Source organism: Micromonospora sp. WMMD980 (genome assembly GCF_029626035.1).
In the GTDB taxonomy this organism is placed as follows: domain Bacteria; phylum Actinomycetota; class Actinomycetes; order Mycobacteriales; family Micromonosporaceae; genus Micromonospora.
Window position 1 is genome coordinate 1 of the sequence record NZ_JARUBE010000003.1, and the last position, 222,651, is coordinate 222,651.

Annotated in this window: 242 protein-coding genes, 2 tRNA genes, 3 rRNA genes, 6 pseudogenes and 1 riboswitch (1 of these 254 only partly in view); of the genes and pseudogenes, 181 read left to right on the forward strand and 72 right to left on the reverse strand. The window is 72.8% G+C overall.

Going from position 1 to position 222,651, the window contains the following annotated elements:
- The first annotated feature begins 340 nt into the window (after positions 1–340).
- Positions 341–703 carry a hypothetical protein gene (locus tag O7618_RS00315; RefSeq protein WP_278103984.1) on the forward strand — a complete coding sequence of 121 codons (363 nt, stop codon included), beginning with the start codon at positions 341–343 and terminating at the stop codon, positions 701–703.
- 76 nt (positions 704–779) lie between these two features.
- Here the strand turns inward: O7618_RS00315 and O7618_RS00320 are convergent, their stop codons facing one another.
- Together O7618_RS00320 and O7618_RS00325 are read right to left on the reverse strand one after the other, a co-directional pair.
- Positions 780–959: a hypothetical protein gene (locus O7618_RS00320; protein ID WP_278103985.1), complete on the reverse strand. Its 180-nt coding sequence runs from the start codon at positions 957–959 to the stop codon at positions 780–782.
- 88 nt (positions 960–1,047) lie between these two features.
- Positions 1,048–1,266, reverse strand: coding sequence for a hypothetical protein (locus tag O7618_RS00325; RefSeq protein ID WP_278103986.1), 219 nt, complete (start codon positions 1,264–1,266; stop codon positions 1,048–1,050).
- 130 nt (positions 1,267–1,396) lie between these two features.
- Between O7618_RS00325 and O7618_RS00330 the strand changes: the two genes are divergently transcribed.
- Positions 1,397–1,600: a hypothetical protein gene (locus O7618_RS00330; RefSeq protein ID WP_278103983.1), complete on the forward strand. Its 204-nt coding sequence runs from the start codon at positions 1,397–1,399 to the stop codon at positions 1,598–1,600.
- 65 nt (positions 1,601–1,665) lie between these two features.
- Here the strand turns inward: O7618_RS00330 and O7618_RS00335 are convergent, their stop codons facing one another.
- Both O7618_RS00335 and O7618_RS00340 read right to left on the reverse strand, forming a co-directional pair.
- Positions 1,666–2,220 (reverse strand): GIY-YIG nuclease family protein, encoded by a 555-nt coding sequence (locus tag O7618_RS00335; protein WP_278103982.1) that lies wholly within the window; start codon positions 2,218–2,220, stop codon positions 1,666–1,668.
- Positions 2,217–2,447, reverse strand: coding sequence for a hypothetical protein (locus O7618_RS00340; RefSeq protein ID WP_278103981.1), 231 nt, complete (start codon positions 2,445–2,447; stop codon positions 2,217–2,219). The genes O7618_RS00335 and O7618_RS00340 overlap by 4 nt, the downstream gene beginning before the upstream one ends.
- A gap of 111 nt (positions 2,448–2,558) precedes the next feature.
- Here O7618_RS00340 and O7618_RS00345 point away from each other — a divergent pair, with 111 nt between their 5' ends.
- The 6 genes from O7618_RS00345 to O7618_RS00370 all read left to right on the forward strand — a co-directional run bounded on the left by O7618_RS00345 (position 2,559) and on the right by O7618_RS00370 (position 7,058).
- Positions 2,559–2,726 (forward strand): hypothetical protein, encoded by a 168-nt coding sequence (locus tag O7618_RS00345; RefSeq protein ID WP_278103980.1) that lies wholly within the window; start codon positions 2,559–2,561, stop codon positions 2,724–2,726.
- 76 nt (positions 2,727–2,802) lie between these two features.
- Positions 2,803–2,967 carry a hypothetical protein gene (locus O7618_RS00350; protein ID WP_278103979.1) on the forward strand — a complete coding sequence of 55 codons (165 nt, stop codon included), beginning with the start codon at positions 2,803–2,805 and terminating at the stop codon, positions 2,965–2,967.
- Positions 2,964–3,149, forward strand: coding sequence for a hypothetical protein (locus tag O7618_RS00355; protein ID WP_278103978.1), 186 nt, complete (start codon positions 2,964–2,966; stop codon positions 3,147–3,149). The genes O7618_RS00350 and O7618_RS00355 overlap by 4 nt, the downstream gene beginning before the upstream one ends.
- On the forward strand, positions 3,146–4,549 hold the full coding sequence (locus O7618_RS00360) for a hypothetical protein (protein ID WP_278103977.1): 1,404 nt from the start codon (positions 3,146–3,148) through the stop codon (positions 4,547–4,549). Before O7618_RS00355 ends, O7618_RS00360 begins: the two co-directional genes overlap by 4 nt.
- A 6-nt stretch (positions 4,550–4,555) precedes the next feature.
- Positions 4,556–6,709: an FtsK/SpoIIIE domain-containing protein gene (locus tag O7618_RS00365; protein ID WP_278103976.1), complete on the forward strand. Its 2,154-nt coding sequence runs from the start codon at positions 4,556–4,558 to the stop codon at positions 6,707–6,709.
- Between the two features lie 109 nt (positions 6,710–6,818).
- The gene (locus O7618_RS00370) at positions 6,819–7,058 is read left to right on the forward strand and encodes a hypothetical protein (protein ID WP_278103975.1); all 240 of its coding nucleotides are present in this window, start codon (positions 6,819–6,821) and stop codon (positions 7,056–7,058) included.
- A gap of 52 nt (positions 7,059–7,110) precedes the next feature.
- On the opposite strand, the gene O7618_RS00375 is transcribed toward O7618_RS00370, so the two are convergent.
- The 4 genes from O7618_RS00375 to O7618_RS00390 all read right to left on the reverse strand — a co-directional run bounded on the left by O7618_RS00375 (position 7,111) and on the right by O7618_RS00390 (position 9,151).
- Complete coding sequence (locus tag O7618_RS00375; RefSeq protein ID WP_278103974.1) at positions 7,111–7,287, reverse strand: hypothetical protein; 177 nt, start codon at positions 7,285–7,287, stop codon at positions 7,111–7,113.
- Entirely contained in the window at positions 7,284–7,541 is a 258-nt protein-coding gene (locus O7618_RS00380) for a hypothetical protein (protein ID WP_278103973.1), read from the reverse strand. Before O7618_RS00380 ends, O7618_RS00375 begins: the two co-directional genes overlap by 4 nt.
- A gap of 473 nt (positions 7,542–8,014) precedes the next feature.
- Positions 8,015–8,251 carry a DUF397 domain-containing protein gene (locus O7618_RS00385; RefSeq protein ID WP_278103972.1) on the reverse strand — a complete coding sequence of 79 codons (237 nt, stop codon included), beginning with the start codon at positions 8,249–8,251 and terminating at the stop codon, positions 8,015–8,017.
- A gap of 9 nt (positions 8,252–8,260) precedes the next feature.
- Positions 8,261–9,151 (reverse strand): helix-turn-helix transcriptional regulator, encoded by an 891-nt coding sequence (locus O7618_RS00390; protein WP_278103971.1) that lies wholly within the window; start codon positions 9,149–9,151, stop codon positions 8,261–8,263.
- A gap of 241 nt (positions 9,152–9,392) precedes the next feature.
- Between O7618_RS00390 and O7618_RS00395 the strand changes: the two genes are divergently transcribed.
- The 51 genes from O7618_RS00395 to O7618_RS00645 all read left to right on the forward strand — a co-directional run bounded on the left by O7618_RS00395 (position 9,393) and on the right by O7618_RS00645 (position 42,673).
- Entirely contained in the window at positions 9,393–9,803 is a 411-nt protein-coding gene (locus tag O7618_RS00395; protein WP_278103970.1) for a GntR family transcriptional regulator, read from the forward strand.
- A gap of 453 nt (positions 9,804–10,256) precedes the next feature.
- Positions 10,257–10,502 (forward strand): helix-turn-helix transcriptional regulator, encoded by a 246-nt coding sequence (locus O7618_RS00400; RefSeq protein WP_278103952.1) that lies wholly within the window; start codon positions 10,257–10,259, stop codon positions 10,500–10,502.
- Complete coding sequence (locus tag O7618_RS00405; protein ID WP_278103953.1) at positions 10,499–10,687, forward strand: hypothetical protein; 189 nt, start codon at positions 10,499–10,501, stop codon at positions 10,685–10,687. Before O7618_RS00400 ends, O7618_RS00405 begins: the two co-directional genes overlap by 4 nt.
- A 73-nt stretch (positions 10,688–10,760) precedes the next feature.
- Positions 10,761–11,111, forward strand: coding sequence for a hypothetical protein (locus tag O7618_RS00410; protein WP_278103954.1), 351 nt, complete (start codon positions 10,761–10,763; stop codon positions 11,109–11,111).
- The gene (locus O7618_RS00415) at positions 11,108–11,452 is read left to right on the forward strand and encodes a hypothetical protein (RefSeq protein ID WP_278103955.1); all 345 of its coding nucleotides are present in this window, start codon (positions 11,108–11,110) and stop codon (positions 11,450–11,452) included. Before O7618_RS00410 ends, O7618_RS00415 begins: the two co-directional genes overlap by 4 nt.
- Entirely contained in the window at positions 11,449–11,940 is a 492-nt protein-coding gene (locus tag O7618_RS00420) for a hypothetical protein (protein ID WP_278103956.1), read from the forward strand. Before O7618_RS00415 ends, O7618_RS00420 begins: the two co-directional genes overlap by 4 nt.
- The gene (locus O7618_RS00425; RefSeq protein WP_278103957.1) at positions 11,937–12,071 is read left to right on the forward strand and encodes a hypothetical protein; all 135 of its coding nucleotides are present in this window, start codon (positions 11,937–11,939) and stop codon (positions 12,069–12,071) included. The genes O7618_RS00420 and O7618_RS00425 overlap by 4 nt, the downstream gene beginning before the upstream one ends.
- Complete coding sequence (locus O7618_RS00430; protein ID WP_278103958.1) at positions 12,068–12,343, forward strand: hypothetical protein; 276 nt, start codon at positions 12,068–12,070, stop codon at positions 12,341–12,343. Before O7618_RS00425 ends, O7618_RS00430 begins: the two co-directional genes overlap by 4 nt.
- Positions 12,340–12,672 (forward strand): hypothetical protein, encoded by a 333-nt coding sequence (locus O7618_RS00435; protein WP_278103959.1) that lies wholly within the window; start codon positions 12,340–12,342, stop codon positions 12,670–12,672. The genes O7618_RS00430 and O7618_RS00435 overlap by 4 nt, the downstream gene beginning before the upstream one ends.
- Positions 12,669–12,908: a hypothetical protein gene (locus tag O7618_RS00440; RefSeq protein WP_278103960.1), complete on the forward strand. Its 240-nt coding sequence runs from the start codon at positions 12,669–12,671 to the stop codon at positions 12,906–12,908. Before O7618_RS00435 ends, O7618_RS00440 begins: the two co-directional genes overlap by 4 nt.
- A complete protein-coding gene (locus O7618_RS00445; RefSeq protein ID WP_278103961.1) occupies positions 12,905–14,266 on the forward strand; it encodes an AAA family ATPase in 1,362 nt (453 codons plus the stop codon). Before O7618_RS00440 ends, O7618_RS00445 begins: the two co-directional genes overlap by 4 nt.
- The gene (locus O7618_RS00450; protein WP_278103962.1) at positions 14,263–14,763 is read left to right on the forward strand and encodes a DUF4326 domain-containing protein; all 501 of its coding nucleotides are present in this window, start codon (positions 14,263–14,265) and stop codon (positions 14,761–14,763) included. Before O7618_RS00445 ends, O7618_RS00450 begins: the two co-directional genes overlap by 4 nt.
- Entirely contained in the window at positions 14,760–15,932 is a 1,173-nt protein-coding gene (locus O7618_RS00455; protein WP_278103963.1) for a hypothetical protein, read from the forward strand. Before O7618_RS00450 ends, O7618_RS00455 begins: the two co-directional genes overlap by 4 nt.
- The gene (locus O7618_RS00460) at positions 15,929–16,372 is read left to right on the forward strand and encodes an HNH endonuclease signature motif containing protein (RefSeq protein WP_278103964.1); all 444 of its coding nucleotides are present in this window, start codon (positions 15,929–15,931) and stop codon (positions 16,370–16,372) included. The genes O7618_RS00455 and O7618_RS00460 overlap by 4 nt, the downstream gene beginning before the upstream one ends.
- Positions 16,369–17,013, forward strand: coding sequence for a hypothetical protein (locus tag O7618_RS00465; protein ID WP_278103965.1), 645 nt, complete (start codon positions 16,369–16,371; stop codon positions 17,011–17,013). Before O7618_RS00460 ends, O7618_RS00465 begins: the two co-directional genes overlap by 4 nt.
- An 80-nt stretch (positions 17,014–17,093) precedes the next feature.
- Positions 17,094–17,792 carry a hypothetical protein gene (locus O7618_RS00470; RefSeq protein WP_278103966.1) on the forward strand — a complete coding sequence of 233 codons (699 nt, stop codon included), beginning with the start codon at positions 17,094–17,096 and terminating at the stop codon, positions 17,790–17,792.
- Positions 17,789–20,563: a hypothetical protein gene (locus O7618_RS00475; RefSeq protein ID WP_278103987.1), complete on the forward strand. Its 2,775-nt coding sequence runs from the start codon at positions 17,789–17,791 to the stop codon at positions 20,561–20,563. Before O7618_RS00470 ends, O7618_RS00475 begins: the two co-directional genes overlap by 4 nt.
- Positions 20,564–20,729: 166 nt before the next feature.
- Positions 20,730–21,038 carry a hypothetical protein gene (locus tag O7618_RS00480; protein ID WP_278103988.1) on the forward strand — a complete coding sequence of 103 codons (309 nt, stop codon included), beginning with the start codon at positions 20,730–20,732 and terminating at the stop codon, positions 21,036–21,038.
- Positions 21,035–21,421 carry a hypothetical protein gene (locus O7618_RS00485; RefSeq protein ID WP_278103989.1) on the forward strand — a complete coding sequence of 129 codons (387 nt, stop codon included), beginning with the start codon at positions 21,035–21,037 and terminating at the stop codon, positions 21,419–21,421. Before O7618_RS00480 ends, O7618_RS00485 begins: the two co-directional genes overlap by 4 nt.
- Positions 21,418–21,780, forward strand: a complete 363-nt coding sequence (locus O7618_RS00490) for a helix-turn-helix transcriptional regulator (protein WP_278103990.1) — start codon at positions 21,418–21,420, stop codon at positions 21,778–21,780. The genes O7618_RS00485 and O7618_RS00490 overlap by 4 nt, the downstream gene beginning before the upstream one ends.
- Positions 21,781–21,791: 11 nt before the next feature.
- A complete protein-coding gene (locus O7618_RS00495; protein WP_278103991.1) occupies positions 21,792–22,124 on the forward strand; it encodes a hypothetical protein in 333 nt (110 codons plus the stop codon).
- Positions 22,121–22,279, forward strand: a complete 159-nt coding sequence (locus tag O7618_RS00500; RefSeq protein WP_278103992.1) for a hypothetical protein — start codon at positions 22,121–22,123, stop codon at positions 22,277–22,279. The genes O7618_RS00495 and O7618_RS00500 overlap by 4 nt, the downstream gene beginning before the upstream one ends.
- Positions 22,280–22,292: 13 nt before the next feature.
- Positions 22,293–22,898, forward strand: coding sequence for a hypothetical protein (locus O7618_RS00505; protein ID WP_278103993.1), 606 nt, complete (start codon positions 22,293–22,295; stop codon positions 22,896–22,898).
- A gap of 24 nt (positions 22,899–22,922) precedes the next feature.
- Entirely contained in the window at positions 22,923–23,288 is a 366-nt protein-coding gene (locus O7618_RS00510; RefSeq protein ID WP_278103994.1) for a hypothetical protein, read from the forward strand.
- Positions 23,289–23,413: 125 nt separating this feature from the next.
- Positions 23,414–23,665 (forward strand): hypothetical protein, encoded by a 252-nt coding sequence (locus tag O7618_RS00515; RefSeq protein WP_278103995.1) that lies wholly within the window; start codon positions 23,414–23,416, stop codon positions 23,663–23,665.
- 558 nt (positions 23,666–24,223) lie between these two features.
- Positions 24,224–24,802, forward strand: a complete 579-nt coding sequence (locus tag O7618_RS00520; protein ID WP_278103996.1) for a hypothetical protein — start codon at positions 24,224–24,226, stop codon at positions 24,800–24,802.
- A complete protein-coding gene (locus O7618_RS00525; protein ID WP_278103997.1) occupies positions 24,738–26,357 on the forward strand; it encodes a hypothetical protein in 1,620 nt (539 codons plus the stop codon). The genes O7618_RS00520 and O7618_RS00525 overlap by 65 nt, the downstream gene beginning before the upstream one ends.
- Positions 26,358–26,377: 20 nt before the next feature.
- Entirely contained in the window at positions 26,378–26,584 is a 207-nt protein-coding gene (locus O7618_RS00530) for a hypothetical protein (protein WP_278103998.1), read from the forward strand.
- The gene (locus tag O7618_RS00535; protein ID WP_278103999.1) at positions 26,584–27,870 is read left to right on the forward strand and encodes a phage portal protein; all 1,287 of its coding nucleotides are present in this window, start codon (positions 26,584–26,586) and stop codon (positions 27,868–27,870) included. Before O7618_RS00530 ends, O7618_RS00535 begins: the two co-directional genes overlap by 1 nt.
- Positions 27,860–28,570 carry an HK97 family phage prohead protease gene (locus O7618_RS00540; RefSeq protein ID WP_278104000.1) on the forward strand — a complete coding sequence of 237 codons (711 nt, stop codon included), beginning with the start codon at positions 27,860–27,862 and terminating at the stop codon, positions 28,568–28,570. The genes O7618_RS00535 and O7618_RS00540 overlap by 11 nt, the downstream gene beginning before the upstream one ends.
- 23 nt (positions 28,571–28,593) lie before the next feature.
- A complete protein-coding gene (locus tag O7618_RS00545) occupies positions 28,594–29,913 on the forward strand; it encodes a phage major capsid protein (protein ID WP_278104001.1) in 1,320 nt (439 codons plus the stop codon).
- A gap of 14 nt (positions 29,914–29,927) precedes the next feature.
- Positions 29,928–30,116: a hypothetical protein gene (locus O7618_RS00550; protein WP_278104002.1), complete on the forward strand. Its 189-nt coding sequence runs from the start codon at positions 29,928–29,930 to the stop codon at positions 30,114–30,116.
- 113 nt (positions 30,117–30,229) lie between these two features.
- Positions 30,230–30,478, forward strand: a complete 249-nt coding sequence (locus O7618_RS00555) for a hypothetical protein (protein ID WP_278104003.1) — start codon at positions 30,230–30,232, stop codon at positions 30,476–30,478.
- Positions 30,479–30,480: 2 nt separating this feature from the next.
- Positions 30,481–30,906: a hypothetical protein gene (locus O7618_RS00560; protein ID WP_278104004.1), complete on the forward strand. Its 426-nt coding sequence runs from the start codon at positions 30,481–30,483 to the stop codon at positions 30,904–30,906.
- Between the two features lie 14 nt (positions 30,907–30,920).
- Entirely contained in the window at positions 30,921–32,162 is a 1,242-nt protein-coding gene (locus O7618_RS00565) for a hypothetical protein (RefSeq protein ID WP_278104005.1), read from the forward strand.
- A 10-nt stretch (positions 32,163–32,172) separates the two neighbouring features.
- Positions 32,173–32,976 carry a head-tail connector protein gene (locus O7618_RS00570; protein WP_278104006.1) on the forward strand — a complete coding sequence of 268 codons (804 nt, stop codon included), beginning with the start codon at positions 32,173–32,175 and terminating at the stop codon, positions 32,974–32,976.
- Positions 32,964–33,368, forward strand: coding sequence for a hypothetical protein (locus O7618_RS00575; RefSeq protein ID WP_278104007.1), 405 nt, complete (start codon positions 32,964–32,966; stop codon positions 33,366–33,368). The genes O7618_RS00570 and O7618_RS00575 overlap by 13 nt, the downstream gene beginning before the upstream one ends.
- 2 nt (positions 33,369–33,370) lie before the next feature.
- On the forward strand, positions 33,371–33,712 hold the full coding sequence (locus O7618_RS00580; RefSeq protein WP_278104008.1) for a hypothetical protein: 342 nt from the start codon (positions 33,371–33,373) through the stop codon (positions 33,710–33,712).
- A gap of 2 nt (positions 33,713–33,714) precedes the next feature.
- A complete protein-coding gene (locus O7618_RS00585; RefSeq protein WP_278104009.1) occupies positions 33,715–34,125 on the forward strand; it encodes a hypothetical protein in 411 nt (136 codons plus the stop codon).
- Complete coding sequence (locus O7618_RS00590; RefSeq protein WP_278104010.1) at positions 34,125–34,475, forward strand: hypothetical protein; 351 nt, start codon at positions 34,125–34,127, stop codon at positions 34,473–34,475. The genes O7618_RS00585 and O7618_RS00590 overlap by 1 nt, the downstream gene beginning before the upstream one ends.
- Positions 34,476–34,583: 108 nt before the next feature.
- Positions 34,584–35,042, forward strand: a complete 459-nt coding sequence (locus O7618_RS00595; protein WP_278104011.1) for a hypothetical protein — start codon at positions 34,584–34,586, stop codon at positions 35,040–35,042.
- Positions 35,035–36,777, forward strand: a complete 1,743-nt coding sequence (locus O7618_RS00600; RefSeq protein WP_278104012.1) for a hypothetical protein — start codon at positions 35,035–35,037, stop codon at positions 36,775–36,777. The genes O7618_RS00595 and O7618_RS00600 overlap by 8 nt, the downstream gene beginning before the upstream one ends.
- Positions 36,777–38,009 (forward strand): hypothetical protein, encoded by a 1,233-nt coding sequence (locus O7618_RS00605; protein WP_278104013.1) that lies wholly within the window; start codon positions 36,777–36,779, stop codon positions 38,007–38,009. Before O7618_RS00600 ends, O7618_RS00605 begins: the two co-directional genes overlap by 1 nt.
- Entirely contained in the window at positions 38,006–39,085 is a 1,080-nt protein-coding gene (locus O7618_RS00610; RefSeq protein WP_278104014.1) for a DUF5047 domain-containing protein, read from the forward strand. The genes O7618_RS00605 and O7618_RS00610 overlap by 4 nt, the downstream gene beginning before the upstream one ends.
- A complete protein-coding gene (locus O7618_RS00615; RefSeq protein WP_278104015.1) occupies positions 39,082–39,801 on the forward strand; it encodes a hypothetical protein in 720 nt (239 codons plus the stop codon). The genes O7618_RS00610 and O7618_RS00615 overlap by 4 nt, the downstream gene beginning before the upstream one ends.
- Before the next feature lie 3 nt (positions 39,802–39,804).
- Positions 39,805–40,356 carry a hypothetical protein gene (locus O7618_RS00620; RefSeq protein ID WP_278104016.1) on the forward strand — a complete coding sequence of 184 codons (552 nt, stop codon included), beginning with the start codon at positions 39,805–39,807 and terminating at the stop codon, positions 40,354–40,356.
- 9 nt (positions 40,357–40,365) lie between these two features.
- Positions 40,366–40,677, forward strand: a complete 312-nt coding sequence (locus O7618_RS00625; protein WP_278104017.1) for a hypothetical protein — start codon at positions 40,366–40,368, stop codon at positions 40,675–40,677.
- Positions 40,658–41,503, forward strand: a complete 846-nt coding sequence (locus tag O7618_RS00630) for a hypothetical protein (protein WP_278104018.1) — start codon at positions 40,658–40,660, stop codon at positions 41,501–41,503. The genes O7618_RS00625 and O7618_RS00630 overlap by 20 nt, the downstream gene beginning before the upstream one ends.
- A gap of 48 nt (positions 41,504–41,551) precedes the next feature.
- Positions 41,552–41,854: a hypothetical protein gene (locus O7618_RS00635; RefSeq protein ID WP_278104019.1), complete on the forward strand. Its 303-nt coding sequence runs from the start codon at positions 41,552–41,554 to the stop codon at positions 41,852–41,854.
- Positions 41,851–42,090, forward strand: a complete 240-nt coding sequence (locus tag O7618_RS00640) for a hypothetical protein (RefSeq protein WP_278104020.1) — start codon at positions 41,851–41,853, stop codon at positions 42,088–42,090. The genes O7618_RS00635 and O7618_RS00640 overlap by 4 nt, the downstream gene beginning before the upstream one ends.
- 220 nt (positions 42,091–42,310) lie before the next feature.
- Positions 42,311–42,673, forward strand: coding sequence for a hypothetical protein (locus O7618_RS00645; RefSeq protein ID WP_278103984.1), 363 nt, complete (start codon positions 42,311–42,313; stop codon positions 42,671–42,673).
- A gap of 76 nt (positions 42,674–42,749) precedes the next feature.
- Here O7618_RS00645 and O7618_RS00650 read toward each other — a convergent pair whose 3' ends face one another.
- Together O7618_RS00650 and O7618_RS00655 are read right to left on the reverse strand one after the other, a co-directional pair.
- Entirely contained in the window at positions 42,750–42,929 is a 180-nt protein-coding gene (locus tag O7618_RS00650; protein ID WP_278103985.1) for a hypothetical protein, read from the reverse strand.
- A gap of 88 nt (positions 42,930–43,017) precedes the next feature.
- Positions 43,018–43,236 (reverse strand): hypothetical protein, encoded by a 219-nt coding sequence (locus O7618_RS00655; RefSeq protein ID WP_278103986.1) that lies wholly within the window; start codon positions 43,234–43,236, stop codon positions 43,018–43,020.
- Positions 43,237–43,366: 130 nt separating this feature from the next.
- Between O7618_RS00655 and O7618_RS00660 the strand changes: the two genes are divergently transcribed.
- Entirely contained in the window at positions 43,367–43,570 is a 204-nt protein-coding gene (locus O7618_RS00660; RefSeq protein ID WP_278103983.1) for a hypothetical protein, read from the forward strand.
- A 65-nt stretch (positions 43,571–43,635) separates the two neighbouring features.
- Here the strand turns inward: O7618_RS00660 and O7618_RS00665 are convergent, their stop codons facing one another.
- Positions 43,636–44,190, reverse strand: coding sequence for a GIY-YIG nuclease family protein (locus O7618_RS00665; RefSeq protein ID WP_278103982.1), 555 nt, complete (start codon positions 44,188–44,190; stop codon positions 43,636–43,638).
- Positions 44,187–44,417 (reverse strand): hypothetical protein, encoded by a 231-nt coding sequence (locus O7618_RS00670; RefSeq protein WP_278103981.1) that lies wholly within the window; start codon positions 44,415–44,417, stop codon positions 44,187–44,189. Before O7618_RS00670 ends, O7618_RS00665 begins: the two co-directional genes overlap by 4 nt.
- A 111-nt stretch (positions 44,418–44,528) precedes the next feature.
- On the opposite strand from O7618_RS00670, the gene O7618_RS00675 reads away from it, so the two are divergent.
- From O7618_RS00675 to O7618_RS00700, 6 genes are all read left to right on the forward strand, one after another.
- On the forward strand, positions 44,529–44,696 hold the full coding sequence (locus O7618_RS00675) for a hypothetical protein (protein WP_278103980.1): 168 nt from the start codon (positions 44,529–44,531) through the stop codon (positions 44,694–44,696).
- 76 nt (positions 44,697–44,772) lie between these two features.
- The gene (locus O7618_RS00680) at positions 44,773–44,937 is read left to right on the forward strand and encodes a hypothetical protein (protein WP_278103979.1); all 165 of its coding nucleotides are present in this window, start codon (positions 44,773–44,775) and stop codon (positions 44,935–44,937) included.
- Positions 44,934–45,119, forward strand: coding sequence for a hypothetical protein (locus O7618_RS00685; RefSeq protein ID WP_278103978.1), 186 nt, complete (start codon positions 44,934–44,936; stop codon positions 45,117–45,119). Before O7618_RS00680 ends, O7618_RS00685 begins: the two co-directional genes overlap by 4 nt.
- Positions 45,116–46,519, forward strand: coding sequence for a hypothetical protein (locus O7618_RS00690; protein ID WP_278103977.1), 1,404 nt, complete (start codon positions 45,116–45,118; stop codon positions 46,517–46,519). The genes O7618_RS00685 and O7618_RS00690 overlap by 4 nt, the downstream gene beginning before the upstream one ends.
- A gap of 6 nt (positions 46,520–46,525) precedes the next feature.
- Entirely contained in the window at positions 46,526–48,679 is a 2,154-nt protein-coding gene (locus tag O7618_RS00695; protein WP_278103976.1) for an FtsK/SpoIIIE domain-containing protein, read from the forward strand.
- A gap of 109 nt (positions 48,680–48,788) precedes the next feature.
- Positions 48,789–49,028, forward strand: a complete 240-nt coding sequence (locus tag O7618_RS00700; protein WP_278103975.1) for a hypothetical protein — start codon at positions 48,789–48,791, stop codon at positions 49,026–49,028.
- Between the two features lie 52 nt (positions 49,029–49,080).
- On the opposite strand, the gene O7618_RS00705 is transcribed toward O7618_RS00700, so the two are convergent.
- The 4 genes from O7618_RS00705 to O7618_RS00720 form a co-directional block, all read right to left on the reverse strand.
- Complete coding sequence (locus O7618_RS00705; protein WP_278103974.1) at positions 49,081–49,257, reverse strand: hypothetical protein; 177 nt, start codon at positions 49,255–49,257, stop codon at positions 49,081–49,083.
- Positions 49,254–49,511 (reverse strand): hypothetical protein, encoded by a 258-nt coding sequence (locus tag O7618_RS00710; RefSeq protein ID WP_278103973.1) that lies wholly within the window; start codon positions 49,509–49,511, stop codon positions 49,254–49,256. Before O7618_RS00710 ends, O7618_RS00705 begins: the two co-directional genes overlap by 4 nt.
- Before the next feature lie 473 nt (positions 49,512–49,984).
- The gene (locus O7618_RS00715) at positions 49,985–50,221 is read right to left on the reverse strand and encodes a DUF397 domain-containing protein (RefSeq protein WP_278103972.1); all 237 of its coding nucleotides are present in this window, start codon (positions 50,219–50,221) and stop codon (positions 49,985–49,987) included.
- 9 nt (positions 50,222–50,230) lie between these two features.
- Positions 50,231–51,121, reverse strand: coding sequence for a helix-turn-helix transcriptional regulator (locus O7618_RS00720; RefSeq protein ID WP_278103971.1), 891 nt, complete (start codon positions 51,119–51,121; stop codon positions 50,231–50,233).
- A 241-nt stretch (positions 51,122–51,362) separates the two neighbouring features.
- Between O7618_RS00720 and O7618_RS00725 the strand changes: the two genes are divergently transcribed.
- The 5 genes and pseudogenes from O7618_RS00725 to O7618_RS00745 form a co-directional block, all read left to right on the forward strand.
- Positions 51,363–51,773: a GntR family transcriptional regulator gene (locus tag O7618_RS00725; protein ID WP_278103970.1), complete on the forward strand. Its 411-nt coding sequence runs from the start codon at positions 51,363–51,365 to the stop codon at positions 51,771–51,773.
- A 156-nt stretch (positions 51,774–51,929) separates the two neighbouring features.
- On the forward strand, positions 51,930–52,379 hold the full coding sequence (locus O7618_RS00730) for a hypothetical protein (RefSeq protein WP_278103969.1): 450 nt from the start codon (positions 51,930–51,932) through the stop codon (positions 52,377–52,379).
- A gap of 21 nt (positions 52,380–52,400) precedes the next feature.
- Positions 52,401–53,144 (forward strand): single-stranded DNA-binding protein, encoded by a 744-nt coding sequence (gene ssb, locus O7618_RS00735; protein WP_278104021.1) that lies wholly within the window; start codon positions 52,401–52,403, stop codon positions 53,142–53,144.
- A 217-nt stretch (positions 53,145–53,361) separates the two neighbouring features.
- Positions 53,362–54,318: pseudogene (locus tag O7618_RS00740) on the forward strand (cobalamin biosynthesis protein); the annotation flags it as partial.
- Between the two features lie 191 nt (positions 54,319–54,509).
- A pseudogene (locus O7618_RS00745) lies at positions 54,510–56,199 on the forward strand (cobyric acid synthase); the annotation flags it as partial.
- On the opposite strand, the gene O7618_RS00750 reads toward O7618_RS00745, so the two are convergent.
- The gene (locus O7618_RS00750; protein WP_278109860.1) at positions 56,101–56,502 is read right to left on the reverse strand and encodes a rhodanese-like domain-containing protein; all 402 of its coding nucleotides are present in this window, start codon (positions 56,500–56,502) and stop codon (positions 56,101–56,103) included. The pseudogene O7618_RS00745 and the gene O7618_RS00750 sit on opposite strands and share 99 nt — an antisense overlap.
- Positions 56,503–56,613: 111 nt before the next feature.
- On the opposite strand from O7618_RS00750, the pseudogene O7618_RS00755 reads away from it, so the two are divergent.
- The 4 genes and pseudogenes from O7618_RS00755 to O7618_RS00770 all read left to right on the forward strand — a co-directional run.
- Positions 56,614–57,311, forward strand: a pseudogene (locus tag O7618_RS00755) (hypothetical protein); the annotation flags it as partial.
- Positions 57,286–58,656, forward strand: a complete 1,371-nt coding sequence (locus O7618_RS00760; RefSeq protein ID WP_278104023.1) for a dipeptidase — start codon at positions 57,286–57,288, stop codon at positions 58,654–58,656. The pseudogene O7618_RS00755 and the gene O7618_RS00760, both read left to right, overlap by 26 nt.
- A 78-nt stretch (positions 58,657–58,734) precedes the next feature.
- Positions 58,735–58,941 (forward strand): hypothetical protein, encoded by a 207-nt coding sequence (locus O7618_RS00765; RefSeq protein ID WP_091571646.1) that lies wholly within the window; start codon positions 58,735–58,737, stop codon positions 58,939–58,941.
- Positions 58,942–59,103: 162 nt separating this feature from the next.
- Positions 59,104–60,687, forward strand: coding sequence for an ATP-dependent DNA ligase (locus tag O7618_RS00770; protein WP_278104024.1), 1,584 nt, complete (start codon positions 59,104–59,106; stop codon positions 60,685–60,687).
- A 15-nt stretch (positions 60,688–60,702) separates the two neighbouring features.
- Here the strand turns inward: O7618_RS00770 and O7618_RS00775 are convergent, their stop codons facing one another.
- Positions 60,703–61,533: an SURF1 family protein gene (locus O7618_RS00775; protein WP_278104025.1), complete on the reverse strand. Its 831-nt coding sequence runs from the start codon at positions 61,531–61,533 to the stop codon at positions 60,703–60,705.
- 135 nt (positions 61,534–61,668) lie between these two features.
- On the opposite strand from O7618_RS00775, the gene O7618_RS00780 reads away from it, so the two are divergent.
- The gene (locus O7618_RS00780) at positions 61,669–63,039 is read left to right on the forward strand and encodes a cobyrinate a,c-diamide synthase (RefSeq protein ID WP_278104026.1); all 1,371 of its coding nucleotides are present in this window, start codon (positions 61,669–61,671) and stop codon (positions 63,037–63,039) included.
- A 122-nt stretch (positions 63,040–63,161) separates the two neighbouring features.
- Here O7618_RS00780 and O7618_RS00785 read toward each other — a convergent pair whose 3' ends face one another.
- Positions 63,162–65,294 carry a transglycosylase domain-containing protein gene (locus O7618_RS00785; protein ID WP_278104027.1) on the reverse strand — a complete coding sequence of 711 codons (2,133 nt, stop codon included), beginning with the start codon at positions 65,292–65,294 and terminating at the stop codon, positions 63,162–63,164.
- A 123-nt stretch (positions 65,295–65,417) separates the two neighbouring features.
- Here O7618_RS00785 and cobC point away from each other — a divergent pair, with 123 nt between their 5' ends.
- From cobC to cobA, 3 genes are read left to right on the forward strand one after another with little or no spacing between them, the layout of a single operon-like run.
- Entirely contained in the window at positions 65,418–66,494 is a 1,077-nt protein-coding gene (cobC, locus tag O7618_RS00790; protein ID WP_278104028.1) for an Rv2231c family pyridoxal phosphate-dependent protein CobC, read from the forward strand.
- Positions 66,494–67,624 (forward strand): nicotinate-nucleotide--dimethylbenzimidazole phosphoribosyltransferase, encoded by a 1,131-nt coding sequence (locus tag O7618_RS00795; protein ID WP_278109861.1) that lies wholly within the window; start codon positions 66,494–66,496, stop codon positions 67,622–67,624. The genes cobC and O7618_RS00795 overlap by 1 nt, the downstream gene beginning before the upstream one ends.
- The gene (gene cobA, locus O7618_RS00800; RefSeq protein ID WP_278104029.1) at positions 67,621–68,859 is read left to right on the forward strand and encodes a uroporphyrinogen-III C-methyltransferase; all 1,239 of its coding nucleotides are present in this window, start codon (positions 67,621–67,623) and stop codon (positions 68,857–68,859) included. The genes O7618_RS00795 and cobA overlap by 4 nt, the downstream gene beginning before the upstream one ends.
- 142 nt (positions 68,860–69,001) lie before the next feature.
- Here the strand turns inward: cobA and otsB are convergent, their stop codons facing one another.
- Both otsB and O7618_RS00810 read right to left on the reverse strand, forming a co-directional pair.
- Positions 69,002–71,602 (reverse strand): trehalose-phosphatase, encoded by a 2,601-nt coding sequence (gene otsB / locus O7618_RS00805; RefSeq protein WP_278104030.1) that lies wholly within the window; start codon positions 71,600–71,602, stop codon positions 69,002–69,004.
- Entirely contained in the window at positions 71,599–72,999 is a 1,401-nt protein-coding gene (locus O7618_RS00810) for a trehalose-6-phosphate synthase (RefSeq protein WP_278104031.1), read from the reverse strand. The genes otsB and O7618_RS00810 overlap by 4 nt, the downstream gene beginning before the upstream one ends.
- A gap of 330 nt (positions 73,000–73,329) precedes the next feature.
- On the opposite strand from O7618_RS00810, the gene ettA reads away from it, so the two are divergent.
- The 4 genes from ettA (at position 73,330) to O7618_RS00830 (ending at position 76,853) form a co-directional block, all read left to right on the forward strand.
- Positions 73,330–75,006, forward strand: a complete 1,677-nt coding sequence (gene ettA / locus O7618_RS00815; RefSeq protein WP_278104032.1) for an energy-dependent translational throttle protein EttA — start codon at positions 73,330–73,332, stop codon at positions 75,004–75,006.
- A gap of 13 nt (positions 75,007–75,019) precedes the next feature.
- Positions 75,020–75,463, forward strand: a complete 444-nt coding sequence (locus tag O7618_RS00820) for a thioesterase family protein (protein ID WP_278104033.1) — start codon at positions 75,020–75,022, stop codon at positions 75,461–75,463.
- A complete protein-coding gene (locus O7618_RS00825) occupies positions 75,460–76,134 on the forward strand; it encodes a hypothetical protein (RefSeq protein ID WP_278104034.1) in 675 nt (224 codons plus the stop codon). The genes O7618_RS00820 and O7618_RS00825 overlap by 4 nt, the downstream gene beginning before the upstream one ends.
- 131 nt (positions 76,135–76,265) lie before the next feature.
- Entirely contained in the window at positions 76,266–76,853 is a 588-nt protein-coding gene (locus O7618_RS00830) for a YbjN domain-containing protein (RefSeq protein ID WP_278104035.1), read from the forward strand.
- 14 nt (positions 76,854–76,867) lie between these two features.
- Here O7618_RS00830 and O7618_RS00835 read toward each other — a convergent pair whose 3' ends face one another.
- The 3 genes from O7618_RS00835 to O7618_RS00845 form a co-directional block, all read right to left on the reverse strand.
- Positions 76,868–77,239 (reverse strand): globin, encoded by a 372-nt coding sequence (locus O7618_RS00835; RefSeq protein ID WP_278109862.1) that lies wholly within the window; start codon positions 77,237–77,239, stop codon positions 76,868–76,870.
- 78 nt (positions 77,240–77,317) lie between these two features.
- Positions 77,318–78,682, reverse strand: a complete 1,365-nt coding sequence (locus O7618_RS00840; protein WP_278104036.1) for an MFS transporter — start codon at positions 78,680–78,682, stop codon at positions 77,318–77,320.
- Positions 78,683–78,915: 233 nt separating this feature from the next.
- Complete coding sequence (locus O7618_RS00845) at positions 78,916–79,944, reverse strand: mechanosensitive ion channel domain-containing protein (RefSeq protein WP_278109863.1); 1,029 nt, start codon at positions 79,942–79,944, stop codon at positions 78,916–78,918.
- 311 nt (positions 79,945–80,255) lie between these two features.
- On the opposite strand from O7618_RS00845, the gene O7618_RS00850 reads away from it, so the two are divergent.
- The gene (locus O7618_RS00850) at positions 80,256–80,795 is read left to right on the forward strand and encodes an HNH endonuclease (RefSeq protein ID WP_278104037.1); all 540 of its coding nucleotides are present in this window, start codon (positions 80,256–80,258) and stop codon (positions 80,793–80,795) included.
- 13 nt (positions 80,796–80,808) lie between these two features.
- Here the strand turns inward: O7618_RS00850 and O7618_RS00855 are convergent, their stop codons facing one another.
- From O7618_RS00855 to O7618_RS00865, 3 genes are all read right to left on the reverse strand, one after another.
- Entirely contained in the window at positions 80,809–81,642 is an 834-nt protein-coding gene (locus O7618_RS00855) for a class F sortase (protein ID WP_278104038.1), read from the reverse strand.
- Between the two features lie 13 nt (positions 81,643–81,655).
- Positions 81,656–82,168: a hypothetical protein gene (locus O7618_RS00860; protein WP_278104039.1), complete on the reverse strand. Its 513-nt coding sequence runs from the start codon at positions 82,166–82,168 to the stop codon at positions 81,656–81,658.
- Between the two features lie 109 nt (positions 82,169–82,277).
- Entirely contained in the window at positions 82,278–82,724 is a 447-nt protein-coding gene (locus tag O7618_RS00865) for an Lrp/AsnC family transcriptional regulator (protein WP_278104040.1), read from the reverse strand.
- A gap of 147 nt (positions 82,725–82,871) precedes the next feature.
- Between O7618_RS00865 and O7618_RS00870 the strand changes: the two genes are divergently transcribed.
- From O7618_RS00870 to O7618_RS00920, 11 genes are all read left to right on the forward strand, one after another.
- Positions 82,872–83,750: a tryptophan 2,3-dioxygenase family protein gene (locus O7618_RS00870; RefSeq protein WP_278104041.1), complete on the forward strand. Its 879-nt coding sequence runs from the start codon at positions 82,872–82,874 to the stop codon at positions 83,748–83,750.
- A 14-nt stretch (positions 83,751–83,764) separates the two neighbouring features.
- Positions 83,765–85,045, forward strand: coding sequence for a kynureninase (kynU, locus tag O7618_RS00875; protein WP_278104042.1), 1,281 nt, complete (start codon positions 83,765–83,767; stop codon positions 85,043–85,045).
- Entirely contained in the window at positions 85,042–86,370 is a 1,329-nt protein-coding gene (locus O7618_RS00880) for an NAD(P)/FAD-dependent oxidoreductase (RefSeq protein WP_278104043.1), read from the forward strand. Before kynU ends, O7618_RS00880 begins: the two co-directional genes overlap by 4 nt.
- 20 nt (positions 86,371–86,390) lie before the next feature.
- Positions 86,391–87,872 (forward strand): 2-hydroxymuconic semialdehyde dehydrogenase, encoded by a 1,482-nt coding sequence (locus tag O7618_RS00885; protein ID WP_278109864.1) that lies wholly within the window; start codon positions 86,391–86,393, stop codon positions 87,870–87,872.
- 80 nt (positions 87,873–87,952) lie between these two features.
- Positions 87,953–88,747 (forward strand): fumarylacetoacetate hydrolase family protein, encoded by a 795-nt coding sequence (locus O7618_RS00890; RefSeq protein ID WP_278109865.1) that lies wholly within the window; start codon positions 87,953–87,955, stop codon positions 88,745–88,747.
- Positions 88,744–89,676: an acetaldehyde dehydrogenase (acetylating) gene (locus tag O7618_RS00895; RefSeq protein ID WP_278104044.1), complete on the forward strand. Its 933-nt coding sequence runs from the start codon at positions 88,744–88,746 to the stop codon at positions 89,674–89,676. Before O7618_RS00890 ends, O7618_RS00895 begins: the two co-directional genes overlap by 4 nt.
- Positions 89,673–90,731 (forward strand): 4-hydroxy-2-oxovalerate aldolase, encoded by a 1,059-nt coding sequence (gene dmpG, locus O7618_RS00900; protein ID WP_278104045.1) that lies wholly within the window; start codon positions 89,673–89,675, stop codon positions 90,729–90,731. Before O7618_RS00895 ends, dmpG begins: the two co-directional genes overlap by 4 nt.
- A complete protein-coding gene (locus tag O7618_RS00905) occupies positions 90,728–91,501 on the forward strand; it encodes a 4-oxalocrotonate decarboxylase (RefSeq protein WP_278104046.1) in 774 nt (257 codons plus the stop codon). Before dmpG ends, O7618_RS00905 begins: the two co-directional genes overlap by 4 nt.
- On the forward strand, positions 91,498–91,917 hold the full coding sequence (locus O7618_RS00910; protein ID WP_278104047.1) for a RidA family protein: 420 nt from the start codon (positions 91,498–91,500) through the stop codon (positions 91,915–91,917). Before O7618_RS00905 ends, O7618_RS00910 begins: the two co-directional genes overlap by 4 nt.
- Entirely contained in the window at positions 91,914–92,438 is a 525-nt protein-coding gene (locus O7618_RS00915) for a 3-hydroxyanthranilate 3,4-dioxygenase (protein ID WP_278104048.1), read from the forward strand. Before O7618_RS00910 ends, O7618_RS00915 begins: the two co-directional genes overlap by 4 nt.
- On the forward strand, positions 92,438–93,535 hold the full coding sequence (locus O7618_RS00920) for an amidohydrolase family protein (protein WP_278104049.1): 1,098 nt from the start codon (positions 92,438–92,440) through the stop codon (positions 93,533–93,535). The genes O7618_RS00915 and O7618_RS00920 overlap by 1 nt, the downstream gene beginning before the upstream one ends.
- Positions 93,536–93,601: 66 nt before the next feature.
- Here the strand turns inward: O7618_RS00920 and O7618_RS00925 are convergent, their stop codons facing one another.
- Complete coding sequence (locus tag O7618_RS00925; protein WP_278109866.1) at positions 93,602–94,456, reverse strand: dienelactone hydrolase family protein; 855 nt, start codon at positions 94,454–94,456, stop codon at positions 93,602–93,604.
- 275 nt (positions 94,457–94,731) lie between these two features.
- Between O7618_RS00925 and O7618_RS00930 the strand changes: the two genes are divergently transcribed.
- From O7618_RS00930 to O7618_RS00940, 3 genes are all read left to right on the forward strand, one after another.
- Positions 94,732–96,195: an amidase gene (locus O7618_RS00930; RefSeq protein ID WP_278104050.1), complete on the forward strand. Its 1,464-nt coding sequence runs from the start codon at positions 94,732–94,734 to the stop codon at positions 96,193–96,195.
- Positions 96,196–96,267: 72 nt separating this feature from the next.
- Complete coding sequence (locus tag O7618_RS00935; protein WP_278109867.1) at positions 96,268–96,552, forward strand: hypothetical protein; 285 nt, start codon at positions 96,268–96,270, stop codon at positions 96,550–96,552.
- On the forward strand, positions 96,539–96,952 hold the full coding sequence (locus O7618_RS00940) for a DUF5130 family protein (RefSeq protein WP_278104051.1): 414 nt from the start codon (positions 96,539–96,541) through the stop codon (positions 96,950–96,952). Before O7618_RS00935 ends, O7618_RS00940 begins: the two co-directional genes overlap by 14 nt.
- A 64-nt stretch (positions 96,953–97,016) precedes the next feature.
- On the opposite strand, the gene O7618_RS00945 is transcribed toward O7618_RS00940, so the two are convergent.
- Positions 97,017–97,580, reverse strand: coding sequence for a Uma2 family endonuclease (locus tag O7618_RS00945; RefSeq protein WP_278104052.1), 564 nt, complete (start codon positions 97,578–97,580; stop codon positions 97,017–97,019).
- An 84-nt stretch (positions 97,581–97,664) separates the two neighbouring features.
- A complete protein-coding gene (gene pepN / locus O7618_RS00950) occupies positions 97,665–100,211 on the reverse strand; it encodes an aminopeptidase N (RefSeq protein ID WP_278104053.1) in 2,547 nt (848 codons plus the stop codon).
- Between the two features lie 229 nt (positions 100,212–100,440).
- Between pepN (O7618_RS00950) and O7618_RS00955 the strand changes: the two genes are divergently transcribed.
- The 4 genes from O7618_RS00955 to O7618_RS00970 all read left to right on the forward strand — a co-directional run bounded on the left by O7618_RS00955 (position 100,441) and on the right by O7618_RS00970 (position 103,435).
- Complete coding sequence (locus tag O7618_RS00955) at positions 100,441–101,067, forward strand: disulfide bond formation protein DsbA (RefSeq protein ID WP_278104054.1); 627 nt, start codon at positions 100,441–100,443, stop codon at positions 101,065–101,067.
- A gap of 164 nt (positions 101,068–101,231) precedes the next feature.
- Complete coding sequence (locus tag O7618_RS00960) at positions 101,232–101,561, forward strand: hypothetical protein (RefSeq protein WP_278104055.1); 330 nt, start codon at positions 101,232–101,234, stop codon at positions 101,559–101,561.
- A 128-nt stretch (positions 101,562–101,689) separates the two neighbouring features.
- Positions 101,690–102,889, forward strand: a complete 1,200-nt coding sequence (locus O7618_RS00965) for a DUF1015 family protein (RefSeq protein WP_278104056.1) — start codon at positions 101,690–101,692, stop codon at positions 102,887–102,889.
- A 75-nt stretch (positions 102,890–102,964) separates the two neighbouring features.
- Positions 102,965–103,435 carry a ribose-5-phosphate isomerase gene (locus O7618_RS00970; RefSeq protein ID WP_278104057.1) on the forward strand — a complete coding sequence of 157 codons (471 nt, stop codon included), beginning with the start codon at positions 102,965–102,967 and terminating at the stop codon, positions 103,433–103,435.
- 103 nt (positions 103,436–103,538) lie between these two features.
- Here the strand turns inward: O7618_RS00970 and O7618_RS00975 are convergent, their stop codons facing one another.
- A complete protein-coding gene (locus tag O7618_RS00975) occupies positions 103,539–103,874 on the reverse strand; it encodes a hypothetical protein (RefSeq protein ID WP_347405405.1) in 336 nt (111 codons plus the stop codon).
- 298 nt (positions 103,875–104,172) lie between these two features.
- Positions 104,173–105,393: a GNAT family N-acetyltransferase gene (locus O7618_RS00980; protein WP_278104059.1), complete on the reverse strand. Its 1,221-nt coding sequence runs from the start codon at positions 105,391–105,393 to the stop codon at positions 104,173–104,175.
- Positions 105,394–105,492: 99 nt separating this feature from the next.
- Between O7618_RS00980 and O7618_RS00985 the strand changes: the two genes are divergently transcribed.
- Entirely contained in the window at positions 105,493–106,017 is a 525-nt protein-coding gene (locus O7618_RS00985) for a hypothetical protein (RefSeq protein WP_278104060.1), read from the forward strand.
- A gap of 71 nt (positions 106,018–106,088) precedes the next feature.
- Here the strand turns inward: O7618_RS00985 and O7618_RS00990 are convergent, their stop codons facing one another.
- The 3 genes from O7618_RS00990 to O7618_RS01000 all read right to left on the reverse strand — a co-directional run bounded on the left by O7618_RS00990 (position 106,089) and on the right by O7618_RS01000 (position 111,819).
- Entirely contained in the window at positions 106,089–106,598 is a 510-nt protein-coding gene (locus tag O7618_RS00990; RefSeq protein WP_278104061.1) for a hypothetical protein, read from the reverse strand.
- 182 nt (positions 106,599–106,780) lie between these two features.
- Positions 106,781–108,892, reverse strand: coding sequence for a M14 family zinc carboxypeptidase (locus tag O7618_RS00995; protein WP_278104062.1), 2,112 nt, complete (start codon positions 108,890–108,892; stop codon positions 106,781–106,783).
- Between the two features lie 86 nt (positions 108,893–108,978).
- Complete coding sequence (locus tag O7618_RS01000) at positions 108,979–111,819, reverse strand: Hsp70 family protein (RefSeq protein ID WP_278104063.1); 2,841 nt, start codon at positions 111,817–111,819, stop codon at positions 108,979–108,981.
- Positions 111,820–111,951: 132 nt separating this feature from the next.
- On the opposite strand from O7618_RS01000, the gene O7618_RS01005 reads away from it, so the two are divergent.
- Positions 111,952–112,599 carry an MOSC domain-containing protein gene (locus O7618_RS01005; protein WP_278104064.1) on the forward strand — a complete coding sequence of 216 codons (648 nt, stop codon included), beginning with the start codon at positions 111,952–111,954 and terminating at the stop codon, positions 112,597–112,599.
- Positions 112,600–112,869: 270 nt separating this feature from the next.
- Here the strand turns inward: O7618_RS01005 and O7618_RS01010 are convergent.
- Positions 112,870–112,943 (reverse strand) — tRNA-Gly (locus O7618_RS01010).
- Between the two features lie 297 nt (positions 112,944–113,240).
- Between O7618_RS01010 and O7618_RS01015 the strand changes: the two genes are divergently transcribed.
- The 5 genes from O7618_RS01015 to clpX all read left to right on the forward strand — a co-directional run bounded on the left by O7618_RS01015 (position 113,241) and on the right by clpX (position 117,819).
- Positions 113,241–113,314: transfer RNA gene (locus tag O7618_RS01015), tRNA-Pro, on the forward strand.
- Positions 113,315–113,461: 147 nt separating this feature from the next.
- Complete coding sequence (tig, locus tag O7618_RS01020; RefSeq protein WP_278104065.1) at positions 113,462–114,808, forward strand: trigger factor; 1,347 nt, start codon at positions 113,462–113,464, stop codon at positions 114,806–114,808.
- Between the two features lie 173 nt (positions 114,809–114,981).
- Positions 114,982–115,623, forward strand: a complete 642-nt coding sequence (locus O7618_RS01025; RefSeq protein ID WP_089158260.1) for an ATP-dependent Clp protease proteolytic subunit — start codon at positions 114,982–114,984, stop codon at positions 115,621–115,623.
- A gap of 14 nt (positions 115,624–115,637) precedes the next feature.
- Positions 115,638–116,300, forward strand: coding sequence for an ATP-dependent Clp protease proteolytic subunit (locus O7618_RS01030; protein ID WP_278104066.1), 663 nt, complete (start codon positions 115,638–115,640; stop codon positions 116,298–116,300).
- A gap of 226 nt (positions 116,301–116,526) precedes the next feature.
- A complete protein-coding gene (clpX, locus tag O7618_RS01035; protein ID WP_089158259.1) occupies positions 116,527–117,819 on the forward strand; it encodes an ATP-dependent Clp protease ATP-binding subunit ClpX in 1,293 nt (430 codons plus the stop codon).
- A 24-nt stretch (positions 117,820–117,843) separates the two neighbouring features.
- On the opposite strand, the gene O7618_RS01040 is transcribed toward clpX, so the two are convergent.
- Positions 117,844–118,488 carry an XRE family transcriptional regulator gene (locus O7618_RS01040; protein WP_278104067.1) on the reverse strand — a complete coding sequence of 215 codons (645 nt, stop codon included), beginning with the start codon at positions 118,486–118,488 and terminating at the stop codon, positions 117,844–117,846.
- Positions 118,489–118,508: 20 nt separating this feature from the next.
- Between O7618_RS01040 and O7618_RS01045 the strand changes: the two genes are divergently transcribed.
- Both O7618_RS01045 and O7618_RS01050 read left to right on the forward strand, forming a co-directional pair.
- Positions 118,509–119,342, forward strand: a complete 834-nt coding sequence (locus tag O7618_RS01045; RefSeq protein WP_278104068.1) for an EamA family transporter — start codon at positions 118,509–118,511, stop codon at positions 119,340–119,342.
- A gap of 41 nt (positions 119,343–119,383) precedes the next feature.
- Positions 119,384–120,181 carry a carbon-nitrogen hydrolase family protein gene (locus O7618_RS01050; protein WP_278104069.1) on the forward strand — a complete coding sequence of 266 codons (798 nt, stop codon included), beginning with the start codon at positions 119,384–119,386 and terminating at the stop codon, positions 120,179–120,181.
- A gap of 5 nt (positions 120,182–120,186) precedes the next feature.
- Here the strand turns inward: O7618_RS01050 and O7618_RS01055 are convergent, their stop codons facing one another.
- Complete coding sequence (locus O7618_RS01055) at positions 120,187–120,408, reverse strand: hypothetical protein (protein WP_278104070.1); 222 nt, start codon at positions 120,406–120,408, stop codon at positions 120,187–120,189.
- 646 nt (positions 120,409–121,054) lie between these two features.
- On the opposite strand from O7618_RS01055, the gene O7618_RS01060 reads away from it, so the two are divergent.
- From O7618_RS01060 to rrf, 3 genes are all read left to right on the forward strand, one after another.
- Positions 121,055–122,569 (forward strand): 16S ribosomal RNA (locus O7618_RS01060).
- 374 nt (positions 122,570–122,943) lie between these two features.
- Positions 122,944–126,052: ribosomal RNA gene (locus O7618_RS01065) — 23S ribosomal RNA — on the forward strand.
- An 81-nt stretch (positions 126,053–126,133) separates the two neighbouring features.
- Positions 126,134–126,250 (forward strand): 5S ribosomal RNA (gene rrf, locus O7618_RS01070).
- Together the 16S, 23S and 5S rRNA genes form the textbook arrangement of a ribosomal RNA operon.
- Before the next feature lie 69 nt (positions 126,251–126,319).
- Here the strand turns inward: rrf and O7618_RS01075 are convergent.
- Complete coding sequence (locus tag O7618_RS01075) at positions 126,320–126,997, reverse strand: hypothetical protein (RefSeq protein ID WP_278104071.1); 678 nt, start codon at positions 126,995–126,997, stop codon at positions 126,320–126,322.
- A 69-nt stretch (positions 126,998–127,066) separates the two neighbouring features.
- On the opposite strand from O7618_RS01075, the gene O7618_RS01080 reads away from it, so the two are divergent.
- The 3 genes from O7618_RS01080 to O7618_RS01090 are packed head-to-tail and all read left to right on the forward strand — an operon-like array spanning position 127,067 to position 131,435.
- Positions 127,067–129,685, forward strand: a complete 2,619-nt coding sequence (locus O7618_RS01080) for a valine--tRNA ligase (protein WP_278104072.1) — start codon at positions 127,067–127,069, stop codon at positions 129,683–129,685.
- Complete coding sequence (locus tag O7618_RS01085; RefSeq protein ID WP_278104073.1) at positions 129,682–131,022, forward strand: folylpolyglutamate synthase/dihydrofolate synthase family protein; 1,341 nt, start codon at positions 129,682–129,684, stop codon at positions 131,020–131,022. The genes O7618_RS01080 and O7618_RS01085 overlap by 4 nt, the downstream gene beginning before the upstream one ends.
- The gene (locus tag O7618_RS01090) at positions 131,019–131,435 is read left to right on the forward strand and encodes a DUF4233 domain-containing protein (RefSeq protein ID WP_278104074.1); all 417 of its coding nucleotides are present in this window, start codon (positions 131,019–131,021) and stop codon (positions 131,433–131,435) included. The genes O7618_RS01085 and O7618_RS01090 overlap by 4 nt, the downstream gene beginning before the upstream one ends.
- Before the next feature lie 17 nt (positions 131,436–131,452).
- Here O7618_RS01090 and O7618_RS01095 read toward each other — a convergent pair whose 3' ends face one another.
- The gene (locus O7618_RS01095; protein WP_278104075.1) at positions 131,453–132,703 is read right to left on the reverse strand and encodes a VOC family protein; all 1,251 of its coding nucleotides are present in this window, start codon (positions 132,701–132,703) and stop codon (positions 131,453–131,455) included.
- 145 nt (positions 132,704–132,848) lie between these two features.
- Between O7618_RS01095 and ndk the strand changes: the two genes are divergently transcribed.
- A complete protein-coding gene (gene ndk, locus O7618_RS01100; protein ID WP_278104076.1) occupies positions 132,849–133,274 on the forward strand; it encodes a nucleoside-diphosphate kinase in 426 nt (141 codons plus the stop codon).
- Positions 133,275–133,326: 52 nt separating this feature from the next.
- Here ndk and sigJ read toward each other — a convergent pair whose 3' ends face one another.
- Positions 133,327–134,211: an RNA polymerase sigma factor SigJ gene (sigJ, locus tag O7618_RS01105; RefSeq protein WP_278104077.1), complete on the reverse strand. Its 885-nt coding sequence runs from the start codon at positions 134,209–134,211 to the stop codon at positions 133,327–133,329.
- Positions 134,208–134,651 carry a carboxymuconolactone decarboxylase family protein gene (locus O7618_RS01110; protein WP_278104078.1) on the reverse strand — a complete coding sequence of 148 codons (444 nt, stop codon included), beginning with the start codon at positions 134,649–134,651 and terminating at the stop codon, positions 134,208–134,210. The genes sigJ and O7618_RS01110 overlap by 4 nt, the downstream gene beginning before the upstream one ends.
- Positions 134,652–135,072: 421 nt before the next feature.
- On the opposite strand from O7618_RS01110, the gene ileS reads away from it, so the two are divergent.
- Both ileS and O7618_RS01120 read left to right on the forward strand, forming a co-directional pair.
- Positions 135,073–138,213, forward strand: a complete 3,141-nt coding sequence (gene ileS / locus O7618_RS01115; RefSeq protein WP_278104079.1) for an isoleucine--tRNA ligase — start codon at positions 135,073–135,075, stop codon at positions 138,211–138,213.
- A 153-nt stretch (positions 138,214–138,366) separates the two neighbouring features.
- Positions 138,367–139,047 (forward strand): lysophospholipid acyltransferase family protein, encoded by a 681-nt coding sequence (locus O7618_RS01120; RefSeq protein WP_278104080.1) that lies wholly within the window; start codon positions 138,367–138,369, stop codon positions 139,045–139,047.
- Between the two features lie 10 nt (positions 139,048–139,057).
- Here O7618_RS01120 and O7618_RS01125 read toward each other — a convergent pair whose 3' ends face one another.
- On the reverse strand, positions 139,058–140,257 hold the full coding sequence (locus O7618_RS01125; protein WP_278104081.1) for a hypothetical protein: 1,200 nt from the start codon (positions 140,255–140,257) through the stop codon (positions 139,058–139,060).
- A 471-nt stretch (positions 140,258–140,728) separates the two neighbouring features.
- Between O7618_RS01125 and O7618_RS01130 the strand changes: the two genes are divergently transcribed.
- From O7618_RS01130 to O7618_RS01180, 11 genes are all read left to right on the forward strand, one after another.
- Positions 140,729–142,711, forward strand: coding sequence for a TIGR03960 family B12-binding radical SAM protein (locus O7618_RS01130; RefSeq protein ID WP_278104082.1), 1,983 nt, complete (start codon positions 140,729–140,731; stop codon positions 142,709–142,711).
- A 165-nt stretch (positions 142,712–142,876) separates the two neighbouring features.
- Positions 142,877–143,314 (forward strand): hypothetical protein, encoded by a 438-nt coding sequence (locus O7618_RS01135; protein ID WP_278104083.1) that lies wholly within the window; start codon positions 142,877–142,879, stop codon positions 143,312–143,314.
- A 13-nt stretch (positions 143,315–143,327) separates the two neighbouring features.
- Positions 143,328–144,806 carry a hypothetical protein gene (locus O7618_RS01140; protein WP_278104084.1) on the forward strand — a complete coding sequence of 493 codons (1,479 nt, stop codon included), beginning with the start codon at positions 143,328–143,330 and terminating at the stop codon, positions 144,804–144,806.
- A 10-nt stretch (positions 144,807–144,816) separates the two neighbouring features.
- Entirely contained in the window at positions 144,817–146,133 is a 1,317-nt protein-coding gene (gene mycP / locus O7618_RS01145) for a type VII secretion-associated serine protease mycosin (protein ID WP_278104085.1), read from the forward strand.
- Positions 146,134–146,353: 220 nt separating this feature from the next.
- Entirely contained in the window at positions 146,354–147,073 is a 720-nt protein-coding gene (locus tag O7618_RS01150; RefSeq protein WP_278109868.1) for a TIGR03936 family radical SAM-associated protein, read from the forward strand.
- Positions 147,074–147,204: 131 nt separating this feature from the next.
- The gene (locus O7618_RS01155) at positions 147,205–150,345 is read left to right on the forward strand and encodes an Rne/Rng family ribonuclease (RefSeq protein ID WP_278104086.1); all 3,141 of its coding nucleotides are present in this window, start codon (positions 147,205–147,207) and stop codon (positions 150,343–150,345) included.
- A 122-nt stretch (positions 150,346–150,467) separates the two neighbouring features.
- A complete protein-coding gene (locus tag O7618_RS01160; protein ID WP_278104087.1) occupies positions 150,468–150,941 on the forward strand; it encodes a hypothetical protein in 474 nt (157 codons plus the stop codon).
- A gap of 188 nt (positions 150,942–151,129) precedes the next feature.
- Positions 151,130–151,447, forward strand: coding sequence for a 50S ribosomal protein L21 (gene rplU / locus O7618_RS01165; RefSeq protein ID WP_091072401.1), 318 nt, complete (start codon positions 151,130–151,132; stop codon positions 151,445–151,447).
- An 11-nt stretch (positions 151,448–151,458) separates the two neighbouring features.
- Positions 151,459–151,713, forward strand: coding sequence for a 50S ribosomal protein L27 (gene rpmA / locus O7618_RS01170; protein WP_088960747.1), 255 nt, complete (start codon positions 151,459–151,461; stop codon positions 151,711–151,713).
- An 89-nt stretch (positions 151,714–151,802) separates the two neighbouring features.
- Positions 151,803–153,272, forward strand: a complete 1,470-nt coding sequence (gene obgE, locus O7618_RS01175; protein ID WP_278104088.1) for a GTPase ObgE — start codon at positions 151,803–151,805, stop codon at positions 153,270–153,272.
- A gap of 70 nt (positions 153,273–153,342) precedes the next feature.
- Positions 153,343–153,810, forward strand: coding sequence for a GNAT family N-acetyltransferase (locus tag O7618_RS01180; protein WP_278104089.1), 468 nt, complete (start codon positions 153,343–153,345; stop codon positions 153,808–153,810).
- Between the two features lie 33 nt (positions 153,811–153,843).
- Here the strand turns inward: O7618_RS01180 and O7618_RS01185 are convergent, their stop codons facing one another.
- Positions 153,844–154,314, reverse strand: a complete 471-nt coding sequence (locus O7618_RS01185) for a DUF4383 domain-containing protein (RefSeq protein WP_278104090.1) — start codon at positions 154,312–154,314, stop codon at positions 153,844–153,846.
- A 197-nt stretch (positions 154,315–154,511) separates the two neighbouring features.
- Here O7618_RS01185 and O7618_RS01190 point away from each other — a divergent pair, with 197 nt between their 5' ends.
- Genes O7618_RS01190 through O7618_RS01200 form a run of 3 tightly spaced genes read left to right on the forward strand, consistent with a single transcriptional unit; the run spans position 154,512 to position 156,413 of the window.
- Positions 154,512–155,294 (forward strand): hypothetical protein, encoded by a 783-nt coding sequence (locus O7618_RS01190; RefSeq protein WP_278104091.1) that lies wholly within the window; start codon positions 154,512–154,514, stop codon positions 155,292–155,294.
- Positions 155,295–155,325: 31 nt separating this feature from the next.
- On the forward strand, positions 155,326–155,778 hold the full coding sequence (locus tag O7618_RS01195; protein ID WP_278104092.1) for a phage holin family protein: 453 nt from the start codon (positions 155,326–155,328) through the stop codon (positions 155,776–155,778).
- The gene (locus O7618_RS01200) at positions 155,775–156,413 is read left to right on the forward strand and encodes a DUF3618 domain-containing protein (RefSeq protein WP_278104093.1); all 639 of its coding nucleotides are present in this window, start codon (positions 155,775–155,777) and stop codon (positions 156,411–156,413) included. Before O7618_RS01195 ends, O7618_RS01200 begins: the two co-directional genes overlap by 4 nt.
- 115 nt (positions 156,414–156,528) lie before the next feature.
- Here the strand turns inward: O7618_RS01200 and O7618_RS01205 are convergent, their stop codons facing one another.
- Positions 156,529–157,776, reverse strand: a complete 1,248-nt coding sequence (locus O7618_RS01205) for a cytochrome P450 (RefSeq protein ID WP_278104094.1) — start codon at positions 157,774–157,776, stop codon at positions 156,529–156,531.
- Positions 157,777–158,024: 248 nt separating this feature from the next.
- On the opposite strand from O7618_RS01205, the gene O7618_RS01210 reads away from it, so the two are divergent.
- Positions 158,025–158,414, forward strand: coding sequence for a hypothetical protein (locus O7618_RS01210; RefSeq protein ID WP_278104095.1), 390 nt, complete (start codon positions 158,025–158,027; stop codon positions 158,412–158,414).
- Positions 158,415–158,424: 10 nt separating this feature from the next.
- Here the strand turns inward: O7618_RS01210 and O7618_RS01215 are convergent, their stop codons facing one another.
- Positions 158,425–158,643, reverse strand: coding sequence for a DUF397 domain-containing protein (locus O7618_RS01215; protein WP_030503096.1), 219 nt, complete (start codon positions 158,641–158,643; stop codon positions 158,425–158,427).
- A gap of 66 nt (positions 158,644–158,709) precedes the next feature.
- Between O7618_RS01215 and pepN (O7618_RS01220) the strand changes: the two genes are divergently transcribed.
- From pepN (O7618_RS01220) to O7618_RS01245, 6 genes are all read left to right on the forward strand, one after another.
- Complete coding sequence (gene pepN / locus O7618_RS01220) at positions 158,710–161,226, forward strand: aminopeptidase N (protein WP_278104096.1); 2,517 nt, start codon at positions 158,710–158,712, stop codon at positions 161,224–161,226.
- A gap of 90 nt (positions 161,227–161,316) precedes the next feature.
- Positions 161,317–161,913 (forward strand): nicotinate-nucleotide adenylyltransferase, encoded by a 597-nt coding sequence (gene nadD / locus O7618_RS01225; protein WP_278104097.1) that lies wholly within the window; start codon positions 161,317–161,319, stop codon positions 161,911–161,913.
- Positions 161,914–162,059: 146 nt separating this feature from the next.
- Entirely contained in the window at positions 162,060–162,431 is a 372-nt protein-coding gene (gene rsfS, locus O7618_RS01230) for a ribosome silencing factor (RefSeq protein ID WP_278109869.1), read from the forward strand.
- Positions 162,428–163,057: a histidine phosphatase family protein gene (locus O7618_RS01235; RefSeq protein ID WP_278104098.1), complete on the forward strand. Its 630-nt coding sequence runs from the start codon at positions 162,428–162,430 to the stop codon at positions 163,055–163,057. The genes rsfS and O7618_RS01235 overlap by 4 nt, the downstream gene beginning before the upstream one ends.
- Before the next feature lie 49 nt (positions 163,058–163,106).
- The gene (locus O7618_RS01240; protein WP_278104099.1) at positions 163,107–163,958 is read left to right on the forward strand and encodes a DegV family protein; all 852 of its coding nucleotides are present in this window, start codon (positions 163,107–163,109) and stop codon (positions 163,956–163,958) included.
- The gene (locus O7618_RS01245; RefSeq protein WP_278104100.1) at positions 163,955–164,731 is read left to right on the forward strand and encodes an SDR family oxidoreductase; all 777 of its coding nucleotides are present in this window, start codon (positions 163,955–163,957) and stop codon (positions 164,729–164,731) included. The genes O7618_RS01240 and O7618_RS01245 overlap by 4 nt, the downstream gene beginning before the upstream one ends.
- On the opposite strand, the gene O7618_RS01250 is transcribed toward O7618_RS01245, so the two are convergent.
- Both O7618_RS01250 and O7618_RS01255 read right to left on the reverse strand, forming a co-directional pair.
- On the reverse strand, positions 164,664–164,981 hold the full coding sequence (locus tag O7618_RS01250; protein WP_278104101.1) for a hypothetical protein: 318 nt from the start codon (positions 164,979–164,981) through the stop codon (positions 164,664–164,666). The two genes, O7618_RS01245 and O7618_RS01250, sit on opposite strands and share 68 nt — an antisense overlap.
- Positions 164,978–165,286 carry a hypothetical protein gene (locus O7618_RS01255; RefSeq protein ID WP_278104102.1) on the reverse strand — a complete coding sequence of 103 codons (309 nt, stop codon included), beginning with the start codon at positions 165,284–165,286 and terminating at the stop codon, positions 164,978–164,980. The genes O7618_RS01250 and O7618_RS01255 overlap by 4 nt, the downstream gene beginning before the upstream one ends.
- A 304-nt stretch (positions 165,287–165,590) precedes the next feature.
- On the opposite strand from O7618_RS01255, the gene O7618_RS01260 reads away from it, so the two are divergent.
- From O7618_RS01260 to O7618_RS01280, 5 genes are all read left to right on the forward strand, one after another.
- The gene (locus O7618_RS01260; RefSeq protein ID WP_278104103.1) at positions 165,591–166,574 is read left to right on the forward strand and encodes a ComEA family DNA-binding protein; all 984 of its coding nucleotides are present in this window, start codon (positions 165,591–165,593) and stop codon (positions 166,572–166,574) included.
- Positions 166,571–168,937, forward strand: coding sequence for a ComEC/Rec2 family competence protein (locus tag O7618_RS01265; protein ID WP_278104104.1), 2,367 nt, complete (start codon positions 166,571–166,573; stop codon positions 168,935–168,937). The genes O7618_RS01260 and O7618_RS01265 overlap by 4 nt, the downstream gene beginning before the upstream one ends.
- A 135-nt stretch (positions 168,938–169,072) precedes the next feature.
- Positions 169,073–170,053: a DNA polymerase III subunit delta gene (gene holA / locus O7618_RS01270; RefSeq protein ID WP_278104105.1), complete on the forward strand. Its 981-nt coding sequence runs from the start codon at positions 169,073–169,075 to the stop codon at positions 170,051–170,053.
- A gap of 14 nt (positions 170,054–170,067) precedes the next feature.
- Positions 170,068–170,538 carry a hypothetical protein gene (locus tag O7618_RS01275; protein ID WP_278109870.1) on the forward strand — a complete coding sequence of 157 codons (471 nt, stop codon included), beginning with the start codon at positions 170,068–170,070 and terminating at the stop codon, positions 170,536–170,538.
- Between the two features lie 243 nt (positions 170,539–170,781).
- Positions 170,782–172,005 (forward strand): cellulose-binding domain-containing protein, encoded by a 1,224-nt coding sequence (locus O7618_RS01280; RefSeq protein WP_278104106.1) that lies wholly within the window; start codon positions 170,782–170,784, stop codon positions 172,003–172,005.
- An 84-nt stretch (positions 172,006–172,089) separates the two neighbouring features.
- On the opposite strand, the gene rpsT is transcribed toward O7618_RS01280, so the two are convergent.
- Both rpsT and O7618_RS01290 read right to left on the reverse strand, forming a co-directional pair.
- Positions 172,090–172,356, reverse strand: a complete 267-nt coding sequence (gene rpsT / locus O7618_RS01285; RefSeq protein WP_091071372.1) for a 30S ribosomal protein S20 — start codon at positions 172,354–172,356, stop codon at positions 172,090–172,092.
- Between the two features lie 213 nt (positions 172,357–172,569).
- The gene (locus O7618_RS01290; RefSeq protein WP_278104107.1) at positions 172,570–173,550 is read right to left on the reverse strand and encodes an aminoglycoside phosphotransferase family protein; all 981 of its coding nucleotides are present in this window, start codon (positions 173,548–173,550) and stop codon (positions 172,570–172,572) included.
- Between the two features lie 74 nt (positions 173,551–173,624).
- On the opposite strand from O7618_RS01290, the gene O7618_RS01295 reads away from it, so the two are divergent.
- From O7618_RS01295 to O7618_RS01325, 7 genes are all read left to right on the forward strand, one after another.
- Positions 173,625–174,161, forward strand: coding sequence for a DUF4240 domain-containing protein (locus O7618_RS01295; RefSeq protein ID WP_278104108.1), 537 nt, complete (start codon positions 173,625–173,627; stop codon positions 174,159–174,161).
- 95 nt (positions 174,162–174,256) lie between these two features.
- The gene (lepA, locus tag O7618_RS01300) at positions 174,257–176,134 is read left to right on the forward strand and encodes a translation elongation factor 4 (protein WP_278104109.1); all 1,878 of its coding nucleotides are present in this window, start codon (positions 174,257–174,259) and stop codon (positions 176,132–176,134) included.
- Positions 176,135–176,369: 235 nt separating this feature from the next.
- Positions 176,370–176,654, forward strand: a complete 285-nt coding sequence (locus O7618_RS01305; RefSeq protein ID WP_278104110.1) for a GlsB/YeaQ/YmgE family stress response membrane protein — start codon at positions 176,370–176,372, stop codon at positions 176,652–176,654.
- 246 nt (positions 176,655–176,900) lie between these two features.
- The gene (locus O7618_RS01310) at positions 176,901–177,185 is read left to right on the forward strand and encodes a transglycosylase (RefSeq protein WP_013287983.1); all 285 of its coding nucleotides are present in this window, start codon (positions 176,901–176,903) and stop codon (positions 177,183–177,185) included.
- A 221-nt stretch (positions 177,186–177,406) separates the two neighbouring features.
- Positions 177,407–178,699: a sugar ABC transporter substrate-binding protein gene (locus O7618_RS01315; protein WP_278104111.1), complete on the forward strand. Its 1,293-nt coding sequence runs from the start codon at positions 177,407–177,409 to the stop codon at positions 178,697–178,699.
- On the forward strand, positions 178,696–179,685 hold the full coding sequence (locus O7618_RS01320; RefSeq protein ID WP_278104112.1) for a sugar ABC transporter permease: 990 nt from the start codon (positions 178,696–178,698) through the stop codon (positions 179,683–179,685). Before O7618_RS01315 ends, O7618_RS01320 begins: the two co-directional genes overlap by 4 nt.
- Positions 179,682–180,512 (forward strand): carbohydrate ABC transporter permease, encoded by an 831-nt coding sequence (locus tag O7618_RS01325; RefSeq protein WP_278104113.1) that lies wholly within the window; start codon positions 179,682–179,684, stop codon positions 180,510–180,512. Before O7618_RS01320 ends, O7618_RS01325 begins: the two co-directional genes overlap by 4 nt.
- A gap of 11 nt (positions 180,513–180,523) precedes the next feature.
- On the opposite strand, the gene O7618_RS01330 is transcribed toward O7618_RS01325, so the two are convergent.
- Entirely contained in the window at positions 180,524–181,384 is an 861-nt protein-coding gene (locus O7618_RS01330; RefSeq protein WP_278104114.1) for a hypothetical protein, read from the reverse strand.
- A gap of 155 nt (positions 181,385–181,539) precedes the next feature.
- Positions 181,540–182,325, reverse strand: a complete 786-nt coding sequence (locus O7618_RS01335; protein WP_278104115.1) for an enoyl-CoA hydratase-related protein — start codon at positions 182,323–182,325, stop codon at positions 181,540–181,542.
- 19 nt (positions 182,326–182,344) lie between these two features.
- Between O7618_RS01335 and hemW the strand changes: the two genes are divergently transcribed.
- Positions 182,345–183,568, forward strand: coding sequence for a radical SAM family heme chaperone HemW (gene hemW, locus O7618_RS01340; protein ID WP_278104116.1), 1,224 nt, complete (start codon positions 182,345–182,347; stop codon positions 183,566–183,568).
- Positions 183,569–183,608: 40 nt separating this feature from the next.
- Here the strand turns inward: hemW and O7618_RS01345 are convergent, their stop codons facing one another.
- Positions 183,609–184,268, reverse strand: a complete 660-nt coding sequence (locus O7618_RS01345; protein ID WP_278104117.1) for a DUF4870 domain-containing protein — start codon at positions 184,266–184,268, stop codon at positions 183,609–183,611.
- Positions 184,269–184,476: 208 nt separating this feature from the next.
- On the opposite strand from O7618_RS01345, the gene hrcA reads away from it, so the two are divergent.
- From hrcA to O7618_RS01360, 3 genes are read left to right on the forward strand one after another with little or no spacing between them, the layout of a single operon-like run.
- On the forward strand, positions 184,477–185,502 hold the full coding sequence (gene hrcA / locus O7618_RS01350) for a heat-inducible transcriptional repressor HrcA (RefSeq protein ID WP_278104118.1): 1,026 nt from the start codon (positions 184,477–184,479) through the stop codon (positions 185,500–185,502).
- A gap of 57 nt (positions 185,503–185,559) precedes the next feature.
- Complete coding sequence (dnaJ, locus tag O7618_RS01355; protein WP_175441538.1) at positions 185,560–186,702, forward strand: molecular chaperone DnaJ; 1,143 nt, start codon at positions 185,560–185,562, stop codon at positions 186,700–186,702.
- 1 nt (position 186,703) lies between these two features.
- On the forward strand, positions 186,704–187,438 hold the full coding sequence (locus tag O7618_RS01360) for a 16S rRNA (uracil(1498)-N(3))-methyltransferase (protein ID WP_278109871.1): 735 nt from the start codon (positions 186,704–186,706) through the stop codon (positions 187,436–187,438).
- A gap of 1 nt (position 187,439) precedes the next feature.
- Here the strand turns inward: O7618_RS01360 and ppk2 are convergent, their stop codons facing one another.
- On the reverse strand, positions 187,440–188,351 hold the full coding sequence (gene ppk2 / locus O7618_RS01365; RefSeq protein WP_278104119.1) for a polyphosphate kinase 2: 912 nt from the start codon (positions 188,349–188,351) through the stop codon (positions 187,440–187,442).
- Between the two features lie 37 nt (positions 188,352–188,388).
- On the reverse strand, positions 188,389–189,150 hold the full coding sequence (locus tag O7618_RS01370; RefSeq protein ID WP_278104120.1) for an SDR family oxidoreductase: 762 nt from the start codon (positions 189,148–189,150) through the stop codon (positions 188,389–188,391).
- Positions 189,151–189,187: 37 nt separating this feature from the next.
- Here O7618_RS01370 and O7618_RS01375 point away from each other — a divergent pair, with 37 nt between their 5' ends.
- The 10 genes and pseudogenes from O7618_RS01375 to O7618_RS01420 all read left to right on the forward strand — a co-directional run bounded on the left by O7618_RS01375 (position 189,188) and on the right by O7618_RS01420 (position 197,603).
- Entirely contained in the window at positions 189,188–189,538 is a 351-nt protein-coding gene (locus tag O7618_RS01375) for a histidine triad nucleotide-binding protein (protein WP_278104121.1), read from the forward strand.
- A 3-nt stretch (positions 189,539–189,541) separates the two neighbouring features.
- Complete coding sequence (locus O7618_RS01380; RefSeq protein ID WP_278104122.1) at positions 189,542–190,918, forward strand: serine hydrolase domain-containing protein; 1,377 nt, start codon at positions 189,542–189,544, stop codon at positions 190,916–190,918.
- Between the two features lie 134 nt (positions 190,919–191,052).
- Positions 191,053–191,748 (forward strand): annotated as a pseudogene (locus O7618_RS01385) (PhoH family protein); the annotation flags it as partial.
- Positions 191,749–192,072: 324 nt separating this feature from the next.
- Positions 192,073–192,555, forward strand: a pseudogene (locus O7618_RS01390) (LAGLIDADG family homing endonuclease); the annotation flags it as partial.
- Positions 192,556–192,819: 264 nt separating this feature from the next.
- Positions 192,820–193,182: pseudogene (locus O7618_RS01395) on the forward strand (PhoH family protein); the annotation flags it as partial.
- Between the two features lie 18 nt (positions 193,183–193,200).
- The gene (gene ybeY, locus O7618_RS01400) at positions 193,201–193,674 is read left to right on the forward strand and encodes an rRNA maturation RNase YbeY (protein WP_278104123.1); all 474 of its coding nucleotides are present in this window, start codon (positions 193,201–193,203) and stop codon (positions 193,672–193,674) included.
- Complete coding sequence (locus O7618_RS01405; RefSeq protein WP_278109872.1) at positions 193,650–195,047, forward strand: hemolysin family protein; 1,398 nt, start codon at positions 193,650–193,652, stop codon at positions 195,045–195,047. Before ybeY ends, O7618_RS01405 begins: the two co-directional genes overlap by 25 nt.
- Entirely contained in the window at positions 195,040–195,426 is a 387-nt protein-coding gene (locus tag O7618_RS01410; RefSeq protein ID WP_278104124.1) for a cytidine deaminase, read from the forward strand. Before O7618_RS01405 ends, O7618_RS01410 begins: the two co-directional genes overlap by 8 nt.
- The gene (gene era, locus O7618_RS01415) at positions 195,423–196,319 is read left to right on the forward strand and encodes a GTPase Era (RefSeq protein ID WP_278104125.1); all 897 of its coding nucleotides are present in this window, start codon (positions 195,423–195,425) and stop codon (positions 196,317–196,319) included. Before O7618_RS01410 ends, era begins: the two co-directional genes overlap by 4 nt.
- A 120-nt stretch (positions 196,320–196,439) precedes the next feature.
- Positions 196,440–197,603 carry an acyltransferase gene (locus tag O7618_RS01420; RefSeq protein WP_278104126.1) on the forward strand — a complete coding sequence of 388 codons (1,164 nt, stop codon included), beginning with the start codon at positions 196,440–196,442 and terminating at the stop codon, positions 197,601–197,603.
- 11 nt (positions 197,604–197,614) lie between these two features.
- On the opposite strand, the gene O7618_RS01425 is transcribed toward O7618_RS01420, so the two are convergent.
- On the reverse strand, positions 197,615–198,403 hold the full coding sequence (locus O7618_RS01425) for a DUF4097 family beta strand repeat-containing protein (protein ID WP_278104127.1): 789 nt from the start codon (positions 198,401–198,403) through the stop codon (positions 197,615–197,617).
- Positions 198,404–198,505: 102 nt separating this feature from the next.
- Between O7618_RS01425 and recO the strand changes: the two genes are divergently transcribed.
- The 4 genes from recO to O7618_RS01445 all read left to right on the forward strand — a co-directional run bounded on the left by recO (position 198,506) and on the right by O7618_RS01445 (position 200,834).
- Positions 198,506–199,381: a DNA repair protein RecO gene (gene recO / locus O7618_RS01430; protein WP_278104128.1), complete on the forward strand. Its 876-nt coding sequence runs from the start codon at positions 198,506–198,508 to the stop codon at positions 199,379–199,381.
- Positions 199,378–200,190 carry an isoprenyl transferase gene (locus O7618_RS01435; RefSeq protein ID WP_278104129.1) on the forward strand — a complete coding sequence of 271 codons (813 nt, stop codon included), beginning with the start codon at positions 199,378–199,380 and terminating at the stop codon, positions 200,188–200,190. Before recO ends, O7618_RS01435 begins: the two co-directional genes overlap by 4 nt.
- Positions 200,191–200,257: 67 nt before the next feature.
- The gene (locus O7618_RS01440) at positions 200,258–200,443 is read left to right on the forward strand and encodes a hypothetical protein (RefSeq protein WP_278104130.1); all 186 of its coding nucleotides are present in this window, start codon (positions 200,258–200,260) and stop codon (positions 200,441–200,443) included.
- A 115-nt stretch (positions 200,444–200,558) separates the two neighbouring features.
- A complete protein-coding gene (locus O7618_RS01445; RefSeq protein WP_278104131.1) occupies positions 200,559–200,834 on the forward strand; it encodes a thioredoxin reductase in 276 nt (91 codons plus the stop codon).
- A gap of 3 nt (positions 200,835–200,837) precedes the next feature.
- Here O7618_RS01445 and gndA read toward each other — a convergent pair whose 3' ends face one another.
- Together gndA and O7618_RS01455 are read right to left on the reverse strand one after the other, a co-directional pair.
- Complete coding sequence (gene gndA / locus O7618_RS01450) at positions 200,838–202,280, reverse strand: NADP-dependent phosphogluconate dehydrogenase (RefSeq protein WP_278104132.1); 1,443 nt, start codon at positions 202,278–202,280, stop codon at positions 200,838–200,840.
- Between the two features lie 106 nt (positions 202,281–202,386).
- A complete protein-coding gene (locus tag O7618_RS01455) occupies positions 202,387–202,683 on the reverse strand; it encodes an MTH1187 family thiamine-binding protein (protein ID WP_278104133.1) in 297 nt (98 codons plus the stop codon).
- 250 nt (positions 202,684–202,933) lie between these two features.
- Here O7618_RS01455 and O7618_RS01460 point away from each other — a divergent pair, with 250 nt between their 5' ends.
- Positions 202,934–203,398 carry a hypothetical protein gene (locus O7618_RS01460; RefSeq protein WP_278104134.1) on the forward strand — a complete coding sequence of 155 codons (465 nt, stop codon included), beginning with the start codon at positions 202,934–202,936 and terminating at the stop codon, positions 203,396–203,398.
- Between the two features lie 104 nt (positions 203,399–203,502).
- On the opposite strand, the gene O7618_RS01465 is transcribed toward O7618_RS01460, so the two are convergent.
- The 3 genes from O7618_RS01465 to O7618_RS01475 form a co-directional block, all read right to left on the reverse strand.
- Positions 203,503–204,303, reverse strand: coding sequence for an energy-coupling factor transporter transmembrane component T (locus O7618_RS01465; RefSeq protein WP_278104135.1), 801 nt, complete (start codon positions 204,301–204,303; stop codon positions 203,503–203,505).
- Positions 204,300–205,790 carry an ABC transporter ATP-binding protein gene (locus O7618_RS01470; RefSeq protein WP_278104136.1) on the reverse strand — a complete coding sequence of 497 codons (1,491 nt, stop codon included), beginning with the start codon at positions 205,788–205,790 and terminating at the stop codon, positions 204,300–204,302. Before O7618_RS01470 ends, O7618_RS01465 begins: the two co-directional genes overlap by 4 nt.
- Positions 205,791–205,884: 94 nt before the next feature.
- Positions 205,885–206,475, reverse strand: a complete 591-nt coding sequence (locus O7618_RS01475; protein WP_278104137.1) for an ECF transporter S component — start codon at positions 206,473–206,475, stop codon at positions 205,885–205,887.
- 76 nt (positions 206,476–206,551) lie between these two features.
- A riboswitch (TPP riboswitch) is annotated at positions 206,552–206,658 on the reverse strand.
- A 77-nt stretch (positions 206,659–206,735) separates the two neighbouring features.
- Between O7618_RS01475 and O7618_RS01480 the strand changes: the two genes are divergently transcribed.
- The 4 genes from O7618_RS01480 (at position 206,736) to O7618_RS01495 (ending at position 210,963) form a co-directional block, all read left to right on the forward strand.
- Positions 206,736–207,572, forward strand: a complete 837-nt coding sequence (locus O7618_RS01480) for an alpha/beta hydrolase (protein WP_278104138.1) — start codon at positions 206,736–206,738, stop codon at positions 207,570–207,572.
- Entirely contained in the window at positions 207,569–208,318 is a 750-nt protein-coding gene (locus O7618_RS01485) for an SIS domain-containing protein (RefSeq protein WP_278104139.1), read from the forward strand. The genes O7618_RS01480 and O7618_RS01485 overlap by 4 nt, the downstream gene beginning before the upstream one ends.
- 91 nt (positions 208,319–208,409) lie before the next feature.
- On the forward strand, positions 208,410–208,913 hold the full coding sequence (locus O7618_RS01490; RefSeq protein WP_278104140.1) for a DUF6328 family protein: 504 nt from the start codon (positions 208,410–208,412) through the stop codon (positions 208,911–208,913).
- 100 nt (positions 208,914–209,013) lie between these two features.
- Positions 209,014–210,963, forward strand: a complete 1,950-nt coding sequence (locus O7618_RS01495) for an acyl-CoA dehydrogenase family protein (protein WP_278104141.1) — start codon at positions 209,014–209,016, stop codon at positions 210,961–210,963.
- A 58-nt stretch (positions 210,964–211,021) separates the two neighbouring features.
- On the opposite strand, the gene O7618_RS01500 is transcribed toward O7618_RS01495, so the two are convergent.
- From O7618_RS01500 to O7618_RS01535, 8 genes are all read right to left on the reverse strand, one after another.
- Positions 211,022–211,192 carry a hypothetical protein gene (locus O7618_RS01500; protein ID WP_278104142.1) on the reverse strand — a complete coding sequence of 57 codons (171 nt, stop codon included), beginning with the start codon at positions 211,190–211,192 and terminating at the stop codon, positions 211,022–211,024.
- A 9-nt stretch (positions 211,193–211,201) separates the two neighbouring features.
- Complete coding sequence (locus O7618_RS01505; protein WP_278104143.1) at positions 211,202–211,807, reverse strand: hypothetical protein; 606 nt, start codon at positions 211,805–211,807, stop codon at positions 211,202–211,204.
- 45 nt (positions 211,808–211,852) lie between these two features.
- A complete protein-coding gene (locus O7618_RS01510) occupies positions 211,853–212,248 on the reverse strand; it encodes a transcriptional repressor (RefSeq protein WP_278104144.1) in 396 nt (131 codons plus the stop codon).
- Positions 212,245–212,547 carry a metalloregulator ArsR/SmtB family transcription factor gene (locus O7618_RS01515; protein WP_091071285.1) on the reverse strand — a complete coding sequence of 101 codons (303 nt, stop codon included), beginning with the start codon at positions 212,545–212,547 and terminating at the stop codon, positions 212,245–212,247. The genes O7618_RS01510 and O7618_RS01515 overlap by 4 nt, the downstream gene beginning before the upstream one ends.
- A 34-nt stretch (positions 212,548–212,581) precedes the next feature.
- Positions 212,582–213,460, reverse strand: coding sequence for a metal ABC transporter permease (locus O7618_RS01520; protein WP_278104145.1), 879 nt, complete (start codon positions 213,458–213,460; stop codon positions 212,582–212,584).
- A 1-nt stretch (position 213,461) separates the two neighbouring features.
- Complete coding sequence (locus O7618_RS01525) at positions 213,462–214,226, reverse strand: metal ABC transporter ATP-binding protein (protein ID WP_278104146.1); 765 nt, start codon at positions 214,224–214,226, stop codon at positions 213,462–213,464.
- Positions 214,223–215,161: a metal ABC transporter substrate-binding protein gene (locus O7618_RS01530; RefSeq protein WP_278104147.1), complete on the reverse strand. Its 939-nt coding sequence runs from the start codon at positions 215,159–215,161 to the stop codon at positions 214,223–214,225. Before O7618_RS01530 ends, O7618_RS01525 begins: the two co-directional genes overlap by 4 nt.
- A gap of 85 nt (positions 215,162–215,246) precedes the next feature.
- Positions 215,247–215,510 (reverse strand): DUF6703 family protein, encoded by a 264-nt coding sequence (locus O7618_RS01535; protein ID WP_278104148.1) that lies wholly within the window; start codon positions 215,508–215,510, stop codon positions 215,247–215,249.
- Positions 215,511–215,537: 27 nt separating this feature from the next.
- Between O7618_RS01535 and O7618_RS01540 the strand changes: the two genes are divergently transcribed.
- From O7618_RS01540 to O7618_RS01550, 3 genes are all read left to right on the forward strand, one after another.
- A complete protein-coding gene (locus O7618_RS01540; RefSeq protein ID WP_278104149.1) occupies positions 215,538–215,879 on the forward strand; it encodes an antibiotic biosynthesis monooxygenase family protein in 342 nt (113 codons plus the stop codon).
- Between the two features lie 25 nt (positions 215,880–215,904).
- On the forward strand, positions 215,905–216,450 hold the full coding sequence (locus O7618_RS01545) for a hypothetical protein (protein WP_278104150.1): 546 nt from the start codon (positions 215,905–215,907) through the stop codon (positions 216,448–216,450).
- A 113-nt stretch (positions 216,451–216,563) separates the two neighbouring features.
- Positions 216,564–217,943 carry a glycine--tRNA ligase gene (locus O7618_RS01550; RefSeq protein ID WP_278104151.1) on the forward strand — a complete coding sequence of 460 codons (1,380 nt, stop codon included), beginning with the start codon at positions 216,564–216,566 and terminating at the stop codon, positions 217,941–217,943.
- Positions 217,944–217,996: 53 nt separating this feature from the next.
- Here the strand turns inward: O7618_RS01550 and O7618_RS01555 are convergent, their stop codons facing one another.
- On the reverse strand, positions 217,997–218,956 hold the full coding sequence (locus tag O7618_RS01555) for a type IV toxin-antitoxin system AbiEi family antitoxin domain-containing protein (RefSeq protein WP_278104152.1): 960 nt from the start codon (positions 218,954–218,956) through the stop codon (positions 217,997–217,999).
- A 178-nt stretch (positions 218,957–219,134) separates the two neighbouring features.
- Here O7618_RS01555 and dusB point away from each other — a divergent pair, with 178 nt between their 5' ends.
- Positions 219,135–220,283: a tRNA dihydrouridine synthase DusB gene (gene dusB / locus O7618_RS01560; RefSeq protein WP_278104153.1), complete on the forward strand. Its 1,149-nt coding sequence runs from the start codon at positions 219,135–219,137 to the stop codon at positions 220,281–220,283.
- Between the two features lie 55 nt (positions 220,284–220,338).
- Here the strand turns inward: dusB and O7618_RS01565 are convergent, their stop codons facing one another.
- The gene (locus O7618_RS01565; protein WP_278104154.1) at positions 220,339–220,986 is read right to left on the reverse strand and encodes a C39 family peptidase; all 648 of its coding nucleotides are present in this window, start codon (positions 220,984–220,986) and stop codon (positions 220,339–220,341) included.
- Positions 220,987–221,408: 422 nt separating this feature from the next.
- Here O7618_RS01565 and O7618_RS01570 point away from each other — a divergent pair, with 422 nt between their 5' ends.
- Positions 221,409–222,239, forward strand: a complete 831-nt coding sequence (locus O7618_RS01570; protein WP_278104155.1) for a helix-turn-helix domain-containing protein — start codon at positions 221,409–221,411, stop codon at positions 222,237–222,239.
- Here the strand turns inward: O7618_RS01570 and O7618_RS01575 are convergent.
- On the reverse strand, positions 222,215–222,651 hold the 3' portion of the coding sequence (locus O7618_RS01575) for a beta-N-acetylhexosaminidase (RefSeq protein WP_278109873.1). Its footprint extends 1,315 nt past the window's final position; only the last 437 of its 1,752 coding nucleotides appear in the window; the start codon falls outside the window, past its right edge — the gene reads right to left on this strand; the stop codon is at positions 222,215–222,217. The genes O7618_RS01570 and O7618_RS01575 overlap by 25 nt on opposite strands.

The following is a 222,651-nucleotide window of genomic DNA, read 5'->3' on the forward strand; positions in this document are numbered from 1 at the left end:
ATCGTCTCGACGTTGGATGACGCGTATGCGGAGACGCCGCCGCAGACCCCGGCCGGGCAGAAGATCGCCACGGACATCGCCCGGCTGCGCTCCGACTTCACCTGCCCGCCGACCCGGTAGCTACCGGCACTCGTGCTCGTGCTGCGTCACCAGCCCGCAGCCGTCCTCCTGACAGCGCCACTGGCGGCCCATCCGCCCACACACCGCGCACGCACCCCACGCCGGGACCGTGCGCGGATTCCCGTCCGGATCACGGTGCCCGCGCGGGCACGGCTCCGGCACCTCGGCGTACCCGCCGGGCGTCTTCCTGTACCTCACCCCCCTGACCTTAGGAGCCGAGATGTTCCAGACCTACGGCAAGGCCCTGGTCGCGGTCGTCGCCGCCGCCCTCACCGTCGCCTACGGGGCGCTGTCCGGCGACCAGCACATCGACCCGGACGAGGCGGTGCAGATCGCCATCGCCGCCGCGACCGCTGTCGGCGTCTACCTGGTGCCGCTGGCCCCGCAGTACCGGTGGGGCAAGACCGCCATCGCCGTCGTCCTGTCGGTGCTGCAGGTGCTAACCACGGTGATCCTGGGCGGGCTGGACTCCGGGGAGTGGATCGCGCTGCTGCTCGCCGCGGCGACGGTCCTCGGGGTCGGCGTGGCACCGGCCGCGTCGGACAACGGCGTCCGCTCGCGCACACCTGTGACCGCCGACTGACCCTCGCGCGCTGCACAGACTGCGGCCCCCGCTGGAGCGATTGCTCTGGCGGGGGCCGCTTCGTGCTGTGCGGAGGTCAGGCGGGGAGGTGCGCCGCCTTGATCTCATCGATGCGCCGCTCGATCTCGTCGTACAGGCGGCCGGCCTGCCTCTCACTCGGGCCGGCCGCCGCACTGCCCAGTGCCGCGTAACGGCCGGCCACGTCCATGGTTCGGCCGTACTCGCGGATCAGCTCCATCAGGGTCGGCTCGTTCATAGCTGGGTTCCTCTCCGAGAAGTTGACCTTGCGGGGAGCGTCCGAGAAGTTGACCTTGCCGCAAAGGGGTGGGCCGGAGCCCCGCCCCTCAGTAGTAGTCCACCCAGCTCGCGGCGGCCCGGCCCTTGCAGCCCGGGTGGGCGGCCTCCCCGTTCTCCCGGCAGATCGCGTGGACCTCACCGGCGGCGATCGGGGCCTGGCAGCCGGTGCACTGGGTGGCGGTGTCGCAGTCGGGGCAGGTGGGGCTGGTGGCGTGGGCCTCGGTGGAGCAGTACTTCTTGCTGCTGTCCCAGGTGTACTTCGTCATTTCCGTCTCCCTCTCGCTCCCTGTACCTATAGTCTAACCCATGCAGTGGACGATCGTCCACTGCATCTCGCCACTTTCTCAAATATTTTCCGGAGTTGACGAAGGTCCACTCAGCGGATAAATTGGGAGCATGGGAAACCCGACCATCGACCCCGACATCCCCCGCCTCTACAGCCTCGCCGAAGCAGCCACCCGCCTCGGCTACAGCTCCAAACAGGGACTCCACAAGCGCCTGGCAGCAGGTGAGATCCCCTGCGGGCGGGTGGGCACCACATTCGTCCTGCGCGCCGACCTCATCGACGCCCTCGCCGAGCAGGAACGCCCCACCGAATAGCCCCGCACACGACGCGGCCCCTGTCTCCACCCGGAGACAGGGGCCGCTCTTTCGCGTCCGAGGGGCTACGTCAACAATTGCGGGACGCGGTTGCGGTGCACGCCGAGCCGACGCGCAATCTCAGCGTTCGACAACCCGCCGGCCTGCATCTCCCTGACCGCAGAGCCCCGGACCGCCCGGAGCGCCTTCTGCTGGACCGGCGCGTCGGCCAACTGCTGCCCGGCCAGCCGCGCCCGCTCCGCCGGATCCTCCACGGCCTCGATGGCATCGGCGGCGGCCTCCCACTCGGCTGGCAGGTCGCCCGCGTAGCTGGCGAGCCTGGCGCGCGACACCTCGCGCGCCCTAGCGACCATCGCAGCCCGCTCGGCCGGATTGTCGGCGACGTTGTACCTGGGCGACTCCTGGGCGATGGTGGCCACCTCGGCGCGTTCCGCCGTCGGTCTATCCGGCAACCAGTCGTAGGTGGTGCGAGCGGGGTCGACCTCCGACCACCACGGCTTCTCCCGCCGGTGCGCGCCCATGCGGCTGGCGGGGGTGCTGGTGATCCCGACGTACAGGAGCTGGCCGTCGCTGTCGCGCAAGCGGTAGAGGGCGGTGGGGACGGCGGCGGGGTGGGTCACTTCTCGTCTCCGGCCTGGCCGTCGGGGTCGAGGTGTCGGTAGACGGTCGAGCGGGCACGGCCGGTCCGCTCGGCCAGGTAGGCCGGCTTCACGCCGAGCTTGTGGGCTGCCCTGACCTTCTCCCACAGCTTCTCGTCGACCTCGTCCGCGTGCTTCGTCGCCCGCTCGACGTCGGCCATCGCGCGCCGTTGCGCCTCGGTCTCGGGAGTCCACTTGGGTCGCGCCACGCGCATGATCTTAGCCCTTCGCTGTCCGATGGTCGTACACCCTTGCCCGTCTGCCCGGGGCGCTGTTAGTGTTGCATCATCGGACACTAACCCACAAGCAGAGGGAGCCAGATGGGCCTGTTCAGCAGGAAGCCGAGCGTCCCGAACACGATCAGCGGCAAGCAGATGGCCGACCTGTCCCGCCGGGCACAGAAGGCCAACCCGCAGATGTTCACCGCCAAGGCCATCAAGCAGCGCAAGGCGTCGCAGGCGCAGCAGAGCAAGGCCAGCCAGAGCTGACCAAGTAGGCGGCCCCCGGCCGGGCGACTCCACCGCCGGCCGGGGGCCTTGACCGGACCCCCTGGAGGCCCGACCCATGTCCATGATGATCGACCGGCTCGTGAAGCGCACCGTCCTGGTGTGCGCCGTGCTGGCCACCCTCGCGTTCGGCGTCAACCACCACGACCACCCGTGCACCGGCCAGCAGGTCGGCGCGGGCGGCATGTGCGTCTCCACCGCCTGGACCGGAGGTGCCGCGTGACGCCCGCCCAGTACGTCCTGATGATCGTCGTCGGTGGGACCGGCACGCCGCTGCTGGTGGCCGAGATCGCCCGCCGGCTGGTGGAGGGCCACGCCAACACCACCGCCCGCGCGATCCGCGAGCAGCAGCCCGCCGCACCGGCCCGGGCCGCCGCCGTCCGTGAGAAGGAGTTGACGCGGTGAGCCTTTTTCGCCGGTTGATCCCCGACCCGGAGCTGGAGCGCGCCCGCGCCGAGGCGTCCCGGGAGCAGGCCCGCGCCGACCTGGAGCGCGCCCGCGTCGAGGCGCAGATCCAGCGGGAGCGCCAGGCCGCCGACGCCGAGTTCGCCCGCCAGCAGACCCTCGCCGACGAGGAGGAGAAGCGGCGCCGCGACGGCGTACGCCGCGCCGAGCGGGAGGAGCGGTCCAAGCGGCGGCGGAAGGCCCGCGCCGAGTTCGCCGCGAAGCTGCGCCCGGTGCTGCCGCTGCTGCTCATCAACGGCGGCGCCGCGTACGCCCAGGGCGCGTACGCCTACGAGGAGATCGCCCCCGCCCACTGGAACACCCCGTCGAAGGTCGCGTTCGCGGTCGCGTTCTCCGCCGCGTTGGAGTCGATCGCTGTGTACGTGCAGTGGCACGCCCACGACGCGCTCCTGCTCAACGCGCACGCCACGGCGGCCGGGCTGCGGCGGGCCGCGTGGGGCATCGCCGGGGTGGTGGCGGCCATCAACTACGCGCACTTCGCCGGTGAGGGCATGGCGCCGACGTCGGCGGCGGTGGCGTTCGCGCTGCTGTCGCTGCTGTCGCCGTGGCTGTGGGGTTTGCACACCCGCCGCGCTCAGCACGTGCAGCTGCTCGCCGAGGACGCCAACCTCATCGACGAGGGCGGCGTGGAGTTCTCCCCGCAGCGGCGGCGCGCGTTTCCGTTCCGGGCGTGGCAGGCCCGCCGCTGGTCCATCGACCACGGGGAGCGGGACCCGCGCCGCGCCTGGGACGGCTACAACCGCGACCGGCGGCGCCAGCTCGCCCAGCGCCCGCCGGCCGGCCGGCTCCGCGCGGCGGTCACCGTGCTGCGCGGCAAGTCCGTCCCGGCCGGCCCGGTCATCGACGGGGAGGTCAGCGACAAGGAGCAGGAGCTGATCGACCTGGTGCTGGCGCAGGCCCGCGCCGCCGGCCCTCGACTGAGGGCGCGGACCGCCACGGCACGCAGCTTCCACTGGCCCGCGCCGCCCGCCATCCCGCCGACCACAACCCGCCACGACGACGGCCTGGACGCGCTCGTGGTGGCGACCTCGGAACCCGCCACCCCGCCCGCCATCGACCCGCCACCGGCCCGCCAGCCGGAGCCGACCGAACCCGCCACCGTGGCGACCCGGCAACCCGCCATCGTGGCGGCTGCCGCACCCGCCACGCGGATCACCCGCCGGGTCGCCATCGACCCGCCAGTGCGACCCGCCAAGTCCAACGCCGACCGGGTCGCCGAACTGGTCGCCAAGAAGCCCGCCATGACGCAGGAGCAGGTCGCCAAGAAGCTCGGCCTCGGCATCCGCACCGTCCAGCGGTACTGGCCCAAGAACACCACCACTGATCGCAAGGAGGACTGACCCCCGATGCCCGAGCAGATCGACCTGGACGAGCTGGAGCCGGTCGTCCCCGCGCCCCGCCCCGGCGAGCCCGACTACTACGAGCCCCGCGGCGAGCAGGTCGCCATCACGCCCGGCACCGACACCGGCAAGCCCGTCGACCTGCCCCGCACCTCCACGACGTTCGCCGACGTCAGCTCGCGGTACAGCGGGCCCCGCAAGCCCATCGTGCCGGCCACCCTGCGCTCCAAGGCGGGCCGGCACGCCATGGTGCAGTGGGCACTCGCCTTCGCCGGCTACACCCTCGCCTACCACGTCACCCGATCCCCGAAGTACCTGGCGAAGACCGCCGTCTTCGCACCCTGGGGGGCGCTGCGGCTGTCCGGCAAGGCCATCCACTGGACGTTCGACCTGGAAGGCTTCGGCATCCGGCAGGACGCCGCCAGCCGCAACAACGTACAGGACTACCTGGCCCTGTCCCGGCAGCGTGACCGGCGCGTGGGCGCCCGCGCCTGGCTGGCCGTGCCTGGGGTGCTGCTGCTGGTCGTGCTGGCGCTGCTGCTGGTGTTCGTCGCGCCGTGGTGGGCGCAGGCCCTCGCCGCGGCCGTCCTGGTGCCGCTGTTCGCGTACGCCGGGCAGCCAATCGACGCGCCGATCGTGGACCGGGTGTTCACCGCTGACAGGTTCGTCCGCCTCACCGCCACCCTGACCCGGCAGGCGATCCTGGCCTGCAACGTCAAGGGCATCAAAGAACCGAAGGACATCAAGTTCCTGTTCGACATCTCTCTCGCCGGCCCCGGCCACGAAGCTCTGGTGCTGCTGCCCGCCGGTGTGCTGGCCACCGACGTCATCGACGAGCGCGACCGCCTCGCCTCCGGGTTCCGGCTGCCGAAGACGCAGGTGTGGCCGGCCACCGTCCCTGGCGAGCACCCCGGCGTACTGTCCATCTGGATCGCCCAGAAGCCTGTGAGCAGCATGAAGGCCCCGGCCTGGCCGCTGCTGGAGAGCGGCACGTTCGACTACTTCACTGACAAGTTCGTCTACGGCCACGACGAGCGGATGCGGCCCGTCTACTACTCCCTGGCCGAGAAGAACTCCCTGTTCGGGGGCATCCCCGGTTCCGGGAAGACCCTTGCGGCGCGGCTGGTCATGCTCGCCGCCATCCTCGACCCGCTGGTCGTGCCGCTGGCGTTCGACCTGAAGGGCTCCGGTGACCTCGACTGCTTCGAGCCGCTGTGCCCGGACGGGCTGCACGGCTCCGGCGCCGACGAGGGCACCAAGGCCGCGGCGATGGCCGCCCTGGAGTGGCTGCTGACCGAGTGCGACGAGCGGGCGCCGCTGGTCCGCAAGTACGCAGCTCAGGGCATGAACACCGCCAACAAGGTCAACCGGCGGATGGCCGAGCACGACGCCCGGCTGCGCCCGCTGGTGGCGTTCTTCGACGAGATCCAGGAACTGATCACCGACCCGACCCACGGCAAGCGGGCGAAGTTCCTGCTCACGTCCATCGTCAAGCGTGACCGGGCGCTCGGCATCCACCTGATCCTCGCCTCGCAGCGCATCGACAAGGAGTCGATCCCGAAGGGCATCAGCAGCAACATGGCCCTGCGGACCTGCCTGGCGGTCACCTCGCACACCGAGGTGAACCTGGTCCTCGGCACCGGTGCGTACTCCGCCGGCGCCCGGCCCACCGAGTTCGAGACGGGCGACTCGACCGGCCCGAAGGACTCCGGGTGGGGCTACCACGCCGGTGACGGGCCGATCCGGCCGCGCCGGTCCAGCTTCGTCGACAACCCGGCGGCCGAGCGGGTCGTGCAACGGGCCCTGGAGATGCGCCAGGGTGACAAGCCGGTCGAGGTGCCGCGTATCGCGCTGCGGAACCTGCTCGCTGACGTCCGGCAGGTGTGGTTCGAGGGCGAGGAGGCGATCTGGTCGGAGCTGATCGTGCCGCGGTTGAAGCATCTCGACCGGGACGCGTACGGCGATCTGACCGTCGAGGTGTTCGGCGCGTGGATGGCTCGGGCCGGGGTGAAGACGGAGAGCATCAACCGGCGGATCGACTCCAGCTCGACCAAGCGGGCCACCCGGGCCGGCGTGAAACTGGCCGCCCTGGAGGCCCGGATCGCCGAGAAAACCGCCGAGACGATCGCCTCAACCGACCTCGCTGAGGTCGAGGACTGATAGCCCCTGCTAGGGCTAGCGCTAGCCCCTCCTCTAGGCCCTCTGAGCTGGGAACTAGGCGCTAGCCCCGCAGGCGGTCCGATCCCCGGAAACGCCCCCTGGAGGCGCTGTGAGAGGCACGCTGACCACTACCGCTATCGGTGTCGCCCTGGTCCTGTTCGTGGTCGCCAGGATCGCGCTGTTCCCGCTGAAGGACTGCTGGTGCTGCAGCGGGCAAGGTGTGCACCGCTCCGACCTGAACCGGAAGCATCAGCGCCGCTGCTGGTGGTGCAAGGGCACCGGCAAGCGGTGGCGGATCGGGCGCCGGATCTGGAACCGGATGCGGCAGAAGCACCACGACGCCCGCTGACCCGGACGCAGCGACGCCCCCGACCACGCGATGGTCGGGGGCGTCCTCGTGTTCAGCGGGCGAGGGCGGCGGCGCGCTTCCGGCGGTGCTCGGCGAGGAGCTGGGCCGCGTACGCGCCGGCCTCGCACGTCCCGGCCCGACAGTCCGGGCACTGCCGGTGCGCCTCCAGGATCGTCGCCCCGACCGCGACGTCGCCCCGCTGCCCGAGGTCCGGGCACATCCCGGTCACCGGTTCACCGCGTCGTACAGAGCCGGGATCCAGACCGCCACCTTCACGCACCACTCCCGCGCGCACGCCACCGACTCCCAGTGGCACTCCGGCATGTGCACCAGCAGCCACACCCAGCCCGGCACGCCCTCCATGTCGCCGACCTTCACGACCCGCACGTCCATGTAGATCGTGCCGAGCTGACCCATGTGGCTCGCCCACTCGCCGGGGCGCAGCGACACCCTGGTCCCGGCCGGGATCTCGGGGACGGTCACCGGTACTCACCTCCGCCCTCGTTGCGGATGCGTGCCGCCTGGTCGAGTAGGCGGCGGCGCGCGTTGCGCGCATCCGCCTCGTCTACGCGCCGCCCGAGAGTTGGGCGGGTCGACGGTTCGGGCCGACCGATCAGCCGGCGGACAAGGGTACGGATCGGCTGTGCCACACACGCCTCCCTCGGTCGGGTGGGCGCGGCGACGGGTGTCGTGGTGCAACCTCCGCCGCCGCTACCCGGGGCGCGGTGCTCGCGGACAGTGGGCCCTGTCGCTCACGCCGTGCCCGGCCGGATGCGACCGCAGCCACGCTCTGGGTGCTGAAGGCTTCGCACTGCCGCATCCGTCGCCAGCGAACAATTCGCCGACGCATTGGTCACGATCGCATCGTTCCTTCAAGGTCACAAGAGCGACACGGATAGTGAACAAGAAGAGGGCCGGCACCCCGGATGGGATGCCGGCCCTCTTATCGCGAGGAATCAGATGTGGTCGAACGCCCCGGCCTTCGCCCCGGCCAGGAACGCCGTCCACTCCGCCCGGTTGTAGACCTGGATCGGCGCATCCGCGCCGGCCTTGCTGTCGGCCACGGCCACGTCCCCCGATCCGTCGGCCGCCACCGAGAGGTAGATGCACCCCTCGTTGCCGCCGGACTCCGGGCTCTTCTCCCACGCGGCGAAGCGCGGGTCAGTGGTGTTGCTGAATCGCGGGTCGGACATCGGATCTCCTCACATCGTGGCGGCCAGCTTGTCGGCCGCCTCGCGGATGTACGCCGCACTGTCCGCGTCAGACAGTGCGGCCTCACGCAGCCGCAGATGCAACTGCGCGTACCCCGACACGTCCTCCGGCTCCGTGACGAGTAGCGCTTTCGTCACGTTGTCGACCACCACGATCGGCGGATCGTCCATGTCGGGGTAGCTCACGTGGCTGTACGGCGCCCGAGGGGCGTAGCCGTCGGCCAACTGCTGCGAGTCCAGCGGCACCACCCGCACGCTGACGTGCTCGGCGCCGATCAGCGCCAGGAGGTGGTGCAGCTGCTTCAGCATCACGTCGGCGGGCACCGGCCGTCGGCGGATCGCCTGCTCCTCCAAGACCAGCTCGTAGTTCGCTTCACCACCGCCGACGCTCTGCCTCTGCCGCTGCATCCGGCCCCGCACGATCGCGTCGGTGTCGGTGATCGGTCCGTCCCCCGTGACCGCGAGAACCCGGTGGTGGGCGTACTCGGGAGTCTGCACGAGACCGGGAAGCAGCATGCCGGCGTACTCGCGGATCATCGACGCACCCGCCTCGACGAGCGCCCAGGTGCGCTGCCCGTCGCCCATCCGGCTGTGGGCAGGCGCGTCCCACCAGCGGCCGGTGAGCGCGTCCTCGGCGTACGCCTCGATGCGCGTCCAGTCAGGCCCGCCGCGCGGCACCTCAAGGGCGTCGAGCAGCCGCCGGATGGACAGCAGATTGGCGCGACGGTGCACGTCGCCGAACGGGTTCTCGGTCCGGGAGATCACCGAGGCGGAGATGCCGCTGCGCCGGCTCAGCTCGGCGTGGTTGATGCCGCGGTCGAGTCGCAGCTTCAGCAGCGCGGCGGAGAGCCGCCGCTGGCGGGCCAGCGGGTTCGGGGTCACCGGTCCGACCTTCCTTTGCCGAGTCGAATCGTGCCGGTCGGCACGACATGAGCGTACTCAATGCGCACCGGCGACGGCGTTACCTGGATCGGTGTGCCCCGATACGCTGGGATGCACCCTCGACGCGGGTCGGGGCGGAGGGCCTGGCCGCGTCAGCCGGGCCCTCCACCACGCGCAAGGGGGACCCCGGGATCCCCGGGTGCCGGGATGTGAAGGCGTGTGCGGTCCGTACCGTGCGACCGTGCTCGACCCCCACCTGGACCGGCCGCTCTTCCGGCAGCTCGCCGACGCCCTGCGGGACCAGATCATCACCGGCCAGCTCACACCGGGCAGCGCCGTGCCGTCCATCAAGGCGCTGGAGCACCGGTACGGGGTCAGTCGGGAGACCATCCGCCGGGCGCTGGCCGCGCTGCGCGTGGAAGGCCTCGTCGTCGCCGAGCGGGGCTACGGTACGCGGGTGGTCGACGAGCAGCCGCGCGAGCAGGTGAAGGTCCCTCGCGGCGCCCGGGTGCGGTCGCGGATGCCCACCGAGGCCGAGCGCGCCGAGCTGGGCATCGAGCCGGGCGCCGTGGTGCCCGTCCTGGTCGTGACGCTCGGCGGCCGGGTGCGTGGCGTGTACGCGGCAGACCGCGTGGAACTCACGTTCAGCTGACCGGGAATGTGCGTTACGCACACGTTACGGCCGGTGCGGGATTTTTCGTTGTTGGCTGAAACTTCTTGAGTGTCGTGCAGGCCGGGCGCATGATCGGCGATCTACCTTGCAGAAAGCGCGCGGGGGTGCGCGCTCAGTGATCATGTGGGGGACGTCATGTCGAACAGGAGTGACAACACAGCCGCCGCAGCACCGATCCGGCTCGCCATCGCCCACCAGCGAGCCCACGACAAAGCCGAACGGGAGCAGCGCACCGCCCACGGACCCGGCCGGTGGCACCGAGGGCTGCTCGTCGCCGCCACCATCGCCGCACCGGCCAGCTGGACGGACGTCACTCTCTCCACGTTGCATGCGTGCAACGGTAGGTGCCCGACCGGTCGCGCTCAAATCAGCCGAACGGCTGATGTGTTGCATGGTTGCAACATCACCGTGTTGCGGCGTACGGTCTGCTGCATGAGTGCAGCACCGACACGAGGCGACATTGCAGCATCGTCGCCGATCCGGCTGCGAACCGACGTGTTCGATCGGCTCGCGACATCCCTCGCGGACACCGAGCAGGACCGGGCGAACCTGCTCGGCCTCGACCGGGCCACCCTCTGGCGCATCCGCAAGGGGCAGACGCCCACCCTGCGGGTTGCCATGCGCATCGCCGAGTCCCTCGGCTCCACCGTCGACGAGCTGTTCGAGGTCGCGCCGTGACGCACCCGCCCAGCGGCCCACAGACGCCGCCGCCGCCGTCCGGCCCCCGAGTCCCGAAGGTCGCCCCGATCGACCCGGACAGCCCCGCCGGCCGCGCCGCCACCGAGGCGCTGTCGCAGGCACTCGCCGAGATCCAGGTCGCCATCTGGCGGCGCAAGGCCGCCGCGAAGAACGCAGCGGCCTGAGCACGACGAAGCCCCCGCCGTCCGACCGGCAGGGGCTCCCCACCCGGATCCAAGCCCAACACGAGGAGTCCAAGTGCAGACGCAGAGTACCCCGATCATCCGCCGGGACCTCCACACCAGCCCGGCTTCCCTCGCGGCCGCGCTCCGCAGCGCCGCCGACCAGCTCGACCTGATGGGCCACGTCGAGATCAGCCCCATCGCTCTCCAGCTCAACCTCCAAGCCGTGGCCCACCAAGGCACCTTTGAGCAGCGCAAGGACACCATCGACGCGCTGGGCATCGCCCTGGTCGGCGAGCCGGGCGTCACCGAGGACTGCGACGGCCCGTACCACCGGCTGCCCTTCGAGCACCGCGGAGCGCGGGGCGACTGCGACATCGCGCTCTACACCGCCAGCAACGACTCTCGCCGTGGCGGCGCCCGATGAGCCACCCGACGAACCCGTACCCCGGCCCGAACCCGCCGACCGGGCCCGGCCCGTGCGTCGACGACCCGACCGGCCTGACCTTCGACCGGGCCGACCTGGACGAGCCGGCCACCACCCGCACCGCCGGCGCCGGCTGGGCGGTCACCGGCCGGGGCCCGTACGCCATGCAGATCAAGGACTGCTGCGGCATCGGCGCCGGCGAGGCCTGCGACTGCGCCGAGATGACCCGCCAGCTCCACCACGCCCCGGTGATCCGGCTTGCGCCGTTCAACCTCCGCCAGCTCGCCGCGCAGCACATCACCGCCGCCGAGCAGGACCGGCGAGAGCGAGGTGCCGCATGAGCCTGTTCCCGACTCCGTTCCGCCTCACCCTACTCGACCGGGTCGCCGCCGGCACCGTCCAGTACGGCATCGGCCCCGACGGCTCGCCCACCGGCCCGCGGCGCGCTCCGGCCGCCTGGGACGTCAGCGACCCGCACCGTGGGCCGCAGAAGGTCACCGCCGCCATCACGGAGATGGCGACCGCCGGCTGGGTCGAGCGTCCGGACCGGTCTGCGGTCTGGCGGCTGACTCGGCTCGGTCGTGCCGTTCACTCCGTGCGGCTCATGGACTACGGCACGCACGCCGTCGCCGAGACCGGCCCCGTCGACGAGCCGACGTACCTCGGCATCGTTGAGGGCGACCCGAACCGGCCGTCGCGGTGGCTGGCCCGGGTCGGCCCGGACACAGTCGCCGGCCTGCGCCGGCCCGCCGCGGTCGCCGCGCTGCACCGCCTGGCCGTCGCCGCGGTCGTCGCCATGGAGGCCGACGCCCTGGACGGTGCCGCGTGACCCGCCGCCGCACGTGGGGCCTCGCCCTGCTCACCAGCCTCGCCCTCTGGACCGCCCTCTACGGCATCGCCCACTGCGTCGCCACCGCCACCTGGAACTTCGTCACCCTGCTCGCCCAGGCGGCGGCATGAACACCGCGCTGACCATCTGGGCGCTCGCGTCCATCGGCGTGTGCGTGGTCGTCGCCCTGGCTGTGTACGGGCCGGTGCTCGCCCCGGTACGCCGCGAAGGCCGCGCCGTCACCCGGGCCGCGCAGACCGCGACCGCCGCCATCGAGGCTCGGGCCGCCGAGGTCGACCTCACCCCCGCGCAGCAGCAGGCCATCGACGCGTTCCGCGCTCAGCTCGCCGCGCTGCCCACCGCCGCCGAACCCCGGCCCATTTGGAAGGACCTCCTGCCGTGAGCACCACCTACACCGGCCGGCACCGCCGCGGCGCCGTCGTGCCCGCCCCCGCCGACTACAACCCCCTCGCACCCGCCGACCGGCAAGCCCTCGCCCCCCACCACTGGGCCGACCGGGCCCTGCCCGCCGGCCCCGACGAGCGCACCGGCCGCATCGACCCGACCGTCGTGCAGGCGCTGCGCCAGCCCACCCCCGTCGACCAGGACCGCACGCAGATCCTCGCCGACATCCGCGCCGGCGCGAACACCCCGCCGGAAGTCCTCGCCTCCCTCAACGCGTGGAAGGCCGCCGGCTGCCCCATGACCGACGAGACGGGAGACCAGCAGTGACCGCCCTCACCATGCCGGCCGCGCCGGAGGTCGCGCCGATCGACCTGCGCGCCATCCGGCTCATCGCCGCCGGCTACACCGTCCGCCAGGTCGCCCGCAGTCTCGGCTCCAGCGAGGCCGCGACCTGGTCGCGACTCGCACGGATGCGCAGGCAGCTCGGCGCGAAGACCCTCACGCACGCCGTCGTCATCCTGGCCCGCGCCGGCCAGCTCGACCTCACGGAGATCACCCGATGACCGACACCGACCTGCGACTGGCCGACCTCGTCGGCACCGAACAGCCGCCCCCGCCGGCGCCCGTCGCCACCGGCGACCTCGACTTCGCGCCCCAGCAGGAAGAGGCCATCCGCCGCATCACCGACTGGTACGCCGACGGGGACAGCCAGGTGTTCCGGCTGTTCGGCTACGCCGGCACCGGCAAGACCACCCTCGCCCGGCACATCGTCGAAGGCCTCGGCGTCTCCGCCCTGTACGCGGCGTTCACCGGCAAGGCCGCCTACGTCCTGCGGTCGAAGGGCTGCGACGGCGCGTCGACCGTCCACAGCCTCATCTACCAGCCTGTGGAAAAGGCCCGCAAGCGGCTGGAGGGGCTGAAGGCGCAGCTGCGCGACAGCGACGACCCGGGCGAACGGGCCGAGCTGGCCCGGCACATCGCCGCCGAACAGGCGAAGATCGACAGCCCGGACTGGATCCTCCGCGATGAGTCCGAGCTGTCCGCCGCCAACCTCCTCGTCCTCGACGAGGTGTCGATGGTGGGCGAGCGGATGGCCTACGACCTGCTCACCTACGGCACGAAGATCCTGTGCCTCGGCGACCCCGCCCAACTCCCGCCGGTCGACGGCGGCGGCTACTTCATCAACGCCGCACCCGACCACCTCCTCACCGAGATCCACCGCTCCGCCCTCGACAGCCCCGTCACCCGGATGGCCACCGCCATCCGCGACAGCCAGCCCGGCCAGCGCAACTACGGCATCACCGGGCAGGACGGCGACTCCGGCCGCCTCGACCGCATGTCGATCGGTGAACTGCTGGAGTTCGACCAGGTCCTCGTCGGCCGCAACGCCACCCGCTGGCAGGCCGTGCACCTCCTGCGGGCGCTGCGCGGCCTCACCGGCGGCCCCCAGGCCGGCGACCGGATCATCGCCCTCGCCAACAGCGGCGAGGCCGAGGTGTTCAACGGCCAGCAGTTCGACGTCGTCGACACCCTCGACAGCGACCGACCCGACCGACACCGCCTCGTCGTCCGCGACGACGAAGGCAACCAGCGGGACCTGACCTGCTGGGCGTCCGGGTTCCGCGACCTGGAGGGCGAGAAGCAGGCGAAGCGGGACGGCCGCGGCACCGTCGTGGCCGCCACCTTCGCCCAGGCCATCACCACCCACAAGAGTCAGGGCTCCCAGTGGCCCCGCGTCCTCGTCGTCGACGAGAGCTCCGTCTTCTACGGCGCCGCGTACCGCGAGCACGCGAAGACGCTCGGCCCGGCCGCTGCCGCGATCGAGGGGCACGTCAACGGCCGACGGTGGCTGTATACGGCGATCACGCGGGCGTCACACCGGGCCGTCATCGTTCCCAGCCTCAACGGAGTCCTCTCATGACCACGCCGAAGCGCATCCAGCGCCGTCGTACCCCCGGCTGGCGGATGCCCGCCAACACCGCCTACGTCGGCCGCCCCACCAAGTTCGGCAACCCCTTCGGCTACCACCAGCAGATGGGCGGCCTCGTCCACTACGGCCCGAACCACCTGGAGCGGTTCGGCCGCGCCTGGGACTTCGAGGGCCGCATCAGCGGCGACGGCAACCGCCACGACATGTGGTTCAGCCAGGAGGACGTCGTCGAGACCTACGTGCGGTGGGGCACCCGCGCCGAGCTGGTCGAGCTGTTCCGGCTCACCCTCACCCGCCCGACGCCCGGCATGCTCTTGTCGTACCCGAGCCGCGGCGGCCGGTTCCTCAAGGTCTCCATCGCGGACATCCGCCGCGACCTCGCCGGCAAGAACCTCGCCTGCTGGTGCCCCATCGGCGAACCCTGCCACGCCGACGTCCTCTTGGAGATCGCCAACGCCCCGGTCGTCGCTGAGCTGGTGACGGCATGACGTCGGCGGTGGACAGCGAGCTGGCCGCGCTCATCGAGTCGCTGCGCCTCGCCCCGACCCCGGCCGCTCCGGCCGAGCCGCGCTGTGCGGTCACCGAGCTGCTCGTCACCGCCTGCGCGCACTGCCGGCCGGCCGTCGACGAGGAGCCGGCCCGCCTCGGCCCGTGGATCAGCGCCACCTACCGCGGCCGGTGCGGCGGCTGCGGCGCCACGATCGAGGAGCTCGACGAGATCCGCGCCGACCCGACCCGGGGCGGCTGGCTCGGCCGATGCTGCGGCGAGCAGCCGGTCACCGCGCCGGCCGGGCAGACCCCTGACGGGCTGATCGTCGCGCCGGCGCCGCAGATCGCGGTGCCGGCCGGCCCGCCGCCGTCGACCGTGGCCGAGATGCGGGAAGTCCTCGGTGACCTCGACGCGTCCCGGCCCCGCAGCCAGCAGGTCCGGCTCGGCCCGTCCGAACTGGGCACCCCCTGCCAGCGGCAGATCGCCATGAAGCTCGCCGGCATCGTGCGGCAGCCGGAGGACAAGCGGCCTCCGTGGGCGCCGATGCAGGGCACCGCCATGCACGGCCTCATGGAAGAGGCGCTGCGCTTCCACAACGCGCAGCTCGGCCGCGAACGGTGGCTCGTCGAGGAGGCCCTGGTCGTCGACCCCGGTCTGCCCGACGTCGACCCGATCACCGGCCACGGCGACGCGTACGACACCGACCACGGGATGGTCGTCGACTGGAAGTACACCGGCGTCACCGCCCTGCGCGCCGTCAAGCGCAAGACCGTCCCCAACGACCAGCTCGTCAAGCCCGAGTACCGGGTCCAGGCCCACCTGTACGGGCGCGGCCACGAGCGCGCCGGCCGCGACGTCCGCTACGTGCGGCTGGTGTTCCTGGCCCGCTCCCACGACTACGCGGACAGCGCGGAGTGGACCGAGGAGTACCGGCCCGACATCGCCGAATGGGCCGTCAACCGGTTCTACGAGACCCACGACCTCATCGGCGTCAACGGCCTCAACCTCGCCGCCAACCCCGAACTGTGGCCCGCGGTGCCCGCCGAGCCCGGCAAGGCGTGTTCGTGGTGCCCGTTTCGAAGGGTCGGCGGGCCGGCGGACCAGACCGGCTGCCCGGGCGATACCGACCAGAAGATCAACAACCAGCTCCGTGGGCTGATCGCATGACCGCCACCACGCTGGAGCGCCTCCGCCGCGGCTTCGTGCAGGGCGGCGACGACGAGTGCTGGCTGTGGCATCGGGCGAAGGACCCGTTCGGCTACGGGCGCATCTGGCACGACGGCGGCATGCGCCTTGCCCACCGGGTGATGTTCGAGCTCCACCGCGGCCCGGTCCCGGAGGGCCTAGTCCTCGACCACCTGTGTCGGGTGACCAGTTGCGTCAACCCGGCTCACCTCGAACCGGTGGCGCACGCGGTCAACGTCCGGCGAGGCAACTCCGGCAGGGCGCAGGCGGCAAGGACCCACTGCCCGCGCGGCCACGAGTACACGGAGGACAACACGCACATCGGGAAGAGCGGCAGTCGCTTCTGCCGCACCTGCGACAAGAGCCGAAGCCAGGACAAGAACCGGATCCGGAACCTCCGGAGAAGAGGAGTCATCAAGTGACCAGCATCGATGCAAACAGCCTTTTGATGGGTGGCGGCATCAAGTCCGTCAACTGGAAGGACAACCCGGTCGGCCACACCGTCATCGGCACCATCACCGAGACGCCGAAGGTCGAGCAGATGAAGAAGTTCAACTCCGACGAGCTGGACTTCTGGCCCTCCGGCGACCCGAAGATGCAGATCATCGTCACCCTCCAGACCGACCAGCGGGACCCGGCCAACGCCGACGACGACGGCAAGCGCCGCCTGCACATCTCGCCGCGCATGATGACCTGCGTCCGCGAGGCCATCCTGAAGGTCGGCGCGAAGGGCCTGGAGATCGGCGGCCGGCTCGCCGTGCAGCGCGTCGGCGGCACCGGCGCCGTCGGCGACCCGTACACCTTCGCCGCCGAGTACGGCGCGCCGACCGTCGACCCGGGCGGCCTCCTCGGCGGCGGCCAGGGCACGCCGGCCGCCGCGCCGGTGTCGGCCGCGGCGCAGTCCCTCGGCATCAGCACTCCGCCGGCCGCCACGGCAGGTATCGCGTGCCCGCCCGGCATGGACCCGGGCAAGTGGGCCGCCCTCCCGGTCGAGCAGCAGCGCGCCATCTCCGCCGCCATGGCCCCCCAGCCGGCCACCCCCGGTGTCACCCCGCCGTTCTGATCCCGCCCGCTCCACCCAGCTCAACCGCCGGCCCCGACCCCGCCCGGGGCGGGGCCGGCCCCATCAAGATCGGAGCATCGATGACCATCACCACGGCGGGACGGCCCCACGGCTACGCCCGATACAAGCTCGATGGCTGCCGCTGCTACACCTGCTGCTTCGACGTCTCCGAGTACAACCGGCGCCGCGACAAGGCCATCGCCGCCGGCACCTGGCGCAGCGACACCACCCCGGTACGTGCCCACATCCGCTCCCTGATGGCCGCCGGCATGGGCTGGAAGCAGGTCGCCAAGACCGCCGACGTCAACCCCAGCACCGTCGGCCGCATCCTCTACGGCCGCCCCGACCAGGGAACCCCACCACCCAAGACCACCCGCTACGACATCGCCCAAAAACTCCTCGCCGTCAAGCTGAACCTGCACCCCAACACACCGATCGACGCCACCGGCACCATCCGCCGCATCCGCGCCCTCGCCGCGATCGGCCACACCCTGACGGCCATCGCCGAGGGGATCGGCTGGACCCTGCAGAACCTCAGCCACCTGGCGCACTCCGACGCCGGCCCGCGCGGCCGCCACGTCGAGGTCCGCACCGCCCAGGCCGTCGCCGGCCTCTACGACTCCTGGTCGATGACCGTCCCCACCGGCTGGGTGTGCGACCGGGCCCGCCGGCGCGCCGCCGAACTCGGCTGGCCGCCCCCGCTCGCCTGGGACGACGACCAGATCGACGACCCGACCGCCACCGCACACACCAGCGCCGTTCGGAAGGCCACTGCGTGAACGCCACCATCGACCAGGCCGCCGTCCGCCGCTGGCTCGGCATCCTCCACGGCGACAGCCCAGGCCACGTGCACATCTGCTCCACCGACGACTGGACCGGCCGCACCTACCCCGCCGACCAGCTCGACGCCGCCGCCGGCTACGTCGCTCACCTCGACACGACCGGCCGCGAAGGCATCTACCTGCGGGTCACCAGCCTCACCCGGCCACTGCCGGCCGGGCAGCGCGGCGGCGCCGCCGACTCCGCCGCGCTGCCCGCCCTGTGGGCCGACCTCGACCTCGCCGGCCCCGGCCACGCCGAACAGGACCTCCCGCCCGACGAGACCGCCGGCCGCGCCGTCATCGCCGCCACCGGCCTGCCCGAGCCCACCATCTGGGTGCACTCCGGCGGCGGCCTCTACCCGATCTGGCTCCTCAACCAGCCCCACACGCTCACCGGCGACAACCTCGACCAGGCCAAGCAGCTGGCGAAGGATTGGCAGCGGGTCATCGAGCACGCCGCCGCCTCGCTCGGCTGGCGCTACGGCCGCGGCGTCGGCGACCTCGCCCGCGTGCTGCGCATCCCCGGCACCGTCAACCGCAAAGCCGGCCTCGCCCGCCCCTGCCGCATCACCGCCGCCATCCCCACCCGCTACACCGTGCAGCAGCTCGTCGACGCCCTGGCCGACGCCACCGCGCGCATCACCCCGCCCGAGCCGACCACCGTGGGCACCTCGCTGGTCGGCGCGCCCGCCGGACCACGACCCGACGGGCAGCTCGCGCCCGGCGAGGACTTCAACACGCGCGTCGAGTGGCCGCAGATCCTCGGCCCGGCCGGCTGGCGCGAGCACTACCGCTCCGACGACGTCACCTACTGGACCCGGCCCGGCAAGCCCACCGGCATCAGCGCCTCCACCAACGCCCTCGGCACCGACCGGCTGCACGTCTTCACCACCGGCGCCGCGCCGCTCGACGGCGGCGAGTCGCACTCCAAGTTCGGCACCTACGCGGCCCTGCACTTCGGCGGCGACCACAAGGCCGCCGCGAAGGCTCTCGGCCAGCAGGGCTACGGCAGCCCCCTACCCGACCCGGCCACCGAACAGGCCGCGATGCTCCGCGACCTCGTCGGTTACCTCGACCAGCCCGCCGCCACCGCCACTCAGCCGCCGGCGGCGGCCGCGCCCCGGAACCCGCTGCGGATCTGGGCACCCGAGATCGACGTGTCGAACCCGGCCATCGCCGCCGACTGGCTCCGCGAGGAAGCCGGCCGCGGTCGACTCGCCGGCCTGTTCAAGCGCCTCGACACCGTCGTGCACACCCCCTGCGAAGGCGAAGACGGCTACGTGCCGCTCACCGACGACGACGCCAACACCGACGGGCCCGCGCAGATCCGGCCCGTCAACGACTCCACCCTCGCCAGCCGCATCACCTACACCTACGGCTGCTACCGGATGGTCAAGAAAGGTGAGGACTGGGAGCCCGTCCAGGCGACCTTCCCCCGCACCGCCGCCCGGATCCCCCTCGACGTCCCCGACATGCTGCCCAACCTCCGACCGCTGCGCGGAGTGATCCACACCCCGATCGTCCGCGCAGACGGCAGCGTCATCGAGGCCCCCGGCTACGACCAGGCGACCGGGCTGCTGCACCTTCCCGAGCCTGGCCTGCACGTGCCGCCCGTGCCGGAGACCCCGGGCGCCGGGCAGGTCTCCGACGCCGTGAAGCTGCTCCTGGAGATGGTCGACGGGTTCCCGTTCATCTCCGAGCACTACCGGGCCAACTACCTCGGCGCGCTGCTCACCCCGCTGCTGCGGGCGCTCACCCCGCCGCCATACAAGCTGCACGCCATCGAGGCCCACCAGCCCGGCTCCGGCAAGACGCTGCTGGCCAACCTCGCCCGGCACATCCACGGCGGCGTGTTCCGCGCCGAGATGCCCGAGGACGACACCGAGCTGCGTAAGCAGATCACCGCCATCCTCGGCATCACCACCGGCCCGGTCGTCGTCCTCGACAACGTCTCCGGACAGCTGCGCTCGTCCACCCTCGCCGGCCTGCTCACCACCGACCTCTGGGACGACCGGCCGCTGGGCTCCACCGCCTGGACCCGGGCCACCAACGACCGCATCTGGACCATCACCGGCAACAACATCGCCATCGGCGGCGACCTGCCCCGGCGCACCATCCGCACCGTCATCGACCCCGGCCGTCCCAACCCGGAACTGCGCACCGGCTTCGCCATCTCCAACCTGGAGATGTGGGTGCGGGATCGGCGCGGAGAACTGCTCCACGCGCTCCTCACTCTCGTGCGCGCCTGGGTCGCGGCCGGGAAACCGTTGCCGCCGGAGCGCGCCAGCGATTCCTACGCCCGCTGGGTCCGCACCGTCGAGGGCATTCTCGCCGTCGCCGGAATTGAGGGCCAATTCGATCACCCGAGCACCCAGGTTGATGTCGGAACCGATGACGACGAATGGGGCGTGTTCCTCGCCGCCGCTTTCAAGGCGTATCAGGAGCAGCACTGGACCGCCAAGGAGCTCCTGGCCGACGTCGACACCGGCAACCTCATCGCACCCGGCCGCATCCCCGGTGACGCGCTGCCGGACGAGCTCGCCGCCAAGGCGTCCAAGCACAAGAGCGGGCCCGTCGGCATCGCCCGGTCGCTCGGGTGGTGGCTCCGCAACCGTGAAGGCCGGTGGGCGAGCGGTCTGGTCGTCCGGTGCGTCGGCGACGACGGTCACGGCACCAAGGTCTGGCAGATCCAGGCAAGCCACACCGAAACGGACGGTCGGCAGCCATGATCATCCGGGTTTCAGGGTTTCTCCGGTTTTTCTCCGTCCCCCGCGCGCCCGCGAAAAACCAAACGAACACGGAGCGTAGCGAAACCGTGGAGACGCCTTCACACACCGGCCGCCAAAAACCGGAGAAACCCAGAAACCCGGAAGACCCCACGACCGGAGGCACCCGGTGAGCCGACACCTGATCTCCACCGTCGCCACCGAGCACCGCTGCGACCGCTGCCGCGCGCCGATCATCACCGCCCACGACGACGGAATCCCCGCCCGAGTCGACACCGCCCCGCTCCCAGACCGCCAAGCAGAAATCGCCGCCCTCCTCGACGGCAAATGGACCTACACCCTCACCCTCAACCGCCACCTCATCCACCGCGACGCAGAACGCATCACCGCCAACAACCTCACCGGCACCATCCACGCCGAACACAAATGTGCAGGCCCCACCCAACTCACATTCGACGACCTGAACGGACAGCAATGAGCGCCAGCAAACGCAAAGGCACCGCCTGGGAATCCGCGATCGTTGCCTACCTCACCGACAACGGAGTCCCGCACGCCGAACGCCGCACCCTCGCCGGCGCCAAGGACCGCGGCGACATCGCCGGCATCCCCGGCGTCGTCATCGAAGCGAAGTCCGCCGCCCGTATCGACCTCGCCGGCTGGCTCGACGAGACCGAGGCCGAACGCCGCAACGACCGCGCCCCGATCGGAGCCGCCTGGGTGAAGCGCCGCGGCAAGGCGTCCCCCGGCCACGGCTACGTGCTGATGACCGGCGAACGGTTCCTACGGCTGCTCGCCGACGCCGGCTACATCCCCCAACCGCCGGTCAACGACATCACCCCGGCCGACGGCGACCTCCCGTGACCAGCCGCGCCAACGTCGACCGCAGCCTCCCCGTCCGCGCGGACATCGGCGACGCCATCCGCGAAGGCCGCCACGCCCTCGGCATGACGCAACGCCAGTTCGCCGCCATCTCCGGCATCCGGCAGTGCTCCGTGTCCTACATCGAGCGGGCCACCCGCGACATCCTCGCGTCCACGCTCATCGACGCCGCCGCCACCGTCGGCCTGCACGTCGCCCTGGCCGCCCAGCAACACCTGCCGCTGCTCCAGCTCACCCCCGCCGAGGCCCGCGCCGTCGTCGCCGCCGTCCGCGCCTACGGCAACCCCAACGGCCACCCGCACCTCGACACCGCCCTGCGCAAGCTCACCGACCCGACCTGAGGAAGACGACCGTGTCCGAGACCAACCCGCCCGTCGCCCACGCCCGCCTCACTGAAATGACCTTCTGCGCCCTGCCTGAGGACAACATCAACCACGACATCTACGCCGTCACCGTCACCTGGCGCGGCGGCGAGCAGTACGCCGTCAAGCGCCACTCGCAGGTCCTCGGCGCCGACGGCGAGTGGGACTACGAGCCCAGCCCGTCCAACCGCAACGACGAGTGGATCGCCACCCACCGCTTCGACTACGACACCGCCTGCCGCCTCGCCATGGAGGCGTGCCAGCACATCACCGTCAACGGCCTCACCGTCGCCGACGCGCTCGCCCGGGCCGGTGGCCGATGACCGCCGCCGACCGCACCCTGCACGCCATCGACGCCACCCTCGCCGCCACGGAGGAGCCCATGCCCACTCACCCGATCGCCGACCGCATCCCGCTCCGGAGCGACGCCGGACTTCCCACCGTCGAGCAGCTCCGCCGGCATAACTACACCGCCTGAGGAGCACCACGCCGTGACGCCGCACCACCTCCACGCCACCGCCGCCGCCTGGTCCCTCCAGGCGGCCCTGGCCGACCTCGAAACCGCCGCCAAGAACGCCATCACCAACGCCATCGACGGCAACCGCGGCACCCACGACATCGGCATCCCCAGCCAGGTGTTCGGCCGCCGCCACGGCCTCGGCGGACACGGCGACCCCACCGCAGACCGCGCACTCAGCGCGTGGGCCCCCGCCCGACCCGACCCCTACGCCGAAGCCCTCGGGAGCCTCCTGCGCGCTCTGGAGCCGGTTGCCGGGGCACTCCCGGGGGCACCCGGCACCGACCCCGTCACCCGCATCCGCCGCGCCATCCCCGGCATGAGCGACCACGCCGCCCAACGCACCGCCGCCGCGCTCGCCCACCTCGACCGGTCGGCACGCCGCACTCTCGGCATCGGCCCCGCCCGCACCCCGCTCGTCGGCCAGGCCTGCCCCGGCTGCGGGCAGCGCCGCCTGGAGGTCACCACCGCCGGGCCCGAGACGGACCGGGCGGTGGTGTGCGCCGCCTGTGACGGCATCTGGCGGCGCGACCACGTGCTCCGTGCGGTCGCGGGGGCCGCACCGACCCAGACCAACTGACCGATCCGATCGAAGGAGAGCGCCGTGAGCTACCTCAACCCGCACACCCACCAGCTCGACGGACCCGACAAGCCGCCCGTCATCGTGCTCTGCGGCTCCACCCGCTTCCGCGACTACTTCCACCGCCTCAACCAGCAGCTCACCCTCGACGGCCTGATCGTCCTCGCCCCGGGCGTCTTCGGCCACGCCGACGACTTCACGCCCAGCGACGATGAGAAGGCCCGCCTCGACGCACTGCACCTGCGGAAGATCGACCTTGCCGACCGGGTGCTCGTCGTCAATCCGAACGGCTACATCGGCGACTCGACGCGCGACGAGATCGCCTACGCCGAGCGGACCGGCAAGCCCGTCGGCTACCTGGAGCGACCAGCGGTCGCCCCGATGCCCTGACCGGTCCGGCCCGAGACGCGCCTCAGACGCGCGTCTTGGGCCGCCCAAACCGGACATAAGCGAGCACCATAATGCGCCTTTTGATGTAGCCGTGGGAATCCCACCAGCCGAGGGAGAATCGAGCCGTGATCCGCGACCCGCGCACCGGCCGCGAGTGGGGTACCGCCGTCGAGCTGGCCGCCCGGCTCACCGGCGAGGACATCGTCACCGAACGCATGATCGTCAACTGGCGAGGCCGCGACGGCCTCGAATGCCGCCACGTCGGCCGAACCGTCTACTCGCCCCTCGACCAAGCAGCCACCATCGAAGCCGCCAAGCGACGCTCACCACGCGGACGGCCCCGCCAGCTTGACGAACACCAGGTCAGCGCCGCATGATTTGATCACACGCCACGCAGGTGGAGTGTGCCCACACAGCCCGGTCGAGCGACCCCCAGCGCTCCCGGGCTGACGTGCGTCCAGGGTCGGGACGCCGGGGCGCGGGGAAGAGCGGGCCGGTCACCGCGGCGGGTGGCCGGCCCGCACCACCCACCAGGCAGGCACCATGCCACGCAGCAGACACCGAGTCGGCCACGCCTACCGCACAGCCAGGCAACAGATGTTCGCCCTCTACGGCGACCGCTGCCACCTCTGCGGCCACGGTGGTGCCAGGCAAGCCGACCACCTCACACCCATCAGCACCGACCCCAACCAACCCATCGACCCACACACCATGCGCCCAGCCCACGGCGCAGGCGACCCGAAGCGCGGACTCGACAACCCCTGCCCCCGCTGCGGCAGACGCTGCAACCAAGAACGCGGCGCGAAGACGACGAGCAAGGTCTTCAAGCCTGCACTGCGGTGGTGAATGCCCTGGTCACAGGGGTAGGGGGGTCGGAATCGCTCCGGCCCAAGGCCTTGGAGACCCCGCCGTACGTGTCCGTTCTATCCCCCCGCGTGGCGAATCTGGAGGGCGCGATGGCCGATCGCACCGCCGCTGAGCGCCAGCGCCGTTACCGCGCTCGTAAGCGAGCTGAGCAGGCGCAACACGCATCTGAAGTCACGGCTTCCGTGACGCCGGGCGTAACGCGTGACGCCGTGACAGCACCGGAGGCGGGCCCGCGCGAGCTGGGCGCCCGTGGCCGCCGGCTGTGGCAGCAGGTCGCCAGCGACGGCCCGGCGCTCAAGCCGGCCGAGCTGGTGCTCCTCGAAGAGGCGTGCCGGACCGCTGACCGCTTGGACGTGCTCGACCGGATCCTGCGCGGCGACGAGGACTACTGGGTGCGACTGCACACGGCGAACGAGGACGGCTCGATCGTCAAGGTGGTGCTCAACAACGCGCTCGCGGAGGCCCGCCAGCAGCAGGTGGCCCTGAAGGCGCTGCTGGCGGAGCTGCGGACGTCGCAGGCGGGCGGACCGGCCAAGCCGGGCGCCGGGAAGCAGCCGGCTCCGGCCGGGACGGGAGGCGGGGGTGTCGCAGGCGTTGCTGACATCGCCGCTCGGATTGCCGCTCGGCGCGCCCAAGCCGCGGGTTGAGACCCACCCTGACTACGCGTTCAGCTTCGGCGAAGAGGCCGCCGAGCTGATGGCCCGAGCGCGCCGCCCGCTCGACCAGTGGCAGATCGACGCGGTCACGCTGATGCTCGCCGTGCGCGAGGATGGCAAGTGGGCCTGCTTCGAGTGCTGCGAGTGGGTGTGCCGCCAGCAGGGCAAGGGCGCGATCCTGGAAGCGCGAGCGCTGACCGGGTTCCTGCTGCTCGGCGAAGAGCTGATCATGTGGTCGGCTCACGAGTACAAGACCGCGATGGAGGCGTTCCGGCGGGTCAAGGGGATCATCCGGGCGCTCGGTACGCAGGTCGACGTGGCGGGCAACCTGTTCGACGTCGATGGCATCCTTATCAAGGTCAACAACACCAACGGTGAAGAGGCCTTCGAGCGGCTCGACACCGGGGCCCGCATCAAGTTCATCGCCCGCAGCAAGGGCAGCGGCCGTGGCTTCAGCGGCGATGTGAATATCATCGACGAGGCGTTCGCGTATTCCCCGGAGCAGCACAGCGCGCTGCTCTACACGGTGAGCGCCCGGCCGAACCCGCAGTTCATCTACACGTCGTCACCGCCGCTGACGGGCGACACGGGCGACATCATGTACGCGCTGCGGCAGCGCGGAGACCCGACCGCTCCGCGGACTGCTGAGGATGGTCCGTGGGAGCGGGACCCGTCGCTGGGTTACCGCGACTGGGGGTTGGCCGGTGACCTGGACAGCCTTGACGACGTCGACCTCGACGACATGGCCTTGGCTGCCGCGTCGAACCCCGCGTTGGGCGCGCAGCGGGCGAACGGTTCGGGGCTGACGCACGAGACGGTGCTCCGAGAGCGCCGGGCGACCCTGGCCACGCCGGCTGGCTACGCAAGGGAGCGGCTGGGCATCTGGCCGCGCCGGGCGACCGGCCGCTCCGGGGTGATCCCCGACGAGGCGTGGCAGCGGCAGCGGGATCCGAACTACACCGATCCGGCGTCGGTGGTGCGCCCGCGCGAGGTGGTGTTCGTGGTGCAGGTCAACGCGACCCGCTCGCACACGACGATCGCGGCGGTGGGCGCCCGGCCGGACGGCACGCTGCTGGCGTCGATCGTCGACCACCGGCCGGGCACCCGGTGGGCGCCGACGCGGGTGGCGGACTTGAGGCGGCGGCACAACCCGCTGTTCGTCGTCGCGCAGGACAAGGGGCCGACGGGCACGCTGCTGCCGGAGCTGGCCGACCTCGGGGTGACGGCGGCGGTGGACCGGGACAAGCCGCGCCGCGGTGACCTGGTGGTGCCGTGGGCGGCGGACGTCGCGATGGCGTACGGGCTGTTCCTCGACGCGGTCGTCGACGAGGGCCGCCTGTGCCACCTCGACGAGGGCCCGCTGAACGTGGCTCTGGGTGCCTGCGGGACCCGGGCCCTGGCCGGCGGCACCGCGTGGGACTACACCGACCCGGCGGCCGGGCCGCTGCTGGCGGTGACGTTGGGGACCTGGGCGGTGCTGACGCTCAAGCCGCAGGCGCGCCGCTCGGCGTACGAGGACGACAACGCAGAGCTGATGGTCGTGTGACCAGGTGAAAGGGGGCGGGTGTGCTGACTGTTCGTCGCCGGCCCGTCGTCGTGAACCTGGTCGACGGGCGCACCACGCTGGTCGGTGAGCGCCGCTGGTCGTGGCCGTGGCAGGTGAAGCTGACCGGCGCCCGGCTGCACCGCGGCCCGGGCCACCCGGAGCAGCCGGTCGACGGCGTGGTGCTGATCCCGCGTCACCGGATCGACTTCGTGCAGGTGGTGAGCTGATGGCGTTCGTGGTGTCCGCGGGGCAGCTACGCGCCCTGGAGCCGTCCGCCCCGCAGGCCTCGATGTGGCCGGCCTACGCCTCGCAGCTCGGCGGCAACCAGGCGATGACGTACGCGGCGATCTACCGGTCGCAGCCGGCGGTCCGGACCGTGGTCGGGTTCCTCGCCCGCAACCTGGCCCAGCTCGGCCTGCACGCCTACCGCCGGCTGGACGACAACGACCGCGAGCGGCTGACCGACCATCCGATCGCCGCGCTGCTGCGGGCGCCGAACCCGACGACCACCACGTACCGGCTGGTCCGGGCGCTGGTGTCGGACCTGGCGATCTTCGATGACGCCTACTGGGTGATGCTGCGCGCCGAGGACACCACCCCGGTGGGGGTGCGCCGGCTGCCGCCGTGGCGGGTGGAGGCCCGCGGCGCGGACTGGACGGACGCCGAGTCGTACCGGCTGCACGGCACCCACGGCTACCTGGACCTGGACGCGGCGAACGTCGTGCACTTCCGCGGCTACAACCCGGACGACTCGCGGGTCGGGTCGTCGCCGATTGAGGCGCTGCGGCAGGTCCTCGCCGAGGAGCACGCGGCGGCACGCTGGCGCGAGCAGATGTGGTCCAACGGCGCCCGGATCTCCGGCTACCTGAAGCGGCCGGTGGACGCCCCGGAGTGGTCGGATCGGGCGCGGGAGCGGTTCCGGGCCGGCTGGCAGTCGCAGTACACCGGCGACGGACCGCAGGCCGGCGGGACGCCGGTGCTCGAGGACGGCATGGAATTCGTGGCGGCCGGGGTCAATCCGAAGGAAGCGCAGTACGTGGAGTCGCGGAAGCTGACCCGCGAAGAGACGGCTGCGGCGTATCACATCGCGCCGCCGCTGGTCGGGATCCTCGACCACGCCACGTTCTCCAACATCCGTGAGCAGCACAAGCAGCTCTATCAGGACACGCTGGGCCCGTGGTGCGCGGAGATCGAGCAGGAAATCGGGTTGCAGCTGCTGCCGTTCCTGCCGGACAGCGGCCGGGTGTACGTCGAGTTCAACATCGCCGAGAAGTTGCAGGGCTCGTTCGACGAGCAGGCTCAGCAGTTGCAGATGGCGGTGGGCGGGCCGTACATGACCCGCAACGAAGCCCGCGGCCTGAGCAACCTGTCGCGCGTCGACGGCGGCGACGAGCTGATCGTGCCGCTGAACGTGGCGATCGGCGAGCCGGCCGACGTTCAGGGCGAGCAGCCCGCGCTACCGGCCGGCCCTGCCGGCACCGACACCACCGGGGAGGGACCCGATGCGGACTAAGGCGTTCCCGGCGCACGTGAAGGCGGCCGGTGAGCAGGACGGCCTGGCGGCCGGGCAGTTCGAAGCGATCGTGTCCGTGTTCGGCAACGTCGACCACGGCGGTGACGTGGTGTTGCCGGGCGCGTTCTCCCGCTCCCTGGCGGAGTGGAAGGACGCCGGCGACCCGATCCCGGTGATCTGGTCGCACCAGATCGGCGACCCGGACTCGCACATCGGTGTGGTCCTCGACGCGGCGGAGCTGCTCGCCGGCGACGAGCGGCTGCCGGAGAAGCTGCGCGGCAACGGCGGCCTGTGGGTGCTCGGCCAGCTCGACCTGGACGAGCCGCGGGCGGCGAAGGTGCACCGGCTGCTCAAGGGCCGCCGGGTCAAGCAGTTCAGCTTCAGCTACGACATCCGCGACGGGGCGCTCGGCGAGCGCGACGGCCGCGACGTGTATGAGCTGCGCGACCTCGACCTGTTCGAGGTCGGTCCCACCCTGCTCGGCATGAACGCGTCCACCGAGCTGGTGGGCGCGAAGACGAGCACCTGCCCGGCGTGCGGGCAGCCCGACAGCACCAAGGCCAAGCCAGCCCCGGCCACCGACGACGCCGAGCCCACGCCTGCCGAGCAGGCCCCGGCGGCACCCGTCGAGCCCACCCTGAGCCCCGCCTCCGTCCTGCTGTCGCTCCAGGTCGACGCGCTCGCGTACGACCTCGACTGACGATCACGGAGGAACCGAACACCATGAGCACCGCAGTGATGGAGCGGCTCCGCAAGGAGCTGGCCGCCGCGCTCTCCCCGGCCCGCGACATCGCGGCCAAGGCCGAGGCGGAGAAGCGCGACCTGACCGACGACGAGCGGACCCGGGTGACCGACGCGGTGAAGGCCGCGAACGGCCTGAAGGCCCGCATCGACCAGGCGAAGGCCGACAACGACCTGACCAAGCAGCTCGGCGACCTGGGCGAGGGCATCACCTTCGAGCCCGGCGGCAAGGAGCGCAACCAGCCCACCGACGGGCTGTGGACGCCGCGCAAGGGCGAGACCATCGGTCAGGCGTTCGTCAAGTCCGCCCAGTACAAGAACATGCTGGCCGAGGCCAACGGCGGCACGTTCGGCAAGAACCAGCGCGTCCACTCGGCGCCGTTCGGCGCGAAGGCCCTCGTGACCGGCCTGTCGGACACCAGCGCCGGCGCGATGGTCGTCAACGACAACATCGGGCTCCAGGTGGGCCTGGAGGCTTTCCAGCGTCCGCTGAAGCTGCGTGACCTGGTCACCAGCGGCAACACCACGTCCGACGCGATCGAGTACGTGCGGGTCACGTCGACGACGAACAACGCGGCGCCGGTGGCGGAGGCCACCACGGCGGCGCTGCCGACCGCTCCGGGCGGGGCGGGTGCGCTGGTCAACGCGGCCGGCGGCGGCTACAAGCCGGAATCGGCGATGGCGCTGGCGAAGGTCAGCACCCCGGTGAAGACGATCGCGCACTGGATCCCGGCGACGAAGCGGGCCCTGGCCGACGCCGGGCAGGTCCGCACCCTGATCGACCAGTTCCTCCGCTACGGCCTGGAGGAGGAGCTGGAGGACCAGATGGTCAACGGTGACGGCACCGGCGAGAACTTCGAGGGCCTGACCACCGTGTCCGGCACCCAGTCGCAGGCGTACGACACCGACATCCTGACCACGCTGCGCAAGGCGAAGACGAAGGTCCGCACCGTCGGCCGGTCGATCGCCACCGCGTACGTCATGAACCCGGCCGACTGGGAGAAGGTCGACCTCCTCCAGGACAACGAGGCCCGCTACTACTTCGGCGGGCCGATGCGCGAGGGGCAGCCCACCGTGTGGGGCCTGCCGGTAGTCGAGTCGGAGGCGGTCGCCGAGGGCGCGCCGTGGGTCGGGGCGTGGCGCAAGGCGGTCCTGTGGGACCGGGAGCAGGCCACCGTGCAGGCGACCGACTCGCACGCGGACTTCTTCATCCGCAACCTGGTCGCGATCCTCGGCGAGATGCGCGCGGGGTTCGGCGTCGTGCAGCCCAACGCGTTCGTCGAGATCGACATCACCCCGTAAGGAGGGCCCGGAGAATGGCGTACCTGAACGGCGACAAGGGCGCGCAGCGCGCCGGGAAGCGCGGCGCCGCGGTCGCGAGCGTGGCCACGGCGAACGCGGACGCGACCTACGGTCAGCCCGAGGCGGACCTGATCAACGAGCTGAAGACGAAGGTGAACGCGCTGCTGACGCAGCTTCGCGCCGCCGGCGTGATCGCTCCCTGATGCTCATCCGTTCGTCCGGTGCCGGCTGTCCTGTCTGCGGGGCGGCACACGCCTCCTGCGGGCCGGCCGGCACCGGGTCACCCATCGACATCCCGACGAGGAGGGATCGCACCGTGGGAGCTGTCCGGAAGTACCACGTGACCCACAACGGTCACCGCACGATCATGCGGCTTAACGACACCGACGTGAAGCTGTACCCGGGCGCCGAGCTGGTCGACGAGTCGGCCACCGCCGAGTCGGAGTCGGCCGAGGAGCCGACCGACGCCGAGCCGGAGAGCAAGCCGGCGACGAAGGCCGCGGCGACCAAGACCCGGACGGCGGCGGACAAGACCCGCTCGGCCGGCGGCGACAAGGCGTCCTGACCGTGAGCGGGTACTTCACCCCGTTCACCGAGGGCATCCTGGACGGGTCGATCGACCTGGACACCGCCACGGTCAAGGTTGCGCTGGTGCGTGGCTACACCTTCAGCGGAGCGCACAAGTTCGTCTCGGACGTGACCGGCGCGGGCGGCACGATCAACGGCACGTCGGCGGCGCTGTCCAGCAAGACCGTCAGCGGCGGTGTGTTCGACGCGGACGACACGACGATTTCCGCGACCGCGTCGGGCAGCAACCATGGCCTGCTGCTGTTCCAGGCCAGTGCGGTGACCGGCGGCGCCGACGTGGCGGCCGGCTCCCAGCGAGTGATCGCCTGGTATGACACCGGCACGGGTCTGCCGATCCAGCCGGGCACCGGCACGGTCACCATCACCTGGCCGGCCAGCAACCCGAAGATCCTCAAGGTGGGCTGACGGGAGGTCCGTCCGTGGCGGTCTCCCTCGTCGGTACGCCCAGCTCGGGCAACACGGCCGCAGGCACGTCCAACAGCCTGCCGACGTCGCTGCCGTCCGGGTGGGCGGCCGGTGACGTCGCGATCCTGGTCGGGCATCTGTCGGGCGGCAGCCTGAACATGTCGACGCCGGCCGGCTGGACGTCCCTACCCGGGGTGTCGTGGCCGGTGACGGAGTCGACGTCGAGCCGGATGTACGCCTGGTATCGGGTGCTCCAGTCCGGTGACAGCGCGCCGACGATCAGCATCAACGGGGCGATGACCGGCGGCTGGGAGCTGCTGGTGTTCCGGGACGCCTCCGGGGTGGCGCAGGCAGCGACCGCGACCGCGTCGGGCACCGCGGCGACCCTGCCGACCCTGACCGGGGTGCTGGCCGGCTCGGCGGTGGTCGAGGCCGCGCACGTACGGGTCACCTCCGGAACGATCCCGACCGGGCTGACGCCGAACGTGGCGTACACCGAGGTGATCGACCACGCGACGTCGCGGTCCACCGGCTCGGCGAACGTGCGGATGAACGCCAGCTACCGGCTGATCGGCTCGGCCGGCTCGTACGGTGGCGAGCAGGTCACCTCCGACGTGACCGGTTCGATGGTCGCCGTGCTGGTCGAGCTGGCGGCGGCGTCGGTGGACGCCACCGTCGCGCCGGCCGGGGTGTCGGTGCCCGCCGAGGTCGGCTCCCCATCCGTGGACGGCACGCTGGCAGCCGGCCCGACCGGGCTGACCGTTGCGGCGTCGCTCGGCTCCCCGTCCGTGGACGGTGCTGTGGGCGTCACCCCGGGCGGGGTGTCCCTTCCGGTGGCGGTCGGGTTGCCTGGGGCGTCCTGGGCGGTCGAGGCGGCACCGGCCGGCGTGCTGGTGTCGGTGACCTTCGGCGCGCCGGGGATCCTCGGCGCCGGAGCCAGCTCGGACGAACTGCTGGTGCCCGCCGAGGTGGGCTCGCCGTCCGTGCTGTGGGCTGCCGACGTCGTTCCGGACGGCCTGGCCACCGACGTCGAGGTCGGCGCGCCCGATCTGGCATGGTCGGTCGAGGTGGCGCTGGATGGCGTCGACGTGTCCGTGGAGGTCGGCGAGCCGTCGCTGGCCGCCCCGCCGGCCGTAGGCGGGCCCGGCGCGCTTACCGCCACGACACGGTCCCCGGCTCTGACCGCGCGTACCGGCGGGCCGCGGCTCACCGCGTCGGCCGCTGCTGCCCGGCTCACACCTACCACCTGGCCCTGAGGAGGAGCACGTGTCGTATCTGCTGGGCCAACGTGACAGTCTCCGCCTGGAGGTCCGCGACGAGCAGGGCGAGCTGGCCGCCGCCACCGTCGTGCTGACCCTCACCCGGCCGGACGGCACCACCGACACCCCGGCCGTGACCAACCCGAGCCTCGGCGTCTACACCGCGCAGGTCACGTACGACCAGGCCGGTGACTGGCTGCGGGTGTGGCAGGTCAGCGGGGCCGTGGTCGCGGTCGACGCCGACCAGGTGCACATCACCGCGCCCGCGCTGCGGATCGTCGGCCTGGCCGAGGTCAAGCGGCAGCTCAACATCGACCCCGCGGACACGTCGCAGGACGAGGAGCTGTCGGGCTACATCGCCGCGGTCACCGAAGTGGTCGAGGACATCGTCGGCCCGGTCGTGCCGCGCACCGTCACCGAGACCCACGTCGGCGGCGCCGCGACGCTGATCCTGCGCCGGCCGCCGCTCATCGCGATCACCTCGGTGCTCGAAGCCGGCGTCAACCTGGCCAGCAGCACCTGGGCGGTCGACCCGGAGACGGGGGTCCTGACCCGGGCCGGTGGCCGCTGGTTCGGGCCGGTGACCGTCGCCTACCGGGCCGGGCGGGCGAGCATCCCGCCGTCGATCCGGCTCGCCGCGAAGGAGCTGGCCATGGTGAACTACCGCCCCCAGCTCGGCGGCGACTACTCGCCGTTCGACACCGACTCCCCCGAGGAGGGCATCCCCGGGGAGGTCCGTCTCGGGTTCTTCGTGCCCCGCCGGGTGCGCGAGCTGCTGAAGTCGTACGAGCAGGGCGGATGGCTGCCCTGACCGTCGACTGGTCGGCTCGCACGATCACCGGGCTGGCTCTGCCGTACGGGCCGGTGGGGATCACCGAGGGCCGCCGGTGGCGGTATCTCCGCGGTACGGTCCGCCCGGCCGCCCGGGTGTGGCTGCTGCACGACCACGTGCAGTCGCGCCGCGCCGGCCGACTCGTCGACGTCGACGACACCGAGGCCGGGTTGTGGACGGCGTTCCGCGCCGACCGCAGTGGCGACGGGGACCTGGCCCTGGCGTACGCCGACGCCGGCCGGCACGGCCTGTCCGCCGGCGTGGAGGTGACCGCGACCAGCTGGTCCGGGCAGCCGCGCGTGTACGTGCCGACCGCGGCGGAGCTGACCGAGGTGTCGCTGACCGAGCGGCCCGTCTTCGTCTGGAGCTGACCATGGACCTCGCCGCCGGCCGCAAGCAGCTCGTCGACGCGCTCTCCAGCGCTCCTGACGTGACCGGGCACCTGTTCCGGCCGCCGAAGCCCCGCGCCGGCGATGCATGGCCGCTGCTCGGGGCGATGGAACGGGCCGAAGGGCGGGCGTTCACCGTGACCTGGCGCGTGCTGGTGTTCCTCCCCGAGGGCGCGACGGGCTCTGCCGAGTGGGTGGAGCAGCACGTCAACGAGCTGGTCGACGCACTGGAGCCGGTCGGGTTCGTCGAGCGCATCGAGCCGACCACGATCACCGACAGCGACACCGAACGCTACGCCCTACAGATCTCCGTGAGAGGTGAGTGACCATGCCTGCTGCCGCCGGCGCGCACGTCTTCAAGAACGCGCTCGTCAAGATCGACGACGTCGAGTACGCCAACCAGCTGACGAAGGCCCGGCTGGTGCCGGACCAGCCGGTGCAGACGCAGCGGACCCTGGTGCCGGACGGCGTCGTGTCCGACGTCGACTCGCCGGTCTGGACCTTCGAGATGTCCGGCCTCCAGATCAACATCGCGGGAGGCTTGGCGAAGGCGCTGCGCGACGCCAACGGCGGCGAGCTGGAGATCACCCTCCAGCCGAAGGCGGGCACCGGGCAGGCGACGGCGACGTTCACGGCGATCGCGCTGATGCCGGCGTTCGGCGGCGAGCAGGGCGAATGGCTCACCCAGGAGCTCGAGCTCCCGGTGGTCGGCGCGCCCGTATTCGGGCTGAGCAGCTGATGCCGAAGATCCTCATCGATCTGCACGTCGAGCTGGAGGACGGTGCCACTCACGAGGTGGTCGCCGACCAGCGCGACGTGGCGAAGTGGGAGATCCAGGACTTCGGCTGCCCGTTCGACGCGATCGGGGACCGGCCGCACCTGGCGCTGCGGTGGCTGGCCTGGTCGGTGATGTCCCGGCGCTCCCTGACCGCCCTGTCGTGGCTCGACTTCGACGCCGTGTGCGTCGAGGTCTCCGACTCGGGCGACGGCGACGACGTCGACATCGAGGTGGCCGAGCCGGACCCTGGCCGGCCGGCTCCGTCCGAGGAGACCTCGTCGTCCTCGCCTGGCGCACCGGGCAGCCACTGACGGGGCCGGCTGGCCTGGAGTCCTGGCACCCCCGGGACCTGGCCACCCTGATCGATCTGCTCGAGGAGGACGCCGCGGCGCGGCGCCGGGCGGCACGGAGGTGACCTGGTGGGCTCGCTCGACGACCTGATTCGGGACCTGCGCCGCTTCGAGCAGCGTCGCGAGGTCACCAACGCGCTGGCGCGGGAGATCCGCAAGCCGGTGCCCGGCGCCCGCAAGGCGATCCGGGCGCGGGCGAAGAGCACCCTGCCGTCGCGGGGTGGGCTCGGCTTGTGGGTGTCGAAGCTGTCGGTGACGGCGAAGGTGAAGCTCCAGGGCCGGGCGGCCGGGGTGACGCTGAAGGGCCGCCGCAAGGGCTTCCCGGACAAGAACCCGAAGGTGGACTTGCGGCGCATCGACCAGGGGCGGGTGGCCGCCCCGTCCTGGGGCCGCCGCCGCGCCGGCGACTGGCACTTCCAGAACGTGCCGCCGGGCTTCTTCTCGGCGCCGTCGACCGAGGTGGACCAGTGGCGCGACGCCGCGCTGCGAGCCGTGGACCAGGCGCTGGAGGTGATCCGCCGTGGCTGACCGTGACGTAACCGTCGACATCATCGCCCGGGACAAGACCGCCGCGGCGACCGGCTCGGCCGCCCGGAGCCTGAAGCAGGTCGAGAAGTCATGGAAGGACGTCGACGGCCAGGGGAAGCGCACCGTGGCTGCGGCCAAGGAGATCGCCGGTCAGTGGGGCCGCGGCCTGGCCAAGGTGTCCGGGGCGGCGTCGAAGTGGGCCAACTCCGGCGACAGCGCGGGGAAGCGGTTCGCCCGGGGTATCGGCTCGGGGATTTCGAAGGTCGGGCAGCTGGGTGCGTCCATCGGCGGCGGCCTGTCCAAAGCGGTCAGCGCGGCTGGCCCGTACGTCCAGGTGGCCATGGCGGCCGTGCTGGTCGGCGCGGCGATCTCGGCGGCCCCGGCGGTGGCCGGCGCGATCGTCGGCGGTGCCGGGCTCGGCGGGGTGGTCGGCGGTCTGCTCATCGCCTCGAAGGACGCCCGGGTCGCCTCCGCCTTCGACGACCTGAAGGAGGACCTCGGATCCGGGTTGCAGGAGGCGGCGGGCCGTTTCGTGCCCGCCACCTTGTCGGCGGTCCGCGACGCCCGGTCGGCGTTCCGTGGGCTGCTGCCGGACCTGCGGCGGATCTTCGACGTGTCCGCGACGTGGCTGGGCCCGCTGACCCGGTCCATCGGACGCGGCACCCAGGCGATGCTCGACGGCATTACCCAGGCCGTGACGAAGGCCGGCCCGATCGTCAACGTCATCGGGCAGGGTATCGAGATGATCGGCCGGGCCATCGGCGGCCTGTTCGCCGGGCTGTCCGATAACGGCGAGTCCATGGCCCTCGCGCTGAAGGGCGTGTTCGCGCTGGTTGCCGGTGCCATCCAGCAGGCCGGGATCGCCCTGAACTTCCTCACCGAGACCTTCGAGTTCTTCGTCAAGCGGATCCCCGGCGGGACCGCGTTGTTGCGGTCGATGACCGCCAGCCAGGACGGGGCGAAGTCGTCGGCGTTCAACCTGGCCGGCAGCTTCCAGGCCCTGGCCGACGAGGCGAACGGCACGGCGGCCGGGCTGACCAAGGCCAAGCAGGCCGCCGACGAGCTGGTCGGCAGCAACATCAGCCTGTCGCGGGCGCAGATCGCCTCCCGCGACGCCGTCCGTGAGGCCACCAAGGCCGTCAAGGAGAACAACAACGCCAAGCTGACCAACAGCCAGCGCTCCGACCGGCAGATGAGCACCCTGCTCAACCTCGCCGACGCGTTCAACACCGAGACCGCCGCCGGCGAGAAGTCGAAGATCAGCGCGAACGCGGCGTCCGAGGCGTACGCCCGCAACCGCACCCGGCTGGTCAACATGGCCATCGCCGCGGGGAAGAGCCGCGCCGAGGCCGAGCGGCTCGCGGCGAAGCTCCTGACCATCCCGAAGAACGTGAACACCGACGTCAACGTGGACACCTCCGGCGCGACGGCGAAGCTGGCCACGTTCCAGAAGCGCATCAACGGGCTGCGCGGCAAGACGGTCACGGTGCAGATCCGCACCAACGGCGACCACTACATCCCCGGCGTCGGCACCCAGCTCAAGAACGCGTTGGGGGACACCTTCCGCCCTGGTGAGGCGGCCGGCGTCTACCGCTCCGGCGGGCCGACCCAGGTGGAGGTGGAGTCGACGGTGCTGGTCAACCTCGACGGTCGACCGTTCCGGCAGATGACCGCCAGCGCGATCGCCGCCGAGCGGCGCCGCGAGCGGTGGCGGCAGAAAGTCGGGGCACGCTGATGCCGGCGATCACGGCCACCGTGCAGGACACGTGGCCGCCGCGGGTGCTGGTGTCGGTCACCGGCCTGACCGTCGGTGACGCCGTCGAGGTGTACCGGGTCGTCGCCGGGCAGCGGACTTTGCTGCGGGCCGGCGCGTCCGCCTCGGTGATCGACCCGGCGTTCCTGCGCGTCGACGCGGAGCTGCCGTTCGGCGTGCCGGTGGCGTACGTGGCGGTCGTCAACGGCGGCACCGAGTACGCCACCAGCGCGGTCGCGTGCAACCTGCCGGGCGGCCGCGTCGCCGTCTCCGACGCGATCACCGGCGACGCCGCCGAGACGGTCATCATGGCCTGGCCGGACAAGCTGCGGGAGCGGGACAACACCGTCTTCCGGGTGGGCGGCCGTAACGTGGTCGTGTCCGGGCCGATGGCCGGGTTCACCGGCGACGTCGAGTTCTACGCCGCGAGCACGTCGGCACGTGACGACCTGATGGATCTGCTGGCCGCCGCCACCGAGGGCGTGGTGCAGATCCGGCAGCCGGGCGGCTACGACGGCGTCGACTCGTACGTGGCGGTCCTGGCAGTCACCGAGCGCCGCTGGTCGCAGGACGGCTCGGACCCGCGGCGGCGCATCCTCGTCCAGGTCGCCGAGGTGGACGCCTGGGCGCCGGCGCTGGAGGCCCGCGGAGCCACGTTGCAGGACATCGCGGACGCGTACACGGGCACGGTGCCGGTGGCCAGCTATTCCTTCGCCTCGGGCGTTGAGGGCTGGGCAGCGGTTGACGGTGGCACTCTCGCGCAGGTGGCGACCCCGAGCGATGACGGCGACGGGTCGCTCCGGTTCACCCCGCCGGGTGGTATGGCAACCCTTGGCCTACGCCGGTCGTCAGGGACAGATTTGTTGCCGAATGCAGGCACGTACACCGCGACGGCGAAAGTTCGATCACCGCTGGCGTGGGGCGATGTGCGGGTGGTCATCGACTGGTTTGACGCGGCCAGCTCTCTGATTTCCACATCTGGGTTGTCGGGTTCGTCGTCCATCCTGGCGGATGCCTGGACCACCCTCACGACCACGGCGGCGACCTCCACGATCGCCGTTCGGGCGAGGGTCCGCGTACGCATGTCCGGTACGCCCGGAGCCTCGAACATTCTCTATGTCGACTTTGCGTCGCTGGTCAAGGAGCTGACCATCCAAGACATCGCCAATGACTATGCGACGCTCCTTGGCCTGGCGCAGGGGGAATTCTTGTGATTCCGCTTTCCGGCGAGGCTGAGTCGGTCCTGACCCGCTCGTACGGGCTGCGCCTGGCCGTGGAGTCGTGGCTGGGTGACCAGCTGCTCGCCGACAGCGTGCCGGTGGACGTGGCGGCGGAGGAGACCGACCGGGGGCTGCGGGTGCCGGAGCGGGTGACGCTGGTGGTGCCGCGCCGGGACCGGGGGGTCACCTGGTCGCCGACCAGCGACGATCACCCCCTGGCGGCGAACGGGCAGCGGCTGCGGGTGCAGCTCGGCGTCGAGCTGGCCGGCGGCGTCGTCGAGTGGTTCCAGCGCGGCTGGTTTCTGGTGCAGGACGCCCAGGCCGACGACGATCGGGTGTCGGTGACCGCCGTCGGTCTGCTCGCCCTGATCGATGAGGCGCGGCTGGTGTCGCCCTTCCAGCCGTCCGGCACCCTTGCCTCGACGCTGCGGGGGCTGATCGAGCCGGCGCTGACCGTGGTCATCGACAGCGCGTTGACGGACCGGTCGGTGCCGGCCGGCATCAACTACGACGACGACCGGCTCGGCGCGGTGACGGAGCTGCTCGACGCGTGGGGCGCCGACGCCGCGGTCACATCGGACGGCTACCTGTCGGTGTTCCCGATGGGCCCGAGCCTCACCCCGGTGCTCACCCTGACCGACCAGGCGGGCGGCACGGTGGTGGAGGCGACCGGCGGGTCCACCCGCGACGGCGCGTACAACGTGGTCGTCGCCCGGGGAACCGCCTCCGACGGGGCGCAGGTCCAGGGCGTCGCCTACGACACGGCCGGCCCGAAGAGGTTCGGCGGCCCGTTCAACCCTCTCGCCGTGCCCTACTACTACGAGTCGCCGCTGCTGACGACGGTGGCGCAGGCCTCGACCGCCGCGCAGACCGTCCTCGCGCGGATGCGCCGGGCCACCGCCCGACAGTTCGACATCGAGTGCGTCCCCCACCCGGGCCTCCAGGTGGGCGACACGGTGTCGGTGACGGCCGGGGACTACTCGGGGCTGCTGTGCACCGTGGAGTCGCTGACGCTGCCGTACACGGCCGGCGGTGGGCCGCAGCGGTTGACCGTGCGGAGCCTGACGTGAGCGCCCGCCTGGCCACCGCCACGACCGCGAAGTCTTCCGGCACGGTGACGGCGCTGGTGAACGGCGCGGCGGTGACGGTGCAGGTGGCCCGGGACCTGACGGTGGCCTCCGGCGACGTGCTGCTCGTCGAGAAGGTCGGCGCGCAGTGGTTCGCGTACGCCCGCCTGTTCACCGCGGCCGCGCCGCCGCCGGCCGACAACGACCCGGTCCCCGACCCGAAGCCGGCCGCGACGACCGGGACGCTGATCGTGGCGCCGGTGGAGACCCGCTCGTACCGGCCGACGTCGGGGTGGAGCAGCGACTCCACCGACGTCTATCAGGGTCAGTACGGCGGCTATGACAACAGCACCGGCGCCGCGTTCTACGGCTCGGCGGCGCGGTCGCTGGCGGGGGCGACGGTCACGAAGGTCACCGTGCGGGTGCGGCGGAAGTCGGCCGGCACGTACGCGGCGCAGGCGACGACGCTGCGGCTGGTCACCGAGTCCACCCGCCCGGTCGGCGCGCCCACCCTCGGCGCTTCCACCGCCGGCCCGTCCCTCGCCGTTGGCGACTCGACAACGTTCGTGCTGCCCGACAGCTGGGGGCAGGCCCTCGTCGACGGCACCGCAGGCGGCCTCGCCATCTACGACGCGACCGGCTCCCCGTACGTCCGGCTCGCCGGCCGCGGCAGCTGGTCGCCCGCGTTCACCCTGGCTATCTCGTGGCGGAGAGGATGACTCGTGCCCACCACCTCGCTCGGCATCACCTACCCGGGGTCCACCTCCCACGCCCGCATCTGGGAGCACCTCCAGACGCTGGCGCAGGACGTCAACACGCTGCTGCTGGGGGTCAACGCCCCGGCCATGGCCATGCTGCGGTGCAGCAGCGGGCAGATGATCCCGAACAACAACTTCGTCAGCGTCAACATGCAGTCCGAGGACCTCGACACCGCGAACGGGCACAGCACCTCGTCGTCGACGTCGCGGTACGTCGTACAGACCGCCGGCTGGTATCGGCTCGCCGGCGGGGTCACGTTCGTCGGCAACGGCACCGGCCGGCGCGGCACCCGCTGGCTGAAGAACGGCACCAACCCGGTCGACGGCGGTGACGTGCTGATCGCCGCCGCCGGCACCGGCGCGGGCGGGCCGCCCGCCTCGTCGCCGCTGGTGCTGCTCCAGGCCGGCGACTACATCGAGTTGCAGGTGTTCCAGGACTCGGGCAGCTCGCTGGCGCTGGTCACGTCGGCGGCAAACCACACCTGGATGTCAGTGGAGTGGCGCAGAGCCCCGTAGGAGGTAACCGTGGCGTGGGAAGTGCTCGAGGAGAATCGGTGGCGGTGGCCCGGCTCTGTCGAGGGCGGCGACGTGGGCGTGCACGTGATGCGCCTGGCCGACGGGGTGTTCGCCGAATACCACTGGTTCGGCGCGATCGTCTTCTACCGGCAGGTGGAGGACGAGTTCGATCCGCAGTGGCCGCTCACGAACGCCCCGTATATGCACATGATCGACGCGACTCCATGCCCGCCGCTGGAGACCGAGGACGCGGCGTGGGCGCTCATCGACCAGGCGCTCGCTGAGCTGGAGGGAGACGCCGGTGGCGACGACGGCCCCTGAGACCCTGCTCGCCGCCCGCCGGCTGCTGTTGGAGCACCTCGGCGGGCACGGCCTGTCCGGCGCCGCCGTCGGCATCGTCGGTGACCCCGCCCACCGGGGCGGCTACCACTGCGGCTCCGACCGGGTCATCTCCGGCGACTACTCCGTGGTGGAGTCGTCCCGGGACCGGTCGGGGCTGGCGCAGTGGGCGTGCGCGCTCGACGTCGGCGCGTTCAGCGTGGCCACGGCCGGCCGCCGCTACGACCTGCCGCACTTCTCCGCCTGGCTCGTTTCAGAGTGCGCGAAGGGCACGGACGACACCCGGGACATCCGGGAGGTCATCTACTCGCTGGACGGGCGCACGGTGGTCCGCTGGGACCGCCTCGGCCGACGCCGCAGCGGAGACGACTCGCACCGGTGGCACACGCACATCAGCTACCACCGGGACGCGATCCGCGCCGGCCGGGACCAGAGCGCGGTCATCCGCCGCTACCTGACCACCATCGGCCTGATCCAGGCCACTCCGATCCAGGAGGCAGACATGCCGCTGACCGAGGCCGACGCCAACACCGTCTGGGCCGCGAAGGCGCTGGAGTACGTCGACGAGTTCGGCGACGGCAAGCGCGACGCCCGCACGGTGAAGGACATCCTGTTCGCCACGCACGCCGCGGCGCTGGCCGCCGCCGACCCGACCCGGATGGCCAGGGCGGTCGCCGACCTGATCCGCGCCGACCTCGCCCAGCTGCCCCCGGGCGCCGGGCTGACCGTGGAGCAGGTGGAGGGGGCGACGGAGCGAGGCATCCGCCGGGCCCTGGGCAGCCTCGACGGTGCCACCCCGCAGGGGTGAGCCGATCGGGTTCAGCCGGACTGGCACCGGGAAGGTTAGGGCCTGTGCGTGGCAGCGATGAGAGCGGAACGCGTCATCAGGATCGTGCTGGACGTCGGGTGCATCCTGGTAGGCCTGGGCGGGATCGTGCACCAGACGGTCCTCGTCGCTCCCGGCCAGGCGTCGGAGGCGCTGCTGGTGGCGTACGTGTCGGTGCTGGGGATCCCGGCCGGGGTGGGTCTGCTCTCGCTGCGAGCCAGTGGCGGGAGCGGTACGACCGGGCCGCCGTCGCCGTCTCCGGGGCCGGACTCACCGCCGCCGGGATCATCATCGCCGTCGCCGGCGCCGTCCGGGGCGGGTGAACCCGGGTGACGTTCCGCGCCTGGCAGACCCTGGTGGTGGCGCTGCTGTTCGCGCTCGTCGCCGCCGTCGGATCGATGACCTACACGAACGCTGCGGCTCGGGAGTCGGAGCGGAAGTGTTGCGGCATCGTCTCGACGTTGGATGACGCGTATGCGGAGACGCCGCCGCAGACCCCGGCCGGGCAGAAGATCGCCACGGACATCGCCCGGCTGCGCTCCGACTTCACCTGCCCGCCGACCCGGTAGCTACCGGCACTCGTGCTCGTGCTGCGTCACCAGCCCGCAGCCGTCCTCCTGACAGCGCCACTGGCGGCCCATCCGCCCACACACCGCGCACGCACCCCACGCCGGGACCGTGCGCGGATTCCCGTCCGGATCACGGTGCCCGCGCGGGCACGGCTCCGGCACCTCGGCGTACCCGCCGGGCGTCTTCCTGTACCTCACCCCCCTGACCTTAGGAGCCGAGATGTTCCAGACCTACGGCAAGGCCCTGGTCGCGGTCGTCGCCGCCGCCCTCACCGTCGCCTACGGGGCGCTGTCCGGCGACCAGCACATCGACCCGGACGAGGCGGTGCAGATCGCCATCGCCGCCGCGACCGCTGTCGGCGTCTACCTGGTGCCGCTGGCCCCGCAGTACCGGTGGGGCAAGACCGCCATCGCCGTCGTCCTGTCGGTGCTGCAGGTGCTAACCACGGTGATCCTGGGCGGGCTGGACTCCGGGGAGTGGATCGCGCTGCTGCTCGCCGCGGCGACGGTCCTCGGGGTCGGCGTGGCACCGGCCGCGTCGGACAACGGCGTCCGCTCGCGCACACCTGTGACCGCCGACTGACCCTCGCGCGCTGCACAGACTGCGGCCCCCGCTGGAGCGATTGCTCTGGCGGGGGCCGCTTCGTGCTGTGCGGAGGTCAGGCGGGGAGGTGCGCCGCCTTGATCTCATCGATGCGCCGCTCGATCTCGTCGTACAGGCGGCCGGCCTGCCTCTCACTCGGGCCGGCCGCCGCACTGCCCAGTGCCGCGTAACGGCCGGCCACGTCCATGGTTCGGCCGTACTCGCGGATCAGCTCCATCAGGGTCGGCTCGTTCATAGCTGGGTTCCTCTCCGAGAAGTTGACCTTGCGGGGAGCGTCCGAGAAGTTGACCTTGCCGCAAAGGGGTGGGCCGGAGCCCCGCCCCTCAGTAGTAGTCCACCCAGCTCGCGGCGGCCCGGCCCTTGCAGCCCGGGTGGGCGGCCTCCCCGTTCTCCCGGCAGATCGCGTGGACCTCACCGGCGGCGATCGGGGCCTGGCAGCCGGTGCACTGGGTGGCGGTGTCGCAGTCGGGGCAGGTGGGGCTGGTGGCGTGGGCCTCGGTGGAGCAGTACTTCTTGCTGCTGTCCCAGGTGTACTTCGTCATTTCCGTCTCCCTCTCGCTCCCTGTACCTATAGTCTAACCCATGCAGTGGACGATCGTCCACTGCATCTCGCCACTTTCTCAAATATTTTCCGGAGTTGACGAAGGTCCACTCAGCGGATAAATTGGGAGCATGGGAAACCCGACCATCGACCCCGACATCCCCCGCCTCTACAGCCTCGCCGAAGCAGCCACCCGCCTCGGCTACAGCTCCAAACAGGGACTCCACAAGCGCCTGGCAGCAGGTGAGATCCCCTGCGGGCGGGTGGGCACCACATTCGTCCTGCGCGCCGACCTCATCGACGCCCTCGCCGAGCAGGAACGCCCCACCGAATAGCCCCGCACACGACGCGGCCCCTGTCTCCACCCGGAGACAGGGGCCGCTCTTTCGCGTCCGAGGGGCTACGTCAACAATTGCGGGACGCGGTTGCGGTGCACGCCGAGCCGACGCGCAATCTCAGCGTTCGACAACCCGCCGGCCTGCATCTCCCTGACCGCAGAGCCCCGGACCGCCCGGAGCGCCTTCTGCTGGACCGGCGCGTCGGCCAACTGCTGCCCGGCCAGCCGCGCCCGCTCCGCCGGATCCTCCACGGCCTCGATGGCATCGGCGGCGGCCTCCCACTCGGCTGGCAGGTCGCCCGCGTAGCTGGCGAGCCTGGCGCGCGACACCTCGCGCGCCCTAGCGACCATCGCAGCCCGCTCGGCCGGATTGTCGGCGACGTTGTACCTGGGCGACTCCTGGGCGATGGTGGCCACCTCGGCGCGTTCCGCCGTCGGTCTATCCGGCAACCAGTCGTAGGTGGTGCGAGCGGGGTCGACCTCCGACCACCACGGCTTCTCCCGCCGGTGCGCGCCCATGCGGCTGGCGGGGGTGCTGGTGATCCCGACGTACAGGAGCTGGCCGTCGCTGTCGCGCAAGCGGTAGAGGGCGGTGGGGACGGCGGCGGGGTGGGTCACTTCTCGTCTCCGGCCTGGCCGTCGGGGTCGAGGTGTCGGTAGACGGTCGAGCGGGCACGGCCGGTCCGCTCGGCCAGGTAGGCCGGCTTCACGCCGAGCTTGTGGGCTGCCCTGACCTTCTCCCACAGCTTCTCGTCGACCTCGTCCGCGTGCTTCGTCGCCCGCTCGACGTCGGCCATCGCGCGCCGTTGCGCCTCGGTCTCGGGAGTCCACTTGGGTCGCGCCACGCGCATGATCTTAGCCCTTCGCTGTCCGATGGTCGTACACCCTTGCCCGTCTGCCCGGGGCGCTGTTAGTGTTGCATCATCGGACACTAACCCACAAGCAGAGGGAGCCAGATGGGCCTGTTCAGCAGGAAGCCGAGCGTCCCGAACACGATCAGCGGCAAGCAGATGGCCGACCTGTCCCGCCGGGCACAGAAGGCCAACCCGCAGATGTTCACCGCCAAGGCCATCAAGCAGCGCAAGGCGTCGCAGGCGCAGCAGAGCAAGGCCAGCCAGAGCTGACCAAGTAGGCGGCCCCCGGCCGGGCGACTCCACCGCCGGCCGGGGGCCTTGACCGGACCCCCTGGAGGCCCGACCCATGTCCATGATGATCGACCGGCTCGTGAAGCGCACCGTCCTGGTGTGCGCCGTGCTGGCCACCCTCGCGTTCGGCGTCAACCACCACGACCACCCGTGCACCGGCCAGCAGGTCGGCGCGGGCGGCATGTGCGTCTCCACCGCCTGGACCGGAGGTGCCGCGTGACGCCCGCCCAGTACGTCCTGATGATCGTCGTCGGTGGGACCGGCACGCCGCTGCTGGTGGCCGAGATCGCCCGCCGGCTGGTGGAGGGCCACGCCAACACCACCGCCCGCGCGATCCGCGAGCAGCAGCCCGCCGCACCGGCCCGGGCCGCCGCCGTCCGTGAGAAGGAGTTGACGCGGTGAGCCTTTTTCGCCGGTTGATCCCCGACCCGGAGCTGGAGCGCGCCCGCGCCGAGGCGTCCCGGGAGCAGGCCCGCGCCGACCTGGAGCGCGCCCGCGTCGAGGCGCAGATCCAGCGGGAGCGCCAGGCCGCCGACGCCGAGTTCGCCCGCCAGCAGACCCTCGCCGACGAGGAGGAGAAGCGGCGCCGCGACGGCGTACGCCGCGCCGAGCGGGAGGAGCGGTCCAAGCGGCGGCGGAAGGCCCGCGCCGAGTTCGCCGCGAAGCTGCGCCCGGTGCTGCCGCTGCTGCTCATCAACGGCGGCGCCGCGTACGCCCAGGGCGCGTACGCCTACGAGGAGATCGCCCCCGCCCACTGGAACACCCCGTCGAAGGTCGCGTTCGCGGTCGCGTTCTCCGCCGCGTTGGAGTCGATCGCTGTGTACGTGCAGTGGCACGCCCACGACGCGCTCCTGCTCAACGCGCACGCCACGGCGGCCGGGCTGCGGCGGGCCGCGTGGGGCATCGCCGGGGTGGTGGCGGCCATCAACTACGCGCACTTCGCCGGTGAGGGCATGGCGCCGACGTCGGCGGCGGTGGCGTTCGCGCTGCTGTCGCTGCTGTCGCCGTGGCTGTGGGGTTTGCACACCCGCCGCGCTCAGCACGTGCAGCTGCTCGCCGAGGACGCCAACCTCATCGACGAGGGCGGCGTGGAGTTCTCCCCGCAGCGGCGGCGCGCGTTTCCGTTCCGGGCGTGGCAGGCCCGCCGCTGGTCCATCGACCACGGGGAGCGGGACCCGCGCCGCGCCTGGGACGGCTACAACCGCGACCGGCGGCGCCAGCTCGCCCAGCGCCCGCCGGCCGGCCGGCTCCGCGCGGCGGTCACCGTGCTGCGCGGCAAGTCCGTCCCGGCCGGCCCGGTCATCGACGGGGAGGTCAGCGACAAGGAGCAGGAGCTGATCGACCTGGTGCTGGCGCAGGCCCGCGCCGCCGGCCCTCGACTGAGGGCGCGGACCGCCACGGCACGCAGCTTCCACTGGCCCGCGCCGCCCGCCATCCCGCCGACCACAACCCGCCACGACGACGGCCTGGACGCGCTCGTGGTGGCGACCTCGGAACCCGCCACCCCGCCCGCCATCGACCCGCCACCGGCCCGCCAGCCGGAGCCGACCGAACCCGCCACCGTGGCGACCCGGCAACCCGCCATCGTGGCGGCTGCCGCACCCGCCACGCGGATCACCCGCCGGGTCGCCATCGACCCGCCAGTGCGACCCGCCAAGTCCAACGCCGACCGGGTCGCCGAACTGGTCGCCAAGAAGCCCGCCATGACGCAGGAGCAGGTCGCCAAGAAGCTCGGCCTCGGCATCCGCACCGTCCAGCGGTACTGGCCCAAGAACACCACCACTGATCGCAAGGAGGACTGACCCCCGATGCCCGAGCAGATCGACCTGGACGAGCTGGAGCCGGTCGTCCCCGCGCCCCGCCCCGGCGAGCCCGACTACTACGAGCCCCGCGGCGAGCAGGTCGCCATCACGCCCGGCACCGACACCGGCAAGCCCGTCGACCTGCCCCGCACCTCCACGACGTTCGCCGACGTCAGCTCGCGGTACAGCGGGCCCCGCAAGCCCATCGTGCCGGCCACCCTGCGCTCCAAGGCGGGCCGGCACGCCATGGTGCAGTGGGCACTCGCCTTCGCCGGCTACACCCTCGCCTACCACGTCACCCGATCCCCGAAGTACCTGGCGAAGACCGCCGTCTTCGCACCCTGGGGGGCGCTGCGGCTGTCCGGCAAGGCCATCCACTGGACGTTCGACCTGGAAGGCTTCGGCATCCGGCAGGACGCCGCCAGCCGCAACAACGTACAGGACTACCTGGCCCTGTCCCGGCAGCGTGACCGGCGCGTGGGCGCCCGCGCCTGGCTGGCCGTGCCTGGGGTGCTGCTGCTGGTCGTGCTGGCGCTGCTGCTGGTGTTCGTCGCGCCGTGGTGGGCGCAGGCCCTCGCCGCGGCCGTCCTGGTGCCGCTGTTCGCGTACGCCGGGCAGCCAATCGACGCGCCGATCGTGGACCGGGTGTTCACCGCTGACAGGTTCGTCCGCCTCACCGCCACCCTGACCCGGCAGGCGATCCTGGCCTGCAACGTCAAGGGCATCAAAGAACCGAAGGACATCAAGTTCCTGTTCGACATCTCTCTCGCCGGCCCCGGCCACGAAGCTCTGGTGCTGCTGCCCGCCGGTGTGCTGGCCACCGACGTCATCGACGAGCGCGACCGCCTCGCCTCCGGGTTCCGGCTGCCGAAGACGCAGGTGTGGCCGGCCACCGTCCCTGGCGAGCACCCCGGCGTACTGTCCATCTGGATCGCCCAGAAGCCTGTGAGCAGCATGAAGGCCCCGGCCTGGCCGCTGCTGGAGAGCGGCACGTTCGACTACTTCACTGACAAGTTCGTCTACGGCCACGACGAGCGGATGCGGCCCGTCTACTACTCCCTGGCCGAGAAGAACTCCCTGTTCGGGGGCATCCCCGGTTCCGGGAAGACCCTTGCGGCGCGGCTGGTCATGCTCGCCGCCATCCTCGACCCGCTGGTCGTGCCGCTGGCGTTCGACCTGAAGGGCTCCGGTGACCTCGACTGCTTCGAGCCGCTGTGCCCGGACGGGCTGCACGGCTCCGGCGCCGACGAGGGCACCAAGGCCGCGGCGATGGCCGCCCTGGAGTGGCTGCTGACCGAGTGCGACGAGCGGGCGCCGCTGGTCCGCAAGTACGCAGCTCAGGGCATGAACACCGCCAACAAGGTCAACCGGCGGATGGCCGAGCACGACGCCCGGCTGCGCCCGCTGGTGGCGTTCTTCGACGAGATCCAGGAACTGATCACCGACCCGACCCACGGCAAGCGGGCGAAGTTCCTGCTCACGTCCATCGTCAAGCGTGACCGGGCGCTCGGCATCCACCTGATCCTCGCCTCGCAGCGCATCGACAAGGAGTCGATCCCGAAGGGCATCAGCAGCAACATGGCCCTGCGGACCTGCCTGGCGGTCACCTCGCACACCGAGGTGAACCTGGTCCTCGGCACCGGTGCGTACTCCGCCGGCGCCCGGCCCACCGAGTTCGAGACGGGCGACTCGACCGGCCCGAAGGACTCCGGGTGGGGCTACCACGCCGGTGACGGGCCGATCCGGCCGCGCCGGTCCAGCTTCGTCGACAACCCGGCGGCCGAGCGGGTCGTGCAACGGGCCCTGGAGATGCGCCAGGGTGACAAGCCGGTCGAGGTGCCGCGTATCGCGCTGCGGAACCTGCTCGCTGACGTCCGGCAGGTGTGGTTCGAGGGCGAGGAGGCGATCTGGTCGGAGCTGATCGTGCCGCGGTTGAAGCATCTCGACCGGGACGCGTACGGCGATCTGACCGTCGAGGTGTTCGGCGCGTGGATGGCTCGGGCCGGGGTGAAGACGGAGAGCATCAACCGGCGGATCGACTCCAGCTCGACCAAGCGGGCCACCCGGGCCGGCGTGAAACTGGCCGCCCTGGAGGCCCGGATCGCCGAGAAAACCGCCGAGACGATCGCCTCAACCGACCTCGCTGAGGTCGAGGACTGATAGCCCCTGCTAGGGCTAGCGCTAGCCCCTCCTCTAGGCCCTCTGAGCTGGGAACTAGGCGCTAGCCCCGCAGGCGGTCCGATCCCCGGAAACGCCCCCTGGAGGCGCTGTGAGAGGCACGCTGACCACTACCGCTATCGGTGTCGCCCTGGTCCTGTTCGTGGTCGCCAGGATCGCGCTGTTCCCGCTGAAGGACTGCTGGTGCTGCAGCGGGCAAGGTGTGCACCGCTCCGACCTGAACCGGAAGCATCAGCGCCGCTGCTGGTGGTGCAAGGGCACCGGCAAGCGGTGGCGGATCGGGCGCCGGATCTGGAACCGGATGCGGCAGAAGCACCACGACGCCCGCTGACCCGGACGCAGCGACGCCCCCGACCACGCGATGGTCGGGGGCGTCCTCGTGTTCAGCGGGCGAGGGCGGCGGCGCGCTTCCGGCGGTGCTCGGCGAGGAGCTGGGCCGCGTACGCGCCGGCCTCGCACGTCCCGGCCCGACAGTCCGGGCACTGCCGGTGCGCCTCCAGGATCGTCGCCCCGACCGCGACGTCGCCCCGCTGCCCGAGGTCCGGGCACATCCCGGTCACCGGTTCACCGCGTCGTACAGAGCCGGGATCCAGACCGCCACCTTCACGCACCACTCCCGCGCGCACGCCACCGACTCCCAGTGGCACTCCGGCATGTGCACCAGCAGCCACACCCAGCCCGGCACGCCCTCCATGTCGCCGACCTTCACGACCCGCACGTCCATGTAGATCGTGCCGAGCTGACCCATGTGGCTCGCCCACTCGCCGGGGCGCAGCGACACCCTGGTCCCGGCCGGGATCTCGGGGACGGTCACCGGTACTCACCTCCGCCCTCGTTGCGGATGCGTGCCGCCTGGTCGAGTAGGCGGCGGCGCGCGTTGCGCGCATCCGCCTCGTCTACGCGCCGCCCGAGAGTTGGGCGGGTCGACGGTTCGGGCCGACCGATCAGCCGGCGGACAAGGGTACGGATCGGCTGTGCCACACACGCCTCCCTCGGTCGGGTGGGCGCGGCGACGGGTGTCGTGGTGCAACCTCCGCCGCCGCTACCCGGGGCGCGGTGCTCGCGGACAGTGGGCCCTGTCGCTCACGCCGTGCCCGGCCGGATGCGACCGCAGCCACGCTCTGGGTGCTGAAGGCTTCGCACTGCCGCATCCGTCGCCAGCGAACAATTCGCCGACGCATTGGTCACGATCGCATCGTTCCTTCAAGGTCACAAGAGCGACACGGATAGTGAACAAGAAGAGGGCCGGCACCCCGGATGGGATGCCGGCCCTCTTATCGCGAGGAATCAGATGTGGTCGAACGCCCCGGCCTTCGCCCCGGCCAGGAACGCCGTCCACTCCGCCCGGTTGTAGACCTGGATCGGCGCATCCGCGCCGGCCTTGCTGTCGGCCACGGCCACGTCCCCCGATCCGTCGGCCGCCACCGAGAGGTAGATGCACCCCTCGTTGCCGCCGGACTCCGGGCTCTTCTCCCACGCGGCGAAGCGCGGGTCAGTGGTGTTGCTGAATCGCGGGTCGGACATCGGATCTCCTCACATCGTGGCGGCCAGCTTGTCGGCCGCCTCGCGGATGTACGCCGCACTGTCCGCGTCAGACAGTGCGGCCTCACGCAGCCGCAGATGCAACTGCGCGTACCCCGACACGTCCTCCGGCTCCGTGACGAGTAGCGCTTTCGTCACGTTGTCGACCACCACGATCGGCGGATCGTCCATGTCGGGGTAGCTCACGTGGCTGTACGGCGCCCGAGGGGCGTAGCCGTCGGCCAACTGCTGCGAGTCCAGCGGCACCACCCGCACGCTGACGTGCTCGGCGCCGATCAGCGCCAGGAGGTGGTGCAGCTGCTTCAGCATCACGTCGGCGGGCACCGGCCGTCGGCGGATCGCCTGCTCCTCCAAGACCAGCTCGTAGTTCGCTTCACCACCGCCGACGCTCTGCCTCTGCCGCTGCATCCGGCCCCGCACGATCGCGTCGGTGTCGGTGATCGGTCCGTCCCCCGTGACCGCGAGAACCCGGTGGTGGGCGTACTCGGGAGTCTGCACGAGACCGGGAAGCAGCATGCCGGCGTACTCGCGGATCATCGACGCACCCGCCTCGACGAGCGCCCAGGTGCGCTGCCCGTCGCCCATCCGGCTGTGGGCAGGCGCGTCCCACCAGCGGCCGGTGAGCGCGTCCTCGGCGTACGCCTCGATGCGCGTCCAGTCAGGCCCGCCGCGCGGCACCTCAAGGGCGTCGAGCAGCCGCCGGATGGACAGCAGATTGGCGCGACGGTGCACGTCGCCGAACGGGTTCTCGGTCCGGGAGATCACCGAGGCGGAGATGCCGCTGCGCCGGCTCAGCTCGGCGTGGTTGATGCCGCGGTCGAGTCGCAGCTTCAGCAGCGCGGCGGAGAGCCGCCGCTGGCGGGCCAGCGGGTTCGGGGTCACCGGTCCGACCTTCCTTTGCCGAGTCGAATCGTGCCGGTCGGCACGACATGAGCGTACTCAATGCGCACCGGCGACGGCGTTACCTGGATCGGTGTGCCCCGATACGCTGGGATGCACCCTCGACGCGGGTCGGGGCGGAGGGCCTGGCCGCGTCAGCCGGGCCCTCCACCACGCGCAAGGGGGACCCCGGGATCCCCGGGTGCCGGGATGTGAAGGCGTGTGCGGTCCGTACCGTGCGACCGTGCTCGACCCCCACCTGGACCGGCCGCTCTTCCGGCAGCTCGCCGACGCCCTGCGGGACCAGATCATCACCGGCCAGCTCACACCGGGCAGCGCCGTGCCGTCCATCAAGGCGCTGGAGCACCGGTACGGGGTCAGTCGGGAGACCATCCGCCGGGCGCTGGCCGCGCTGCGCGTGGAAGGCCTCGTCGTCGCCGAGCGGGGCTACGGTACGCGGGTGGTCGACGAGCAGCCGCGCGAGCAGGTGAAGGTCCCTCGCGGCGCCCGGGTGCGGTCGCGGATGCCCACCGAGGCCGAGCGCGCCGAGCTGGGCATCGAGCCGGGCGCCGTGGTGCCCGTCCTGGTCGTGACGCTCGGCGGCCGGGTGCGTGGCGTGTACGCGGCAGACCGCGTGGAACTCACGTTCAGCTGACCGGGAATGTGCGTTACGCACACGTTACGGCCGGTGCGGGATTTTTCGTTGTTGGCTGAAACTTCTTGAGTGTCGTGCAGGCCGGGCGCATGATCGGCGATCTACCTTGCAGAAAGCGCGCGGGGGTGCGCGCTCAGTGATCATGTGGGGGACGTCATGTCGAACAGGAGTGACAACACAGCCGCCGCAGCACCGATCCGGCTCGCCATCGCCCACCAGCGAGCCCACGACAAAGCCGAACGGGAGCAGCGCACCGCCCACGGACCCGGCCGGTGGCACCGAGGGCTGCTCGTCGCCGCCACCATCGCCGCACCGGCCAGCTGGATGGGACTCGCCTGGGCCGTCGCCATGTGGCACAACCACCAGGCGCTGTTCGGCCACCTCGTCTACGTCGGGTTCGCCACCGTCCTCGCACCCGTCGCCGTCGTCCTGGCCGTCGGCTACGTCGTACGGCGGGGCCAGGCCGAACAGCACCACGAACTCCTCGTCGCCGTCGACGCGCTGCTCATCGAAGCGGCGAAGCGCGACGCCGACCTCGACCCCGCCAGCGCCGAAGCCGTCGAACGCATCGGCATGCGCCTGCTCAACGGCACCAGAACCAGCTGATCACACACGGCTAATAGCACTTTGCAATTCTCCACGATCGTCGGCAACCTGCTGACCGCGCCGGAGTGGCGCCGCACCACGCAGAGCGGCACGCTCGTGGCCAACTTCAAGGTCGCCTCGACCGCACGCCGCCTCGACCGGGACAGCGGTCGCTGGGTCGACGGCAACAGCCTGCGGGTGCGGGTGAACTGCTGGCGGCGGCTCGCCGAGGGGGTGGCGGCGTCGGTGGCCCTGGGCGATCCGGTGATCGTCGCCGGCCGCCTCTACACCCGCGACTGGACCGACGAGGCCGGCAACCACCGGACGCTCTACGAGTTGGAGGCCGTGGCGGTCGGGCACGACCTGTCCCGGGGGCGGGCCCGGTTCCTGCGCAACCAGCCGCGCGCGGCCACCAGTTCGGTCGAGGACGCCGAGGCGGAGCAGCGCGTGCACGGCGAGGCGACCGAGGCCGTGCCCGACGAGCTGGCCCCGACCACGTTCGACGCCCGGCCGTTCGACGACGACATCCTGCCGCCGGAGTTCGGGCCGGCGCGGGTCGGCCTCACCGGCGCGCTCGACCGGCCGGCCGAACCCGACCCGCTCGACGCCCGGCCCGGGGAGCCGGGGGAACTGGGTGAGGGGGGAGACAAGCTGGGCGCCGCCGAGGACGACGAGCTGGGCGAGGTGGAGCTGCCCGTCGACGACGGGCCTGGCGTCGCGGGGCCCGACGGCGGAGGGTCCGCCCCGGGGCGCCGCGGCCGACGGCGTGGCACGGTGTCCGTCTGAGGCCGCGGCCGGTGCGACGGGGGCGCGGGGTGGCGACGCCGGGCGTGGCCACCCCGCGGTACGGGGATGCCGCGCCCCGGAGAAGAGAGCGCCACCTCGGGTCGCATACCGGTAGCGGGATGGTGGATCGTCAGGGAGGGCGGAGCGTCCCTCGGGAACCGCGGGTGCGGCTAGGCTGGCCGGCCGGAGGTGGTGACGGGTGCGGCAGGCGACCGCCATGGCGAACGCGACCGGGCTGGCGGTGGGCTACGCGCTCGACGCGCTGCTCGGCGACCCGCGCAGGTGGCATCCGGTGGCCGGTTTCGGTCGCGCGGCAGGTGCCCTGGAGCGGCGGGTCTACCGCCCGCGGCGGTCGGTCGGGGTGGCGTTCACCGCGCTCGCGGTCGGCGGGCCGGTGCTGCTCGGCGCTGCCGCCGCGCTCGCCACCCGGCGTCACCCGGTGGCCCGGGCCGCGCTGGTGGCCGCCGGCACCTGGGCGGTGCTGGGCGGGCGCACGCTGCGGCACGAGTCGCGGGTGATGGGTCGGGCGCTGCGTCGTGCCGACCTGCCCGCCGCCCGGGCCCGCCTCGGCCACCTGTGCGGGCGGGACCCGTCCGCCCTGGACGAGCCGGAACTGGCCCGTGCCACCGTCGAGTCGGTGGCCGAGAACACCTCCGACGCGGTGGTCGCGCCGCTGGTCTGGGGGGCGGTCGCCGGGCTGCCCGGCCTGCTCGGTTACCGGGCGGCGAACACGCTCGACGCCATGGTCGGTCACCGCTCACCCCGCTACGCCCGCTTCGGCACCCCGGCCGCCCGGCTGGACGACCTGCTCAACCTGGCGCCGTCGCGGTTGACCGGGCTGCTCACGGTGGCCGTCGCGCCGGTGGCGCACGGGGACCGGGCGACGGCCTGGCACGTCTGGCGGCGGGACCGGGGCGACCATCCGAGCCCGAACGCCGGGCAGTGTGAGGCGGCGATGGCGGGCGTGCTCGGTGTCCGGCTGGGTGGGCGCAACGTCTACTTCGGCCGCTCGGATACGCGGCCGTTCCTCGGCGACGGGCCCCGTCCGGAGGCCCGGCACCTGACGCGCGCGGCCCGGGTCTCCGGCGCGGTGGGCCTGGCCGCTCTCGGGTTGGCGGCGCTCTACCCGGTGACCGTGGGTCGGCTGGCCGGTGCGACCGGTCGCGCCGCGCTGCGCGCACTCGCCGGCGCCGCCGGGCGTGGCCCGACCGACGCCGCGCTCGCCGGTATCACCGGGCGTGGCCCGACCGACGCCGCGCTCGCCGGCATCACCGGGCGCGGGTACGGCGCCGCCCGGTGTGGACCGACCGGCGCTCCCGGGCGCACGCCAGGAGGCGTCGCGGCGAGCGGCTCGGGCAGCGGGCGGTGAGCGGCGGGCTGCTGGTCGCGGGCACCACCTCCGACGCCGGCAAGAGCGTGCTGACCGCCGGCATCTGCCGTTGGCTCCGTCGGCGGGGCATTCGGGTCGCGCCGTTCAAGGCGCAGAACATGTCGAACAACTCGGCCGTGGTGGTCGGCCCGGACGGCCGGGGCGGGGAGATCGGCCGGGCCCAGGCCATGCAGGCCGCCGCCGCCGGGCTCGCGCCGGACCTGCGGTTCAACCCGGTGCTGCTCAAGCCGGGTAGCGACCACGCCAGCCAGGTGGTGCTGCTCGGCGAGGCGGTCGACACGGTCACCGCAGGCAACTTCCACACGCTGCGGCCCCGGCTCGCCGCCACCGCGTACGCGGCGCTGGCCGAGCTGCGCACCGAGTACGACGTGGTGGTCTGCGAGGGCGCGGGCAGCCCTGCGGAGATCAACCTGCGGGCCGGTGACTACGTCAACATGGGGCTGGCCCGCCAGGCCGGCCTGCCCACGATCGTGGTCGGCGACATCGACCGCGGCGGGGTGTTCGCCTCGATGTTCGGCACCGTGGCCCTGCTCGACGCCGCCGACCAGGCGCTGGTCGCCGGCTTCGTGGTCAACAAGTTCCGCGGTGACCTGGGGCTGCTCCGGCCCGGGCTGGACATGCTGCGGCAGGCCACCGGCCGCCCCACCTTCGGCGTGCTGCCGTGGGCGCTGGACCTGTGGCTGGACGCGGAGGACTCGCTCGCGTACGGGCGGGTGCTCGGCCGGCCGGCGGCGCCGCGCGGCACGGACTGGCTCGACGTCGCGGTGGTCCGGCTGCCCCGGATCTCCAACGCCACCGACGTCGAGGCGCTCGCCACCGAGCCGGGGGTGCGGGTGCGGCTGACCGTCGAGCCGGCCGAACTGGCCGCCGCCGACCTGGTGGTGCTGCCCGGCTCCAAGTCGACCGTCGCCGACCTGGCCTGGCTGCGGGAGACCGGGCTGGCCGACGCGGTGCGGGCGCACGTCGCCGCCGGTCGCCCGCTGCTCGGCGTCTGCGGCGGGTTCCAGATGCTCGGCCGGATGATCCACGACCCGGTGGAGAGCCGCCGGGGCAGCGTGCCCGGCCTCGGGCTGCTGCCCGTCGAGATCACCTTCGACAGGCGCAAGACGGTCCGCCGGGCCGCGGGCGTCGCCGCCGGTGACGTGCCGGTGCACGGGTACGAGATCCACCACGGCCGGGTCTCCGCCGCCGACCCGGGGTTGCCGCCGCTGCTGCGCTACACCGACGGCACCGGCGAGGGCGCCCGGCTCGGCGCGCTGTACGGAACCCACTGGCACGGCGCGTTCGAGTCGGACGCGTTCCGCCGCCGGTTCCTCGCCGAGGTCGCCGAGGCGGCCGGCCGGACCGGCTTCGCGGTCGCGCCGGACAACTCGTTCGCGGCGGCCCGGGAACGGACGCTGGACCTGCTCGGTGACCTGGTGGAGGAGCACCTGGACACCGGCGCGTTGTGGCGGCTGGTCGAGGAGGGCCCGCCGCCGGGCCTGCCGTTCGTGCCGCCCGGCGCGCCCGGGCGACCGCCCGGCCCGTCGTGACCGGAGCGGTCCGGCGGCACCCGGTCGGGACGGCTCAGTGGCGCACGTCCGCCGGGCGGTCGGACATCGGCAGGCCGGCCTCGCGCCAGCCCTGCACGCCGCCGATCATGTCGGTGGCGTGCCGCAGGCCGAGGGTCTGCAGGCTGGCGGCGGCCAGGCTGGAGCTGTAGCCCTGCCGGCACACCACCACGATCTCGCGGTCGTAGCCGATCGCCTCCGGGATGCGCCACTCGCTGGCCGGGTCGAGTCGCCACTCCAGCACCGTGCGGTCGATGACGATCGCGCCGGGCAGCTCACCCTCCTCGCGGCGCTGCGCCTCGGTGCGCGTGTCGACGAGCAGCGCGCCGTTGCGGACCGCCTCGACGGTCTCGTGCGGGGTGAGCCGGCGGAGACCGGCGCGGGCCTGTTCCAGGAGGGCGTCGACGCCCGGACACATCACGTCATGGAGCACCCCCAGATCATGCCCGCGGCGTCGGCGGGCCGCCGGGTGAAACGGTCCGCCCGGGTCGCAGGATCCAGCGGACGGGGGAACGTTAGCGTCGGTCGGGTGAACGTCGCGGTGGTCGAGGCGTACGCCGGGTTGGTCCGGCGGGTGCTGGCCGCGCCGCCGCGGTTGGGACGGACCCGGCTGGTGGCTGTTGACGGGCCGAGCGGCGCGGGCAAGAGCGTGTTCGCGACGCGCCTCGCGGACGCGTTCGTGGCGACCGGCGCGGGCCGGCCGCCACTGGTCCACACCGACGACCTGCTGGACGGCTGGGACGACCAGCTCACGTTCTGGGCCAGGCTGGAGGAGCGGGTGCTCGGGCCGGTGCGGGCCGGCCGGCCGGGCGGCTACCGCCGGTACAGCTGGGTGCGCGGGCGTTTCCTGGGTCCGGTGGTGCCGGTGCCGGCGGCGCCGGTGCTGCTCGTCGAGGGGGTGAGCGCGGCGCGCGCCGTGGTGCGCCCCGAGCTGACCCTCTCGGTGCTGGTCACCGCGCCGGGGGAGCTGCGGTTGTCCCGGGCGTTGGCCCGCGACGGCGCGCAGGTCCTGCCCGAACTGCGCCGCTGGCACGCCGGGGAGCGGGCGCACTTCGCCGCCGACGGCACCCCGGCGGCGGTGGACCTGGTCGTCGACGGCGCTTCCGACCTGCCGCACGACCCGGAGCGCTACTACGTGCGGCTCGGGCGGCGGCCGGGCTCGGACGGCGTGACCGGGTAAGGCCGGCATACGATTCCGGTCATGACCACTCCGATCATTTCCGAGTCCGAGGTGCGGGCCGCCGTCGAGCGGGAACTGCCCGGTGTCCGTGCCGACCTGGAACGACTCGTCCGCATCCCGGGCATCGCCTTCGACGGCTTCGACCACTCGCACGTGGAGCGCTCCGCCGAGGCGGTGGCGGAGCTGCTGCGCGGTTGCGGCCTGGACACCCGGATCGTCCGCTCCGGCGGCCAGCCGGCGGTGATCGGGACGAAGGCGGCTCCGGCCGGCGCGCCCACCGTGCTGCTCTACGCCCACCACGACGTGCAGCCGGTCGGCGACCTGGCGTTGTGGGAGTCCGACCCGTTCGAGCCGGTGGAGCGCGACGGCCGCCTCTACGGCCGGGGCGCGGCCGACGACAAGGCCGGCATCATGGCGCACGTCGCCGCGCTGCGCGCGTTCGGCGACCGGCTGCCGGTCGGCGTGGTGCTGTTCGTCGAGGGCGAGGAGGAGTACGGCTCCGACTCGCTGGAGCGGCTGCTCGCCGAGCACCGCGACGACCTGGCGTCGGACGTCATCGTGATCGCCGACTCCACCAACTGGGACGTCGGCGTGCCGGCGCTGACCACCTCGCTGCGCGGCATCGTGAACTGCTTCGTGGAGGTCCGCACGCTCGACCACGCGGTGCACAGCGGCATGTTCGGCGGTGCCGTCCCGGACGCGCTCACCGCGCTGGTGAAGCTGCTCGGCACGCTGCACGACGACGCCGGTGACGTGGCGGTGGACGGGCTGGCCGGGCGCGAGGGCGCGAGCGTCGACTACCCGGAGGACCGGTTCCGCGCGGAGGCCGGCCTGGTCGACGGCGCGCGGCTGTTCGGCACCGGCCGGATCACCGACCGGCTCTGGACGAAGCCGGCGCTGGCGATCCTCGGCGTCGACGCGCCGACCACCGGGGAGGCGCCGAACGCGCTGGTCCCGGCCGCGAAGGCGAAGCTGAGCGTACGGCTGGCGCCGGGTGACGACCCGAAGAAGGCGTACGCCGCGCTGAGCGCGCACCTGGAGCGGCACGCGCCGTGGGGCGCGCAGGTGACGGTGACGTTCGAGCACGACGGCGCGCCCTGCGTGATCGATGCCAGCGGGCCGATGTTCGACGCGGCGCGGGCGGCGTTCCGGGGCGCCTGGGACGGCACCGACCCGGTCGACATCGGGGTGGGTGGCTCGATCCCGTTCATCGCCACCTTCCAGGAGATGTTCCCGGGCGCGGCGATCCTGGTGACCGGCGTGGAGGACCCGCACGCCCGGGCGCACGGGCCGAACGAGAGCCTGCACCTGGGCGAGTTCGCCCGGGTCTGCCTGGCCGAGGCGTTGCTGCTGGCCAAGGTGGCCGAGGCGGGTGCCGGAAACCGCGCCTGAGGTGTCGGAACGATAACTTCGGGGCGGATGTCGGAGTTCGCGGCGTGTCGAACGGCCGGGTGTTATAGCCTTTCGAACATGCGTACGAACGACGAGATGGCGCGGCTCCAGGCCGCCGTCCGTGCTCTGGGGGACGTCGACGTCTCCGCGTGGCCCGAGGCCACGCTCAAGGAACAGCTCGGTGAGCTATCCGCCACGCTGGTCACGCTCGACGCGCTGCTGACCCGGGTCGCCGACGGGGTGCGCGGGCGCGGCCTGCGCGTCGAGGAGCCGGTCTCGGCCTGATCTCCGCAGGGCCCGGAGCGATCCGGGCCCGGGCGCGCGGCTCGGCGTCCGGCAACGCCCGGGCCCGTCGCGTCCGGGCGTCCGGCGGGTCGGCGCACCCGGAACGGTGCGTCGACCCGCCGGAACCGCCCCGGTGTCACCGGTGGCTGACAGGATGTGGGCGTGCACTTCGCGGAGTTGGCGGCCACCTCGGCTGCGGTGGGCGCCACCGGCGGCCGGCGGGCCAAGGTGGAGCTGCTGGCCGCCGCGCTGCGCGCCCTCGACCCGGGCGAGATCCCGGCCGGTGCCGGCTACCTCGCCGGTGAGCTGCGGCAGCGGCAGACCGGCGTCGGCTGGGCGAGCCTGCGTGACCTGCCGCCACCGGCGGCCGAGCCGACGCTGACCGTGGGCGCCGTCGACGCGGGGATCGAGGAGATCTCCCGGGTCGGCGGCGCCGGCTCCCAGGCGCGGCGGCGGGAGCTGGTCGGCCGGCTGTTCGCCGCGGCCACCGCCGACGAGCAGCGCCTGCTGGTCGGCCTGTTCCGCGGCGAGCTCCGGCAGGGCGCACAGGCCGGCCTGCTCGCCGAGGCGGTGGCCCGGGCCGCCGACGTGCCGGTGACGGCCGTCCGGCGGGCCCTCCTGCTCGCCGGTGACCTGCGGGCGGTGGCGGTCGCGGCGCTCACCGGCGGCGCCGCCGCGCTGGCCGGGTTCGGGCTCCAGGTGGGCCGCCCGCTCGCGCCGATGCTGGCGCAGAGCGCGCCCTCGGTCGACGAGGCGCTCACCGCCACCGGCACCCCGGCCGTGGTCGACGTCAAGCTCGACGGCATCCGCATCCAGGTGCACCGCTCCGGGTCGGACATCGCGGTCTTCACCCGCAGTCTCGACGAGATCACCGGTCGGCTCCCCGAGGTGGTGGCCGCCGTCCGCGCGTTGCCCGCCCGCGAGCTGGTGCTCGACGGCGAGGCGATCGGGCTGGACGCCGCCGGCCGGCCGCTGCCGTTCCAGCAGACGTCGAGCCACGCGGCTCGGCGCACCACCCCCAGCACCACCGGCCGCGCCCCGGTCGCGCCCGGCGTGCTGGCCGCCGCCGAGCGGGCCGGCGAGCCCGTGCTCACCCCGTACTTCTTCGACCTGCTGCACCTCGACGGCGCCGACCTGATCGACAGGCCCGGGCGGGAGCGGTGGGCGACGCTCGCCCGCGCGGTCGACCCGGCGCTGCTGGTCGGCCGGGTGGAGGTGGACGACGCCGGGCAGGCCGCCGCGGCGTTCGCCGCGGCGGTCGACGCCGGCCAGGAGGGGGTGGTGGTCAAGGACCCGGCCGCGCCCTACGACGCCGGGCGGCGTGGCGCGGCCTGGGTCAAGGTCAAGCCCCGGCACACGCTCGATCTGGTGGTGCTCGCCGTCGAATGGGGCAGCGGCCGGCGTCAGGGCTGGCTGTCCAACCTGCACCTGGGCGCCCGCGACCCGGGCAGTGGCGAGTTCGTCATGCTCGGCAAGACGTTCAAGGGGCTCACCGACGAGACGCTGCGCTGGCAGACCGAACGCTTCCTGTCGCTGGCCGTGGAGAAGGGCGACTGGGTGGTGCGGGTCCGCCCGGAGCAGGTGGTCGAGATCGCCTTCGACGGGGTGCAGACCAGCAGCCGCTACCCGGGTGGGATGGCACTGCGTTTCGCCCGGGTGGTGCGCTACCGCGACGACAAGACGGCCGCCGAGGCGGACACGATCGACGCGGTCCGGGCGATCCACGCCGGCCGGGTCACCGGCTGAGTCGGCGGTCCGGGCTCAGGAGCCGGCGGGCCCGGCGGCAGCCGGCTCGGCGGCCCGGTCCACCGGCACCCCCGGGCCGTCCAGGCCGGCCCGGCGGCGGGCCTCCCGGCGCGCCACCCAGCCGTAGCCGACCAGGCTCATCACCGCGAAGATCCACCACTGCCACACGTAGCCGAAGTTCTGCCAGTTGTTGGTGTGCCCGATCGGCACCGCCCGGAAGGCCGGGTCGGCGGCCGGGGTCTGCCCGTCCAGCAGCACGTAGCCGCCGGTCACCGGATAGGGGAGCTGCTTGGCCAGGCGGGCGATGTCGATCCGCCGGGCCTCCAGCTTGCCGTCGCGGCGGGCGACCGCGCCGCCGCCGCTCTCGCCGCCGACCACCCGGCCGGTGACCGTCACCTCGCCGGTCGGGGCCGCCGGCACCGACGGCTGGGCGGTCGCGCCGCCGCCCGGGACCGGCGGGATCCAGCCGCGGTCGACCAGCACCGCGCTGCCGTCGGCGAGCACCAGCGGGGTGAGCACCTCGAAGCCGACCGTGCTGTCCACGGTGCGGCCGCGGATCAGGACGTCGTTCCCGCTGTCGTAGCGGCCGGTGGCGGTGACCCGGCTCCAGGTGAGCCGGTCGGCCGGGGCCGGGCCGACACTGCCGGCGGCGCCGGTCGGCGCGGGCAGGGCGTCGCGCAACGGCGCGGGGGTCATCGTGGCGCCGGCGTCGATCCGTTCGTTGACCGCCGTCCGGGCGTGGTAGCGGTCCAGCTGCCAGTCGCCCAGGAACACCATCACCGCGGCGGCCGCCAGGGTCAGCGCGAGGTAGCCGAGCCAGCGTGGGGTCAGCAGGAACCGGTACACGTTGGCAAAGGCTACCCGTATGAGCGGGGCCACTCCGGGCTGCCGGTGGAATCCCGGCGCCGGGCGGACGCCGCGCGTCGGACCGGACGGGTATGGTCACGCGGGCGGAAATCCCCCCGGATCCAGGAGTCGATGATGACCGACGTGCCCCGCGTCGTGCTGAGCGCGCCCTCCTCGGGGCACGGCACCGGTGCCCTCTCCCTCGGCCTGCTCGCGGCCCTGGCCGACCGGGAGCTGGCGGTCGCCGGGTTCAAGGTCGGGCCGGACCAGGTGGACGCCGCCTACCTCGGGCTGGCCGCCGGTCGGCCGGGGCGCACGCTCGACCCGCGCCTGGTCGGCCCGGAGCTGATCGCCCCGCTCTTCGCGCACGGCGCGACCGGGGCCGGTTTCGCGCTGGTCCAGGGCACGATGGGGCTCTACGACTCGGTCGCCGGCCGCCCGGAGAGCGAGTCCACCGCCGCCGTCGCCACCGCGCTGCGCAGCCCGGTGGTGCTGGTGGTCGACGTGGCCGCGATGGGCCAGTCGGTGGCCGCGCTGGTGCACGGCTTCCGGGCCTACGACGAGCAGCTCTGGCTGGGCGGCGTGATCCTCAACCGGGTGGCCTCGCCCCGGCACGAGGCGCTGCTGCGCGAGGCGCTCGACGACGTCGGGGTGCCGGTCTACGGCGCGCTGCGCCGGCACGAGCTGCCCCCGGTGCTGCCCGCCCGCCGGCACGGCGCCGCGCCCGTGGTGCGCGGTGACGCCGAGGCCGAGCGCGGGGTGCGCCGGCTCGGTGAGGCGGTGGCCGCCACCGTCGACCTGGATCGGCTGCTGACGCTCGCCCGCTCCGCGCCCGCGCTGACCGTCGAGCCCTGGTCGGCGGAGCCGGCGGACGGCCCGCCCGGGTCCGGTCAGCGGCCGGTGGTCGCGCTGGCCGGTGGTCCGGCCGGCAGCTACAGCCACCCGGAGACCGCCGAGCTGCTGCGCGCCGCCGGCGCCGAGGTGGCCACCGTCGACCCGCTGCGCGACGAGGCGCTGCCCGCCGGGGCCCGCGCGCTCGTCGTCGGCGGCGGGCTCCCCGAGATGTACGCGGAGCAGCTCTCCGCCAACCGCCGGCTCTGCATCGCGGTGGCCGAGCTGGCCCGCTCCGGCCGCCCGGTGGTCGCCGAGGGCGCCGGCCTGCTGTGGCTGGCCCGCGAGCTGGACGGCCTGCCGATGTGCGGGGTGCTCGACGCGGTCGGCACGGTCCGCGACGGCCTGGTGGTCGGCTACCGGGACGCCACCTCGGTCACCGGCAGCGTGGTGGCGCCGGCCGGAGTCACGGTGACCGGGCACAAGCAGCACGCGGCGGTGCTCACCCCGCGCGCCGGTGACCGGCCGGCCTGGCAGTGGGGCGGCGGCACCCCGGAGGGCTTCGTCCACCACGGCGTGCACGCCTCGCAGCTCGTGCCGCACTGGGCCGCGCTGCCCGGCGTCGCCGAGCGGCTGGTGGCCGCCGCCCGGACACCGGCGGCGACGCCCGCGTGATCGGTCAGGCGGTGGACGAGGTGCGGAAGTCGATCAAGGAGTTCGCGTCGGGAACCACGCGGTCCCGGACGCGAACTCCTTGATCAACTGGCCCGGGCGCACCCCCGGGCGGATCATGGGGGTCAGCCGACGATCTGGTCGGACGGTGGGGTGAACTGGCGGGTGGGCTGGCCCTTCAGCGCGTCGCGCAGCGTCTGCGCCACCGCGTTCACCGGGACCTGCGACTGCCCGTCGCCCACCGCGTTGAACGGGTTGTCCGGATCCGCGATGAAGCTCGCCGCGGCCAGTTCGGGCGTGTAGCCGACGAACCACGCCGACCGGGTGCTGTCCGTGGTGCCGGTCTTGCCGGCCACCGGGCGGCCCACGGTGCCCCGGACGCTGTCGGCCGTCGACCAGCCGCCGCAGCTCCCCTTGGCCGGGGTGTCGCCGGTCGGGCAGCGCGCGGCGTCGGTGGCCGCCCGGGCCGCGTCCGCGTTGACCACCTGCCGGCACCGGGGCTTGGCCACCTCCCGCTGCACCCCGCCCGGCGTCGACCAGGTCGCCGGCGTACCGTCCCGATTCATGATCGCGTTGACCGGGATCGCCTCGCAGTAACGCCCGTCGGCGGCGACGGCGGCGTACGCGTTCGCCATCTCCAGCGGGGTGGCGTCGGAGACGCCGAGCGTGAACGCGCCCCACTTCTTCGCCTTGCCCGGCGACGCCTGCTCCTTGTCGACGTCGGTGCGCCAGCGCAGCCCCAGCTGCTCGGCCAGGCGTACCCCGGTGTCCGCGCCGATCTTCTCCTCCAGTTGGACGAAGTAGGTGTTCACCGACTTGCCGAAGCCGGACCACATGGTCTGCCGGCCGGTCATCGCGCCGCTGGCGTTCGACGGCGCCCAACCGTCGTAGACCGCCGACTGGTACTTGTAGGGCGAGTCGTAGGCGGTGGAGAGGGGCATCCCGGCGTTGAGCGCGGCGAGCATCGGGAACATCTTGAACGTCGATCCGGCCTGGTAGCCGGGCAGCGTCCCGCCGCCGAGCAGCGGCGCCACCGTGTTCGGGTAGTTCGCCTTGACCTTCGGGCCGGCCTCCGGGTTGGAGCTGTTCGGGTTCTCGGCCAGGTCGAGCGAGTAGGTGCGGTTCACCGCCATCGCCTTGATCCGCCCGGTGCCCGGCTCGGCGACCACGATGCCGTTGGCGAACGGGCTGCCGGTGTTGTCCTTGGCGCCGACGTTCTTCTCGGCCGCCGCCTGGGTCTTCGGGTCGAGGGCGAGGACGATGCGGTAGCCGCCGCGGCGCAGCTTGTCCATCCGTTCCAGCCGGTTCTCGCCGAACGCGGGCTGCGCGCTCCACCAGTTCTTCAGGTAGTCGCAGTAGAAGCCCCAGCTCCGGTGCGCGCCGTCGATCGCGGCGCAGTCGTTCGGCGGGTCGGTCAGCTTCAGCTTGATCGGCTGTCCCTTCGCCGTCGCCGCGGCGTCCGGCGACAGGAAGCCGAGGCGGGCCATGTTGTCCAGCACGTAGTTGCGCCGGCCGGTGGCGTCCTTCTGGTCGGAGGTGATCGGGTCGTACTCCGAGGGGGACTTCACCAGGCCGGCGAGGGTGGCCGCCTCGACCGGGCTGAGCGTGGCGGGGGTCTTGGAGAAGAAGATCTGCGACGCGGCGTAGATCCCGTACGCCCGGTGGCCGAAGTAGGCCGAGTTGAGGTAGCGCTCGAGGATCTGCTCCTTGGTCAGGTGCTTCTCGATGTCGAGCGCCATGCGCATCTCCTTGACCTTGCGCAGGCTGGTCTGCTGGGTGGCCTCCTGGACCTCCTTGGGCGTGCTGGCGCTGTCCCGCAGGGCCATCCGGACGTACTGCATGGTGAGCGTGGAGGCGCCCTGGGAGACGCCGCCGGAGCGGGCGTTGGAGACGAACGCCCGCGCCACGCCCTTCGGGTCGACGCCGTGGTGCTGGTAGAAGCGGTTGTCCTCGGCGGCGACGATCGCCTGCTGGATGTTCGGCGACATGTTCTCGATCTTGGTGTACTGCCGGTACTCCTCGTAGAACATGGTCAGCACGGTCCTGCCGTCCGGCGCGTAGACGTACGAGGTCTCGGCCGGCAGCGCGGTCTTGAGGATGTTCGTCTTCTGCTGCACGGCGTGCGCGGTGGCCTTCGCGCCGAGGCCGGTGACGGCGGCCATCGGATAGAGCGCGGCGGCGACGACGATGCCGGCGATCAGCCCGGCGCGGAGAAGGGGCACGGCACGACCGGCGGAGGCAAGGGGTCGGTTGCTCACATGGCCAAGCTATGACATTTCCGATTCGGAAATGAGAAGAATTCATAAACGGGCGGGGGTCGTGACGCGTCCCACGCCGGGATGCGCTGTCCCGAACGGCGGCTTCCCGGCAGGATCGCGGTCATGCCCGCCGTACCGACCGCCGCCGCGCCCGCCGACCCCGACCTGGGGCACCACGGGGACGCCGAGGCCACGCCCGGCCTGGTCGACCTGGCGGTCAACGTGCGCCGCGCCGCGATGCCCGACTGGCTGGCCGACCCGATCACCGCGGCGCTGGGCGACCTGGCGTCGTATCCGGACCCGGCGCCCGCCCGCGCCGCCGTCGGTCACCGACACGGGCGACCCCCGGAGGAGGTACTCCTCACCGCCGGCGCCGCCGAGGGCTTCGTGCTGGTCGCCCGCGCGCTGCGCGACGCCCGCCACCCGGTGGTGGTGCACCCGCAGTTCACCGAGCCGGAGGCCGCCCTGCGCGCAGCGGGGCACCGGGTGGACCGGGTCCTGCTCGACCCGGCCGACGGGTTCCGGCTCGACCCGGCCCGGATCCCCGCCGACGCCGACCTCGTCATGATCGGCAATCCCACCAACCCGACCTCGGTGCTGCACCCCGTGGACGCCCTCGCCGCGCTGGCCCGCCCGGGTCGGGTGCTGGTGGTCGACGAGGCGTTCGCCGACACCACGATCGTCCCCGGCGTGGACGGCGAGCCCGAGTCGCTCGCCCACCGCCGCGACCTGCCCGGCCTCCTGGTGGTCCGCAGCCTCACCAAGACCTGGGGGCTGGCCGGTCTGCGGATCGGCTACCTGCTCGGCGAGCCGGGGCTGCTGGCCCGCCTCGTCGCCGCCCAGCCGCTCTGGGCCGTCTCCACCCCGGCGCTCGCCGCCGCCACCGCCTGCGCCGCGCCGGCCGCCGTCGCGGCCGAGCGCGTGATCGCCGCCGACCTCGCCGCCGACCGTGCCCACCTGGTGGCCCGCCTGTCCGGGCTGCCCGGCGTACGCGTCGCGGGACAACCGGCCAGCGCCTTCGTCCTGGTCCACGCGCCCGGCGCGGCCGAGCTGCGGCAGCGGCTGCGCGAGCACGGCTGGGCGGTGCGCCGGGGCGACACGTTCCCCGGGCTGGGCCCGGACTGGCTCCGGATCGCGGTCCGCGACCCGGCCACCACCGACGCGTTCGTCGACACGCTCACCCGGATCCTGGAGGCATGATGCTGGAGTCCACCGTCACGGCGATCCGGCCGCTGGACGAGACCGCCATGGCGGCGGCCCGCGAACTCCAGGGCCGGCTGACCAAGCCCGCCGGCTCGCTCGGCGCCCTGGAGCCGCTCTCGGTGCGCCTCGCCGGGCTGGCCGGCACCTGCCCACCGCCGCTGCCCGACCAGGCCGCGGTGGCGATCTTCGCGGGCGACCACGGCGTCCACGCCCAGGGCGTCAGCCCGTGGCCGCAGGAGGTCACCGCCCAGATGATCGGCAACTTCCTGGCCGGCGGCGCGGTGGTCAACGCGTTCGCCAGGCAGGCGGGCGCCTCGGTCACCGTGGTCGACGTCGGCGTCGCCACCCCGCTCGCGGCGACCCCGGCGGCACCCGCCGCCGACCCGGTCGCCCCGCCCGCGCTCGCCGCCGACGTCGTGGCGACCCCCGCCGACCCGGACGGGCCGCGTCTGGTGGCGGCGAACGTGCGCGCCGGCACCCGGGACATGACGGTCACCGCCGCGCTCACCCGGGACGAGGCGCGGGCGGCGGTGGAGACCGGCATCCGGATCGCCGCCGAGCTGATCGACGCCGGCGCCGGCATCCTGCTCACCGGCGACATGGGCATCGGCAACACCACCCCGGCGGCCGCTCTGGTCGCCGCGTTCACCGGGGCGGACGCGGCCGCGGCGACCGGCCGGGGCACCGGCGTGGACGACGCGACGTACGCCCGCAAGGTCGAGGTGGTGCGGGCCGCGCTGGAGCGGCACGCGCCCGACCCGGCGGACCCGCTGGGGGTGCTCGCCGCGGTCGGTGGGCTGGAGCACGCCGCGCTGGCCGGGCTGATCCTCGGCGCCGCCGCGCGACGGGTGCCGGTGCTGCTCGACGGCGTGATCGCGGTCAGCGCCGCGCTGGCCGCCGCCGCGTTCGCGCCGGACGCCGTGGGCGCCATGGTCGCCGGGCACCGCAGCGCCGAGCCGGGCGCCACGGCCGCGCTGCGGCACCTGGGGCTTGACCCGTTGATCGACCTGGGACTGCGGCTCGGTGAGGGCACCGGGGCGCTGCTCGCCCTGCCGGTGGTCACCGGTGCGGTCCGGGTGCTGCACGACGTGGCCACGTTCGACGCGGCCGGGGTGGCCGAGAAGTGACCGGGCGCAGCCCGTACCCCCTGGGGTTGCGGCTGGCCGGCCGGCGCGTGCTCGTGGTGGGCGGGGGAGCGGTGGCCACCCGCCGGGTGCCGGCGCTGCTCGACGCGGGCGCGGACGTGCTGCTCGTGTCGCCGGAACTGACCCCGGCGCTGCGCGCGCACGCCGACGCCGGGCGGTTGCGCTGGGAGCCGCGCCGGTTCGCCGTCGGTGACCTGGACGGCGCCTGGCTGGTGCAGGTGGCGGTGGACGACCGGGTGGCCGCCGCGGCGGTGAGCGCCGCCGCGGCCGAGCGGCGGATCTTCTGCGTGCGGGCCGACGACCGGGCGGCCGCCAGCGCGTGGACGCCCGCGGTGACCCGGCACGGCCCGGTGACGGTGGCGGTGCTCGGCGGCGGCGACCCGCACCGCGCGATGGCCGTCCGCGACGCCGTCCGCACCCTCCTGAGCGCAAGGACGGGCCCCCTGTTAACGGATTCGGCAGAGGAGGGGGCCCGGCTTAACACCTCTCCCGGCGGGCGCGTCGCGCTGGTGGGCGCCGGGCCGGGTGACCCGGAGCTGATCACCGTGAAGGGCTTGCGGCTGCTCACCGAGGCCGAGGTGGTGGTCGCCGACCGGCTCGTCCCCGGGCTGCTCCTGGACGAACTGCGGCCGGACGTCGAACTGGTCGACGCGTCGAAGATCCCTTATGGGCCGTCGCGCGCCCAGGAGGAGATCAACCGGATCCTGGTCGAGCGCGCCCTGGCCGGAAAGATCGTGGTCAGGCTCAAGGGCGGCGACCCGTACGTCTTCGGCCGGGGCGGCGAGGAGCTGCTGGCCTGCGCCGAGGCGGGGGTGCCGGTGACCGTGGTGCCGGGGGTGACGAGCGCGATCGCGGTGCCCGGGGTGGCCGGGGTGCCGGTGACGCACCGGGCGGTGGCGCACGAGTTTACGGTGGTGTCCGGGCACGTCGCGCCGGACGCGCCGGCCTCGCTGGTGCGCTGGGAGTCGCTCGCCGGGCTGCGTGGCACGCTGGTGATCCTGATGGGCCTGAAGAACCTGGCCGCGATCGCCGCCACGCTGATCGCGCACGGCAAGCCCCCGCACACCCCGGCCGCGGTGATCCAGGAGGGCACCACCGCCGCCCAGCGCACCCTGCGCGCCACGCTCGCCACGGTCGCCGCCGCCGTCGAGGCCGCCGCCCTCCGTCCGCCGGCCATCGTGGTCGTCGGCGACGTGGTCGACGCCCTGACCCTCTGACGCCATCGATCGTGCAGTTGGTGCCCGCGCCATGCCCTGATCCCCCCTGTTGGTCGGGGCAGCAAGTGCACGATCGTCGGGGTGGGGTGGGACGTGAGACGGCCCGGGACCTTCTGATCCCGGGCCGTCTCACGTGGGTGGGTTACTGCTTGAGCATGTTGTCCAGGAGCAGGGCGCAGCGGATCAGGCCGAGGTGGCTGTACGCCTGGGGGTGGTTGCCCAGGCCCCGCTCGGCGAGCGGGTCGTACTGCTCGGGGAGCAGGCCGGTGGGGCCGGCCGTGTCGACCATCTGGGTGAACAGCTCCTCGGCGTCGGTGCGGCGGCCGGTGCGCAGGTAGGCCTCGATCAGCCACGCCGTGCAGATGTGGAAGCCGCCCTCCCGGCCGGGCAGGCCGTCGTCCCAGTGGTAGCGGTAGACCACCGGGCCGCTGCGCAGGTCCGCCTCGATCTTGAGCACGGTGGAGAGGAAGCGCGGGTCGTCGCCGGGGAGCAGCCCGGACAGGCCGATCCAGAGCGAGGAGGCGTCCATCTCGTCGTGCCCGTACGCGACGCTGTACGCCTCGGCGTCCGGGTGCCAGCCGTGCTCCAGCACGTTGGCGCCGATCCGGTCGCGCAGCTCCACCCACTCCGGCCGGTCCTCGCCGCCGTGCTGGCGCACCACGTGCAGCGCCCGGTCGACGGTCATCCAGAGCATGACCTTGGAGAAGACGTGGTGCCGGGGTGGGAGGCGGGCCTCCCAGATGCCGTGGTCGGGCTCGTGCCAGCGGCGGCGTACCGCCTCGACCATGTTCTCCAGCACCCGCCACTCGTCGTCGCGGACCGAGCCCCGGGCGTCGGCGACCGCGGCGATCAGGTCGGCCACCGGGCCGAAGACGTCGAGCTGGAGCTGGTGGTTGGCGAGGTTGCCGACCCGGACCGGCCGGGAGCCGGCATAGCCGGGCAGCGTGTCGATGACCGCCTCGGCGCCCAGTTCGAAACCGTCGACGGTGTAGAGCGGGTGCAGCCGCTCCGGATGCCCGCCGGTGCGCTCGACCACGCCGTCGACCCAGCGCAGCAACCCCTCGGCCTCCTCGGTGGAGCCGAGGTCGACGAGCGCCCGCGCGGTCATCGCGGCGTCCCGCAGCCAGCAGTAGCGGTAGTCCCAGTTGCGCACACCGCCCAACTCCTCGGGGAGCGAGGTGGTGGCCGCGGCGAGGATGGACCCGGTCGGCTCGTGGGTGAGCCCGCGCAGGGTCAGCGCGCTGCGGGCGACCAGGTCCTTGGCGATGGCCGGCAGTCGCAGCGAGGCCACCCAGTCCTTCCAGGGCTGCTCGGCGGCGGCCTGCCGTTCGTGCACCGGCACCCGGTGCGGCTCCAGGCTCTGCGTGCCGAAGCGCAGCTCCAGCACCACCTGCCCGCCGAGGGCGGAGAGGTCCACCACCGCCTTCGCGGTCTCGTACCCGGCGTCGTTGGTGACCTCCCACTCGACGCCGGGGGAGTGCAGCGCGACCGGCTCGTTGGAGCCGAGCACCAGCAGACCGTCGTCGAGCGGCTGGAGCTGCACCGCCACCTGGCCGAACTCGGGGCGCGGCGCGAACTCGACGCGGGCCCGCCCGGTGCCGCTGAGCACCCGGACCAGGGTCGAGTCACCGCTGACCACGGCCGGGTCGTCCGGCGTGGTCTGCCGGACCGGCAGGTCCAGCCAGTCGGTGACGGTCAGGCCGGACCAGCGGGTCTCCACGGTCATGGTGTTGCTGCGGTAGCGCTGGCCGAGCGGGATGCCGCCGCGCTCCGGCCCGACCGTGAAGTGGCCGGCCGGGCTGCCGCCGACCAGGTCGGCGAAGATCGCCGCCGAGTCCGGCTTCGGGTGGCACAACCAGGTGATCTTGGCTTCCGGCGTGACCAGCGCGACCGTGCGTCCGTTGGCGAGCATCGAGTGCCGCTCGATCGGCACCGCCCGCTCGCCGAAGAGCCAGTGCCGCCGGGTCTCCAGCAGCAGGCCCAGCGCCCGGGCGGCCTCGATCGGCTCGGCCACCCGGTAGTCGGCCTGGGTCTCCCCGGGGCCGATCTTGATGCCGACGTCCGGCCCCTGGAGGTTGCCGAACGCGTTCTCGTCGGTGACGTCGTCACCGATGAAGAGCACCGCGCCGGCGGCGAGCTGGGTGCGGAGCTGGTCGACGGCGGTGCCCTTGTGGGTGGCGACCACCGACAGCTCGATGACCTCCTTGCCCTGGGTGACGGTGACGTCGTCCCAGGTGGCCGGCCCGTTGCGGACCGCTTCCACGGCCGCGGCGGCGACCTGCGGGTCGACCCCGCGGGTGTGCACGGCGACGCTCGCCGGCTTGCGCTCCAGCCGGATGCCGGGATGCGCGGCGGCGATCTCGCGCAGCTCCTGGCGGAGCCGGTGCCGGACCGCGATCAACTCGGGGGTGAGGCGCTCGACGAAGCCGATGTCGAACTCCGAGCCGTGGCTGCCGACCAGGTGCACCTCGCTGGGCAGCCGGGAGAGGGTGGCCAGGTCGCGCAGCGCGCGGCCGGAGACCACCGCGACGCTCGTCTGCGGCAGTGAGGCCAGCGCGCGGATCGCGGCCACCGACTCGGGCAGCGGCACGGCCTTGCTGGGGTCCTCGACGATCGGCGCCAGTGTGCCGTCGTAGTCGCAGGCGACGAGGAGCTGGGGGATCCGGGCGATGCGGCCGATCGCGGCGCGCAGTTCCGGGTCGAGCACGCCACCGGCCGAGGTGGCGGCGGCGGGCGAGGTCACGCAGCCTCCGTATCGGGGACGCCGAGCTCGCTGAGGAACGACTTGGCCCAGTGGCCCACGTCGTGGCTGCGCAGATGGCGCTGCATGACGCGCATCCGGCGGCGGGCTTCGGGCTTTTCGATGTGCACGGCCCGTAGCAACGCGTCCTTCACCGCGTCCGGGTCGTGCGGATTACACAGGAACGCCTGGCGCAGCTCGGTGGCGGCGCCGGCGAACTCACTGAGCACGAGCGCGCCGCCCTGGTCGGCGCGCGATGCGACGTACTCCTTGGCCACCAGATTCATTCCGTCTCGCAGCGGGGTCACCATCATCACGTCGGCCGCGACGTACATCGCGGCCAGTTCGGAGCGACTGTACGACTGATGCAGATAATGCACCGCCGGCACGCCGACCCGGCCGAATTCACCATTGATCCGGCCAACCTCGCGTTCCACCTTCACCCGAAGTGCCTGGTAGTGCTCCACGCGCTCGCGACTGGGCGTGGCGACCTGCACCATAACCGCGTCCGGAACTGTCAACTTTCCGTCAGCCAGGAGTTCCCGGAAGGCCTTGAGTCGGAGCTCGATGCCCTTGGTGTAGTCGAGCCGGTCGACGCCCAGGATGATCGTCTTCGGGTTGCCCAACTCCTCGCGGATCTGCTTCGCCCGGGCCTGGATCGCCGGGTCCTCGGCCAGCCGCTCCATCTCCCGGGTCTCGATCGAGATGGGGAACGCGCCGGCCTTCACCTGGCGGCCGTCGACCTGGATCATCTGCCCCTCGTAGCGCAGGCCGAGCAGGTGCCGGGCCAGCCGGACGAAGTTCTGCGCCGCCAGCCGCTGCTGGAAACCGACCAGGTCGGCGCCGAGCAGGCCGCGCAGGATCTCGGCCCGGAACGGCATCTGCATGAACAGCTCGATCGGCGGGAACGGGATGTGCAGGAAGAACCCGATCTTGAGGTCGGGTCGCAGCTCCCGCAGCATCGCGGGGACGAGCTGGAGCTGGTAGTCCTGCACCCAGACCGTGGCGCCCTCGGCCGCGACGTCCGCCGCGGCCTCCGCGAACCGGGCGTTGACCAGGCGGTACGCCTCGCGCCAGCGCCGCTTGTAGGCGGGTGTCTCCACCGCGTCGTGGTAGAGCGGCCAGATCGTCGCGTTGGACTGGCCCTCGTAGTAGCGCTCCAACTCCTCGGCGCTCAACGGCACCGGGTGCAGCCGGATGCCCTCCAGGTCGAACGGCTCGGGTGCGGCGCCGGTGCCGCCGGCCCAGCCCACCCAGGTGCCCTGGTGTTCGGCGAGCACCGGGTGCAGCGCGGTGACCAGGCCCCCCGGGCTGCGCCGCCACTGCCGCCCCTCGGGTGTGCTCACCTCGTCGACCGGCAGTCGGTTGGCCACTACGACAAAGGAGCTACGGACGGTCACGATCGGCCACCTCCGGGTACTGACGGGTCCACCGCGATGAGCGTACTGAGCGTAGCTGCGGCGTCTGATCCCCCGTGCCGGACTCCTCTACCCGCCCGGAAGGCGCCGAACCCTCCTCGTGATCTTGTCGACACCGGCAGGCCGCTGGGACGCGCCCAGCCCGCCGTACCGGTGCTGGGGTGGGGTGATGTGGGCGTGGCCGCGCGTACCTGTCAGGATTGACGACGGCGTGCGCGCGGCCGGCTCCCGGCCCGCGGCGGCGGGCGGAGTTCGGAGCCCGCGCCCCGCACCCGCAGCCCGCGATCGCAACCGACGGAGGTAGCCCGCACCGTGGCCCAGTTCATCTACGTCCTGGAGAAGGCGCGCAAGGCGCACGGCGACAAGGTCGTGCTGGACAACGTGACGCTGAACTTCCTGCCGGGCGCCAAGATCGGTGTGGTCGGTCCGAACGGCGCCGGCAAGTCCAGCCTCCTCAAGATCATGGCAGGGTGGGACCAGCCGAGCAACGGTGAGGCCCGGCTCATGCCCGGCTTCACCGTCGGCATGCTGGCCCAGGAACCCCCGCTCAACGACAGCAAGACGGTCCTCGGCAACGTCGAGGAGGCGGTCGCCGAGATCAAGACGAAGCTGGACCGCTTCAACAAGATCGCCGAGCAGATGGCGACCGACTACTCCGACGAGCTGATGGAGGAGATGGGCCGGCTCCAGGAGGAGCTGGACAACGCCGACGCGTGGGACATCGACTCCAAGCTCGAACTGGCCATGGACGCGCTGCGCTGCCCGCCGCCGGACGCCGACGTCACCAAGCTCTCCGGTGGTGAGCGCCGCCGGGTCGCGCTGTGCAAGCTGCTGCTGGAGGCGCCCGACCTGCTGCTGCTCGACGAACCCACCAACCACCTGGACGCGGAGAGCGTGCAGTGGCTGGAGCAGCACCTGGCCAAGTACGCCGGCACCGTCATCGCCATCACCCACGACCGCTACTTCCTCGACAACGTGGCGAACTGGATCCTGGAGCTGGATCGCGGCCGGGCCTACCCGTACGAGGGCAACTACTCCACCTACCTGGAGAAGAAGGCCGCCCGGCTGGCCGTCGAGGGTCGGCGCGACGCCAAGATGAAGAAGCGCCTCTCCGACGAGCTGGAGTGGGTCCGCTCGAACGCCAAGGCCCGGCAGACCAAGTCCAAGGCCCGCCTCGACCGTTACGACGAGATGGCCGCCGAGGCGGAGAAGACCCGCAAGCTGGACTTCGAGGAGATCCAGATCCCGCCGGGTCCGCGCCTGGGCAGCACCGTCATCGAGGCGCACGGCCTGAGCAAGGGCTTCGGCGACCGGGTGCTGATCGACGACCTGTCCTTCTCGCTGCCGCGCAACGGCATCGTCGGCATCATCGGCCCGAACGGCGTCGGCAAGACCACGCTCTTCAAGACCATCGTCGGGCTGGAGCAGCCGACCGGCGGCGACGTGAAGGTCGGCCCGACGGTCTCCCTGTCGTACGTCGACCAGAACCGGCAGGGTCTCGACGGCGACAAGACCGTCTGGGAGGTGGTCTCCGACGGGCTGGACCACCTCATGGTGGGCAAGGTCGAGATGCCGTCCCGGGCCTACATCGCCGCGTTCGGCTTCAAGGGGCCGGACCAGCAGAAGCCGACCAAGGTGCTCTCCGGCGGCGAGCGGAACCGGCTCAACCTGGCGCTGACGCTCAAGATCGGCGGCAACGTCATCCTGCTCGACGAGCCGACCAACGACCTGGACGTGGAGACGCTCTCCAGCCTGGAGAACGCGCTGCTGGAGTTCCCCGGCTGCGCCGTGGTCATCTCCCACGACCGGATGTTCCTGGACCGGGTCGCCACGCACATCCTGGCCTGGGAGGGCACCGACGAGGACCCGTCGCGGTGGTTCTGGTTCGAGGGCAACTTCGAGGCGTACGAGAAGAACAAGATCGACCGGCTCGGGGTCGAGGCGGCCCGGCCGCACCGGGTGACCTACCGCAAGCTCACCCGTGACTGACCGGTGCTGACCCTTGTCTGACCGGTTTGTCTACCACTGCGCGCTGCGCTGGTCCGACCTGGACGCGTACGGCCACGTCAACAACGCCCGCTTCCTCACGCTCTACGAGGAGGCCCGGGTGGCGATGATGTTCGCCGGCGGTCGGGCGTGGGGAGTGGGCTCGTTCGTCGACGGGGTGGTCATCCGCCGGCACGAGGTCGACTACCTGCGGCCGGTCGACTACGCGCTCGGTCGGGCCAGCGCGGAGGCGGCGCCGACGGTGCGGATCGAGCTGTGGGTCGACGAGATCCGGGCCGCGTCGTTCTCGGTGGCCTACGAGCTGTACGACGGCGACGCGCTGGCCGGCACCGCCCGCTCGGTGCTGGTGCCGTTCGACCTGTCCGTCCAGCGACCGCGCCGGATCTCGGCCGACGAGCGGGCGTTCCTGCTCCGCTACGCGCCGGGGCTGGCCGGATGACCGGGCCGGCGGCCGGGCACGGGCTGACCGGGGTGGCCGACGCGGACGCCTTCCTGGCCCGGCTGGTCCGCCTCGACCCCGCCGTCCTGGTCCGGCTCCGGCCGGTGCCCGGCGCCGGGCGGACCGCGCTCTGGGCCCGCCTGCCCTGGGGGGTGCTCGCGGTGCGCACGGTGCCCGGCGCCGCGCCCGGCGACGTCACGGTCGCCGCGGGGGAGCTGCTCGCCGAACTCACCGCCGGCGGCGCGGGGCTGCCCCGGCGGCGCGACGACGGCTGGCGCTGGCCGCTGCCGCCGCCGGCCAGCCACCCGGTCGAGGTGCTCCCCGGCGCCCAGGTGCGCCGGATCGCGGACGCGGCGGCCGGCACGCTGCGCGAGGCGGCCACGCACGGGGTGGCCGGCCGGGCGGTCGGCCAGCGGGCGCTGCGGGACGCGTTGCTGGACCACGTCGCGGTGGTGGTGACCCCGGACGGCGCGCCGGGCGCGCCGGTGGAGGTGTCGCAGCGGCTGGTGCAGGGCGTGGTCCGGATGGGCTTCGTGGGCGCCGACGCCGGCGACGTTCAGGTGCGGGTGGCCGGCCGTTGGGTCGGCCTGGTCGGCCCGTACGGGGCGGCATGGTCGCGGACCGTCGTGGACCTTGCACTCACGCCTATTCGAGTTCATCCGAACGGATGACCCGGCATCATTCTTCCGGGCCGGGGCGGTCGTTGGGGGGGTGTCTCCTGCCGGCTGTCCGGGTACCGTCCATCCTCGGATCCAACGCACCGTAGGCGGCTGGATCCGCTGGGGAGTGAGGTGCGCGAGCGATGCCGTGGTGGTCATGGCGCCCCGGTCCCGCCGGTGGCGGCGATCCGGAGTCTCGAAGCGGGACCACAGTGGACGACAGCGTCCGGGTCGGGCCACCGACCCCGCGCCAGCCGGGTGACGACGCCGCGTCGGCACCTGAGCGGGCGGTCATCGCCGACATGCCGGCCACGGTCGCCCCGGTGACCCTGGGTCGGGTCTGCGACGCGCTCGACCTGCTCGACGTGCGTTACCTGGCCGACGGCGACGGCAACCTGCTGGCCATGTGGGAGCGGCACGCGGTGCTGGTCGCGCTGGAGGGCCCGGAGGACGAGATCCTGGTGATGCGGGCCCGTCCACACGCGACAGTGCCGCCGGACTGGGCCGACCGCGCCTACCGGGTGGTCAACGAGTGGAACCACACCCGCCGGTTCTGCAAGGCCTACATCGGCGACCCGACCGAGCGGGGCCAACTGCCGATCTACGCCGAGCTGCAGGTGCCGCTCGGCGCCGGCACCCACGACGCGCTCCTGGTCGAGATGCTCGACTGCGGCGCGGCGGTGGCCACCACGTTCGTCGACTGGTTGCACGACGAGGGCGCCCTGCTCTGAGCGCCGCCGGTGGGTCAGTCCTCCGCGTTCACCATGAAGTAGGCGGCCCGCTCCAGGTAGTCCCAGAGCGGGTCGGCCAGCTGCGGCGGCAGGTCCAGCGCGTCCACCGCGCGCCGCATGTGACGCAGCCAGGCGTCGCGCTCGGCGCCGGCGATCCGGAACGGGGCGTGGCGCATCCGCAGGCGAGGGTGGCCGCGCTGTTCGGAGTAGGCCCGCGGGCCGCCCCAGTACTGGATCAGGAAGAGGGTCAGCCGGTCCGCCGCCGGGCCCAGGTCCTCCTCCGGATACATCGGCCGCAGCAGCGGGTCGTCGGCGACGCCGGCGTAGAACTCGTCCACCAGCTTGCGGAAGGCGGGCTCACCGCCGATCGCCTCGAACAGCGTCATCGACTCGCCTGGGGAAGTCACGTTTCCATCTTGCCAGGTGCCGCCCGGCACCCGCGCCCGCCCGCCGGGCGGCGCGCGTCACGTCACCGCGTGCCGGTGCCGGCCGTGCTCCCGCCCCCGGTCGCCCGCCGGCCCCCGGTGCGGCGCGTGCGCGTTCCCGGTGGCCGACTCGGCCCGGGCGCTCTCGACGGCCGCCTCGATCGTCGCCGGGCGGGGCCAGGTCACCGCCGCGACCAGCATCAGGACCACCCCGGCCGCGCTCCACAGCCCGACCACCGTCGGGATGCCGAACCGCTGGGCCAGCGCCCCGGTGGCGAGCACCGAAGCGCCCTGGATGATCTGGGTGCCGCTCGCCATCACCCCGAACGCCCGGGCCCGGAAGCCGTCCGGCAGCGCCTGCACGAAGAGGCCGTTGGCGACCGGGACGAGACCGCCGACCGCGAAGCCGCACGCGCCGGCCAGCAGCGCCACCACGGCGGGCGGTGGGTCGAGGAGCGCGGGTACGAGCACCGCGGGTGCGAGCACCGCCAGCACCGGCATCAGGGTCAGCCGCCGGGCCGGGCCGGTCAGCCGGGCGATCACCAGGCCGCCGAGGACGTAGCCCACCGGGTTGGCGGCCATGATGACGGCCTGGGCGGTGCCGGCGTCCATGCCGCCACCGGCGCGGTCGGCGGCCCAGCCGGCGGCGAGCCCCTCGGGGACGATCGAGAAGAGCATGGCGCTGAACACCAGCACCGCGATGGCCCGCAGCACCGGCCGCTCGAAGACCATCCGGAAGCCCTGGGCGGTCTCCCGCAGCAGGTGACTGCGGTGCGCCTCGGTCATCGCGGGGGGCCGGTCCCGCAGGCCGAACCGGACCAGCGCGGCCGACAGGGCGAACGTGCCGGCGTTGATCAGCAGGGCGGCGCTCGGGTTCAGCACCGCGATGGTCGCGCCGGCCAGGTAGCCGACGACCTGGGCGGCCTGCGCCGCGCTCGTGGAGACGGTGAGGCCCACGACCAGCCGGTCGCCGCCGAGGATGTGCGGCAGCAGCGCCGAGCGTGCCGCCTGGCTCGGCGGGTTGGCCAGCGTGGCCACGAAGATCAGGGCGAGGATCGACCAGGGCGGCATGAACGGCATGGCGACCAGCACCATCAGCGCCATCCGGATCAGGTCGCAGAGCACCATCACCCGGCGGTAGCGGTGCCGCTCGGCGAGCGCCGAGAGCAGCGGGCCACCGATCAGCCAGGGCAGGTAGCTGGCCGCGAAGGCGGCGGCGGAGAGCGCGACCGACTGGGTCTCGCGCAGGACGAGCACGGTGACCGCGGCCTTGGCGAGGTAGTCGCCGACCCAGGACAGCACGTTCGCCGCGAAGAGCGCGCGGAACTCCGACTGGGCGAAGACGTCGCGGAAGGTGGCCGGGCTCTCCTGGGCGGGCCGCTGGTCGGACACCGTCGCCTCCATCGTTCCACCGCCGGCCACTTGTGATGGCCCGACCGGGAACCGTCGTCAGATCAACCGATCGGCGAGGACACGAACACACTCCCCGGTGGAGGGTGTTCACCGGATTCTGCCCGATCGTCTGACAACTGACTAGGGCGAACGGATTGATCGTCGCATCTCCGACTGAACGAACGGACGATACCCGAGGGGCCGCGCGACGCGCGACCCCCGAAATCGTCCGGCCGCCCCCGCCCTCAGGTGGCCCCGCCGGTGCCCGTTCCCTCGCCGCGCGGCGGCGGAGACGGCTGCGGTGGCAACCCGGGAAAGAGCCGGGCCGCGGCGATCTGGGCGGTGATGCCGGAGTTCTCCAGCGCCTCCGCGAGCCGGCGGCGCAGCTCCCGGCCGACCGCGAACTGTCCGTCGGCGGTGGTCTTGACCACGATACGGATCACCGCGCCGTCGACGGTCATCTGCTCGACGCCGAGCACCTCCGGTTCGGTCACGATCTGCGGGGCCAGCTCGGGGTCCAGCGTGGCCGACGCCGCCGCGGTACGCAGCACCGCGAGAGCCTCCTCGGTGCCGGCGAAGCCGATCGGCAGGTCCACCACGACCAGCGCCCAGCCCTGGCTCTTGTTGCCCACCCGGACGATCTCGCCGTTGCGGATGTACCAGAGCACGCCCCGGGCGTCGCGGACGTTCGTCACCCGCAGGCCCACCGCCTCCACCACGCCGCTGGCCTCGCCGAGGTCGACCATGTCGCCCACGCCGTACTGGTCCTCGATCAGCATGAACAGGCCGGCGATCAGGTCCTTGACCAGGCTCTGCGCGCCGAAGCCGAGCGCCACGCCGGCGATGCCGGCGCTGGCCAGCAGCGGGGCCAGGTCGAAACTGAACTCCTTGAGCACCATCAGCAGCGCGATGCCGAAGACGAACGCGGTGACCAGGCTGCGCAGCACCGACCCGATCGCCTCGGCCCGCTGCCGCCGCCGCTCCGGCACGAACTGCTGCGGGTCGAGCGTGGCGCTGGGGATCCGCTCGCGCAGCGGGCGCAGCATGGTCGGCACCGCGCCCTGGGTGGTGGTGCGCACCAGCCGGTTGATGGTCCGGTGCAGCGCCCAGCGGGCGGCCACGGCGATCAGCAGGATGAGGGCCACCCGCAGCGGCTTGAGCAGGACCCAGTAGCTGCTCTCGGCGAACCAGGCGGAGCCGGTGAGTCGGTAGAGGAACTCGCAGGAGCTACTGCCCTGGCAGTCCGGGCGCCGGTCGGAGAGCGCGGACAGCAGCGCGGTGATCAGGTCGGAGACGTTCACCGTGCTTTCGTACCGCACCGGGCGCCGGCGGCCCGCACGGACCCGCCCGGGCGGTGACGGCCGCGTCGACGATCATTCCGAACGGAACCGGCCATCTTGGCACGCCGGGTTCGGCCCCGAAGAGGGTACCCCGGATTAGTGCGTGCATTCCGGGGCGCGATCAGGGACTATTGGCCCAACGGACGTCGGTGATCCCGGCCGGCGCCAGGGCCGTCCCGCGCTGCGCGCGCGACGGTCCCGGCACCTGCGGCGGCGGGAGCGGCAGGACCGGGAGGGTGAGCGCGATGCCTGACATACGACCCACGGCGGGCTCCGGTGCGCTCGTTCTCAACGCCACCTACGAGCCGCTGTGCGTCGTGTCGGTGCGTCGGGCCGCCATCCTCGTGCTCTCCGCCAAGGCGGTCTGCGTGGCCGACGGCGAGGGCATCCTGCACAGCGCGCGCAACGCACTCCCGATCCCCTCGGTGGTGCGGCTGACCCGCTACGTCCGGGTGCCCTACCGCACCCACGTGGGGCTGTCCCGCCGGGCCATCTTCGCCCGCGACGGTTGGCGCTGCGCCTACTGCCGAGGGCCGGCGGAAACCATCGACCACGTCTTCCCGCGCAGCCGGGGCGGCCGGCACGCCTGGGAGAACGTGGTCGCCGCCTGCGCCCGCTGCAACCACACCAAGGGCGACAAGACCCCGGCCGAGCTGGGTTGGCGGCTGCACCACCCGCCGGTGGCGCCGAAGGGCAACGCCTGGCGGGTGCTCGGCCACCGCGCCCCGGACCCGCGCTGGGCCGACTGGCTCGACCTGCGTGAGCCCGAGCACGAGGCGGCCTGAGGAGGCCGGGCGCTCAGCGCGCCTTCACCAGCGAGGCGTAGACGACCAGGTTGTCGGCGTAGCCGGTCTCGCCGCCCACCCACCGGCCGCCGCAGGTGATCAGCCGCAGGGCGGGGCGGCTGAAGTCCCCGTAGACCTCCCGCACCGGCAGCTTCTCCTTGCCGTACCGCTCGACCGACGTCACCTCGAAGACCGCCACCGAGCGGTCCTGCCGGGTCACCTCGATCCGGTCGCCGTCGTCGAGTTCCCGCAGGCCGTGGAAGACGGCCGGTCCGGTGGTGGTGTCGACGTGCCCGACGAGCACGGCGGGGCCGTACTGGCCGGGGGTGGGGCCCTGGTCGTACCAGCCGACCTCGCCGGCGCGGCTGACGTCCGGCACCGCGATGCTGCCGTCGGGCGCGATCCCCACCCGGTGCACCGGGGCGCGCAGGTCCAGCTTGCCGATGGTCAGGTCGGTCGGCGGGCTGGCCGGCAGCACCGGGAACTTCTTCGGCGGCGGGCGCAGGCCCGCGACGATCCGGTCGGGCAGCACACTGACGCCGGTCACCCGCTCCACCCCGAGCATGGCCACGATCATCGCCATCAGGGCGGCCACCACCAGCACCGGGACGCCGGGACCGCGGCTCGGGGCGTACCGCCGGGTGGTGGCCGTGGCGGAGCGGGCCGCGACCGGGCGGGCGTGCGGGTCGGCGGTCGTGACGCTTGCCGAGAACGCCTGCCCGGCGGCGTGCGCGAACCGGCGTGCGGCCGCCGCGGCCGGCCGCAGCGCGGCCCGGAGCCGCCCACCCCGGTGCGGCTGTCGACGGTTCCGCCGGTCGGCGCCGCGCCGGCGCGGTGAGTGGGCCATGGCCGCACCGGAGTCAGACCCGGCCACCGGTCCTGCGGCGGGCGCCCACCCCGGCCACCACCGCCACGGCCACCAGGCCGCCGACCAGCAGCAGCGAGCCGGTGCCCCGGCCACCACCGGCGGTGCCCCCGCCGCCGGTCGCCGGGCCCTTGCTCGGCTGCGACATGTTCAGCACGGTGAGCATGGTCGAGGCGGTGCCCCCGTTGGCACAGTCCAGGTTCACCGGGTAGTCGCCGGGCGCCTTGTTGCCGGGCACGGTGACCGAGCCGGTCAGGAAGCCGTTGTTGGAGCGCAGCGTCACCCGGCCGAACGCGTCCGAGGTGACCTGCGCCTGACGGTCGTTGTTGGTGTCGCAGCCGGCCCGGAGGCTCACCCGGGAGCCGGCCTGGACGCTGTTCGGCGTCACCTCGATGAACACGTTCTCCCCGGCCCGGGCCGGTACGGCCGTGGTCAGGACGAACGCCGCGACCAGGCCGACCAGGCCCAGCACGGACGACAGCGCGCGATGTGACAGGAGCCCTCGCATGGTTCCCCCCTCCCGGTGCGACGGCGCACCGGACCCGCTGATGGGCAGCGGGGGCTGCCTTCCCGGTCAGCGGGGCTGTTAACAGGGGCCCCCTCCGCTACCGGAGGCGTTAAGCGGGGGCCCCTCCTTTCTCCACCGGGTGCCAGGCCAGCGGGGTGGAGAGGACCATCGTGCTGGCGGGCTGGCCGTACGGGGCCAGGCGGTCGATGACCGCCTCGAACTCGCCCATCGACGCGGCGGCGACCTTGAGCATGCTGCACGCGTCGCCGGTGATCCGGTGGATCTCCATGATCTGCGGCCAGCGTGCCACGTCCGGGTCGTTGAGGATGCAGCGGGCGCCGTAGCAGGACATCCGGATCAGCGCGAGCACGGTTCGCCCGGCCCGGGTCAGGTCCACGTGCGCGTGGTAGCCGGTGATCACCCCCGACTCCTCCAGCCGGCGCACCCGTTCCGCGACGGCCGGCGGTGACAGGTGCACCCGGCGGGACAGCTCGCTGTAGGAGAGCCGGGCGTCGGCCTGCAGCTCGCGCAGCAGCGCCCAGTCCATGTCGTCCACGCGGTGACCTTTCTTCCGTGAAGTCGGCGACCCGAGATGGTTTCAGTTCGTGAAGTCAGCCCACCCTATCGCCGTTGAACAGGCATTCCTTCCCCGCGTACACCGGCGGGATCATGGCGTCTAACCCGCGCACGGACGGAGAAGACGGTGGAACACACGACGGCGGTGCGCCCGGCCACCTCGCAGCAGCGGGCCGCCCGGGCGGCGCGCAACGGCGGCGAGCCGACGCTGGAGTTCGCCGAGCGCGTGCCCTACGACGCCTACGTCCACGCCAGCACGCTGCACCGGCTCCAGCAGCCGCTCAGCGAGGACCCGGGCGAGATGTCCTTCCTGATGGTCAGCCAGATCATGGAGCTGTACTTCAAGCTGACCTGCCACGAGTTGCGGCACGCCCAGCGCGAGGTGCGGGCCAACCGGGTCTGGGAGGCGCTGCCACCGCTGCGCCGCGCCGCGCTGCACCTGGAGGGGCTCAACGCGGCCTGGCAGGGGCTGCGGTGGATGACCCCGGCCGACTTCAACCGCTTCCGCGACCGCCTCGGCGAGGGTTCCGGCTTCCAGTCGGCGATGTACCGGCAGTTGGAGTTCCTGCTCGGCCTCCGCGACCCGGCGCTGATCCGCCCGTTCCGCCGGCAGACCGACGTGCACGCCGAGCTGACCGCCGCGCTCGCCACGCCGAGCCTCTGGGACGACGTGGTCGCGCTGCTCGCCCGCCGGGGCTTCGCCCTGCCGGCCGAGCTGCTGGAGCGGGACGTGACGGTCGAGCACGAGTCGCACCCGAGCGTCGAGGCGGCCTGGGTAAGCGTCTACGGCGACGGCGGCCCGGACAACCACCTGCGGCTGCTTGGCGACGCGTTGACCGAGGTGGCCGAGCGGTTCGGCGACTGGCGCTGGAACCACGTCAAGGCGGTGCAGCGCACCATGGGCGCGAAGGTCGGCAGCGGCGGCTCGGCCGGGCTGGCATGGTTGCAGCGCAGCATGGCCCGGGTGGTCTTTCCGGAGCTGTGGTCGGCCCGTACCGCGATGTGACCGGAGAACAATCGATGATCACCCCCGAGAGCGAAGCCCACCGGCTCGACGCCGCCGACCCCGGTCACCGGCACCTGTTCCACGTGCCGCCGGCCGAGGGCGGGCGGCACCCCGACGTGGCGTACCTGGCCGGCAACTCGCTGGGCCTGCAACCCCGGGCCACCGCCGACGAACTCGTCGCCGACCTGGACGCCTGGCGCCGGCTCGGCGTCGAGGGGCACCTGGAGGCGGAGCGGCCCTGGCTGCCCTACCACGAGCTGCTGACCGCGCCGGCCGCCCGGCTGGTCGGCGCGCTGCCCGCCGAGACCGTGGTGATGAACTCGCTGACGGTCAACCTGCACCTGCTGATGGTCGGCTTCTACCGCCCGGCGGGGGAGCGCACCCGGATCGTCATCGAGGACAGCGCGTTCCCCTCGGACAGCTACGCGGTGCGCAGCCAGGCCCGCTTTCACGGGCTCGACCCGGACGCCACAGTGGTGCGGCTCAGGCCCCGCCCGGGCGAGGACACCCTGCGCACGTCCGACGTCACCGACTTCCTGGCGGCCGAGGGGCACACGGTGGCACTGCTGCTGCTCGGCGGCGTCAACTACCTGACCGGCGAGCTGATGGACATTCCGGCGATCACGGCCGCCGGGCGGGCCGCCGGCGCGGTGGTCGGCTGGGACCTGGCGCACGCGGCCGGCAACGTGCCGTTGGCGCTGCACGACTGGGACGTCGACTTCGCCGCCTGGTGCTCCTACAAGTACCTCAACTCCGGCCCGGGCGCGCTCGGCGGCGTCTTCGTCCACGAACGCCACCTCGGCGACCCCACGCTGCCCCGGTTCGAGGGCTGGTGGAGCACCGAGGCGGCCACCCGGTTCGAGATGACGCCGACGTCCCGGCCACCGGCCACCGTGGAGGCGTGGCAGATCTCCAACCCGCCCATCTTCGCGATGGGCCCGGTGCGTACCTCGCTGGAGCTGTTCGACGCCGTCGGCATGCCGGCGCTGCGCGAACGCAGCCTGCGGCTCACCGGCTGGCTGGAGCGGCTGCTCGACGAGGTGACGCCGGGCCGGCCGCTGACCGTGGTCACGCCCCGCGACCCGGCCCGGCGCGGCTGCCAGCTCTCGGTGAGGATCGGCACCGGGAGTGCGAGCGAGCTGACCAAGCGACTGCGGCACGAACACGGCGTGATCGCCGACGCCCGGGAGCCGGACATCGTGCGGTTCGCCCCGGTGCCGCTCTACTCGACGTACCACGACTGCTGGCGGGTCGCCGAGGCGCTGGCCGCGACGGTTGCGAAGGAGGGGTCGTGACGGAGCGCGACGAGATCGCGGTGGTCGGGGCCGGGTTGGCCGGCTGCCTGCTGGCCTGTTTCCTGGCCCGCCGTGGCTACCCGGTCGTCCTCTACGAGCGCCGGCCGGACCCGCGCGCCGGCACTGTCGAGCGGGGCCGCTCGATCAACCTGGCGCTCTCCGAGCGCGGTCTGGACGCGCTGCGCCGGATCGGCCTGGCCGAGCAGGTGATGACGGACGCGCTGCCGATGCGCGGCCGGATGATCCACCCGGTCGACGGTCAGCCGCAGTTCCAGTCGTACAGCGTCGCCGGGGACCGGGCGATCAACTCGATCAGCCGGGGCGCGCTGAACAACGCGCTGCTCGACGCCGCCACCGCGCTGCCCGGCGTGCGGATCGCGTTCGACCACCGGCTGGTCGGCCTCGACCCGGTCGGCGGCGAGCTGACGTTCGAAACCCCGCAGGGCAAGGTCAGCGCCGTCGCGCCGGTCGTCCTCGGCGCCGACGGCGCCGGCTCCGCGGTGCGCGGCCAACTGCTGGCGTACGGGGGCCTGACCGAGAGCCTGGACTTCCTCGACTACGGCTACAAGGAGCTGACCGTCCCGCCGCTCGGCGGGGAGTTCGCCCTGGACCCGGGCGCGCTGCACATCTGGCCGCGGGGCACCTCGATGATGATCGCGTTGCCGAACCCGGACCGCTCGTTCACCTGCACGCTGTTCTGGCCCACCCACGGCACGAGCAGCTTCGCGTCGCTGAGCAGCCCGGCCGCGATCGAACGGTTCTTCGCCACCCACTACCCGGACCTGGTCCCGCTCGCCCCGAACCTGGTCGACGACTACCAGCACAACCCGGTCGGCGTGCTCGGCACGGTGCGCTGCACGCCGTGGCAGGTGGCCGGCACGGTCGGCCTCGTCGGCGACGCCGCGCACGCCATCGTGCCGTTCTACGGCCAGGGTGCGAACTGCGCGTTCGAGGACGTGGTCGCACTCGACCGCTGCCTCGACGAGTGCGGCGACGAGTGGGCCGCCGCGCTGCCGCTGTTCCAGCGCCGCCGGCAGGACGACGCCGAGGCGATCGCCCGGATGGCGCTGGCCAACTTCGTGGAGATGCGGGACAAGGTCGCCTCCCCGGTGTTCCGCGCCGGCAAGACCGTCGAGCACGCGCTGGAGCGGGCGTTGCCCGGCCGCTACGTCTCCCAGTACGAGCTGGTGTCGTTCTCCACCACCCCGTACGCCGAGGTGCGCCGCCGGGTGCGCCGGCAGTACGCGACCCTCGGCGCGGTCGCCGCCGGCGCGGCGGCGCTGCTGGCCGCCGGCGTCGGCGCGGCGCTGAGGGGGCGGCGGTGACGCTCTGGGATCCCCGGCTGATGACCGGGCACGCGCCGGACGGGCCCGGCCTGCTGCGCAACTTCGTCGGCGGCGCGTTCGTCGACACCGGTCCCCGGTTCACCAAGCGCAGCCCGGTCACCGGGCAACCGGTCTTCGAAGTGGTCGAGGCGTCGCGGTCCACCGTGGACGACGCGGTGGCCGCCGGCCGGGCGGCGCTGCGCGGCCCGTGGGGCCGGATGGCCGAGCGGGAGCGCGCCGAGGTGCTGCGCCGGGTCGCCGACGAGCTGGAACGGCGCTTCGACGATCTGGTGGCGGCCGAGGTCGCGGACACCGGTAAGGCCATCTCGCAGGCCCGCACGCTGGACATCCCCCGCGGCGCGGCCAACTTCCGGGCGATCGCCGAGATCGTGGCGACCACGCCGACCGAGTCGTTCACCACGGTCACCCCGACCGGCGGTCGGGCGCTGAACTACGCGGTCCGCAAGCCGGTCGGCGTGGTCGCGGTCATCGTGCCGTGGAACCTGCCGCTGCTGCTGCTCACCTGGAAGGTCGCCCCGGCGCTGGCCTGCGGCAACGCGGTGGTGGTCAAGCCGAGCGAGGAGACCCCGGCGTCGGCCACGCTGCTCGCCGAGGTGATGGCCGCGGCCGGCGTGCCGGACGGCGTGTTCAACCTGGTGCACGGCTTCGGTCCCGGCTCGGCCGGCGAGCACCTGACCCGGCACCCCGGCGTGGACGCGATCACGTTCACCGGGGAGTCGGCCACCGGGAGCGCCATCATGCGCGCCGCCGCCGACGGGGTGAAGGCGGTCAGCTTCGAGTTGGGCGGCAAGAACGCCGGGCTGGTCTTCGCCGACGCCGACCTGGACGCGGCGGTCGCCGGCTCGGTGCGGTCCAGCTTCACCAACGGCGGCCAGGTCTGCCTCTGCACCGAGCGGATCTACGTGCAGCGGCCGGTGTTCGAGGAGTTCACCGCGCGGCTGGCGAAGCGCGCCGACGAGTTGGCGTACGGCTGGCCGGCCGACGAGGCGACGGTGAACATGCCGCTGATCTCGCACGCCCACCGGGACAAGGTGCTCGGCCACTACGCGCTGGCCCGCACCGAGGGCGCCGAGGTGCGTGCCGGTGGCGGGACGCCGCGCTTCGGCGACGCCCGCGACGGCGGCGCGTACGTGCAGCCGACGGTGCTCACCGGTCTCGGGGCGGACGCCCGGACCAACCGCGAGGAGATCTTCGGCCCGGTGGTGCACGTCGCGCCATTCGACGACGAGGACGAGGCGTACGCGCTGGCGAACGGCACCGACTACGGCCTGGCGGCGACGGTCTGGACCCGGGACGTGGGCCGGGCTCACCGGGCCGGGATCCGGCTGGACGCCGGCATCGTCTGGGTCAACACCTGGTTCCTGCGCGACCTGCGCACCCCGTTCGGCGGGGTGAAGGCGTCGGGCGTCGGCCGCGAGGGCGGCGTGCACTCGCTGGCGTTCTACTCCGAACTGACTAACGTCTGCGTGGAGCTCTCGTGAGCGCGAGGAGTGAGCCGGGTTTGCGAGCCCCGCAGTCGCGAACGAAGGATGGCCCTGTGACCGCGAGTGAGGAGCCCGACATGACGGTGGACATCGAGGCCGCCAACCGGGAGCTGGCGGTGGCCCGGCAGGAGGGCAGACCCTGCCCGCCGCTGCGTGGCCGGCTGCTGCCGGCGGGCGACGTCGAGGCCGCGTACCAGGCGCAGCAGGTCTACACCCGGCAGCGCCTCGGCAAGGGGCACCGTCGCGTCGGCGCGAAGATCGGTCTGACCTCCCGGACGGTGCAGGAGAGCTTCGGCGTCTTCCAGCCCGACTTCGGGGTGCTCTTCGACGACATGGCCGTCGGCGACGGCGAGGAGGTGCCGATCGGCCGGCTGCTCCAGCCCCGGGTGGAGGCGGAGATCGCCTTCGTGCTCGGCGCCGGCCTGCCGGACGAGCGGGTCACCACCGTCGACCTGATCCGGGCCGTGGACCACGTGCTGCCGGCCATCGAGATCGTCGACTCGCGGATCGCCGACTGGGACATCTCCATCGTGGACACGGTGGCGGACAACGCGTCCAGCGGGCTGTTCGTGCTCGGCACCGCGCCGCGCCGACTCGCCGACGTGGACCTGCGGCTGTGCGGGATGGTGCTGGAGCACGCCGGGGAGCCGGTCTCGGTCGGCGCGGGCGCGGCCTGCCTCGGCAACCCGCTGCACGCGCTGCGCTGGCTGGCCGCGACCATGGCCCGGGCGGGCGACCCGCTGAAGGGCGGCGACGTGGTGCTCTCCGGCGCGCTCGGCCCGATGGTGCCGGTCACGCCGGGCGCCGCGTACGAGGCGCGGATCTCCGGGCTCGGCTCGGTGCGGACCTGTTTCTCGAAGGAGACCTCATGACTGTCGGGGTGGCGGTGCTCGGGTCGGGCAACATCGGCACCGACCTGATGATCAAGGTGCTGCGGCTGGGTGAAACCCTACGGATGGTGGCGATGGCCGGCATCGACCCGGCCTCCGACGGCCTGGCCCGGGCCCGGCGGCTCGGTGTGGCCACCACCGCCGAGGGCGTCGACGGCCTGGTCGCACTGCCCGAGTTCGCCGACGTCGAGCTGGTCTTCGACGCCACCTCGGCCGGCGCGCACCGCCGCCACGACGAGGTGCTGCGCGCGCACGGCCGGACCGTGGTCGACCTGACCCCGGCCGCGCTCGGCCCGTACGTGGTGCCCCCGGTCAACCTGGACGAGCACCTGCACGAGCCGAACGTCAACATGGTCACCTGCGGCGGGCAGGCCACCGTGCCGATCGTGCACGCGGTCGGCCGGGTCACCCCCGTGGCCTACGGGGAGATCGTCGCCTCGATCGCCTCGAAGTCGGCCGGTCCCGGCACCCGGGCCAACATCGACGAGTTCACCGAGACCACCGCCCGGGCCATCGAGGTGGTCGGCGGCGCCGAGCGCGGCAAGGCCATCATCGTGCTGAACCCGGCCGACCCGCCGCTGCTGATGCGCGACACCGTCTACTGCCTCTGCCCGGACGCCGACGCCGACCGGGCCGCGATCGCCGCCTCGGTGGCCGACATGGTCAAGACCGTGCAGGAGTACGTGCCCGGCTACCGCCTCAAGCAGGAGGTGCAGTTCGACCCGGTGGACACGTACGCGCCGGTGCTCGGCCGGCACGTCACCGGCCTTCAGGTGTCGGTGTTCCTGGAGGTCTCCGGCGCCGGTCACTACCTGCCCGCGTACGCCGGGAACCTGGACATCATGACGTCGGCCGCGCTGCGCACCGCCGAGCGGCTGGTGGCCCTGCGTGCCAAGGGAGTGCCGGCATGACCGACCTCTACATCCAGGACGTGACGCTGCGCGACGGCATGCACGCCGTCGCCCACCGCTACACCGTCGACCAGGTCCGCACCGTCGCCGCCGCGCTCGACGCGGCCGGGGTGGCCGCCATCGAGGTGGCGCACGGCGACGGGTTGGCCGGCTCCAGCGTCAACTACGGGCACGGGGCGGCCTCGGACGCCGAGTGGATCTCGGCCGCCGCCGAGGTGCTGACGAATGCGCGGCTGACCACGCTGCTGCTGCCCGGCATCGGCACCATCGCCGACCTGAAGGCGGCGAAGGCGCTCGGGGTGACGAGCGTGCGGATCGCCACCCACTGCACCGAGGCGGACATCTCCGCCCAGCACATCGCCTGGGCCCGGGAGAACGGCATGGACGTCTCCGGGTTCCTGATGATGTCGCACCTCAACGACCCGGCCGGGCTGGCCGCCCAGGCCAAGCTCATGGAGTCGTACGGGGCGCACTGCGTCTACGTCACCGACTCCGGCGGCCGGCTGCTGATGTCCGACGTGGCGCAACGCGTCGACGCGTACCGGCAGGTGCTGGCGCCGGAGACGCAGATCGGCATCCACGCGCACCACAACCTGTCGCTCGGTGTGGCGAACAGCGTGCTGGCGGTCGAGCACGGACGGATCCTCGGCGACGGCCCGCTCGGCTCGCCGTCCGGGCGCACCGTGCGGGTGGACGCGTCGCTGGCCGGGATGGGCGCGGGCGCCGGCAACGCCCCGCTGGAGGTCTTCGTCGCGGTCGCCGAACTGCACGGCTGGAAGCACGGCTGCGACGTCTTCGCGCTGATGGACGCCGCCGACGACCTGGTCCGCCCGATGCAGGACCGGCCGGTCCAGGTCGACCGGGAGACGCTCTCCCTGGGGTACGCGGGCGTCTACTCCAGCTTCCTGCGCCACGCCGAGCGGGCGTCGGCGAAGTACGGGGTGGACGTGCGTTCGATCCTGGTCGAGCTGGGCCGCCGTCGGATGGTCGGCGGCCAGGAGGACATGATCGTGGACGTGGCACTGGACCTGGCGAGCAAGGAGAAGACCGCATGATCGGGCCGGACGTCGCGGGGATCGCGGAGAAGCTGGGCGCGGCGGCCGACTCCGCCACCGCCATCCCGCAACTCGCCGCCGAGACCGGCCTCGACTCCGACGCCGCGTACGCGGTGCAGGCGGCGCTGGTCCAGCGCCGCCTCGACCGCGGCGAGCGCCTGGTCGGGCTGAAGATGGGGCTGACCAGCAGGGCGAAGATGGCCCAGGTCGGCGTGGACGAGGTGATCTGGGGTCGGCTGACCGACGTGATGCGGGTGCCCGACGGCGGCGCGGTCGACACCGGCGACTTCATCCACCCCCGGGTCGAGCCGGAGGTGGCGTTCCTGCTGGACCGGCTGCCCGACCCGGGCGAGCCGGTGGGCTCGTTCACCCGGGCGGTCCGCGCGGTCGCGCCGGCGATCGAGCTGATCGACTCCCGGTACGCGAACTTCACCTTCTCGCTGCCGGATGTGATCGCCGACAACACCTCGGCCGCCGCGTTCGCGATCGGTCCCTGGTCGCCGGTGCCGGACGGGTTGGACAATCTGGGTGTGCTGCTGGAGATCGACGGGCGGGTGGCGCAGGTCGGGTCGACCGCGGCCATCCTCGGCGACCCGCGCCGCGCGCTCGACGAGGGCCTGCGGCTGGCCGGCCGGCACGGCGTGCGGCTGCGCAAGGGCTGGGTGTTCCTGGCCGGCGCGGCGACCGCCGCGGTGCCGCTGCGCCCGGGCGCGCACGTGCGCGCCGTCGTGGAGAAGCTCGGTTCCGCCTCGCTGAAGGCCATCCCATGAGTGGGGTCGTCGCCGGGAAGGCCGTGCCGCGCGGGGCGTTCCCGCACGTCAAGGTCGCGGGCGGCTTCGTCTTCGTCTCCGGTACGTCGTCGCGCCGGCCGGACAACACGTTCGCCGGTGTCTCGGTGGACGAGTTCGGCACCACCGACCTCGACATCCGGGCGCAGACCCGGGCCGTGATCGGGAACATCCGCGACCTGCTCGGTGCGGTCGGCGCCGAGCTGACCGACCTGGTGCAGGTCACCAGCTACCTGGTCAACATGAACGACTTCGGTGGCTACAACGAGGTGTGGGCGGAGTTCTTCGACGCCACCGGTCCGACCCGGACCACGGTGGCCGTGCACCAGCTTCCGCACCCGCACCTGCTGATCGAGATGCAGGCCGTGGCCCTACTGCCGTCGGGAGGTCCGTCATGAGTGAGATCGCCGAGCCGTTCAGCTTCTCCGGCTGGATCGGGGAGAACCAGCACCTGCTCAAGCCGCCGGTGGGCAACAAGGAGATGCTGCCGGGCAGCGACGACTTCATCGTCATGGTGGTGGGCGGGCCGAACCAGCGTACCGACTTCCACGTGGACCCGTACGAGGAGTTCTTCTACCAGGTCAAGGGCAACATGCACATCAACCTGATGACGCCCGAGGGCCCGCGTACGGTGCACGTGCGCGAGGGGCAGATGTGGATGCTGCCGCGCAACACCCCGCACTCGCCGCAGCGCCCCGAGGCCGGCTCGATCGGCATGGTGATCGAGCGGGTCCGCGAGGAGGGCACGCTGGAGAAGTTCCAGTGGTACTGCGCCGAGTGCAGCCACAAGGTGCACGAGGTCGAGTTGCAGGTCCGCGACATCGCCGCCGACCTGCCCCCGGTCTTCGCCGCGTTCTACGCCGACGAGAAGGCCCGCACCTGTGACAACTGCGGCACGCTGCACCCGGGCAAGGGCTGATGCCGCTGCCGGTGGTGGACGTGCACACGCACGTCGTACCCAAGGGGTGGCCGGATCTCGCCGCGGCCTGCGGCGGGTCCGGTTGGCCGTGGCTGCGGGTGGACTCCGAACGGGCCGCCATGATCATGGTGGGGGAGACGGAGTTCCGGCCGGTCGGTGCGCCCTGCTGGGACGCGCCCACCCGGCTCGCCGACATGACCGCCGACGGCGTCGACGTGCAGGTGGTGTCGCCCACCCCGGTCTTCTTCGGCTACGGCCGCCCGGCCGACCAGGCGGTCAAGGTCTCCCGGATCTTCAACGACCTCACCCTGGAGGTCACCGCGGCCGGCGGCGACCGGCTGCTGCCGTTCTGCCAGGTGCCGCTCCAGGACGCCGATCTGGCCTGCGCGGAGCTGGACCGCTGCCTCGCCGCCGGGCACGCCGGAGTGGAGATCGGCAACCACGTCGGCGACCGGGACCTCGACGACGCCGGCATCGTGGAGTTCCTGACCCACTGCGCCGAGGTCGGCGCCCCGGTCTTCGTGCACCCGTGGGACATGCCCGGCGGGCCCCGGCTGAACCGGTGGATGGCCCGGTGGCTGACCGGGATGCCGGCCGAGACGCACCTGTCGGTGCTGGCGCTGATCCTCGGCGGCGTCTTCGACCGGGTGCCGGAGTCGCTGCGGATCTGTTTCGCCCACGGCGGCGGCAGTTTCCCGTTCTGGCTGGGGCGCGCCGACAACGCCTGGCACCGCCGCGGCGACCTGGTACGCGGCGCGTCCAGCGCGCCGCCCAGCTCCTACGTCGACCGGTTCAGCGTCGACTCGGTGGTGTTCGAACCGGCCGCGTTGCGGCTGCTGGTGGACACCATGGGCGCCGATCGGGTGCTGCTGGGCAGCGACTACCCGTACCCGTTGGGGGAGCGGCCGGTCGGTCGGGTGGTGCACCGGTCCGACTTCCTCACCGACGCCCAGCGGGCCGCGCTGCTCGGCGGCAACGCCCTGCGCTTCCTCGGCGCAGGCGCGGCGGTCGAGCGGAGCGAAGCGATCCGGGAACTGCTGTCGATCGACCGGGACTGGACCGGCATCGTCGACGATGACAAGGTGGCGCCGGCCTGACGGCTTCGGGTGCGTCTGTTGTCGCCCGAGCGACAACAGACGCACCCGAAGCGCTGGGACAGCCCGTCAGGAGTGCGGGCAGGTGTCGCGGTACTCCTCGATGGCGCTGCCCCGGGGTGCCGGGCAGAGGAACTGCTCGTAGCGGGTGTCGTCGTCGACGAACCGCTTGAGCCAGGAGATGCTGTACTTCGCGACCGTCACGTTCGGCGAGGTCGGCGCCGAGTGGCTGGCCGCGTTCAACTCCAGGTACGCCTTGTCCAGGGTGGCCGGCAGGCTGGTGTAGAACGGCTCCGAGTGCGACGAGACCGGGGCCACGGTGTCGTTCTCGGCGCCGATGACGAGCGTCGGCACGCGCACCGACGACCAGGTCTTCACCGTGTGCCAGCCGGTCAGCGGGATCGCCGCCTGGAGCGCAGGTCGGGCGTTGGCCGCCGAGAGGCTGCCGCCGCCGCCCATCGAGTGCCCCATCACGGCGAGTCGGTTCCGGTCCACCCGGCTGCGCACCGTGCTGGTGTTGGCCAGGTAGTCCACGGCGGCCAGGAGTTGGGTGCCCCGGCTGGCCGGCTGGTCGAAGACGGAGAGCGTGTCGATGGTGATGACCACGAACCCCTGTGAGGCCAGGCGGGGCCCGAGCCAGGCGACCGAGGACTGGCTGGCGGTGAAGCCGGGGGAGATGGCGACCGCACCGAAGGTCCCTTCGGCGGTGCTGGTCGGGTAGTAGATGGTGCCGCCCCGGAAGCCGCTCACGCTGGACGCGGAGACCGTGGTCTGCGCGATGGCGAACGGGCCCCGGGTGGCCTCGATGCTGGCCACGGTCGGCGCCGGACCCCGCTCGTAGGGGTTGGCGGCCAACGTCGAGGCCAGGCCGGCGCCGGCCCCGGCCGGTGCCACAGGGAGCGCGGCGAGACCGGCGGCGGTCAGCGCCAGGGCGAGCAACGGACGGAGGACGCGCGGGAGGCGGCGGACCTCGCGGGTCGGGGGTGGGCTCTGCGGGTCGGGTACGGGTTGCACGGCACGCTCCCTGGGGTGGCGGTTGCGGCAAGTTCAATCGATCGAATCTGATCGATGTAGCAATCGTCCGCGTCCCAGCCCCGGCCGGGCAATCCCGATCCGGTCATGCCACCCGGGTATGGGTCGGGCCGCCGCCCGGACGTGTCGTCCGGCCGTACCGCCGCCGAGCAGGCAGGATGGTGGGCATGGCCGAGCCGCACGACCTGACCGCGCTGGAGCAGGCCGCCGCGATCCGCCGAGGCGAACTGTCCAGCCTGGAACTGGTCGAGCACCACCTGCGCCGGGTCGACGCGCTCGGCGACACCGTCGGTGCGTTCGTCACGGTCACCGCCGAGCGCGCCCGGGCCGCGGCGAAGGCCGCCGACGCCGTCAAAGAAGCGGAACGCGGGCCGCTGCACGGGGTGCCCACCGCGATCAAGGACCTGACGCTGACCGCCGAGGTGCGGACCACGTTCGGCTCGGCCGCCTTCGCCGACTTCGTGCCGCCCGTCGACGCCGACGTGGTCCGCTTCCTGGCCGACGCGGGCCTGGTCAGCCTCGGCAAGACCACCACCTCCGAGCTGGGCTGCTCGCTCTACTCCGAGGGGCGGGTCGCGCCGCCGGCCCGCAACCCGTGGAACCTCGCGTACACCGCGGGCGGCTCCAGCGGCGGCGCGGCCGCCGCGGTCGCCGCCGGCCTGGTGCCGGTGGCCCAGGGCTCCGACGGCGGCGGCTCGCTGCGCATCCCGGCCGCGCTCTGCGGCCTGGTCGGCCACAAACCGAGCCGCGGGCTGGTCTCCGGCGGCCCGCTCGGCTTCGGCGCGTTCGGGCTGCCCACCAACGGCCCGATCGGCCGCACCGTCGCCGACGTGGCCGCGCTGCTCGACGTGCTGGCCCGGCCGGTGCCCGGTGAGCCCTATCTGCCACCGGCCGCGCCCACCGGCGGTCACCTCGGCGTCGCCCGCGCCGCCGACCCCGGCCGGCTGCGCATCGGCCGCTTCACCAGCGGCATGCTCGCCGACGAGCCGGTCCACCCCGACTGCGTGGCCGCCGTCGACCGCGCCGCCGCGCTGCTCGCCGACGCCGGGCACGAGGTGGTCGAGGTCCCCGCGCCGCTCGGCCCGGAGGCGTGGCCGATGTTCGAGACGGTCTGGTACGCGCTCGCGCTCGCCCCGGTGCCGGCCGGGCGGGAGGGCGAGCTGCTGCCGCTGACCCGGTACCTGCGCGAGCGCGGCGAGGCGGTCGGCGCCGGCCGGCTGATGGCCGCGCTCGGCGAGCTGCAGGCCCAGGTCCGCCGGGGAGTACGCCGCACCGCCGGCTGCGACCTGCTGCTCTGCCCCACGCTGAGCGCCCCGCAGGCGCCGGTCGGCGCGTTCGCCGCGCTCGACCCGGCGGAGGACTTCGACAGGCAGCGGCGCTTCTCGCCGTACTGTGCCGTCTTCAACGTCACGGGCGATCCGTCCGTTTCGCTGCCGGTCGGCCGGACCGCCGAGGGCCTGCCGGTCGGGGTGCTGCTCACCGGCCGCTACGGCGACGACGCGACATTGATCGCCACTGCCGCGCAACTGGAGCACCGGTGTGGCGGATGGGATCAGCACCCCGCAATCTGGCGGGCCGCCGACTCCGCTAACGTGAACATCACAAGCGAGGTCGGGCGCGGCCCGTCGTGACCGTCCACCCGACCCGGAACATTCCTGGTCTCTTTCCGCCTGGGGGCGTTGGGATTGTCTGTTACCGAGACGTTGGTGTTCTTCGTCGGCATCCCGGCCGCCGCGGTGCTGGTGATCGCCGGTCTGGTGGCCGCCGGCAGCCGCGGCAACGGTGGTGGCGCCAAGCGCTACCGGCCGGGGCGGCCCTTCGACTTCACTCCGGTCTGGTTCCTGGGCCGCCCGGAGCAGCTCGCCGACTCGGCCGGCACCGCGCTGACCGCCGGGGCCCAGGCGCCGGCGCTGACCAGCCGCAAGCAGGAGGAGGCCGGCCGGGAGGCTCCGGCCGGTGGAACCGGAGGCGCAAGTGACCGTTGGTGAAGCGCGGCCCACGACCGGGACGGGCACCCCTCCCGACGTGCTGGACGGGCCGTTCTCGACCCGGCAGCTGCTCCGCATCGACGAGGCGCTCCGCCTGGCCGACCAGGGCACCGGCCTGGTCTTCTCGGTCTACGTCGGCGGCCTCGACGAGCCCGTCCGGGAGCACGCCCAGCGGCTGCACCGGCAGCTCGCCGAACCGGACCGGTCGGTGCTGATCGCGGTGTCGCCCAACCAGCGGCAGCTGGAGATCGTCACCGGCAAGTACGCGCGCAAGCGCATCCCGGACACGTACGCCAAGCTGGCCGCGCTCTCCATGGTGGCCTCCTTCGGCGGTGGCGACCTGGCCGGCGGCGTCATCCAGGGCCTCGACCAGCTCGCCAGCCACGCCGGCAAGGGCTGAGCGCCGCCCGCACGCACGACGAAGCCCGGCCCGCGTATCGCGTGGGCCGGGCTTTCTCGTCGTGTCAGCGGGGCCAGGCGGAGGGGTCGAGCCGCATCGGCCACGGCTCGTCGAGCTGAACGGGGTCGTCCGGCCCCAGTGTGCCCGCCATGTTGTAGTGGACGCCCTTCACCAGGTGGTAGCGGTAGATCACCGGACCGAAGTCGCCCCGCTCCACCCGCCAGTAGTGCGGGATGCCTGCCTCGGCGTAGAGCGCCGGCTTGATCAGCCGGTCGTACCGGCGGCTGCTCGGGGACTCGATCTCGACGACGAGCGCCACGTCCGCCGCGTGCAGCCACAGGCCGTCGCGGGGGGCGCCGGGCTTGACCACGCTGACGTCCGGAATGAGATTACCGCCGGGCGCGCGCAGGCCGGCTTCCCGGATGACCCGCCATCCGGGGGGCGCGGAGAGACGGAGTGCCATCCGCAGATCGTCCGCCAGCTCCTGGTGGGCGAACCCCGGGGGTGGAGTCACGTGCAGGCTCCCGTCGATGATCTCGTAGCGGTTACCGTCCTCGGGCAGGTCGAAGAGGTCCTGCTCCTGCCAGTCGCGCTCGGGTGGGCGCCACTGGTGGGTCGGTTGTGCCATCACGTCCACCTCCTCCGTACACGATAAACGGCCGGGGCCGGCGCGGGCTCCCACCCACGCCGGCCCCGGCCGTCGTGCCCCTGGTCAGGCGCTGCGGGCGTCCCGCTCGCGGGCCTTCAGCGCGCGGACCACCCCGTCGCGGCCCTCGGCCACCAGGCGGCGCAGCGACGCCGGCTGGCCGTCGCGGGCCAGCCACGCGTCGGTGGCCGCGACCGTGTCCTCGTCGACCAGGTAGGACGGGTAGGCGAGCTGCACGAACTCCTGCGCCGGCTCGCTGTCCCGCTGCGCCCAGACCTGGTCCACCGCGGTGAAGTAACGCTCCCGGTAGGGCGCGGTCAGCTCCACCTGCGCCGGGTGGGTGAGACCCTGCAGCAGCGCCCGGTTGCGCCAGTTGGGCAGCGCGTCCGGGCCGGTGAGCTGCGCCCACACCGCGGCCTTGTTCGCCTCCGTCGGCACCAGCGCGTACGCGTAGGCGGCCTCCCGCTCGCCGCTGGCGGTGCGGTCGCCCGCCAGCTCGGCGTCCACCTCGGCGGCGCCGGCCGCGCCGTTGGCGACCAGCGACTGGAGCACCGTCCAGCGCAGCTCGGTGTCGACGGTCAGGCCGTCCGGCACCCCGCTGCCGTCCAGCCAGCCACGCAGCGTGGCAAGGTCCTCGCTGGAACGGGCCGAGGAGGCGTACGCCCGGGCCCAGGCGAGCTGGAAACCGCTGCCCGGTTCCGCCGCGGCGAGCGCGGTCCGCGCGGTGCGGGCCAGGTCCGCCCAGCCGGTCGGCGCCCACGCCGGGTCGGCGTAGAAGGTGAGGGCGGTGGTCGCCTGCCGCAGCGTGGCGGTCACCAGGTTGATGTCGGTCTCCGCGGTCAGCCCGGCCAGCACCAGCGCCACGTAGTCGCGGGCCGCCAGCTCGGCGTCGCGGGTCATGTCCCAGGCGGCCGTCCAGCACAGCGCCCGGGCCAGCGACGAGTCGAAACCGGAGATGTGCTGCACCACAGTCGACATGGACCGCTCGTCCAGGCGCAGCTTGGTGTAGGTCAGGTCCTCGTCGTTGAGCAGCAGCACGTCCGCGGCCGGCTTGCCGTGCAGCGCGGACAGCTCGGTCAGCTCGCCGGTCACGTCCACCTCGACCAGCTCACGGCGGGCCAGCCGGCCGTCGGTCAGGTCGTAGAGACCCACCCCGATCCGGTGCGTCCGCAGCGTCGGGTGCCCGGCCGGCGCCTCCTGCCGGACCACCACCCGCTCGTACGCGCCGTCGGCGCCGATGGTCACCTCCGGGCGCAGCGTGTTGACCTGTGCGGTCTCCAACCACTGGGCGGCGAACTTGCGCAGCTCCCGGCCGGAGGCCGCCTCCAGCTCGGAGAGCAGGTCGTCGAAGGTGGCGTTGCCCCACGCGTGCTTGCCGAAGTAGGCCCGCAGGCCGGCCAGGAACGGCTCCTCGCCCACGTACGCGACGAGCTGCTTGAGCACGCTGGCGCCCTTGGCGTACGTGATGCCGTCGAAGTTGACCTCGACGGCCTCCAGGTCCGGCATCTCGCAGTAGACCGGGTGGGTGGAGGAGAGCTGGTCCTGCCGGTAGCCCCAGTTCTTCCGGATGGAGAGGAACGTCGTCCAGGCGTCGGTGAAGCGGGTGGCGTGCGTGTTGCACCAGTGGCTGGCCCACTCGGCGAACGACTCGTTCAGCCACAGGTCGTTCCACCAGCGCATGGTGACCAGGTCACCGAACCACATGTGCGCCAGCTCGTGCAGGATCGTGTTGGCCCGCTGCTCGTACTCGAAGTCGGTGACCTGCGAGCGGAAGATGTAGTGCGACTCGGCGTGCGTGACGCAGCCGAAGTTCTCCATCGCGCCGGCGTTGAAGTCCGGCACCCAGAGCTGGTCGTACTTGGGCAGCGGGTAGCGCACGCCGAACTTCTCCTGGAAGAAGTCGAAGCCCTGCGTGGTGATCAGGTGCAGGTCGTCGGCGTCGAGGTGGGGAGCCATGCTGGCCCGGCAGAAGTAGCCCATGTCGATGCCGTCGTGGGTGTGCCGCACCTCGTGGTAGGGCCCGGCGCAGAGCGCGGTGATGTAGGTGCTCATCCGCTCGGAGACGGTGAAGTGCAGCGTCTTCATGCCCTCGCCGGCGGCCTCCTCATGGGCCACCGGCATGTTCGACACGACCTTCCAGTGCTCCGGGACGGTGGCGTGCCAGGTGTAGACGCTCTTCAGGTCGGGCTGGTCGAAGCAGGCGAAGACCTTCTGCGCGTCGGCGGTCTCGAACTGGCTGTAGAGGTAGGTCTCGCCGTCGACCGGGTCGACGGTCCGGTGCAGGCCCTGGCCGCTGTTCGAGTAGCCGAAGTCGGCGTCGACCACGAGCACGTTCTCGGCGGCCAGGCCGGTCAGCGTGAGGCCCTTCTCGGCGGACCAGTCGGACAGGTCGACCGGCTCGCCGTTGAGGGTGGCCGAGCGCACCGACTCGGCGGCCGTCTCGATGAAGGTGGTCGCCCCGGGCTCGGCGCAACGGAACCGGACCTCGGTCACCGAGCGGAACGTGCGACCGGTGGGCTGCACGGCGGTCGACAGGTCAAGGCTGATGTCGTACCCGGTCACCTCGAGCAGGCGGGCCCGCTCCGTCGCCTCGACCTGGGTCAGGTTGCGCACTCCCGGCACTGTTCGTCTCCATCCCACTCGTCTCGCCGCGCCCCGCGGCACCGGTCTCTGCCCGGTCCGCTCGTGACGGCCGGCGCAGCACCGAGTCTTCCATGCACGCACCGCCTCCGGTGGGCGAGGTCACGCTCTCATTCCGGTACCGATCGACGCTTCCCGGGGTGAGGATCGGAAGGTGAAGGCGCCGGGTTCCGGCGCGGCTAAGACGTGAAGGGACGACACCGTGACCGATCGTGTCACCGCGGACATGTGGTTCGACCCGCTGTGCCCGTGGGCGTGGATCACCTCCCGCTGGCTGCTGGAGGTCGAGCAGGTCCGGGACGTGGACATCCGGTTCCACGTGATGAGCCTGTCCGTGCTCAACGAGGGGCGGGAGTTGCCGGAGGAGTACCGGGAGCTGATGAGCAAGGGCTGGGGCCCGGTGCGGGTGTGCATCGCCGTCGAGCAGGCGCACGGCGCCGTGGCACTGGCGAAGCTCTACACCGCCATGGGCACCCGGATCCACCTGGGCAAGGAGGAGCTTGGCCGGGACATGCTGGTCGGCGCGCTGACCGACGTCGGGCTGGACCCGGCGCTGGCCGACGCCGCCGAGTCCACCCAGTACGACGACGCGCTGCGGGCCAGCCACGAGGCCGGCATGCGGCCGGTCGGCACCGAGGTGGGCACCCCCGTGGTGCACGCGCCCGGACCGGACGGCGCCGGTCAGGTCGCGTTCTTCGGCCCGGTCATCACGCCGGCGCCGAAGGGCGAGGCGGCGGGCCGGCTCTGGGACGGCGTGCTGCTGGTCAGCGCCACCCCCGGCTTCTACGAGCTGAAGCGCACCCGCACCCAGGGCCCCATCTTCGACTGAGGCGCAAGGAGGGGCCCCCTCTTAACGCCTCCGGTAGAGGAGGGGGCCCCTCTTAACAACCCGTGCCGCCCGTCACCGGGCTGGTGCGGGGCTCGTTTCACCGGGTGTCCCAGCCGGCGGCCCCGAGCGAGGCCGCACCACGGCAGCTCCTGGAGGCGTTCTCAATGGGTAAGCACCGCCGCCCGTCCGACGACGCGACGCAGCCGGCGACCAGGGATTCCGGTGCGACGTACTGGTCGGTGGCCGAGGGCGACTGGCCCGCCGGGCCGGCCGAGCTGGCCGACCTGCTGGCCCCGCCGATCGTGGTCGGCGTGGCCCGCGTGGTGGCCACCTCGCGGATGACCCCACCGGAGGCGGATCGCGCCGGTCGCGCGCCGAGCCGGTCCGGCGCCGCCGCGGGGGCGACGACGGTACGCCTCAACGCCGGCTCCCGCCCGTCCGCCCCGCCCCGCCGCCCGGCCGCTCCCGGCCGCCACCGCGACCCCGTCGCCTGAGCATCCCGGCTGTTAACAGGGGGCCCCTCCTCTACCAGAGGCGTTAAGCGGGGGCCCCTCCTTTCACCTGGTGGAAGGGGGCGAGTCCGGCGGCGGCTGTGGAACGGGCACGGGTAGCGTCAGCGGGCATGACGGTCGTGCATCCGATCGCCCGGGCCTGGATCACCACTGGCGGCACCGGCGCGCAGAACTACGACGAGTTCGCCGACGACGCGGAGATCACCGCCATCGTGGCGGCCAATCCGCACAGCGCCCTGGGCATCGAGATGCCCCACCGGGCGCCGGACAGCGTCGGGAAGTCGTTCCTCGACGCCCTCCCGGACGCGGTGGCACGCTTCGCCGAGGCCAAGGCGGACGGCAGCTACACCCCGGCCGAGCAGGTGGTGGTGCTCTACCGGATCAGCGCGCCGGGCGAGGAGAACGCGTACGGGCTGTGGGCCATGGTCGACACCGACCAGATCTCCACCCGCGCCGACGAGCCCGGCCTGGTGATCCGTAACGAGGACGTGTTCATCGCCAAGGTGCGCGAGCGCGTCGCGCTGGCCGAGGCGCTCGGTCACCTGCTCTCGCCCGTACTCCTGCTCCAGACCGGGCGCGGCGACGAGCTGCACGCGGCGCTCGCGGCGGCGACCGAGTCGGCCGGCGCGCCCGCCGCGACCGACGTCGACCAGTCCGGCCGCACGCACGCCATCTGGCTGGTCGGTCCCGGCGCGGCGCAGGACGAGCTGACCGCGCTGGCCGGCGGCGGCGACCTGGTGGTGGCGGACGGCAACCACCGCAGCCTGGCCGCCCAGACCGGCGGCTTCCCGCGCTTCCTCTCGGTGATCACCACACCGGCGTCGGTCGCCATCCAGCCCTACAACCGGCTGGTCAGCGAGCTGACCACCACGCCGGACGAGCTGCTCGACCGGCTCCGCGCCGCCGGGGCCGAGGTCACCGAGGCCGCCGGCCCGGTCGGTGTCCCGGCCACCGGCGGCACCGTGCACCTGCACCTCGCCGGCCGGGGGTACGCGGTGACGCTGCCGCATGTCGGCGCCGGCCGGTTGGAGAACCTGGACCACGCGCTCGTCGAGCGGCTGCTGCTGCGGGACGTGCTGGGCCTCGACCCGGGCGACAAGCGGATCAACTACGTCGGGGGCGACTACCCGGCGAGCTGGCTGACCGGTGAGGTCGACGCCGGCCGGGCCGAGCTGGCCGTGCTGGTGGCACCGGTGACCGTGGACGACTTCGTCGCGGTCAACCTGGCCCGGGAGAAGATGCCGCGTAAGAGCACCTGGTTCACCCCGAAGGCGCGGGCCGGCCTGGTGGTGGCGGAGCTGCCCCGCTGACCGGCGTGTGACGTACCGCCTCGGGGTCGCCGCCCGGGCGTCGATTCTCCAGGCGGGCCTGTCAGACTGCGCGGTATGCGCGTCTACCTGGGATCCGACCACGCCGGCTTCGAGCTGAAGGTGCACCTGGCCAACCACCTGGCCAAGCAGGGCTACGAGGTGGTGGACGTCGGTCCGCACGCCTTCGACCCGGACGACGACTACCCGGCGTTCTGCCTGCACACCGGCGACCGCGTGGTGGGCGACCCGGGCAGCCTCGGCGTGGTGATCGGCGGCTCGGGCAACGGCGAGCAGATCGCCGCCAACAAGGTGGCCGGCGTCCGGGCGGCGCTGGCCTGGAACGTCGACACCGCCCAGCTCTCCCGGGAGCACAACGACGCCAACATCGTCGCGATCGGCGCCCGGCAGCACACGCTGGACGAGGCCACCGCCCTGGTCGAGGCGTTCCTGACCACGGCGTTCTCCGGCAACCCCCGGCACAGCCGCCGGATCACCCAGGTGGCCGACTACGAGCAGAGCCGCCGGCTGCCGGACCTGCCCGCCTGACGGTCCGTCGCGCCGGGCGGGCAGGTCCGTCGCGTCGGGCGCGGGCGCGGCCCGCCGGGTTCGGTGCGGGACGGGGCATCGGGTCGGGTGCCGGAGCAGCCGTTCAGCGTCCGCCGCGGGGCAGTTCCTCGCGCGGCACCCAGTTGCGGCGGACCAGCACCACCCGCGCCTCGGCCTCGGCGAGGTCGTCGTCGGTGGGGCGGGCGGCGTCCCGCGCCCGCATCGCGGCGGTCACGCTCACCTGTGACGACCCGGAGCCGACGAGGCCACGCAGTCCGCGTTCGCCCTCGTCGGCGGAGGGGGCGCCGCGCCGGCCCCGTGGTTCCGACTCGAACTCACCACGTCGGGGTCCGCGCGACGGCCGCGAGCCGTCGTCCGAGGGCGCGTGCTCGGCGCGCCGGGGACCGTGCGGGGGGCGGGGCGCGACGTCGTCGTGCACCCCGGCCGTGCTCGCGCTCGTCTCCGAGCCCGCGCCCGCCGCGCCCGGGCCGGGCTCGCGGGTCGGGTGCGCGCTCCTCGCCCCGGTGTCGACCGCCTCGGCCGGCTCGCTCTGATGCCGCAGTCGCCGTCGCCGTCGCTCCGCCTCACCCACCCCCCGACCGTACCGCCCGCCACGCCCTCGGTCGGCCCGGCGAGGCGACCGCGCCACGATCATGGAGGCGTGGTGCGTGCGATGTCGGAATGATCCGGGTAGCCGGGGTGCCACCGCTCCACCACCGACGGCAGTGCGGCGTGGGTCAGAAGTTCTCCATGGGGGTGGGGGCGCGGTGCCAGGTGAAGGCGGGGGTGAGCCGGGTCAGGGTGCCGGGGATCAGCTCGCGGAGGCGGCCGGTGGCGGCCAGCGCGGCCGGGGTGGTGCCGCCCAGGTAGAGCTCGCCCAACGCGCGGACGTCGCAGGCCAGCGCGGCCGGTGCGGTGGTGGTCGCGCACTCGGCGCCGTCCGGGCCGCCGACCAGCCGCCACCGGCCGGTGTTCTCCGGCAGCAGCGCGTCGACGACCTCGACCACCACGTCGACGTCGGCGGCGTAGCGGCGGGCGGCGAACGCGGCCGGCACGTCCACCACCCGCACCCAGAGCCCGTCGGCGAGCTGCGGGGCGAGCTGGCGCGGCTCGTCGACGAGGCGCAGCAGCGGCTCGTCCACGGCGGCGATCGGGAAGGAGAGCCGCCGGGTCAGGTCGACCGAGAGCAGCAGCCGCCAGAGCGCCAGGTACGCCTCCGGCGTGAGCGCCACCACCTCGCCGACCCGCACCTCGCTGCGGGGGACGTCGCCGACCCACTCGTCCCTGGTCCGGTAGAGCGCGTACCCGTCGGGCCCGTCGGGCCCGTCGTGCAGCAGCACCCGCCGCTCGGTGGCGCCCTCCCGCCGGCTCTTCAGGTCCGCCAGCACGTACGCCCACCAGCGTTCGTCCCGCCGCGACCAGCCGGGGCGGTCGGCGCGTGCCCGCTCGTACAGCCGGGCCAGCTCGTCGGCGTGCCCGGCCGGTCGGTCCAGGCGCAGCGTGCCCTCGGCGGGCGTGGGGTCGGGCAGTCGCAGCCCGGTGGTGTCGGCGGACAGCGCCAGCCGCTGGGCCGCGGAGCCGTAGCCGAACCGGGGGTAGATGCGGCCCTCGCTGGCCCAGAGCACCGCGACCGGCTCCCGGCCGGCGTCGCGGATCTCCCGTAGCTGCCGGCGCATCAGCCCGCTCAGCAGGCCCCGGCGGCGATGCGTGGGCGCGACCGCCACCATGCTCACGTGCGCGGCCGGCACGTCCGCCCCCGGCACGGCGAGGTCGCGGCCGAACGCGCCGGCGTGCGCCACGGCGGTCCGTCCGTCGCGGACCAGCAGCGACCGTTCCGGCTCGAAGACCGGGCGTTCGATCGCCTGGAGCTCGGGGTCGGGATCGGTGTGGAAGGCCAGCGCCAGCAGCGCGGCGATCTCGTCGAAGTCCTCGGTCCGGGGCACCACCGCGTCGGTCATCGCCCGTGTGTACCCCATCACCGTGGGGGTCGGCACCCTATTTGCCGGGTGGCTACCCTCGAACCGAGGCCGACGTCGGTCGAGGGGGAGGACGGGAAGATGGCGGACCAGACACAGCCGTGGGCGGAGCGCACCGTGGAGGTGCCGCCCCAGCCGGTGCCGGAGCAGCGGGACGCGTTCCGGCGCGGGGTGGCGGCGGTCGGCCAGCGCCGTACGCCCCGCACCGAGCAGTTCCCCACGGTGGAGCACGGCGACTGGGCCGGCGAGCAGGCGCCGCGCCGGTCGATGAGCTGGCACCTGGCCCAGGCGCGCCGGGGCGGGGAGTGGAGCGCGGCCGGCGCGTTGTTCGCGTTCGTCTGCTGGGGCATCTGGGCGATCTCCGGCCGGGGCAACCTGATCACCCCGCTGCTCACGTTCGTGCTCAGCCTGCTCACCGCCGTCGGGCTGTTCGCGCTGACCCGGCTGGTCGGTCGGCTGATCCTGGAGCGGCAGCTCGGTCGGGTGCGCCGCAGCGCGCGCGGCGCGCACATGCTCACCGCGCTCTTCCTGGCCGGTGTGGGGGTGGCCTACCTCCAGCAGACCGAGTGGGTGGTCTCCGCCTGGAACTGGGTCACCGGCAACTGAGCCGCACCGGCGCGGGCGGGCGGCGGCACGCCGACCCGCCCGCGCCGGCACGTCGGCGGCGTGGGGGTCGCTCAGAAGCCGGTGGTGACGCCGGCCGCCTTGCAGGCGGCGTTGAGGTTCGCACCGGCCTTCTCCATGGCGGCGCTGTCGGCGGCGGTGCTCGGGTCGGCGGCCTTCGCCGCCTTGGTGTTCTCCGCGCCGAACCTCTTCAGGGCGGCGCCCGTGGCGTTGTCGCCCGCGGTCGCGGCCAGCGTGGTGGCGGTCCGGCCCATCTCGGCCAGGATCTTGGTGACCTCGGCGTTCGGGTCGCCGCCGGCCTGCACGGCGGAGACGAGTCGGGCCTTCATCTCGTCGCCCGACTTCTTGACCGACTCGCAGAGCTGCTTGGCGCCGGCGGTGTCCGCCGCGGCCGGCGGGGACGCGGTGGCGGCGGTGCTCGGGGCGGCGGCGATCGTCGCGGCGGGGACCGAGGCGGACGTGGCCGCCGGGCCCGCCGCGGTGTCGGGATCCTCGCCGCCGCAGGCGGTGAGCGTCGCCAGGGCGCAGGCCAGGACGATCGGAGCGATACGAATGGTTTTCACGGGAGGGCACGCTAGCGGACGGCGGCCCCTCGCGGGGGCGTCGGCGGCGGGCGGGTCGGCATGGTGCCGCCCGCCCGCGCGCCCGGTCGCGGTACGCCGCGACGCCGGTCGTCACTCCTCCAGGACGGCGCTCGCATTACCCCGCCCCGCCCGGTTCATCCGTCGCCCGTCGGATTGAGCGGTCAACGCCTCGCCGACGTGGCCGCGTGGTCGCGGGCCACCCGGACCAGCTCGATCAGGCCGCCGGCGTACTCCTGGGACTCGCCGTGCGCCTCGTCGAAGGGCGGCTGGAACCCGACGCCCTCCCACTGCCCGGTGGTCTCGTTCCATCTGTCGTTGCCGACCTCGAAGTCCCAGGCGAAGATGCCCAGCTCGTAGTAGAGCTGATCGGCCGAGTTGCCGGCCGCCGAGTAGAGCACGTCGGCGACCGGGCCGGTCTGCGACGGCCAGGTGACGGTGCCCCGCTCGGCCGCGATGGCGCCGACGATCCGGCGGGCGCTGGCCAGGAACAGCGTCGACTCGTCGATCGACGGGCGCGGCAGGGTGACCCGCCCGTCCGCCTTGTACGCCCCGGGCGGCCACATGAAGTAGCCGCCGTACGAGTGCACGTTCATCGCGAACCTGATGTTGGGATGCGCCTTCGCCAGGTCGATCACGTTGCGGCTCTCCGGCTCGGACAGCTCCGCCGTGCCCGCGTAGTTGCCGGAGAGGCAGTTGGCGCTGGCGCCCACGTAGCCGTCGAACAGCGACCCGACGGTGTAGTTGCGGTTGACGTCCACGCCCCAGTTGGTGCGGTACCTCGGGTCGCGGGCGGTGCCGGCGCAGTGGTTGACCAGGTTCTTGCGCTGGAAGTTGTAGTCGTGGAACGAGTAGTTCGCGCCGTCCGGGTTCACCGTCGGGATCACGAACACGTCCACCTGCTCCAGCAGGTCGCGGGTCGCCGCGTCGGTGCGCGCGTTGGCCAGCAGCCGCTCCGCGAACTCCAGCGTGACCAGCGGCGTCGCCCACTCCCGGGCGTGCTCCTGCGAGTACGCGAGCACCCCGATCCGGGAGCCGTCGCGGTGCTTGCCGATCCGCAGCGCCTGCACGGTCCACGGGCGGGCCGGCACCTCGGTGCCCTGCAACCCGTCGTCGAGGCGTACCGGTCCGGCGACCGGCATGGGCAGTCCGGCCGAGCCGTCCTCCACGGTGGCCCGCAGGCGCGTGCCCTGCCGGGCGTTGATCGCGGCGGCGACGTCGTCGGTGGTGCTGGTCACCTTGCCGGCGGCGTCGGTGGCCAGGGACACGGTGAGCACCCGGTCGCGGTAGCGGACGGTCAGTGGCCGGCCGGGCCGGCCCGGGTCGACGGTGCGCGCCTGCACGCCGTTCATGCCCTGGTCCCCGAAGCGGACCGACTCCACCACCACGGCGGCGACGGCCGGGTCACCCAGGTACGCGGCGGCGGTGCGGCGGTAGCCCTGGGTGCGGTTCGGCAGGTCGATGACGTCGACCAGGTCGCGGTACTGGCGGCCCAGCCGGGCGATCCGGGCCCTGATGTCGACCGGCGTCAGGTAGGCGTCGATGAAGTCCTTCTGGTAGCCGGCCGGCTGCGGCGGCGGTGCGGCGTTCGGCCAGAGCGAGGGGGCGACCGGCCGGCTCGTCCCGCCGAGGCTGGAGGTGGCGGTGAGCTGCACCGGCCGCCCGGGCACCGGCTGCGGCAGCGCGTAGTGGTACTGGTACTCGCCCGAGTCCTCGAACCGGTAGAGCGGGAAGGTGCCGGTGGCCCCGTCGGCGGTGCGCCAGCTCACCGTGATCTCCACGTCCGGGTCGTCGGTGGCGGTGGTGGCCACCTGGGCCTGGAGGAACGTCTTCCCGCCGGTGGTCCACCAGTAGGCCTGGAGGACCTGGAGGGTGTCCACCCCGTCGGCGGCACGCAGCCCGGCCCGGGTGCGGGCCTGCGCGGCGCGGGCGCTCTCGGCGAGCCGTCGGGCGCCGTCGTCGGCGCGTTGCACGATCTGCACCGCCGCCGCGCCCTGCCGGGTGAGGTCGGCGAGCTGCCGGCCGGTGAGGACGAGGTCGGCGACCGGGTGGCCGTCGCGGGACCGGGGCCGGTTGGCCAGGTCCGCGCCACCGGCGACCAGGCGGGCGAGTTGCGCCTCGTCGGCGAGCCGGACGCGGACCAGCGCGGTCTCGGCGGGCGCCAGGGTGACTGTGGGGGCGGCCGGCGCGGCCACGCCGGGGTCGGGATGGAACAGGCCGGCGGTGATCAGGATGCTGGTGGTGGCGAGCGCGGTCCACCGTCGTCGGACGAACACGGGGCCTCCTGACGGACGTCGATCTCTCGAACGTCCAGACCAGTCGAGGCATCGACGGCTGTCAAGCTCACTTTCGGTCGTGGCGCTCAGCCGGCGAACCGGTACAGCCGGAACTCCTTCTCCGCGCCGCACACCAGCATCTCGGTGTTCCAGGAGCAGGACTCGCTGCGGATCCGCTCCACCTTCCCCATCTCCAACGGCTTCCCGCCCACCGCGAGCCCGGCCAGGACGCGGTCGTCCTCGTAGCCGCCGGGTTCCTTGTCGAACAGCAGCAGGTTGCCGGCGTCCAGTCGGACGGCCACCCCGTCGCGCTCGCGCAGCACCGGCTCGCCGTCCGGCGCGAACACCGTCACCGAGTCGCGGGGCAGGGTCCGTTCGGCCAGCAGGTGCTCGCCGAGCGGGACCAGCCGCGCCGCCTGCGGCGCCGCCCAGTGCCGGCTGCCCGCACCCTCGGTGGCGACCACCACCCGCGTGCCGTCGGCGCCGGCGCCGGGCACCTCCAGCAGGCAGGCCCGGTGCTTCCCGCAGGTGACCAGCGCCTTCACCCGGCTGTCCGGGGCGGTGGCCTCGTAGAGCACGTCGGGCGTGCCGAGGCTGCCCAGGTCGTAGGAGAGCAGCCGCAGGCCCCGGTCGCTCTCCGCCACGTACAACCGGTCGTCGCGGGCGGCCACCGGGTCGTCGAGGTCGACCACGTTGCCGCGGCTGCGCAGGACCTTCCCGCTCGCCATGGCCAGCACCCGCACCGAGCGGTCCGCGCCCACCTGCACCAGCCGGTCGGCCTCACCCGACCACGGGGCGCGCGGCGAACCGTCCGGGTAGGCCGGGCCGTCCAGCGCCTCCCCGGTGCCGACCGGCACCACCACGGTGCGGGCGTCGCCGTACTCGCTGCGCGGGTTGTCCCGCCGCCACCGCTCCCGGCCGTCGGCCAGCCGCAACCCGACCAGCCGGTTGCCGGCGCGGTCCAGCCGGACCAGCGTGCCGGCCCCGAGGAAGATCTCGTCGTCCCCGGCGATCGTGGTGTCCCACCGCTGCGTGCCGGAGTCGCCGTCGAGCACCACCAACGGTCGGGGCGTGTCTGATCCGGAGGCGTCGGCGAGCACGGCGACGCCTCCGGGCAGCGCCCGGATTCCGGCCCACCGTTCGGCGCTCACCCCGGTCCGCCCCTCCCAGAGCGTCCGCCCGGTGGCGGCCTCCACCGCCCGCACCATCAGCCTGTCATCCGGCAACGACCAGGCCAGATAGGCGCGGTCGCCGAGCGTCTCGGTGAACATCGCGCCGGGCCGCTCGTCGCCCACGGCCACCGTCTCGACCAGATCCGGCGGGTGGAAGTCGAGCGCCGGGTGCCGGTCCCGGAGCACCCACAGCAGCATCGCGGCGGCCACCGTGACGACCACCAGGCCGGCGCCCGCCGCGAGCCAGCGGCCCCGCCGGCCACCGCGGCGCGACGCGCCGTCCGCAGGGGTGCCGGACCAGGGTCCGGGCCCGCCGGGACCGGCCGGCGACCCCGGGGGTACGCCGACAGCCGGGTACCCCGCCGGCTGCCGACCGCCGGCCGGGGCGTGCCCGGGTGGATCGGCGACGAGCGTGCCGTGCGGGCCGCCGGGAGCCGCCCACCCGTCGGCCCGGTCCTGCCGCGTCGGGGCCGGTGTCGCGTGCGCCACCGTGGTGTCGCGCTCGACCGCGCCCGGCACGGTGTCGGCGCGCCCGTTCACCTCCGTCACCCGCTGCGGCGCGGCCTGCTGCGGCGTGGCCGCCGGTGGCACGGGCCCGCCCGGCAGGCCGGCCCGCCGGGGCAGCGGCAGGTCGGTCAGCGCCCCCTCGGCGACCGGCAGTTCCGGCTGTTCCAGCACGGTCGGCGCGATGCCCAGCTCGGCGTGCAGCAGCCGGGCCACCAGCGGCACCCGGGTCGAGCCGCCGACCAGGAACAGCCCGGCGAGCTGCTCCGGGCGCAGCCCGGCGGCGGCGGTCACGTTCCGGGTCTCGGTGACCGCGCGGGCGAGCATCGGCGCGACGAGGCGCTCGAAGTCCGCCCGGGTCAGCGGGACGGCCGCCTCCACCCCCGGCACCGCCACCGGCGCGACCAGGGCCCGGGAGAGCATCTCCTTGGCGCCGCGCACGTTGTCCCAGAGCTGCTGCCGGTCCCGCCGGTCGGCGGTGGACGCCGGCTCGGTCAGCCGAGCCCACCGGCCGGGGTGGGCCGGCCGCACCAGCTCGCCGAGCCGCCCGAGCAGGGCCGCGTCCAGGTCGAGCCCGCCCAGGTCGGCGAGGCCGCCGGTGGCGACGAGCTGGAAACCGGAGTCGCCCCACGGGTCGGCGCCCTCGTTGCGCAGCACCGCCACGTCGAGCGTGCCGCCGCCGAAGTCGAACACCGCGACCGCGCCGCCCACCGGCACCGGCCGGCGGAGCACCTGGGTGTAGTAGCGGGCCGCGGCCACCGGCTCGCGCAGCAGGCGGGTTCCGGGCGCGATCGGCCCGGCGAGCGTGTGCTCGGCCGCCGACGGCCAGCCGGCGAGTTCCACCGCCTCGTGCAGCACCCGCCGTCGGGCCGGCGCCCAGGCCGCCGGGTGCGTCACCACCGCCGGGGGCAGCAGGCCGACCGCGGCCACCGCCGCGTCCGCGACCGCCCGCAGCGTCGCGGCCAGCAGCTCCGCCGGCCGGTACGCCCGCCCGCGCAGCTCGACGATCTCCTCGTCGACCCGCCGTTTCGGGCTCGGCTCGTAGCCGGTCGGGTCGGCCTGGGCGAGGCGCTGCGCGTCCCGCCCGACGTGCAGGTGACCGTCGGCGTCGGCGTAGACCCCGGACGGCAGGATCGGGTGCCCGTCCACGAGCAGCGGCCGGGTGGTCCCGTCCGGCCGGCGCAGCACCGCCACCGTGTTCGAGGTGCCGAGGTCCACGCCGAGGGCGACACCGTCCTGCTGGCCTGACATCCGTCGCTACCTCCGGCCGACGCGGGCATGTCCGGCCCGCATCGTACGCAGCCCGCGCCGCCCCGCTCCCGGCCCGTGCCCCGGTGGGAAATCGCTGGCCGGTCCCGGACGTCGGCCCTACCCTCACCCGGCATGAGGGTGCTCTCCGTGAACGTGGGCCGGCCCCGGCCCAACCCCTGGAAGGGGATCGGGGCGACCGGCATCGACAAGCGGCCCGTCGACGGTCCGGTCGCGGTCACCGCGCCCGGCCCGAAGGGCGCCGGTGAGGTCGGCCTGGCCGGCGACCGGGTCTACGACGTGGCCCACCACGGCGGCACCGACCAGGCCGTCTACGCGTACGCCCGGGAGGACCTGGACCGCTGGCAGGCCGAGTTGGGCCGGTCGCTGGGCAACGGCAGCTTCGGCGAGAACCTGACCACCGCCGGGCTGGACGTGACCGGTGCGCTGATCGGCGAGCGGTGGCGGATCGGGGCGGACGTCGTGCTGGAGGTGTCCTGCGCGCGGATCCCGTGCGGCACGTTCCAGGGCTGGCTGGGCGAGCAGGGCTGGATCAAGCGGTTCACCGCCGCCGCGGTGCCGGGGGCCTACCTGCGGGTGGTCGAGCCGGGCGAGGTCCGCGCCGACGACCCGGTCGAGGTCCTGAGCCGACCCGGGCACGAGGTGTCGGTGGCGTTCCTGTTCCGCGCGGTGACCTCGGAGCCGGAGCTGCTGCCCCGGGTGCTGGTGGCCGACGCCCTACCGGCGGACGACCGGGAGTGGATCCGCCGCCGGCTGTCCTGACCGCCCGGCCGGTGTCGCCGACACGCGGCTCCCCGCACGTGCACAGCACGGCCCATGATCGACCGTGATCGCCCCGACGCGCCACCCGCCGTGCGGTCAGTGGCGCGTGGTCGGGCCGGTTGGCCGGCAGCACGGGCCCCTCCCGGAGGCTGGTCTCCGGAGAGGGCCGCCGAGGAGGTCGGTGGCGGCGTGGCTCCGGGTGCGGGCCGGACTGGGCGAAGCAGACGGCCCAGACGCCGCGATCATGCGGTCTGCCTGGGCCTTCGTCGGTGGAGCGGGCGACGGGAATCGAACCCGCGTAGTCAGTTTGGAAGACTGAAGCTCTACCATTGAGCTACGCCCGCGAGCGCCTCGCTGCCGCGGGGCGCGCCCGTCAGCCTACCGAATGCGGGAGCCGGGCGTGCAGCCCGTACCCCGCGCGTGCCCGCCGTCCGCCCGAGATCCACACAACCTCGCCGAGGCGGCGCCTCTCCCGCGGCCCGGACCCCGCCACCTCGCCGAGGCGGCGAAGCGGCCCGGCCCCGGGACCCGCCACCTCGCGAGGTGGCGACGCGGCACGGCGATCGGGTGCGGCGCGCACGCGGCCCGGACGCCCCGGTCACCCGCCCGGGTGCCCGGACGGCATACACTCTTCGTCGCCACGGGGTGTGGCGCAGCTTGGTAGCGCACTCGCTTTGGGAGCGAGGGGCCGTGGGTTCAAATCCCGCCACCCCGACTGTCGTTCGCGACCGGATCGTCCCGGGAACCGCCGGTTTCTCCGCGCGGTGCCCGGGCCCTGCCGACGCCGCAGGCCGACTCGCCTACACTCGATGCGCCAATCACGCCCCAGAATCGACACCCAGATCCGTCAAGGAGTACGCCTGTGAAGAGCACCGTCGAGACTCTGAGCCCGACGCGCGTGCGGCTCGCCATCGAGGTGCCGTTCGTCGAGCTCGAGCCGAGCCTCAGGAAGGCGTACCGGGAGATCGGCCAGCAGGTCCAGGTTCCCGGCTTCCGCCGGGGCAAGGTTCCCAGCGCGGTGATCGACCAGCGGGTGGGCCGGGGGACCGTCCTCAACGAGGCGATCCAGGAGGCCATCCCGCAGAACATCCTCGCCGCGGTCCGCGAGCACGACCTCAAGACGCTGGGCCGTCCCGAGGTCGACATCACCGAGTTCAACGACGGTGACTCGCTCAACTTCACCGCCGAGGTCGACGTCCGGCCCGAGATCACCCTGCCGGACCCGGCCACCATCGAGGTGACCGTCGACGAGATCGAGATCGCCGACAGCGAGATCGACGACCAGGTCGGCAGCCTCCGTGAGCGGTTCGCCACCCTGAAGACCGTCGAGCGGGCCGCCCAGGAGGGCGACTTCGTCCAGATCGACCTGAACGCCACGGTCGACGGCGAGGAGGTCCCGGGCGGGTCGGCGAGCAACATCTCGCACGAGGTCGGCAGCAAGCAGCTCCTGCCGGGTCTGGACGAGGCGCTGGTCGGCCTGGCCGCCGGTGACAGCACCACCTTCACCACCCAGCTCGTGGGCGGCGACTACGCCGGTCGCGACGCCGACGTGGCGGTGACCGTCCGCACGGTCAAGGAGAAGGAGCTGCCCGAGCTGGACGACGACTTCGCCCAGATGGCCAGCGAGTTCGACACCATCGAGGAGCTGCGCGGCGACCTGCGCGAGCGGGTCACCCGCGGCAAGCAGGTCGAGCAGATCTACGCCGCCCGCGACAAGGCCCTGGAGCAGATGGTGGCCGCCGCCGAGGTGCCGGCGCCGGAGGGCGTCGTCAAGGAGGAGGTCGAGAGCCGCAAGGCCGCGATGGTCGACCAGCTCGAGCGCATCGGCGCCTCCCTGGAGGAATACCTCGCCGCGGAGGAGAAGACCGAGGAGCAGATCGACGCCGAGCTGACCGAGGCGGCGACCGACGGCGTCAAGATCCAGCTCCTGCTGGACACCCTCGCCGACGCCGAGGACGTGCAGGTCTCCGACGACGAGTTCGGGCACGAGATCGTGCACCGGGCGCAGCGCGCCGGGATGGCCCCGCAGCAGTACTACGACCAGCTCGCCCGCTCCGGCGCCGCCGCGGCCGTCTTCGGCGACGTCCGCCGGGGCAAGGCGCTCGCTGCGGTGATGGAGAAGATTAAGATCAAGGACGCGGCGGGCAACGAGGTCTCCCTCGACGCGCTGCGGGCCCAGAACGAGGCCGAGCACGACCACCAGCACTGATCGTTCCGGCGACGGCCGCCGTCCCGCGCTGTGCGCCGGGCGGCGGCCGAAACCCTTTCCGGGTACGCCGTGCGGGTGACTGCGCTGAGAGCGAACAGTGCCCCGACCGGGAGTGCGCCCGCACGACGAGCGGTTAGTGTCGGACAGGACGGTACGGAGAGCGAAGGGCTGCCATGACCGACATGCACATCCCCAAGAAGTCGCTCCGGGCGATCGAGGCCCGCGGTGGCGACTCCATTGGCAACCTCGACGACTCGGTCTACAACCGGTTGCTCAAGGAACGGATCATCTTCCTGGGCAGCGAGGTGAACGACCAGGTGGCCAACCGCATCTGCGCGCAGCTCCTGCTGCTCGCGGCGGAGGACCCGGACCGCGACATCTTCCTCTGGATCAACTCGCCGGGTGGCTCGGTCTACTCCGGCATGGCGATCTACGACACCATGCAGTACATCGACAACGACGTGTCGACCGTGGCCATGGGCATGGCCGCCTCGATGGGGCAGCTCCTGCTCTGCGCCGGCACCAAGGGCAAGCGCTACGCCCTGCCGCACGCGCGGATCATGATGCACCAGCCCTCGGGCGGTCTCGGCGGCACCGCGTCGGACATCGCGATCCAGGCCGAGCAGATGCTCTACACGAAGCGGATGTTCCAGGAGCGGGTGGCGCACCACACCGGCCAGTCCCAGGCCCAGATCGAGGCGGACTCGGACCGCGACCGCTGGTTCACCGCCCAGGAGGCCATGGACTACGGCTTCATCGACAAGGTGATCATCGGGGCCGCGCAGGTTCCGGATGGCGCCGGGACCCTGAGCTGATCGAGGAGCTGACGATGACCGACCTGAGCCTGCCGCCCCAGTTCGCGGCCGTGCACAACCGCTATGTCCTGCCGTCGTTCGTCGAGCGCACGTCGTACGGGATGAAGGAGTCGAATCCCTACAACAAGCTCTTCGAGGACCGGATCATCTTCCTCGGTGTCCAGGTGGACGACGCCTCGGCCAACGACGTGATGGCCCAGCTGCTGACGCTGGAGGGCACCGACCCGGACCGCGACATCATCATGTACATCAACTCGCCCGGTGGCTCCTTCACCGCCATGACGGCGATCTACGACACCATGCAGTACGTCCGGCCGGACATCCAGACGGTCTGCCTCGGGCAGGCGGCCAGCGCGGCGGCGGTGCTGCTCGCGGCGGGCACCCCGGGTAAGCGGATGGCACTGCCGAACTCCCGGATCATCATTCACCAGCCGGCCACCGAGGGTGGCTACGGCCAGGGGTCGGACATCGAGATCCAGGCCCGGGAGATCCTGCGGATGCGGACGCAGTTGGAGGACATGCTGTCCCGCCACTGCAACCGGCCGATCGAGCAGGTTCGTAAGGACATCGACCGTGACAAGATCATGACGGCCGAGGAGTCCAAGGAGTACGGGCTGGTCGACACCATCCTGACCAGCCGCAAGAAGGGTCTGCTGGCGACTCACACCGCAGGCTGAGCACGTGCGGGGTCGGAGGTCGGTCGGGGGTTGTTCCCGGCCGACCTCTGACACACCCGTTTTGGGGGTCGGAGAAAACCCGGCCACCGGGTAACGTCGGGTCTGTACCGCTCCGGGTCGGATCGGGTGGGGCCGACAGCACAGTGGGACGACAGGGACGGACGGGCGCCGCGGCGCCCGCAGGTCAGGGCCGGCGCTCCGGCCGATGAGTGCAGGGAGAACGTAGGTGGCACGGATCGGTGACGGCGGCGACCTACTGAAGTGCTCCTTCTGTGGCAAGTCACAGAAGCAGGTCAAGAAACTCATCGCGGGCCCCGGGGTCTACATCTGCGACGAGTGCATCGATCTCTGCAACGAGATCATCGAGGAGGAGTTGGCCGAGTCCGGCGAGGTGAAGTGGGAAGAGCTTCCCAAGCCGATGGAGATCTGCCAGTTCCTCGACAACTACGTCGTGGGTCAGGAGCAGGCCAAGAAGGCGCTCGCCGTCGCGGTCTACAACCACTACAAGCGGATCCAGGCGGAGGCCGCCGGTGCGCCCGGTTCCGGCAGTGACGGCGTCGAGCTGGCCAAGTCCAATATCATGCTGCTCGGCCCGACCGGCTGCGGTAAGACCCACCTGGCGCAGACCCTGGCCCGGATGCTCAACGTCCCGTTCGCGATCGCCGACGCCACCGCGCTCACCGAGGCGGGCTACGTCGGCGAGGACGTGGAGAACATCCTCCTCAAGCTGATCCAGGCCGCCGACTACGACATCAAGCGCGCCGAGACCGGCATCATCTACATCGACGAGGTCGACAAGATCGCCCGCAAGTCGGAGAACCCGTCGATCACCCGGGACGTCTCCGGCGAGGGCGTGCAGCAGGCGCTGCTGAAGATGCTGGAGGGCACGGTCGCCAACGTGCCGCCGCAGGGCGGCCGGAAGCACCCGCACCAGGAGTTCATCCAGATCGACACCACGAACGTGCTGTTCATCTGCGGTGGTGCGTTCGCCGGCCTCGACCAGATCATCGAGGCCCGCACCGGCTCCGGCGGCACCGGCTTCGGCGCTCGGCTCCGCTCGGTGTCGGAGCGGTCGACCGATGACATCTTCAGCCAGGTCATGCCGGAAGACATGTTGAAGTTCGGGCTGATCCCCGAGTTCATCGGCCGGCTCCCGGTGATCACCAACGTGCGCAGCCTCGACCGGGGCGCCCTGGTGAAGATCCTCACCGAGCCGCGCAACGCGCTGGTCCGGCAATATCAGCGCCTGTTCGAGCTGGACGGCGTCGAGCTGGAGTTCGAGCAGCCGGCGCTGGAGGCCATCGCCGACCAGGCCATGCTCCGCGGCACCGGCGCCCGTGGCCTGCGGGCCATCATGGAGGAGGTGCTCCTCTCCGTGATGTACGAGGTGCCGAGCAACCCCGACGCCGCCCGGGTGCTGATCACCCGCGAGGTCGTCCTGGAGAACGTCAACCCGACGATCGTGCCCCGCGAGTTCACCGGCCGGCGTCGCCGGGACCGCGAGGAGAAGTCGGCCTGAGCCGTCGTCGCGACCGCGCCCGGGTCAGCTCGGGCGCGGTTCGCGTGACCGGGTCCGCCGGTCCCACTCGCCCGACGGGGTGACCACCACCATCACCAGCCGCACCGGCGCGTCGCCGGCCGTGCGATAGCCGTGCGGCCGGTCGGCGTGGAACTCCACCGTCTCGCCGGTGTGCACCCCGTGGTCGACGCCGTCGACGGTGACGGTCAGGGCTCCGTCCAGCACGTGCAGGATCTCCCGGGTGCCGGGTGGGTGGTCGGGGGAGTGCAGGGCCTCGCCGGGCCGCATCCGCCAGTCCCAGAGTTCCACCATGTCCGGCTCGCCGATGCCGCTGAGCAGGCGCGCCGCGCCCCCGTTCGCGCCGCGCCACAGCACCGGTGCCGCGTCCGCGGGGGTCACCCGCACCGTGTTCTCCTCGGCCGGTTCGAGCAGCCGGGCGATGCTGATGCCGAACGCGTCGGCGACCCGGCAGAGCGTGCCGATGCTCGGGTTGGTGCGGGCGCCCTCGATCTGCACCAGCATGCCCTTGCTGACGCCGGACCGGCCGGCCAACTCCTCGAAGGACCAGCCGCGGGCGGCCCGCAACTCGCGTACCTGCCGGGCGACCGCGGCGGTCACCGCACCCACCCGTCCACCGGCGTCGGTCATCATGCTGTCCTTCACGGTCACTATTATGGTACGACTGCGGGATGCTCCCCATTGTGCTCGCCGCGGTGTCCGCGATCGCGTTCGGCACGGCCGACTTCTCCGGCGGCAAGGCGTCGCGGCACGCCCACCCGGTCGCGGTCACCGTGGTGTCCCAACTGCTCAGCCTGCCGCTGCTGATCATGCTGGTGCTCGTCGTACCCGGCACGCCGGACGCCGTCGACCTGGCGTGGGGACTGCTCGCGGGCGTGGCCGGGGCGGCCGGCGTCATGCTGCTCTACCGGGCGCTGGCCACCGGCGTGATGGCGGTGGTGGCACCGGTCACCGCGATCACCGCCGCGGTGGTGCCGATCGTCGCCGGCCTCGTCGTGGCGCACTCCCCGGGCACGGTGGCGCTCACCGGTGCCGGCCTCGCCGTCCTGGCGATCGCATTGGTCAGCCTGGGCGAGCGCGGTGGCGGCGGGCGCGTCTCCCGCCGGGTCCTCGCCACCGCGCTCGCCGTGGGCCTGCTCTTCGGCGTCTTCTTCGCGCTGCTCGGTCAGGCCGACGCCGGCGGCGGCATGTGGCCGGTGCTGGCGGTGCGCGTCAGCACCGTCGCGTTCGGCCTCGCGCTCGCCGCCCGCGTCGGCGTGCGCCTGCGGCTGGGCCGGCGGGTGCTCGGCTGGGCCGCCGCTGCCGGCCTGCTCGACTCTGCGGCGAAGGCGCTTTTCCTCGCCGCCGCCGCGCGGGGCCATCTCAGCGTGGTGGCCGCCATCGCGTCGCTCTACCCGGCGAGCACCGTCCTGCTCGCGCTCGCGGTGGACCGGGAACGGCTGCGTCCGGTCCAGTTGGCCGGGCTCGGGTTCGCCGCCGCCGCGCTCGTGCTGGCCAGCGTCTGAGCCCTGTCGTCCGGCGGCCCGGAGCCCGTACCCTCGGTGTCATGCGCGTCGCCGTCTGCCAGCTCAACGCCCGCGACGATCGGGCGGCGAATCTCGCCGCCGCCGAGGACCTGCTGGTCAGGGCTGCGGCGGCCGGCGCCGATCTCGCGCTCCTCCCGGAGTACGTCGACTACCTCGGCCACGCCGACCGGATGCCGCCGGCCGAGCCGGTCGACGGCGAGGTGGGGCGGTTCTTCGCCGCGACCGCGCGCCGACTCGGCCTCTGGGTGATCGCGGGTTCGTTCCACGAGGCCGGCCCGGACCCGGCGCACACCTGGAACACCTCGCTGGTCTTCGACCGGGAGGGCACGCTCGCCGCCGCCTATCGCAAGATCCACCTATACGACGTGGAGATCCCCGGCCGCGTCTCCTATCAGGAGTCGGCCACCGTCGCGCCGGGGGAGAGGCCGGTGGTGGTCGACGTGGAGGGCCTCCGCGTCGGCTTGTCGATCTGCTACGACCTGCGCTTTCCCGAGCTCTACCGGCAGCTCGCCGTCGACGGCGGCGCCGAACTCCTGGTGGTGCCGGCCGCGTTCATGATGCACACCGGGCGGGACCACTGGGAGGTGCTGCTCCGGGCCCGGGCGATCGAGAACCAGTGCTTCGTGGCGGCCGCGGGTCAGACCGGCGACCACGAGCCGGGCCGCACCTGTTTCGGACGGAGCATGGTGGTGGACCCGTGGGGGACGGTGGTGAGCCAGGTCGCCGATGGTCCGGGCCTGGCCGTCGCGGAGATCGACCTGGACCGGTTGCGCACCGTCCGGGCCGAACTGCCGAGCCTCGCCAACCGCCGGCTCTGAGCGGTTCAGGCCCCCAGGAGCAGGCCGACCACGGCGAAGCCGGCGATCGCCGCCGCGGTGATCAGCAGCGCGGTGGTCATCCGCGATGGGCCGCGGCGGACGAGTCGCCGCACCGACAGCAGGAGTACGGCGAGCACGAAGGCCCCGATGACCAGCTGCCAGAACGGCAGCAGGAGGCCGAGCAGGGCCTCCTCGGCCAGGGCCGGGCGTCGGGACAGGTCAGTCATGTCGACAACTCTGGCACGGCGCACCTCGGCGCGTACCTCTCCGACAGAGCGTTTTCTCGGGCGCGGCGGCTCGCGCAAAGGCAGTGACGATCATTGATTTGCCTTCCCGGGCCGCTCCGCGTAACTTTCTCTCTGCACGCGGGAGGCCGGGGCAAACCGGCCGAGAACGGGCGCCGGGCTGGTGGCGGTGACGCCGAGCCAGACCGAGGACTCGGGTGGTGCGGGACGACTTCGGAGACACGGAGTTGCGAACGCGAAGCCGACCGGGTAGAGTTCGAAAGCCGGCAGGGAGCCGGGCGGGTGGTTGCGAGAGCGACGCCGGCCGGTCCGCCGAAACCACGGGAGAAGCGATCACCGGAAACGGTGAGCGTCAGCGTGGATCGATTCGAGCCAGGTTGATCACCTCAAAACAAGAGGTTGACAGCGAAACTCGAGTCGGGTAAGTTAGAGAGGTTGCCCCAAGCGGGGGCCCTACGGTGTAGGGTTTCTGGGCGGTGTGTGGTTGTTCTTTGAGAACTCAACAGGGTGCTTGTAAAGCCAGTGCCAATTGTTTTATACCCCGGACTGGTCAGGCTGTTGTCTGGCTGGTTGGGATTCCTTTGGCAACACTTTTGTTGCCAGGACATTGTGTCCGACAAATAGGTTTTTGTTGGAGAGTTTGATCCTGGCTCAGGACGAACGCTGGCGGCGTGCTTAACACATGCAAGTCGAGCGGAAAGGCCTTTCGGGGTACTCGAGCGGCGAACGGGTGAGTAACACGTGAGCAACCTGCCCTAGGCTTTGGGATAACCCCGGGAAACCGGGGCTAATACCGAATATGACCTCGCATCGCATGGTGTGTGGTGGAAAGTTTTTCGGCCTGGGATGGGCTCGCGGCCTATCAGCTTGTTGGTGGGGTGATGGCCTACCAAGGCGACGACGGGTAGCCGGCCTGAGAGGGCGACCGGCCACACTGGGACTGAGACACGGCCCAGACTCCTACGGGAGGCAGCAGTGGGGAATATTGCACAATGGGCGGAAGCCTGATGCAGCGACGCCGCGTGAGGGATGACGGCCTTCGGGTTGTAAACCTCTTTCAGCAGGGACGAAGCGTAAGTGACGGTACCTGCAGAAGAAGCGCCGGCCAACTACGTGCCAGCAGCCGCGGTAAGACGTAGGGCGCGAGCGTTGTCCGGATTTATTGGGCGTAAAGAGCTCGTAGGCGGCTTGTCGCGTCGACCGTGAAAACCTGGGGCTCAACCCCAGGCCTGCGGTCGATACGGGCAGGCTAGAGTTCGGTAGGGGAGACTGGAATTCCTGGTGTAGCGGTGAAATGCGCAGATATCAGGAGGAACACCGGTGGCGAAGGCGGGTCTCTGGGCCGATACTGACGCTGAGGAGCGAAAGCGTGGGGAGCGAACAGGATTAGATACCCTGGTAGTCCACGCTGTAAACGTTGGGCGCTAGGTGTGGGGGGCCTCTCCGGTTCCCTGTGCCGCAGCTAACGCATTAAGCGCCCCGCCTGGGGAGTACGGCCGCAAGGCTAAAACTCAAAGGAATTGACGGGGGCCCGCACAAGCGGCGGAGCATGCGGATTAATTCGATGCAACGCGAAGAACCTTACCTGGGTTTGACATGGCCGCAAAACCTCCAGAGATGGGGGGTCCTTCGGGGGCGGTCACAGGTGGTGCATGGCTGTCGTCAGCTCGTGTCGTGAGATGTTGGGTTAAGTCCCGCAACGAGCGCAACCCTCGTTCGATGTTGCCAGCGCGTTATGGCGGGGACTCATCGAAGACTGCCGGGGTCAACTCGGAGGAAGGTGGGGATGACGTCAAGTCATCATGCCCCTTATGTCCAGGGCTTCACGCATGCTACAATGGCCGGTACAATGGGCTGCGATACCGTGAGGTGGAGCGAATCCCAAAAAGCCGGTCTCAGTTCGGATCGGGGTCTGCAACTCGACCCCGTGAAGTCGGAGTCGCTAGTAATCGCAGATCAGCAACGCTGCGGTGAATACGTTCCCGGGCCTTGTACACACCGCCCGTCACGTCACGAAAGTCGGCAACACCCGAAGCCGGTGGCCCAACCCTTGTGGAGGGAGCCGTCGAAGGTGGGGCTGGCGATTGGGACGAAGTCGTAACAAGGTAGCCGTACCGGAAGGTGCGGCTGGATCACCTCCTTTCTAAGGAGCACCATCCGGCGAAAGCTGGTATGGAGCCCGCGACCTGCGAATGTCGGGTCGGGGTGCTCAGATGGCGGAGACACTGGCAAGTTTGTCCTCGGCAACGGCCGGGGGTGCTTAGTACAGCCACTTCGGTGGTGGGAACGGTTGCCTCTGGTGCGGCTGGGGAGGAGCGTAAGCACCCTGTTGGGTCCTGAAGGAACAACCGCTGGTTGTTGTCTTCGGAGCCTTGGAGACGGGCGGGAGCCTGTCGGGGCGCCAGGCATGGCCTGGTTCTTCATACCGCCGGCGGTGAGCTGGGTCTGGTGGGGAACTGTTCGGGTTGTGGGTTGGTCGTTTGTTGAGAATTGCACAGTGGACGCGAGCATCTTTGTGGTCAAGTTGTCAAGGGCGAACGGTGGATGCCTTGGCACCAGGAGCCGATGAAGGACGTGGGAGGCCGCGATAGGCCTGGGGGAGCTGTCAACCAAGCTGTGATCCCAGGGTGTCCGAATGGGGGAACCCGGCATCAGTCATGTGATGTCACCCGCACCTGAACACATAGGGTGTGTGGGGGGAACGCGGGGAAGTGAAACATCTCAGTACCCGTAGGAAGAGAAAACAAATAGTGATTCCGTGAGTAGTGGCGAGCGAAAGCGGATTGAGGCTAAACCGGCGGCGTGTGATACCTGTCAGGGGTTGCGTGGTCGGGGTTGTGGGACCCTGCTGATTGTGCTGACACACGGTCGAGGAGTTACAAAGCCAGTGGTTAGTCGAACAGTCTGGAATGGCTGACCGTAGACGGTGATAGTCCGGTAGGTGAAAGCTGCTGGTCTTCTGTGGGTGTTCCCGAGTAGCGGCGGACTCCTGAAATCTGCCGTGAATCTGCCAGGACCACCTGGTAAGCCTAAATACTTCCTGGTGACCGATAGCGGACGAGTACCGTGAGGGAATGGTGAAAAGTACCCCGGGAGGGGAGTGAAATAGTACCTGAAACCGTTCGCCTACAATCCGTCGGAGCCTTACGGGGTGACGGCGTGCCTTTTGAAGAATGAGCCTGCGAGTTAGTGGCATGTGGCGAGGTTAACCCGGGTGGGGGAGCCGTAGCGAAAGCGAGTCTGAATAGGGCGTTTTTAGTCGCATGCTCTAGACCCGAAGCGGAGTGATCTAGCCATGGGCAGGCTGAAGCGCGGGTAAGACCGCGTGGAGGGCCGAACCCACCAACGTTGAAAAGTTGGGGGATGACCTGTGGTTAGGGGTGAAAGGCCAATCAAACTCCGTGATAGCTGGTTCTCCCCGAAATGCATTTAGGTGCAGCGTCGCGTGTTTCTTGCCGGAGGTAGAGCACTGGATGGTCTAGGGGGCCCACAAGCTTACCGAAATCAGCCAAACTCCGAATGCCGGTAAGTGAGAGCGCGGCAGTGAGACTGCGGGGGATAAGCTTCGTAGTCGAGAGGGAAACAGCCCAGATCACCAGCTAAGGCCCCTAAGCGTGTGCTAAGTGGAAAAGGATGTGGGGTCGCATAGACAACCAGGAGGTTGGCTTAGAAGCAGCCACCCTTTAAAGAGTGCGTAATAGCTCACTGGTCAAGTGGTTCCGCGCCGACAATGTAGCAGGGCTCAAGCACACCGCCGAAGCTGTGGCATTCACATTTCAACTTCGCGGCGCCGTGATGTGCCGTGCAGGTGTGTGGATGGGTAGGGGAGCGTCGTGCCGGGGGTGAAGCGACGGGGTGACCTAGTTGTGGACACGGCACGAGTGAGAATGCAGGCATGAGTAGCGAAAGAAGGGTGAGAAACCCTTCCGCCGGATGACCAAGGGTTCCAGGGCCAGGCTAATCCGCCCTGGGTGAGTCGGGACCTAAGGCGAGGCCGAGAGGCGTAGTCGATGGACAACGGGTTGATATTCCCGTACCCGCGAAAGAGCGACCCTGACGAACCTCGTTGTGCTAACCACCCGAGCTCCGGGAGGTCTTCGGACCGAACGGGGGGAGCGTGGGAACCTGGCGGGTAGTAGTCAAGCGATGGGGTGACGCAGGAAGGTAGCTGATCCCGGCCGGTGGTTGTGCCGGGGTAAGCGTGTAGGCCGTGCCGTAGGCAAATCCGCGGCGCATGTAGGCTGAGACGTGATGCCGAGCCGATTCAGGTGAAGTCAGTGATCCTATGCTGCCGAGAAAAGCCTCTAGCGAGTTCTGAGCGGCCCGTACCCCAAACCGACACAGGTGGTCAGGTAGAGAATACCGAGGCGATCGGGCGAACTGTGGTTAAGGAACTCGGCAAATTGCCCCCGTAACTTAGGGAGAAGGGGGGCCGGAGACGTGAAGCCCCGCGCGGGTGGAGCGTTGTATGGCCGCAGAGAGCAGGGGGAAGCGACTGTTTACTAAAAACACAGGTCCATGCGAAGAAGTAATTCGATGTATATGGACTGACGCCTGCCCGGTGCTGGAACGTTAAGGGGACCTGTTAGCTCTTCGGGGCGAAGCGGAGAACTTAAGCGCCAGTAAACGGCGGTGGTAACTATAACCATCCTAAGGTAGCGAAATTCCTTGTCGGGTAAGTTCCGACCTGCACGAATGGCGTAACGACTTCCCCACTGTCTCAACCACAGGCCCGGCGAAATTGCATTACGAGTAAAGATGCTCGTTACGCGCGGCAGGACGGAAAGACCCCGGGACCTTTACTATAGCTTGACATTGGTATCTGAATTAGCTTGTGTAGGATAGGTGGGAGCCGGTGAAGTCCATACGCCAGTATGGGTGGAGGCAATCTTGAAATACCACTCTGGTTGATTTGGGTATCTAACTTCGGACCGTTATCCGGTTCAGGGACAGTGTCTGGTGGGTAGTTTAACTGGGGCGGTTGCCTCCTAAAGGGTAACGGAGGCGCCCAAAGGTTCCCTCAGCCTGGTTGGCAATCAGGTGTTGAGTGCAAGTGCACAAGGGAGCTTGACTGTGAGACTGACAGGTCGAGCAGGGACGAAAGTCGGGACTAGTGATCCGGCACTGGCATGTGGAAGCGGTGTCGCTCAACGGATAAAAGGTACCCCGGGGATAACAGGCTGATCTTCCCCAAGAGTCCATATCGACGGGATGGTTTGGCACCTCGATGTCGGCTCGTCGCATCCTGGGGCTGTAGCAGGTCCCAAGGGTTGGGCTGTTCGCCCATTAAAGCGGTACGCGAGCTGGGTTTAGAACGTCGTGAGACAGTTCGGTCCCTATCCGCCGTGCGCGTAGGATACTTGAGAAGGGCTGTCCCTAGTACGAGAGGACCGGGACGGACGAACCTCTGGTGTGCCAGTTGTCCCGCCAGGGGCACGGCTGGTTAGCTACGTTCGGAAGGGATAACCGCTGAAAGCATCTAAGCGGGAAGCTCGCTTCAAGATGAGGTATCCCACCCACTTTGTGGGGTAAGGCCCCCAGCTAGACGACTGGGTTGATAGGCCGGAAATGTAAGCCCGGTAACGGGTTCAGTTGACCGGTACTAATAGGCCGAGGACTTGACTACCAAGCTGCTACGCGTCCACTGTGCAACTCTGAACACTCGAACACCCCACACGCGTGTGTGTGTTTGACATGTTCATAGAGTTACGGCGGTCATGGCGGAGGGGAAACGCCCGGCAACATTCCGAACCCGGAAGCTAAGCCCTCCAGCGCCGATGGTACTGCACTCGGGAGGGTGTGGGAGAGTAGGACACCGCCGGACAATCTTTCAATGAGGGCCACCCCCAACGGGGTGGCCCTCATTGCATTTCCCCCGTTTCCGGGGAGTGGCTCAGCGACGCTGGACGCCCTCGCGGATCTGCCGGAACAGGGTCGCGGCGTCGTCGACCGGGCGACCCGGGAACATCCCCATCGCCACGCTGCCGTGATCGGCCCAACCGCAGACCGCGAAGTCGCCGCCGTCGCCGCTCGTCCGGCCGCACTTCATCACGCCGCCCAGGCGGCCGGCGTCGACCTCGCGCAGACCGGCCACCTTGCCGGTCTCGTCGGCCATCAGGTCGAACAGGGTGTCTAGGTCGCGCTCGGGCTGCCAGAGCAGCGTGGTGCCGCCGAACATCAGCACCGACCGCTTCGCGTCCGCCGGGTCGGTGTAGACCGTGCCGAAGCTGCGGTCCAGGTCGATGTCGGCGGCGAAACCGTCGCGCAGGTAGTCCGCGGTGCTGCGGGCCCGGTCGCTGTCGTCGCGGGTGAGCCCGGCCACGTTCCCCGGCTGGGTGAGGCGCGTGTCCTTCTGCTGGTAGACCCGCCAGCCGGCGACACCGAGCGCGCCGGCCCCGGCGAGACCGACCACCAGCGCGGCGGCCAGCACGATCTTCCGGCGCCGCGACACGGGCTGCCGTTCGGACTCCTGGGCCGGATCGCGGCGACTGAGTCGGATCGGTTCGTCGGTCAACTCGACCGGACCGTTGCCCCCGTCGACCGGACGCTCGGTGAGATGCGCGTCGGACATGTCCGCCACCGTACGCGAATCACCGGTGGCGCACGTCGGGTCTCCGGAAGCGCTCCGTAGACTTTCAGGGTGACCGAGAGACTGGATGCCCACCGCCCCGCCGCCCCGACCCTTGCCGGCCAGTACCAGCCCGGCGAGGTAGAGCAGCGGCGGTACGAGCAGTGGGTGGCCGGCGGACACTTCCGGGCGTCGGCGCAGAGCGACAAGCCGCCCTTCACCATCGTCATTCCGCCGCCGAACGTCACCGGGTCGCTGCACATGGGCCACGCGTTCGAGCACACGCTGATGGACGCACTGATCCGGCGCAAGAAGATGCAGGGCTACGAGGCGCTGTGGCTGCCCGGCATGGACCACGCCGGCATCGCCACCCAGAATCTGGTCGAGCGGCAGCTCGCCGGCGAGGGGCTGTCCCGGCACGACCTGGGGCGGGAGAAGTTCGTCAAGCGGGTCTGGCAGTGGAAGGCCGAGTCCGGCGGCGCGATCCTCGGCCAGATGCGCCGGCTCGGCGACGCCGTCGACTGGGACCGCGAGCGCTTCACCATGGACGAGGGCCTCTCCCGGGCCGTGCAGACCATGTTCAAGAAGCTCTTCGACGACGGCCTGATCTACCGGGCCAACCGGATCATCAACTGGTGCCCGCGCTGCCTCACCGCGCTCTCCGACATCGAGGTCGAGCACACCGACGACGAGGGCGAGCTGATCTCGATCCGCTACGGCGACGAGGTCGTGGTGGCCACCACCCGGGCCGAGACCATGCTGGGCGACACCGCCGTCGCGGTGCACCCGGACGACGAGCGTTACCGCCACCTGATCGGCACCGAGGTGGCGCTGCCGCTCACCGACCGGCGCATCCCGATCGTCGCCGACGAGCACGTCGACCCGAGCTTCGGCACCGGCATGGTCAAGGTGACCCCGGCGCACGACCCGAACGACTTCGAGATCGGCCAGCGGCACGACCTGCCCTCGTTGACGATCATGGACGAGCGCGGCGTCATCACCGCCCCCGGGCCGTTCGCGGGCCTGGACCGCTACGAGGCCCGCCCGGCCATCGTGGCGGCGCTGCGCGAGCAGGGCCGGATCGTCGCCGAGAAGCGGCCCTACCTGCACGCGGTCGGGCACTGCTCGCGGTGCAAGACGACCGTCGAGCCGCGGCTGTCGCTCCAGTGGTTCGTCAACACCGGGCCGCTGGCCAAGGCGGCCGGCGACGCGGTGCGGGACGGCCGGGTGACGATCGAGCCGGCCGAGCTGGCCAAGCGTTACTTCGCCTGGGTCGACAACATGCACGACTGGTGCATCTCGCGTCAGCTCTGGTGGGGCCACCGCATTCCGGTCTGGTACGGCCCGGCCGGCGAGATCGTCTGCGTCGGCCCGGACGAGGCGCCGCCGACCGGCGAGGGCTGGCGGCAGGACGAGGACGTGCTGGACACCTGGTTCTCCAGCGGCCTCTGGCCGTTCTCCACCCTCGGCTGGCCGGAGCAGACCCCGGACCTGGCGAAGTTCTACCCGACGAGCGTGCTGGTCACCGGCTACGACATCCTGTTCTTCTGGGTCGCCCGGATGATGATGTTCGGCCTGTACGCGATGGACGGCGTGCAGCCGTTCGACGTGGTGGCGCTGCACGGCATGGTCCGTGACGAGCACGGCAAGAAGATGTCGAAGTCGTTCGGCAACGTGGTGGACCCGCTGGACTGGATCGACCGGTTCGGCGCCGACGCCACCCGGTTCACGCTGGCCCGCGGCGCCAACCCCGGCCAGGACGCGCCGGTCAGCGAGGAGTGGTGCCAGGGCTCCCGCAACTTCTGCAACAAGCTCTGGAACGCCACCCGGTTCGCGCTGCTCAACGGCGCGCACACCGACGGGCCGCTGCCGGACGCCGGGACTCTGTCGACCGTCGACCGGTGGATCCTGTCCCGGCTGGCGCACGTCACCGCCGAGGTGGACGAACAGTTCGAGGCGTACGAGTGCGCGAAGGTCTGTGATCTGCTCTACCACTTCGCCTGGGACGACGTCTGCGACTGGTACGTCGAGCTGAGCAAGCCGGTGCTCGCCGAGGGCGGGCCGGCGGCGGACGCCACCCGGCGGGTGCTGGGTCACGTGCTGGACCAGCTCCTGCGGCTGCTGCACCCGGTGATCCCGTTCGTCACCGACGAGCTGTGGGCCGCGTTGACCGGCGGCGAGACCGTGCTGACGGCCCCCTGGCCGGTCGCCGACCGTACCGGAGTCGACGACGCCGCGGAGGGCGAGGTCGGCACCCTCCAACGGGTGGTGACCGAGGTCCGGCGGTTCCGGTCGGACCAGGGGCTGCGGCCGACCCAGCGGGTCGCCGCCCGGCTCGACGGCCTGGCCGGCGCGGGCATCGCGGCGCACGAGCCGCTGGTCCGCTCGTTGGCCCGGCTCGACGTGCCCGGCGACGACTTCCAGGCCGGCGCCACGCTGGCCATGCCCGGCGAGGTGAGCGTCGCCCTCGACACCCGGGGCGCCATCGACGTGGCCGCCGAGCGGGCCCGGCTCACCAAGGACCGGGTGGCGGCCGAGAAGGAGGCCACCCAGGCGCGGGCCAAGCTGGGCAATCCCGCGTTCGTCGACAAGGCGCCCGAGCCGGTGGTCGCGAAGATCCGGGACCGGCTGGCGGTGGCCGAGGCGGACCTGGTCCGGATCGACGCCGCGCTGGAGGCGCTGCCCTCATGAGCGACCGTACCGATCCGGCGTTCGCGGAGGTGGAGGCCGCGCTCAACGCGCGCGGCTTCACCCGGATGCGCTTCGAGCTGGAGAAGATCGAGAGCCTGCTCGACCTGCTGGGCAGCCCGCAGCGGGCGTACCCGTCGATCCACCTGACCGGCACCAACGGCAAGACCTCGACGGCCCGCATGATCGACTCGCTGCTGCGGGCGTTCGGGCTGCACACCGGACGCTACACCAGCCCACACCTGGAGACCGTCCGGGAGCGGATCAGCCTGGACGGCGAGCCGGTGAGCGAGGAGCGGTTCGTGTCGACGTACCGCGAGATCGCGCCGCTGGCGGAGCTGGTCGACCAGCGGTCCGCCGAGCCGCTCACCTACTTCGACCTGACCACGGCGCTGGCGTTCGCCACGTTCGCCGACGCCCCGGTCGACGTCGCGGTGGTGGAGGTCGGGCTCGGCGGCGCGGAGGACGCCACGAACGTGATCCAGGCCGGCGTCGCCGTGATCACCCCGATCGGGCTGGACCACACCGAGTGGCTCGGCGACACCATCGAGGACATCGCGCTGCACAAGGCCGGCATCATCCACCCCGGCGCCACCGTGATCGCGGCGGCGCAGGAGGAGGAGGCGGCCCGGCCGATCCTGGAACGCTGCGCCGAGGTCAACGCCACCGTCGCCCGCGAGGGCGCCGAGTTCGGGGTGATGCGCCGGGCGGTCGCGGTCGGCGGCCAGGTGCTCACCATCCAGGGCCTGGGCGGAGTGTACGAGGAGATCTTCATCCCGCTGCACGGCGCGCACCAGGCGCAGAACGCCGCCGTGGCGCTGGCCGCCGTGGAGGCGTTCCTCGGCGCCGGCGCGCGGCGGCAGCTCGACATCGAGGCGGTCCGGGAGGGCTTCGCCGCGACCAGCTCCCCGGGTCGGCTGGAGCGGGTGCGTACCGCCCCGACGGTGCTGCTCGACGGCGCGCACAACCCGCACGGGATGGCCGCCACGGTGGCGGCGCTCCAGGAGGAGTTCGCGTTCAGCAAGCTGGTCGGCGTGCTGGCCGTGCTCGGTGACAAGGACGCGGCCGGGCTGCTCGACCTGCTCGAACCGGTGCTCGACACGATCGTGGTCGCGGAGAACAGCTCGCCCCGGGCGATGCCGGTCGACGAGTTGGCCGAGCTGGCCCGGGAGGTCTTCGGGGCGGAGCGGGTGCAGGTGGCCCGGGAGATGCCCGACGCCATCGAGGCGGCGGTGGCGGAGGCCGAGTCGGACGTGCCGGGCGAGTTGGCAGGGGTGGGCGTGCTGATCACCGGTTCGGTGGTGACCGTGGCCGACGCCCGCCGGCTGCTCAAGCGATGACCGGCCCGGAGCAGCGCCCGGACGCGGAGCCGCAGCCCGACGCGGAGTCGGGCCCGGAGCAGCCGGGCGGCGTCCGTCGCTCCGGGCTACGGAACCCGGACAAGGCGGTACGCGGCCTGGGCGCCGGCACGCTCTCGCTGGAGGCGCTGGTGCTGCTGCTGGCCATCCAGCCGATCCGGGTCGTCGGTGGCGACCTGAGCGGCGCCGCGATCGCGGCGATCGTCGCGCTGGCGGTGGCCTGCGTGGTGCTGGCCGGCATGATGCGCCGAGACTGGGCCTGGCACGCCGGGACCGTGGTGCAGGGCCTGCTGCTGCTCTCCGGGTTGCTGCACTGGTCGCTGCTCGTGCTCGGCGTCATCTTCGCGCTGGTGTGGGCGTACGCGTGGCACGTGCGGCGGGTCATCCTCGGCTGAGCGCCCCGCCTCGCACCTCAGGCGTCGGCGAGCGAGCGCCACTGGGTCAGCGCGACGCCGTGCCCGTCGGGGTCACGGAACGCGGCGGCCCACACCTCCAGCTTGGTGCCCCGGTTGACCACCCGGGGGGCGTACGTGAACCGGACGCCGGACTCGCGCAGCCGCTCGTACGCCGCCTGGATGTCGTCGACCTCCAGGTTGACGTGCACCAGCCGGCGGCTGATCGGGGCGGCGCCGGTGACCCGGCGCAACACCAGCCGGGTCGGCCCGGAGCCGAGCACCGCGTTGCCCTCGCCCCGGTCCAGCTCGTCGAACCCCAGCTCCCGGTAGAAGTCGAGGGACCGGTCCAGGTCGGTGACGAGCAGCGTGATCCCGACCCCGCTGATCGGGCTGGCCAGCTCGTCCGGCTCGGCGGCGCCGGCCGGACCGAAGATGGCCTCGTCCAGCTCCTGCGGGGTGGGCGGCGCCTCCCGCTCCGGGGCGTCCAGCGGGACGTCGATCGACTCCACCGCCACGGTGTCGTCGGCTCGTTCCTCGGCGGGCGGGCGGGGCACCGGTGCGCGCCGGGGGAGCGGGCCCGGCGGGGCCGGCTCGACAAGCTGCCCCTCCAGCACGACCGGGCCGCCGGGCCGCTGGCGCGACACCACCGGCTCGCGGTCCCCCGGCCGCGACGGGAGGTCGTCCAGCAGCGGATCCGGCGCCGGCGGGTAGTCGTCGCGGAAGTCGTCCTCCGGGGCGCGCCCGGCCCACGGCGGCGCCTCCTGCGCGATGAGCGTCTCGTCGAACGGGTCGGCGTCGGCGTACTCTGGCGGCAGGTCGGCGACCGGCGCGGAGTTCTCGGTGTGGGTGGGCACCTCGTCCCAGAGCACCCGGACGTGACGCTGGTCGTCGAGAGCCACCCGGACGGGCAGCGCCTGGCCGAGCGACGGCCACTTGGCGACCGGCACCCGCGGCTCGATGATCTTCTTGGACCGGGGCGGCAGCCCCGGGGCGTCGATCACCAGTTGCAGCTCGCAGCGGCCGAACGCGTACTGGGTGGGGGGTTCGGAGGCGCTGTGCACGTGTCCCAGGCCGACCACCCAGGTGCGGCCACCGCCCCGGACCGTGGCCAGGGCGATCGCCAGCACCAGCAGCGCGACGCCGAGCGCCACGATCGCCCAGCTGGTCATCCCCAGGCCGAACAGGGTCACGAACGCGGCCACGGTGCCCAGCACCGCGCCGATCAGCTTGCGTACCGGCGCGATGGTGCGGTTCCCGCCATTCGCCACAGTGGACCTCCCAGGGGTTCCATGGTCAGGCTAGGCCGCCGCGGCGGGCCAGGGAAGACGCAGCCGCCGCGCCGGCGCCGGGACCGGGTCGCTACGCTGACCGTACCCAGCGCGACCAGGTTTAGGTGCACAGGAGGAAGCCAGCGTGTCCAGCAGCAGCCCGGACGAGCGGACGCTCGTACTGATCAAGCCCGACGCGGTGCGCCGTGGTCTGGTGGGCGAGATCCTGTCCCGTTTCGAGCGCAAGGGCCTGCGGATCGACGCGCTGGTGAGCCGGACCATGGACGGCGACTTCGCCGACCAGCACTACGCCGAGCACGTCGACAAGCCGTTCTACCCGCCGCTGAAGACGTTCATGACCGGCGGCCCGCTGGTGGCGCTGGTGCTCTCCGGCGACCAGGTGATCGAGGTGGTGCGGGGCATGATCGGCAGCACCGACGGCCGCAAGGCCGCCGCCGGGACCATCCGTGGCGACCTGTCCCTGTCGAACCGGGAGAACCTGGTGCACGCCTCCGACTCGACGGACAGCGCCAAGCGCGAGATCGCCCTCTGGTTCCCCGAGCTGGGCTGACCGACCTCCCGGCGGCCCCGGCTCCCCGCGTGGGACCGGGGCCGCCGTCCGCTCAGCGGCCGACCCGGGTCAGCTTGTCGGGGTTGCCGACCAGGTAGAGGTTGGTGATCCGGCCGTCGGCGGCGGCGACGCCGAGGGTGTACCGGACCCCGGACGGCCAGGTCAGCAGCAACGCCGGCGCGCCGTTGAGTTCCATCGGAACGGCCCGCACGCCGGGGCGGCGACGGCCGTACACGCCGGCGAAGAAGCGGGCGATCCGGTCCGCGCCGTACACCGGTCGGCGCGCCGCGCGGATCCGCCCACCGCCGTCGGACCACGCGGTGGCGTCGGTCGCGACCAGCTCGGTCAGCCGGACCAGGTCGCCGTCGCGGGCGGCGGCGAGGAAGGCGTCGAGCAGCCGGCGCTGCTCGACCGGGCCGGCGGTGAAGCGCCGCCGGTCCCCGGCGAGCCGGGCCGCCGCGCGGTGGTGCAGTTGCCGGCAGTCCGCGGCCGACCGGTCCAGGATGTCGCCGATCTCCGCGTACGGCAGCGCGAACGCGGTGTGCAGCACGTAGACCGCCCGCTCCGGCGGGGTGAGCCGTTCCAGCAGGTGCAGCAGGGCGGTGGAGACGGTCTCCCGCAGCTCGACGGTCTCCAGGGGGCCGAACGGCGACTCGTCGGTGGGCACCGGCTCGGGCAGCCAGGGGCCGACGTACGTCTCCCGGCCGGCGGAGCGGGCGCGCAGCCGGTCCAGCGCCAGCCGGGTCACCACCCGGGACAGGTAGCGGCGTGGCTCGGCCACCGCCCGCCGGTCGACGTCGAGCCAGCGCAGGTACGCCTCCTGGAGCACGTCCTCGGCGTCGTGCAGGCTGCCCAACAGCCGGTACGCCAGGCCGAGCAGCATCGGCCGGTGCGCGGTGAGCGCACCGGCCGCCTCCGCCGCGCCGGTGGACGTCACACCTCGCGCGGTGGCTGGGTCCGGCTGCTGACCACGATCCGGTTCCACACGTTGATTGTCGCGATCGCGACGATGAGGTCGGCCAGCTCCTTCTCCGACCAGACCTTGGCGGCGGCGTCCCACACCTCGTCGGGTACGCCGTGCTCGCCGAGCCGGGTGACCGCGTCGGTCAGCGCCAGCGTGGCGCGCTCCCGCTCGTCGAAGAACGACGGGGCCTCCCGCCAGGCGGCCAGGACGAAGAGTCGGCGGCTGTCCTCCCCGGCCGCCAGCGCCTCGCGGGTGTGCATGTCCACGCAGAACGCGCAGCCGTTGATCATCGACGCGCGGATCTTCACCAGCTTCAGCACGGTGTGGTCCAGGTTGCCCCGGATGTAGGTCTCCAGCCCGCTCACCAGGCGGTACGCCTCCGGGGCCACCGCCATCATGTTGATCCGGCTCATCGCCGCCTCCCTCGTGTCGTCGGTTCACGAGCACGACGGATCAGCACCCGTCCGGCGTGACGACGCCACGGTGTGACGCCGGTCATGCGAGGTGTTAAGCGGGGCCCCCTCCTATACCGGAGGCGTTAACCGGGGGCCCCGCCTTACTCGGAGGCGGAGCGGTGGGTGGGGCGGGTAAGCTTGGGCGCACAGGCGACGACCCGGCCATCACCGGCGAGCCTCCGGAAGAACAGCCGGGCAACCGGCCCAGTAGAACCGGACGGGACGGCCCGTCACAGCCGACCAACGAGCGGGCGGTCGATCCTGACCGTCAAGCGGGGTGGTACCGCGGGCCAGCCCGGGGGCGTCGCACGGCGCACCCGGAGAGGTTCGTCCTCGCAGACCCACCGACGAGTGAGCTGCGCGAGGAGAGCGACCCCCGATGGCCTATCCGTTGCACGACCTGAGCGGCGCCGGCGTCCCGGCGAGCCCGGACCTGCCCGCGGTCGAGCGCCGGGTGCTGGAGCACTGGACCGCCGACAAGACCTTCGAAGCCTCCGTCGAGGCGAGGCCGGCCGGCGACGACGGCAGGAACGAGTACGTCTTCTACGACGGCCCGCCGTTCGCCAACGGCCTGCCGCACTACGGCCACCTCTTCACCGGCTACGTGAAGGACGTGCTGCCGCGCTACCAGACCATGCGCGGCAAGCACGTCGAGCGGCGCTTCGGCTGGGACTGCCACGGCCTGCCGGCCGAGGTGGTGGCCGAGAAGCAGCTCGGCATCACCACCAAGGCGGAGATCCTCGACCTCGGCGTGGCCCGGTTCAACGACGCCTGCCGTGCCAGCGTGCTGGAGTTCACCCAGGACTGGGAGCGTTACGTCACCCGGCAGGCCCGCTGGGTCGACTTCGCCAACGACTACAAGACGCTCGACCTGGACTACATGGAAAGCGTCATGTGGGCCTTCAAGACCCTGCACGACAAAGGTCTGGTCTACGAGGGCTTCCGGGTGCTGGCCTACTGCTGGCGGTGCGAGACCCCGCTGTCGAACACCGAGACCCGGATGGACGACGTCTACCGGGACCGGCACGACCCGACGCTCACCGTGTGGTTCGAGCTGACCGCCGACGAGAGCGCGCCGGAGCCGCTGCGCGGGCCGGTGAAGCTGGGCGTCTGGACCACCACGCCGTGGACGCTGCCGTCGAACCTGGCGCTCGCCGTCGGCCCGGACATCGAGTACGCGGTCCTCGAACGCGATGGCGAGCGGTACGTGGTCGGCGCGGCGCGCCTCGGCGCGTACGCCAAGGAGCTGGAGGGCTACCAGCAGGTCGGCACCGTGCACGGCCGGGACCTGGTCGGGCGCCGCTACACCCCGCTCTACGACTTCCTGGTCGAGCCGGCCGGGCCGAACGCCTACCAGGTGCTCGGCGCGGAGTTCGTCACCACCGAGGACGGCACCGGGATCGTCCACCTCGCCCCGGCGTTCGGCGAGGACGACCAGAACACCTGCAACGCGGCCGGCATCCCGACCGTGGTCACCGTGGACGACCACACCCGGTTCACCGCGCTGGTCCCGCCGTACCAGGGCGAGCAGGTCTTCGACGTGAACAAGCCGGTGATCCGGGAGCTGAAGGAGCGGGGGGTGGTGCTGCGGCAGGATGTCTACACCCACTCGTACCCGCACTGCTGGCGCTGCGACACCCCGCTGGTCTACAAGGCGGTGTCGTCGTGGTTCGTCGCGGTGACCCGGTTCCGGGACCGGATGGTCGAGCTGAACCAGGAGATCAACTGGACGCCGGGGCACATCAAGGACGGCTCGTTCGGCAAGTGGCTGGCCAACGCGCGGGACTGGTCGATCAGCCGGAACCGGTTCTGGGGCTCGCCGATCCCGGTGTGGCGCTCGGACGACCCGAACCACCCGCGCGTCGACGTGTACGGGTCGCTCGACGAGATCGAGCGGGACTTCGGCGTACGCCTGACCGACCTGCACCGACCGGCGGTGGACGACCTGGTCCGCCCCAACCCGGACGACCCGACGGGCCGGTCGATGATGCGCCGGGTGCCGGAGGTGCTGGACTGCTGGTTCGAGTCCGGCTCGATGCCGTTCGCCCAGGTGCACTACCCGTTCGAGAACCGCGAGTGGTTCGAGCACCACTACCCGGGTGACTTCATCGTCGAGTACATCGGGCAGACCCGCGGCTGGTTCTACACCATGCACGTGCTGGCCACCGCGTTGTTCGACCGGCCGGCGTTCCGCAACTGCCTGAGCCACGGCATCCTGCTCGGCTCGGACGGCCGCAAGATGTCCAAGAGCCTGAAGAACTATCCGGACGTCTACCACGTGTTCGACTCCTACGGGTCGGACGCGATGCGGTGGATGCTGATGTCCTCGCCGGTGCTGCGCGGCGGGGACATGGCGGTCACCGAGACGCTGATCCGGGACGCGGTGCGGCAGGTGCTGCTGCCGCTGTGGAACGTGTGGTATTTCTTCACGCTCTACGCCAACGCGGACGGCTACCAGGCGAGTCGGCGCACCGACTCGACGAACGTGCTCGACAGGTACGTGCTGGCGAAGACGAACGAGCTGGTCGCGACCGTCGGCGCGCAGATGGACGCGTACGACATCTCCGGCGCGTGCGCGACCGTCCGGTCCTACCTGGACGCGCTGACCAACTGGTACGTGCGTCGCTCGCGGGACCGGTTCTGGGCCGGCGACGCGGACGCGTTCGACACGCTCTGGACCGTGCTGGAGACGCTCTGCCGGGTGGTGGCGCCGCTGGCGCCGCTGACCGCCGAGGAGATCTGGCGCGGGCTGACCGGCGAGCGGTCGGTGCACCTGACCGACTGGCCGGCCGCCGGGGAGTTCCCGGCCGACCACGAGCTGGTCTCCGCGATGGACAACGTCCGGGCGGTCGCCTCGGCCGCGCTGTCGCTGCGCAAGGCGAAGGGCCTGCGGGTCCGGCTGCCGCTGGCGAAGCTGACCGTGGCCTCGGCCGTCGCCGACCAGCTCCGGCCGTTCGCCGACCTGGTCGCCGACGAGGTCAACGTGAAGGAGGTCGTGCTCACCGGCGAGGTGTCGGCCTATTGCCAGCAGGTGCTGACCGTGGTGCCGCGGGCGCTCGGCCCGCGCGTCGGCAAGGCGGTCCAGCAGGTGATCAAGGCGGTCAAGGCGGGGGAGTGGGAACTCGTCGACGACGCCCCGGTGGCCGCCGGGGTGACCCTGGCCGAGGGCGAGTACGAGCTGCGCCTGGTCGCCGCGGACGCCGAGCACTCCGCCCCGCTGTCCGACGGCGTGGTGGTGCTGGACACCGACGTCACGCCGGAGTTGGCCGCCGAGGGGCTGGCCCGGGACGTGGTCCGGGCGGTCCAGCAGGCCCGCCGCGACGCCGACCTGGACGTCTCCGACCGGATCACGGTGGCGCTGTCGGCCTCCGAGGAGGTGCGCGCGGCGGTCGCCGCGTTCCGCGACTTCGTGGCGCGGGAGGTGCTGGCCGACAGCATCGACTTCGTCGAGGGGCTGGACGGCTTCGCCGGCGAGGTCGGCGACGGCGAGCGCGTGGCGGTCACCGTCCGCCGCGTGTAAGGCGGGGCCCCTTCTTAACGCATTCGGTAGAGGAGGGGCCCCCGCTTAACCGGGCGTACCGAGCGGGTGGACTGCGGGCCACCCGCTCGGCCTCCGGTGACGGCGTCGGCTACCGTGACAGCGCCTGTTTCGCGTACGACCGCCGGAGGACCCGTGCCCCTGCTCTACACCATCGGCAAGCTCACCGTGGCGCCCGCGCTCCGGTTGGCCTTCCGGCCGCACGCGGAGGGGTTGGAGCACATTCCGGCGACCGGTGGCGCGATCTTCGCGGGCAACCATCTCTCCGTCGCCGACGAGCTGCTGCTCGGCACCGTGGTCCCGCGGCACCTGGCGTTCTGGGCCAAGTCGGAATACTTCAACGGCACCGGGGTCAAGGGCGGCTTCTCCAAGTTCGTGCTCACCGGGCTGGGCGCCATCCCGGTCGAGCGCGGCGGCGGGCGGGCGGCGCTGTCCGCGTTCGACGCCGCGATCCCGGTGCTCAAGGCCGGTGACCTGGTGGCCGTCTACCCGGAGGGCACCCGGTCGCCGGACGGGCGGCTCTACCGCGGCCGCACCGGCGCGACCCGGCTGGCGGTGGCCGCCGGGGTGCCGATCATCCCGGTCGGCGTGACCGGCACCGACAAGGCCCAGCCGATCGGCACCCGGGTGCCGCGTCCGGGCCGCGCCAAGATCACCATCAAGTTCGGCAAGCCGCTGGACTTCACCGGCCGGCCCGACGACCGGTCGTCGCTGCGGGCCATGACCGACGAGCTGATGGCCGAGATCCAGAAGCTCACCGGCCAGGAGTACGTGCCCCGCTACGCGCCGAAGCGCAGCGAGCAGCCGCCGGCCTGACCGGTCCCGCTCAGGACTGCTTCGGGACCACCACCCGCTGGCGCAGGTCGTTCAGCAGCCGGCCGCTGTCCTCCACCGACAGGCGGGTGAACACGCCCGTGGTGAGGCTGCCGTGGTCGACCGAGGTGCACACCACCACCGTGTCGCCGTCCGCCCGGCCCACCGCGCAGCGCTCGTGCCGGCCGCGTACGCCGGTGTCCACGCTCACCGACGGCTGCAGCTCGTAGTCGCCGCCGAGGCGCTTCAGCTCCGCCTCGGCGTCGGACTCCGGGCTGAACCGGAAACCGGTGCTGCCGAAGAGGGTCACCCGCTTGCCGTCGTTCGTGGCGTAGATGCCGGCGAACGTGTCCTCGGCGAGCCAGTCCGCCTGACGTACCCGGCTCTTCAGGTCCTCGGCCGTCGCCTGGCTGCCCTGGTCCTGGCGCAGCCGCATCGAGTCGAGCTGCTCGGGGAGGGTGGCGCTGGCCGGGTACTGGCTGGAGAGCGGCTGGACCCACCAGAGCGGGATGCCGCAGCAGCACGCCACGCTGAGCAGCAGCACCCAGGGCCAGCGACGCCGGCGGCGGACCGGCACCGGCACGTACCCCCTGGGGGCCTGCCACCCGGCCGGCGGCGCGGCCGGTGGCGGGTTCCCGCCCCGGCGCTGCTTCGGCGGCCGGGCCTGCTTCGGCGGCTTGGCCGGGACGCCCCGGGCCGGCGGTGGCGAGACCGGACCGGCGACGGGCGCGGGGTACGGCGGGGTGTGCGCCGGCGGTGAGACCGGGTGGGCGGCCGGTGCGGCCGGGTGGTGCGGCGGCGGTGACACCGGGCTCGCGGCCGGCGGCGGGGCCGGATGCGGCGCCGGGTGGGCCGGCCACGGCGCGGTGTAGGGCATCGTCGCCGGCAGCGCCGGCAGCTCGGCCGACGGAAGGTTCCAGCCGGTGGTGTCCACCCCCGCCCACGGGTCCACCGGGGTCGCGTGCTCGGGTGAGTCGATCGGCGGCACCGGTGTGGGCTCGGCGGACTCGCCCCAGCCGCGGCGGCGCGGTGGCGGGGGCGGGACCGCGGCGGAACCGCTCCAGGGCGGCACGGCCGGTTCGACGCGGGTCGGCGGCGGCGCGTCCTCGACCCGGGTGGGATCCGGTCCGGTGCCGGCCGTGGCGGGGGTCGGACCGTCCTCGACCCGGGTGGGGTCGGGCGGGCGCGGAGCCGGCGGGACGCGGCCGGGCACGGTGGCGGTGCCCCGGGCCCGGGGAGGTGCGGCCGGGGTGGCGTCGGGGTCGTCGGTCCGCTCGTCGGCGCCGTCGTCCCGCTCCGGCGGGGCGTCCGCGCTGCCCGGCGCGGCGTCCGCGGTCGGGGTGGCGTCGGTCGGGACGGCTCGGTCGCCGGCTTCCGCGTCCGCGGCAGCCGCCTCGTCCCGGCACGGACGGCGGCGTGGTGGCCCCGGCGTCGACAGGCGTCGGTACGGCGGTCGGCGGCTCGGTGACGGACGGCCCCTCGGCCCCGTCGGCCGGCCGGCCCGCCTCCGGCTGCGGCTGCGACATCGCGGCAATCTCCTCTCGCGCCCGTTGCGAGGTTAGTACCGCCGCGCCACTGTCCACGAATCGCCGACCGGCCCGGGCCCACCCCCGCCAGGCTCCCGATCGCCGGAAAGGTGCCGGTGGGGGAGGGCGAGCCGGGGCACCGCGTACGCTTGGGCATCATGAGTGCCCCGTCCACGACCCCACGTCCCCCGGCCGCCAACTCGGTGTGGCCCCGGCTGGAGCCGTTGCTGCCGCAGGTGACCAAACCCATCCAGTACGTGGGTGGGGAGCTGGGCGCGGTGGTCAAGGACTGGGACGCCGCGACCGTCCGGTGGGCGCTGATGTATCCGGACGCGTACGAGGTGGGGCTGCCCAACCAGGGCGTGCAGATCCTCTACGAGGTGCTCAACGAGCTGCCCGACGTGCTGGCCGAGCGCACGTACGCGGTCTGGCCCGACCTGGAGCGCCTGATGCGCGAGCACGGCGTGCCGCAGTTCACCGTCGACGCGCACCGCCCGGTGCGCGACTTCGACGTGTTCGGCGTCTCGTTCTCCACCGAGCTGGGCTACACCAACCTGCTGGCCGCGATCGACCTGGCCGGCATTCCGCTGCTCGCCGCCGACCGCACCGGGGCCGACCCGGTGATCGTGGCCGGCGGGCACGCCGCGTTCAACCCGGAGCCGATCGCCGACTTCGTCGACGCCGCGGTGCTCGGCGACGGCGAGGAGGCGGTGCTGGAGATCACCGCCATCGTCCGGGAGTGGAAGGCCGAGGGCGCCCCGGGCGGCCGGGACGAGCTGCTGCTGCGGCTGGCCCGCACCGAGAGCGTCTACGTGCCGCGCTTCTACGACGTCGACTACCTGCCCGACGGCCGGATCCAGCGGGTCGTGCCGAACCGCCCGGACGTGCCGTTCCGGGTGCACAAGCGCACGACCATGGACCTGGACGCCTGGCCGTACCCGAAGAAGCCCCTGGTCCCACTCGCCGAGACGGTCCACGAGCGGTACGCGGTGGAGATCTTCCGGGGCTGCACCCGGGGCTGTCGGTTCTGCCAGGCCGGCATGATCACCCGCCCGGTGCGCGAGCGCTCGATCACCACTGTCGGCCAGATGGTGCAGCAGGGCCTGGAGTTCTCCGGCTTCCACGAGGTGGGCCTGCTGTCGCTGTCGTCGGCCGACCACTCGGAGATCGGCGACATGTGCTCCGGCCTGGCCGAACAGTACGAGGGCACCAACGTGTCGCTCTCGCTGCCCTCGACCCGGGTGGACGCGTTCAACATCGACCTCGCGCAGGAGCTGTCCCGCAACGGGCGGCGGACCGGTCTGACCTTCGCCCCGGAGGGCGGCTCGGAGCGGATCCGCAAGGTCATCAACAAGATGGTGTCGAAGGAAGACCTGATCCGCACCGTCGTCACCGCGTACACCAACGGCTGGCGGCAGGTGAAGCTCTACTTCATGTGCGGCCTGCCCACCGAGACCGACGACGACGTCCTCGAGATCGCCGACATGGCGCACGAGGTGATCCGGGCCGGCCGTGCGGCCACCGGCTCGAAGGACATCCGCTGCACGGTCTCCATCGGCGGTTTCGTGCCGAAGCCGCACACCCCGTTCCAGTGGGCGTCGATGGAGCGGCCGGAGGTCATCGACGGCCGGCTCAAGCTGCTCAAGCAGGCGATCAACAGCGACCGTTCGCTGGGTCGGGCGATCGGCTTCCGCTACCACGACGGCGAGCCGTCGCTGATCGAGGGCCTGCTGTCCCGGGGTGACCGCCGGGTCGGTGCGGTGATCCGCAAGGTCTGGGAGAACGGCGGCCGGTTCGACGGCTGGAGCGAGCACTTCTCCTACCAGCGGTGGGTGGACGCGGCGGCCGAGGTGCTGCCGGCGTTCGGGGTGGACCTCGACTGGTACACCACCCGGCAGCGGGAGGAGTTGGAGGTCCTGCCGTGGGACCACCTCGACTCCGGCCTGGACAAGGACTGGCTCTGGCAGGACTGGCAGGACTCGCTGTCGGAGTACGAGCAGGACGACTGCCGCTGGACGCCCTGCTTCGACTGCGGCGTCTGCCCGTCCATGGACACCGAGATCCAGATCGGCCCGACCGGCCGGAAGCTGCTGCCGCTGACGCCGGTCGGCGGTCTGCGGCAGCCCGCCGCCGCGGGCTGAGCGCGCCACGTCTGCCGGAGCGCGGGCGCCCCTCGGGGTGCCCGCGCTCCGTCGCGTCTCCGGCGGACCGCCCGGCCCGCCGGGGCGGGGCTGCCCGCAGTGGTGCTTCCTCGATACGCTGCGTCCGTATTGGACCGGCCGGGGGCCGGTAGCGGGGAGGACAGCATGGGCATCACGCCGCCGGACACCGGCGATCTGCACGTCAGCGTCGAGGACCTGGACGCCGCGGCCGACTACGTCGAGCGCCTCAAGCAGTACGTCGACGACACCATCGGCTACGAGATGGAACGCATCAAGGAGCGGATGAAGGGCGACAGCGCCAACGCGTCGGCGGTGCCGAACGGCACCCCGTTCGGCGGCTACGAGGACGCCCGGATGCAGTGGGCGGCGTTGACCAGGTCGACGGCCAACATGGAGGCCCACCTCAAGGCCATCTCCCACAAGCTGGCCGGCCTGAAGAAGGGCACCGAGGACATCGCGAAGGCGTTCCGTGACGCGGAGGCCCGCAACGCGGCCAACGGCAAGCAGATCGAGCGCCTGCTGGAGTCGGCGGTGCCGCCGCCGCAGGCCGGGCAGCAGCCCACCTACCCGTACCCGGCCTGAGGGGGAGACGATCATGGCTGGAGGCACCTGGGAGCGCGCGGTGCGCGAGGTGACCCTCTCCGCGGACCCGGAGACCGTCGGGTCGGTGGGCGCGGGCTGGAGCAACCTCTCCACCGCGCTCGGCTACCTGCGGGACTCGCTCGTCGGGCGCTCGTTCGTCGGCCCGATCGCGCCCGGCCAGGAGCGTCCGCACAGCGGCGGCCTGCCCGGTCTGCTGTCCGGTTGGCAGGGCAGCGGTGGTGACGCCTACCGCGAGCACCTGAACGGCATCGGCAAGGACATCGAGGAGCTGATCACGCACGCCAGCGGCGTCAGCGGTGCGTTGTCGCGGATCGAGGGCGACATCCGCACCGCGGTGGCCAGCATCCCCATCCCGCTGATGGACGACTTCGGCTGGAACGAGTGGAGCCTGCCCGGCGGCACCGAGCTGGACGACGCCCGGGACGGCGAGAGCCAGTCCGGTTTCCTCGCCTCCCTGCGCAGCGACTACGGGCAGCACCCCGAGCTCTACGCCGACGGCGCGTTCCGCGACAAGGCCGACGACCTCGAGGCGACCATGAAGATCGACGGCAACGCGAGCGACCAGAAGCGCGGCGGCTGGTGGGACACCAAGTCGCATCTGGACAACTGGTACCGGGACAACCAGGTGGCGGCCAACAAGGCGATGTCGCCGCTGCCGGTCGCGGTGGAGACCGAGCGTCCCAAGCTGGTCGTGCCCCAACCCAAGGACCAGCGCGACGGCTACACACCCGACACCCGCACCCCGCCCTTGGGCGTACCCGACACCGGGCTGCCCGGCGGTGGTGGTGGCGGTGGTGGTGGTGGCGGCAAGATGCCGTCGCTGGGCAGCACCGGCATCGGCGGTGGCGGCGGCGGTGGCGGCTCGTACGACGGTGGCTCGTTCACCCCGCCGCCGCCGCCCACCACCGGCGGCCCCGACCTCGGCGGCGGCCGTCCCGGCGGCGCCGGTACGCACGTCCCGCCGGTGACCGGTGCCGGCGCCCCGGGCTCGCTCGGCCACGACTACGGCAGCGGGCTGGCCGGCGCGGGCGGGCCGGGCACGATCACGGCTGGCGGCCCGGGCAGCGCGTTCGGTGGCGGTGGCGGCGGACTGGGCACGGTCGGTGGCGGTGGCGCCGGCTTCGGCGGCGGTGGCGCCGGGCTGGGTTCCGCCGGTGGCCTCGGCGGCGGTGGCCTGGGCGCGGCCGGCGGAATGGGTGTGGGTGCGTTGCCCGGCATGGTCGGCGGCGGCAACGGCAAGGTCCCGCCGTTGACCAGCGCGGCCAACGCGTTGCGCGGCGCGACCGGCGCCGGGGCCCCGGGCGCGGGCGGCCCGCGCGGCGGCGCGGCCGGCGGCATGATGGGCGGCGGCATGATGGGCGGTCACGGTGGCGCCGGGCACGGCGGCGGCGGCGAGCACTCGTCGTGGTTGACTGAGGACGACGATCCGTGGGGTGCCGGTGACGGTGCGTCCCCGGGCATCCTGCGATGAGGACGGACGGGTGAGGAAGCACCTCGGCGTGCTGCGGCCGGTGGCGGCGGGGCTGGCGGCCGGGCTGATGCTGCTGGGCGCCGCGCAGCCGGCGGCCGCCGCGCCGCGCCGGGCCGAGCAGTGGTACCTGGACGAGCTGCGCATCGACCGGGCACATCAGGTCTCCACCGGGCGCGGGGTGGTGGTCGGCGTGGTGGACACCGGCGTCGACGCGACGCACCCGGCGCTGCGCGGTCGGGTGTTACCCGGCGACCGCAGCTACGGCGCTCGCGGCGACGGCCGGGAGGACCCGGACGGTCACGGCACCCACATGGCCGGCATCATCGCGGCGGCCAACGTCGGCGACGGCGTGGACGGCATCGCGCCGGACGCCCGGATCCTGCCGATCAAGCAGGAGCCGGGGCCCGGGACCATCCCCGACGGCGCGTCCGCCCTGGGCATCCGGATGGCCGTGGACGGCGGCGCGAAGGTGCTCAACCTCTCCTTCGGCGGGGCTGGCGCACCGGACCCGGACGACGAGGAGGCGATCCGGTACGCGCTGGAGCGTGACGTTGTGGTGGTGGCCTCGGCCGGCAACCTCAAGGCGGGCGACGTGGACATCGCCTCGCCGGCCAGGATCCCCGGCGTGATCGCGGTGACCGGCACCACCCGCGGCGGCGGCTTCTGGTCCGGTTCCGCACAGGGCCCGGAGGCGGTGGTCTCCGCGCCCGCGGACGGCATCTACAACGCCGGCCCCGACCACGGTTACGGCTGGGGTGACGGCACCTCCGACTCCAGCGCCATCGTCTCCGGCGTCGCGGCGCTGATCCGATCGAAGTATCCGGAGCTGTCCGCGCCCGACGTGATCAACCGGATCATCCGCACCGCCCGGGACGCCGGCGCGCCCGGTCGCGACCCGCGGTTCGGTTTCGGCCGGATCGACCCGGTGGCGGCGCTCACCGCCGACGTGCCGTCGGTGTCGGCGAACCCGCTGCTCGGCCCGGCCTCCGCCGGCGCGTCCCCACCACCGGCCGCCGCCGAGGACGACAACTTCGACGTGACCAAGTACGGCGACCGGGGCGGCCCCACCGACCAGCAGGTCATGGTGATCGGCGTCGGCATCGCGGTGGCGCTCGTGGTGCTGCTGGCGCTCGTGGTGTTCCTGATCTGGAACCGGCGTCGGCACCGGCGCGAGCTGGCCCGGGCGGCGCAGATCCCGGACGACGTGGTCGATCGGCCGGACGGCGGCGGCAACGGCCCCCCGGTCCGGGCCGGCCAGGCCCCGCCGGGCTCCTACGCGCCCCCACCCTCCGGACCCCGGCACCCGCCGGGCGGCGACCGCCCCTGACGGCTCACTGTCGCTCACGAGGTCGACGGCCGGCCGGAGATCGACTCACCGCCGACCTCGTGGCCCGGCGTCGGTCGGCCGGTCCGGCCGGCCCCGGTCGCGGCGGGTGCCCGGGGCTGCGCCAGGATGGAGCGGACACGCAGGCACAGCCGAGGAGTTCACGATCGCCAGAAAGCCTCAACCCGAGGGTGGCCAGGCGCCCGTCGTCCAGCGGGTCCGCATCCGGTACGCCAAGCGTGGGCCGTTGCGGTTCACCTCGCACCGGGACTTCGCCCGGGCCTTCGAGCGCGCGCTGCGCCGGGCCGGCGTACCGATCGCCTTCTCCCAGGGTTTCACCCCGCATCCCAAGATCTCGTACGCGTCGGCGGCGCCGACCGGTGTGGCCAGCGAGGCGGAATACCTCGAGATCGGCCTGCGTGAGCCGGTCGACCCGGAGCAGCTCCGGGCGGCCCTGGACGCCGCGCTCTCGCCGGGGCTCGACGTGCTCGAGGCGGTCGAGGCCACCGGCGGCAGTCTGGCCGACCGGATCGAGGCGTCCCGCTGGCGCATCGAGCTGCCCGAGGTCGACCCGGAGGTGCTCCGCGCCGCCGTGGCGGCCTTCACCGCCGCCGAGGAGATCCAGGTCGAGCGAATGACCAAGCAGGGCCGGCGCACCTTCGACACCCGCGGCGCCGTGATCGCCATCGATGCGTCGACGCCGGCTGAGACGCCTTCCCGAGCGGCGGCCGTACCGTGTGCGATACTCGAACTGGTCGTACGGCAGGTCACCCCGTCCGTGCGACCCGATGACGTCCTTTCCGGCCTCCGCGTGGTGGCCGACCTGGAGCCGCCGGTCACCCCGAAGGTGATCCGGCTGGCGCAGGGCACGCTGACCGCGCAGGGCGAGATCGTCGATCCGTTGGACGCGGATCGCGACGGGGCAGCCATCGGAGGGCACTGACCGGACGGTCAGCGCTCTGGCAGGCAGACTTCGGCGGTCGCGCTCCCGCGCGCCCGGCGGAAACACCTTTGCGGCAACCCTGCGTGGCAGCGCTCAACCGCGCCCGGGGCAGCCAGAACTGGAGAACGTCCATGCTCGAGAACGAGCCCGAGGGCGGCGAACGGACCGGCGCGGAGCCGGCCGACGCGACCGCCGCCGACAGCACCGCCGGCGCCGCCGAGGTGAAGCCCCCGGCCCGCAAGCGGGCCAGCCGCCGCAAGGCGGCTCCGCTCAACCAGCCGGAGCAGACCGACGCCCCGGTCGAGGCGTCCGCCACCGCCACCGGCAGTGGCGAGTCGCCGCAGGCCGAGGTGTTCGCGCCGGTGGCGGGCGAGTCGGAGACCGCGCCGAAGACCGCCCGCCGGCGCCGCAAGGCGACCCCGGCGAAGGCGGTCGAGGAGCCGGTCGCCGCGACCGGCGTGGAGGCCACCTCGGACGAGGTGGTGCCCCCGGTCAAGGTGACCCGGACCCGCCGCCGCAAGGCCACCCCGCCCGCCGAGGAGCTTCCCGCCGTCGAGTCGCCGACCGAGGCGCCCGCCGAGGCGGCCGGGACGGCCGTGGCGCCGTCCGCCGCGCCGCGCGCCGACGCCGTCGTGGACGGACCGGTTTCGGTGCCCGGCGGGGCGGGCGAGATCGCCGAGGGGCGTGCGCCGCTCGACGAGGACGAGAACACCGACGCGGACGCGGTGGGCGAGGACGCCGTCGACGAGCCCACCCCGGCCGAGGGCACCGCGCCGACCCGCCGCGCCGGGGGCACGCGACGCCGCACCCGGGGGACCGCCGCCGAGGACGGCGCGCCGCGTCGTACCGAAGACGTCGACCTGGCCCGCGCCGGCGGGGTGGCCGACGACTCCGGCGCGGTGTCCACGGGCGCCGCGGTGCCGGGCGTCGCGGACGAGCCGGCGGCGGCCGAGGAACAGCCGGCCACCGGTCGTCGGCGCCGGGCCGCGCTCTCCGCTCCGACCGTCCTGTTCATGCCCCCGCAGCCCGAGGACGTCCCGGACGTCCGGGTCACCTACCCGGCCGCCGAGGAGGCGGTGGAGGAGCCGGTCGAGACCGGCCGTCGCCGTCGTCGGGGCCGTCGCGAGCCCGAGCCGGCCGAGGTGGCGGCCGAGGTCGTCGAGGAGGAGCCGACCGCCGAGGCCGAGGAGACCGCCGAGACCGAGGAGGAGGACGACGAGACGGCCGAGGGTCGCCGGCGTCGTCGTCGCGGTCGTCGCGGTCGGGGCCGTGGCAAGGGCGGCGCGGACGACGCCGAGGACGAGGAGTCCGGCACGGCGGAGGTGGCCGACTCGGAGGCCGAGGCGACCGCCGAGGACACCGACGCCGAGGACGAGGGGATGACCCGTCGTCGCCGGCGGCGTCGCCGTCGGGGCGCCGGGGAGGCGGAGACGGCCACCGAGGACGGCGTGCCCACCGTCGTCAAGATCCGTGAGCCGCGCAAGGCGGTCGACGAGGTCCAGGGCGTCTCCGGCTCGACCCGGCTGGAGGCCAAGCGCCAGCGCCGTCGGGACGGGCGGGAGCAGCGGCGTACCCGGCCGCCGATCCTGAGCGAGTCGGAGTTCCTGGCCCGCCGCGAGGCGGTCGACCGGACGATGGTGGTCCGCCAGCGCGGCGACCGCACCCAGATCGCGGTGCTCGAGGACGGCGTGCTGGTCGAGCACTACGTGACCCGCAACTCGTCCGGCACCATGGCCGGCAACGTCTACCTCGGCAAGGTGCAGAACGTCCTGCCCAGCATGGAGGCGGCCTTCGTCGACATCGGGCGCGGCCGCAACGCCGTCCTGTATGCCGGCGAGGTCAACTGGGACGCCACCGGCCTGGAGGGTCGGGCCCGCTCGATCGAGCAGGCGCTGCGCTCCGGCGACCCGGTGCTGGTGCAGGTCACCAAGGACCCGATCGGGCACAAGGGCGCGCGGCTCACCAGCCACGTCGCGCTCTCCGGCCGGCACCTGGTCTACGTGCCCAACGGCAACGCCTCCGGGATCAGCCGCAAGCTGCCGGACACCGAGCGCAAGCGGCTGCGGGACATCCTCAAGAAGCTGGTGCCGGACGGCGCCGGCGTGATCGTCCGGACCGCGGCCGAGGGCGCCAGCGAGGACGAGCTGGCCCGGGACGTCAAGCGGCTCCAGGCGCAGTGGGAGGACATCCAGGCGAAGGCGGCCTCCGGGGGCGCGCCGGTGCTGCTCTACGAGGAGCCGGACCTGGTCATCCGGGTGGTCCGGGACCTCTTCAACGAGGACTTCCGCGAGCTGGTCATCGAGGGCGAGTCCGCGTACGACGTGGTCGAGTCGTACCTGTCGCACGTCTCGCCGGACCTGGTCGCGCGGCTGCGCCGGCACGCCGGTGTCGCCGACGTGTTCGCCGAGCACCGGATCGACGAGCAGATCCTCAAGGGGCTGGACCGGAAGGTCTTCCTGCCCTCCGGCGGCTCGCTGGTGATCGACCGGACCGAGGCGATGACCGTCGTCGACGTGAACACCGGCAAGTACACCGGCTCCGGCGGAAACCTGGAGGAGACGGTCACCCGCAACAACCTGGAGGCGGCCGAGGAGATCGTGCGCCAGCTCCGGCTGCGTGACCTCGGTGGCATCGTGGTGATCGACTTCATCGACATGGTGCTGGAGTCGAACCGGGAGCTGGTGCTGCGCCGGCTGACCGAGTGCCTGGGGCGGGACCGCACCAAGCACCAGGTCACCGAGATCACCTCGCTCGGCCTGGTGCAGATGACCCGCAAGCGGATCGGCGCGGGCCTGTTGGAGGCGTTCAGCGAGACCTGCGAGTGCTGCAAGGGGCGGGGCGTCGTCATCCACACCGAGCCGGTGCCGGAGAAGCCGCGCGGCGGCGCGGCGGAGAAGGTCAAGGCGGTCGCCTCGGCGGTCGCGCCGGTCGAGGAGAAGGGCCGCCGCCGGGGTCGCAAGGCCGCCGCGGAGAAGCCGGAGACCGCGCCGGAGCCGCCGCCGGCGGCCGAGCCGGAGCGGACCGTCGCCGAGGTGGTCGAGACGCCCGACGACTACTACGACACCCAGGGCTACGACCTGTCCCGGTTCGCCGCCGACACGCCGGCCGTCCCGGCGGTCGCGGACAGCCAGGAGGGCGACTCGGCCCGGCTGGCGGCCTCCGACGACCCGGACGCGATCGGTGACGGCGAGGCCGACGACGAGGGCGCCGACGGTGGCACCCCGCGGCGGCGGTCGCGGCGGGGTGGGGCCCGCCGGCGTACCCGACCGTGAGCCGCTGACCTGCGTGGCGTTTGACAGGGCCCCCGCTCCGGCAACAGAGTGCCGAGCAGGGGCCCTGCCGTTTCCCGTCTACCCCCCCCCGGGCGGGGCGGCGCGTCCCGGAGGGAGGAGACATGCGTCGGGTGTTCGCGGTCACCGCGCTGGCCGGACTGCTGCTGGCCGGGTCGGGCTGCGCCAACCGGGACGACGATCCGTTCTCGGTGGGATTCGCCTCACCGGCGCCGGCGGCCACCTCACCCACTCCGGCCCCGACCGCGACCGGCGACGCGGGCGTCTGCGCCCGGGCGAAGCAGTCCGGTTCGGCGGCCGTGCAGACCTACGTGGCGAAGCTGGCGGAGATGCTGCGGGCCGGGGCCGCCCGGGACCGGAGCACGGAGAAGGCCGCCCAGCGGGACGCCGAGGCCGCGCTGGCGGGCTGGCGGGACGTGCTGCGGGAGCAGGCTCAGAAGGCCACCGACCCCGGCTTGCGGACGCTCCTGGCGGACCTGGCGACCGAGGTGGGCAAGCTCGGCACCGACGTGCGGGCGATCGACGAGGCGGAGTTCGACCGGCTCCAGCAGCGCCTCGACCAGCTCTGCCCGGCCTGATCGGCGGGCCCGGTTTGGGGGGCGGGCCCGCTATGGCGTACGCTTGCCTGCGGCGCACTTTGGTGTGCCTAGTTCCCGCGTGCCCGCGCCGCCGGTGTCACGGCTCCCGGCGAGACGCCGTGGGAACGACCCGCCGGTGACGGTGGGAAAAGACGTCAGCAGCCTCAACGACAGGGAGTCCGCCTCCGATGTACGCGATCGTCAAGACCGGCGGCAAGCAGTACAAGGTCGCCGAGGGCGACGTGATCGAGGTCGAGAAGCTCACCGGTGCCCCCGGTGACGCGGTGAAGCTCACCGCGGTGCTCCTCGTCGACGGTGACGACCTGGTGACCGACGCGGCGAAGCTCGCGAAGGTCGCGGTGTCCGGTGAGATCGCCGCGCACACCAAGGGCCCGAAGATCCGGATCCACAAGTTCAAGAACAAGACCGGCTACCACAAGCGTCAGGGTCACCGGCAGCCGCTGACCCAGATCAAGGTGACCGGCATCTCCAACAGCGGGAAGTAGGTCGTCCTCCAATGGCTCACAAAAAGGGTGCGTCCAGCTCGCGTAACGGTCGTGACTCCGCGGCCCAGCGGCTCGGCGTGAAGCGCTTCGGTGGTCAGGTCGTCAGCGCGGGTGAGATCCTCATCCGTCAGCGTGGCACCAAGTTCCACCCCGGTGACCTGGTCGGCCGTGGCGGCGACGACACGCTGTTCGCGCTGTCGGCCGGTGCGGTGCAGTTCGGCACCAAGCGCGGTCGCAAGACCGTCAGCATCGTGCCGCAGCAGTAGTTCGAAGGCGAAGCGGGCCGCGGACCTCGGGTCCCGGCCCGCTTCGCCTTTCCACGCGCGGGGCGGTCCCCGCTGGAAGGATTGGCGTCGTGACGACGTTCGTTGACCGGGTCGTCCTGCACATGCAGGCCGGCGACGGCGGGCACGGCTGTGTCTCCATCCACCGGGAGAAGTTCAAGCCCTTCGGCGGCCCGGACGGCGGCAACGGCGGCCACGGCGGCAGTGTGTCGCTGGTGGTCGACCCGCAGGTCACCACGCTGCTCGACTTCCACTTCCGGCCGCACCTGAAGGCCGAGAACGGCAAGGGCGGGGCCGGCTCGAACCGGGACGGCGGCAACGGCCGGGACCTGGTGATCAAGGTCCCGAACGGCACCGTGGTGCAGAGCCTCGACGGCGAGGTGCTGGCCGATCTGGTCGGCGTGGGCACCACGTTCGAGGCGGCCCGGGGCGGCCGCGGCGGGCGGGGCAACGCCTCGCTGGCGAACGCCCGCCGCAAGGCGCCGGGCTTCGCCGAGCTGGGTGAGCCGGGCGACAAGCTCGACGTGGTGCTGGAGCTGAAGAGCGTCGCCGACGTCGGCCTGGTCGGTTTCCCGTCCGCCGGCAAGTCCTCGCTGATCTCGGTGATCTCCGCGGCCAAGCCGAAGATCGCCGACTACCCGTTCACCACGCTGGTCCCGAACCTCGGTGTGGTCCGGGTCGACAACCACACCTTCACCGTCGCCGACGTGCCCGGCCTGATCCCGGGTGCGGCCACCGGCAAGGGGCTGGGCCTGGAGTTCCTCCGCCACGTCGAGCGCTGCGCCGTGCTGGTGCACGTGGTGGACACCGCGACGCTGGAGCCGGGCCGCGACCCGCTGGCCGACATCGACGCCATCGAGTCGGAGCTGACCCAGTACGGCGGGCTCGCCGACCGGCCCCGGCTGGTCGCGCTGAACAAGGTCGACGTGCCGGACGGCAAGGACCTGGCCGACATCGTCCGCCCCGACCTGGAGGCCCGCGGCTTCCGCGTCTTCGACGTCTCCAGCGCCACCCGCGAGGGCCTGCGCGAGCTGACGTTCGCGATGGCCCAGCTCGTCGACGAGAGCCGGCGGGCCACGCCGCCCGCCGAGCCGACCCGGATCGTGATCCGCCCGAAGGCGGTCGACGACGCCGGCTTCACCATCGAGGCCGAGGCGGACGGCTCCTACACGGTCCGTGGCAGCCGGCCGGAGCGCTGGGTGAAGCAGACCAACTTCGACAACGACGAGGCGGTGGGCTACCTGGCCGACCGGCTGGCCCGCCTGGGCGTCGAGGAGAAGCTGGCGAAGGCCGGCGCGGAGGCCGGCGACCTGGTGCGGATCGGCGAACGGGAGTTCGACTGGCAGCCCACGCTCTACGCCGGCGTCGACTTCGTGCCCGGCAACCGGGGCACCGACCTGCGGCTGGAGGACAAGTCGACGCGCCCCCGGGCCGCCGACCGGCTGGAGGCGCGCAAGGCCCGCCGGCGTCGCCCGGAGGACGAGATCGAGGGCGCGCCGGAGGCCCCGGCGGACGATCTGGACGACCCGGACGACGATTAGTTCGGCTCCGTCCGTGTTGGGGACGTTGGCCGGAAACCTCCGCGAAATCCGGCCGACCTAGCGTGGGCGGATGCTGATCGAATCCCGGCCCGCCACCGATCCGGAGATCGCCACGCTCGTCGTCGCCCAGCAGCGCGAGCTGCGGGACGCCGACGGCGGCCTGGACGGTCAGGTGACGGTCGTGCACGACGACATCCACTACCTGGCGGCCGTGATCGGCGGTCGGGCGGTCGGCTGCGGCGGCCTCCAGGCGCTCGACGCCGACACCGGCGAGCTGAAGCGGATGTACGTCCGGCCGGCGTTCCGGGGGCGGGGGATCGCCCGGCAGATGCTGGTCGCGCTGGAGGAGTTGGCCTTCCGGCACGGCCATCGGACGGTGTGCCTGGAGACCGGCACCTACCTGCCGGCCGCGATCGGGCTCTACCGCTCCGCCGGCTACCGGCCCGTCCCGGTCTACGGCGAGTACGTCGACAACCCGTACAGCGTCTGCTTCGCCAAGCGCCTGCCCGTCTGGGCGCAAGGAGGGGCCCCCTCTTAACGCCTGGCGTCGAGAGGGGAACCCTTCTCACACTCAGGGGCGGTCGATCGGGGTGTCCAGTCGGGTGCCGGTGCCCCGGTCGTTGCTCAGCAGCAGGCCGGTGGCGAGCATGCCGAACCCGAGCGCGAGGTGCAGCCAGTTGTCGGCGTCGTTCAGCGGCACGAAGTTGGCCGAGGTCTCGCGGCTGTCGATGGCGAAGCCGTAGAGCCAGAGCACCAGGTATAGCGCGCCGCCCACGGCCAGGAACGCCCGCGCCCCGGCCAGCCGCCGGGCCGCCACCAACCCGACCAGGCCGAACAGCAGGTGCACCAGGTTGTGCAGCACCGACACCTGGAAGACCCCGAGCAGCTTCGCCCCGGAGTGGTGCCCGGCGAACGTCATCTGGCCGTAGTGCGCGGTGACGCCGGGAACGAAGCCGAGCACGCCGATCAGCACGAAGAGGGCCGCCGCCGCGAGAGCGACCTGCTGCACGGCCGGCCGGGCCGATGCGTGTGCGCGTGCCATCACGGTCACCCCCGTCGGAGCTGCTCACCGCCCGGGCGGGCGGCACCTCATTCTGTGACCGGTGCGGGCCGCCTCCGCAGAGAAATGACGAATCAGGCATGAACCCGGCGACCGGGGGTAGGGCAGTTGTCACGCGGAAAGCATTCGCGTGACCCCCGTAACGCAAACCGCTGGAACGCACGAGCGGAAGGGACACCATGACTCAGGATCTTTCCTCCACGTCCGCCACGTACGAGTCGACGAACGGCGGCGGCGTACGCGACCAGGCGCGCCAGGTCGGCTCCGAGGCCGCCAGCGCGGGCGGCGCCGTGGCGCAGACCGCCAAGGAGCAGGGTCAGGAGGTGGTGGGCGAGGCCAAGCGGCAGGCCCGCGACCTCTACGGCGAGGCCCGTAACCAGGTCAGCTCGCAGGCCGGTCAGCAGCAGCAGCGCGCGGCGAGCGGCCTGCGGTCGCTGGCCGACGAGATGCGCTCGATGGCGCAGCAGGGTGGCGGCTCCGGACCGGTCACCGAGCTGGCCCACCAGGCCGCCGAGCGGGTGCACGGCGTGGCCGGCTGGCTGGAGCAGCGCGAACCGGGCGACCTGCTCAACGAGGTGAAGGGCTACGCCCGCCGCAACCCCGGCACGTTCCTGGTCGGCGCCGCCCTGCTAGGCGTGGTCGCCGGCCGGCTCACCCGGAACATCGCCGCCGTGGGCAACGACGGTGGCGCCGGAGGGTCCTACGACCCGGAGCGCACCGCCGTCATCCCGACCGCGCCCGCGGTGCCCGCCCAGACGCCGCCGGGCGGCTACCTGGACCCGACGCCGGGCAGCTACGCCGAGCCGGACCCGGGCCACTCCGCGCCGGGCGCCACCTACCCGGGCGGCGGCGCGCCGAACACCTGGGCGGACCCGGCGGGCGGCACCGGCCAGCCGCTGCCGCCGCCCACCCGGACCGACCCGCTGCCGGGCGTCCCGTCGACCGGCGCTCCGCGCCCGTGAGCCGGCGGACCGGCAGAAGGGAGGCGACGGCATGACCGTGCCGACGCAGGACCCCGGCTACCAGACGCCGGGCGCGCCCCACGAGGCCGACGAGGTGCGGGGCAGCTCGATCGGGCAGTTGATGAGCCAGGTGACCGGCGACCTCTCCACGCTGATGCGTCAGGAGGTCGAGCTGGCCAAGGCCGAGATCCGCCAGGAGGGCAAGAAGGCGGGCAAGGCCGCCGGCCTCTACGGCGGCGCCGGCTTCGGCGGCTACATGGTGGCGCTGTTCGTCTCCGTCGCGGTGTGGCAGTTCCTCGACAACGTCATGGACTCCGGGCTGGCCGCGCTGATCGTGGCCGTCGTGTGGGCCGTGATCGCGGCCGTCCTCTACTCGAAGGCGAAGAAGAACGCCGAGCAGATCCGCGGCCTGAAGCAGACCAACGACAGCGTCCAGCGCATCCCGGACGCGCTCAAGCCGAACCCGGAGGGAGTCACCCGATGAGCACCGATCCCGACCAGATCCGCCGGGAGATCGAAGCCACCCGCAACAACCTCAGCTCGGACGTGGACGCCCTGGCGTACAAGGTCAGCCCGGGCCGCATCGTCGACGACCGCAAGCAGCGCGTGCGCAGCGCGCTGACCAACGTGAAGGACAAGGTGATGGGAACCGCTTCCGACCTCGGCCACAGCACCGGCCACGCCGCCCACTCGGTGTCCGACCACTCCTCCTCGGCCGCCTCCACGGTGAGCGACAAGGCGCACTCCGCCGCCTCCACGGTGGGCGAGGCCGCCCAGCGGGCGCCGCGGGTGGTGCGGCAGAAGTCCCAGGGCAACCCGATCGCCGCCGGCGTGATCGCCTTCGGCGTCGGCATGCTGGTCTCCTCGCTGATTCCCGCCACCCGCCGTGAGCAGGAGCTCGCCGCGCAGGTCAAGGAGAAGGCGACCGAGCACAGCGACGTGGTCACGTCCAAGCTCGGCGAGGTCGCCGGTGAGCTGAGGGACGAGCTGCGCGAGCCGGCCCAGCACGCCGCCGAGTCGGTGCGCTCGACCGCCCAGGAGGCCGCGTACGCGGTCAAGGACGACAGCCGCAGCGCCGCCCAGGACGTCCGGGAGAGCGCGCACCAGGCCCGGTCCTGACCGCCGCGCCTTCCGGTCGGGCGGGGGCCCTTCTTGTCGCCCAGGCGTCGACAAGGGCCCCCGCCTTCCCGGCAGCCACGCTCAGCACGTCCGGGTGCCGTTGGGCGGGCCCGGTCTAGGCGGTCGGGCGCACCCCGTCGAGGATCATCCCGCTGGGCGGCAGCGCCGGCATCCGACCGAGGTCGAGCGCGAGGTCCTGCGGCGGAACCCGGTAGCTCATCGCGCCGGTCAGCGCGGCCACCGCCCGCTTCATCAGCTCGATCGTGATCCACTCGCCGGCGCAGCGGTGCCCGGTGACGTGGTCGCCGCCGCCCTGCGGGATCAGGCCGAACGGGTCGTCCCGCCAGCCGGTGAAGCGTTCCGGGCGGAACCGCTCCGGCTCCGGCCACAGCTCCGGGTGGTGGTTCGTGCCGTACAGGTCGAGCAGCACCCGGCGGCCCTGCGGGAACGCGTACCCGCGCCACTCGAACGAGCGACGCACCCGCGCCGCGGCCAGCGGGAAGAACGGGTAGTAGCGGCGGACCTCCTGCACGAACCGCTCGGCCGCGTCGTCGTCGCCGCGTACCCGGTCCCGCCAGTGCGGGTGGTCGTGCAGCGCCAGCGCGGCGAAGACCACGTAGCGGTCCACCGCGACCGTGGGGCGGAGCACGTTGAGCAGCTCCACCGCGGCGATCCGGCGGGGCAGCGCCGCGCCCCGCTCGTCCCGGTGCTCGGCGACGACCCGCAACGCGCTGCCCTCGGGGGCGGTGAGAGCGCCGGCGCGTACCCGCTCGACGAGCCCGCCGGCCCACCGCTCGGCGCCGCGGCGGCCGACCAGGCCGCGCCAGTGCTTCGGGCCCGGCACGGCCGGACCCTCGATCATGGCGTGCATCTCGGCGGTCCGCCGGCGCACGTCGGACCCGGCCAGCGGCACCCCGGCCCAGGCCCAGACCGCCCGGGTGAGCATCTCGCCCACCTCGTCGTAGAGCGCCACCGGGCCGTTCGCCGCCCACGCGGGGACGCGGGCCCGCCACTCGTCGGCGAAAAGCTGTCCCAGCCCGCGGATCGCGTCCGGCGTCATGATCGACATGAACATCGCCTTGCGGGCGCGGTGCGCCGCCCCGTCCAGGCCCTGGACGCCGCCGACCCCGGTCAACGTGCGCTGTGCGCGCATCGGCATCGCCCCGCGTCGGACGAACCGCTCCTCGTCGTAGAACAGCTCGGCGGCGTCCCGGCCGCGCAGGCAGATCGTCGGCTGCAGGAGCAGCCGCGTCTGTACGACGTCGCTGCCGAGCCGGTCGCAGCGCGCGCCCACGAAGCGGTAGCCCTCGCGGAGGAACGCCAGCGTGCTGTCCGGGCTCCGGTCGCTCGGCATGGTGGTCATCTCGGCTGCTCCTGACACCTGCTCGGCCGCTCTGCACGACTCGCCCGCTACCTACCCGGGGCGACGCGGCCGAATCCTCCGTCCGCGCAGCTCAACCAGGGTGGGGGCCGCGGTCCGGGGGCCGAACCCGCGCTGGCCCCTCCCCGGGAGCGGAAAAGCTGGTTGGCTCGACGCACGGACCGGCGGCGGCCGGTCCGGACCCGCCGGCACGAGATCCGGTGGGTCACCGGCGACGGGGGAGGGCACGCATGCGCGACGACCGGGCGGCACGACGGCGGCACCGCGACGCGGTGGCCGGGCTGCGGGGCGGCGGCCGCGAGGAGGCGCTGATCGGCGGGCCCCGGCGCGCCGGGGCCCGCCCACCGCGCTTCTTCACCGCACACCTCGGCTTCGCGGCCGCCGACCCCGCCGTCGCGCGCGAGCTGGCCGTCGCGTACGCCGAAGCGCTCGGTCTGCTCCGCCCGGAGCTGGCGCTCGGCGCGGCGGCGTTGTCGCCCGCCGACGCCTGGCACCGCGCCGAGCGGCTGTTCTGCGGGGCGGTCGGGCCCGACGGCGAGCGGTGCGCCGACGTGGCCGGCCATCCGGGTTTCCACCACGCGCCCGGTCCGGGCGGGCTCGGCTGGGGCGACGGTGACTGACCGGGCGGGGTCAGTCCAGGTCGAACTCGCCGTCCTGGGCGCCCGCGACGAACGCGTCCCACTCGGCCTGGGTGAAGACCAGCACGGGACCGTCCGGCTCGGCCGAGTTGCGCATCCCGATCAGGTCGTCGACGAACGCCACCTCGACCGCCCCCTCGGACGTGTCGCCCTCCGCCCGCTGCCAGACCGCCCGAGAACTGTCGAAATCACCCTTGGGGTGCTGACCCATCGTTGTTCCTCCATCGCCACGCGTCACGAGGAGGCCCGCACGGACCTCATCGGGCAGGATAAGCGGATGCCGAGCCTGACCCGTGCAGAGGCAACCGCGCGTGGCGCGTCGATCACCGTCGAGTCCTACCAGGTGGACCTCGACCTGACCGGCGACGCCGAGCGGTTCCGCTCCACCACCACCATCCGGTTCCGGGCCACCCCCGGCGCCGAGTCCTTCGTCGACGTCAAGCCCCGCCGACTCCTGCGGGCCCGCCTCAACGACCGTGACCTCGATCCGGCGCTGCTGGCCGACGAGCGGTTGCCGCTCACCGGGCTGGCCGCGACCAACACGCTCACCGTCGAGGCCGAGATGGCCTACTCCAACACCGGTGAGGGGTTGCACCGCTTCGTCGACCCGGCCGACGGAGAGACCTATCTCTACGCGATGTCCTTCCTGGACGACGGTCCGCGCATCTTCGCCGCGTTCGACCAGCCGGACCTGAAGGCCCCGGTGACGCTCGCGGTCACCGCACCGCCGGAGTGGACGGTGGCGGCCAACGGTCAGCTCGCCGACCGGCCGGTGCCCGGGCGCTGGGAGTTCGCCCCCACCGCGCCGCTGGCCACCTATTTCGTCTCGCTGGTCGCCGGGCCCTGGCACGTGCTGCGGTCCGAGCACGCCGGCATCCCGCTCGGTCTCTACTGCCGGCGTTCGCTCGCCGCGCACCTCGACGCCGACGCGGACGAGATCTTCACCGTCACCCGGCAGTGCCTCGACCGGTTCCACCAGCTCTTCGCCGAGCGTTACCCGTTCGGCAAGTACGACCAGGCGTTCGTGCCCGAGTTCAACGCCGGCGCGATGGAGAACCCGGGCCTGGTGACGCTGCGCGACGACTACGTCTTCCGCTCCGCGGTCACCGACAGCCAGCGTGAGCAGCGCGCCACCGTCATCGCCCACGAGATGGCGCACATGTGGTTCGGCGACCTGGTCACCATGCGCTGGTGGGACGACCTGTGGCTGAACGAGTCGTTCGCGGAGTACCTGGGCACCCGGGTCACCGCCGAGGCGACCCGCTTCGACCAGGCGTGGACCACGTTCGCGTTGCGCCGCAAGGCTTGGGGATACGCGGCCGACCAGCGCCCGTCCACCCACCCGGTGGCCCCGGAGGAGGTCGCCGACGCCGCGGCGGGCCTGCTCAACTTCGACGGCATCTCCTACGCCAAGGGCGCCGGCGTGCTGCGCCAGCTCGTCGCCTGGCTCGGCGACGACGCGTTCCTCGCCGGCCTGAACGCGCACTTCGCGAAGCACCGGTTCGGCAACGCCACGCTCACCGACCTGCTCGACAGCCTCGCCTCAGCCGGTGGGCGCGACGTGACCGGCTGGGCCGAGCGGTGGCTGCGCCGACCGCAGGTCAACACGCTGCGGACGGAGGCGGCGGTGGACGCGGCCGGCCGGTGGACCGAGGTCGCCGTGGCGCAGACCGCCCCGGCGAGCCACCCGGTGCTGCGACCGCACCGCATCGAGGTGGCGCACCACACCGCCGACGGCCCGGTACGCCGGTTCGAGGTCGACCTCGACCCGGACGCCGACGGTGGCCGTACCCCGTTGCCGGAGCTGGTCGGCCGGCCCGCCACCGGCCTGCTGCTGCCCAATGCCGGCGACCTCACGTTCGCCAAGATCCGGCTCGACCCGGCCTCCGCCGACGCGGTGCCGATGCTGCTCCCCGGCCTCGACGACCCGCTGGCCCGGGCGCTGCTCTGGGGCGAGGCGCTGGACGCCGCCACCGACGGAGAGCGGCCGGTCGCCGACCTGGTCACCCTGATCGCCGCCGCGTTGCCGGCCGAGACCGAGGTGATCATCGCCGAGGACGTGCTCACGCTCAGCCGCAACCTCGTCGACCGCTACCTCGATCCGCTGGCCCGGGCGGCGGCGCTGCTGCGCATCGCCGGTGCCTGCGAGACGTTGCTGGCGGGCGCGCCGGCGGGCGGTTCGCTGCAACTCGCCGCGGCCCGTGGCCTGATCGGCGCCACCACGGACGCCGGGCTGCTCACCGCCTGGCTGGCCGGCGAGGGCGTGCCGGAAGGGCTGGCGGTCGACGCCGACCTGCGCTGGGAGCTGCTGCACCGGCTGGTGGTGCTGGGCGGTGCCGGCGAGCCGGAGATCGCCGCCGAGTCGGCGGCCGACCGCAGCGCCACCGGCGCCGAGCGGGCGGCCGGCTGCCGGGCCGCGCTGCCCGACGCCGACGCCAAACGGGCCGCCTGGGAGATCGTCACCAACAACACCGAGTTGTCGAACCGGCTGGTGGAGGCCACCGCCGAGGGGTTCTGGCAGCCGGAGCAGGCGGAGCTGACCGCCGGCTACGTCGATCGGTTCTTCGCCGACATGCCGGCGACCGCGCGGTTGCGTACCGCCTGGGTGGCGGACCGGGTCGCCGCGCTGGCCTTCCCGCGCTACGCCGTGGCGCAGCCCACCCGGGAGCTGGCCGCGGCGCTGCTGGCCCGCGACGACATCACGCCGGGGCTGCGCCGGCGGGTAATCGACCTGGACGACGACCTGCGCCGGGCGCTGGTGGCCCGGACGGCGGTGGCCGCGGCGGGGGCCTGACCGGCGGCGCGCCGGGCGGGTAGGCACCCGTCCGGCGCGAGCCCGGTGACCCGGGCCGGCCGACGCCGACGTGCGGCCTAGGATCGCGGGGTGGAGGACGACATCCGGCGGATCGGCATCATGGGCGGCACGTTCGACCCGATCCACCACGGTCACCTGGTGGCGGCGAGCGAGGTGGCCGACCGGTTCGGCCTGGACGAGGTGGTCTTCGTGCCCACCGGCCAGCCGTGGCAGAAGGCGGACGAACCGGTCAGTCCGGCCGAGGACCGCTATCTCATGACGGTGATCGCCACCGCCTCCAACCCGCGCTTCCAGGTGAGCCGCGTCGACATCGACCGCGGCGGTCCCACCTACACCGTCGACACGCTGCGCGACCTGCACGCCGAGTACGGGCCGAAGGCGCAGCTGTTCTTCATCACCGGCGCGGACGCGCTGGAGCGGATCCTCTCCTGGAAGGATCTGGGCGAGGTGCTCGAGTTGGCCCACTTCATCGGCGTGACCCGGCCCGGCTTCGAGCTGTCCGACCAGCACCTCCCGGCCGACTCGGTCAGCCTGGTGCAGGTGCCCGCGATGGCCATTTCCTCGACCGACTGTCGGGCCCGGGTGGGTCGGGGTGAGCCGGTCTGGTATCTGGTGCCGGACGGTGTGGTGCAGTACATCGCCAAACGGCGGCTCTACCAGCGGTGATCCCGCCCGTTACGTCCCCGTTCATCCCGGAAACCGGCCAGAACTGACAAGTCGCCGCCCCGGCGGGTGTGAGAGGCTTGGAGGGTCGCACGGATGATCGAAGGAGAACGGTGACCACCATTCCCGAGCGCGCGTACGAGCTGGCGATGGCCGCCGCCCAGGCCGCGGCCGACAAGAAGGCGGAGGACATCGTCGTCATCGACGTCGGTGACCAGCTCGCCATCACCGACGCGTTCCTGGTTGCCTCGGCGCCGAACGAGCGTCAGGTGCTCGCCATCGTCGACGCCATCGAGGAGCGCCTGCTGGAGCTGCCGGAGAAGGCCAAGCCGATCCGCCGCGAGGGCGAGCGGGGCGGCCGCTGGGTCCTGCTCGACTACGTCGACATCGTGGTGCACGTGCAGCACACCGAGGAGCGCGAGTTCTACGCGCTCGACCGGCTCTGGAAGGACTGCCCGCAGATCCCGTTCGTGGATCGCGACCTGGCCGACTCGGCCGCCGGCACCGCCACCGCCGAATGACCCGCCTGATCGTCTGGCGGCACGGCAACACCGACTGGAACGCCGAGAGCCGGGTCCAGGGCCAGACCGACGTGCCGCTCAACGACCTCGGCCGGGAGCAGGCGCGCGCCGCCGCGCCCGTGCTGGCCGCGCTGCGCCCCGACGCCATCGTCGCCAGCGACCTGCGCCGGGCCGCCGACACCGCCGCCGCCTTGGCGGCGGTCACCGGGCTGCCGGTCCGCACCGACGCCCGGCTGCGTGAGCGGCACTTCGGCCGGTGGCAGGGCCTCGCGCTCACCGAGGTCGCCGAGCGCTTCGCGGACGAGTACGCCCGCTGGCGGGCCGGCGACCCCGACCCGGGCGCCGGCATCGAGAACCTCGACGACCTCGGCAACCGGCTCGGCGCCGCGTTCCGCGACGCGGCCGATCTGGCCGCCGGCGGCACCGTGGTGGTCACCACCCACGGCGGCGGCGCCCGGCAGGGCGTCGGTCACCTGCTCGGCTGGGATCATGCCGTGCTGCGCAGCGTCGGCTCGCTGGCCAACTGCCACTGGACCGAGCTGCGCCACGACGACGTCCGGGGCTGGCACCTACGGGCGCACAATGTCGGGCCGATCACCCAGCCGGCGCTCACCGACGCGGTCTGAGTCCCCTCGGCCCCGGCGCGTCGGCGCGAGATCGGCTAGCGTGCCGGTCATGCCCGTAGCGGTCGTCACCGATTCCACCGCCTACCTGCCCCCCGAGGCGGCCCGCGCGCACCGGCTCACCGTCGTCCCGCTGACCGTCGTGCTCAACGGCGCCGAAGGGCTGGAGGGCATCGAAACCTCCCCGGCGGACGCCACCCGCGCGTTGAGCGCCCGCCGCGTCTCGGTGAGCACGTCCCGCCCCGCGCCGGAGCAGTTCGCGCAGGTCTACCGCGCGCTGTTGGCCGAGGGCGCCGACGGCGTGGTCTCGGTGCATCTCTCCGCCGAGTTGTCCGGCACCGTCGAGGCGGCCCGGCTGGCCGCCGCCGAGGTCGGCGAGGACCGGGTCACGGTGGTGGACAGCCGCTCCACGGGCATGGGTCTCGGTTTCCCGGCGCTCGCCGCCGCCGCGGCCGCCGCCGGGGGCGCCGACCTGGCCGGGGTACGCGCGGCGGCCCGGGACGCGGTCGAGCGGACCACCATCTACTTCTACGTCGACACGCTGGAGTTCCTGCGCCGAGGCGGCCGGATCAACGCGGCCGAGGCGCTGCTCGGCACCGCCCTCTCGGTCAAGCCGATCATGCACATGCCGGACGGCGCGATCGTGGTGAAGGACAAGGTCCGCACCGCGAGTCGGGGCGTGGCCCGCCTGGTCGACCTGGCCGTCGAGGCGGCCGGCGACGCCGACGTCGACCTCGCGGTGCACCACCTCGCCGCCCCGCAACGCGCCGAGGCGTTGCTGGCCGCGCTGACCGAGCGGCTGGGCGACCGCCTGCACGACACGTACGTCACCGAAGCCGGTGCGGTGGTCGCCGCGCACGCCGGGCCCGGGCTGGCCTGCGTGGTCGTCCACCGCCGCTCATGACCGCGCGGTCGTACGTCGTCACCGGCGGCGGGCGGGGGGTCGGGCGGGCGATCGTCGAACGACTGGCCGCCGACGGTGGCGCGGTGGTCGTCGTCGAGCGGGACGCCGGCGCGACGGACTGGCTGGACCGGCACCCGGCCGCCGACCGGCTGCACGCCGTCACCGGGGACGCCGCCGACGAGACGGTCACCGCCCGGGCCGCCGACCGCGCCGAGGCGCTCGCGCCGCTGGCCGGCTGGGTGAACAACGCCGCCGTCTTCCGCGACGCCGACCTGCACGGGGAGTCCGCCGCCGAGGTGTTCGACCTGATCGCGGTCAACCTGCGCCCCGCCGTGGTCGGCGCCGGCACCGCGGTACGCCGGTTCCTGGCCGCCGGCACCGACGGCGCGATCGTCAACGTCTCCTCCCACCAGGCCCGCCGGGCGGTGCCGGGCGCCCTGCCGTACGCGACCGCGAAGGCCGCCGTGGAGGGGCTGACCCGGGCGCTGGCGGTGGACTACGGTCCGCGCGGAATCCGCGCCAACGCGGTCGCGCTCGGCTCGATCCACACCGAGCGGCACGCCGCCTACCTCGCCCGCCTGGACCCGGCCGGGGTGGCGCACGTCGAATCGGAGCTGGCCCGGCTGCACCCGGTGGGCCGGATGGGGCGAACCGGGGAGGTGGCCGACGTGGTCGCGTTCCTGCTGTCGGCGGCGGCCTCGTTCGTCAACGGGGTGACGTTGCCGGTCGACGGGGGCCGGGCCGCGCTCGGCCTGGACCCCGAGGCGCGCTGACCGGCGCGCGGGACAACCAGCGCACGCCCGCCGGCATCACGAACAGCTCGCGTTTCGCGACGGCGGTGCCGCGTGTGCTCAGCTCGTAGCCCTCGATCCACGCCCATCCGTGGTAGGGGTGCCGGTCGGTCAGCTCCCGGATCACGCGCACCACGATCGGCCGGACGAACTGGACACTCGCCGCTCGGGTCAGGTGCACCACGTCACCCGTGCGGAAGGTCGGCCCGGTCGGACGTTCGACAGGGCTCACCGGAGGCGGTGGTCTCGGCGGGTCCAGCCGACGAAGCGGGTGAACAGGGCATCGGGTCGGGGCATGCCGCACCGGTCGAGCCGGCGAAGGTCGCCGGTCGCGCCGAACAGGCAGCCGGCCATGTACACGGACAACCCGACCGGATCGTCGTCGTACGCGGCGCGCAGCCTCATCCGTTCGGACGGGCACGGCCAGATGCCGCAGCCGCTGCGGCAGTGCCAGAGCGGCCGGATCGCCTCATGGTCGACCGGGAGATGGGTGCGGTGTGGCGGAAACGTGATGTCGAGGCGTGGATCGAGGAGCACCGCCCACATCTCGGCGAGGCGGACGACGAGGCGTAGCCGCGGATGTCGAGAGTTGATAGGCCGCAACGCTGCCTACAAACTTCATAACGCGAGTGACTTGCTCCCTGATTCATCGACGGCATCAGGTTAGTAGCCCCCCGAGACGACCACTCGCGATCGACTCCGGCCTGCGGCACCACCTACGACATCGCCGGTTAGCACATCGACGGCATGATCGGGTGGTTGTCCACAAGCGCCCCGTTGTCCACAGGCGAGGGCTCAACGGCCCACCTTCGGCGCGTCGCCGCCGCTAGCGTCCCGAGCCGTGTCAGACGACGAGGAGACGACGGTACGGCGGCGGCTCGCCCGGCTGTTCACGCCGGCGGGCCGGCCGGCTGCCGTCCCCGCTCCCGCCGGCGGTGCGCCGCATGACGTCCGAGCGGCGACGCCCGAGCCGCCACCGGCGTACCCGTTTCCCGAGCCGGCCCGCCCCGGCCCGCGACAGCCGGCCCGCCCCGGGCTGCGGCACGGTCGCCCGGAGCCCGGCCGCCCGTCGACGCCTCGGATGGAGTCGGACTCGGTGTTCGTCGAGCACGATCCCGACGGGCCGGACGCCAGCCCACCCCCAGAACCCGGGCGAGGGCTGGCGTCCCGGCTGCCCGGGCCGGGCGCGTTCGATCCAGGCCGGCGCGGTGTCCGTGCCCTCGCTGCCGTGGCCGCGCTCGTCGTCCTGGCGGCCGCCGTATGGGCGTGGCGCTCCCGGCCGACCGCCGAACCCGTCCGTCCGGTCGCCCCGGCCGGCGAGGCGACGGCCGGGGTGGCGACGCAGGCGGCCGGCGCGGTGACCGAGGCGACGCCGGCCGCGTCGACCGGTCAGGTGGTTGTCGCCGTCGCCGGCAAGGTCCGTCGCCCAGGGCTGGTGCGGCTGCCGGCCGGCGCCCGCCTGGCCGACGCCGTGGAAGCGGCCGGTGGCGCGCTGCCCGGCGTCGACGTGGCGCTGCTCAACCCCGCCCGCAAGGTCACCGACGGCGAGCTGATCCTGGTCGGCGTCTCCGCCCCGCCTGGGCAGGCCGCCCCCGGTCCGGCGGCCGGTGGTGCGCCAGGTGGTCCAGCCGCCGGTCCGGTCAATCTGAACACCGCCACGCTGGCTCAGCTGGATGCGCTGCCCGGCGTCGGCCCGGTGCTCGCCCAGCGGATCCTCGACCACCGGGAGCAGCACGGCGGCTTCCGGTCCGTCTCCGACCTGCGGCAGGTCGAGGGCATCGGCGACGCCCGCTACGAGCAGCTCAAGGAACTGGTGACGGTGTGAGCGCCGACGGTGCGGACGCCGGGCCGGACCTGCGGCTCGCCGGGTTCGCGGTGGCCGCCTGGCTCGCCGCGCTGGCCGGGCTGCACCTCTCCGTCCGGGCTACCGCCGCGTTGGCCGCCGTCGCCGCCGTGCTCGCGCTGGTCGTGAGCCTGCGTATGCGTCGTGGGCGTCCCGCGCCGATCCGCCGCCACGGCTGGATCCTCGTCGCCGTCCTGCTCGGCGTGCTCTGCGGGGCGGCGGCGACCGGGGCCCGGCTCGCGGTCCGCGACGCCACCCCGATCCGCGCCCTCGTCGCCGAGCGCGCGCTGGTCACCGCCGACCTGGTGGTCCGCGACGACCCGCGCCGGGTGCGCGGCTCACCCGGCCGCCCGGCGCCGCTGCTGGTCCGGGTCGACTTGGTACGCCTCACCGGCCCCGATGGCGGCCAGGTCACCGGCCCGGTGCGCGGCCTGGTGCTCGCCACCGACCCGGGCTGGCAGGGCATGCTGCCGGGGCAGCGGGTCACCACCCGTGGCCGGCTCGCCGAGCCGCGCGGCGGTGACCTCACGGCGGCGGTGCTCTCGGCTACCGGGTCACCCACCCGGCACGGGGCTTCGTCGTGGGCGCAGCGCGCGGCCGGCAGGTTGCGGGCCGGTCTGCAACGGGCCTGCGAGCCGCTGCCCGACGCGCCGGGCGGGTTGCTGCCCGGGCTGGTGGTGGGGGACACCAGCCGGCTGCTGCCCGAGGTGGAGGAGGACTTCCGGGCCACCGGGCTGACGCACCTCAACGCGGTGTCGGGTTCCAACGTCGCGATCATCGTGGGCGCGGTGCTGCTGCTGGCCCGCTGGGCGCGCGCCGGCCCGCGTGCCGCGGTGGTGCTCTGCGGCCTCGCCCTGCTCGGCTTCGTCATCCTGGTGCGACCGTCGCCGAGCGTGGTGCGGGCCGCAGCGATGGGCGCGATCGGGCTAGCCGCGCTGGCCGCCGGGCGGTCCCGCGCCGCGCTGCCCGCCCTGGCGGCCGCGGTCGCCGGGCTGGTGCTGCTGGATCCGGACCTGGCCGGCGACCCGGGCTTCGCGCTGTCGGTCTGCGCCACCGGCGGCCTGTTGCTGCTCGCGCCGGGCTGGCGGGACGCGTTGCGGCGCCGGGGCGTACCGCCGGGGCTGGCGGAGGCGCTGGCGGTGCCGGCCGCCGCGCAGCTCGCGTGCGGCCCGGTGATCGCCGGGCTGTCCGCGACGGTCAGCCTGGTGGCGGTGCCGGCGAACCTGCTGGTCGTGCCCGCCGTCGCGCCGGCCACCGTGCTGGGCGTGCTCGCCGCGGTGCTGTCCCCGCTGTGGCCGGCGGGGGCCGAGTTCCTCGCCTGGCTGGCGAGCTGGCCGGCGCGGTGGCTGGTGGCGGTGGCGTCGCACGGGGCCGGGCTGCCGGCCGGGAACGTGCCGTGGGCGGGCGGTGTGGCCGGCGCTCTGCTGCTGGCCGCCGTGAGCGTGGCGCTGCTGCTCGCCGCCCGGCGGCGTCGGGCCCGGCGGCTGGTCGCGGTCGTCGTGGTGGCCGTGGTGCTGGGCGCGGTGCCGATCCGGTTGCTGGCCCCGGGCTGGCCGCCGCGTGGCTGGGTGGTGGTGGCGTGCGCGGTGGGGCAGGGCGACGCGCTGGTGCTGCCGGTCGCCGCCGGGCGGGCCGTGGTGGTCGACGCCGGCCCGGAGCCGTCCGGTGTGGACGGCTGCCTGCGGCGGCTCCGCGTCCGTGAGGTGTCGCTGCTGGTGGTCAGCCACTTCCACGCCGACCACGTGGGCGGGGTGGAAGGGGTGTTCCGGGGCCGGCGGGTCGGCGCGGTGGTCGGTCCGCCCTGGTCCGAGCCGCCCTACGGGGTCGCCCAGGTGCGTGCGGCGGCTCGTCGCGGGGGCGTGCGCCTCGACGCGGTGCCGGCGGGCTGGCGCTGGCGGGCCGGAGCGGTGGAGTTGGCCGCGCTCGGCCCGCCCTATGCACTGCGGGGCAGCCGTTCCGACCCGAACAACAACTCGCTGGTGCTGACCGCCACCGTGGCCGGGGTGCGGATCCTGCTCGCCGGCGACGCCGAGACCGAGGAGCAGCGGGCGCTGCGGGAGACGCTGCCGGCGTCCGCGATCCGGGCGGACGTGCTGAAGGTGGCGCACCACGGGTCGGCCTACCAGGATCCGGAGTTCCTCGCCGCGGTGCGCCCGGCGGTCGCGCTGGTCTGCGTCGGCGTCGACAACGACTACGGGCACCCCAACGCGGGTCTGATGGACCGGTTGACCAGGGCAGGTGCCCGGGTGATGCGCACCGACACCGACGGCGACGTGGCCGCGGTCCGGGCCGGAGCCGGCCTGGCGGTGGTCGCGCGGAAGGTCGAACGGGGGAGGTCGCGGTGAGCGCGCCGGAGCGATCCGGGGATCTTGTCGGCATAGCTGGTAGATCAAGGCAAATGTCGTGATTTGCGTTGTGTGCGGGCTGCGCCGTCACAGTCCCGGATGAGCAGGCACGCACCGGCCGAAGTGCGTGCGAGTATGGGCGGCGTGACCCCGGCCAGCCTGCCTCCCATTCTGCTCGTCCTCGGCGACGAGGAGCTGCTCGCCACGCGCGCGGTCTCCGAAGCGGTTGCCCGGGCCCGAGCCGTGGACCCCGACGTGGACGTGCGGGAATATCAGGCCGGCTCGGTGGCGGTCGGCGAGATCGACGAGATGCTGAGCCCGTCGCTGTTCGGTGGCCGTCGGGTCCTGGTGCTCCGCTCCGGGCAGGACACCCGCAAGGACCTGTCCGCCGCGCTGCTGGCGTACGCGAAGAACCCCGACCCGGAGGTGCAGCTCGTGGTGCTGCACCTCGGTGGCGGGAAGGGCAAGGCGTTCGCCGACGGGCTGCGGGCGGGGGGCGCCACCGTGGTGCCGGCGGCGAAGCTCAAGGGGCACCGTGAGCGGGTCGCCTTCGTGCGGGACGAGATCCGCCGCAACGGGGGGAGGTGCGCCGACGACGCCGCCGAGGTCCTGATCGCGGCGGTCGGCAACGACCTGCGCGAGTTGGCCGCCGCCTGCTCCCAACTCGTCGCCGACACCGACGGGCGGATCGACGCCGAGACGGTTTCCCGTTACTACCGGGGCCGCGTCGAGGTCACCGGCTTCACCGTGGCCGACGCGACGATGGTCGGCGACATCCCCGGCGCCCTGGAGGCGCTGCGCTGGGCACTGCACGTCGGGGTGGACCCGGTGCCCATCGCCGACGCGCTCGCCGACGGCGTGCGGACCGTGGCCCGCGTCGCCTCGGCCGGTCGGGGCAGCGCCTACCAGCTCGCCAGCAGCCTGGGCATGCCCGCGTGGAAGATCGAGCGGGCCCAGCGTCAGGGTCGTGGCTGGACGCCTGAGGGCCTGGTCGAGGCGATGCGGGCGGCGGCCGAGTGCAACGCGGCGGTCAAGGGCGGCGCCGACGACCGGGCCTACGCGCTGGAGCGGGCCGTCTTCTCGGTGGCGGCGGCGCGGCAGGGCGACGCCCGGTGACCCGAGCGTGGTCCATGGTGCCGACGGACGAGGAGCGGTACCGTCCGCTCTACGCCCGGGTGCTCGGGCTGCGCTTCGTCAACCCGGGCGGGGTGCTCTGCTTTCTCTTCTTCGAGGGCGCGGCGGCGCTGGCCGTGCTGCTCGCGCTCGCCGAACTGGTGAACTGGTGGGCGGTGCTGGTGCTGCCGACCGCCGTCGCGGCGATGGTCAAACTGAACGACGTGGTCGCCGAGATGGTGATCCGCACCGCGGCCCAGGTGCCCGAGCAGGAGCGGGAGCGTTTCCGCAGGCAGGTGGAGCCGGTCGTCGGGCGGGCGCGGGTGTCGGCCACGGCTGCTGGCCTGAGCCTGACCGCGGATCGGCGGATCACCGGCCCGGCCGTCCCGTACCACCGGCCGGGCCGCCCCGCGCAGCCGTTCGACCGGGCCGGAGAGAACGGGCGCCGGGCCGAGTCCGAGATCAGCCGGCCCGACCCGTCCCGCTGACCACAGGCGCTTGATTAGATAGGGATCTGTCAATAGATTGAGGGTGGGCACCGCCGCGGTCCCGGGTGACCGGCCGTCGGCGAGGGACACGCTCCACCCGAGCCGGGCACGTCGGCCGCACGCGCCGACCAGTCGACGTGGCGCATCGCCGCGCCACCCCCGAGGGCACGCCGTCGCGCCGCATCCGTGTCGGACGCGCGGCGCCGCGTCGCCTCCGCCCCGCTCGATTCCGAAGGATCCGTCATGACGATTCTCCGCGCCCGCACCGCACCCACCCTGGCGGTGGTCGCCGCGCTGGCCGCCACCGTGGCCGCGACCGGAACGGCCCTGCTCGCCGGCCCGGCCGCGGCCGCCCAGGGCTGCCGGGTCGACTACACGCCGAACCAGTGGCCCGGCGGGTTCACCGCCGCCGTCACGGTCTCACCCGGCGACACCGCCGTCTCCAGTTGGACCGTCACCTGGACGTACACCGGGGACCAGCGCGTCACGAACGGCTGGAACGCCACGGTCAGCCAGTCCGGTACGACGGTGACCGCCCGCAACTTGTCCTACAACGGCAGCATCCCGGCCGGTGGCTCCACCGAGTTCGGGGTGCAGGGCACGTTCGCCTCCGGCGGCGGCGCGCCGACCGGGTTCACGCTCAACGGCGTACCGTGTAACGGCACCGGACCGACCGGCGGGCCCACCACGACGGTGCCGACCACGGCGCCGCCGACCAGCGCGCCGCCGCCCACCACGCTCCCGCCGACCAGCCCGCCGCCGACCACGAACCCGCCGGTCGGCTGTGCCGGGGCGGTGCTCTGCGACGGCTTCGAGAACCAGACCGGCTCGACGCCCTCCGGCGACTGGAGCGTGGTGACCCCGGACTGCGCCGGCGCCGGCACGGCCACCATCGACACGGCCACCACGCACAGTGGCAGCCGGGCGGTCCGGCTCAACGGCGCGGCCGGGTACTGCAACCACGTCTTCATCCGGTCCACCAGGAACCTGGGCGGCGTGGGCAGTGTCCGCTACGGCCGGATCTGGGTGCGGCACACCACCGCCCAGCCCACCGACCACACCACGATGATCGCGATGGCCGACGCCGCCGACGGCAACAAGGACCTGCGGATGGGCGGTCAGAACGGCGCCCTGCAGTGGAACCGCGCCTCCGACGACGCGACGCTGCCCGAGCAGAGCCCGGCCGGGGTGGCGCAGAGCGTGCCGTTGCCCACCAACCGGTGGGCCTGCCTGGAGTTCATGGTCGACGGCTCGGCCGGTCAGCTCCGCACCTGGCTGGACGGCGCCGCCGTCGCCGGGCTCACCGCCGACGGTGTGCCGACCCACGACATCGACGGCCAGTGGTACAACCGCACCTGGCGGCCGCAGCTCACCGACCTGAAGCTGGGCTGGGAGAGCTACGGCGGCGGTGCGGACACCCTCTGGTACGACGACGTCGCGGTCGGGTCCAGCCGGATCGGCTGCTGACCGGGCTGTCCCACGGGTGGAAACGCGGACAGCCGGAAGCCCCGGGACATCGTCCCGGGGCTTCCGGTCAGGTCTGCGGTCTCGTCAGGCCGAGAACGAGGCGACGCGCTTGGCGATCGCCGACTTCCGGTTGGCCGCCTGGTTGGCGTGGATGACACCCTTGCTGGCAGCCTTGTCCAGCTTGCGGGTGGCCTCCTGCATGAGAACGGTCGCCTTCTCGGCGTCGCCGGCCTCAGCAGCCTCGTGGAACTTGCGGATGGCGGTCTTCAGCGACGACTTGACCGACTTGTTCCGCAGCCGGCGCTTCTCGTTCTGCCGGTTGCGCTTGATCTGGGACTTGATGTTCGCCACGCGACAGCCTCGTCTTGATAGCTCGGGTTGGTCAGCTTCCGCGCACGACGAGCATGCGTCATCGCCGCGCGAATGGCCAGGCTACCAGGTCGCTCCCCGCCGGGCCAAAACGAGGGTAAGGCGGGGCCCCCTCTTAACGCTTCCGGTAGAGGAGGGGTCCCCTCTTAACCAGAGGTGTTAAAAGGGGGCCCCTCCTTGCGACCGGGCGAGCGGTCAGGTCCAGTGCTGGCGGGCGGCCAGCCAGGCGAGCGCCTGCTCGCCGTTCCACCGCTGGTGCGACCGCAGGTGCGGGGAGGCGCTCGACGGTCCGGCGGCGGCGCCGGTGAGGAAGTAGCCGGCGAGTGCGGCCAGGCTCACGTCCAGCGCGTCGGCCGGCGCCACGGCGGCCGACGGGTGGCCGGCGAAGGCGGCGTCCGCGTCCAGGCCGGCGGCGTAGCCGGTGATCAACAAACCGGCGAGGTCGAACCAGGGCGGCCCGTGGCAGAGCCAGGTCCAGTCGCAGAGCCAGGCCCGACCGTCCGGGTCGATCAGGAGGTTGTCCACCCGCAGGTCGCCGTGGGCCAGCCCGGCGGCGGCGTCCGCGTACCCGGGGAGCCGGGACTCCAGCGCGACCAGCTCCGCCAGCGGCGCCCGGGCCGCCGGCTCGGGCAGCGACTCGCGGCCGGCGGCCACCTCGCCCCACCACAGGATGTCGTCGCGGGCCAGGTCGGCGAGGCGGGGCAGGCCGAGCGCGACGAGGTCCGCGGGCGGGTCGGCCAGCGCGGCGGCGACCTCGGCGTACGTGGTGAGGGCCGCGGCCAGCTCAGCCGGGTCCCAGGGCAGCCGCGGGGTGCGCCCGTCGATGGCGTCCAGGGCGAGGGCGTACCAGCCGGAGTCGGTGAGCGACCAGCGCGGCCGGGGCACCGGCAGGCCGGCGGGGAGGCGGGCCAGGATCGCGGCCTCGCGGGCGTACCAGTCGACCAGGTGCCGCTGCCGGTCCAGCGCGGCCGCCTTGACGAACATCCGGTCGCCGGCCGGGCCGGTCAGGACGGCGGTGAAGCCGCTGGTGAAGCCGCCGCCGGCCACCTCGACCGCGGTCGGTGAGCCGCCGAGCCGGGTCGCCAGCGCGTCGCGTAGCCCGGCCGGCAGGTCGGCCCAGCCGGGCCGGACGGCCGTCGCCCCGTACGGGACGGGTGGTAGCGAGATCGCGCGCACCGCACCATGCTGCCGCACCCGACGCCTGGCCGGTCGCGGGCGGTGCGTCGGTGGGCTCTGCCAGACTGCCGACCATGAGGACCGACGAGTTCTGGCAGTTGATCGACCAGGCCCGGGCCGGGGCCGGGGGAGAGGCCGACGCGGTCGCCGCCCGAGCGGTCGCGCTGCTGGCCGAGCGCGACCCCGAGGAGATCGTCGGGTACGCCCACCACCAGCAGCGGGTGATCGTTGCCTCCTACCGGGTCGACCTGTGGGGCGCGGCCTACCTGATCAACGGCGGCGCCTCGGACGACGGCTTCGAATACTTCCGGGGTTGGCTGATGACGCAGGGCCGGGCCGTCTTCGCGCGGGCGGTCGGCGAGCCGGATTCGTTGGCCGAGTTGCCCCGGGTGCGGGCCGCCGCGCTCAGCGGGGAGGAGTTCGAGTGCGAGCGGATGCTGTCGGTGCCCTGGGAGGCCTACCGGAAGGCCACCGCGGCCGAGTTGCCCGCCGAGCGTGATCCGGTGCCGGTGCCGGACCTGAACGACTTCTGGGACTTCGACGACGAGGAGGAGGCCCGCCGCCGGCTGCCGAGGTTGGCCGCGCTCTTCGTCGAGCCGCCGGTGGAGTGACGGGGGAGCCCGGGCGCGCGCCGGGCGGCGTGGGAGCATAGAGGGGGCCGGCGCCACGCCGGCCCGCTCACGTCAGTCGACCAGAACGGACCGCTGTGCCACCGACGCTCGATCCCGGCGCGAACGCTCCCGGTGCCACCGACCCGGCGCGCATCCGGAACTTCTGCATCATCGCCCACATCGACCACGGGAAGTCGACCCTGGCCGACCGGATGTTGCAGCTCACCGGCGTGGTCGACCCCCGGCAGATGCGCGCGCAATACCTGGACCGGATGGACATCGAGCGCGAGCGCGGCATCACCATCAAGAGCCAGGCCGTCCGCATGCCGTGGACGATCCGGGAGGGCGACCGGGCCGGCGAGACCGCCGTGCTCAACATGATCGACACCCCCGGCCACGTCGACTTCACCTACGAGGTGTCCCGCTCGCTGGCCGCCTGCGAGGGCGCGATCCTGCTGGTCGACGCCGCGCAGGGCATCGAGGCGCAGACGCTGGCCAATCTCTACCTGGCGCTCGAGAACGACCTGCACATCATCCCGGTGCTCAACAAGATCGACCTGCCGGCCGCCCAGCCGGAGAAGTACGCCGAGGAGCTGGCCCACCTGATCGGCGGAGACCCGGCGGACTGCATCCGGGTCTCCGGCAAGACCGGTGAGGGCGTGCCCTACCTGCTCGACGAGATCGTCCGGCAGTTCGTGCCGCCGGTCGGCGCGGCCGGCGACCCGGCCCGCGCGATGATCTTCGACTCGGTGTACGACGTCTACCGCGGCGTGGTCACCTACGTCCGGGTGGTCGACGGCCGGATCTCGGCCCGGGACCGGATCAAGATGATGTCCACGGGCGCGGTCCACGAGCTGTTGGAGATCGGCGTCATCTCGCCGGAGATGGTGAAGGCCGACGCGCTCGGCGTCGGCGAGGTGGGCTATCTGATCACCGGCGTGAAGGACGTCCGCCAGTCCCGGGTCGGTGACACGATCACCATCAACGGCAACCAGGCCAAGGAGGCGCTCGGCGGCTACAAGGACCCGAAGCCGATGGTCTACTCGGGTCTCTATCCGATCGACGGGTCGGACTACCCGAACCTGCGCGAGGCGCTCGACAAGCTCAAGCTCAACGACGCCGCGCTCACCTACGAGCCGGAGACCTCGGGCGCGCTGGGCTTCGGCTTCCGCTGCGGCTTCCTCGGCCTGCTGCACCTGGAGATCATCCGGGAGCGGCTGGAGCGGGAGTTCAACCTCGACCTCATCTCCACCGCGCCCAACGTGGTCTACCGCGCCATCACCGAGGACGGTGAGGAGATCGTGGTGACCAACCCCAGTGAATACCCGACCGGCAAGATCGCCGAGGTCTACGAGCCGACGGTGCGGGCCACGGTGCTCACCCCGAACGACTACGTGGGCGCCGTGATGGAGCTGTGCCAGGGCCGGCGGGGCACCCTGCTCGGGATGGACTACCTCTCCGCCGACCGGGTCGAGTTGCGCTACACGCTGCCGCTGGCCGAGATCATCTTCGACTTCTTCGACCAGCTCAAGAGCCGCACCAAGGGCTATGCGTCGCTGGACTACGAGCCCTCCGGCGAGCAGGCGTCCGACCTGGTGAAGGTCGACATCCTGCTGCACGGTGAGCCGGTGGACGCGTTCAGCGCCATCGTGCACAAGGACAAGGCCTACAACTACGGCACCACGATCGCGGCGAAGCTGCGCTCGCTGATCCCGCGCCAGCAGTTCGAGGTGCCGATCCAGGCGGCCATCGGCAGCCGGGTGATCGCCCGGGAGACGATCCGCGCGATCCGCAAGGACGTGCTCGCCAAGTGCTACGGCGGCGACATCAGCCGGAAGCGCAAGCTGCTGGAGAAGCAGAAGGAGGGCAAGAAGCGGATGAAGATGGTGGGCCGGGTGGAGGTCCCCCAGGAGGCTTTCATCGCCGCGCTCTCCTCCGACTCCGGCGACGGCAAGGCCGCCGGCAAGAAGTAGGTGGTCCGGGGCCCCACGACCGGCCGGCGTCCCTCCCGGGGCCGCCGGCCGGTTCGCGTACCCAGGAAATTTTCAGCCGGCAGCAGCGCTCCCACCTGCGGATTCGGCCGTGGCGGCGGCTGCGGGCCGGATCGGCGGGATTCCGGCCGGTTTCGATTTTCGGCGGGTCGGGCACTTAGCGGTCACGACAGCAACCGCACACAACGTGCGAAACCGCTTATTTGGAGGACCGACCGTGGAGTTCACCGTCTGGGGCATCATCACCGCGCTGATCGTCGGCCTGATCGTCGGCGCGCTGGGCCGGCTGGTCGTGCCGGGCCGGCAGAACATGCCGATCTGGCTGCACATGCTGATCGGCGTCGGCGCCGCGCTGCTCGGCACCATCGTCGCCCGGGCCTCCGGCTTCGCCGACACCGCCGGCATCGACTGGCGTGAGCTGCTGCTGCAGGTGCTCTTCGCCGCCATCGGCGTGGCCCTGGTGGCCGGTGTCGGCCGCCGGCGCGGCGTCACCCACCACTGACCGCGTAGCACGCGCCTCGACGGGCGCCCGGCCTCACCGGCCGGGCGCCCGTCGGCGTTTCGCATTGAACCCCGTCGGTGCGGGCAATGGCGTGCCGACCGGGGCTTTGCGGGCTAAGTGGCAGCTCAGGCCAGGTGCGAACAATTCGTCACCGGAGTCGGTTTGGGATTTTGACGGGTCGGGAATTTGGCGGTCACGACAGAAACACACGGAATCGTGTGAACGGATCTGAAGGAGGAGGCGACCATGGAGCTCACCGTCTGGGGCATCATCACGGCGCTGGTCGTTGGTCTGATCGTCGGCGCGCTGGGCCGGCTGGTCGTGCCGGGCCGGCAGAACATGCCGATCTGGCTGCACATGCTGATCGGCGTCGGCGCCGCGCTGCTCGGCACGATCGTCGCCCGGGCCTCCGGCTTCGCCGAGACCGCCGGCATCGACTGGCGTGAGCTGATGCTGCAGGTGCTCTTCGCCGCCATCGGCGTGGCCCTGGTGGCCGGCGTCGGCCGCCGGCGTGGCGTCTCGCGCTACTGACCCCCGCACCACCGCTTCGACGGGCGCCCGGCCACTGGCCGGGCGCCCGTCCGCGTACCCCCGCTCTGAGCTGCCCGGACGGCACCCCTGCCGCCCGGGCGTTCGGCTGCGATACCGTCGCCTCGGCCGCCCGCCGCGAACTCCCCCTGTTGTAAAGGAAATTTTCCTACTAAGGTGCGGCGGAGAAGGTTAGTGCCAAACGGCCCTGAGGGAGATATGGCGTGAACAGGTGGAAGCGGCTGGCTCCGGTCACCGCCATCGTGGCGTCGGCCGCGCTGGTGCTGACCGGTTGCGGTGGCTCCGGCGACGACGACAAGGCCGCCGACAACAGCAAGCTGACGGTTTGGATGATGGGCGAGGGCGGCGACGCCCAGACCGCGTTCCTCGACACGGTCGAGGCGGAGTTCAAGAAGAAGCACCCCGAGACCGACGTCGTGGTGCAGTACATTCCCTGGCTCGAGGCGCCGAAGAAGTTCCAGGCCGCGCTCGCCGGCGGGGAGGGCCCGGACGTCACCGAGCTGGGCAACACCGAGACCCAGGGCTGGGCGGCCCAGGAGGCGCTCGCCGACGTCACGGACAAGTTCAACGGCTGGTCCGAGGGCAAGGACATCCTGCCCGACCTGGTGCGCAACGCCCAGCTCGACGGCAAACAGTACGGCGTGCCGTGGTACGCCGGCGTGCGCGCCGTCTACTACCGCACCGACTGGTTCGCCGAGGCCGGCGTGAAGCCGCCGACGAACTGGGACGAGCTGGTCGCCGCCGCCAAGGCGGTCCAGGCCAAGAAGCCCGGCACCTACGGCATCGCCCTGCCCGGCAACTCCGAGCTGCCGTTCTACTCCTTCCTCTGGGGTGCCGGCGGTGAGATCGCCACCAAGGACGGCGACAGCTGGAAGTCCGGCTACCACACGCCCGAGGCGCAGAAGGCGGTCAAGTTCTGGACCGACCTGGTGACCGTGCACAAGGTCGCCCCACCGGCCGCCGCCGGCTGGAACGAGGTCGACGCCCGCACCCAGTTCGCCACCGGCAAGGCCGCCATGGCGTTCGCCGGTAGCTGGCAGGGCGGCGCGATGAAGAAGGACAACCCCGACATCGAGAAGGTCTGGGGCACGTTCCCGATCCCCGGCCCGGACGGCAAGCCCGCCCCGGCGTTCGCCGGCGGTTCCGACATCGCCGTCTGGAAGGACAGCGAGCGGCAGGCGCTGGCCTGGGACTACATGACCGTGTTGCTGAGCAAGCAGAAGGACCAGGAGTTCGCCTCCAGCCTCGGCTTCTTCCCGGTCTACAAGGACCTGGTCAGCGGCGGCAACTACGCCGACGACAAGGTGATGGCCGCGTTCGCCACCGCCATCCAGAACACGAAGCTGACCCCGCTCACCCCCAAGTGGGTCGAGGTCAGCCGCACCAAGACGGTGACCCAGGCGATGAACAGCTCGGTCATCAAGGGCCAGAAGTCGGTCGAGAAGGCAACCGCCGACGCGGCCACCGAGATGGAAGGCATCTTGAACAGCAAGTGAGCTTACTGACGAAACGCCCCGACGAGGCCGCCGCGCGGGAGAACCCCGCGCGGCGGCCCCGCCGAAACGTGGACCGCCTCCCGTACCTGCTGCTCCTGCCCTGCCTGGCGATCATCACCGTGCTCCTGCTCTGGCCGCTCGGCCAGGTCGTGACGATGTCCTTCTTCAAACTGGACAACGTCCGCCAGCTTCGCGGGGACCGCGAGTGGCCGTGGGTCGGCCTGGCCAACTACGCGCAGATCCTCGGCGACCCGTTCTTCCGTACGGTGTTGCGCAACACCGTGCTCTTCGCGGTCGCCAACGTGGCGCTCACCATGGTGCTCGGCACGCTGGTCGGGCTGCTGCTCAACCGGCTCGGCAAGAAGATGGCCACGTTCGTGGCGAGCTGCGTGATGCTCGCCTGGGCCACTCCGGCGCTCACCGGCACCATCGTCTGGAAGTGGATCTTCGATGACACGAGCGGCCTGGTCACCTGGCTGTTCAACAAGCTCCCCGACGGCCTCTCCACCGCCCTGTTCGGGCGCAGCGACTGGACCGGCTACGGCTGGTTCAACGACCCGCTGCTCTTCTTCGGCATCCTGACGCTGGTGGTGGTCTGGCACTCGTTCCCGTTCATCGCGGTGAGCGTGCTCGCCGGGCTCAAGAGCGTGCCGACCGAGCTCCAGGAGGCGGCCCGGGTCGACGGCGCCGGACCGTGGCGGGTCTTCTGGTCGGTCACGTTCCCGATCCTGCGGCCGGTCTTCGGCATCCTCGTGGTGCTCTCCACGATCTGGGACTTCAAGGTCTTCACCCAGCAGTTCGTGCTGGCCGGCGGCACCCAGGACCGGTCCACCTTCATGCTGTCGATCTACTCGTACGCGGAGGCCTTCTCGCCACCGCCCAAGTACGGCCTCGGCTCCGCGATCGCCGTCATCCTCACCGTCATCCTGCTCGTGGTGACCGCCCTGTACGTCCGCATGGTGCTTCGGCAGGAGGACGAGTCGTGAAGAAGCTCGCGCTCAACGGGGCCGGCCTGTTGGTCGCGCTCTTCGCCGCGTTTCCGGTCTACTGGATGATCGCGACCTCGCTGAAGCCCAACCGGGAGATCTTCTCCGCCACGCCACGCCCGGTGCCGGCGCAGCCGACCCTGGAGCACTACCGGGAGATCCTCACCGGCAACCTGATTCCCGGGGTGACGTTCCTCGACTTCTTCCTCAACAGCGTGCTGGTCGCGGTGGCGACCGTGCTGCTCAGTGGGCTGGTGGCGCTGCTCGCCGCGACCGCGGTGGCCCGGTTCCGGTTCAAGCTGCGCACCAGTTTCCTGATCCTGCTGCTGGTGGTGCAGATGATCCCGCTGGAGGCGCTGGTCATCCCGCTGTTCCTGATGATCCAGCGGCTCGGGCTCTACAACACGCTGCCCAGCCTGATCCTCACCTACCTGGGGTTCTCGCTGCCGTTCGCGGTCTGGATGCTGCGTGGCTTCGTCGCGGCGGTGCCGAAGGAGTTGGAGGAGGCCGCCGCGATCGACGGGGCAAGCCGGGCGCAGACCTTCCGCAAGGTGCTGTTCCCGCTGGTCGCGCCCGGCCTGGTGGCGACCAGCATCTTCTCCTTCATCACCGCCTGGAATGAGCTGATCTTCGCGCTGACGTTCATCAACGACCAGCAGAAGTACACGCTGCCGGTGGCCATGACGTTTTTCTTCGGTCGCGACGACACCGCCTGGGGCTCGGTGATGGCCGCGTCCACCCTGTTCACCCTGCCGGTGATCGTGTTCTTCCTGCTGGTCCAACGCCGGATGGTCTCCGGGCTCGTGGCGGGAGCGGTGAAGGGCTGAGCGCGGGCCGATCAGGTGTCGGCGAAGACCTCGGCGAGCACCTGCGTCGTCGGGTCACCCTTCACCCGGGACCAGGTGCCCTGCTCGGCCGTCCACTCCAGGTTGCCGAAGCGGACTGACTTCACGCCGTGGTCGTCGGCGTGCGAGACCAGCCAGTGCGCGTACCGCCAGCCGCTGCGGTCGTCACCGGCCGGCACCGTCAGCCCGGTCAGGTTCGCCGCGGCGGTCAACCGGGGCAGGCCCCAGTCGAGCGTCAGGCCCTCCAGCGCCGCGCTGGCCGCGGCGGCCCCGCGCATGGTCGGCGTCGACCCGACCGTGCAGGCCACCGCGCCGGTCGCCTGGCCGAGCAACGCGCGGGTGAGGACCTCCGACTCGTCCGCCCACTTCTCATACGCCTCGGGGTAGGCCGACCGCTGCACCCGCTGCGCGGCCTCGGTGACCCGCATGTCCTGCCAGCCCTTGACCTTCTTCAACGCGGCGTAGAACTTCCGGGCCGCGTAGCGCGGGTCGCGGATCTCCTCCGGGGTGCCCCAGCCCTGGCTGGGGCGCTGCTGGAACAGGCCGAGCGAGTCCCGGTCGCCGTGCGCGATGTTGCGCAGGTGCGACTCCTGGTAGGCGGTGGCCAGCGCCACCACCACGGCCCGTTCCGGCATCTGGCGCTGGATGCCGATGGCGGCGATGGTGGCCGCGTTGGCCATCTGGTCGGCGCCGAGCACCACCTCGCCGTCGGCCTGCACGGTGCAGGTCCGGCTGGCCAGCGGCAGCCGCAGGTGGTGACCGAACTGTTTGGTCACGAACCAGACCGCGAGCAGAGCCAGTACGCACACCACCACACCAGATGCCACGATCGACGCTCGCGTCCGCACCAGCACCCCCAGTCCCGACAGTCCGACCAGCGTACGTCGCCGGCGCCGCTTCCCGACTCGGCCGACCGGCCTGCCTGCCGCCGCGTCACCGCGCCGTCACCGCGCGGTTGTTAACAAGGGGCCCCGCCTATGCCGGAGGCGTTAACAGGGGGCCCCGCCTTTCATTCTCCGGTGGGCACCCACGCGGCCGGGCGCTTCTCGCGGAACGCGAGCACCCCCTCCCGCCCCTCGTCGGAGAGGAAGTAACCGGTGGAGAGCGCCGCCAACTCGGCGATCTCCGCCCGCAGGTCGGTCGCCGACGGCCGGCGCAGCAGTTCCTTCGCCCCGGCCAGCGCGGTCGGCGCCCCCTGCACCAGCGAGGCGCAGTAGCGCGCCACGGCGGCGTCCAGCCCGTCCGCCGGCACCGCGGCGGTGACCAGCCCGATCTCGGCGGCCCGCCGCCCGTCGAACGTGTCACCGGTCAGATACAGCTCGGCGGCGGCCCGCGGGCTCAGCCGGGGCAGCACGGTCGCCGAGATGACCGCCGGGATCACGCCGATCCGCACCTCGGTGAACGCGAACGTGGCCTCCTCGGCGCAGACCGCCAGGTCGGCGGCGGCGATCAGGCCGAGTCCGCCGGCCCGGGCCGGCCCGGCGATCTTGGCCAGCACCGGCTTCGGGCACTCCCGCACGGCGGCCAGCACGTCGCCGAGCATCCCGGCCGGCACGGTGCCGCTGGCGTACGCGGCGGCGGTCTCCTTCAGGTCGGCGCCGGAGCAGAACACCGGGCCGGTGTGATCGAGCACGATCGCCCGGACCGTGTCGTCGGCGACCGCCGCGGCCAGCCCGGCCAGCAGCTCGGTCATCAGCGGGGTGGAGAGCGCGTTGCGGTTGTGCGGGCTGTCCAGGGTGAGGGTGGTCACCCCGCGGGCCGTGGCGACCCGCACGAGAGCGTCCGGAGAGGTCATGCCGGGCACACTAGTGGCCATGCCCGGCGTCCTTCCAGAAGGCGAACCCGTCCCGCGCGACGGGTCGCTGCCCGACACCGCCCGACGCGCCGTCGGCGCGCGCGGCTTCGGGGTCTACGTGCACGTCCCGTTCTGCGCCAGCCGCTGCGGGTACTGCGACTTCAACACCTACACGGCGGCCGAGCTGGGCGGCGGGGCGAGCCGGGAGACGTACGCCGACACCGTGCTGGCCGAGCTGGCGCTCGCCGCCCGGGTGCTGGGCGACTCCCCGCCGCCGCGGGTGGACACCGTCTTCGTCGGCGGCGGCACCCCGACCCTGCTGCCCGCCGACGACCTGGCCCGGATCCTCGACGGCATCGACCGCACCTGGGGGCTGGCCGCCGACGCCGAGGTGACCACCGAGGCCAACCCCGAGTCGGTGACCCCGGAGTCGCTGAAGACGCTGCGGGCGGCCGGCTACACCCGGATCTCGCTGGGCATGCAGTCGGCCGCGCCGGGCGTGCTCGCGGTGCTCGACCGGCGGCACGGCGCGGGCCGGGCCACCGCCGCCGCGCGGGAGGCGCGCGACGCCGGGTTCGACCACGTGAACCTGGACCTGATCTACGGCACGCCGGGGGAGACGGCCGACGACTTCGCCGCCTCGCTGGCCCAGGTCATCGACGCCGGGGTGGACCACGTCAGCGCGTACGCCCTGATCGTGGAGGACGGCACCCGGCTGGCCGCGCGGATGCGCCGGGGCGAACTGCCGTACCCCTCCGACGACGTGGCGGCGGATCGCTACCTGGCCGCGGAGGCGGCGCTGGGCGCGGCCGGCTTCTCCTGGTACGAGGTGTCGAACTGGGCCCGGTCGGAGGCGGCGGCCTGCCGGCACAACCTGCTCTACTGGACCGGCGCCGACTGGTGGGGCCTGGGCCCGGGGGCGCACAGCCACGTCGGCGGGGTGCGCTGGTGGAACGTCAAGCACCCGGCGGCGTACGCGGAGCGGCTGGCCGCCGGCGCGTCGCCCGCGCTGGCCCGGGAGCGGCTCACCGGCGACGAGCGGCACATGGAGGACGTGATGCTGCGACTGCGGCTCGCCTCCGGGCTGCCGCTGGACGTGCTGGACGACGCCGGCCGCGCCGGCGCCGAACGGGCCCGGGCCGGCGGGCTGCTCGACCCCGGCGCGTACGCCGAGGGGCGGGCCGTGCTCACGCTGCGCGGCCGGCTGCTCGCCGACGCCGTCGTGCGCGACCTGCTGCCCTGACCGGTCCGGTCGGCCGAGGACCTCGGCCGACCGGACCGGGTCACTTGGTGAAGCTGTAGCTCATCGGGTAGCGGTAGAGCACGCCGTCGTTCGCCTTGACGCCGCCGATGATGCCGAAGATCAGCGGCACCAGCCAGACGAGCATCGGGACGAAGAACAGGATGCCGCAGGTGACGAGCGTGAGCACCCAGGCCAGCACGCCGGCGACGGCCCAGGTGATCTGGAAGTTCAGCGCCGCCACGGCGTGCGCGCGGACGGTCGGCGACTGCTGCCCCCGGGTCATCAGCGCGATCAGCGGGGCGACCCAACCGAGGAGGCCACCACCGATGATCACGCCGGCGGCGCCGCCGAAGTGCGCGACCAGGGCCCAGGTCTTCTCGTCGTTGTTGGCGTAGGCGGCCGGGCCGTAGGCGCCGCCGGCGGGGTAGCCGGCACCGTAGCCCGGCGCGCCGCCGCCCGGCGGCGGGTAGCCGCCCGGGGGAGGGTAGCCGCCCGGCGGGGGGTAGCCGCCCGCCGGAGGTTGGCCGCCCGGGGGCGGATAGTCACCGGGCGGGGGATAGCCGCCTCCGCCCGGAGCCCCGGACAGTGGTGCGGTGGGGGGCTCGTCGGTCGGCGACGAGCCGTAGGGGGCCGACGGCGAGGTCGGGTCGGGCTGGGGGTTGGGATCCCCCGCTCCGGGCGGGCGAGGAGGTTCAGTCATGCACGTCACGGTAGGTCCCGGAAGCAAGCGACACCAGGGCTGTTCGGCCCCGGCGCGCCGGGCCGTACCGGCGGGCGGACCGGGGGTCCGGCACTGATCATCGCGTCGGCGGGGGTGCCGACGTAGACTGGCACTCGCTACAGTCGAGTGCCAGCCGCCCGGCGGATGCCGCGCGTCGCCCGGCCGAGGTGCGTCAGGAGGTGGGGAGATGGGTCTCGACGACCGCAAGCTCGCCGTGCTGCGCGCCATCGTCGAGGACTACGTCTCGACGCAGGAGCCGGTGGGCAGCAAGGCCCTCGTCGAGCGGCACCAGCTCGGCGTCTCGCCGGCGACCGTGCGCAACGACATGGCGGTGCTGGAGGAGGAGGGCTACATCCGGCAGCCGCACACCAGTGCCGGCCGGGTGCCCACCGACCGCGGCTACCGCCTCTTCGTCGACCGGCTCTCCCGGGTCAAGCCGCTCAGCCCGGCCGAGCGCCGGGCGATCGAGCGTTTCCTGGTCGGCGCGGTCGACCTCGACGACGTGGTGCACCGCACGGTCCGGCTGCTGGCCCAGCTGACCCGGCAGGTCGCGGTGGTGCAATATCCCAGCCTGGCCCGGTCCAAGGTGCGCCACCTGGAGCTGGTGCCGATCTCCACCACCCGGCTCATGGTCGTCATGATCGCCGACACCGGGCGGGTCGAGCAGCGGCTCGTCGAACTGCCCGGGCCGGTCCCCGCCGAGCACGTGACCGACCTGCGCCGGCTGGTCAACGAGAAGCTGGTCGGCAGCCAGCTCGCCGAGACGCCGCCGCTGGTGCAGGCACTGGTCGAGGAGTCCGCGCCGCACCTGCGGCCGGCCATGACGACGCTCTCCACGGTGCTGCTGGAGACGCTCGTCGAACGGCACGAGGAACGGATCGCGCTGGCCGGCACCGCCAACCTCACCCGGGGCGGCCTGCTCGACTTCCAGGGCTCGCTGCGCCCCATCCTGGAGGCGCTCGAGGAGGAGGTCGTGCTGCTCAAGCTGATCGGCGAGACGGAACCGAGCAACACCACCCGGGTGCTCATCGGCGACGAGAACGAGATCGACAACCTGCGGGCCGCCTCGGTGGTCAGCACCGGATACGGGCCGGGCGCCACCATCGTGGGCGGGCTCGGCGTGCTCGGGCCGACCCGGATGGACTACCCCGGCAATATCGCCATGGTGAGGGCCGTGGCACGCTACGTGGGCGAGCTGCTGGCCCAGAACTGACCAGTCAGGGCCGACGACCGGCGCGGACGTGAGACGAACATGAGGACACCAGACGCAGTGGCCAGGGACTACTACGGCATTCTCGGCGTGAGCCGGGACGCCTCCGACGACGACATCAAGCGTGCCTACCGCAAGCTGGCGCGGCAGTACCACCCGGACGTCAATCCGGACCCGGAGGCACAGGAGAAGTTCAAGGACATCAACGCCGCGTACGAGGTCCTCTCGGACGACCGGAAGCGGCAGATCGTCGACCTGGGCGGTGACCCGCTCGCCCCGGGTGGTGGCGGCGCGGGCCCGGGTGGCCCGGGCGGCGCCGGCCCGTTCGTCGGCTTCCAGGACATCATGGACGCGTTCTTCGGCGGCGCGGCGGGCGGCAGCCGGGGTCCCCGGCCGCGCACCCGGCCGGGCGCCGACGCGATCCTGCGCCTGGAGCTGGACCTCAACGAGACCGCGTTCGGCGTCGAGGCGCCGATCACCGTCGACACCGCGGTGCTCTGCACCACCTGCTCCGGTGCCGGCACCGCCGCCGGCACCCACCTGGCGACCTGCGAGGCGTGCGGTGGTCGGGGCGAGGTGCAGTCGGTGCAGCGGACGTTCCTCGGCCAGGTGGTCTCCGCCCGGCCGTGCACCGTCTGCCAGGGCTACGGCACCACGATCCCGCACCCCTGCCCGACCTGCGCCGGCGACGGCCGGGTGCGCACCCGCCGCTCGCTGACCGTCAAGATCCCGGCCGGCGTCGAGGACGGCATGCGGATCCGGCTGGCCCAGCAGGGCGAGGTCGGCCCGGGCGGCGGCACCGCCGGCGACCTCTACGTCGAGATCCACGAACGGACCCACGACGTCTACTCCCGCAAGGGCGACGACCTGCACTGCCGGGTCACCGTGCCGATGACCGCCGCCGCGCTCGGCACCCGGCTGACCATCAAGACGCTCGACAGCGAGGAGGTCGTCGACGTCAAGCCGGGCACCCAGCCCGGCAGCACGCTGCGGCTGCGCGCCCGCGGCGTGCCGCACCTGCGCGGCACCGGTCGGGGCGACCTCTACGTCCACCTGGACGTGCGCACCCCGACCAAACTCGACGCCGACCAGGAGCGGATGCTGCGCGACTTCGCCAAGACCCGGGGCGAGGAGGTCGCCGAGCTGACCAAGCAGGGCGGCTTCTTCTCCCGGATGCGTGACGCCTTCAACGGGCACGCCTGACGTGTCGGCGCCGCTGTTCCTGGTCGAGGCGCTGCCCACCGGTGACACGGTGACGCTGGACGGCCCGGAGGGGCATCACGCGGCCACCGTGCAGCGGCTGCGCGTCGGCCAGGAGCTGCTGCTCGCCGACGGCCGGGGCGGCACCGCCGCCGCGGTGGTCACCGCCGTCGGCCGGGGCGCCCTCGACCTGCGGATCACCGACCGGGGGTACGCCGACGCGTGCGTCCCCCGGCTGGTCGTGGTGCAGGGGATCGCCAAGGGCGACCGGGGCGAGCTGGCCGTGCAGGCGATGACCGAGGTCGGGGTGGACGAGATCGTCCCCTGGGCGGCGGCCCGCTCGGTGGCGCAGTGGCGCGGCGACCGGGGCGTACGGGCCCGGGAGAAGTGGGCCTTCACCGCCCGGGAGGCCGCCAAGCAGGCCCGCCGCCCGTGGCTGCCGGTGGTGGCCGGCGCCCCGGACGAGTCCACCGCCACGGTGGCTCGGCGGATCGCCGGCGCCGCCGCGACGTTCGTGCTGCACGAGGAGGCCGCCGAGCGGCTGACCGCGGCCGAGCTGCCGCCGACGGGCGAGATCGTCCTGGTGGTCGGCCCGGAGGGCGGCATCGCCGACGAGGAGCTGGCCGCGTTCCGCGAGGCGGGCGCTCGCAGCGTCCGGCTCGGGCCGTCCGTGCTGCGCACCTCGACCGCCGGGGTGGCCGCGCTCAGCGTGCTCGCCGCCCGCCTCGGTCGCTGGTGACTCAGGGGCGCGGGAAGATCGGCACCGGCGGCTCCTCGGGGCCCAGGTCCAGGCCCGCCGGGCCGATGATCAGCGGGTCGGGCGTGCCGACCACGTCGACGTCCTTGCCGTCGTAGTCGAACCGGTGCAGCACGTGCCGGATCGCCTCCAGCCGGGCCCGCTTCTTGTCGTTGCTCTTCACCACCGTCCACGGCGCGTCGGCGGTGTCGGTCCAGAAGAACATCGCCTCCTTGGCCTCGGTGTACTCGTCCCAGCGGTCGAGTGAGGCCAGGTCCATCGGGGACAGCTTCCACTGCCGGACCGGGTCCACCTTGCGCACCACGAACCGGGTGCGCTGCTCGTTGCGCGACACCGAGAACCAGAACTTGACCATCCGGATCCCGGAGCGCACCAGCATCCGCTCCAGGTCCGGGGCCTGCCGCAGGAACTCCAGATATTCGGTACGCGAACAGAAGCCCATCACCCGTTCCACCCCGGCCCGGTTGTACCAGGACCGGTCGAACAGCACCATCTCGCCGGCGGTCGGCAGGTGCGCCAGCCAGCGCTGGAAGTACCACTGGCCGGCCTCCCGCTCGTCCGGCTTGACCAGGGCGACCACGCTCGCGCCGCGCGGGTTGAGGTGCTCCATGAACCGCTTGATGGTGCCGCCCTTGCCGGCGGCGTCGCGGCCCTCGAAGAGGATCACCAGCCGCTCGCCGGTCTCCTTGACCCAGTCCTGGAGCTTGAGCAGCTCGATCTGCAGCAGCCGCTTGTGGTGGTCGTACTCGTCGCGGTCGAGACGCTGCTCGTAGGGGTAGTCGTCCCGCCACGTCTCGACCGGGCTGCCGTCCGGCCGCAGCAGCACGGGATCGTCGTCGTGCCCGTCGACCACGCGGTAGTCGGCGGCGATGTCCAGCAGCTCGGTGTCGGCCATACCCGGGGTATCTACCCCGTCACCCGGTTTCGACGCGTCAGCTCCGCAGGTAGGAGGCGCCGTTCAGGTCGACGATGGTGCCGGCGGCCCACTCCGCCTCCGGGCTGGCCAGCCAGTGCACCGCCGCCGCGATCTCCTCCGGCCGGGCCACCCGACCGAACGGCGACTGCGCCCGCACCGCCTCGCCGCGCTCGCTCTTGAGGTGCTCGTTGGTCATGTCGGTCTCCACGAAGCCCGGGGCCACGCAGGCCACCCCGATCCCGTACGGCGCCAGGGCCACCGCGAGCGACTGTGCCATCGCGTTCATCCCCGCCTTGCTGGCCCCGTACGCCGGGTTGGCCGGCTCGCCCCGGAACGCGCCCCGCGAGGAGACGTTGACGATCCGGCCGCCCCGCTCCCGCATGTGCTGGGCGGCGCACCAGGACGCGTTCGCCGCGCCGACCAGGTTGGTGTCGAGCACCTCCCGCCAGCGCGCCCGCCACTGCTCGTAGCTGCTGCCGAAGACCGGGTGCGGCGGGTCGGCCGGCCCGAACACGCCGGCGTTGTTGACCAGCACGTCGAGCCCGCCGAGCAGCCCGGCCGCGGAGTCCACCACGGCCCGGACCGCGTCCGGGTCGGCCAGGTCGGCGCGGACCACCACGTGCCCGTCGCCGGGCAGTTCGGCGCGGAGCGCCTCGGCCAGGTCGGCGGAGTCCCGGTGGTGGATCGCGACCCGGTCCCCGCCGGCCGCGAAGGCCCGCGCCACCGCCCGCCCGATGCCCCGCGAGGCTCCCGTCACCAGCACCGCCCGTCCCGCCATGCCGGCCATCCTGCCGCATGTTCCTTACACTGCTGCGATGGGAGTCGACTGCCTGTTCTGCCGGATCGTCGCCGGGGAGATCCCGGCCACCATCGTCCGCGAGTCCGCCACCACGCTGGCCTTCCGGGACATCGACCCGAAGGCGCCCATCCACGTGCTGGTGATCCCGAAGGAGCACTACGCGGACGTGGCCACCCTGGCGCAGGGCGATCCGACGCTCGCCGGTGAGCTGCTCAACACCGCCGCGCTGGTGGCCGAGGAGGAGGGCCTGACGGTGGACGGGTTCCGGCTCATGTTCAACACCGGCCCGTACGGCGGCCAGGAGGTCTTCCACGTGCACGCCCACCTGCTCGGCGGGGCGCCGCTGGGCCCGATGCTCTGCCGCTGACCGGTGACCTCGATCTCCGACCGGCTCGGCCGGATGGTGCGGCAGACCCAGGCCAAGGGGCGCGTGCCGGCCGTGTCGGCGGCCCTGCACCGGGCGGACCGGCCGCTCTGGACCTGCGCGGTGGGCGGCACCGGCAACGACACCCCGCTCGACGCGGACACCGTCTTCCGGATCGGCTCGGTCACCAAGACCTTCACCGCGGTGCTGGTCATGCAGTGCCGCGACGACGGGCTGCTCGACCTGGACGACCCGGTCGGGCGGCACCTCGACCTGCCCGCGCACGGCGAGCTGACCGTACGCCGGCTGCTGTCGCACACCGCCGGCCTGCAACGCGAGCCGCACGGCGACGTGTGGGACAGCCTGCGGGCCCCGGCTGTCGACGAACTGCTGGCCGACCTGGCCCGGGCGGAGCGGGTGCTGCCCACCGGCCGCCGCTTCCACTACTCCAACCTGGGCGTGGCGCTGCTCGGCGAGCTGGTCGCGCGGCGGCGCGGCGGTAGCTGGGCCGAGGTGCTCGCCGACCGGGCGCTCGCCCCGCTCGGGCTGACCGCCACCGCCACCGGGCCGGGGGCGCGGGACGCCACCGGTCACCTGGTCGACGCCTACTCCGACGAGGCGCACCCGGAACCACCCACCGACTTCGGCGCGGTGGCGCCGGCCGCCCAGCTCTGGAGCACCGCGCCGGACATGGCCCGCTGGGCGGCGTTCCTGGCCGACCCGGCCGCGCTCGACCCGGCCGGCGCGGTGCTCGCCCCGGCGACCGTCGAGGAGATGCGCTGGCCGCTCACCACCACCGACGAGGCGCTCTGGTCGGCCGGTTTCGGCCTCGGGCTGATCCTGGTGCCGCAGGCGGACCGGGTGACCCACGTGGGGCACGACGGCGCGATGCCCGGCTTCCTGGCCGCCGTCTACGGCCGGCGCGGCGGGGAGGGCACGGCCGGTGCCATGGGCTGCGCGGTGCTCGGCTCGTCCGGCGCCGGGGTGGAGGTGCTCGACCTGCCCCACGCGCTGCTCGCCGCCGCCGCCGAGCACGACCCGGCCGAGATCGAGCCGTGGCGGCCCGGGCCGCCCGCCCCGGCGCATCTGCGCGGCATGCTGGGCCGCTGGTGGGGCGAGGGCTTCGAGCAGGTCTTCTCCTGGCACGACGGAGCGCTGCGGGCCCGCGGCGCGGACGATCCGGCCGGCAAGCCGCCGGCGGTGTTCGCGCCGCTGCCGGAGCGGCCGGATGTGTTCCGCACGGTCTCCGGGCGGGAGGTGGGCGAGCTGCTCCGGCTCACCCGGGACGAGCGCGGGGTGGTGGTCCGGATGCACTGGGCGACCTACCGCTTCACCCGGCGGCAGGAGGCGTTCGACGGCTACGACTTCCGGGCCGGTGGCTGAGCGCCGGGCGCCGGAAAAATGGGCGCGGTGCTCACGGTGCCGACCCGATACGATGGGAGCTACCGCACGCCGCGCCAGCAGGGCCCGGCGCCGAGATCGGAGAGCAGGTGGCGCAGGGCCCCACGGCCCGACCTATGACCGGCACCCCACCTCCCGGCCCGCCCCGGGCACAGACCAGGATCACGGTCTCCGACCCGAAGATCATGGTGAATCTGCTCGGCGCGGGTGACGAGATCCTGCGACTCGTCGAACGCTCGGTCACCAGCGACGTCCACGTGCGCGGCAACGAGATCACCATCACCGGTGCGCCCGCCGACAACGCCCTCGCCGAGCGCCTCTTCAGTGAGCTCCTCGAGTTGATCGAGAAAGGCGAGACCCTGACCACAGACGCCGTGCGGCGTACCGTCGGCATGCTCGAACAGGGCGGCGCCGAGCGGCCCGCCGAGGTCCTGACGCTCAACATCCTCTCCCGGCGCGGCCGCACCATCCGTCCCAAGACGCTCGGGCAGAAGCGCTACGTCGACGCGATCGACTCGCACACCATCGTCTTCGGCATCGGCCCGGCCGGCACCGGCAAGACCTACCTGGCCATGGCGAAGGCCGTCCAGGCGCTCCAGGCCAAGCAGGTCAACCGGATCATCCTGACCCGGCCGGCGGTCGAGGCGGGCGAGCGGCTGGGCTTCCTGCCCGGCACCCTGAACGAGAAGATCGACCCCTACCTGCGCCCGCTCTACGACGCGCTGCACGACATGCTCGACCCGGAGTCCATCCCGAAGCTGATGGCCGCCGGCACCATCGAGGTGGCGCCGCTGGCATATATGCGCGGAAGAGCGCAGCCGTACGACGCCCGGGTGCTGACCCCGGAGGGCTTCCGGCCGTTCGGCTCGCTCCAGGTCGGTGATCTGGTCATCGGCTCGAACGGGACGCCCACGCCGGTGATCGGCATCTACCCGCAGGGCCCGAAGCCTGTCTACCGGGTCACCACCCAGGACGGCGCGTCCACGCTCTGCTGCGGCGAGCACCTGTGGACCGTCGCCACGCCTGACGACAAGCGTCGTGGCCGGCGGCGCACGATCGAGACGCAGGAGATGATCGGCAAGGAGTGGCGGGGGCACACCCGCCGCTACGAGCTGCCACTCGTCGCGCCGGTGCAGATGGAGCCGCGGGTGGTGCCGCTCGACCCGTACGCGCTCGGGCTGCTCCTCGGCGACGGCGCGATCTCGTGCCGCACCACGCCGGCCTTCTCCACCTCCGACCCGGAGCTGGCGACGGCGCTGGAGGAGGCGCTCGTCGACATCCAACTGGTCCGCAAGGGCGACTACGACTACGTCCTCCGGCACGTCAACGGGCGTCGCGGCGGTGTGATCGTGGTCAACCCGGTGACGGCGGCCGTCCGCGAGTTGGGCTTGGCCGGAGCGAAGTCGGGCACGAAGTTCGTCCCCGAGGTCTACCTGAACAACAGCGTCGGCGTCCGGCTCGCGGTCCTGCAAGGGCTGCTGGACACCGGCGGCGGGCCGGTCACCCAGGCCGGACGCACCTGCCGCGTGCAGTACACGAGCACGTCGGCTCGACTGTGCGACGACGTGGTCCACCTGGTCGAGTCGCTCGGTGGGGTGGCCACGGCGCGGGTCCGCCCGGCCGAGGGCCGCAAGCCCGGCCTGGCGAAGGGCTGTCCGGTTCCCTACCGTTCCGACGCCTACGTCGTGGAGATCCGTCTTCCGGCCGGTGTCGCGCCGTTCCGCCTGTCGCGCAAGCGCCGGCTCTACGACGAGCACGGCGGCGGCCGGCCGATGCGGTTCATCGACTCGATCGTCCCGGCCGGGGTGCAGGAGACGATGTGCATCCAGGTCGCGGCGGAGGATTCGCTCTACGTCACCGACGACTTCCTGGTCACCCACAACACTCTGAACGACGCGTTCATCATCCTGGACGAGGCGCAGAACACCACGCCCGAGCAGATGAAGATGTTCCTCACCCGGCTCGGCTTCAACTCGAAGATCGTGGTCACCGGCGACATCACCCAGGTGGACCTTCCTGGCGGGACGAGCAGCGGCCTGCGGGTGGTCCGGGAAATCCTGAACAACGTCGAGGACGTGCACTTCGCCCAGCTCTCCAGCTCGGACGTGGTTCGCCACAAGCTGGTGGGCGAGATCGTCGACGCGTACGCCCGCTGGGACGCCGAGCGGGAGAACCAGCAGGCGCAGAGTGTGCACGCCGTGCCGGGGCGCCCCGCCCAGGGCGGCCGGGCCGGCCGGCGCCGCTAACCCACCAGAGGAAGACAGTTGTCCATCGAGATCGCCAACGAGTCCGGTGCCGACGTCGACACCGACGCCGTGCTCGCCGTCGCCCGGCACGCCCTCGACGAGATGGGGGTCAACCCCCTCGCCGAGCTGTCCGTGCTGCTTGTCGACATCGAATACATGTCGGAGCTGAACCACCGCTGGATGGGCGGCGACGGCCCGACCGACGTGCTCGCCTTCCCCATGGACGAGGGCAGCGTCGACCACGGCCCGGGCGAGAGCGCCCCGGCCGGCGGCGAGCCGGCCCTGCTCGGCGACATCGTGCTCTGCCCGGAGGTGGCGGCCAAGCAGGCGGCCACCGCCGGGCACTCCTCGGCCGACGAGCTGCACCTGCTCACCGTGCACGGCGTGCTGCACCTGCTCGGCTACGACCACGCCGAGCCCGAGGAGGAGCGGGAGATGTTCGGTCTCCAGGCCCGGCTGCTGGCCAGCTGGCGGTCGACCCGGTCGCGGTGATGGTTTCTCTCGCGGCCGGCGCCCCGGCCGGCCTGCCCGATTTCCAGCTGCTGTTCTTCGGGGCCGGGCTGGTGGTACTCGCCGGCCTGATCGCGATGACCGAGGCGGCGCTGGCCGCGGTGTCCCCGGCGCGGGCCGCCGAGTTGGCCCGCGACGGTGCGCGCGGCGCGCGGGCCCTCCAGGCGGTCGCCGGCGACGTGGTCCGCCACCTCAACCTGCTGCTGCTGCTCCGCCTGCTGGCCGAGCTGACCGCGACCACGCTGGTGGCGCTGGTGGCGGTCGACACGTTCGGCGCCGGCTGGCGGGCGGCGCTGGTGACCGCCGGGGCGATGACGGTGGTGAGCTTCGTGGTGGTCGGTGTCGCGCCGCGCACGCTGGGCCGGCAGCACGCGTACGCGGTCGGCCGCGCGGTCGCGCCGCTGGTGCGTTGGCTGGGCCGGGCGCTCAACCCGCTGGCGTCGCTGCTGATCCTGATCGGCAACGCGGTCACGCCGGGCAAGGGCTTCCGCGAGGGGCCGTTCGCCACCCAGGTCGAGCTGCGCGAGCTGGTCGACCTGGCCGAGCAGCGTGGGGTGGTGGAGCACGGCGAACGCCAGATGATCCACTCGGTCTTCGCGCTCGGCGAGACCATCGCCCGGGAGGTGATGGTGCCGCGCACCGAGATGGTCTGGATCGAGGAGCGCAAGACGCTGGCCCAGGCGCTGGCGCTCTTCCTGCGCTCCGGGTTCTCCCGCATCCCGGTGATCGGCGAGAACGTCGACGACGTGCTCGGGGTGCTCTACCTGAAGGATCTGATCCGGCGCACCCAGGGCGACCGGGGGGCGCGGCAGATGCCGGTGGCCGAGCTGATGCGCCCGGCGACGTTCGTGCCGGAGTCGAAGCCGGTGGACGACCTGCTCTCCGAGATGCAGGCGGCCCGCAACCACCTGGTCATCGTGGTCGACGAGTACGGCGGCACCGGCGGCCTGGTCACCATCGAGGACATCCTGGAGGAGATCGTCGGTGAGATCACCGACGAGTACGATGTCGAACGCCCGCCGGTGGAGCACCTGCCGGACGGCTCCGTGCGGGTGACCGCCCGGCTGCCGGTGGAGAATCTGGGCGAGCTGTTCGACACCGAGCTGCCCACCGACGAGGTGGAGACGGTCGGTGGCCTGCTCGCCCAGGCGCTCGGCCGGGTGCCGATCCCCGGCTCCGGGGCCGAGGTGGCCGGTCTGAGCCTGGTCGCCGAGGGCACCACCGGCCGGCGCAACCGGATCGACACCGTCCTGGTGAGCCGGGCCGGGCCGGGTTCCGCGCCGGAGGGCGTGGGGCCGGCCGAGTCCCGGGGCAACCCCAACCGTTCCGAGGAGAGGCAACCCGCCGATGCCTGAGTCAGCCGCCGTGCCGGCCGCCCTGCCCACCCCCGCCGATCCGGCCGAGCTGAGCGCGGAGGACGGCAAGCTCGTCGTGCTGGCCCGGGGCGCCCGGGGCCGGGTGGCGGCCGTGGAGGGCGCGGCGGTCCGCGACCAGGACGGCCGGACGTACGCGGCGGCGAGCGTCGCGCTGCCGTCGCTGACCCTGACCGCGCTCCAGTTGGCGGTGGCCTCGGCGGTGGCCGCCGGCGCGAGCCGGCTGGAGGCCGCGGTGGTGGTGACGGAGGCGTCGACGCTCGACGGGGCGGGGCACGCCGCGGTGCGTGACCTCTCCGCGGACGCGCCGATCCACGTGGCCGCGCCGGACGGCGCCGTGCTCGGCACGGTGATCGAGTGACCACGCCCGAGCTGCGTCCCTATCGGGCCGGCTTCGCCTGTTTCGTCGGGCGGCCGAACGCCGGCAAGTCGACGCTGACCAACGCGATCGTCGGCACCAAGATCGCGATCACGTCGAGCAAGCCGCAGACCACCCGGCACATCATCCGGGCGGTACTGCACCGGCCGGAGTCGCAGCTCGTGCTGGTCGACACGCCCGGCCTGCACCGGCCCCGCACGCTGCTCGGCGAGCGCCTCAACGACCTGGTCCGGGAGACCTGGAGCGAGGTCGACGTGATCGGGCTCTGCGTCCCGGCGAACGAGCCGATCGGCCGGGGCGACCGGTTCATCACCGGCGAGCTGTCCAGCCTCAAGGCCACCGTGCTGGCCGTGGTCACCAAGACCGACCTGGTGGACAAGAAGCGGCTGGCCGAGCAGTTGCTCGCGGTGAGCGAGCTGGCCGAGTTCGCGGCGGTCGTGCCGGTGAGCGCGGTCTCCGGTCACCAGGTCGACACGCTCGTCGACGTGATGACCGACTACCTCCCCGAGTCGCCGCAGCTCTACCCGGACGACATGCTCACCGACGACCCGGAGCAGGTGCTGGTCGCCGAGCTGGTCCGGGAGGCGGCGTTGGAGGGGGTCCGGGACGAGCTGCCCCACTCCATCGCGGTGGTGGTGGAGGAGATGATCCCGGAGGGCAACCTCACGAAGATCTATGCGGATCTCTACGTGGAGCGGCCGAGTCAGAAGGCGATCGTGATCGGTCACCGAGGCAGTCGACTCAAGCACGTGGGCAGTACGGCGCGCCGGCAGATCGAGGAGCTGCTCGGCACCCGGGTCTATCTGGACCTGCACGTCCGGGTGGCGAAGGACTGGCAACGCGACCCGAAGCAGCTGCGCAAGCTCGGCTTCTGAGGTCAGCTTCAGCCAGGATTATGGGGCATCTCACCTCGACCGGGCGTCCTTACACGTTTCACAGCTTGCCGGAGCAGGGTAGGACCCTGTGCCTCTGCCCCCGAGCCCTGCTGCGAGCTGATGCGAAACCGCTACCTCGACCTGCTTCGCTTCCTGGCCATCCTGCGCGTCGTCACCTACCACGTCACCGGTTACGCCTCGCTCACGCTGGTGTTCCCGGCGATGGCGGTGATGTTCGCGTTGGCCGGGTCGCTGATGGCCGCGTCGCTGGACCGCAGCGGGGTGCGTGCGGTCGGGCGCCGGCTGCGGCGGCTGCTGCCCTCGCTCTGGGTGCTCGCCGCGGTCTTCGTGCCGGCGATGCTGCTCACCGGGCTGCCGTTCAGCCCGAAGGTGCTGCTCTGGCTCCTCCCGATCAGTGACCCGCCGGCCAACTACTGGGGCGGGCTGGCGCTCAGCCCGATCTGGTACCTGCGCGACTACCTCTGGTTCGTGCTCGCCTCGCCGCCGGCGCTCTGGCTGTTCCGCCGGGCGCCGCTGCCCACGCTCGCCGCCCCGTACGCGCTGCTCGCCACGATCGAGTTCGGGATCCTGCAGAACCCGCCGACGGTGCTGCGCGAGTTCGGTCTCTACTTCGGCGCCTGGCTGCTCGGGTTCGCCCACCACGACGGGCTGCTGCGCCGAACGCGTCACCGGGTGCTGCTGCCGCTCGCCGCGGTGGTGGGCGCGGCCGGGCTGGCCTGGATCGTCACCCACCCCGGCCCGCGCGGCTACGACATCAACGACATCCCGCTGGGCAACGCGCTCTGGGCGACGGCGTTCATCCTGGTGGCGATCGGTCGGGCGCCGGCCGGCGTGGCCTGGGTCGACCGCGTTCCGGTGCTCGGCCGGGCGGTGACCGTGGTGAATCGGCGGGCGTTGACGATCTACCTGTGGCACATGCCGTTCGTGGTGGCGCTCACCCCGCTGGTGGGCCTGGTGGGCTGGTCGACCACCGACCCGGTCGGCCTGTGGCTGCGGGTGGTCCTGGTCTTCGCGCTCGTCGGGGTGGTGACGTTGCTGGTCGGCTGGGTCGAGGACGTGGCCGCCCGGCGTACCCCGGAACTGGTGCCGGGCAGGCCGCGACGGTCCGCGGCCGACCGGGCGGCGACCGCGCCGGCCAGCCCGGCCCCGGCCGGCGCGGCGGGCGGGTTGGTCGGGGCCGGGGCCCGGGTGCCGGCGCCGCGCCGCGAACGCGACGACCCGGCCGCCGACCGGGTCGCCGAGCCGGAGCACGCCGGCGACTGAGCGGCGGCCGCTCAGCGACCGGTGACGGTGACGTTGCCGCTGGTGGCCGAGATGTCGAGCAGCAGGGACGCGCCCGGATCGTTCGTCACCCGCACGTCGGTGTCGCCGGACCTGGCGTCGGCCCGCACCCGGTAGCGGCCGTCCGGCACGACCAGGTCGACGTTTCCGCTGGTGGCGTGCAGTCGGGCCGGGGCGGGCTGGTCCAGTTCGACGGTGAGGTTGCCCGAGGTGGCCTCCGCGTCGACCGTGGAGGCGAGCCGGCGGGCCTCGATGTCGCCGGACTTGGCGCGCAGCCGGACCGGTCCGGCCACCTCGACCAGCCGGATGTTGCCCGACGTGGTGTCGGCGCGCACCTCGCCGGTCGCCCCGTTGATGGTGAGGTCGCCCGAGCTGAGCGTGAACTCCACGACGCCCACGTCGGTGAGGTCGACGTTGCCCGAGCCGGTGCCGCCGCGCACCGCCACGCCCTTGGGCGCGGTCACCTCCCAGGAGATGCTGCACCGGTGGCCGCAGTCGGTGGGCAGCACCAACTCGTCGCCCTTGAGCTCGTAGCGGCTCTCCGGCTCGCCGCCCTGGTAACGAACCGTGCGCTTGATCTTCACCTGGTCGGCGGGACCGTTGCCCCGGATCACCACGTCGCCCGAGCCGCCGTCGTCCACGGTGATCCGGGTGACCTTCGCGCGTTCGGTCTGGTCGTAGTCGAGCCGGCGGAACGACAGGGTGTCACACCCGGCGAGCACGATGAGCGTGGCGGCGGCGGTCGCGGCCATCACCGCACGACCCGTTCGGAGCGAAGCCATGGCGAGAACCCTAGGTCCGGCGGGGCGGCCGGCGCATCGGGGATGGGCCGCCGGTCCACCCCGATCCGACCCTGAGATCGCACCCCGAGAGAGAATGGACCGATGGCCGGATACCGCCGACAGCTCTACCGCGACGACGCGGTGGTGTTGCGCGTGCAGAAGCTGGGCGAGTCCGACCGGATCATCACCCTGTTCACCCGCCGGCACGGCCGGCTGCGCGCGGTGGCCCGGGGCGTCCGCCGCACCACCAGCAGGTTCGGCGCCCGGCTGGAGCCGTTCGGGCACGTCGACCTCCAGCTCGCCGGTGACCCCAAGGGCAACCAGGGCAGCTCGCTGCACACCGTCAGCCAGGTCGAGGCGATCGAGCTGTACGGCAAGTGGTTCCTCGGCGACTACCCCCGCTACACGGCGGCCAGCGCGATCGCCGAGACCGCCGAGCGGCTCACCCCGGTCGAGCGGGAGCCGTCGCTGCGGTTGTTCCAGCTCACCCTCGGCGCGCTGAAGTCGCTGGCCCGCGGCGACCACGCCACCACGCTGGTGCTCGACGCCTACCTGCTGCGCGGCATGTCGTACGCCGGCTGGGCGCCCGCGCTGACCGCGTGCGCGGTCTGCGGCGAACCGGGCGCGCACCGCGCGTTCTCGGTGCCGGCCGGCGGCGCCGTCTGCCCGGACTGCCGGCCCCCCGGCGCGGCCCACCCGGCGCCGGCCACGCTCACGCTGATGTCCGCGTTGACCACCGGCGACTGGGCGTACGCCGACGCCGCCGAGACCGCCGTGCGCCGGGAGTGCAGCGGGCTGGTCGCGGCGCACCTCCAGTGGCACCTGGAGCGCGCGCTACGCTCGCTGCCGCTGGTCGACCGGGGTGCCCCGGCGTCCGGCGCGGTCCCGCCGCCGGGCGGCGCGGGGCCGGGTGTGGTCCCGCCGCGCACCGGCGCCGGACCGGCCGCCGCCGGTGTCAACAGGGAGATGACCGAGTGATCCGTTCGACGAGGGCGACCCGCCGCGAGCCGTCGCCGCCGACCCCGCACCCGTCCGGCGCCCGCCCGCCGGCGCTGCCGCCCGCCGCGCTGCCCCGGCACGTCGCGATCGTGATGGACGGTAACGGCCGCTGGGCCAAGGAGCGCGGGCTGCCCCGCACCAAGGGGCACGAGCAGGGCGAGCACAGCCTGTTCGACGCCGTCGAGGGCGCGATCGAGCTGGGCGTGCCCTACCTGTCGGCCTACGCGTTCTCCACCGAGAACTGGCGGCGCTCGCCGGACGAGGTCCGGTTCCTGATGGGCTTCAACCGCGACGTCATCCGCCGCCGCCGCGACCAGCTCGTCGACCTGGGCGTGCGGGTGGTCTGGTCGGGTCGGGCCGGGCGGCTGTGGAAGAGCGTCATCTCCGAGTTGCAGACCGCCGAGGAGATGTCTCGCCACAACTCGACGCTGACGCTCCAGTTCTGCGTCAACTACGGCGGCCAGGCGGAGATCGCCGACGCCGCCGCGGCGATCGCCCGTGACGTCGCCGCCGGCAAGCTCCACCCGGACAAGGTCACCGAGAAGACGGTGGCCCGCTACCTCTACCACCCCGAGGTGCCCGAGGTGGACCTGTTCCTGCGACCCTCCGGCGAGCAGCGCATCTCCAACTTCCTGCTCTGGCAGACCGCCTACGCCGAACTGGTCTACCTGGACACGCTCTGGCCCGACTTCGACCGCCGCCACCTCTGGTACGCCTGCGAGCTGTACGCCCAGCGGGACCGCCGCTTCGGCGGCGCGCTGCCCAACCCGGTCGCCCCGGGAGTCTGAGCTCACGCTTACCGACGCGCCACGCGGGGTATCCGTACGGACAACAGCACACGCGGAGGTGAACCACATGATTCAGAAGCGGATCGCGCAGTGGGCGGTCATGGCGGTCGCCGTGCCGCTGGCGGCGGCCGGCGCGCGCCGGCTCAGCCACTCGTTGGAGGCCCGTCGCGGGCCGACCGGGGTGAGCCGCCTGCTGACCAAGGGCGCCGACCTGATCCGGCCGCAGAAGGCCAAGCGCCGCCGGTTCTTCTGAGCTGCCCGGCCGGCGTCGACCGGCCGTACCCGGAACGCCCCGCATCCGCGGGGCGTTCCGCTTTACCATCGGCGCAGGGCGCGCCGCCGGGACGCGCCGCCACGGGGGTGGAGACATGCGCGATCTCCGGTACGAGTTGACGGCCGCCCTGGCCGCCGCCGACCTGGTGGAGCGGACCCGTCGGGAGGCGGTCGCCGACCTGTGCGCCGGGGTGGCCGAGCGGCACTGCGCCGACCTGGGGCACACCCCGGCGGTCCGCTCCGGCGAGATCGGTGAGCTGGCCGCGGGGGAGCCGGCGGCCAGCTGGGCGCCGGCGTCGGACGGCCCCGGCCCGGCGCGTGCCATGGCGCGCCGCGACCCGGGGCCGCCCTCCGGTGACCGGGCGTGGTGAGCCTCAGCCCTCCACTTCGGAGCGGTCACCCGCCCAGAGGGTGTGGAACGAGCCGGCCCGGTCCACCCGGTGGTAGGTGTGCGCGCCGAAGTTGTCCCGCAGGCCCTGGATCAGCGCGGCCGGCAGCCGCTCGGCGCGCAGCGCGTCGAAGTAGGCCAGCGACGACGCGAAGGCCGGGGTCGGCACGCCCGCCCGGGCCGCGTCGGCCACCACCCGCCGCCAGGCCGGCACGCCGGCGCTGACCCGCTCGGCGAACCAGGGCGCGACCAGCAGCGTCGACAGGTCCGGCTCGCCGTCGTACGCCTCCTTGATCCGGTCCAGGAAGCGGGCCCGGATGATGCAGCCGCCCCGCCAGATGGTGGCCGTGCCGCCCAGGTCGATGTCCCAGTCGTACTCCCGGCTGCCGGCGCGGATGTGGTCGAAACCCTGCGCGTACGCGACGATCTTGCTGGCCAGCAGCGCGCGGCGCACGTCCTCGACGAACGTGTCCCGGTCCTCCACCTGCCACTTCTCGCCGGCGTCGGGGAAGACCCGGCGGGCGGCCTCGCGCTGGTCGGCGTGACCGGACAGCGACCGGGCGAATGTGGCCTCGGCGATGCCGGTGATCGGGATGCCCAGGTCCAGTGCGCTCTGCACGGTCCAGCGGCCGGTGCCCTTCTGCTCGGCCTGGTCGAGCACCACGTCCACGAACGCCTTGCCGGTCGCCGCGTCGGTGTGGCCGAGCACCTCGGCGGTGATCTCGATGAGGAACGACTCCAGCTCGCCGCCGTTCCACTCCCGGAAGATCTCCGCGATCTCCGCCGGGCTCGCCGACAGGCCGGCCCGCAACAGGTCGTACGCCTCGGCGATGAGCTGCATGTCGGCGTACTCGATGCCGTTGTGCACCATCTTCACGAAGTGCCCGGCCCCGTCCGGCCCGACGTGCCGGCAGCACGACTCGCCCTCGACCTGCGCGGCGATCTTCTCGAAGATCGGCCCGAGCTTCTGGTAGGACTCCGCGGAGCCGCCCGGCATGATGCTCGGGCCGCGCAGCGCGCCCTCCTCGCCGCCGGAGACGCCGGTGCCGACGAAGTGCAGCCCGTGCTCGCGCAGCGCCTCCTCCCGGCGGCGGGTGTCGGCGAAGTGCGCGTTGCCGCAGTCGACGACGATGTCCCCCTCCTCCAGCAGCGGGATCAGCTCGTCGATCACGGCGTCGGTGGGCGCGCCGGCCTTCACCATCACGATGACCGCGCGCGGGCGCTCCAGCGAGCCGACGAAGTCGGCAAGCGACTCGGACGGCACGAAGGTGCCCTCGTCGCCGTGCTCGGCGACCAGGCTGCGGGTGCGTTCCGGCGACCGGTTGTGCACCGCCACGGAGAAGCCGTTGCGGGCCAGGTTCCGGGCCAGGTTGCGACCCATCACCGCCAGACCGGTGACCCCGATCTGCGCCGTCGCCTGTTCTGCCATGCGAACCGCCACCTCTCGTCCTCGTTGCCGTCATGCGACCGTATCGCGGTCACCGGGTGAGCGGATCACACCTCGACGGTGGGTGAGGAGCCGGTGGCGGCGCGTCTCACCCCTCGGCGAGACGCGCCTCGACGTGTGCCACCTTCGCGGTCAGCGCGTCGGTCACCCCGGAACGCAGATCGGCCTTGAGCACCAGGCTGACCCGGGGCGCCTGGGCGGCGACGGTGTCGACGGCCCGTCTCACCACCGCCATCACCTCGTCCCACTCGCCTTCGACGGTGGTGAACATGGCGTCGGTGCGGTTCGGCAGGCCGGACTCGCGGACCACCCGGACGGCGTCGGCGACCAGGTCACCCACGGACTCACCCACGCCGAGCGGGGTGATCGAGAACGCGATCAGCATGCCGACGATGGTGCCAGTAATTCGGCTGCGGTGGCCGGCCGTGGCGGGCTAGCGTGTCGGTATGCGTAAGTGACGCCCTACCTCCGAGCCCGGTCCACCGCCGCAGTCGCCGTGGACCCGTCCCGCTCCGGGCGTCCGCATCCCCTTCCCGCCGCCGCTTGTTCGCGGTGTCCGTCGTGGTCGGATCGCACCCGGGGCATCCGCTCGGCGCGTCCCTGGTCGGCGCGCCCGACAGACAGGAGGCCCGCGGATGCCCGCGAAGCGCAACCCGAAGAAGTCCCGCACGTCGTCGCGGTCCCGGCCGCAGCCCACCCCACCGGACCTCGACGCGCTCAGCGTGGCGCCGTCCATTCCGCCGGCCCTGTCCGGCACGGTGCTGCCGGGCGCGGCGGCGCCCGACGTGGCGCTGCCCGTTGCGGCTTCGGCAGCCGCAGCGCTGTCCGAGCTGGCGCTGTCCGGTGCGGTGGCGCCCGATACCGCGCTGCCCGTTACCGCGCTGCCCGATACCGCGCTGCCCGAGGCGGCGGTGCCTGGGGTCGCGCTGCCCGAAGCGGCGGTGCCTGGTGTTCCACTGTCCGAAGCGGCGCCGGCTGGCTCGGCATCGTCGCGCCCTGCACCGCCCAAAGCCGGTCCGCCCGGCGGCCGCGATGCCCGGCTGACGGGGCGTAGCCAGCGCGCCGGCCAGGCCCGCTTCTACGCCTTCCGGCGCAGCTGACCCGCCCGCCGGTGGGAAGGGCCGGAGATCTTGGAAGCTTCCGGCCCTTCCCGGGGCACTTTCCTTCCAAGATCTCCACCCAACGGCGTTGGTGGGGTGGGCGGTCAGCCGATCAGGGGGCGGAAGGTGCCGAGGACGATGCTTGTGGTCAGGGCGCCGACCGCCAGCAGGGCGGCGGCGACCACGAGCAGGGCGTCGGCCCGGGTGAAGCGCTGTCGGCGGGCGACCGTGCGCGGGGTGCCCGCGTCGAAGCCGCGGGCGTCCATCGCCACCGCCAGCCGGGTGCCCCGCCGGATCGCGCCGACCAGCAGGGTGAACGCGGTGGACGCGAAGAGTCGCAGCTTGGCGATCGGGTTGCGGCCGGCGTCCACGCCCCGGGCCCGGCGGGCCATGCTGATCATGCGCCACTCCTGTTCGAGGAGCGGCACCAGCCGGAACGCGGCCAGCGCGCCGATGGCGAACCGGGCCGGCGCCTTCGCGTTCTGGATCAGTGCGTCGGCCAGCTCGGTCGGGTCGGTGGTGGCGAACACGATGATCCCGGGCAGCGCCACCGCGAGCATCCGCAGCACCAGCCCGAGCGCGGTGACCAGCACGCCCTCGGTCACCACCACCGGGCCGGCCTCGACGAGCACCCGGCCGGACCGGTCGGCGGCGAAGAGCACCAGCGTGACCAGGATGCCGCCGGCGGCGGCCAGCAGCGGCCAGGCCCGGCGGGCCAGCACCCGGTAGCGGACGCCGAACAGCGGCAGCACGGCCAGCTCGACGGCGATGGCGATGGCCGGCGCGACCGGGTCCAGCGTGGCCACCAGCACGATCGTGAACACCATCGCGGCGGCCAGCTTCGCCACCGGGTTGCGCCGGGCCAGCGGGGCGCCGGGCGTCGCCACCGGCTCCAGGTCGATCACGTCACACCGGTCCCTCGGCCCGGAGGCGACGACGGGCGCTCCGCGCCTGGGCGGCCCGGTTCGCTGGACACGGGCGGGCGGTCCAGGGTGAGCCTCCGGTCGGCGAGCGCGGCCACGAAGTCCGCGTCGTGGGTCACGGTGACCACGCCGTGGCCGGCGTCGCGCAGCTCGGCCAGCAGGTCGACCAGCTCCAGCCAGGTGCGCCGGTCCTGGCCGAACGTGGGCTCGTCGCAGATCAGCAGGCGGGGCGCGGTGGCCAGGGCGGTCGCCACGCTCAGCCGCCGCGCTTCGCCACCGGAGAGGGTGTACGGGTTGGCGCCGGCGAGCCGGTCCAGCCGCAGCCGCTCCAGCAGCGCGTCCACGGTGGCGGTGACTTCCGCCTCGGACCGGCCGGTGCGGCGCGGCCCGAGCGCCAGCTCGTCGCGGACCGTGGCGGTGACGAACTGGTGCTCCGGGTCCTGGAAGACCGAGCCGATCCGCCCGGCCAGCGCGGGCGCCCGCCACCGGTGCGGGGGAGTGCGCGCGTCCCGGCCGGCCAGGCCGGCAGAGGCGGTGACCGTGCCGGCGCCGGGGCGCGTCAGGCCGCCGAGGAGCAGTGCCAGGGTGGACTTGCCGGCGCCGTTCGGGCCGAGCACGGCGAGCGCCTCGCCGGCGCGTACCCGAAGTTCGGTGGGGGCCAGCCGGGGTGGCAGGCCGAGCCGGTCGGCGGTGAGCAGCACGTCGCCGGCCGGCGCGGTGGCGTGTCGGGGCGGCACGGTGCGTCCGGGCACCCAGACCCCGGCGGCGGCCAGTGCCTCGCCGTGCGCGGCGAAGACCGCCTCGGGTGGGCCGTCGGCGCGCACCCCGCCGCCGGGTTCCAGCACCACCACCCGGTCGACGAGCGGCAGCGCCTCGGCGACCCGGTGCTCGACCAGGATCAGCGTGGTGTCCGGGTCGAGCGCGTCGGTGACCGCCCGGCGGATCAGCGTGGCGCCGGCCGGGTCGAGGTTGGCGGTGGGTTCGTCGAGCAGCAGCAGCCCCGGCCGCAGCGCGAGCGCCCCGGCGAGGGCCAGCCGCTGCTGCTCGCCGCCGCTGAGCGCGGCGGTCGGGCGGTCCCGGTGGTAGGGGAAGCCGACCCGGCGCAGCGCCTCGTCCACCCGGGGCCAGATCTCCTCGGCCGGCACGCCCCGGTTCTCCAGCCCGAACGCGACGTCGTCGCCGGAGCGGGCCATCACGAGCTGGGTCTCCGGGTCCTGGAAGAGCACGCCGACGCGTTCGCGGGCCTTGCGCGGGTCGAGCCCGTCGATCTCGACGGTGCCCTCCTGCTCGCCGGAGTCGTCGGGCAGCAGCCCGGCCAGCGCCGCCAGCAGCGTGCTCTTGCCCGCCCCCGACGCCCCGAGCAGGAGCACCCGCTCCCCGCTCTCGACGCGCAGGTCCACCCCGCGCACCGCCCAGGCCCGGCGCCCCCCGTGCCGCCACCCGAACCCCCGGAGAACCACGGCGCTCACGGCCCCACCCTCTCTACCTCGTCGATCATGAAGTTGACGGCACCACAACGCGCCGAACTCACCGTCAACTTCATGATCGACAGTGGGATCCCGGTCAGACCAGGGCCCGGTCGCGGCCGGCGGGGAAGCGGTCCAGGACGCCGGTGTTGGCCAGGGCCCGGGTCAGCACCCACGCGCCGAAGCCGGCGACGATCGTGGCGCTGACGATGGTGATCAGCGCGTACGGGATGCGGTAGGAGGTCAGCTCGTAGGCCTCGTTCCAGTAGACGAAGTCGAAGATCGCCGCGCCGAGGCCGGTCAGTGCGCCGGCCAGCACCGCCACCGGCAGCTTGAACGAGCGGTAGCGGAACGCGGCGAACGCCAACTCGGCGCCGATGCCCTGCATCAGGCCCTGGAGGATCACGATGCCCGCCCACTGGCTGCCCAGCAGCGCGGAGACGATCGCGGCCACCGTCTCGCAGTAGAGCGCGGCACCCGGCTTGCGGATGATCAGGCCGGCGAGCACCGCCGGGATCAGCCAGACGCCGTAGAGCACCGCCTGCGCTGGCGGGAAGAACGCGAACGCCGCGTCGGTGGCGCTCCAGAGCAGGCCCCAGGCCCAGAAGACGACGCCGAAGGCGACGGCGATCACCGAGGCGACGACGATGTCGACGGTACGCCAGCGGTTGCTGTCGGTGTGGTTCATGACGGACTCCCAGTTCGTGGTGCGGAACCAGGAGAAGACGCACGCCGCACCCGGAAGACGCCCGGACTGCGGCGCGGCTGGAGGTCGACCGAACTCCCTGCGCTGGCATTACCCAGATCAGGTTCGAGGGTCTGCGGGCACCGGCCCGCACTCTCAGCGCTGTGCGCTCCCCTGTCGGATGTGAAGTTGTCTCGTCGCAGACGCTAGCACCGACGACGGCCCCGGGCCCAGCAGGGCGACTGTCGGCTACGGTGGCGATCATGCGGATCGAGGCGCGGGGTCTGACGTTCGACGTACGCACCGGCGGCCCGGAGGACGGCGCACCCGTCCTGCTGCTGCACGGTTTCCCGCAGCACGCCGGCGAGTGGGACGCGGTGACACCCGCGCTGCACGCCGCCGGGCTGCGCACGTACGCGCTCGACCAGCGCGGCTACTCGCCCGGCGCCCGGCCGTACGCGGTCGAGGCGTACCGGATCCCGGAGCTGGTGGCCGACGCGGCGGCCGTGCTGGACGCGCTCGGGGTGACCACCGCCCACCTGGTCGGCCACGACTGGGGCGCGATCGTGGCCTGGGGCCTGGCGGCGGCGCACCCGCAGCGGGTGCGGTCGCTGACCGCGGTGTCGGTGCCGCACCCGGCCGCGATGGGGCACGCGCTCGCCACCGACCCGCGGCAGAAGGCGAAGTCCGCCTACATGGCGCTGTTCCGGATGCCGGGCAAGGCCGAGACGGTGCTGCTGGCGCTGCGCGGGGCGGCGCTGCGCCGGCTGCTGCGCGGCGTCGGCGACGCGGCCACCGTCGACCGCTACGCCGAGCCGATGCGGGAGCCGGGCGCGCTCACCGCCGCGCTCAACTGGTACCGGGCGATGAGCGGGTCGGACATGAAGGCGGTCGGGCCGGTGGCGGCGCCGACCACGTACGTCTGGAGCGACCGGGACGTGGCGATCGGCCGGACCGCCGCCGAGGCGTGCGCGGCGCACGTCACCGCCGACTACCGCTTCGTGGTGCTGCCCGGCGTCAGCCACTGGATCCCCGACGAGGCGCCCGGCCCGCTGGCCGAGGCGATCCTCGCCCGGACGTCGGGGACGGCGGAGGCATGACGGTGAGCGCCGAGGCGTACCTGGAGACGGTGACGTCGACGATGCGGCGGGTGGCCGCCGAGCAGCGGGAGAACGTGGCCGCGGCGGCCGACCTGATCGCCGCGGCGGTCCGCGCCGACGGGGTGGTGCACGCGTTCGGCACCGGGCACTCCGAGGCGCTCGCCATGGAGATCGCCGGCCGGGCCGGCGGGCTGGTGCCCACCAACCGGATCGCGCTGCGCGACCTGGTCCTGGTCGGCGGCGAGCCGGCCGACGTGCTCGGCCCGAAGCTGGAACGCGAGCCGGCCGTGGCGCACCGCCTCTACGAGCTGGCCCCGATCCGCCCGCCGGACGTGTTCGTGCTCGCCTCCAACTCGGGGGTGAACGGCGCGATGGTGGAGTTCGCCTCCGTCGTCAAGGAGCGCGGACACGGTCTGGTGGCGATCACCTCGGCGCGGCACTCGGCGCGGATGACCTCGCGGCACCCGTCCGGCCGTAAGCTCGCCGACTTCGCCGACGTGGTGCTGGACAACGGCGCCCCGTACGGCGACGCCACGCTGCCGCTACCGGGCGGCGGCGCGGTCGGCGCGGTCTCCTCGATCACCGCCGCGTTGCTGGCCCAGCAGATCACCGTCGAGGCGGTGGCCCGGCTGCTCGCGGCGGGGGAGCGGCCACCGGTCTACCTGTCCGCCAACATCACCGGCGGCGACGAGCACAACGCCGAGTTGGAGGCACGGTACGCGGGCCGGATCCGGCGCGGCTCCTGAGCGGGTTTCGTGATCAACTGAACCGGGCACAGGCGCTGCTGCCGGCGGGCGTTCACCCGCCGGTCGTGCCGTCTTCACCGGAGGTTCACGAGTGTCCAAGGAATCCGAGAAGCAGCGTTGGCAGCGCAACTTCGCCGACCTGCTCCAGGAGTTGCGCGTCGCGCAGACCGGTGTGCAGATCCTCTTCGCCTTCCTGCTGACGATGCCGTTCAGCAACGCCTTCGGCCGGACCACCGAGTTCCAGCGGGACGTCTACGTGGTGGCGCTGCTGGCCGCCGCCGCTGCCGCCGCGATGATCATCTCGCCGGTCGCGTTCCACCGGGCGCTGTTCCGCCAGGGCCGCAAGCCGGAGCTGGTCCGCTTCGCCCACCGGATGGCCACCGGCGGCCTGTTCTTCATGCTGATCGCGATGGTGAGCGCGGTCCTGCTGGTCACCGACTTCGTGCTGCCCCGGCCGATCGCGTTCCTGCTCAGCGCGGTCACCGGCGTCTGGTTCCTGATCTTCTGGGCGGTGCTGCCGTTCGCCCGGCGCAACTGGGGCGATGACGACATCGACGACGAGGACGACGACCCGCAGACGCTCACCGGCGACTGACGGTCCGCCAAATCGGACGTGCACGCGACGCTACCCCTGGGTAACACCCGGGGGTAGCGTCGTCTTCGTCGCAGCCGGACCGACCATCCAGGAGGCTCCCGTGACCACGACACAGAACAATGCCGACGGGGTGGGGCCGCTGCCCACCGAGGCGGGCCAGGTCTCGGAGAAGGAGGCCCGCCAGGTCGCCGAGGCGGCCCGCGAGTCCGCCTGGGACCGGCCCAGCTTCGGCAAGGAACTCTTCCTCGGCCGGTTCCGGCTCGACCTGATCGACCCGTGGCCCCGCTCCGACCCGGCCGACGTGGCCCGCGCCGACGAGTTCCTCGGCGCGTTCGGGGCGTACCTGGGCAGCGAGGTGGACGGCGCGGCGATCGAGCGCGACGCGCACATCCCGGACGAGGTGTTCCACGGGCTGGCCCGGCTCGGCGCCTTCGGCATGAAGATCGACCGGAGGTACGGCGGCCTGGGGCTGAGCAACCTGCACTACTGCCGGGCGCTGATGCTGGCCGGTTCGGTGAACCCGGCGATCAGCGCGCTGCTCTCCGCGCACCAGTCGATCGGCGTGCCGCAGCCGCTGAAGATGTTCGGCACGCCCGAGCAGAAGGACCGCTTCCTGCCCCGGCTCGCCGCCGGTGAGGTGTCCGCGTTCCTGCTCACCGAGCCCGACGTCGGCTCCGACCCGGCCCGGCTCGCCACCACCGCCGAGCCGACGGCCGACGGCGCCGGCTACCGGCTCAACGGGGTGAAGCTCTGGGCCACCAACGGCACGGTCGCGACCCTGCTGGTGGTGATGGCCCGGGTGCCGGCCGGCGAGGGCCGGCGGGGCGGGATCACCGCCTTCGTGGTGGAGGGCGACAGCGACGGCATCACGGTGGAGCGGCGCAACGCCTTCGTCGGGCTGCGCGGCCTGGAGAACAGCCTCACCCGGTTCCACGACGTGTTCGTGCCGGCCGAGAACGTGATCGGTGGCGAGGGCAAGGGCCTGAAGATCGCGCTGACCACGCTGAACACCGGCCGGCTGTCGCTGCCGGCGATGTGCGTGGGCGCCGGCAAGTGGGCGCTCAACGTGGCCCGGGAGTGGGCCGGGGACCGGGTGCAGTGGGGTCGGCCGGTCGGCGAGCACGAGGCGGTGGCGAAGAAGCTGTCGTTCATCGCCGCCACCACCTACGGCATGGAGTCCATGCTGGACCTGTCCTGCCTGCTCGCCGACGACGACCGCAACGACATCCGGATCGAGGCGGCGCTGGTCAAGCTCTACGCCAGCGAGATGGCCTGGCGGATCGCCGACGAGCTGATCCAGATCCGGGGCGGACGCGGCTACGAGACGGCCGAGTCGCTGGAAGCCCGGGGCGAGCGCCCGGCCGCGGTCGAACAGCTCCTGCGCGACCTGCGGATCAACCGGATCTTCGAGGGCTCCACCGAGATCATGCACCTGCTGATCGCCCGGGAGGCGGTCGACGCGCACCTGTCGGTGGCCGGCGACATCATCGACCCGGACGCCGGGCTGGGCCGAAAGGCGAAAGCGGGTGCCCGGGCCGGCGCGTTCTACGCGAAGTGGCTGCCCACGCTCGCCGTCGGCAAGGGGCAGGCACCCGGGGCCTACCAGGAGTTCGGGCCGCTGGCCGGGCACCTGCGGCACGTCGAGCGCACGTCGCGCAAGCTGGCCCGCTCCACCTTCTACGCGATGTCCCGCTGGCAGGGGAAGATGGAGCGCAAGCAGGCGTTCCTCGGCCGGGTGGTGGACATCGGCGCGGAGCTGTTCGCGATGTCCGCGGTCTGCGTCCGGGCCCACGCCGAGCTGGCCGAGCACCCGGAGAACGTCGAGCTGGCCGACCTGTTCTGCCGGCAGGCGCGGCTGCGCGTCGACGAGCTGTTCACCGGACTCTGGTCGAACACCGACTCGGTCGACGTGGCCGCCGCGAAGCGGATCGTCGCCGGCCGCTACGCCTCGGTGGAGAGCGGCGTGGTCACGCCCCCCGCCGACCTGCCCTGGGTGGCCCGCTGGCAGCCCGGCCCGTCCACCACCGACGACGTCCGCCGCCGGATCTGAAAGGAGGGGCCCCTTCTTAACGCCTCCGGTAGAGCAGGGGCCCCTTCTTGACAGCCGCTCAGCGGCGCGCGACCGCCCAGGCGATCACCGCGGCGAGGATCAGGCCGTTGAGGGCGGCCAGCACCAGGTACGCCGACGGCGGGATCTTGCGGCCCTTGCGCACGAAACTCACCAGCACGCCCGCGTAGACCAGCAGCAACACGGCGACGACGATCAGGAAGTACAGCACCGGCACACCCTACCGGCCGCCGCGCAGCCCCAGTCCGCGCAGCTCCAGCTCGGCGAGCGCGTCGACGGTGGCGTCGTCGCCGCGCCGCCACGCCTCGGCCACGTCCGGCGCGATCCGGGTGAGCTTCGACAGCGGCTGACCGGCGAGCGCGCGCAGCGCCAGCAGGTCCCGGCCGGCCGGCACGGCGGCCATCGCCCTCGCCGCGCCGGCCCGGCGCATCCAGCGCACCCGCAGCGGCAGCCAGCCGAAGAGCACCAGGCCGAGCGGGAACACCAGCACCGCTACGGTCAGCGCGAGGGCCAACTGGCCGACCAGCTCCTGCTGGTCCCGGCCGGCGTCGGCCATCGCGCGGGCGGCTTCGGCGGCCCGGGTGAAGGGGGCGGTCAGCTCGTCGCCGACGAGCGGTACCCGACCCACCTTGCCGCCGGCGTCGGCCAGGTTGTCGGCCAGCCCGCCGCCCGCGCCCTCCAGCTTCCGCCCGGGTACGGCGAGCTTCTCCACCAGGTCGTGCAGCCAGAGCGCGAAGCGGATCGCCGCGTACACCCAGACGACCACGAGCAGATCGGTCAGGAACTGGCGGAGGGCGGTCGGAAAACGGTCGGCGTAGATCTTCACGCCGGACAGCCTGCCACGGCTCAGCCGCGCCGGCACCGGTCGGTTTTACCGGCCGGCGCAGGCCGGGCAGGTGCCGAAGATCTCGACGGTGTGGCTGACCTCGGTGAAGCCGTGCTCGGCGGAGATGCGGTCCGCCCACTTCTCCACCGCCGGCCCGGCCACCTCGACGGTACGGCCGCAGGCCCGGCAGACCAGGTGGTGGTGGTGACCGCCGCTGCACCGCCGGTAGAGGTGCTCGCCGCCCGGCGGGCGCATCACGTCGATCTCGTCGGCGTCGGCCAGCACCTGCAACGTCCGGTAGACCGTGGTCAGGCCGATCCGGTCGCCCCGCAGGCGCAGCATGGCGTGCAGCTCCTGGGCGCTGTGGAAGCCCTCGACCTCGTCGAGCAGCGCGCTCACCGCGCTGCGCTGCCGGGTGGTGCGTGGGGTGCCGGTGGTCATGACGGTCCCTCCCCGGCGTGGCTGACCGCGTCCGCCACGATGTGCGCGACGTGCTCGTCGACCAGCGCGTACGCGATCTCGCGGCCGCGCCGCGAGCCCCGCACCACACCGGCCCCGCGCAGCACCCGCAGGTGCTGGGAGACCAGCGGCTGGGGGGCGCCGAGCGTTTCGACCAGCTCGTGCACGCAGCGCTCGCCCTCGGCCAGCTCGCTCACGATGGCGAGCCGGATCGGGGCGGAGAGGGCGCGCAGCAGCTCGCCCGCGCCCTCGAAGGCGTCGTACCCGTTGGTGCCGGTCACCCCGCAACGATAACCACTGCCGGTTGCGCCGGCCTCATCCGAGCAGCACCTCGTGCTCGGCCGGCTCGACCGCGGGCGTGGCCGGCGTGGACCGCCCCCGCCGCCGCAGCAGCGCCCGCATACCGGCCGCCAGCAACGCCACCGCCAGGAACGAGCCGATCGCCACCAGCACCACCGACGCGCCGGGCGCGGTGTCGGCGGTGGCCGCCACCCAGACCCCGGCCCCGGCGGCGAACAGGCCCAGCGCCATGGCCGCGGTCATGGTGGACCGGAAGCCGCGCGTCACCTGCTGGGCGGTGGCCACCGGCACCACCATCAGCGCGCTGATCAGCAGCACCCCGACCGCTCGCATGGCGATGGTCACCGTGATCGCGGTACCCACCGCGATCAGCAGGTTCAGCGCCCGCACCGGCAGGCCGGAGACCCGCGCGTACTCCTCGTCGTGGCAGACCGCGAACAGCGCCGGACGCAGCACCAGCATGGTCACCAGCAGCACCGCGCCGAGCACGCCGATGGTGACCAGGTCGGCCGGCGACGTCGTGGTCAGCGACCCGAAGAGGTACGCGTTGAGCGACCCGCTGCTGGCGTCGGAGAGCCCGACCAGCATCACGCCGCCGGCGATCCCGCCGTAGAAGAGCAGCGCCAGCGCGAGGTCCCCGGAGGTGCGCCCGTACGCGCGGACCAGTTCGATGACCACCGCGCCGAGCGTGGCGGCGAGCACCGCCACCAGCACCGGGGAACGGTTGAGCAGCAGCCCGGCGCCGACGCCGGTGAGCGCCACGTGGCCGATGCCGTCGCCGATCAGCGCCAGCCGGCGCTGTACCAGATAGATGCCGAGCGCCGGCGCGGCCAGCCCGATGACCAGCGCGCCGACGAGGGCGCGGAGCATGAAGTCGTACTGGAAGAGGTCCATCTCAGATGCCCGTCCAGAGCCCGGCGGGCTCCTCGTCGCAGTGCGGGTGCACGTGTTCGTGGTCCGGGTCGGCGTGGTGGCCGGCCGGCTCGGGCACCGCGCCGTCGTGGGCGATCCCACCCTGGTGCACCACCACGGCGCGGCTGATCAGCGGGCGCAGGGGCCCCAGCTCGTGGGCGACCAGCAGCACCGTGCCGCCGCCGTCGCGGAACGCGCGCAGCGCCCCGGCGAACGCCTCCTGGCTGGCCGCGTCCACCCCGGCGGTCGGCTCGTCGAGCACCAGCAGCTCCGGCCCGCCGGCCAGCGCCCGGGCGATCAGCGTGCGCTGCTGCTGCCCCCCGGAGAGGGTGGCCACCGGATCACCGGCCCGGTCGGCGAGCCCGACCGCGCGCAGCGCCTCCGCCACCGCCGCCCGGTCCGCCCGCCCGGCCGGCCGCAGTACGCCCCGACGGGCCAGCCGCCCGGACGCCACCACCTCGGCCACCGTGGCGGGCACCCCGCCGCCGGCGCCGAGCCGCTGCGGGACGTACCCGATGCGGTGCCACTGCCGGAAGCGGCGCTGCGGCGTGCCGAACAGGGCGACCGACCCGGCGCCGAGCGGCACCAGCCCGAGCGCGGCGCGGACCAGCGTCGACTTGCCGGAACCGTTGGCGCCGAGCACGGCGACCACCTCGCCGGCGGTCAGGGTCAGCGAGACGTCGCGCAGCACCGGTCGGCCGTCGTAGCCGACGGTGGCGTGCGCGATCTCGATCACGGGTGAGGTCATGAGCAGTCCAGGGCGGTTCGCAGGGTCTGGAGGTTGGCGCGCATCGCGGAGAGGTAGTCGCCCTCGGCGGGCGGGCCCTCGATCGGGTCCAGGACCGCCGTCCGCGCCCCGACCTCGCGGGCGATCGTCTCGGCGACCTTCGGGCTGACCAGCGTCTCGAAGAAGATCGTGGTGGCCCGGTGCTCCCGGGCCTCCTTCGCCACCTCGGCGAGCCGCTGCGGGGAGGGCTCGGACTCCGGGGTGAGCCCGGTGAGGCCGATCTGCTCCAGCTCGTAGCGCTCGGCCAGGTAGCCGAAGGCGGTGTGGCTGGTCACGATCTCCCGGCGCTGGCAGGTGCGCAGGCCCTCGGCGTACTCGGTGTCGAGCTTCGTCAGGTCGCCGCGCAGCGCGCCGGCGCGGGCCGTGTAGTCGGCGGCGTGGTCCGGGTCGGCCTTGCCGAGGCGCTCGGCGAGCTTGTCGCCGACGGCGGCCAGCCGGGTCGGGTCGAGCCAGAGGTGCGGGTCCTTGCCGCCGCTCTCCTCCTCGTGCCCGGCCTCGCCCTCGTGCTCGTGGCCGCCGGCGGCGGCGTCGCGCAGCGGCGCCACGCCGGCCACGTCGAACGCCCGGTCGCCGCCGTTCTGCTCGACCGCCTCGTCCACGGCCGGCTGGAAGCCGGTCAGGTAGACGATCAGCTCGGCGTCGACCACCTGGCCGACCTGGCGGGGGTTGAGCTCCAGGTCGTGCGGCTCCGCGCCCGGCTTGGTCAGGTTGTCGACCACCACCCGGTCGCCGCCGATCCGCTCGGCGAGGAACTGGAGCGGGTAGAACGCGGCCACCACGTCGACCTTGTCCGGGTCGCTTCCCCCGCCGCCGTCCGAGCAGGCGGCGGCGCCGCCCAGGGCGAGCAGGGCGGCGGTGGCGGCGGCCAGGACGCGGGGGATGGCACGAACGGTCATGGGATCAACTGTCCGCGACAACGAAAATTATTGTCAAAAACGCATGCTTGCATGTCAGCGCGGGTCGGGCTCGGCCGGGCGCGGCTCAGCCGACCATCAGCTTCGCCAGCGCTGCCGCGATCAACAGGGTGAGCATCAGCAGCCGGAGCACCCGGGTCGCCGGCGCCTGCACCGGCCAGGTGACCGACATCAACCAGACCAGCCCGGCGGCCAGCACCAGCAGCAGGACGCCGCCGGCCGGACCGGGCGCGAACAGGCCGACCAGCACCAGCACCAGCGCGGCGAGGAACACCGTCGTCGGGTTGAGCCGGGCCAACCGGGACAGCACGGGACTCTGCGTACGCTGCATGCCACAAACTCTACGAGGAGGAACGCCGTGCTGGTCACCAACCGGTTCGTGGTGGACGCCGAAACGGCTGACGAGTTCACCCGGGAGGCGCACGCCGCGCTGGCCGCGCTCGCCGCCCGCCCCGGCTACCTGCGCGGCGAGCTGCTGCGGGCGCTCGACGACCCGGCCCACTGGTGCCTGCTCACCGAGTGGGAGTCGGTCGGCGCCTACCGGCGGGCGCTGGGCGGCTTCGACGTCAAGGTCACCGCGGTGCCGCTGCTCGCCCGATCGGTGGACGAGCCGTCGGCGTACGAGACGCTCGCGTCCGCCGCCCCGCAGGGCGAGATCGTCGTCGCCGCCAGCGATCGGGCCGCAGGTCCGTACCGCTGAGTCCCGGGGCACTACCCTGGCGCGTATGACCGCTCCCGGACCGGCCGCACCGCCCCCGCCACCCGTGCCGCCCGGCGCGCCGCCGGCGGACCCGGGCGTCCCCGCGCCGCCGGCCGGTCCCGGCGTCGCGCCGCCGTTCGCCGCCCCACCCACCGAGGGCGGGCGGGCCCGGCTCTGGCTCGCCCTCGGCGTCGGCGCGCTGGCCGTGCTGCTCTGCTGCGGCGGCGGCGGCGCGGCGATCGTCGGCCTGGCCGTGAGCAACGTGCAGGCGGTCGGCGAGCAGGGCCGGGCGGTCACCGACGACTACTACCAGGCGCTCGTCGCCCGGGAGTGGTCCAAGGCGTACGACCGGCTCTGCGACGACGCCCGCCGGCGCGAGTCCCGGTCGGAGTTCGCGCAGCGGGCCGCCACCGAGCCGCAGATCTCCGGCTACCGGGTGGGCCAGGTCGACACCGCCTCGCTGACCGTGCCGGTCGACGTCACGCTGGCCGGCGGCCGGCGGGAGGCGCAGACCGTGACGCTGGCCCCCGACCGGCAGACCGGCGGCATGGAGGTCTGCGGGGTGCGCTGACCGGCCCCCGGTATTCTGCTGGGCTCGGGGCCGACGCGGTCGTACCGTTGTCCCGAACAGCCCGGATCCATCCATCTCAACCGCGCCGACCGCCAGCCGGCGTAGGAGGAAACATGCCAGCCGACCGTATCGACGCCGTCGTCAGCCTCGCCAAGCGCCGGGGCTTCGTCTTCCCCTCCAGCGAGATCTACGGGGGCACCCGGTCGGCGTGGGACTACGGCCCGCTCGGCGTCGAGCTGAAGGAGAACGTCCGCCGGCAGTGGTGGCGCACCATGGTCCAGCAGCGCGACGACGTCGTCGGCCTCGACTCGGCGGTCATCCTGGCCCGCAAGGTCTGGGAGGCCAGCGGCCACATCGCCGAGTTCGTCGACCCGCTGACCGAGTGCCAGTCCTGCCACAAGCGGTTCCGCGCCGACCACCTGGAAGAGGCGTACGAGGCCAAGCACGGCAAGCCGCTGACCTCGCTGACGGAGCTGAACTGCCCCAACTGCGGCAACAAGGGCACCTTCACCGAGCCGAAGATGTTCAACGGCCTGATGAAGACCTACCTGGGCCCGGTGGAGAGCGACGAGGGCCTGCACTACCTGCGCCCGGAAACCGCCCAGGGCATCTTCGTCAACTACAAGAACGTGGAGACGGTCGCCCGCAAGAAGCCGCCGTTCGGCATCGCGCAGACCGGCAAGTCGTTCCGCAACGAGATCACCCCGGGCAACTTCATCTTCCGCACCCGCGAGTTCGAGCAGATGGAGATGGAGTTCTTCGTCGAGCCGGGCACCGACGAGCAGTGGCACGAATACTGGCTTCAGGAGCGCTGGAACTGGTATCTCGACCTGGGCCTGTCCGAGGAGAACCTGCGCTTCTACGAGCACCCCAAGGAGAAGCTCTCCCACTACTCGAAGCGCACCGTCGACATCGAGTACAAGTTCCAGTTCGGCGGCACCGAGTTCGCCGAGCTGGAGGGCATCGCCAACCGCACCGACTTCGACCTGTCCACGCACAGCAAGCACTCCGGCGTCGACCTGTCGTACTTCGACCAGGCCAAGGGCGAGCGCTGGATGCCGTACGTGATCGAGCCGGCCGCCGGCCTCACCCGCGCGGTGCTGGCGTTCCTGCTGGAGGCGTACGACGAGGACGAGGCGCCGAACACCAAGGGCGGCGTGGACAAGCGCACCGTGATGCGCTTCGACCCGCGGCTGGCCCCGGTCAAGGTGGCGGTGCTGCCGCTGTCCCGCAACGAGGCGCTCTCGCCCAAGGCCAAGCAGCTCGCCGCCGACCTGCGCAAGCGTTGGGTGGTCGAGTTCGACGACTCGCAGGCCATCGGCCGCCGCTACCGCCGGCAGGACGAGATCGGCACCCCGTTCTGCGTCACCGTCGACTTCGACACGCTCGACGACAACGCCGTGACGGTGCGGAACCGGGACACCATGGCCCAGGAGCGCGTCTCCCTGGACCAGGTGGAGCGCTACCTCATCGAGCGCCTCCCCGGCTGCTGAAGGTGTAAGGAAGGGCCCCTTCTTAACGTCTCCGGTCGAGAAGGGGCCCCTTCTCACACCTGCTCCGGCGGTGGCTCGACGCGTACGTCGAGGGCGACGCCGCGCCGCGACTCGTACGCCTCCTCGACCGTTCGCCGCACCAGCGCCGGGCTCCGCCGGATCTGCGCCGGCGTGAAGTGCAGGATCAGCACTCCCGACCGGCTCAGCTCGTTGTGCCGGTCGAGCGTGCGCGCCCAGTCGCCGGGCGTGAAGTGGAACTCCTGCGAGTCCACCTCCAGCGCCACCGCCGCGTCCGCCAGGTAGCCGTCCGGCGTGGGCAGCCGCCGCCCGTCCGCGGCGCACAGCCGCGGGTTCCAGAGCAGCTCCGGCAGCAGCCGGCTGCCGGCCAGGCACTCCCGCAGCTCGGCCTCGGGCGCGGACCGGGCACCGGCGACGACCTCGGAGAACGCCTTCCGGACCAGGGCCGTCCGGCTCCGCCGGGCCCGCCGGATCTCCTCGTCGAGGGCGGCGAGATCGGTGAAGCCGCGCTGCACGGCCTCGGCCACGACCGCCCGTACCGGCCGCAGTTGTCGCAGGTCGCGGGCCGCGTCGACGACCGCCCGGGCGGGCGAGCAGACCGGGTAGAGGGCGGTGCGCCGGGCCTTGTCGTCGACCGCCAGCGCGCGGGCGATCACCGCGTGACCGGAGGACTTCCGCCGCGTCCAGTGCGGCACGACCAGGTGCACGTCGTCCGTCCGCGGGCTGTAGCGGAAGCCGTACCAGCACAGCGCGGCCAGGCCGGTGAGCTGGGCTTCCGGGCCCGCGTAAAGGGCGGCGGAGATCCGCCGCTGCTCGTCCGTCAGGACGCCGGTGACCAGCGAGTACGTGGCCGGCAGCACACGTTGCCACAGCCCGCGGCGGGTCTGCCGGTAGAGGAACATGTCGTCGAAGCCGGCGGCGAGCAACTGGGCCCGGGTGAGGATCTGCTGCTGCCGGTGCGCCGTCTCCGCCAGCTCGGTGGTGAAGTCAACCATCCCCGCAGGCTGGCCCACCGCGCCGACGCCGTGCCGCCCCTCGGCCCGCACCCTGTGGACAGCACCCCGCTTGTGGAGGACCCCGCCGCCCCACCTGATCTGTGATATGCGCCGTGTTAACAGGGGGCCCCGCCTATGCAGAAGGCGTTAACAGGGGGCACCTCCTTACACTTGGGCGGTGGATGCGCTGAAGATCGGGCCGTACGAGGTGTGGCCGCCGGTGGTGCTCGCGCCGATGGCCGGGATCACCAACGTCGGCTTCCGGCGGCTCTGCCGGGAGCAGGGCGGCGGCATCTACGTCTGCGAGATGATCACCACCCGGGCGCTCGTCGAGCGGAACCCGAAGACGCTGCGCATGATCGCGTTCGGCGCCGAGGAGCACCCCCGCAGCCTCCAGCTCTACGGCACCGACCCGGAGATCACCGCCGCCGCCGTGCGGATCGTGGTCGAGCGGGACCTCGCCGACCACATCGACCTCAACTTCGGCTGCCCGGTCCCCAAGGTCACCCGCCGGGGCGGCGGCTCCGCGCTGCCCTGGCGGCGTCGGCTCTTCGCCCGCCTGGTCAAGGCCGCGGTGGACGCCGCGTCGCCCGCCGGGGTGCCGGTCACGGTCAAGATGCGCAAGGGCATCGACGGCGACCACCTGACGTACGTCGAGGCCGGGCTCGCCGCCCAGGACGCCGGCGTCGCGGCGGTCGCCCTGCACGGGCGGACGGCGGCGCAGCGCTATTCGGGCACCGCCGACTGGGACGCCATCGCCACGCTGAAGCAGGCGCTCGACGTGCCGGTGCTCGGCAACGGCGACATCTGGGAGGGCGAGGACGCGCTGCGGATGGTCGCCCACACCGGGGTGGACGGCGTGGTGGTGGGACGCGGCTGCCTGGGCCGGCCGTGGCTCTTCGCCGACCTGGAGGCCGCGTTCGACGGCCGTACCGACCGGCGGCTGCCCACCCTGGGCGAGGTGGCGGTGACCATGCGGCGGCACGCCGAGCTGCTGGTGGAGCAGTTCGTGGCCGGGGCGCGCAACCCGGCCCGGGGCGAGCGGGACGGCTGCACCGACTTCCGCAAGCACGTCGCGTGGTATCTGAAGGGTTTCCCGATCGGCAGCGAACTGCGTCGCTCACTCGCCATGATCGACAGCCTGGTCCAGCTCGACGACCTGCTCGGCAAGCTCGACCCGGAGGTGCCGTTCCCGGTCGAGACGTTGGGCCAGCCGCGTGGCCGCACCAACTCCCCGGGCAAGGTCGCCCTGCCCGACGGCTGGCTGGACAGCCGCGACGACGACACCCCACCGGAGGGCGCCGAGCTGGACGACTCGGGCGGCTGACCCGGGTACGCCGAAGGGTCCGACCCCCGCGGGGGTCGGACCCTTCGGCGTTCGGTCAGGAGCTGTAGCCGCGGCTGGCGATCCAATGCGCCAGGGCGTCCACGTCCATCCGGTAGGAGGCCATGTCCGGGTTCGCCGAGTCGGCGATCGTCACGACCTTCCCGCCGTCGCGGTAGCCCACCACGCTGATGTAGTGGCCACCCTCGAAGGAGTGGGTGTTGCCGTCGGTGTCGGTGGCGGTGCCGGCGATGTTGGCCACCACGGCGCGCCCGTCGTCGACCGCGCGCACCACGTCGGCGCGCAGCTTGTCGGCCTTGTCGCGGGCCTTGTCCACCGGGATCTCGGTGGACCGGTAGACGTCCTTGCCGGTCTCCTTGTTCAGCACCGGGGTGATGTCGTTGATCGAGTTGGTGCCGGACTCGGTGGTGCCCATCTCCTTGGCCATGGCGTCCACGTCGATGTTCTTGCCCTGCACGCTGAGCGCGTTGCGGGCCGCGGCCGGGCCGCAGAAGTAGAAGTTCGGCTGCGCCTCGTAGCGCACGTCCAGCTCCCGCTCGCCGTGCCCCTTGCGGTCGACGACGACCTGGGCGGCGCGCTCGGCCGGGGTGGCGTGGGCGGCGACGGCGGGGCCGGCGATGCCACCGGCGGTGGTGGCGATACCGGCAGCGGTCAGCACGGTCTTACGGATCAGATCGGTACGCATGATGCGACTCCTCTGCGGTTCGGGGGTGTGCGGCACGGGGGTGCCGCGGGGGGAGGTCTGCGCCGCGCGGCGGTCAGCGGTGGCGACCTGCTCGGTGCGGCTCGGGGGTGTAACCACCGGGCGGGGCCCGGCATTCCGGGGCCGGCGCTCCGCGGCGGGCTCCCGGGGGTGAGCCATGTTCAACGCCCGGGCCCGCGGAGACATTCCGGCCGGCGGCTCCGGCCCGCCCGACCGACCAGATGGCGCCGTGGACACCCATCCCTCGCGTCCGATGGCGCGACCCATCCCCAATGTCCGGTTTCGGGGGGTAGTCGACACGGTGGCGCGGTGCCGGGCAGGGTGGTTGCCGACGACCCACCACACGACCATCACGGGAGACGGGAAATGTCCACTTACCGTGCCCCCGCGTCGCCGGAGCTGCCGTGACCGCCGCGACGCACCCGGCCGGCGCCGCTTCCGCCGGCGAGTCCCTGCGCCGGTGGCGGGAGCTGCGCCGGCTCAGCCAGCTGGAGCTTTCCCTCCGGGCGGAGGTCTCGACCCGGCACCTGAGCTTCGTGGAGACCGGGCGCTCCCGGCCGAGCCGGGAGATGGTGCTGCGGCTCGCCGATCCGCTCGACCTGCCGTTGCGCGAACGCAACCGGCTGTTGCTGGCCGCCGGCTACGCCCCGGCGTACCCGGAGACGGCGCTGGCCGCGCCGCGCCTGGGCGCGGTCCGCGCGGCGGTCCGCCGGGTGCTGGTAGGGCACGAGCCCTACCCGGCAGCCGTGATCGACCGAGGGTGGCACCTGGTGGACGCCAACGACAGCCTGACGGTGCTCACCGAGCGGGTGACGCCCGACCTGCTGGCCGGCCGGGTGAACGTGCTTCGGGTGAGCCTGCACCCGGACGGCTTGGCCCCGCACATCGCCAACCTCGCCGAGTGGCGAGGGCACCTGTTGCACCGGTTGGCCCGGCAGGTGGAGCTGACCGGTGACGGGGAGTTGGCGGCGCTGGAGGAGGAGCTGCGCGGCTATCCCGGCGACGGGCGGGACCGGCCCGCGGAGAGGCCCGGCCCGGACGAGATCGTGGTGCCGCTCCGGCTCCGGCACGACGGCGGGGAGCTGTGCTTCCTCAGCACCGTCGCGACCTTCGGTACGCCGCTGGACGTCACGGTGGCCGAGTTGTCCATCGAGTCGTTCTACCCGGCCGACGAGCGAACCGCCGCAGTGCTCCGGGAACGCGCTCCGGGTCACCCCAGCGGCGTGCGGTCGTGATCGGGCCGGTCGGCGGGATGGTGCTGCGGTGGCACCGGCGCCGGCCAGGGGATCTCGGGGGAGCGGTGGAAGGCGATCCCGGCGGCGGTCCAGCGCGGCCCGTGGCCGGCGAGCCGCTCCCGGAAGCCGGTCCAGTCGTGCGTGGCGCGGGGCGACCAAGCCAGCTCGGCGATCGCGGGCAGGCGCGGGAACATCATGAACTCGATCTCGGGGCGGGTGGTCACCGTCTCGGTCCACAGCGGCGCCTCCACGCCCAGCACGGCTGCTTCGGGTACGCCGGCGACGTGCGCGCCCGGGTCCCAGTCGTACGCCCGGCGCACGTCGATCAGGCCGGCCCAGTCGTGCCCGATAGGGGTGTCCGGGGCGTACTTCATGTCCAGGTAGGCGCGGTTGCCGGGGGAGAGGATCAGCC

Coding starts and splice junctions, on each gene's coding strand:
- O7618_RS01480 (WP_278104138.1), top strand. CDS start 206,736: ATGCGGATCGAGGCGCGGGGTCTGACGTTCGACGTACGCACCGGCGGC.
- O7618_RS01155 (WP_278104086.1), top strand. CDS start 147,205: ATGCTCGAGAACGAGCCCGAGGGCGGCGAACGGACCGGCGCGGAGCCG.
- O7618_RS01075 (WP_278104071.1), bottom strand. CDS start 126,997: ATGTCCGACGCGCATCTCACCGAGCGTCCGGTCGACGGGGGCAACGGT.
- O7618_RS01420 (WP_278104126.1), top strand. CDS start 196,440: ATGCGAAACCGCTACCTCGACCTGCTTCGCTTCCTGGCCATCCTGCGC.
- rpmA (WP_088960747.1), top strand. CDS start 151,459: ATGGCTCACAAAAAGGGTGCGTCCAGCTCGCGTAACGGTCGTGACTCC.
- O7618_RS01460 (WP_278104134.1), top strand. CDS start 202,934: ATGCCCGCGAAGCGCAACCCGAAGAAGTCCCGCACGTCGTCGCGGTCC.
- O7618_RS00430 (WP_278103958.1), top strand. CDS start 12,068: ATGAACACCGCGCTGACCATCTGGGCGCTCGCGTCCATCGGCGTGTGC.
- O7618_RS00920 (WP_278104049.1), top strand. CDS start 92,438: ATGCCGCTGCCGGTGGTGGACGTGCACACGCACGTCGTACCCAAGGGG.
- O7618_RS01550 (WP_278104151.1), top strand. CDS start 216,564: ATGCCAGCCGACCGTATCGACGCCGTCGTCAGCCTCGCCAAGCGCCGG.
- O7618_RS01295 (WP_278104108.1), top strand. CDS start 173,625: ATGAGGACCGACGAGTTCTGGCAGTTGATCGACCAGGCCCGGGCCGGG.
- O7618_RS00330 (WP_278103983.1), top strand. CDS start 1,397: ATGGGAAACCCGACCATCGACCCCGACATCCCCCGCCTCTACAGCCTC.
- O7618_RS00590 (WP_278104010.1), top strand. CDS start 34,125: ATGCCGAAGATCCTCATCGATCTGCACGTCGAGCTGGAGGACGGTGCC.
- O7618_RS00835 (WP_278109862.1), bottom strand. CDS start 77,239: ATGACGCTGTTCGAGGCGATCGGCGGTGAGCCCGCCTTCCGCAAGCTG.
- O7618_RS01565 (WP_278104154.1), bottom strand. CDS start 220,986: ATGCGTACCGATCTGATCCGTAAGACCGTGCTGACCGCTGCCGGTATC.
- O7618_RS01235 (WP_278104098.1), top strand. CDS start 162,428: ATGACCCGCCTGATCGTCTGGCGGCACGGCAACACCGACTGGAACGCC.
- hrcA (WP_278104118.1), top strand. CDS start 184,477: ATGGGTCTCGACGACCGCAAGCTCGCCGTGCTGCGCGCCATCGTCGAG.
- O7618_RS00540 (WP_278104000.1), top strand. CDS start 27,860: ATGCGGACTAAGGCGTTCCCGGCGCACGTGAAGGCGGCCGGTGAGCAG.
- recO (WP_278104128.1), top strand. CDS start 198,506: ATGGCCGGATACCGCCGACAGCTCTACCGCGACGACGCGGTGGTGTTG.
- O7618_RS00905 (WP_278104046.1), top strand. CDS start 90,728: ATGATCGGGCCGGACGTCGCGGGGATCGCGGAGAAGCTGGGCGCGGCG.
- ileS (WP_278104079.1), top strand. CDS start 135,073: ATGGCCTATCCGTTGCACGACCTGAGCGGCGCCGGCGTCCCGGCGAGC.
- O7618_RS00675 (WP_278103980.1), top strand. CDS start 44,529: ATGGGCCTGTTCAGCAGGAAGCCGAGCGTCCCGAACACGATCAGCGGC.
- O7618_RS00460 (WP_278103964.1), top strand. CDS start 15,929: ATGACCGCCACCACGCTGGAGCGCCTCCGCCGCGGCTTCGTGCAGGGC.
- O7618_RS00680 (WP_278103979.1), top strand. CDS start 44,773: ATGTCCATGATGATCGACCGGCTCGTGAAGCGCACCGTCCTGGTGTGC.
- kynU (WP_278104042.1), top strand. CDS start 83,765: ATGATCACCCCCGAGAGCGAAGCCCACCGGCTCGACGCCGCCGACCCC.
- O7618_RS00455 (WP_278103963.1), top strand. CDS start 14,760: ATGACGTCGGCGGTGGACAGCGAGCTGGCCGCGCTCATCGAGTCGCTG.
- O7618_RS00970 (WP_278104057.1), top strand. CDS start 102,965: ATGCGCGTCTACCTGGGATCCGACCACGCCGGCTTCGAGCTGAAGGTG.
- O7618_RS00350 (WP_278103979.1), top strand. CDS start 2,803: ATGTCCATGATGATCGACCGGCTCGTGAAGCGCACCGTCCTGGTGTGC.
- O7618_RS01030 (WP_278104066.1), top strand. CDS start 115,638: ATGACCGACCTGAGCCTGCCGCCCCAGTTCGCGGCCGTGCACAACCGC.
- O7618_RS00730 (WP_278103969.1), top strand. CDS start 51,930: ATGTCGAACAGGAGTGACAACACAGCCGCCGCAGCACCGATCCGGCTC.
- O7618_RS00445 (WP_278103961.1), top strand. CDS start 12,905: ATGACCGACACCGACCTGCGACTGGCCGACCTCGTCGGCACCGAACAG.
- O7618_RS00645 (WP_278103984.1), top strand. CDS start 42,311: ATGTTCCAGACCTACGGCAAGGCCCTGGTCGCGGTCGTCGCCGCCGCC.
- O7618_RS01275 (WP_278109870.1), top strand. CDS start 170,068: ATGGTGCCGACGGACGAGGAGCGGTACCGTCCGCTCTACGCCCGGGTG.
- O7618_RS00840 (WP_278104036.1), bottom strand. CDS start 78,682: ATGGAGGCGACGGTGTCCGACCAGCGGCCCGCCCAGGAGAGCCCGGCC.
- O7618_RS01000 (WP_278104063.1), bottom strand. CDS start 111,819: ATGTCAGGCCAGCAGGACGGTGTCGCCCTCGGCGTGGACCTCGGCACC.
- rplU (WP_091072401.1), top strand. CDS start 151,130: ATGTACGCGATCGTCAAGACCGGCGGCAAGCAGTACAAGGTCGCCGAG.
- O7618_RS01375 (WP_278104121.1), top strand. CDS start 189,188: ATGGGAGTCGACTGCCTGTTCTGCCGGATCGTCGCCGGGGAGATCCCG.
- O7618_RS00650 (WP_278103985.1), bottom strand. CDS start 42,929: ATGAACGAGCCGACCCTGATGGAGCTGATCCGCGAGTACGGCCGAACC.
- O7618_RS00320 (WP_278103985.1), bottom strand. CDS start 959: ATGAACGAGCCGACCCTGATGGAGCTGATCCGCGAGTACGGCCGAACC.
- ppk2 (WP_278104119.1), bottom strand. CDS start 188,351: ATGGCCGACACCGAGCTGCTGGACATCGCCGCCGACTACCGCGTGGTC.
- O7618_RS00575 (WP_278104007.1), top strand. CDS start 32,964: ATGGCTGCCCTGACCGTCGACTGGTCGGCTCGCACGATCACCGGGCTG.
- O7618_RS01475 (WP_278104137.1), bottom strand. CDS start 206,475: ATGAACCACACCGACAGCAACCGCTGGCGTACCGTCGACATCGTCGTC.
- dmpG (WP_278104045.1), top strand. CDS start 89,673: ATGACCGACCTCTACATCCAGGACGTGACGCTGCGCGACGGCATGCAC.
- hemW (WP_278104116.1), top strand. CDS start 182,345: ATGCCCGGCGTCCTTCCAGAAGGCGAACCCGTCCCGCGCGACGGGTCG.
- O7618_RS00825 (WP_278104034.1), top strand. CDS start 75,460: ATGACCGGGCCGGCGGCCGGGCACGGGCTGACCGGGGTGGCCGACGCG.
- O7618_RS00980 (WP_278104059.1), bottom strand. CDS start 105,393: ATGACCGACGCGGTGGTGCCCCGGACCGAGGACTTCGACGAGATCGCC.
- O7618_RS01205 (WP_278104094.1), bottom strand. CDS start 157,776: ATGACCACCATGCCGAGCGACCGGAGCCCGGACAGCACGCTGGCGTTC.
- O7618_RS00585 (WP_278104009.1), top strand. CDS start 33,715: ATGCCTGCTGCCGCCGGCGCGCACGTCTTCAAGAACGCGCTCGTCAAG.
- pepN (WP_278104096.1), top strand. CDS start 158,710: ATGCCGAGCCTGACCCGTGCAGAGGCAACCGCGCGTGGCGCGTCGATC.
- O7618_RS01245 (WP_278104100.1), top strand. CDS start 163,955: ATGACCGCGCGGTCGTACGTCGTCACCGGCGGCGGGCGGGGGGTCGGG.
- O7618_RS00765 (WP_091571646.1), top strand. CDS start 58,735: ATGCGTACGAACGACGAGATGGCGCGGCTCCAGGCCGCCGTCCGTGCT.
- O7618_RS00760 (WP_278104023.1), top strand. CDS start 57,286: ATGACCACTCCGATCATTTCCGAGTCCGAGGTGCGGGCCGCCGTCGAG.
- O7618_RS01180 (WP_278104089.1), top strand. CDS start 153,343: ATGCTGATCGAATCCCGGCCCGCCACCGATCCGGAGATCGCCACGCTC.
- O7618_RS00930 (WP_278104050.1), top strand. CDS start 94,732: ATGGCCGAGCCGCACGACCTGACCGCGCTGGAGCAGGCCGCCGCGATC.
- O7618_RS00850 (WP_278104037.1), top strand. CDS start 80,256: ATGCCTGACATACGACCCACGGCGGGCTCCGGTGCGCTCGTTCTCAAC.
- O7618_RS00415 (WP_278103955.1), top strand. CDS start 11,108: ATGAGCCACCCGACGAACCCGTACCCCGGCCCGAACCCGCCGACCGGG.
- O7618_RS01555 (WP_278104152.1), bottom strand. CDS start 218,956: ATGGTTGACTTCACCACCGAGCTGGCGGAGACGGCGCACCGGCAGCAG.
- O7618_RS01535 (WP_278104148.1), bottom strand. CDS start 215,510: ATGCAGCGTACGCAGAGTCCCGTGCTGTCCCGGTTGGCCCGGCTCAAC.
- O7618_RS00860 (WP_278104039.1), bottom strand. CDS start 82,168: ATGCGAGGGCTCCTGTCACATCGCGCGCTGTCGTCCGTGCTGGGCCTG.
- O7618_RS01135 (WP_278104083.1), top strand. CDS start 142,877: ATGGGCATCACGCCGCCGGACACCGGCGATCTGCACGTCAGCGTCGAG.
- O7618_RS01110 (WP_278104078.1), bottom strand. CDS start 134,651: ATGAGCCGGATCAACATGATGGCGGTGGCCCCGGAGGCGTACCGCCTG.
- O7618_RS01455 (WP_278104133.1), bottom strand. CDS start 202,683: ATGCTGATCGCGTTCTCGATCACCCCGCTCGGCGTGGGTGAGTCCGTG.
- O7618_RS00795 (WP_278109861.1), top strand. CDS start 66,494: ATGCTGGAGTCCACCGTCACGGCGATCCGGCCGCTGGACGAGACCGCC.
- O7618_RS00780 (WP_278104026.1), top strand. CDS start 61,669: ATGACCGACGTGCCCCGCGTCGTGCTGAGCGCGCCCTCCTCGGGGCAC.
- O7618_RS01510 (WP_278104144.1), bottom strand. CDS start 212,248: ATGACCACCGGCACCCCACGCACCACCCGGCAGCGCAGCGCGGTGAGC.
- O7618_RS01520 (WP_278104145.1), bottom strand. CDS start 213,460: ATGGACCTCTTCCAGTACGACTTCATGCTCCGCGCCCTCGTCGGCGCG.
- O7618_RS00960 (WP_278104055.1), top strand. CDS start 101,232: ATGGGTAAGCACCGCCGCCCGTCCGACGACGCGACGCAGCCGGCGACC.
- O7618_RS00550 (WP_278104002.1), top strand. CDS start 29,928: ATGGCGTACCTGAACGGCGACAAGGGCGCGCAGCGCGCCGGGAAGCGC.
- O7618_RS01085 (WP_278104073.1), top strand. CDS start 129,682: ATGAGCGACCGTACCGATCCGGCGTTCGCGGAGGTGGAGGCCGCGCTC.
- O7618_RS00915 (WP_278104048.1), top strand. CDS start 91,914: ATGAGTGAGATCGCCGAGCCGTTCAGCTTCTCCGGCTGGATCGGGGAG.
- O7618_RS00365 (WP_278103976.1), top strand. CDS start 4,556: ATGCCCGAGCAGATCGACCTGGACGAGCTGGAGCCGGTCGTCCCCGCG.
- O7618_RS00750 (WP_278109860.1), bottom strand. CDS start 56,502: ATGTGTCCGGGCGTCGACGCCCTCCTGGAACAGGCCCGCGCCGGTCTC.
- O7618_RS01140 (WP_278104084.1), top strand. CDS start 143,328: ATGGCTGGAGGCACCTGGGAGCGCGCGGTGCGCGAGGTGACCCTCTCC.
- O7618_RS00470 (WP_278103966.1), top strand. CDS start 17,094: ATGACCATCACCACGGCGGGACGGCCCCACGGCTACGCCCGATACAAG.
- O7618_RS01055 (WP_278104070.1), bottom strand. CDS start 120,408: ATGACTGACCTGTCCCGACGCCCGGCCCTGGCCGAGGAGGCCCTGCTC.
- O7618_RS00910 (WP_278104047.1), top strand. CDS start 91,498: ATGAGTGGGGTCGTCGCCGGGAAGGCCGTGCCGCGCGGGGCGTTCCCG.
- O7618_RS01190 (WP_278104091.1), top strand. CDS start 154,512: ATGACTCAGGATCTTTCCTCCACGTCCGCCACGTACGAGTCGACGAAC.
- O7618_RS01005 (WP_278104064.1), top strand. CDS start 111,952: ATGAGGGTGCTCTCCGTGAACGTGGGCCGGCCCCGGCCCAACCCCTGG.
- O7618_RS00945 (WP_278104052.1), bottom strand. CDS start 97,580: ATGGCACAACCGACCCACCAGTGGCGCCCACCCGAGCGCGACTGGCAG.
- O7618_RS01185 (WP_278104090.1), bottom strand. CDS start 154,314: ATGGCACGCGCACACGCATCGGCCCGGCCGGCCGTGCAGCAGGTCGCT.
- O7618_RS00885 (WP_278109864.1), top strand. CDS start 86,391: ATGACCGGGCACGCGCCGGACGGGCCCGGCCTGCTGCGCAACTTCGTC.
- O7618_RS01280 (WP_278104106.1), top strand. CDS start 170,782: ATGACGATTCTCCGCGCCCGCACCGCACCCACCCTGGCGGTGGTCGCC.
- O7618_RS01130 (WP_278104082.1), top strand. CDS start 140,729: ATGAGTGCCCCGTCCACGACCCCACGTCCCCCGGCCGCCAACTCGGTG.
- rsfS (WP_278109869.1), top strand. CDS start 162,060: ATGGCCGCCGCCCAGGCCGCGGCCGACAAGAAGGCGGAGGACATCGTC.
- O7618_RS00450 (WP_278103962.1), top strand. CDS start 14,263: ATGACCACGCCGAAGCGCATCCAGCGCCGTCGTACCCCCGGCTGGCGG.
- O7618_RS00385 (WP_278103972.1), bottom strand. CDS start 8,251: ATGTCCGACCCGCGATTCAGCAACACCACTGACCCGCGCTTCGCCGCG.
- O7618_RS00325 (WP_278103986.1), bottom strand. CDS start 1,266: ATGACGAAGTACACCTGGGACAGCAGCAAGAAGTACTGCTCCACCGAG.
- O7618_RS00545 (WP_278104001.1), top strand. CDS start 28,594: ATGAGCACCGCAGTGATGGAGCGGCTCCGCAAGGAGCTGGCCGCCGCG.
- O7618_RS01525 (WP_278104146.1), bottom strand. CDS start 214,226: ATGACCTCACCCGTGATCGAGATCGCGCACGCCACCGTCGGCTACGAC.
- O7618_RS00655 (WP_278103986.1), bottom strand. CDS start 43,236: ATGACGAAGTACACCTGGGACAGCAGCAAGAAGTACTGCTCCACCGAG.
- O7618_RS01240 (WP_278104099.1), top strand. CDS start 163,107: ATGCCCGTAGCGGTCGTCACCGATTCCACCGCCTACCTGCCCCCCGAG.
- O7618_RS01210 (WP_278104095.1), top strand. CDS start 158,025: ATGCGCGACGACCGGGCGGCACGACGGCGGCACCGCGACGCGGTGGCC.
- O7618_RS01530 (WP_278104147.1), bottom strand. CDS start 215,161: ATGACCGTTCGTGCCATCCCCCGCGTCCTGGCCGCCGCCACCGCCGCC.
- O7618_RS00855 (WP_278104038.1), bottom strand. CDS start 81,642: ATGGCCCACTCACCGCGCCGGCGCGGCGCCGACCGGCGGAACCGTCGA.
- O7618_RS01485 (WP_278104139.1), top strand. CDS start 207,569: ATGACGGTGAGCGCCGAGGCGTACCTGGAGACGGTGACGTCGACGATG.
- O7618_RS01310 (WP_013287983.1), top strand. CDS start 176,901: ATGGAGCTCACCGTCTGGGGCATCATCACGGCGCTGGTCGTTGGTCTG.
- O7618_RS01440 (WP_278104130.1), top strand. CDS start 200,258: ATGATTCAGAAGCGGATCGCGCAGTGGGCGGTCATGGCGGTCGCCGTG.
- O7618_RS01410 (WP_278104124.1), top strand. CDS start 195,040: ATGCCTGAGTCAGCCGCCGTGCCGGCCGCCCTGCCCACCCCCGCCGAT.
- O7618_RS00420 (WP_278103956.1), top strand. CDS start 11,449: ATGAGCCTGTTCCCGACTCCGTTCCGCCTCACCCTACTCGACCGGGTC.
- O7618_RS01050 (WP_278104069.1), top strand. CDS start 119,384: ATGCGCGTCGCCGTCTGCCAGCTCAACGCCCGCGACGATCGGGCGGCG.
- cobC (WP_278104028.1), top strand. CDS start 65,418: ATGCCCGCCGTACCGACCGCCGCCGCGCCCGCCGACCCCGACCTGGGG.
- O7618_RS01160 (WP_278104087.1), top strand. CDS start 150,468: ATGCGTCGGGTGTTCGCGGTCACCGCGCTGGCCGGACTGCTGCTGGCC.
- O7618_RS00985 (WP_278104060.1), top strand. CDS start 105,493: ATGGCGGACCAGACACAGCCGTGGGCGGAGCGCACCGTGGAGGTGCCG.
- O7618_RS01215 (WP_030503096.1), bottom strand. CDS start 158,643: ATGGGTCAGCACCCCAAGGGTGATTTCGACAGTTCTCGGGCGGTCTGG.
- O7618_RS00830 (WP_278104035.1), top strand. CDS start 76,266: ATGCCGTGGTGGTCATGGCGCCCCGGTCCCGCCGGTGGCGGCGATCCG.
- O7618_RS01335 (WP_278104115.1), bottom strand. CDS start 182,325: ATGACCTCTCCGGACGCTCTCGTGCGGGTCGCCACGGCCCGCGGGGTG.
- O7618_RS00895 (WP_278104044.1), top strand. CDS start 88,744: ATGACTGTCGGGGTGGCGGTGCTCGGGTCGGGCAACATCGGCACCGAC.
- O7618_RS01345 (WP_278104117.1), bottom strand. CDS start 184,268: ATGACTGAACCTCCTCGCCCGCCCGGAGCGGGGGATCCCAACCCCCAG.
- gndA (WP_278104132.1), bottom strand. CDS start 202,280: ATGGCAGAACAGGCGACGGCGCAGATCGGGGTCACCGGTCTGGCGGTG.
- O7618_RS00485 (WP_278103989.1), top strand. CDS start 21,035: ATGAGCGCCAGCAAACGCAAAGGCACCGCCTGGGAATCCGCGATCGTT.
- O7618_RS01425 (WP_278104127.1), bottom strand. CDS start 198,403: ATGGCTTCGCTCCGAACGGGTCGTGCGGTGATGGCCGCGACCGCCGCC.
- O7618_RS00500 (WP_278103992.1), top strand. CDS start 22,121: ATGACCGCCGCCGACCGCACCCTGCACGCCATCGACGCCACCCTCGCC.
- holA (WP_278104105.1), top strand. CDS start 169,073: ATGGGCGGCGTGACCCCGGCCAGCCTGCCTCCCATTCTGCTCGTCCTC.
- O7618_RS01370 (WP_278104120.1), bottom strand. CDS start 189,150: ATGGCGGGACGGGCGGTGCTGGTGACGGGAGCCTCGCGGGGCATCGGG.
- O7618_RS01200 (WP_278104093.1), top strand. CDS start 155,775: ATGAGCACCGATCCCGACCAGATCCGCCGGGAGATCGAAGCCACCCGC.
- O7618_RS00660 (WP_278103983.1), top strand. CDS start 43,367: ATGGGAAACCCGACCATCGACCCCGACATCCCCCGCCTCTACAGCCTC.
- O7618_RS00315 (WP_278103984.1), top strand. CDS start 341: ATGTTCCAGACCTACGGCAAGGCCCTGGTCGCGGTCGTCGCCGCCGCC.
- O7618_RS00580 (WP_278104008.1), top strand. CDS start 33,371: ATGGACCTCGCCGCCGGCCGCAAGCAGCTCGTCGACGCGCTCTCCAGC.
- O7618_RS00535 (WP_278103999.1), top strand. CDS start 26,584: ATGGCGTTCGTGGTGTCCGCGGGGCAGCTACGCGCCCTGGAGCCGTCC.
- O7618_RS01025 (WP_089158260.1), top strand. CDS start 114,982: ATGACCGACATGCACATCCCCAAGAAGTCGCTCCGGGCGATCGAGGCC.
- O7618_RS00695 (WP_278103976.1), top strand. CDS start 46,526: ATGCCCGAGCAGATCGACCTGGACGAGCTGGAGCCGGTCGTCCCCGCG.
- O7618_RS01090 (WP_278104074.1), top strand. CDS start 131,019: ATGACCGGCCCGGAGCAGCGCCCGGACGCGGAGCCGCAGCCCGACGCG.
- O7618_RS01195 (WP_278104092.1), top strand. CDS start 155,326: ATGACCGTGCCGACGCAGGACCCCGGCTACCAGACGCCGGGCGCGCCC.
- O7618_RS00965 (WP_278104056.1), top strand. CDS start 101,690: ATGACGGTCGTGCATCCGATCGCCCGGGCCTGGATCACCACTGGCGGC.
- O7618_RS01445 (WP_278104131.1), top strand. CDS start 200,559: ATGCGCGATCTCCGGTACGAGTTGACGGCCGCCCTGGCCGCCGCCGAC.
- O7618_RS00345 (WP_278103980.1), top strand. CDS start 2,559: ATGGGCCTGTTCAGCAGGAAGCCGAGCGTCCCGAACACGATCAGCGGC.
- O7618_RS01045 (WP_278104068.1), top strand. CDS start 118,509: ATGCTCCCCATTGTGCTCGCCGCGGTGTCCGCGATCGCGTTCGGCACG.
- O7618_RS00605 (WP_278104013.1), top strand. CDS start 36,777: ATGCCGGCGATCACGGCCACCGTGCAGGACACGTGGCCGCCGCGGGTG.
- O7618_RS00890 (WP_278109865.1), top strand. CDS start 87,953: ATGACGGTGGACATCGAGGCCGCCAACCGGGAGCTGGCGGTGGCCCGG.
- O7618_RS01545 (WP_278104150.1), top strand. CDS start 215,905: ATGACCGCTCCCGGACCGGCCGCACCGCCCCCGCCACCCGTGCCGCCC.
- O7618_RS00400 (WP_278103952.1), top strand. CDS start 10,257: ATGAGTGCAGCACCGACACGAGGCGACATTGCAGCATCGTCGCCGATC.
- O7618_RS00715 (WP_278103972.1), bottom strand. CDS start 50,221: ATGTCCGACCCGCGATTCAGCAACACCACTGACCCGCGCTTCGCCGCG.